At 68.2% G+C, this 230,686-nt stretch carries 203 protein-coding genes, 7 tRNA genes and 1 pseudogene (2 of these 211 only partly in view); 134 read left to right on the top strand and 77 right to left on the bottom strand.

The window, feature by feature from the left end:
• Positions 1 to 717 carry the start of a leucyl aminopeptidase gene (locus OD997_RS03825; protein WP_434330413.1) on the bottom strand. It extends 756 nt beyond the left edge of the window, so the window shows 717 of its 1,473 coding nt (coding positions 1-717); its start codon is at positions 715 to 717; its stop codon lies off the left edge, out of view.
• A gap of 104 nt (positions 718 to 821) precedes the next feature.
• Between OD997_RS03825 and OD997_RS03820 the strand changes: the two genes are divergently transcribed.
• The 3 genes from OD997_RS03820 (at position 822) to OD997_RS03810 (ending at position 3,871) form a co-directional block, all read left to right on the top strand.
• A complete protein-coding gene (locus tag OD997_RS03820) occupies positions 822 to 1,763 on the top strand; it encodes a proteasome assembly chaperone family protein (protein WP_056307490.1) in 942 nt (313 codons plus the stop codon).
• 180 nt (positions 1,764 to 1,943) lie between these two features.
• Positions 1,944 to 3,179, top strand: a complete 1,236-nt coding sequence (locus OD997_RS03815; RefSeq protein WP_056307492.1) for an RNA polymerase sigma factor — start codon at positions 1,944 to 1,946, stop codon at positions 3,177 to 3,179.
• Positions 3,179 to 3,871, top strand: coding sequence for a coenzyme F420-0:L-glutamate ligase (locus OD997_RS03810; RefSeq protein WP_434330412.1), 693 nt, complete (start codon positions 3,179 to 3,181; stop codon positions 3,869 to 3,871). Before OD997_RS03815 ends, OD997_RS03810 begins: the two co-directional genes overlap by 1 nt.
• An 80-nt stretch (positions 3,872 to 3,951) precedes the next feature.
• On the opposite strand, the gene OD997_RS03805 is transcribed toward OD997_RS03810, so the two are convergent.
• The gene (locus tag OD997_RS03805) at positions 3,952 to 4,968 is read right to left on the bottom strand and encodes a sugar-transfer associated ATP-grasp domain-containing protein (protein WP_434330411.1); all 1,017 of its coding nucleotides are present in this window, start codon (positions 4,966 to 4,968) and stop codon (positions 3,952 to 3,954) included.
• Positions 4,969 to 5,047: 79 nt separating this feature from the next.
• Here OD997_RS03805 and OD997_RS03800 point away from each other — a divergent pair, with 79 nt between their 5' ends.
• Both OD997_RS03800 and OD997_RS03795 read left to right on the top strand, forming a co-directional pair.
• Positions 5,048 to 5,755: an alanine racemase C-terminal domain-containing protein gene (locus tag OD997_RS03800; RefSeq protein WP_434330410.1), complete on the top strand. Its 708-nt coding sequence runs from the start codon at positions 5,048 to 5,050 to the stop codon at positions 5,753 to 5,755.
• On the top strand, positions 5,752 to 6,792 hold the full coding sequence (locus OD997_RS03795; RefSeq protein ID WP_434330409.1) for an alanine racemase: 1,041 nt from the start codon (positions 5,752 to 5,754) through the stop codon (positions 6,790 to 6,792). The genes OD997_RS03800 and OD997_RS03795 overlap by 4 nt, the downstream gene beginning before the upstream one ends.
• Before the next feature lie 70 nt (positions 6,793 to 6,862).
• Here the strand turns inward: OD997_RS03795 and OD997_RS03790 are convergent, their stop codons facing one another.
• Entirely contained in the window at positions 6,863 to 7,075 is a 213-nt protein-coding gene (locus tag OD997_RS03790; protein WP_042540282.1) for a DUF7455 domain-containing protein, read from the bottom strand.
• A gap of 184 nt (positions 7,076 to 7,259) precedes the next feature.
• Between OD997_RS03790 and OD997_RS03785 the strand changes: the two genes are divergently transcribed.
• Positions 7,260 to 9,362: a DNA gyrase/topoisomerase IV subunit B gene (locus tag OD997_RS03785; RefSeq protein WP_434330408.1), complete on the top strand. Its 2,103-nt coding sequence runs from the start codon at positions 7,260 to 7,262 to the stop codon at positions 9,360 to 9,362.
• A gap of 3 nt (positions 9,363 to 9,365) precedes the next feature.
• Here OD997_RS03785 and OD997_RS03780 read toward each other — a convergent pair whose 3' ends face one another.
• Positions 9,366 to 10,583 (bottom strand): glycosyltransferase, encoded by a 1,218-nt coding sequence (locus tag OD997_RS03780; RefSeq protein ID WP_434330407.1) that lies wholly within the window; start codon positions 10,581 to 10,583, stop codon positions 9,366 to 9,368.
• Between the two features lie 32 nt (positions 10,584 to 10,615).
• Between OD997_RS03780 and OD997_RS03775 the strand changes: the two genes are divergently transcribed.
• The 5 genes from OD997_RS03775 to OD997_RS03755 are packed head-to-tail and all read left to right on the top strand — an operon-like array spanning position 10,616 to position 15,557.
• Positions 10,616 to 11,605 carry an NAD-dependent epimerase/dehydratase family protein gene (locus OD997_RS03775; protein ID WP_434330406.1) on the top strand — a complete coding sequence of 330 codons (990 nt, stop codon included), beginning with the start codon at positions 10,616 to 10,618 and terminating at the stop codon, positions 11,603 to 11,605.
• The gene (locus tag OD997_RS03770) at positions 11,602 to 12,399 is read left to right on the top strand and encodes an MBL fold metallo-hydrolase (RefSeq protein WP_434330405.1); all 798 of its coding nucleotides are present in this window, start codon (positions 11,602 to 11,604) and stop codon (positions 12,397 to 12,399) included. Before OD997_RS03775 ends, OD997_RS03770 begins: the two co-directional genes overlap by 4 nt.
• Entirely contained in the window at positions 12,399 to 13,691 is a 1,293-nt protein-coding gene (locus tag OD997_RS03765; RefSeq protein WP_434330404.1) for a F390 synthetase-related protein, read from the top strand. Before OD997_RS03770 ends, OD997_RS03765 begins: the two co-directional genes overlap by 1 nt.
• Positions 13,685 to 14,620, top strand: a complete 936-nt coding sequence (locus OD997_RS03760; RefSeq protein ID WP_434330403.1) for a 3-oxoacyl-ACP synthase III family protein — start codon at positions 13,685 to 13,687, stop codon at positions 14,618 to 14,620. The genes OD997_RS03765 and OD997_RS03760 overlap by 7 nt, the downstream gene beginning before the upstream one ends.
• Positions 14,621 to 14,648: 28 nt before the next feature.
• On the top strand, positions 14,649 to 15,557 hold the full coding sequence (locus OD997_RS03755; RefSeq protein ID WP_434330402.1) for an arginase family protein: 909 nt from the start codon (positions 14,649 to 14,651) through the stop codon (positions 15,555 to 15,557).
• Between the two features lie 18 nt (positions 15,558 to 15,575).
• On the opposite strand, the gene OD997_RS03750 is transcribed toward OD997_RS03755, so the two are convergent.
• A complete protein-coding gene (locus OD997_RS03750) occupies positions 15,576 to 18,020 on the bottom strand; it encodes a DNA gyrase/topoisomerase IV subunit A (protein WP_434330401.1) in 2,445 nt (814 codons plus the stop codon).
• Positions 18,021 to 18,080: 60 nt separating this feature from the next.
• Here OD997_RS03750 and OD997_RS03745 point away from each other — a divergent pair, with 60 nt between their 5' ends.
• Positions 18,081 to 19,202: an alkaline phosphatase family protein gene (locus OD997_RS03745; protein ID WP_434330400.1), complete on the top strand. Its 1,122-nt coding sequence runs from the start codon at positions 18,081 to 18,083 to the stop codon at positions 19,200 to 19,202.
• Between the two features lie 54 nt (positions 19,203 to 19,256).
• Here OD997_RS03745 and sepH read toward each other — a convergent pair whose 3' ends face one another.
• Positions 19,257 to 20,294 carry a septation protein SepH gene (gene sepH, locus OD997_RS03740; RefSeq protein WP_434330399.1) on the bottom strand — a complete coding sequence of 346 codons (1,038 nt, stop codon included), beginning with the start codon at positions 20,292 to 20,294 and terminating at the stop codon, positions 19,257 to 19,259.
• Between the two features lie 196 nt (positions 20,295 to 20,490).
• Here sepH and OD997_RS03735 point away from each other — a divergent pair, with 196 nt between their 5' ends.
• A complete protein-coding gene (locus tag OD997_RS03735; protein WP_056307515.1) occupies positions 20,491 to 20,784 on the top strand; it encodes a DUF4193 domain-containing protein in 294 nt (97 codons plus the stop codon).
• A gap of 80 nt (positions 20,785 to 20,864) precedes the next feature.
• Here the strand turns inward: OD997_RS03735 and OD997_RS03730 are convergent, their stop codons facing one another.
• Positions 20,865 to 21,329, bottom strand: a complete 465-nt coding sequence (locus OD997_RS03730; protein ID WP_434330398.1) for a DUF3093 domain-containing protein — start codon at positions 21,327 to 21,329, stop codon at positions 20,865 to 20,867.
• 12 nt (positions 21,330 to 21,341) lie between these two features.
• Here OD997_RS03730 and dut point away from each other — a divergent pair, with 12 nt between their 5' ends.
• The 5 genes from dut (at position 21,342) to dxs (ending at position 28,227) form a co-directional block, all read left to right on the top strand.
• The gene (dut, locus tag OD997_RS03725) at positions 21,342 to 21,815 is read left to right on the top strand and encodes a dUTP diphosphatase (RefSeq protein WP_434330397.1); all 474 of its coding nucleotides are present in this window, start codon (positions 21,342 to 21,344) and stop codon (positions 21,813 to 21,815) included.
• The gene (locus OD997_RS03720; protein WP_056307521.1) at positions 21,808 to 22,395 is read left to right on the top strand and encodes a DUF3710 domain-containing protein; all 588 of its coding nucleotides are present in this window, start codon (positions 21,808 to 21,810) and stop codon (positions 22,393 to 22,395) included. Before dut ends, OD997_RS03720 begins: the two co-directional genes overlap by 8 nt.
• Positions 22,392 to 23,126, top strand: coding sequence for a DUF3159 domain-containing protein (locus OD997_RS03715; protein WP_434330396.1), 735 nt, complete (start codon positions 22,392 to 22,394; stop codon positions 23,124 to 23,126). Before OD997_RS03720 ends, OD997_RS03715 begins: the two co-directional genes overlap by 4 nt.
• Positions 23,127 to 23,279: 153 nt before the next feature.
• Complete coding sequence (locus OD997_RS03710) at positions 23,280 to 26,117, top strand: aconitate hydratase (RefSeq protein ID WP_434330395.1); 2,838 nt, start codon at positions 23,280 to 23,282, stop codon at positions 26,115 to 26,117.
• Between the two features lie 169 nt (positions 26,118 to 26,286).
• Complete coding sequence (gene dxs, locus OD997_RS03705) at positions 26,287 to 28,227, top strand: 1-deoxy-D-xylulose-5-phosphate synthase (protein ID WP_434330393.1); 1,941 nt, start codon at positions 26,287 to 26,289, stop codon at positions 28,225 to 28,227.
• A gap of 35 nt (positions 28,228 to 28,262) precedes the next feature.
• On the opposite strand, the gene OD997_RS03700 is transcribed toward dxs, so the two are convergent.
• The 3 genes from OD997_RS03700 to OD997_RS03690 form a co-directional block, all read right to left on the bottom strand.
• Positions 28,263 to 28,958 carry an SPFH domain-containing protein gene (locus tag OD997_RS03700; RefSeq protein WP_434330392.1) on the bottom strand — a complete coding sequence of 232 codons (696 nt, stop codon included), beginning with the start codon at positions 28,956 to 28,958 and terminating at the stop codon, positions 28,263 to 28,265.
• A gap of 139 nt (positions 28,959 to 29,097) precedes the next feature.
• Positions 29,098 to 30,540, bottom strand: a complete 1,443-nt coding sequence (locus OD997_RS03695; RefSeq protein WP_434332333.1) for a glycerol-3-phosphate dehydrogenase/oxidase — start codon at positions 30,538 to 30,540, stop codon at positions 29,098 to 29,100.
• A 2-nt stretch (positions 30,541 to 30,542) separates the two neighbouring features.
• A complete protein-coding gene (locus tag OD997_RS03690) occupies positions 30,543 to 31,151 on the bottom strand; it encodes a TetR/AcrR family transcriptional regulator (RefSeq protein WP_434330391.1) in 609 nt (202 codons plus the stop codon).
• 20 nt (positions 31,152 to 31,171) lie between these two features.
• On the opposite strand from OD997_RS03690, the gene OD997_RS03685 reads away from it, so the two are divergent.
• From OD997_RS03685 to OD997_RS03675, 3 genes are read left to right on the top strand one after another with little or no spacing between them, the layout of a single operon-like run.
• A complete protein-coding gene (locus tag OD997_RS03685; protein WP_434330390.1) occupies positions 31,172 to 32,794 on the top strand; it encodes an FAD-binding oxidoreductase in 1,623 nt (540 codons plus the stop codon).
• Position 32,795: 1 nt separating this feature from the next.
• The gene (locus OD997_RS03680; RefSeq protein WP_434330389.1) at positions 32,796 to 33,710 is read left to right on the top strand and encodes a YegS/Rv2252/BmrU family lipid kinase; all 915 of its coding nucleotides are present in this window, start codon (positions 32,796 to 32,798) and stop codon (positions 33,708 to 33,710) included.
• Positions 33,703 to 35,361 (top strand): GMC oxidoreductase, encoded by a 1,659-nt coding sequence (locus tag OD997_RS03675; RefSeq protein ID WP_434330388.1) that lies wholly within the window; start codon positions 33,703 to 33,705, stop codon positions 35,359 to 35,361. The genes OD997_RS03680 and OD997_RS03675 overlap by 8 nt, the downstream gene beginning before the upstream one ends.
• Positions 35,362 to 35,404: 43 nt before the next feature.
• Here the strand turns inward: OD997_RS03675 and OD997_RS03670 are convergent, their stop codons facing one another.
• From OD997_RS03670 to OD997_RS03655, 4 genes are all read right to left on the bottom strand, one after another.
• A complete protein-coding gene (locus OD997_RS03670) occupies positions 35,405 to 37,564 on the bottom strand; it encodes a 3-hydroxyacyl-CoA dehydrogenase NAD-binding domain-containing protein (protein WP_434330387.1) in 2,160 nt (719 codons plus the stop codon).
• 6 nt (positions 37,565 to 37,570) lie between these two features.
• Positions 37,571 to 38,776: a thiolase family protein gene (locus OD997_RS03665; protein ID WP_259162589.1), complete on the bottom strand. Its 1,206-nt coding sequence runs from the start codon at positions 38,774 to 38,776 to the stop codon at positions 37,571 to 37,573.
• 73 nt (positions 38,777 to 38,849) lie between these two features.
• Positions 38,850 to 40,043 carry an HRDC domain-containing protein gene (locus tag OD997_RS03660; protein ID WP_434330386.1) on the bottom strand — a complete coding sequence of 398 codons (1,194 nt, stop codon included), beginning with the start codon at positions 40,041 to 40,043 and terminating at the stop codon, positions 38,850 to 38,852.
• Entirely contained in the window at positions 40,036 to 40,617 is a 582-nt protein-coding gene (locus OD997_RS03655; protein ID WP_056307547.1) for a DUF3000 domain-containing protein, read from the bottom strand. Before OD997_RS03655 ends, OD997_RS03660 begins: the two co-directional genes overlap by 8 nt.
• Positions 40,618 to 40,642: 25 nt before the next feature.
• Here OD997_RS03655 and OD997_RS03650 point away from each other — a divergent pair, with 25 nt between their 5' ends.
• A complete protein-coding gene (locus OD997_RS03650) occupies positions 40,643 to 41,797 on the top strand; it encodes an alpha/beta hydrolase (protein WP_434330385.1) in 1,155 nt (384 codons plus the stop codon).
• Here OD997_RS03650 and OD997_RS03645 read toward each other — a convergent pair.
• Positions 41,781 to 42,212, bottom strand: a complete 432-nt coding sequence (locus OD997_RS03645) for a SufE family protein (RefSeq protein ID WP_434330384.1) — start codon at positions 42,210 to 42,212, stop codon at positions 41,781 to 41,783. The two genes, OD997_RS03650 and OD997_RS03645, sit on opposite strands and share 17 nt — an antisense overlap.
• Before the next feature lie 19 nt (positions 42,213 to 42,231).
• Positions 42,232 to 43,125 carry a sulfurtransferase gene (locus OD997_RS03640; RefSeq protein ID WP_434330383.1) on the bottom strand — a complete coding sequence of 298 codons (894 nt, stop codon included), beginning with the start codon at positions 43,123 to 43,125 and terminating at the stop codon, positions 42,232 to 42,234.
• 147 nt (positions 43,126 to 43,272) lie between these two features.
• Between OD997_RS03640 and zapE the strand changes: the two genes are divergently transcribed.
• The 3 genes from zapE (at position 43,273) to OD997_RS03625 (ending at position 46,278) form a co-directional block, all read left to right on the top strand.
• Positions 43,273 to 44,322, top strand: coding sequence for a cell division protein ZapE (gene zapE, locus OD997_RS03635; protein ID WP_434330382.1), 1,050 nt, complete (start codon positions 43,273 to 43,275; stop codon positions 44,320 to 44,322).
• Positions 44,323 to 44,437: 115 nt separating this feature from the next.
• Positions 44,438 to 45,676: an ammonium transporter gene (locus OD997_RS03630; protein WP_056517248.1), complete on the top strand. Its 1,239-nt coding sequence runs from the start codon at positions 44,438 to 44,440 to the stop codon at positions 45,674 to 45,676.
• A 20-nt stretch (positions 45,677 to 45,696) separates the two neighbouring features.
• Positions 45,697 to 46,278, top strand: coding sequence for a type II toxin-antitoxin system PemK/MazF family toxin (locus OD997_RS03625; RefSeq protein WP_434330381.1), 582 nt, complete (start codon positions 45,697 to 45,699; stop codon positions 46,276 to 46,278).
• On the opposite strand, the gene OD997_RS03620 is transcribed toward OD997_RS03625, so the two are convergent.
• Positions 46,219 to 46,905 carry a Pr6Pr family membrane protein gene (locus OD997_RS03620; protein WP_434330380.1) on the bottom strand — a complete coding sequence of 229 codons (687 nt, stop codon included), beginning with the start codon at positions 46,903 to 46,905 and terminating at the stop codon, positions 46,219 to 46,221. The two genes, OD997_RS03625 and OD997_RS03620, sit on opposite strands and share 60 nt — an antisense overlap.
• Before the next feature lie 96 nt (positions 46,906 to 47,001).
• On the opposite strand from OD997_RS03620, the gene OD997_RS03615 reads away from it, so the two are divergent.
• On the top strand, positions 47,002 to 47,382 hold the full coding sequence (locus tag OD997_RS03615; protein WP_434330379.1) for an SPW repeat domain-containing protein: 381 nt from the start codon (positions 47,002 to 47,004) through the stop codon (positions 47,380 to 47,382).
• 49 nt (positions 47,383 to 47,431) lie between these two features.
• Here the strand turns inward: OD997_RS03615 and OD997_RS03610 are convergent, their stop codons facing one another.
• Positions 47,432 to 47,851 (bottom strand): GIY-YIG nuclease family protein, encoded by a 420-nt coding sequence (locus OD997_RS03610; protein WP_434330378.1) that lies wholly within the window; start codon positions 47,849 to 47,851, stop codon positions 47,432 to 47,434.
• Positions 47,852 to 47,883: 32 nt separating this feature from the next.
• Positions 47,884 to 48,336, bottom strand: coding sequence for a hypothetical protein (locus tag OD997_RS03605; RefSeq protein WP_434330377.1), 453 nt, complete (start codon positions 48,334 to 48,336; stop codon positions 47,884 to 47,886).
• Between the two features lie 89 nt (positions 48,337 to 48,425).
• Here OD997_RS03605 and OD997_RS03600 point away from each other — a divergent pair, with 89 nt between their 5' ends.
• Positions 48,426 to 48,926 (top strand): RNA polymerase sigma factor, encoded by a 501-nt coding sequence (locus tag OD997_RS03600; RefSeq protein WP_434330376.1) that lies wholly within the window; start codon positions 48,426 to 48,428, stop codon positions 48,924 to 48,926.
• An 87-nt stretch (positions 48,927 to 49,013) separates the two neighbouring features.
• The gene (locus OD997_RS03595; RefSeq protein ID WP_434330375.1) at positions 49,014 to 49,397 is read left to right on the top strand and encodes a YybH family protein; all 384 of its coding nucleotides are present in this window, start codon (positions 49,014 to 49,016) and stop codon (positions 49,395 to 49,397) included.
• Positions 49,398 to 49,448: 51 nt separating this feature from the next.
• Here the strand turns inward: OD997_RS03595 and OD997_RS03590 are convergent.
• The 5 genes and pseudogenes from OD997_RS03590 to OD997_RS03570 form a co-directional block, all read right to left on the bottom strand.
• Positions 49,449 to 50,241: pseudogene (locus OD997_RS03590) on the bottom strand (ABC transporter ATP-binding protein).
• Complete coding sequence (locus OD997_RS03585) at positions 50,238 to 51,305, bottom strand: FecCD family ABC transporter permease (protein WP_434330374.1); 1,068 nt, start codon at positions 51,303 to 51,305, stop codon at positions 50,238 to 50,240. Before OD997_RS03585 ends, OD997_RS03590 begins: the two are co-directional and overlap by 4 nt.
• Positions 51,302 to 52,267, bottom strand: coding sequence for an iron chelate uptake ABC transporter family permease subunit (locus tag OD997_RS03580; RefSeq protein WP_434330373.1), 966 nt, complete (start codon positions 52,265 to 52,267; stop codon positions 51,302 to 51,304). Before OD997_RS03580 ends, OD997_RS03585 begins: the two co-directional genes overlap by 4 nt.
• A 151-nt stretch (positions 52,268 to 52,418) precedes the next feature.
• The gene (locus OD997_RS03575; protein ID WP_434330372.1) at positions 52,419 to 53,420 is read right to left on the bottom strand and encodes a SecDF P1 head subdomain-containing protein; all 1,002 of its coding nucleotides are present in this window, start codon (positions 53,418 to 53,420) and stop codon (positions 52,419 to 52,421) included.
• A gap of 114 nt (positions 53,421 to 53,534) precedes the next feature.
• A tRNA-Val gene (locus tag OD997_RS03570) sits at positions 53,535 to 53,607 on the bottom strand.
• Between the two features lie 152 nt (positions 53,608 to 53,759).
• Here OD997_RS03570 and OD997_RS03565 point away from each other — a divergent pair.
• The 3 genes from OD997_RS03565 to OD997_RS03555 all read left to right on the top strand — a co-directional run bounded on the left by OD997_RS03565 (position 53,760) and on the right by OD997_RS03555 (position 54,053).
• Positions 53,760 to 53,832: transfer RNA gene (locus OD997_RS03565), tRNA-Gly, on the top strand.
• A 53-nt stretch (positions 53,833 to 53,885) separates the two neighbouring features.
• Positions 53,886 to 53,956: transfer RNA gene (locus OD997_RS03560), tRNA-Cys, on the top strand.
• 25 nt (positions 53,957 to 53,981) lie between these two features.
• Positions 53,982 to 54,053, top strand: a tRNA-Val gene (locus OD997_RS03555).
• Between the two features lie 122 nt (positions 54,054 to 54,175).
• Here the strand turns inward: OD997_RS03555 and OD997_RS03550 are convergent.
• Both OD997_RS03550 and OD997_RS03545 read right to left on the bottom strand, forming a co-directional pair.
• Positions 54,176 to 55,225 (bottom strand): 2,3-butanediol dehydrogenase, encoded by a 1,050-nt coding sequence (locus tag OD997_RS03550; protein ID WP_434330371.1) that lies wholly within the window; start codon positions 55,223 to 55,225, stop codon positions 54,176 to 54,178.
• Between the two features lie 25 nt (positions 55,226 to 55,250).
• Entirely contained in the window at positions 55,251 to 55,802 is a 552-nt protein-coding gene (locus OD997_RS03545) for a hypothetical protein (RefSeq protein ID WP_434330370.1), read from the bottom strand.
• Positions 55,803 to 56,006: 204 nt separating this feature from the next.
• On the opposite strand from OD997_RS03545, the gene OD997_RS03540 reads away from it, so the two are divergent.
• Positions 56,007 to 74,129, top strand: coding sequence for a DUF7507 domain-containing protein (locus tag OD997_RS03540; RefSeq protein WP_434330369.1), 18,123 nt, complete (start codon positions 56,007 to 56,009; stop codon positions 74,127 to 74,129).
• A gap of 24 nt (positions 74,130 to 74,153) precedes the next feature.
• Entirely contained in the window at positions 74,154 to 74,636 is a 483-nt protein-coding gene (locus OD997_RS03535) for a hypothetical protein (RefSeq protein ID WP_434330368.1), read from the top strand.
• 16 nt (positions 74,637 to 74,652) lie between these two features.
• Here OD997_RS03535 and OD997_RS03530 read toward each other — a convergent pair whose 3' ends face one another.
• The 3 genes from OD997_RS03530 to OD997_RS03520 form a co-directional block, all read right to left on the bottom strand.
• On the bottom strand, positions 74,653 to 76,002 hold the full coding sequence (locus OD997_RS03530) for a cryptochrome/photolyase family protein (RefSeq protein WP_434330367.1): 1,350 nt from the start codon (positions 76,000 to 76,002) through the stop codon (positions 74,653 to 74,655).
• A 57-nt stretch (positions 76,003 to 76,059) separates the two neighbouring features.
• Positions 76,060 to 76,479, bottom strand: a complete 420-nt coding sequence (locus tag OD997_RS03525; RefSeq protein ID WP_434330366.1) for a DoxX family protein — start codon at positions 76,477 to 76,479, stop codon at positions 76,060 to 76,062.
• Between the two features lie 62 nt (positions 76,480 to 76,541).
• On the bottom strand, positions 76,542 to 77,492 hold the full coding sequence (locus tag OD997_RS03520; protein WP_434330365.1) for an alpha/beta fold hydrolase: 951 nt from the start codon (positions 77,490 to 77,492) through the stop codon (positions 76,542 to 76,544).
• Positions 77,493 to 77,672: 180 nt separating this feature from the next.
• Between OD997_RS03520 and OD997_RS03515 the strand changes: the two genes are divergently transcribed.
• The 5 genes from OD997_RS03515 (at position 77,673) to OD997_RS03495 (ending at position 82,514) form a co-directional block, all read left to right on the top strand.
• Positions 77,673 to 78,842 (top strand): sensor histidine kinase, encoded by a 1,170-nt coding sequence (locus OD997_RS03515; RefSeq protein WP_434330364.1) that lies wholly within the window; start codon positions 77,673 to 77,675, stop codon positions 78,840 to 78,842.
• The gene (locus OD997_RS03510; RefSeq protein ID WP_434330363.1) at positions 78,839 to 79,528 is read left to right on the top strand and encodes a response regulator; all 690 of its coding nucleotides are present in this window, start codon (positions 78,839 to 78,841) and stop codon (positions 79,526 to 79,528) included. The genes OD997_RS03515 and OD997_RS03510 overlap by 4 nt, the downstream gene beginning before the upstream one ends.
• A gap of 34 nt (positions 79,529 to 79,562) precedes the next feature.
• Positions 79,563 to 79,922 carry a YnfA family protein gene (locus OD997_RS03505; RefSeq protein WP_434330362.1) on the top strand — a complete coding sequence of 120 codons (360 nt, stop codon included), beginning with the start codon at positions 79,563 to 79,565 and terminating at the stop codon, positions 79,920 to 79,922.
• Between the two features lie 121 nt (positions 79,923 to 80,043).
• Positions 80,044 to 81,969, top strand: coding sequence for a threonine--tRNA ligase (gene thrS / locus OD997_RS03500; RefSeq protein ID WP_434332332.1), 1,926 nt, complete (start codon positions 80,044 to 80,046; stop codon positions 81,967 to 81,969).
• Positions 81,966 to 82,514, top strand: coding sequence for an HIT family protein (locus tag OD997_RS03495; RefSeq protein WP_434330361.1), 549 nt, complete (start codon positions 81,966 to 81,968; stop codon positions 82,512 to 82,514). The genes thrS and OD997_RS03495 overlap by 4 nt, the downstream gene beginning before the upstream one ends.
• Positions 82,515 to 82,523: 9 nt before the next feature.
• Here the strand turns inward: OD997_RS03495 and pdxY are convergent, their stop codons facing one another.
• Both pdxY and OD997_RS03485 read right to left on the bottom strand, forming a co-directional pair.
• Complete coding sequence (gene pdxY, locus OD997_RS03490) at positions 82,524 to 83,375, bottom strand: pyridoxal kinase PdxY (RefSeq protein WP_056307601.1); 852 nt, start codon at positions 83,373 to 83,375, stop codon at positions 82,524 to 82,526.
• A 76-nt stretch (positions 83,376 to 83,451) separates the two neighbouring features.
• Entirely contained in the window at positions 83,452 to 84,759 is a 1,308-nt protein-coding gene (locus OD997_RS03485; RefSeq protein ID WP_434330360.1) for an aminotransferase class I/II-fold pyridoxal phosphate-dependent enzyme, read from the bottom strand.
• A 114-nt stretch (positions 84,760 to 84,873) separates the two neighbouring features.
• On the opposite strand from OD997_RS03485, the gene pdxS reads away from it, so the two are divergent.
• The 5 genes from pdxS to OD997_RS03460 all read left to right on the top strand — a co-directional run bounded on the left by pdxS (position 84,874) and on the right by OD997_RS03460 (position 91,907).
• Positions 84,874 to 85,767: a pyridoxal 5'-phosphate synthase lyase subunit PdxS gene (gene pdxS / locus OD997_RS03480; RefSeq protein ID WP_434330359.1), complete on the top strand. Its 894-nt coding sequence runs from the start codon at positions 84,874 to 84,876 to the stop codon at positions 85,765 to 85,767.
• Complete coding sequence (gene pdxT, locus OD997_RS03475) at positions 85,757 to 86,362, top strand: pyridoxal 5'-phosphate synthase glutaminase subunit PdxT (RefSeq protein ID WP_434330358.1); 606 nt, start codon at positions 85,757 to 85,759, stop codon at positions 86,360 to 86,362. Before pdxS ends, pdxT begins: the two co-directional genes overlap by 11 nt.
• Positions 86,363 to 86,435: 73 nt before the next feature.
• Positions 86,436 to 87,899: a DUF3375 domain-containing protein gene (locus OD997_RS03470; RefSeq protein WP_434330357.1), complete on the top strand. Its 1,464-nt coding sequence runs from the start codon at positions 86,436 to 86,438 to the stop codon at positions 87,897 to 87,899.
• Positions 87,892 to 88,551: a DUF4194 domain-containing protein gene (locus OD997_RS03465; protein WP_434330356.1), complete on the top strand. Its 660-nt coding sequence runs from the start codon at positions 87,892 to 87,894 to the stop codon at positions 88,549 to 88,551. The genes OD997_RS03470 and OD997_RS03465 overlap by 8 nt, the downstream gene beginning before the upstream one ends.
• Complete coding sequence (locus OD997_RS03460; protein ID WP_434332331.1) at positions 88,548 to 91,907, top strand: ATP-binding protein; 3,360 nt, start codon at positions 88,548 to 88,550, stop codon at positions 91,905 to 91,907. The genes OD997_RS03465 and OD997_RS03460 overlap by 4 nt, the downstream gene beginning before the upstream one ends.
• A 16-nt stretch (positions 91,908 to 91,923) precedes the next feature.
• Here OD997_RS03460 and OD997_RS03455 read toward each other — a convergent pair whose 3' ends face one another.
• A complete protein-coding gene (locus OD997_RS03455) occupies positions 91,924 to 93,303 on the bottom strand; it encodes a pyridoxal phosphate-dependent decarboxylase family protein (protein WP_434330355.1) in 1,380 nt (459 codons plus the stop codon).
• A 27-nt stretch (positions 93,304 to 93,330) separates the two neighbouring features.
• Positions 93,331 to 94,104, bottom strand: a complete 774-nt coding sequence (locus tag OD997_RS03450; protein ID WP_434330354.1) for a phosphotransferase — start codon at positions 94,102 to 94,104, stop codon at positions 93,331 to 93,333.
• 338 nt (positions 94,105 to 94,442) lie between these two features.
• Between OD997_RS03450 and OD997_RS03445 the strand changes: the two genes are divergently transcribed.
• The 8 genes from OD997_RS03445 to OD997_RS03410 all read left to right on the top strand — a co-directional run bounded on the left by OD997_RS03445 (position 94,443) and on the right by OD997_RS03410 (position 103,035).
• A complete protein-coding gene (locus OD997_RS03445) occupies positions 94,443 to 95,204 on the top strand; it encodes a YebC/PmpR family DNA-binding transcriptional regulator (protein WP_056510015.1) in 762 nt (253 codons plus the stop codon).
• Positions 95,205 to 95,249: 45 nt separating this feature from the next.
• Positions 95,250 to 95,831, top strand: coding sequence for a crossover junction endodeoxyribonuclease RuvC (gene ruvC, locus OD997_RS03440; protein ID WP_056307618.1), 582 nt, complete (start codon positions 95,250 to 95,252; stop codon positions 95,829 to 95,831).
• A gap of 9 nt (positions 95,832 to 95,840) precedes the next feature.
• On the top strand, positions 95,841 to 96,446 hold the full coding sequence (gene ruvA / locus OD997_RS03435; RefSeq protein WP_434330353.1) for a Holliday junction branch migration protein RuvA: 606 nt from the start codon (positions 95,841 to 95,843) through the stop codon (positions 96,444 to 96,446).
• Entirely contained in the window at positions 96,439 to 97,464 is a 1,026-nt protein-coding gene (ruvB, locus tag OD997_RS03430; RefSeq protein ID WP_434330352.1) for a Holliday junction branch migration DNA helicase RuvB, read from the top strand. The genes ruvA and ruvB overlap by 8 nt, the downstream gene beginning before the upstream one ends.
• A gap of 75 nt (positions 97,465 to 97,539) precedes the next feature.
• The gene (locus OD997_RS03425; RefSeq protein WP_434330351.1) at positions 97,540 to 97,944 is read left to right on the top strand and encodes a preprotein translocase subunit YajC; all 405 of its coding nucleotides are present in this window, start codon (positions 97,540 to 97,542) and stop codon (positions 97,942 to 97,944) included.
• A gap of 53 nt (positions 97,945 to 97,997) precedes the next feature.
• Entirely contained in the window at positions 97,998 to 99,728 is a 1,731-nt protein-coding gene (gene secD, locus OD997_RS03420; protein ID WP_434330350.1) for a protein translocase subunit SecD, read from the top strand.
• Positions 99,728 to 100,717, top strand: coding sequence for a protein translocase subunit SecF (secF, locus tag OD997_RS03415; protein WP_434330349.1), 990 nt, complete (start codon positions 99,728 to 99,730; stop codon positions 100,715 to 100,717). The genes secD and secF overlap by 1 nt, the downstream gene beginning before the upstream one ends.
• Positions 100,718 to 100,785: 68 nt before the next feature.
• The gene (locus OD997_RS03410; RefSeq protein WP_056307627.1) at positions 100,786 to 103,035 is read left to right on the top strand and encodes a RelA/SpoT family protein; all 2,250 of its coding nucleotides are present in this window, start codon (positions 100,786 to 100,788) and stop codon (positions 103,033 to 103,035) included.
• On the opposite strand, the gene OD997_RS03405 is transcribed toward OD997_RS03410, so the two are convergent.
• Together OD997_RS03405 and OD997_RS03400 are read right to left on the bottom strand one after the other, a co-directional pair.
• Positions 103,022 to 103,573: a type IV toxin-antitoxin system AbiEi family antitoxin gene (locus OD997_RS03405; protein WP_434330348.1), complete on the bottom strand. Its 552-nt coding sequence runs from the start codon at positions 103,571 to 103,573 to the stop codon at positions 103,022 to 103,024. The two genes, OD997_RS03410 and OD997_RS03405, sit on opposite strands and share 14 nt — an antisense overlap.
• A gap of 61 nt (positions 103,574 to 103,634) precedes the next feature.
• Positions 103,635 to 105,002 carry a DUF349 domain-containing protein gene (locus tag OD997_RS03400; RefSeq protein ID WP_434330347.1) on the bottom strand — a complete coding sequence of 456 codons (1,368 nt, stop codon included), beginning with the start codon at positions 105,000 to 105,002 and terminating at the stop codon, positions 103,635 to 103,637.
• A gap of 215 nt (positions 105,003 to 105,217) precedes the next feature.
• On the opposite strand from OD997_RS03400, the gene OD997_RS03395 reads away from it, so the two are divergent.
• Both OD997_RS03395 and OD997_RS03390 read left to right on the top strand, forming a co-directional pair.
• Entirely contained in the window at positions 105,218 to 106,369 is a 1,152-nt protein-coding gene (locus OD997_RS03395; protein ID WP_434330346.1) for an NAD(P)/FAD-dependent oxidoreductase, read from the top strand.
• Positions 106,370 to 106,409: 40 nt separating this feature from the next.
• On the top strand, positions 106,410 to 107,135 hold the full coding sequence (locus OD997_RS03390; protein ID WP_434330345.1) for a winged helix-turn-helix domain-containing protein: 726 nt from the start codon (positions 106,410 to 106,412) through the stop codon (positions 107,133 to 107,135).
• 65 nt (positions 107,136 to 107,200) lie between these two features.
• Here the strand turns inward: OD997_RS03390 and OD997_RS03385 are convergent, their stop codons facing one another.
• The gene (locus OD997_RS03385) at positions 107,201 to 107,497 is read right to left on the bottom strand and encodes a hypothetical protein (RefSeq protein WP_434330344.1); all 297 of its coding nucleotides are present in this window, start codon (positions 107,495 to 107,497) and stop codon (positions 107,201 to 107,203) included.
• A gap of 112 nt (positions 107,498 to 107,609) precedes the next feature.
• On the opposite strand from OD997_RS03385, the gene OD997_RS03380 reads away from it, so the two are divergent.
• From OD997_RS03380 to OD997_RS03165, 44 genes are all read left to right on the top strand, one after another.
• Entirely contained in the window at positions 107,610 to 108,941 is a 1,332-nt protein-coding gene (locus tag OD997_RS03380; protein WP_434330343.1) for a replication-associated recombination protein A, read from the top strand.
• A 162-nt stretch (positions 108,942 to 109,103) separates the two neighbouring features.
• Complete coding sequence (rpsD, locus tag OD997_RS03375; RefSeq protein ID WP_052677824.1) at positions 109,104 to 109,733, top strand: 30S ribosomal protein S4; 630 nt, start codon at positions 109,104 to 109,106, stop codon at positions 109,731 to 109,733.
• Between the two features lie 106 nt (positions 109,734 to 109,839).
• Positions 109,840 to 110,028, top strand: a complete 189-nt coding sequence (locus tag OD997_RS03370; RefSeq protein ID WP_434330342.1) for a hypothetical protein — start codon at positions 109,840 to 109,842, stop codon at positions 110,026 to 110,028.
• A gap of 71 nt (positions 110,029 to 110,099) precedes the next feature.
• Entirely contained in the window at positions 110,100 to 112,760 is a 2,661-nt protein-coding gene (alaS, locus tag OD997_RS03365) for an alanine--tRNA ligase (RefSeq protein ID WP_434330341.1), read from the top strand.
• Positions 112,757 to 113,233, top strand: a complete 477-nt coding sequence (gene ruvX, locus OD997_RS03360) for a Holliday junction resolvase RuvX (protein ID WP_434330340.1) — start codon at positions 112,757 to 112,759, stop codon at positions 113,231 to 113,233. Before alaS ends, ruvX begins: the two co-directional genes overlap by 4 nt.
• On the top strand, positions 113,233 to 114,804 hold the full coding sequence (gene mltG / locus OD997_RS03355) for an endolytic transglycosylase MltG (protein WP_434330339.1): 1,572 nt from the start codon (positions 113,233 to 113,235) through the stop codon (positions 114,802 to 114,804). Before ruvX ends, mltG begins: the two co-directional genes overlap by 1 nt.
• Positions 114,801 to 115,613, top strand: coding sequence for a shikimate dehydrogenase (locus OD997_RS03350; RefSeq protein WP_434330338.1), 813 nt, complete (start codon positions 114,801 to 114,803; stop codon positions 115,611 to 115,613). Before mltG ends, OD997_RS03350 begins: the two co-directional genes overlap by 4 nt.
• Positions 115,614 to 115,666: 53 nt before the next feature.
• Positions 115,667 to 116,896 (top strand): chorismate synthase, encoded by a 1,230-nt coding sequence (gene aroC, locus OD997_RS03345; RefSeq protein ID WP_434330337.1) that lies wholly within the window; start codon positions 115,667 to 115,669, stop codon positions 116,894 to 116,896.
• On the top strand, positions 116,880 to 117,398 hold the full coding sequence (locus OD997_RS03340; RefSeq protein WP_434330336.1) for a shikimate kinase: 519 nt from the start codon (positions 116,880 to 116,882) through the stop codon (positions 117,396 to 117,398). Before aroC ends, OD997_RS03340 begins: the two co-directional genes overlap by 17 nt.
• Positions 117,395 to 118,483, top strand: coding sequence for a 3-dehydroquinate synthase (gene aroB / locus OD997_RS03335; protein WP_311245146.1), 1,089 nt, complete (start codon positions 117,395 to 117,397; stop codon positions 118,481 to 118,483). Before OD997_RS03340 ends, aroB begins: the two co-directional genes overlap by 4 nt.
• Positions 118,480 to 118,917: a type II 3-dehydroquinate dehydratase gene (gene aroQ / locus OD997_RS03330; RefSeq protein WP_311245145.1), complete on the top strand. Its 438-nt coding sequence runs from the start codon at positions 118,480 to 118,482 to the stop codon at positions 118,915 to 118,917. The genes aroB and aroQ overlap by 4 nt, the downstream gene beginning before the upstream one ends.
• Positions 118,918 to 118,990: 73 nt before the next feature.
• Complete coding sequence (gene efp / locus OD997_RS03325) at positions 118,991 to 119,551, top strand: elongation factor P (protein WP_311245144.1); 561 nt, start codon at positions 118,991 to 118,993, stop codon at positions 119,549 to 119,551.
• A 3-nt stretch (positions 119,552 to 119,554) separates the two neighbouring features.
• Positions 119,555 to 119,965, top strand: a complete 411-nt coding sequence (nusB, locus tag OD997_RS03320; RefSeq protein ID WP_311245143.1) for a transcription antitermination factor NusB — start codon at positions 119,555 to 119,557, stop codon at positions 119,963 to 119,965.
• Between the two features lie 56 nt (positions 119,966 to 120,021).
• On the top strand, positions 120,022 to 123,321 hold the full coding sequence (locus OD997_RS03315) for an SNF2-related protein (RefSeq protein ID WP_434330335.1): 3,300 nt from the start codon (positions 120,022 to 120,024) through the stop codon (positions 123,319 to 123,321).
• A gap of 75 nt (positions 123,322 to 123,396) precedes the next feature.
• Positions 123,397 to 124,974 (top strand): Rieske 2Fe-2S domain-containing protein, encoded by a 1,578-nt coding sequence (locus tag OD997_RS03310; RefSeq protein WP_434330334.1) that lies wholly within the window; start codon positions 123,397 to 123,399, stop codon positions 124,972 to 124,974.
• A 1-nt stretch (position 124,975) separates the two neighbouring features.
• On the top strand, positions 124,976 to 125,560 hold the full coding sequence (locus tag OD997_RS03305; RefSeq protein ID WP_434330333.1) for a hypothetical protein: 585 nt from the start codon (positions 124,976 to 124,978) through the stop codon (positions 125,558 to 125,560).
• 69 nt (positions 125,561 to 125,629) lie between these two features.
• A complete protein-coding gene (gene pyrR / locus OD997_RS03300; RefSeq protein ID WP_056307666.1) occupies positions 125,630 to 126,160 on the top strand; it encodes a bifunctional pyr operon transcriptional regulator/uracil phosphoribosyltransferase PyrR in 531 nt (176 codons plus the stop codon).
• A complete protein-coding gene (locus OD997_RS03295) occupies positions 126,157 to 127,122 on the top strand; it encodes an aspartate carbamoyltransferase catalytic subunit (RefSeq protein WP_434330332.1) in 966 nt (321 codons plus the stop codon). The genes pyrR and OD997_RS03295 overlap by 4 nt, the downstream gene beginning before the upstream one ends.
• A complete protein-coding gene (locus OD997_RS03290) occupies positions 127,119 to 128,423 on the top strand; it encodes a dihydroorotase (RefSeq protein WP_434330331.1) in 1,305 nt (434 codons plus the stop codon). Before OD997_RS03295 ends, OD997_RS03290 begins: the two co-directional genes overlap by 4 nt.
• A complete protein-coding gene (locus OD997_RS03285) occupies positions 128,420 to 128,956 on the top strand; it encodes a hypothetical protein (RefSeq protein ID WP_434330330.1) in 537 nt (178 codons plus the stop codon). Before OD997_RS03290 ends, OD997_RS03285 begins: the two co-directional genes overlap by 4 nt.
• A complete protein-coding gene (gene carA / locus OD997_RS03280) occupies positions 128,953 to 130,098 on the top strand; it encodes a glutamine-hydrolyzing carbamoyl-phosphate synthase small subunit (protein WP_120492934.1) in 1,146 nt (381 codons plus the stop codon). The genes OD997_RS03285 and carA overlap by 4 nt, the downstream gene beginning before the upstream one ends.
• Positions 130,098 to 133,385: a carbamoyl-phosphate synthase large subunit gene (gene carB / locus OD997_RS03275; protein ID WP_434330329.1), complete on the top strand. Its 3,288-nt coding sequence runs from the start codon at positions 130,098 to 130,100 to the stop codon at positions 133,383 to 133,385. Before carA ends, carB begins: the two co-directional genes overlap by 1 nt.
• Positions 133,382 to 134,227 (top strand): orotidine-5'-phosphate decarboxylase, encoded by an 846-nt coding sequence (pyrF, locus tag OD997_RS03270; protein ID WP_434330328.1) that lies wholly within the window; start codon positions 133,382 to 133,384, stop codon positions 134,225 to 134,227. The genes carB and pyrF overlap by 4 nt, the downstream gene beginning before the upstream one ends.
• Complete coding sequence (gene gmk / locus OD997_RS03265; RefSeq protein WP_434330327.1) at positions 134,220 to 135,128, top strand: guanylate kinase; 909 nt, start codon at positions 134,220 to 134,222, stop codon at positions 135,126 to 135,128. The genes pyrF and gmk overlap by 8 nt, the downstream gene beginning before the upstream one ends.
• Before the next feature lie 65 nt (positions 135,129 to 135,193).
• Positions 135,194 to 135,451, top strand: coding sequence for a DNA-directed RNA polymerase subunit omega (rpoZ, locus tag OD997_RS03260; protein WP_042536631.1), 258 nt, complete (start codon positions 135,194 to 135,196; stop codon positions 135,449 to 135,451).
• A 93-nt stretch (positions 135,452 to 135,544) separates the two neighbouring features.
• On the top strand, positions 135,545 to 136,738 hold the full coding sequence (gene metK, locus OD997_RS03255; RefSeq protein WP_311245132.1) for a methionine adenosyltransferase: 1,194 nt from the start codon (positions 135,545 to 135,547) through the stop codon (positions 136,736 to 136,738).
• Positions 136,739 to 136,749: 11 nt separating this feature from the next.
• Complete coding sequence (locus OD997_RS03250) at positions 136,750 to 138,798, top strand: primosomal protein N' (RefSeq protein WP_434330326.1); 2,049 nt, start codon at positions 136,750 to 136,752, stop codon at positions 138,796 to 138,798.
• Positions 138,799 to 138,849: 51 nt separating this feature from the next.
• Positions 138,850 to 139,770 carry a methionyl-tRNA formyltransferase gene (fmt, locus tag OD997_RS03245; protein WP_434330325.1) on the top strand — a complete coding sequence of 307 codons (921 nt, stop codon included), beginning with the start codon at positions 138,850 to 138,852 and terminating at the stop codon, positions 139,768 to 139,770.
• Entirely contained in the window at positions 139,767 to 141,314 is a 1,548-nt protein-coding gene (locus OD997_RS03240; RefSeq protein WP_434330324.1) for an RsmB/NOP family class I SAM-dependent RNA methyltransferase, read from the top strand. Before fmt ends, OD997_RS03240 begins: the two co-directional genes overlap by 4 nt.
• A gap of 4 nt (positions 141,315 to 141,318) precedes the next feature.
• Entirely contained in the window at positions 141,319 to 141,999 is a 681-nt protein-coding gene (gene rpe / locus OD997_RS03235; protein WP_434330323.1) for a ribulose-phosphate 3-epimerase, read from the top strand.
• Positions 141,996 to 142,259, top strand: a complete 264-nt coding sequence (locus OD997_RS03230) for a phosphoribosyl-ATP diphosphatase (RefSeq protein WP_341957428.1) — start codon at positions 141,996 to 141,998, stop codon at positions 142,257 to 142,259. The genes rpe and OD997_RS03230 overlap by 4 nt, the downstream gene beginning before the upstream one ends.
• 38 nt (positions 142,260 to 142,297) lie before the next feature.
• Positions 142,298 to 143,140: an ATP phosphoribosyltransferase gene (gene hisG, locus OD997_RS03225; RefSeq protein ID WP_056509944.1), complete on the top strand. Its 843-nt coding sequence runs from the start codon at positions 142,298 to 142,300 to the stop codon at positions 143,138 to 143,140.
• The gene (gene hisF, locus OD997_RS03220) at positions 143,140 to 143,901 is read left to right on the top strand and encodes an imidazole glycerol phosphate synthase subunit HisF (RefSeq protein WP_311245127.1); all 762 of its coding nucleotides are present in this window, start codon (positions 143,140 to 143,142) and stop codon (positions 143,899 to 143,901) included. The genes hisG and hisF overlap by 1 nt, the downstream gene beginning before the upstream one ends.
• Complete coding sequence (gene hisI, locus OD997_RS03215; RefSeq protein WP_311245126.1) at positions 143,898 to 144,257, top strand: phosphoribosyl-AMP cyclohydrolase; 360 nt, start codon at positions 143,898 to 143,900, stop codon at positions 144,255 to 144,257. The genes hisF and hisI overlap by 4 nt, the downstream gene beginning before the upstream one ends.
• Positions 144,254 to 144,844, top strand: coding sequence for a Trp biosynthesis-associated membrane protein (locus tag OD997_RS03210; RefSeq protein WP_434330322.1), 591 nt, complete (start codon positions 144,254 to 144,256; stop codon positions 144,842 to 144,844). The genes hisI and OD997_RS03210 overlap by 4 nt, the downstream gene beginning before the upstream one ends.
• A 48-nt stretch (positions 144,845 to 144,892) precedes the next feature.
• Positions 144,893 to 145,138 (top strand): HGxxPAAW family protein, encoded by a 246-nt coding sequence (locus OD997_RS03205; RefSeq protein ID WP_056307697.1) that lies wholly within the window; start codon positions 144,893 to 144,895, stop codon positions 145,136 to 145,138.
• Positions 145,138 to 145,911, top strand: a complete 774-nt coding sequence (trpC, locus tag OD997_RS03200; RefSeq protein ID WP_434330321.1) for an indole-3-glycerol phosphate synthase TrpC — start codon at positions 145,138 to 145,140, stop codon at positions 145,909 to 145,911. The genes OD997_RS03205 and trpC overlap by 1 nt, the downstream gene beginning before the upstream one ends.
• The gene (trpB, locus tag OD997_RS03195) at positions 145,911 to 147,179 is read left to right on the top strand and encodes a tryptophan synthase subunit beta (protein WP_434330320.1); all 1,269 of its coding nucleotides are present in this window, start codon (positions 145,911 to 145,913) and stop codon (positions 147,177 to 147,179) included. Before trpC ends, trpB begins: the two co-directional genes overlap by 1 nt.
• A complete protein-coding gene (gene trpA, locus OD997_RS03190) occupies positions 147,176 to 147,979 on the top strand; it encodes a tryptophan synthase subunit alpha (RefSeq protein WP_434330319.1) in 804 nt (267 codons plus the stop codon). The genes trpB and trpA overlap by 4 nt, the downstream gene beginning before the upstream one ends.
• Before the next feature lie 10 nt (positions 147,980 to 147,989).
• Positions 147,990 to 149,018 carry a prolipoprotein diacylglyceryl transferase gene (gene lgt / locus OD997_RS03185; RefSeq protein WP_434330318.1) on the top strand — a complete coding sequence of 343 codons (1,029 nt, stop codon included), beginning with the start codon at positions 147,990 to 147,992 and terminating at the stop codon, positions 149,016 to 149,018.
• 135 nt (positions 149,019 to 149,153) lie between these two features.
• Positions 149,154 to 153,677, top strand: coding sequence for a glutamate synthase large subunit (gene gltB, locus OD997_RS03180; protein ID WP_434332330.1), 4,524 nt, complete (start codon positions 149,154 to 149,156; stop codon positions 153,675 to 153,677).
• Positions 153,670 to 155,136 carry a glutamate synthase subunit beta gene (locus tag OD997_RS03175; protein ID WP_120492942.1) on the top strand — a complete coding sequence of 489 codons (1,467 nt, stop codon included), beginning with the start codon at positions 153,670 to 153,672 and terminating at the stop codon, positions 155,134 to 155,136. The genes gltB and OD997_RS03175 overlap by 8 nt, the downstream gene beginning before the upstream one ends.
• Before the next feature lie 55 nt (positions 155,137 to 155,191).
• A complete protein-coding gene (pyk, locus tag OD997_RS03170) occupies positions 155,192 to 156,643 on the top strand; it encodes a pyruvate kinase (RefSeq protein ID WP_311245120.1) in 1,452 nt (483 codons plus the stop codon).
• Between the two features lie 149 nt (positions 156,644 to 156,792).
• On the top strand, positions 156,793 to 157,452 hold the full coding sequence (locus OD997_RS03165) for an esterase/lipase family protein (protein ID WP_434330317.1): 660 nt from the start codon (positions 156,793 to 156,795) through the stop codon (positions 157,450 to 157,452).
• A 6-nt stretch (positions 157,453 to 157,458) separates the two neighbouring features.
• On the opposite strand, the gene OD997_RS03160 is transcribed toward OD997_RS03165, so the two are convergent.
• Complete coding sequence (locus OD997_RS03160; RefSeq protein WP_311245118.1) at positions 157,459 to 158,712, bottom strand: alpha/beta fold hydrolase; 1,254 nt, start codon at positions 158,710 to 158,712, stop codon at positions 157,459 to 157,461.
• A gap of 116 nt (positions 158,713 to 158,828) precedes the next feature.
• Between OD997_RS03160 and OD997_RS03155 the strand changes: the two genes are divergently transcribed.
• Positions 158,829 to 159,314, top strand: a complete 486-nt coding sequence (locus OD997_RS03155; RefSeq protein WP_434330316.1) for a hypothetical protein — start codon at positions 158,829 to 158,831, stop codon at positions 159,312 to 159,314.
• A gap of 62 nt (positions 159,315 to 159,376) precedes the next feature.
• On the opposite strand, the gene OD997_RS03150 is transcribed toward OD997_RS03155, so the two are convergent.
• A tRNA-Leu gene (locus tag OD997_RS03150) sits at positions 159,377 to 159,459 on the bottom strand.
• A 100-nt stretch (positions 159,460 to 159,559) separates the two neighbouring features.
• Here OD997_RS03150 and OD997_RS03145 point away from each other — a divergent pair.
• Together OD997_RS03145 and OD997_RS03140 are read left to right on the top strand one after the other, a co-directional pair.
• The gene (locus tag OD997_RS03145; RefSeq protein WP_042536652.1) at positions 159,560 to 160,180 is read left to right on the top strand and encodes an ANTAR domain-containing response regulator; all 621 of its coding nucleotides are present in this window, start codon (positions 159,560 to 159,562) and stop codon (positions 160,178 to 160,180) included.
• Positions 160,181 to 160,183: 3 nt separating this feature from the next.
• Positions 160,184 to 160,747 (top strand): GNAT family N-acetyltransferase, encoded by a 564-nt coding sequence (locus OD997_RS03140; protein WP_434330315.1) that lies wholly within the window; start codon positions 160,184 to 160,186, stop codon positions 160,745 to 160,747.
• On the opposite strand, the gene OD997_RS03135 is transcribed toward OD997_RS03140, so the two are convergent.
• Complete coding sequence (locus tag OD997_RS03135) at positions 160,722 to 161,150, bottom strand: hotdog fold thioesterase (RefSeq protein ID WP_434330314.1); 429 nt, start codon at positions 161,148 to 161,150, stop codon at positions 160,722 to 160,724. The two genes, OD997_RS03140 and OD997_RS03135, sit on opposite strands and share 26 nt — an antisense overlap.
• A 45-nt stretch (positions 161,151 to 161,195) precedes the next feature.
• On the opposite strand from OD997_RS03135, the gene polA reads away from it, so the two are divergent.
• The 7 genes from polA (at position 161,196) to OD997_RS03100 (ending at position 170,504) form a co-directional block, all read left to right on the top strand.
• Positions 161,196 to 163,829, top strand: a complete 2,634-nt coding sequence (gene polA, locus OD997_RS03130) for a DNA polymerase I (protein WP_434330313.1) — start codon at positions 161,196 to 161,198, stop codon at positions 163,827 to 163,829.
• A gap of 61 nt (positions 163,830 to 163,890) precedes the next feature.
• Entirely contained in the window at positions 163,891 to 165,567 is a 1,677-nt protein-coding gene (locus OD997_RS03125; protein WP_434330312.1) for a DUF885 domain-containing protein, read from the top strand.
• 53 nt (positions 165,568 to 165,620) lie between these two features.
• Positions 165,621 to 166,655: an LLM class flavin-dependent oxidoreductase gene (locus OD997_RS03120; protein ID WP_434330311.1), complete on the top strand. Its 1,035-nt coding sequence runs from the start codon at positions 165,621 to 165,623 to the stop codon at positions 166,653 to 166,655.
• A 43-nt stretch (positions 166,656 to 166,698) separates the two neighbouring features.
• Positions 166,699 to 168,051, top strand: a complete 1,353-nt coding sequence (locus tag OD997_RS03115; protein WP_434330310.1) for an MFS transporter — start codon at positions 166,699 to 166,701, stop codon at positions 168,049 to 168,051.
• 47 nt (positions 168,052 to 168,098) lie between these two features.
• Positions 168,099 to 168,848, top strand: a complete 750-nt coding sequence (locus tag OD997_RS03110; protein ID WP_434332329.1) for an SGNH/GDSL hydrolase family protein — start codon at positions 168,099 to 168,101, stop codon at positions 168,846 to 168,848.
• The gene (locus tag OD997_RS03105; RefSeq protein ID WP_434330309.1) at positions 168,845 to 169,600 is read left to right on the top strand and encodes a formylglycine-generating enzyme family protein; all 756 of its coding nucleotides are present in this window, start codon (positions 168,845 to 168,847) and stop codon (positions 169,598 to 169,600) included. The genes OD997_RS03110 and OD997_RS03105 overlap by 4 nt, the downstream gene beginning before the upstream one ends.
• 91 nt (positions 169,601 to 169,691) lie before the next feature.
• Positions 169,692 to 170,504 carry an arginase family protein gene (locus OD997_RS03100; RefSeq protein ID WP_434330308.1) on the top strand — a complete coding sequence of 271 codons (813 nt, stop codon included), beginning with the start codon at positions 169,692 to 169,694 and terminating at the stop codon, positions 170,502 to 170,504.
• Positions 170,505 to 170,516: 12 nt separating this feature from the next.
• On the opposite strand, the gene OD997_RS03095 is transcribed toward OD997_RS03100, so the two are convergent.
• The gene (locus OD997_RS03095) at positions 170,517 to 170,942 is read right to left on the bottom strand and encodes a GNAT family N-acetyltransferase (RefSeq protein ID WP_434330307.1); all 426 of its coding nucleotides are present in this window, start codon (positions 170,940 to 170,942) and stop codon (positions 170,517 to 170,519) included.
• Between the two features lie 20 nt (positions 170,943 to 170,962).
• Positions 170,963 to 172,288: an MFS transporter gene (locus OD997_RS03090; protein ID WP_434330306.1), complete on the bottom strand. Its 1,326-nt coding sequence runs from the start codon at positions 172,286 to 172,288 to the stop codon at positions 170,963 to 170,965.
• 95 nt (positions 172,289 to 172,383) lie between these two features.
• On the opposite strand from OD997_RS03090, the gene OD997_RS03085 reads away from it, so the two are divergent.
• The 6 genes from OD997_RS03085 (at position 172,384) to OD997_RS03060 (ending at position 175,751) form a co-directional block, all read left to right on the top strand.
• A complete protein-coding gene (locus OD997_RS03085; RefSeq protein WP_434330305.1) occupies positions 172,384 to 172,752 on the top strand; it encodes a VOC family protein in 369 nt (122 codons plus the stop codon).
• Positions 172,753 to 172,768: 16 nt separating this feature from the next.
• Complete coding sequence (locus OD997_RS03080) at positions 172,769 to 173,326, top strand: GNAT family N-acetyltransferase (protein WP_434330304.1); 558 nt, start codon at positions 172,769 to 172,771, stop codon at positions 173,324 to 173,326.
• Between the two features lie 27 nt (positions 173,327 to 173,353).
• Positions 173,354 to 173,686, top strand: a complete 333-nt coding sequence (locus tag OD997_RS03075) for an ArsR/SmtB family transcription factor (protein ID WP_434330303.1) — start codon at positions 173,354 to 173,356, stop codon at positions 173,684 to 173,686.
• Positions 173,683 to 174,177: an SRPBCC domain-containing protein gene (locus OD997_RS03070; protein ID WP_434330302.1), complete on the top strand. Its 495-nt coding sequence runs from the start codon at positions 173,683 to 173,685 to the stop codon at positions 174,175 to 174,177. Before OD997_RS03075 ends, OD997_RS03070 begins: the two co-directional genes overlap by 4 nt.
• A gap of 35 nt (positions 174,178 to 174,212) precedes the next feature.
• Entirely contained in the window at positions 174,213 to 174,785 is a 573-nt protein-coding gene (locus OD997_RS03065) for a GNAT family N-acetyltransferase (protein WP_434330301.1), read from the top strand.
• Between the two features lie 120 nt (positions 174,786 to 174,905).
• Entirely contained in the window at positions 174,906 to 175,751 is an 846-nt protein-coding gene (locus OD997_RS03060) for a class I SAM-dependent methyltransferase (protein ID WP_434330300.1), read from the top strand.
• Between the two features lie 48 nt (positions 175,752 to 175,799).
• On the opposite strand, the gene OD997_RS03055 is transcribed toward OD997_RS03060, so the two are convergent.
• From OD997_RS03055 to OD997_RS03045, 3 genes are read right to left on the bottom strand one after another with little or no spacing between them, the layout of a single operon-like run.
• Positions 175,800 to 178,148, bottom strand: a complete 2,349-nt coding sequence (locus tag OD997_RS03055; protein WP_434330299.1) for an ATP-binding cassette domain-containing protein — start codon at positions 178,146 to 178,148, stop codon at positions 175,800 to 175,802.
• A gap of 26 nt (positions 178,149 to 178,174) precedes the next feature.
• A complete protein-coding gene (locus OD997_RS03050; RefSeq protein WP_056307754.1) occupies positions 178,175 to 178,585 on the bottom strand; it encodes a VOC family protein in 411 nt (136 codons plus the stop codon).
• Between the two features lie 4 nt (positions 178,586 to 178,589).
• On the bottom strand, positions 178,590 to 178,988 hold the full coding sequence (locus OD997_RS03045) for a helix-turn-helix transcriptional regulator (protein WP_434332328.1): 399 nt from the start codon (positions 178,986 to 178,988) through the stop codon (positions 178,590 to 178,592).
• Positions 178,989 to 179,169: 181 nt separating this feature from the next.
• On the opposite strand from OD997_RS03045, the gene OD997_RS03040 reads away from it, so the two are divergent.
• Complete coding sequence (locus tag OD997_RS03040; protein ID WP_434330298.1) at positions 179,170 to 179,769, top strand: HdeD family acid-resistance protein; 600 nt, start codon at positions 179,170 to 179,172, stop codon at positions 179,767 to 179,769.
• 81 nt (positions 179,770 to 179,850) lie between these two features.
• Here OD997_RS03040 and OD997_RS03035 read toward each other — a convergent pair whose 3' ends face one another.
• Complete coding sequence (locus OD997_RS03035) at positions 179,851 to 180,615, bottom strand: SDR family oxidoreductase (RefSeq protein ID WP_434330297.1); 765 nt, start codon at positions 180,613 to 180,615, stop codon at positions 179,851 to 179,853.
• A gap of 120 nt (positions 180,616 to 180,735) precedes the next feature.
• Between OD997_RS03035 and OD997_RS03030 the strand changes: the two genes are divergently transcribed.
• The 4 genes from OD997_RS03030 to OD997_RS03015 all read left to right on the top strand — a co-directional run bounded on the left by OD997_RS03030 (position 180,736) and on the right by OD997_RS03015 (position 183,428).
• Positions 180,736 to 181,209 (top strand): NfeD family protein, encoded by a 474-nt coding sequence (locus OD997_RS03030; protein WP_434330296.1) that lies wholly within the window; start codon positions 180,736 to 180,738, stop codon positions 181,207 to 181,209.
• Between the two features lie 13 nt (positions 181,210 to 181,222).
• Positions 181,223 to 182,149, top strand: a complete 927-nt coding sequence (locus OD997_RS03025; RefSeq protein WP_056307762.1) for an SPFH domain-containing protein — start codon at positions 181,223 to 181,225, stop codon at positions 182,147 to 182,149.
• On the top strand, positions 182,146 to 182,919 hold the full coding sequence (locus OD997_RS03020; protein WP_434330295.1) for a glycerophosphodiester phosphodiesterase family protein: 774 nt from the start codon (positions 182,146 to 182,148) through the stop codon (positions 182,917 to 182,919). Before OD997_RS03025 ends, OD997_RS03020 begins: the two co-directional genes overlap by 4 nt.
• Positions 182,920 to 183,044: 125 nt before the next feature.
• On the top strand, positions 183,045 to 183,428 hold the full coding sequence (locus tag OD997_RS03015) for an RNA polymerase-binding protein RbpA (protein ID WP_056307766.1): 384 nt from the start codon (positions 183,045 to 183,047) through the stop codon (positions 183,426 to 183,428).
• Here the strand turns inward: OD997_RS03015 and lnt are convergent.
• Genes lnt through OD997_RS02970 form a run of 9 tightly spaced genes read right to left on the bottom strand, consistent with a single transcriptional unit; the run spans position 183,425 to position 193,136 of the window.
• Positions 183,425 to 184,948 (bottom strand): apolipoprotein N-acyltransferase, encoded by a 1,524-nt coding sequence (gene lnt / locus OD997_RS03010; RefSeq protein WP_434330294.1) that lies wholly within the window; start codon positions 184,946 to 184,948, stop codon positions 183,425 to 183,427. The two genes, OD997_RS03015 and lnt, sit on opposite strands and share 4 nt — an antisense overlap.
• Positions 184,949 to 184,959: 11 nt before the next feature.
• A complete protein-coding gene (locus OD997_RS03005; protein ID WP_434330293.1) occupies positions 184,960 to 187,437 on the bottom strand; it encodes a DEAD/DEAH box helicase in 2,478 nt (825 codons plus the stop codon).
• On the bottom strand, positions 187,434 to 188,192 hold the full coding sequence (gene tatC / locus OD997_RS03000) for a twin-arginine translocase subunit TatC (RefSeq protein WP_434332327.1): 759 nt from the start codon (positions 188,190 to 188,192) through the stop codon (positions 187,434 to 187,436). The genes OD997_RS03005 and tatC overlap by 4 nt, the downstream gene beginning before the upstream one ends.
• 54 nt (positions 188,193 to 188,246) lie before the next feature.
• The gene (tatA, locus tag OD997_RS02995) at positions 188,247 to 188,504 is read right to left on the bottom strand and encodes a Sec-independent protein translocase subunit TatA (RefSeq protein WP_434330292.1); all 258 of its coding nucleotides are present in this window, start codon (positions 188,502 to 188,504) and stop codon (positions 188,247 to 188,249) included.
• Positions 188,505 to 188,530: 26 nt separating this feature from the next.
• Complete coding sequence (locus tag OD997_RS02990; RefSeq protein ID WP_434330291.1) at positions 188,531 to 189,520, bottom strand: helix-turn-helix transcriptional regulator; 990 nt, start codon at positions 189,518 to 189,520, stop codon at positions 188,531 to 188,533.
• Complete coding sequence (locus OD997_RS02985; RefSeq protein ID WP_434330290.1) at positions 189,517 to 190,512, bottom strand: helix-turn-helix transcriptional regulator; 996 nt, start codon at positions 190,510 to 190,512, stop codon at positions 189,517 to 189,519. The genes OD997_RS02990 and OD997_RS02985 overlap by 4 nt, the downstream gene beginning before the upstream one ends.
• Positions 190,512 to 191,426, bottom strand: a complete 915-nt coding sequence (locus OD997_RS02980) for a hypothetical protein (protein WP_434330289.1) — start codon at positions 191,424 to 191,426, stop codon at positions 190,512 to 190,514. Before OD997_RS02980 ends, OD997_RS02985 begins: the two co-directional genes overlap by 1 nt.
• Before the next feature lie 10 nt (positions 191,427 to 191,436).
• Entirely contained in the window at positions 191,437 to 192,456 is a 1,020-nt protein-coding gene (locus OD997_RS02975) for a tRNA (adenine-N1)-methyltransferase (protein ID WP_434330288.1), read from the bottom strand.
• The gene (locus OD997_RS02970; protein WP_434330287.1) at positions 192,453 to 193,136 is read right to left on the bottom strand and encodes an HAD family hydrolase; all 684 of its coding nucleotides are present in this window, start codon (positions 193,134 to 193,136) and stop codon (positions 192,453 to 192,455) included. Before OD997_RS02970 ends, OD997_RS02975 begins: the two co-directional genes overlap by 4 nt.
• Positions 193,137 to 193,224: 88 nt before the next feature.
• Between OD997_RS02970 and OD997_RS02965 the strand changes: the two genes are divergently transcribed.
• Positions 193,225 to 194,076 (top strand): PAC2 family protein, encoded by an 852-nt coding sequence (locus OD997_RS02965; protein ID WP_434330286.1) that lies wholly within the window; start codon positions 193,225 to 193,227, stop codon positions 194,074 to 194,076.
• Between the two features lie 21 nt (positions 194,077 to 194,097).
• On the opposite strand, the gene OD997_RS02960 is transcribed toward OD997_RS02965, so the two are convergent.
• Positions 194,098 to 194,922, bottom strand: a complete 825-nt coding sequence (locus tag OD997_RS02960; RefSeq protein WP_434330285.1) for an undecaprenyl-diphosphate phosphatase — start codon at positions 194,920 to 194,922, stop codon at positions 194,098 to 194,100.
• A 45-nt stretch (positions 194,923 to 194,967) separates the two neighbouring features.
• Positions 194,968 to 196,263: a M20/M25/M40 family metallo-hydrolase gene (locus OD997_RS02955; RefSeq protein WP_434330284.1), complete on the bottom strand. Its 1,296-nt coding sequence runs from the start codon at positions 196,261 to 196,263 to the stop codon at positions 194,968 to 194,970.
• A 112-nt stretch (positions 196,264 to 196,375) separates the two neighbouring features.
• Between OD997_RS02955 and OD997_RS02950 the strand changes: the two genes are divergently transcribed.
• Positions 196,376 to 196,458, top strand: a tRNA-Leu gene (locus tag OD997_RS02950).
• Positions 196,459 to 196,577: 119 nt separating this feature from the next.
• On the opposite strand, the gene OD997_RS02945 is transcribed toward OD997_RS02950, so the two are convergent.
• Both OD997_RS02945 and OD997_RS02940 read right to left on the bottom strand, forming a co-directional pair.
• Positions 196,578 to 197,690, bottom strand: a complete 1,113-nt coding sequence (locus OD997_RS02945) for a VIT1/CCC1 transporter family protein (protein ID WP_434330283.1) — start codon at positions 197,688 to 197,690, stop codon at positions 196,578 to 196,580.
• A 160-nt stretch (positions 197,691 to 197,850) separates the two neighbouring features.
• The gene (locus tag OD997_RS02940; protein ID WP_434330282.1) at positions 197,851 to 199,593 is read right to left on the bottom strand and encodes a DEAD/DEAH box helicase; all 1,743 of its coding nucleotides are present in this window, start codon (positions 199,591 to 199,593) and stop codon (positions 197,851 to 197,853) included.
• Between the two features lie 148 nt (positions 199,594 to 199,741).
• On the opposite strand from OD997_RS02940, the gene OD997_RS02935 reads away from it, so the two are divergent.
• The gene (locus OD997_RS02935) at positions 199,742 to 200,569 is read left to right on the top strand and encodes an SGNH/GDSL hydrolase family protein (RefSeq protein ID WP_434330281.1); all 828 of its coding nucleotides are present in this window, start codon (positions 199,742 to 199,744) and stop codon (positions 200,567 to 200,569) included.
• Between the two features lie 17 nt (positions 200,570 to 200,586).
• On the opposite strand, the gene OD997_RS02930 is transcribed toward OD997_RS02935, so the two are convergent.
• The gene (locus tag OD997_RS02930) at positions 200,587 to 201,390 is read right to left on the bottom strand and encodes a TrmH family RNA methyltransferase (RefSeq protein WP_434330280.1); all 804 of its coding nucleotides are present in this window, start codon (positions 201,388 to 201,390) and stop codon (positions 200,587 to 200,589) included.
• A gap of 96 nt (positions 201,391 to 201,486) precedes the next feature.
• Here OD997_RS02930 and OD997_RS02925 point away from each other — a divergent pair, with 96 nt between their 5' ends.
• Together OD997_RS02925 and OD997_RS02920 are read left to right on the top strand one after the other, a co-directional pair.
• Positions 201,487 to 202,326, top strand: a complete 840-nt coding sequence (locus OD997_RS02925; RefSeq protein WP_434330279.1) for a Sir2 family NAD-dependent protein deacetylase — start codon at positions 201,487 to 201,489, stop codon at positions 202,324 to 202,326.
• Positions 202,323 to 202,910: a histidine phosphatase family protein gene (locus OD997_RS02920; protein ID WP_434330278.1), complete on the top strand. Its 588-nt coding sequence runs from the start codon at positions 202,323 to 202,325 to the stop codon at positions 202,908 to 202,910. Before OD997_RS02925 ends, OD997_RS02920 begins: the two co-directional genes overlap by 4 nt.
• A gap of 38 nt (positions 202,911 to 202,948) precedes the next feature.
• On the opposite strand, the gene OD997_RS02915 is transcribed toward OD997_RS02920, so the two are convergent.
• From OD997_RS02915 to OD997_RS02895, 5 genes are read right to left on the bottom strand one after another with little or no spacing between them, the layout of a single operon-like run.
• Complete coding sequence (locus tag OD997_RS02915) at positions 202,949 to 203,755, bottom strand: HpcH/HpaI aldolase/citrate lyase family protein (RefSeq protein ID WP_434330277.1); 807 nt, start codon at positions 203,753 to 203,755, stop codon at positions 202,949 to 202,951.
• On the bottom strand, positions 203,752 to 204,240 hold the full coding sequence (locus OD997_RS02910) for a MaoC family dehydratase (RefSeq protein ID WP_434330276.1): 489 nt from the start codon (positions 204,238 to 204,240) through the stop codon (positions 203,752 to 203,754). Before OD997_RS02910 ends, OD997_RS02915 begins: the two co-directional genes overlap by 4 nt.
• A gap of 9 nt (positions 204,241 to 204,249) precedes the next feature.
• Complete coding sequence (locus tag OD997_RS02905; protein ID WP_434332326.1) at positions 204,250 to 205,398, bottom strand: acyl-CoA dehydrogenase family protein; 1,149 nt, start codon at positions 205,396 to 205,398, stop codon at positions 204,250 to 204,252.
• The gene (locus tag OD997_RS02900) at positions 205,398 to 207,314 is read right to left on the bottom strand and encodes a biotin carboxylase N-terminal domain-containing protein (RefSeq protein ID WP_434330275.1); all 1,917 of its coding nucleotides are present in this window, start codon (positions 207,312 to 207,314) and stop codon (positions 205,398 to 205,400) included. Before OD997_RS02900 ends, OD997_RS02905 begins: the two co-directional genes overlap by 1 nt.
• Before the next feature lie 5 nt (positions 207,315 to 207,319).
• Positions 207,320 to 208,873 carry a carboxyl transferase domain-containing protein gene (locus OD997_RS02895; protein WP_434332325.1) on the bottom strand — a complete coding sequence of 518 codons (1,554 nt, stop codon included), beginning with the start codon at positions 208,871 to 208,873 and terminating at the stop codon, positions 207,320 to 207,322.
• A gap of 113 nt (positions 208,874 to 208,986) precedes the next feature.
• Here OD997_RS02895 and OD997_RS02890 point away from each other — a divergent pair, with 113 nt between their 5' ends.
• On the top strand, positions 208,987 to 209,580 hold the full coding sequence (locus OD997_RS02890; RefSeq protein WP_434330274.1) for a TetR/AcrR family transcriptional regulator: 594 nt from the start codon (positions 208,987 to 208,989) through the stop codon (positions 209,578 to 209,580).
• Here the strand turns inward: OD997_RS02890 and OD997_RS02885 are convergent.
• The 3 genes from OD997_RS02885 to pdhA are packed head-to-tail and all read right to left on the bottom strand — an operon-like array spanning position 209,573 to position 213,049.
• Positions 209,573 to 210,925: a dihydrolipoamide acetyltransferase family protein gene (locus OD997_RS02885; RefSeq protein ID WP_434330273.1), complete on the bottom strand. Its 1,353-nt coding sequence runs from the start codon at positions 210,923 to 210,925 to the stop codon at positions 209,573 to 209,575. The genes OD997_RS02890 and OD997_RS02885 overlap by 8 nt on opposite strands.
• Entirely contained in the window at positions 210,922 to 211,932 is a 1,011-nt protein-coding gene (locus tag OD997_RS02880) for an alpha-ketoacid dehydrogenase subunit beta (RefSeq protein WP_434330272.1), read from the bottom strand. Before OD997_RS02880 ends, OD997_RS02885 begins: the two co-directional genes overlap by 4 nt.
• Before the next feature lies 1 nt (position 211,933).
• The gene (pdhA, locus tag OD997_RS02875; protein ID WP_434332324.1) at positions 211,934 to 213,049 is read right to left on the bottom strand and encodes a pyruvate dehydrogenase (acetyl-transferring) E1 component subunit alpha; all 1,116 of its coding nucleotides are present in this window, start codon (positions 213,047 to 213,049) and stop codon (positions 211,934 to 211,936) included.
• 168 nt (positions 213,050 to 213,217) lie between these two features.
• Here pdhA and OD997_RS02870 point away from each other — a divergent pair, with 168 nt between their 5' ends.
• Entirely contained in the window at positions 213,218 to 213,691 is a 474-nt protein-coding gene (locus OD997_RS02870) for an Lrp/AsnC family transcriptional regulator (protein ID WP_056307813.1), read from the top strand.
• Here OD997_RS02870 and OD997_RS02865 read toward each other — a convergent pair.
• Complete coding sequence (locus OD997_RS02865; RefSeq protein WP_434330271.1) at positions 213,663 to 214,562, bottom strand: alpha/beta fold hydrolase; 900 nt, start codon at positions 214,560 to 214,562, stop codon at positions 213,663 to 213,665. The two genes, OD997_RS02870 and OD997_RS02865, sit on opposite strands and share 29 nt — an antisense overlap.
• Positions 214,563 to 214,642: 80 nt before the next feature.
• Here OD997_RS02865 and OD997_RS02860 point away from each other — a divergent pair, with 80 nt between their 5' ends.
• The 3 genes from OD997_RS02860 (at position 214,643) to OD997_RS02850 (ending at position 216,724) form a co-directional block, all read left to right on the top strand.
• Positions 214,643 to 215,395: an exonuclease domain-containing protein gene (locus OD997_RS02860; RefSeq protein ID WP_434330270.1), complete on the top strand. Its 753-nt coding sequence runs from the start codon at positions 214,643 to 214,645 to the stop codon at positions 215,393 to 215,395.
• A gap of 34 nt (positions 215,396 to 215,429) precedes the next feature.
• Entirely contained in the window at positions 215,430 to 216,305 is an 876-nt protein-coding gene (locus OD997_RS02855; RefSeq protein WP_434330269.1) for a helix-turn-helix transcriptional regulator, read from the top strand.
• An 86-nt stretch (positions 216,306 to 216,391) separates the two neighbouring features.
• Entirely contained in the window at positions 216,392 to 216,724 is a 333-nt protein-coding gene (locus OD997_RS02850) for a hypothetical protein (protein ID WP_434330268.1), read from the top strand.
• A 52-nt stretch (positions 216,725 to 216,776) separates the two neighbouring features.
• On the opposite strand, the gene OD997_RS02845 is transcribed toward OD997_RS02850, so the two are convergent.
• A tRNA-Ile gene (locus OD997_RS02845) sits at positions 216,777 to 216,850 on the bottom strand.
• Between the two features lie 29 nt (positions 216,851 to 216,879).
• A complete protein-coding gene (locus OD997_RS02840) occupies positions 216,880 to 217,416 on the bottom strand; it encodes a gamma carbonic anhydrase family protein (RefSeq protein ID WP_434330267.1) in 537 nt (178 codons plus the stop codon).
• Positions 217,417 to 217,557: 141 nt separating this feature from the next.
• On the opposite strand from OD997_RS02840, the gene OD997_RS02835 reads away from it, so the two are divergent.
• A complete protein-coding gene (locus tag OD997_RS02835) occupies positions 217,558 to 218,043 on the top strand; it encodes a Dps family protein (protein WP_434330266.1) in 486 nt (161 codons plus the stop codon).
• A gap of 62 nt (positions 218,044 to 218,105) precedes the next feature.
• Here the strand turns inward: OD997_RS02835 and OD997_RS02830 are convergent, their stop codons facing one another.
• From OD997_RS02830 to OD997_RS02810, 5 genes are read right to left on the bottom strand one after another with little or no spacing between them, the layout of a single operon-like run.
• Entirely contained in the window at positions 218,106 to 219,602 is a 1,497-nt protein-coding gene (locus OD997_RS02830; protein WP_434330265.1) for an amidohydrolase, read from the bottom strand.
• Complete coding sequence (locus tag OD997_RS02825) at positions 219,599 to 220,240, bottom strand: FMN-binding negative transcriptional regulator (RefSeq protein ID WP_434330264.1); 642 nt, start codon at positions 220,238 to 220,240, stop codon at positions 219,599 to 219,601. The genes OD997_RS02830 and OD997_RS02825 overlap by 4 nt, the downstream gene beginning before the upstream one ends.
• Before the next feature lie 23 nt (positions 220,241 to 220,263).
• The gene (locus tag OD997_RS02820) at positions 220,264 to 221,262 is read right to left on the bottom strand and encodes an Fpg/Nei family DNA glycosylase (RefSeq protein ID WP_434330263.1); all 999 of its coding nucleotides are present in this window, start codon (positions 221,260 to 221,262) and stop codon (positions 220,264 to 220,266) included.
• A gap of 1 nt (position 221,263) precedes the next feature.
• Entirely contained in the window at positions 221,264 to 221,749 is a 486-nt protein-coding gene (locus OD997_RS02815; RefSeq protein ID WP_434330262.1) for a ribose-5-phosphate isomerase, read from the bottom strand.
• 37 nt (positions 221,750 to 221,786) lie between these two features.
• The gene (locus OD997_RS02810) at positions 221,787 to 222,971 is read right to left on the bottom strand and encodes a ferrochelatase (protein ID WP_434330261.1); all 1,185 of its coding nucleotides are present in this window, start codon (positions 222,969 to 222,971) and stop codon (positions 221,787 to 221,789) included.
• Between the two features lie 124 nt (positions 222,972 to 223,095).
• On the opposite strand from OD997_RS02810, the gene pepN reads away from it, so the two are divergent.
• From pepN to OD997_RS02790, 4 genes are all read left to right on the top strand, one after another.
• Entirely contained in the window at positions 223,096 to 225,648 is a 2,553-nt protein-coding gene (pepN, locus tag OD997_RS02805; protein WP_434330260.1) for an aminopeptidase N, read from the top strand.
• A 73-nt stretch (positions 225,649 to 225,721) separates the two neighbouring features.
• Entirely contained in the window at positions 225,722 to 226,795 is a 1,074-nt protein-coding gene (locus tag OD997_RS02800; RefSeq protein ID WP_434330259.1) for a mechanosensitive ion channel family protein, read from the top strand.
• Positions 226,792 to 227,241 (top strand): globin, encoded by a 450-nt coding sequence (locus tag OD997_RS02795; RefSeq protein ID WP_434330258.1) that lies wholly within the window; start codon positions 226,792 to 226,794, stop codon positions 227,239 to 227,241. The genes OD997_RS02800 and OD997_RS02795 overlap by 4 nt, the downstream gene beginning before the upstream one ends.
• Complete coding sequence (locus OD997_RS02790; RefSeq protein WP_434330257.1) at positions 227,238 to 228,896, top strand: FAD-binding dehydrogenase; 1,659 nt, start codon at positions 227,238 to 227,240, stop codon at positions 228,894 to 228,896. Before OD997_RS02795 ends, OD997_RS02790 begins: the two co-directional genes overlap by 4 nt.
• Positions 228,897 to 228,927: 31 nt before the next feature.
• Here the strand turns inward: OD997_RS02790 and OD997_RS02785 are convergent, their stop codons facing one another.
• Positions 228,928 to 229,593, bottom strand: coding sequence for a hypothetical protein (locus OD997_RS02785; RefSeq protein WP_434330256.1), 666 nt, complete (start codon positions 229,591 to 229,593; stop codon positions 228,928 to 228,930).
• Between the two features lie 51 nt (positions 229,594 to 229,644).
• Between OD997_RS02785 and OD997_RS02780 the strand changes: the two genes are divergently transcribed.
• Entirely contained in the window at positions 229,645 to 230,532 is an 888-nt protein-coding gene (locus OD997_RS02780; protein WP_434330255.1) for an acyl-CoA thioesterase, read from the top strand.
• 151 nt (positions 230,533 to 230,683) lie between these two features.
• On the opposite strand, the gene OD997_RS02775 is transcribed toward OD997_RS02780, so the two are convergent.
• Positions 230,684 to 230,686, bottom strand: partial view of an acyl-CoA thioesterase gene (locus OD997_RS02775; protein ID WP_434330254.1) — the 3' portion only. It continues 486 nt past the right edge of the window; 3 of the gene's 489 nt are visible here — the last part of the coding sequence; its start codon lies beyond the right edge, outside the window; it ends in the stop codon at positions 230,684 to 230,686.

Below are 230,686 nucleotides of genomic sequence, written 5' to 3'. Positions count from 1 at the left end.
GTGGCGGGTGGCGTCCGCGGGTGCGTAGTCGAGTCGCACGAGACGCGGAGGACGGTCCGAGCCCTGGGCGACTCCGAGGATTCCGCCGAACCCCTGCTCGGCGAGGGCAGCCTCATCGAGGATCTCGACCGTGACGTCGAGGCCCTCGACGCTGTCCGCCGCGCTCTGCGCGAGCTGTGCGGGGCTCTGCCACTCGGCAGGAACGAACACGAGGTCCTTCACGAGAGCGACGGCCTCGCCGACCGCGACGGCTCGAGAGAGCTCCTGGTCATCGAGATCCGCATGCAGCACCACCGACGTGGCACGGCTCTTGCCGGGCTCGCGGCGGTAGCTGTCGAATCGGTAGCCGCCGAGGACGGCACCTTCGGCCGCCGCGGAGGCGAACTCCTCGAGTCCGGGGGCGAGTCCGAGCGAGACGTTCTCGAAACCGGTGAGCGAACGAAGAGCCGCGCCGACCGCGTTGCGCACGGCTGCGGCATCGGGTGTGCGTCCGACCCCGACGACGGCGAACGGCAGCTCCGTGACCTCCGGGGCGTACACGCGGGTGAACGCCGACGGCGAGCCCGTGAAGCCGATGCCCTTCAGGGAGGCGGCGAGTCCTGGGTGGTCCGACAACGACTCTGTGGAGTCGGCGATTTCGGGGATGACGAGCACTGCGGCGTCTGCAGCGCTTCCGGGGAACTGATCTGAGGTGCGCGAGAGCGCGGGAAGCGTCATGCCTCCATCCTAGGGAAGCCTGCAGGGGGAGACGCGGAGCGAGTGTTCGCTCTCAGCATGACGGCCACCGCCCGCCCGTCGGAACCTGCTCGTAGCATGGACTCATGCCCTTCTCCGGAGAGATCCATGAACGTGTAGCGAACGCGCCGGCGGTGCCGCGCGGGCTGCCCCTTGTCCTGCTCCTGACGGGTTTCACCGACGCGGGCAACGCTGTCTCAGGGCTCATCGAGCACCTCCGCGAGACGACCTCCCCCGAGCCGATCGCGGTCTTCGACAACGACGTGCTCCTCGACTACCGCGCGCGTCGTCCCGTGATCTCGTTCGATCAGGATCACCTCACGGAGTTCCGTCCTGCGCGGCTCGAGCTCTCACTCGCGACCGACGCCCTCGGCCAGAAGTTCCTGCTCCTCGCGGGCTACGAGCCCGACTTCGCCTGGAACGAGTTCGCGCGCACGGTGCTCGACCTCGCCGACGAGTTCGAGGTCTCCGGCCTCAACTGGGTCCACTCCATCGCGATGCCCGTGCCCCACACCCGTCCGATCGGCACCACGGTCAGCGGCAACCGTCGCGAGCTCACGGTCGCGCACTCCGTGTGGCGTCCGCGTACGCAGGTGCCGGCGACCGCAGGGCATCTGCTCGAGTTCCGGTTCGCCGAGCATGGCGCCCGCGTCGTCGGCTTCGTCCTGCTCGTGCCGCACTACCTCGCAGAGACCGAGAATCCGGAAGCCGTGATCGCGGCCGCCGAGAAGCTCATGGCCGCCACCGGCCTCGTGATCCTGCTCGACGAGGTGCAGGAGCGCCGCCAGGACTATCTGACGCGGGTCGACGAGCAGGTGCTCGGCAACGACGAGCTGCAGCAGATGGTGCAGGGTCTCGAGCGTCGCTACGACGCCTACATGGCCGGCCGCGATCCCGAGGACGGCTCGTACGACGAGGGCGGGTTCAACGAGCGCGATCTCCCGAGCGCCGACGAACTGGCTGCCGAGCTCGAGCGCTATCTCGCCTCACGTCCCAGCGGCGACGAGGACAAGCCCGGCCGAGGCTGACGCCCGGGGTTGACATCCGGGTCGTGAACTTCGGCCGAATGCACCTGCATGCCCACACGTGTGCGATACTAGGACTCTGACCCGTTGTCAATCGATCTTTCCGGAGATCTGACTTGACAAGGGTCTTACTAGTGTCCGAAATGCTCCGGGGCCTGCGAGCGGCCCCGTGAAAGGCGAAACGTGACTCCTGCCACGACGAAGAAGACCCGGACGACGAAGAAGACCGCCGACGCTCCCGAGGTCGACGCCCCGGTCGAGGAGGCCGCTGAGAAGCCGGTTCCCAAGACCGCAGCGCAGCGGGCCGCTGCCAAGCGCGCGCCCGCCAAGAAGAAGAAGGCCGATGACATCGTCGAAGACGACGAGACTCCTCCGCCCGCAGAACCCGACGAGGACGACGAGGACTCCAAGCCCAAGTTCACCGAGCCTCTGCCGACCGGCGCCATCGTCATCTCGTCGAACGACGACGAAGACGTGCCGGTCTACTCGACGCAGATCACCGGTGCGACGGCCGACCCCGTCAAGGATTACCTGAAGCAGATCGGAAAGGTCGCACTGCTGAACGCGGCCGAAGAGGTCGAGCTCGCGATGCGCATCGAAGCCGGTCTGTTCGCCGAAGAGAAGCTCTCGACGATGACCGCCGCTGAGAAGGCCGGTCAGCTCGGACTCGACCTGCAGTGGGTCGCCCGCGACGGTCAGCGTGCCAAGAGCCACCTGCTCGGCGCCAACCTGCGTCTCGTCGTCTCTCTCGCCAAGCGCTACACCGGCCGCGGCATGCAGTTCCTGGATCTGATCCAGGAGGGCAACCTCGGTCTGATCCGTGCTGTCGAGAAGTTCGACTACACCAAGGGCTTCAAGTTCTCGACGTACGCCACCTGGTGGATCCGTCAGGCGATCACGCGCGCCATGGCCGACCAGGCCCGCACCATCCGCATCCCGGTGCACATGGTCGAGGTCATCAACAAGCTGGCCCGTGTGCAGCGCCAGATGCTGCAGGACCTGGGCCGCGAGCCCACGCCGGAAGAGCTCAGCCGCGAACTGGACATGACGCCCGAGAAGGTCGTCGAGGTCCAGAAGTACGGTCGCGAGCCCATCTCGCTGCACACGCCCCTCGGTGAAGACGGCGACAGCGAGTTCGGTGACCTCATCGAGGACACCGAGGCCGTCGTCCCCGCGGACGCGGTCGGCTTCACGATGCTGCAGCGTCAGCTCGAGCAGCTGCTCGACTCGCTCTCCGAGCGTGAGGCCGGAGTCATCCGGATGCGCTTCGGACTCGGCGACGGACAGCCCAAGACTCTCGACCAGATCGGTGACACGTTCGGCGTGACGCGTGAGCGCATCCGTCAGATCGAGTCGAAGACGATGGCGAAGCTGCGACACCCGAGCCGCTCGCAGTCGCTGCGGGACTACCTCGAGTGATGCAGGCGAACGAGGGCAAGGCGCTCGAGACGAGCGTCGATGGCAAGAGCTACGCACGTATTCCGCTGCGCACCCGCGTCGTCATGCCTGACGACGACCTCGACTCCGTCATCACCGAGTACGCGAAGGATGCCGTGCAGCCGGGAGACCTGCTGTTCGTGACAGAGAAGATCGTGGCGATCACCCAGGGACGCTCGTACCGTCTCGACGAGATCACCCCGCGTCCGCTCGCGCGCTTCCTCTCTCGCTACGTAGTGCGCACGTCCTACGGCATCGGTCTCGGCATGCCGGAGACGATGGAGATGGCGCTGCGCGAGTGCGGCACCCTGCGTATCCTCTTCGCGGCCGGCGTCTCGGTGATCACGAAGGCCTTCGGCCGCCGCGGAGACTTCTATCGCATCGCGGGCGACAAGGCCCGCGCGATCGACGGACCCACGAAGAACACGATCCCGCCTTACAACCAGGCGGTCGTGCTCGGGCCGAAGAACCCGCGCGAGGTCGCTCTCCGCATCCAGAAGCTGGTCGGCGGACAGGTTGATGTCGCGGTCGTCGACATCAACGACATCGGCGGCAACATCCTCGGCTCGACCCTCGACAAGACCGGTGAGCGCCGGCTCGTGCAGATCCTGGGCGACAACCCGCTCGGACAGGCGACGCAGTCGACGCCGATGGGAATCGTCCGCGAGGTCTGAACCGCCCGCTCACGCTCGAATCACACGAAGAAGGCCCGGATGCTCAGCATCCGGGCCTTCTCTGTATCTGCGTCGAGGGGTCAGAACCCGATCGCGGCCTGGTAGCGAGGCTTGTGACCGGTGCGGATGCCCGTGACGCTCGGCTTGTTCTCGTACACGCCGGCTCCCCAGTTCCCCTCGACCAGGACAGGCCCCTCGGGGGTGACCACGACGTCCCAGCCGACGTACTGCACCTGGGGTACGACGCGGGCCACCTGGTCGACGAACTCCCGGACCTCGTCCATCATCGGCAGCTGGAAGTCGGCGATCGGAAAGCCCGAGTCGGGGTGCGTCACGTGCACGTGACCATGCGAGTCGTAGCCCGAACCGACGGCGTGTCCGTCCTCGTCGAGCATGGTGTAGAAACCGCCGAAGCTCATCTGATCGCTCACAGCTCCGCGCCCGAACTTCTGCGCCATGGCGAGGATGTGCGTCTTCTCACCGTCGAAGAACGCGGTGATGCGGGTGGTGTTCACCGTGCCGGGGCAGACGGCGGCGAGGTCGGCGTGCTGACGGATGACCTCTTCGACCAGCACCTGCTTCTTCGACAGCAGCTCCGAGTGGAAGGCATCCCAGTCGGTCACGTCGGCCGCGTGGTAGCGGTGCACGCCCGTGCCGGCCTGACCGTGCGTCTCCTTGACGACGATCGTGCCCTGGCGTTCCGTGAAGGCGCGCAGCTCCTCGGCGTTGCCCTCGGTGATGAGCATCCACTCGCGCTTGAGGAACGCGTCGAAGACGGCGTTGAACTCGGCCTTGTCGTGGAAGAGGTGCCGGTAATCGGGGTGGTCGTACTTCTGCGAGATCTCGTTGGAGACCGGGTGCGTCATGAAGGTGTCGCGCTCGGCCTTGGTGAGGATCGCGAAGTCATAGTCGATGTAGTCCTGGAACCCGACGTTGTGTCGACCCGCCGACCACAGCATGTCGACCACCACGAGAGGCACGGCCTTGCCGTGCTGGGCGGATGACTCCTTGGCCCTCTCGATCACCGAGGCGACGTCGATGCGGCGGGCGCGCGTCAGCAGATAGCGGACGCGGGGCACGAGGGAAAAGCGTGACATGGATCTCCAAGGTCGGGGTCCCATCCAGTCTACGGGGGGCACGCACGGCATCCTGAGAAGGCGGAGCTAGGCTGGAACCGTGTGTGAGAAGACATCCAGCTCCCGTCCGCGGGCGATGATCTCGCGGTCGGCTCTGGCCGCGTCCGCGTCCGCAGCTGTCGACGCGGGAGGTCGCATCGCGGATCTCCGCAGGGATGCCTGGGGCCATGGAGTGCTCGCGATCGCACACGCCGTGACGGGTGCCGGCGCTGCCGCCGTGCTCGTGGACTACGCCGAAGAGGCCGAGATGCTGCGACTCGAGGGCATCGAGGCGGTCACCGAGGGCGCGGCCGACATCGATCCGTCACTGCTCTACGGACTGCCCGACGTCGAGGGGACGCTGCGCACGACCCCCGTGATGCGCCTCGCCGGACGGATCCTCTCGACGAAGCCGCTGAAGGCCGGAGATGCGGTCTCGTACGGCTACACGCATCGAGCAGCGCGCGACACCACAGCGGCACTCATCACCGGCGGATACGCGCAGGGGATCGTTCGGGCGCTCGGCAACGCGGCCCACGTCGAGATCGACGGCGTGCAACGGCCGATCGTCGGGCGCGTGGCGATGGATGTCTGCGTGATCGATCTGCAGGATGCCGCCGATGCTCAGCCGGGTGTCGACGCCACCTATTTCGGCGGGCCGGGACCTGCCGGCCCCGGGCTCGCACGATGGAGCGCTCTGACCGGACTCACGATCGCCGAGCTCATCACCGTGGCCGGGTCGCACGCGGAGCGGGGGTGGGAGGCATGAGCCGCCCGGAACTCCGCATCCGCACCGATCGGTTCGTGGCGAACATCGCCGCCGTGCGCGAGCGCATCTCTCCGTCGGCCCTGATGGTGGTCCTCAAGGACGACGCGTACGGACACGGGCTCCGCTGGGCGGTCGAGGCAGCCCAGAGCGCCGGCGTCGAATGGTACGGCTCCTACGACGTCGGCAGCGGTGTCGAAGCACGGAGCGTGCTGGGCGAGAGCGGACGCGTGCTCGCCTGGGTGACATCGACCGATCCCGAGATCGACGAGGCGCTGCGTCAGCGGATCGACCTCGGCGTCGGCAGCGCCGAGTACCTCGACCGGATCGTCGCGCGTGCGCAGCACCTCGGCCTCCGCGCACGGATCCATCTCAAGATCGACACGGGGCTGCACCGCAACGGACTGCTTCCGGAGGAGTGGGCGCAGACGATCGCAGACGTCCGTGCCGGCGAGACCGCGGGGCAGCTCGAGCTCGTCGGGATCTGGAGCCATCTGGCCGAAGCCAGCGACGACGAGGACGACGAGGCCCAGGCGGCGTTCCTCGAGGCCGTCCGCGTGGTCGAGGAATCCGGGGACGCCCCCGAGGCGCTGCATCTGACGGCATCCGCAGCATCCTGGTGGCGCCCCGAGCTGCGCGGTTCCGTCTCTCGGATCGGTGCGTTCTGCTACGGCGTCCGCTCGGCCGACGGCCCGGACCCGGAAGGGATCCTGCCTGTGGCGGAGCTCGTCGCCACGGTGATCGAAATCCGCGACGACGGCGCGGTGATCGCGATCGGCTCTTTCGACGGCATCCCGTCCACTCTTGCGGGCGCGCAGGTCGGCACGCCGGCGGGAGCGCGCGAGCTGGTCCGCATCGACATGACGACGTCCGTGGTCGCCTCGTGGCCGGACATGCGGGTCGGCGACGCCGTCCGGCTCTTCGGCGCGGGGGAGCACGGAGAGTCCAGCGCGACCACCATCGCCGAGAGGATCGACACGGTCGGGGAGGAGATCCTCACCCGACTGACACCTCGCGTGCGCCGTGTCGTCATCGAGTGACGGCGAGCGCCACTGAACGAGAGCGGAGCCCGTCGCATGACGGGCTCCGAGGCGGATCAGACCGAGTGACTCAGTCGATCAGACGAGCGGTCTCATCGTGCCAGCTCGTGGCGATGCTGCGGAGCTTCTCTTCGTACTTGCGTCCGTGGTGGGCGCAGAAGAGCAGCTCGGAGCCGTTGACCTCGGCCGCGATGTAGGCCTGAGCGCCACACGAATCACAGCGATCCATGGCGGTCAGGCGGAACTCGACGGCGGAGGTCTCACGTTCAGTCGTTGCGTTCATCTCGGTGCCTCCTTGAGAGTGTCGGGTTCGCTGGTTGGGCGTGCTCAATGTAACCACGCTGTGGCTGTAGTAATGCCCGGTTTGCGGCGTGTTTCGCTCAGCGCGTACGCGCAGCGGTCGTAGTGGTCGCTCCAGGGGAGTGTCTGCGGGCCCGGAGGAGGCATCGCGAATAGACTCGGAGATTGTGACCGCCGAGTATTCCGCCCATCATCTCCAGGTGCTCGAAGGGCTCGAGGCCGTCCGCAAGCGTCCCGGTATGTACATCGGTTCGAACGGATCCCCGGGCCTGATGCACTGCCTCTGGGAGATCATCGACAACGCCGTCGACGAGGCCGTCGCGGGCAACGGCTCGAAGATCGACATCATCCTGCACGACGACGGCAGCGTCGAGGTCCATGACCGCGGCCGCGGCATCCCCGTCGACGTCGAGCCCCGCACGGGTCTCACGGGCGTCGAGGTCGTGTTCACGAAACTGCACGCCGGAGGCAAGTTCGGCGGTGGATCGTACGCCGCATCCGGTGGTCTGCACGGTGTCGGCGCCTCGGTGGTCAACGCGCTGTCCGAGCGCCTCGACGTCGAGGTCGACCGTGGCGGCAAGACGTACGCGATGTCGTTCCATCGTGGCGAGCCGGGACTCTTCGCCGACTCCGGCGAGAAGCGACCGGACGCGAAGTTCACTCCGTTCCAGGACAAGAGCGAGCTGCGGGTCGTCGGCAAGGCGCCGCGCGGCACCAGCGGCACGCGAATCCGCTACTGGGCTGACCACCAGATCTTCACCAAGGATGCGGCGTTTCAGCTCAACGATCTGGTGAACCGCGCTCGACAGACGGCGTTCCTCGTCCCCGGCCTCGAACTCGTGATCCGCGATGAGCGCGCAGCGAACGGATCCGAGGTCGAAGGCCAGGCGATCGAGACCTCCTACCGGTACGACGGCGGCATCTCGGAGTTCGTCGAGTACCTCGCGAACGACGCTCCTGTCACCGACACCTGGCGCATCCAGGGCGAGGGCACCTTCAAGGAGACCGTTCCCGTTCTGCAGGCCGACGGCCACATGATCGCGACTGAGGTCGAGCGGGTCTGCGCCGTCGACATCGCGATGCGCTGGGGCACGGGCTACGACACGACCACGCGGTCGTTCGTCAACATCATCGCCACGCCCAAGGGCGGCACGCACCAGCAGGGCTTCGAGCAGGAGCTGCTCAAGGTACTGAGATCGCAGGTCGATCAGAACGCACGCCGTCTGAAGGTCGGCAGCAACGACAAGCTCGAGAAGGACGATGTCCTCGCCGGCCTCACTGCGGTGCTCACGGTGAACGTCCCCGAGCCGCAGTTCGAGGGGCAGACGAAGGAGATCCTCGGCACACCGGCCGTGCGCCAGATCGTGGCCCAGGTGATCCGCAAGGATCTCGCGGCTCGCTTCAGCTCGACCAAGCGAGACGACAAGAGTCAGGCGACGCAGCTGCTCGACAAGATCGTCGCCGAGATGAAGGCCCGCGTCTCGGCTCGCGCACACAAGGAGACGCAGCGACGCAAGAACGCGCTGGAGTCGTCGACCCTTCCGACCAAGCTGGTCGATTGCCGTACGAACGAGGTCGAGCGCAGCGAGCTGTTCATCGTCGAGGGGGATTCCGCCCTCGGCACAGCCAAGAACGCGCGCAACAGTGAGTTCCAGGCCCTGCTGCCGATCCGCGGAAAGATCCTCAACGTGCAGAAGGCATCCGTCGGCGACATGCTGTCGAACACCGAGTGCGCGTCGATCATCCAGGTGATCGGTGCGGGGTCCGGTCGGAGCTTCGACATCGACGCCGCGCGATACGGCAAGGTGATCCTGATGAGCGACGCCGATGTCGACGGCGCGCACATCCGCACGCTGCTCCTCACGCTCTTCTACCGGTACATGCGTCCGCTCATCGAGCACGGACGCGTGTTCGCCGCGGTGCCGCCGCTGCACAGGGTGATCGTGATGAACCCCGGCTCCAAGCCGAACGAGACGATCTACACCTACAGCGAGCAGGAGATGCACACGCTCCTGGCCAAGCTCCGCAAGGCCGGCAAGCGCTGGCACGAGCCGATCCAGCGCTACAAGGGTCTGGGCGAGATGGATGCCGAGCAGCTCGCGAACACCACGATGGATCGTGGCGGGCGGCTTCTGCGCCGAGTGCGCATGGAGGATGCCGAGGCGGCGGGTCGCGTCTTCGAGCTGCTGATGGGCAATGAGGTCGCTCCGCGTCGCGAGTTCATCATCGATTCCTCCGATCGCCTCTCGCGGGAATCGATCGACGCCTGATCGTCACCGCGCGAGCGACAGCGCGGCACGGTAGACATCGATCAGAGCATCCCGGTGGGTGTCCTGCGAGACGTGCTCGCGGTGCGAGATCGCGGCCGTGCTCATCGACCTGACGGCGGCCGGGTCGTCGCGCAGCGCGCGGAGTGCACGGGTGAGCCCGTCGGCATCCGGGGTCGCGGTCACGATGCCGCCGCCGTCGGGGAGCATCTCGGCGAGGTCAGGGTCGGTGACGATCACCGGCAGCCCCGACGCGATCGCCTCGAGGATGACCATCGGCTGGTTGTCGAAGTCGAGCGAGGTCGACACCAGCACGTGCGCCTGGCGCATCCCGTCGAGCACCTGGGACTGGGGGACGCCACCGTGCACCGTGAGGCGGCCCGGCGGCAGGTCCACAGCGGCGGCGGCGACAGCGCGACGCGCGACACCGTCGCCGAACATCTCGGCGCGGACTCCCGGCGACTGCCGCAGAGCGTCGACGAAGACCTGAGGCCGTTTCTCGGGCGACAGTCGGCCGCACCATACGACGCGGAGCTCTTCGTCCGGCGTGACGATCCGCGGCGTCGGCGAGCCGACCCGGTCGAGCACACTCGATTCGAGCCCGTTGGACAGCACGGTCAGCGGGGTCTGCACGCCCTGGGCGACAAGCTTCGCCGCGAAATGCGCCGACGGCACGATCACCTGATCGGCATGATTCGCCTGACTCACCATGAGCCGCCACATCCGCTGGGCCATCCGCGTCTTCGCGTACGCGGCGGTCGAGTCGATGCGCGCCCGGTCGTGGCTCAGGCGACGTCGATGCATGGCCGCGAGCAGCGCCGTCGTGACGGAGGGAAGCGGAAGCACGGATCTCGTGTACACGTCGATGCGCCCGTGCATGGTCTGCACGATCGGGATGCCGAGGGCCCGCGCGGCCTCGAAGCCGGCGAGCGCCGCGAACATCTCGGTGTGCACGTGGACGATCTCGATCCCGCGCGCGCTCAGACCGTCTCGAAGCGCCGTTGCCGCAGCCGTCGGCGTCCAGGTGAACGGATAGCCGTCCGGTGCGAAGCCGCGGGCCGTGGGCAGCCGCACGATGTGCGGATCCCTGCTGGGCTCGGCCAGCGGCGCGAACACGAACACCTCGTGCCCGGCGTGCTCCAGGGCCTCCCTGTGCGCCTTGATCACGGTCTGCACACCGCCCAGAGTCGGCAGGTAGTAGTCGGTGACCATGGCGATGCGCACTCGACCACAATAGGACGGCTAGGGTGATGTGCATGTCCGGAGCCCGTGTGCTGGTGACGGGGGCGAGCGGGTTCCTCGGCGGCTACGTGGTGCCCGAGCTGCAGCGCCACGGGCACGAGGTCTTCGCGGCGGGGCGCGACACGGCGGCACTCGCCCGGGTCGCCGACACGGAGCATCGCGTTCCCGGCGATCTCGTCTCGCTCCGCAGTCGTGACCTCCCTGTGGATGCGGTGATCCACTGCGCGGCGCTGTCGACGCCCTGGGGACCGTGGAAGGACTTCCGCGAGGCGAACATCGAGGGCACGGCTCACGTCGCCGAGTTCGCCCGCCGCAACGGCGTCCGCCGCATCGTGCACGTGTCTTCGCCGAGCGTGTACGCCGCGGCCCGCGACCGCGTCGCCATCCGCGAGCCCGACGTCGATCGCAGCAACCGTCTCAACGGCTACATCCGCTCGAAGATCGCTTCTGAGGACCTGCTGCTCGAAGCGCTGGATGCCGGAACAATCCCCGAGCTCGTGATCGTGCGCCCTCGAGGCCTCATCGGCGTGGGGGACCCGAGCCTCGTGCCGAGGCTGCTCGATGTGCACGCCAGGATCGGCGTGCCGCTCTTCGACGGCGGAGACAACCTCATCGACGTGACCGCGGTCGAGAACGTCGCTGCGGCGCTGCGACTCGCGGTGACCGAGGGGAACGGCGGCGGAGGGGTCTACAACATCTCGAACGGCGACCCTCGGCCGTTCCGCGAGCTGTTGACGATGCTGCTCGAGCTCATGGGGCAGACGCCTCGATTCCGCCCGATGAGCAGACGGATCGCGTGGGCCCTCGCGTCTGCTCTGGAGAGTGTGTGCGCCGTGCTTCCGGGTCGACCAGAGCCCCCGCTCACCCGCTACACGTTGAGCACCATCGCCTACTCGCAGACCCTCGACATCACACGAGCGCGCGAGGAGCTCGGATACCGCCCCGAGGTGACCTTGCATGATGCCCTCGCCGCCGTCGCCGCCCACCTGAGGAAGAACGCGTGACCGCCCGACTCCGCCACTACCTGTGCGGGAGCACATCGCATGATGTCGGTGCGATGTTCCACGGCGCGTCCCCCGGAGTCCGCGAGTTCCCGTCCGGGGTGTTCCTGTACGACGGCGGGGACGGGCGGCGTGTGCTGTTCGACACCGGCTATGCGACGGGCGAGTGGCATACCGGCTGGCGCGGCGCCGTCTACCGGCGGCTGCTCCCGCCGACCGTCGACGACGCGGATGACGTGGCCGCCCGCCTCGGCGCTGACGGCGTCGATCCGGCGACCGTCACGCACGTCGTGCTGTCCCACCTGCATCCGGACCATGTCGGGGGAGTCCGTCGGTTTCCGCACGCCACCTTCGTCCTGAGCGCCGGACACGCGCGGACGCTCGCCGCACCACGTCTGCGCACGGGTGTGCTCCCCGGGCTGTTCCCCGAGTGGTTCCCGGGAGCAGGTCGGATCGTGCTCGACGTCGACGCATTCCCGACGGTCGACATCCGCGGTGTGGCACTGCGCGCTCACGACCTCTTCGGAGACGGCTCCTACCTGGTCGTCGATCTCCCCGGGCATGCCGATGGCCATCTGGGCGCACTGGTCGAGGGCCGCGTGCTGCTGGCGGGGGATGCGGCGTGGGGAAGCGATCTGATCGAGGCATCCGCGGGTCTGAGGACGCTGCCCCGGCTCGTCCAGCACGATGCGGATCGTTACGCCGACACAGCGCGCACTCTCGGCGACCTCGTGTCCGTCGGCATCCGGGTCGTGTGCAGTCATGATCCGCTCGGTACGAAGGAGCTGCTGGACTGATGTCGAAGTTCGCGATCCTGCGCGAGTTCGTCGCTGTGCGGTGGCTCCGTCCGCTGCGCACGAGGTCCGCGGTCGAACGACGCCAACGGCGCCTGCTGCGGTCGCACCTCAGGTTTCTGAGGCAGCGATCACCGTACTTCCGCGAGCAGCTCGCGACCCGGTCGTTCTCCGAACTTCCACTCATGGACAAGAGCGTCATGATGAGCCGCTTCGACGAGATCAACACCGTGGGTGTCGGACGCGACGCAGCGCTCGCCCTCGCGATCGAGAACGAGCGCTCCCGAGACTTCGAGGCGGATCTGGGTTCGAACTCGGTCGGGCTCTCGAGCGGGACCAGTGGGCACCGCGGCCTCTTCGTGGTCAGCAGCTCCGAGCGCGACGCATGGGTGGGGGCGGTGCTCGCCCGCACACTCCCTCGCGGGCGGCTTCTCGGACATCGGATCGCGCTGTTCCTCCGCGCGGACAACAGCCTCTACGAATCGGTCGGTTCGCGAGCCGTGTCGTTCCGCTACTTCGACGTGTACTCCGACATGGAAGACAACATCGCCCGGCTGCAGGCGTACCGCCCGACCATCCTCGTCGCCCCGCCGTCGGTCCTGAGACTGATCGCGCGTGCGGCAGACGTCGGTGCGTTCGATGTCGTGCCGCAGCGGGTGTACTCGGTGGCCGAGGTGCTGGAGATCGCCGACGAGCAGCGCATCAGGGAGTCGCTCGGACAGCCTCTTCTGCATCAGCTGTACCAGTGCACGGAGGGCCTTCTCGCGCACACCTGCGAGCGCGGAGTCATCCACCTGAACGAGGACAACATCTTCGTCGAGCGCGAGACGCTGGATGCCGAGCGGTTCACGCCGATCATCACTGACCTCCGCCGACGTGCGCAGCCGATCGTGCGGTATCGGCTGGGCGATGTCCTCCGAGAGCGGGGTCGACGCTGCCCCTGTGGCAGCGCGCTCACGGCGATCGAGCGCATCGAGGGCAGAGAGGGAGACACGCTGGTCTTCCGTGGACTCGACGGCCGCGATGTCCCGGTCTTCGCCGATGTGATCACGCGGGCGCTGCTCTATGCCGACGGGTTCGACGAGTACCGCATCACTCAGATCGGCGCGTCGCGCCTGCAGATCGCCTTGGACACGGTCGATGATCGGTCTCGGCGCCGCGTCGAGGACGAGGTGGACGCACTGGCCGACCGGCTCGGATGCGAACGCCCCGACCTCACGTTCGTGGAGTACACGAGAGACGGTTCGGTGAAGCTGCGCCGGGTGGTGCAGGAATGGGGGGACCGGAGATGGTGAGGAACTGCGAGATCGTCGGGTGGGGCACGTCGCTTCCCGGACGGACGGTGCGATTCGACGACGAGACGCGGTATCGCATCGAGGACGATGTGTCGCATCTCGACATGCTGACCGAGGCGTGCGAACGTGCGCTCGTTCACGCGGGCGTCACGGCGGATCAGATTGACCTCGTGCTCGGTGCCTCGGCAGCCGGCATCCAGCCGATCCCGTGCACGGCCGCGCTCGTGCTCGAGCGACTGACGCTCACCGGTCACGCGGCCGCCTTCGATGTGAACTCGACCTGCACGAGCTTCATCACGGCTCTCGACGTCGCGTCGCGGTACCTGGACGCCGGCGACCACGAGACGATCCTCGTGTTCGCGGGCGACGTGGGAACGCGCTTCCTGAACCCCGAGCAGCGCGAGAGCTTCGAGCTCTTCAGCGATGCCGGCGCGGCCGTCGTGCTCCGCCGCTCCGCAGACCCCGCCCGGGGCGTGATCGCGAGCGCGCAGCGCACGTGGCCCGCCTATGCGCACGACACCGAGATCAGAGGAGGGCTCTCGAGATCGCCCGCACAGGCTTATGCCACGGCGGATCCCGCCGACTACCTGTTCGACATGAACGGACGACGTGCGCTGCTGGGGATGATGCGCGTGCTCCCCGAGTTCTTCGACGGCTTCCACCGCAAGTCGGGGATCTCGTACGACGATGTCGCGCTCTGGGTGCCCCATCAGGCGTCGGCCGCGCTCGGACCGATGCTCGATCGCCTCGGCATCCCGGTCGAACGCCGGATCGACGAGGTGAAGGAGTTCGGCAATATGGTCTCGTCGTCGGTGCCGTTCATGCTCGCACGCGCGCTCGAGAGCGGTCGGGTCGGCGCCGGCGACACCGTGATCCTCTGCGGCACAGCAGCGGGTCTGACAGCCAACATCCTCGCGCTCCGACTCTGAGTCCTTTCCGGGCTGCGAGGATGAAGTGATGATCGCACTCGTCTCGGCGCCCTCGAACCTGGGCCTTCGGCCTCCTGCGCCTGGAGCGGTTCCCGGCACGTCGAAGGCGCCCGAGGCGTTGCGCGAGGCAGGGCTGTATGACGCTCTGGCCGCACGCGGGGCCGTGGATGCAGGTGCGGTGCTGCCCGGACGCTATGTCGATGATCCCGAGCGCGGAGAGCGCACGCTGCGCAACCAGGATGCGATCATCGACCACGCGCGTCGCCTGGCGGCTCGCCTCGTCGACCTGCGCCGTCGGGGGTTCGCACCGCTCGTGCTCGGGGGTGACTGCAGCCTCGTCATCGCCGCGGGTCTCGCGTCTCGCGTCACCGGCGCGGGCGGTCTGGTTCACGTCGACGGTCACACCGACTTCCGGCACCCCGGGAACAGCGGTTCGTTCGGATCCCTCGCGGGTGAAGACCTCGCGGCAGCGATCGGCGAGCACCTGCCGGAGATCGCCGACATCGATGGGCTCGGCCCCTACTTCGACTCCGCATCGACGGCGCACATCGGATGCCGACGAGACGACGAGGAGCTCGCGGAGGTCGCCGAGCGGATCGCCGTCACGATCCCCGCCGACCAGATCATCCTGCACGGAGCCACACGCGCGGCGTCGCGCATTCTCGCCGAGCCGGGGCTCGAACGCGGCTTCTGGATCCAGGTCGACGTGGACGTGCTCGACCCGGAACACATGCCGGCGGTCGACAGTCCCGATGCGGGCGGAATCGAGCCCGATGACCTGGTGCGCCTGCTCCGTGAGTTGGCGCCTCGGGCATGGGGCGCGTCCATCACCGTGTTCGACCCCGATCTCGATCCCACCGGCGTTCATGCGGCGCTGCTGGCCCGGATCCTCACAGAGGGGCTGGATCGCCTGGGGGAGGACGCCGGGCAGGCCTGACGCCCGGCCCGCCCGCGCTCACACCAGGGTGCGGCCGATGCTCCCGATCACTCCGTCGATCGGCTGCCCCGAGGCGTCACGTCGCGCCCCGGAGTCGGGGAGCTTGCGCACGGCACCCGTCGGATCGACCGCCTGTGCCGGGCTCGGTCCCACCCAGGCGACCGTGAGACGGTCTTCGCCCTTGAGGAACGCGTGAGCGCGCACACCGCCGGTCGCCCGGCCCTTCGCGGGGTACTCGGAGAACGGCGAGACCTTCGCGCGACCGGGTTCCGTCCCAGGCAGGCTGCTGTCGCCCCCGGACACCGTGGCCACGACAGCATCCGACTCGGGGTTCACCGCACCGAAGAAGAGTACAGAGGAACCCGCACCCAGCTTGATGCCGGCCATGCCACCCGCCGGTGCCCCCTGTGGACGCACGGTGGACGCGGAGAAACGGAGCAGCTGGGCGTCGGTCGTCACGAAGACGAGGTCGTCATCGTCCCGCGCAGCCACTGCGCCGACCACCGTGTCGCCGGGCTTCATGCCGATGACCTCGAGATCGGGGCGCACGGGCAATGTCGACGGAACGATCCGCTTCACGGTGCCCTGTGCCGTGCCGAGCGCGATCGGCACCTCGCTGTCGAAGCGGACGAAGCCCAGGATGCGCTCTCCGCGGGTGGTGATCCCGAGGTAGTCGCGCAGAGGGGCTCCTGCGGCCAGCTGCACCGACGAAGACGGCACCGACGGCAGGTCGACGGGGGAGAACCGCAGCACGCGACCCTCCGTGGTCAGCGCGCCGATCTCGGCACGGACCGTGGTCTCGATCGTCGTCAGGATCGCGTCGTGCTTGCTGCGGCGAGGCGGCAGCGAGAGCTCCTGGCCTTCGCCGAGATCCACCCGCACGGCTCGACCGGTCGTCGAGAGGACGAGCACGGTCGGCGCGTCCGCGATCTGGAGATCGACCGCGGCGCCCTTCGTCGCACGGGGCTTCGGGGGAGCGGCGTTCATCAGGAGAGTGCGGCGAGGAGTGCCGTACGCGTCTGCCGCGGCATCCAGCTCCTTCGCGACCGCAGCCCGGAGGAGCACATCGCTGCCGAGCAGCTCACGCAGCGCCGCGATCTCGGCGAGCAAGGCGTCGCGCTCGGTCTCGAGTTCGATGCGCGAGAACTTCGTCAGTCGGCGCAGACGCAGCTCGAGGATGTACTCGGCCTGCAGCTCGCTGAGGTCGAAGACGGAGCGAAGACGTGCACGCGCCTGCTCGGAGTCGTCGGACGAACGAATGACCTGGATGACCTCGTCGATGTCGAGGATCGCGATGAGCAGACCCTCGACGAGGTGCAGTCGCTCTTCGCGCCGTGCGAGCCGATACCGGCTGCGTCGTGTGATGACCTCGAGGCGGTGAGCCACGTAGACCCGCAGCATCTCCTTGAGGCCGAGCGTGCGGGGCTGTCCGTCGACCAGCGCCACATTGTTGATGCTGAAGGAATCCTCGAGCGGCGTCAGCCGGTAGAGCTGCTCGAGCACCGCGTTGGGGTCGAACCCGGTCTTGATGCCGATCGCGACGCGCAGACCATGGTTACGGTCCGTGAGGTCGGTCACGTCACTGATGCCCTGCAGCTTCTTCGCCTGCACCGCATCGCGGATCTTCTCGATCAGTCGCTCGGGGCCGACCATGTACGGCAGCTCCGACACGATGATGCCGGTCCGGCGCGGCCCGAGAGGTTCGACGGAGACCTTGCCTCGTACCTTGAGCGCGCCGCGCCCGTTCGTGTACGCATCCTTGACACCGTCGAGACCCATCAGGATTCCGCCGGAGGGGAAGTCGGGCCCTGGCACGAACTCCATGAGCTCTTCGGTCGTGGCGTCGGGGTTCTCGAGCAGGTGCGTGGCGGCGGCGACGACCTCGATCAGGTTGTGCGGGGCCATGTTGGTGGCCATGCCGACAGCGATGCCGCTCGCTCCGTTGACGAGGAGGTTGGGGAAGGCGGCCGGAAGCACGGAGGGCTGCTGGAACTGGCCGTCGTAGTTCGGGATGAAGTCGACGACGTCTTCGTCGAGGTTCTCGGTGAGCGCCATCGCCGGCGACGCCAGGCGCGCCTCGGTGTAGCGCGCCGCCGCGGGACCGTCGTCGAGTGAGCCGAAGTTGCCGTGGCCGTCGACGAGCGGAACGCGCAGCGCCCATTCCTGGGCGAGTCGCACGAGGGCGTCGTAGATCGCGGTGTCGCCGTGCGGATGCAGCTTCCCCATCACCTCGCCGACGACACGGGCGCTCTTCACATGGCCGCGGTCGGGGCGGAGGCCCATCTCTGCCATCTGGTAGAGGATGCGGCGCTGAACGGGCTTCAGCCCGTCTCGGGCGTCGGGGAGTGCCCGCGAGTAGATGACCGAGTAGGCGTACTCGAGGAAGGATCCCTGCATCTCGGTTTCGAGATCGATGTCCTGGATTCTCTCCGGGGCGAGCTCGGGAGGCGGGGTCTTCGGCATGGCCATCCTGAATGGGTGCGAGGCTGAGGGCGTACGGGAGCCTGTGTCAGACTGGCTCGGATGCCGATCATTCTACCGTCCGAGTCGTCCGCTGCCCGGAGCGTCGTCGGGGTGGCGGACGACGTGTTCGCCGCTCTCCGCGGCGAATCCGCGACCCTGCCGCGGGCCGAATCCGTCGTGCTCGTGCTGATCGACGGCCTCGGCGCTATCAGCCTGCGCGCCCATGCCGGGCACGCCCGCACGCTGACGGCGGGAATGGCGAAGAAGGATGTGGCCCATTCGGTCTTTCCCTCGACCACCGCGGCGGCGCTCACGAGCATCCTCACGGGCGTGTGGCCAGGGGAGCACGGGCTCGTCGGATACAGCGTCCTCGACCCCGCACAGGATGCTCTGGTCAATCAGCTCACCGGCTGGGAGTCCGAAGGGATCGACCCCGCGACCTGGCAGGCTGCGTCGACGATCTTCGAACGCGCCCGTGCCGAGGGGCGACCGACCTTCGCGGTCGGTGTCGCCGCCTACGCCGGAAGCGGGTTCACGCGAGCGACGCTTCGCGGTGCAGACTTCGTCGCCGCGCAGACGCCGGCAGAGCGGGTCCAGGTCGCCTACGACCTGGCGGAACGCCATCCAGGGTCACTGGTGTACTGCTATCTGCCGGAGGCGGACAAGGCAGGCCACCGATACGGCCTCGATTCGGTGCAGTGGGTGTCAGCGCTCGAGGAGATCGACGCCGCGATGTCTCGGCGGGTGCCGCCGGGAGTCGGAGTGCTCGTCACCTCGGACCACGGCATGGTCGATGTGCCTGCCCACCGGCAGGTCGTGCTCGAGACCGAGCATCTGGCCGGCGTGCGTCACATCGGCGGGGAACCGCGGATGCTGCACGTCTACGTCGAGCCCGATGTCGACGCCGCGGCTGTCGCGGTTCGATGGACGCGCGATCTCGACGGGCGCGCCGATGTCGGCATCCGTCAGGAGGCGATCACAGCGGGCCTGTTCGGCCCTGAGGTCACTGTCGCCGCCGCGTCGCGGATCGGCGACGTCCTCGTCATCGCGCGCGGTAACGGTGCGGTCTATGACGGGACCGCGCACGATCAGCGCAGCCGGGGGATGATCGGTCAGCACGGCGGCCTCACTCCGGAGGAGCGTCAGGTGCCCCTGCTCCGCTTCGGTGCGTTCGCCCGCTGAGCCGACCCTGAGCCGACCGGTCGAGCGGCGCAGAGCCTTCCCGACCCGCGGACTCTATTCGTCGGTGCGCGCCCCGAAGACGATCTCGTCCCACGACGGCATGGCGTTGCGTCGCTTGCGTCGACCGGAGTTGTCGTTCGTCGGCTCGGGAGTGACCTCGGGCTCGTCGTCCTCCTCGGGCGCGGAACTGTCGAAGGCGTCGAAAAGCGCGATCGGATTGCGATCGTCCTGGTCGTCTTCGGGCGTCTCCAGGATCGGCGCCGTCTCCCGCTGTCCGCGACGACGACGAAGGGCTTCGAGCAGGTCGGCGGTCTCGGGGCTCGTCGTCGCCGATTCCGGTGCACGCTTGATCGCGGCATCCTGTACCGCCGCGGGGGAGCGCTCGGGGGCGGCCACGTCCTCGACATCGGCCTCGGGGGCAGCGATCAGTCTCGGTCCGAAGGCACCGGAGTCGAAGCGGCTGTCGTCCTTGTAGGGCGAGGCCTGGCGCTCGGCCTCGACCGCGCGCAGTCGTGGGATGAGACCTTCGGGGAGCGAGCCCTGGCGCGAGAGCTGGGTCGCATCGGCGTTGAGCGGCGACAGAGCGCTGCGCCGCGGATCGAAGCTCCACCGGGCGTCGTGGTCGACCTCGTTCGCCGCGAACTCGAGCTTGATGATCCAGCCGCTGTCGTCCTTCCAGCTCGCCCAGCGTTCGGCGGAGGCCTCGATCTCGGAGAGCTTGGAGCGGATGGCGGTGCCGAACGTCGGCTGTGCGTCCGGCTCGACATCGCTTCCGATCAGCACGGGAACGGCGAGAGCCTGGCCGATGACGTGCTCGCGCTCAGCCAGCACCGGGCCTTCGAATCGGATGACGTCGTCGACGCTGATGCCGAGAAGCTCTGCCACCTCGGGGGCAGTGAGACCGGCGCGGATCTGCGCCTGGATGTCGCGGGGGCTGGCGGCGAGTCGCTGAGCCGTCGGCTCGCTCTGTCGCGTCGCCCGTCGGATCTCGCGGTGCAGGACGTCGTCGATGGGCAGCGCGAAACGCTCGCCCGACTCGGTCGCGAGTACGAGCAGACCTGCTTCTGTGCCGACGATGGTGACGTTTTCCATGCGAATGCCCCTCTGATGGGTGTGCGTTCATGGTGTCACGCGGGGCGCCTCTCAGCCGGGAATACTCTGGGCGTGCCGTGAGTTTGATCTGTCGCACGCACCGGCATTTGCTTATTGCTTCGCAGTCGTGCAAACTATGGCCGCCGATTACCCCGACGGCGCACCACCCACTCGCATGAAAGTGGAGATTCACCACATGGCAACCGACTACGACGCTCCCCGCAAGAGTGAAGACGACTCCGAGTCGATCGAAGCCCTCAAGGAGCGTGTGCCGGACAAGAGCTCCGGCTCTTCGGGAGACGAAGATGCGGACAACCCGTCCAGCTTCGATCTTCCCGGAGCCGATCTTTCCGACCTCGAGCTCGATGTCGTCGTGCTGCCCGCGCAGCAGGACGAATTCACCTGCATGAACTGCTTCCTCGTGAAGCACCGTTCACAGCTCGATCACGAGGGCTCCTCCGGCCCCATCTGCAAGGAGTGCGCCGCCTGAGCGCACCAGAGCGATAATTCACGCGCCCCCGACCTTCTGGTCAGGGGCGCGTCGTTTTTGTGTCCGTGGGGCGGCTGTCGTCAGCCCCGGGAGGCGAGGATCGCCGCCGCGAGGCGGTCGGGCGTCCTGGTCGAGACGGTCCAGGTGTCGACCGGGTCGTCCGGGTCGATGTTGGACACCACGACGACGCCGTCGACGCCGCCGCGGATGAGGTGCCACCCGCGGGCCGGCAGGCCGGGTCCGCGTGCCTGGCGCGCCTCTTCGCCGCTCAGCGCCCTCGGCGTGCCGAGGTGTCGAGTCTCGATGTGCGCCCGTCCGGCGCGGAGCACATCGCCGTCGACCGACACGACCGGCGTGAGGGCGATGAAGGCGATCACGAGCAGGGCCGAGACCGCGGCACCGACGATCAGCGCGATCGTGGAGCCGACGGGGACGAAGATGAGGGCGACCATCGGGCCCGCGAGTGCGACCGTCACCAGCAGCCACAGGCTGGGGGACAGTCTCTCGCGGTAGCGGGTCCGCGCGTCAGGAGCGATGTTCTGCATTAGCCTCGTGGGGTGACTGATTCCGTTGATGTCCCCATTATCGCCTCTGTGGTGCCCGGTTACGCCCACCCCGGCGATGCCGGAGCCGATCTGGTGGCGGCGGAGGCCGTTCATCTGGGCCCGGGGGAGCGCGCCCTCGTGGCGACGGGCGTGCGAATCGCGCTGCCTGAGGGATACGCGGCATTCGTGGTGCCGCGCAGCGGCCTCGCGGCCAAGCACGGTATCTCGATCGTCAACTCTCCTGGCACGGTGGATGCCGGATACCGCGGCGAGATCAAGGTGAGCCTGATCAACACCGACATCCGCAGCGCGTACGATGTGGCCGTCGGCGACCGCATCGCGCAGCTGATCGTCATGCCCGTGACGCGAGCCACGTTCATCCCGGTCGAGGAGCTGTCCGACAGCGTCCGCGGCGAAGGTGGCTTCGGCTCGACCGGCTACCAGGCAGGATCCCATTCCCCTTCGGCAGGACAGACCAATGACTGACAACAACGCGACTCCCTCGAAGTCGGCCCCGGACGACCGTGCTACCCAGGGTCCCTTCGACGACTCCGAGGCGAACCCCGTGCGCCCCTACATCGACCTCGGCGGGATCAAGATCCTTCCGCGCGAAGGCCTGAACCTCCGTCTGGAGGTCGAGGAGCAGTCCAAGCGCATCGTCGCCGTCGGCCTCGACTACGCCGATTCCTCGCTGCAGGTGCAGCCGTTCGCCGCACCGCGCTCGGGCGGGCTGTGGGACGAGACGCGAGTGCAGCTGCGCGATCAGGTCCGCGGCCAGGGCGGTCGCGTCGAGGAGCGGGACGGCCCTCTCGGCAAGGAGCTGCTCGCCGAGGTGCCGGCCGCCGCGAACGAGGGCTCGGAGCTTCGGCTCGCCCGGTTCATCGGCATCGACGGCCCGCGCTGGTTCCTCCGCGGCGTGATCGGCGGCGCCGCTGCATCCGATCTCGAGGCGGCTGCGAAGGTCGAGGACCTCTTCCGGTCGATCGTGGTCGTCCGCGGTGGGGCTCCGATGCCCCCGCGCGACCTGATCCCGCTGAAGATGCCCGCGACTCCCGGCTCCGCGTGAGCACCCCGGCCCCCGAGCCCGAGCGCGAGCAGAGCGCATCGGACATCGTCGGCGCCGCGCTCGGTGGCGCCGCCCGGCGTGCAGGACTCGACCCGAACGAGAGCGGCGCGACCCACAAGGTGGTCTGGTCCGCGATCGGCGGATGGCGTGGGATCCTCGAATCCGTCCTGCCGAGCCTCGCGTTCGTCGTCCTCTTCACGATCCGCCCGGAGCCGCTGATACTTCCGCTGGGGGTCTCGGTCGGACTCGCGGCTGTGTTCACCATCGTGCGGCTGGTACAGAAGTCTCCGCCGTCCGCGGCCATCAGTGGTCTGGTGGCTGCGGCAGCAGCCGCGGCACTCGCCCTGTGGACAGGACGAGGTGAGGACAACTTCGTCCCCGGTCTGATCACGAACGCGGCGTACGGCACGGCGATGCTGGTCTCCGCGCTCATCGGCTGGTCACTCATCGGCCTCGCGGTCGGTTTTCTGATGGGGGAGGGTACGGCCTGGCGCGGCGACCGCCGCAAGCGCAGGGCCTTCTTCTGGCTCGGGATCGCCTGGGCCGCCCTGTTCTTCGCTCGGCTCGCGGTGCAGCTCCCGCTGTATCTCGCCGGCGATGTCACGGCGCTCGGCACGCTCAAGCTCATCATGGGTCTTCCGCTGTTCGCACCGCTGATCGCGGTCACGTGGCTCGTCGTGCGCGCACTCTACCCGCGCGCGTCGGATGCCGAGGCGCCTGCCCAGTCGTGATAGATTTATCTTGACATCAAGATAAATTGCAGGCTTTCGCCCGGAGGCCGAGCAGAGCAGACTGGTTAGGTCTGCCTTGCTAGCCGCAGGGGCTCGCTGGCGAGCAAGATGGAGGCGCCTGTCGCTCCCATCCGAATAGAAGGAGACGGATTCGTGTCCACGGTGAACAGCTTCGGTGCCAAGAGCACCCTGACGGTCGGCAGCACCGACTACGAGATCTTCCGCATCGACACGGTGCCCGGTTTCGACAAGCTCCCCTTCAGCCTCAAGGTTCTCCTTGAGAACCTGCTTCGCACCGAGGACGGCGCGAATGTGACGAAGGCGCAGATCGAGGCCCTGGGTTCGTGGGATGCTGCGGCAGAGCCGAGCACCGAGATCCAGTTCACGCCGGCCCGCGTGGTCATGCAGGACTTCACCGGTGTTCCCTGCATCGTCGACCTCGCCACCATGCGCGAGGCCGTGACGGCGCTCGGCGGCGATGCGAACAAGATCAACCCGCTCTCGCCCGCCGAGATGGTCATCGACCATTCGGTGATCGCCGATCTCTTCGGTTCCGAGAATGCGCTCGAGCGCAACGTCGAGATCGAGTACGAGCGCAACGGCGAGCGCTACCAGTTCCTGCGCTGGGGTCAGACGGCCTTCAGCGACTTCAAGGTCGTCCCGCCCGGAACAGGCATCGTGCACCAGGTCAACATCGAGCACCTGGCCAAGGTCATCTACGACCGCGACGTCGACGGCGTGCTGCGCGCCTACCCCGACACCTGCGTCGGCACCGACTCGCACACCACGATGGTCAACGGCCTGGGAGTGCTCGGCTGGGGCGTCGGCGGCATCGAGGCCGAGGCCGCGATGCTCGGCCAGCCCGTGTCGATGCTCATCCCGCGCGTCGTCGGCTTCAAGCTGTCCGGCGAGATCCCTGCCGGTGTCACGGCGACCGACGTCGTGCTCACCATCACCGACCTGCTGCGCAAGCACGGCGTCGTCGGCAAGTTCGTCGAGTTCTACGGCGAGGGCGTTGCATCCGTACCGCTGGCCAACCGTGCCACGATCGGCAACATGTCGCCCGAGTTCGGCTCCACCGCCGCGATCTTCCCGATCGACGACGTGACGCTCGACTACCTGCGCCTGACCGGGCGCAGCGATGAGGCCGTCGCACTCGTCGAGGCCTACGCCAAGACGCAGAAGCTGTGGCACGACGAGAACGCCGAGCCCACCTTCAGCGAGTACCTCGAGCTCGACCTCGGCACCGTCGTGCCCTCCATCGCCGGCCCGAAGCGTCCGCAGGACCGCATCCTCCTCTCCGAGGCCAAGTCGCAGTTCGAGCACGACATCCTCTCGTACGCCTCGGCATCGACCTCGGACTCCGTCGTCGATCTCGAGTCGAAGCACTCGTTCCCGGCATCAGACCCGGGTTCCGTGCCCGGCGAAGAGGAGCCCACGACGACCCGACCCGTGCACATCAACAGCGGTGCACCGGCCAACGCGTCCAAGCCCGTGCCGGTCACCACCCCGTCGGGCGAGAAGTACATCCTCGACAACGGTGCCGTCACGCTGGCGGCCATCACGTCGTGCACGAACACCTCGAACCCGTCGGTCATGATCGCCGCAGGTCTCGTCGCCCGCAAGGCGCTCGAGAAGGGCCTCAAGCAGAAGCCGTGGGTCAAGACGACGCTCGGCCCCGGCTCGAAGGTCGTCACGGACTACTACGAGAAGTCCGGACTCGACAAGGACCTCGAGGGTCTCGGCTTCTACACCGTCGGCTACGGCTGCACGATCTGCATCGGCAACTCGGGACCGCTGATCGAAGAGGTCTCCGCGGCCATCAACGACCACGACCTCGCCGTGACCGCGGTGCTCTCGGGCAACCGCAACTTCGAGGGGCGCATCAGCCCCGACGTGAAGATGAACTACCTGGCCAGCCCGCCGCTGGTCATCGCCTACGCGCTCGCGGGGTCGATGCACTTCGACTTCGAGAACGACGCGCTCGGCAAGGGAACCGACGGCGAAGACGTCTTCCTCAAGGACATCTGGCCCACCCCGGCCGAGGTCCAGGAGTTGGTCGACTCGTCGATCTCCCGTGAGCAGTTCATCAAGCAGTACGCGACCGTCTTCGACGGTGACGAGCGCTGGCGCAGCCTGCCCACCCCGGACGACGACATCTTCCAGTGGGACGAGAACTCGACGTACGTGCGCAAGGCGCCCTACTTCGACGGCATGACGATGGAGCTGACCCCGGTGCGCGACATCGAGGGCGCGCGCGTCATGGCGACCCTGGGCGACTCGGTCACCACCGACCACATCTCGCCCGCCGGAAACATCAAGGCCGGCACGCCCGCCGCTCAGTACCTCACCGAGCACGGCGTCGACCGCAAGGACTTCAACTCCTTCGGTTCGCGTCGAGGCAACCATGAGGTCATGATCCGCGGAACGTTCGCGAACATCCGTCTGAAGAACATGATGGTCTCGGCTGTCAACGACGGCCAGGTCGTCGAGGGTGGATACACCCGCGACTTCACCCAGGAGGGCGGCCCGCAGTCGTACATCTACGACGCGAGCATGAACTACCAGGAGCAGGGCACCCCGCTCGTCATCTTCGGCGGCAAGGAGTACGGCTCCGGCTCGTCGCGTGACTGGGCGGCCAAGGGCACGAGCCTGCTGGGCGTCAAGGCGGTCATCACCGAGAGCTTCGAGCGCATCCACCGCTCGAACCTGATCGGCATGGGCGTCGTCCCGCTGCAGTTCCCGGCCGGCGAGAGCTGGGAGTCGCTGGGTCTCGACGGTACCGAGGTCGTCTCGATCACGGGTCTCGAGGAGCTCAACAACGGCACCACCCCGAAGACGGTCCGTGTGACTGCCACCCCGACCGACGACTCGCCCGAGGGCAAGCAGGTCGTGGAGTTCGATGCGGTCGTCCGCATCGACACCCCCGGTGAGGCGGACTACTACCGCAACGGCGGCATCCTGCAGTACGTGCTGCGTTCGCTGGTCTGATCGCACAGTCGGAAAGGGCTCGGTTCTTCGGAACCGGGCCCTTTCCGCGTGTCAGGGCCCGTGTCAAGGGGGAGTCGCTCTCCGAGCTTTCCCGGATGCCCGGGGTAGGATCGAGCAGGCCTCCGTACCGGAATCGGATGCCGCGAACGGTGCCTATGAGGAGGTGCAGATGCCGATTCTTCCGAGCATCTCAGGACCCCGTGACCTCGACTCGCTGTCCGAGGACCAGCTCATCGAACTCGCGGGGGAGATCCGTGAGTTCCTCGTCGAGAACGTGTCGCGCACCGGCGGGCATCTGGGCCCGAACCTCGGTGTCGTCGAACTGACGATCGCCCTGCACCGCGTCTTCTCGTCTCCCGACGACCCGTTCATCTTCGACACCGGTCACCAGTCGTACGTGCACAAGCTGCTCACGGGCCGTCAGGACTTCTCCTCGCTCCGCGTGCGCGGAGGCCTCGCCGGCTACCCGCAACGCTCCGAGAGCCCACACGACGTCGTCGAGTCGTCCCACGCATCAAGCTCGCTGAGCTGGGCCGACGGCGTCTCGCGCGCATTGACCGCGACCGGGCGTGCAGACCGCCATGTGGTCGCCGTCGTCGGTGACGGCGCCCTCACCGGGGGCATGACGTGGGAGGCGCTCAACAACATCTCCGACGACAACGACCGCAATCTCGTCATCGTGGTCAACGACAACGGGCGATCGTACGCGCCGACCATCGGCGGGATGTCGCGTTACCTGAACCGTGTGCGCACCGCCGCGGCGTACAAGGAGCTGCACCACAAGTCGGATCGCCTCTTCCGCGCCTTCGGACCCGTCGGCCGCGCCGTCTTCCGCGGTGTGAGGGGCGGGACCCACGGATTCCTCTCCCGGTTCACGAACAACGAAGCGCTGTATTCGAATCTGGACATCAAGTACCTCGGCCCCGTCGACGGACACGATCTTCCCGCGCTTCTCGAGACGCTCGAACTCGCGAAGTCGTTCGGCGCGCCCGTGATCGTGCACACCATCACCGAGAAGGGACGCGGCTACCAGCCCGCCCGCGACGATGAGGCCGATCAGTTCCATGCCGTCGGGCGTATCGATCCGACGACCGGCGAGACCCTCTCGTCGGGAGGGACCGGCTGGACGGACGTCTTCTCCGACGCGCTCGTGTCGGTCGGAGAGCGCCGCCCCGACGTGATCGCGATGACGGCGGCGATGCTGCGCCCGACAGGGCTCGCACCGTTCGCCGAGCGGTTCCCGGACCGCGTGTACGACGTGGGGATCGCCGAGCAGCACGCCGTGGCATCGGCTGCAGGTCTCGCGTTCGGGGGCCTGCACCCGGTCGTGGCGCTGTATGCGACCTTCATGGGCCGCGCCTTCGATCAGGTGCTCATGGATGTCGCCCTGCATCGCGCAGGCGTCACCTTCGTCCTCGACCGCGCGGGGGTGACCGGTCCCGACGGACCCAGCCACCACGGCATGTGGGACCTCGCGATGCTGCAGATCGTTCCGCACATCCGCATCGCCGCTCCACGAGACGGCGCGCGTCTGCAGGAAGCCCTGGACGAAGCTGTACTCGTCGAGGACGCCCCGACCGTGATCCGTTTCCCCAAGGGCGATGTCGCGCCTGAACTGCCCGCACTCGAGCGCCTGCACGACGGAGTCGATGTGCTCGCCCGCGGCGAGTCCGAAGACGTGCTGCTCGTGGCGATCGGGCCGTTCGCGGCGCTGGCGATGGACGTCGCCGAGCGTCTCCGTGCCCAGGGCATCGGCGCGACTGTCATCGACCCCCGCTGGGCGATCCCTGTGCAGCCCTCGATCGTCAGCATGGCGGCCCGCCATCGCCTCGTCATCACGCTCGAAGACGGAATCCGTGTGGGAGGCATCGGCACGCGCGTGCGTCAGGTGCTTCGCGAGGCGGGCATCGACACGGCGGTCGACGAGCTGGGCCTGCCGGACGAGTTCATCGATCACGCCTCGCGCGATCAGATCCTCGCGGATGCCGGACTCACGGCGTCGAAGATCGCGCAGGACGTCGTCGCCCAGGTGCTCGGCACTCGTATTCCGGTCGCCCGCCAGCCGGGGGAGACCGGCACCGTCGATCTTCCGCTGCACGAGCGGAGCTGATCCCGGCCAGCCCGACCGAGATCCCGCCTGCGCCGTCAGTTGAGGGCGTGGAGCGCCGCGACGGCCTCGGCACCGCGGTCCGTGTCGCGGAGGGCGGTCGAGAGCAGGTAGCCGTCGGTCAGGGCGTCGCCCGTGACCATGACGCGGACGAGTTCGACGCCGCAGGAGCGGCGCACCTCCTCGGCGCTGGCGGCGATGACCCGCGTGTTGATCTCGTCGTTGTGTGGCAGCTCGGCGCCGTCGAGGCCCCGGATGACGTCTCGCAGGGCCGCCCCGACGATGTTCGACGCGCGCTCGTTCACGTTCACGACGTCGAGCTCGAACACCCGTAGATCTCGGCCGGTCGGCAGCGGTCTCCACTCGAACGACGCATGCACGCGATGCTGATGCCCGCTCGCTCCGGTCATCTCGCGGGCGGGCAGGTCCGTCGCGCGGCAGCGGACGTCGATGAGCTTGTACCAGTAGAACAGCGGGAAGGCCCCGTGCGAACCGGGATCGAGCACGACGACCTCGCCGACCGCGCCCCCGCGCGAGGTGGGCCGCCGCTGCGGCCTGTTGCGGATGATCGGCTTGCCGTTGCGCGTACGGATGGCCGCCCACCCCTCATCGACCGTGACGACGAAGATCTTCAGGAGGGCCGGGACGACCAGCAGGATCGTGAGGATCGCCGTGCCGGTCTTGAACAGACCCGACATTCCCTTGCCGCCGAGCATCGTGAGGAGCATGTCCATGACACCACTGTGCCGCGTCACGCCTCAGCGCGCGGCCATTCGCCGCTCTCCGATGCCGGTGTTCACATGCTGTTCCGTCGGCGTTACCCGCGACGCCGCGAGGTGGATACGCCACAGGCGAGGACAGGCTCGGTGCGCCTCAGTCGAGGTCGGCCAGCGCCTCGGCGAGCAGGGCTTCGGTCGTGGCCCTCTCTCGCTCGCGGTCGGCGTCGACGAGGCCGACCCGGGTGCGACGGTCGAGGATGTCGTCGACTGTCATCGCACCCTCGGCGCGCACCGCGAACTCGACCTGCGCACGGAACACCGCATCGTCGTCTGCGCCGGAGTGGGATCGCTTCGGCGCGGTATCGGTGAGCCGGAGGGTCGCCGTCCGACTCGGCGCGGCATCCAGGCCATTCGCGCGTGCTGCGAGGTCGACGGCGTCCTCCGCCATTCGCCGATACGTCGTCAGCTTGCCGCCGAGGACGTTGACGAACCCGGTCTCGGAGACAGCGACCAGATGGCGGCGGGAGATGTCCGCGGTTGAGTCGGCGCCCATGTCGACCAGGGGGCGAAGGCCCGCGAAGGCTCCGCGCACCCGGTCCCGCCCCAGGGGCTCCGCGAGCACCCGATTGAGCGTCGAGAGCAGGAAGCGGATCTCGCCCTCCGTCGGCGTGGGGATCCGCGGAACGGGGCCTGGAGCATCCTCGTCGGTCAGGCCGACGATCACCCGGCCGCTCTGCTGCGGCAGGGCGAACACATAGCGGCTGATCGACCCCTCGTGCGGAATCGTCAGGGCTGCCGACGGGTGTCCGAGGTCCGCGGCGTCCAGCACGATGTGGGTTCCGCGACTGGGGCGCATCGTGATCGACTCGTCGAGGTCTCCGGCCCACACCCCGGTGGCGTTGATCACGCTGCGGGCACGGACGTGCAGGGTCTCGCCGGTCAGGACGTCTTCCGCGATCGCCCCGTCACTGTGCAGCGCGCGTGCGCGGACGCGGGTGAGGATGCGCGCGCCGAAAGCCGCGGCCGTGCGTGCGACCGTCACGACCAGTCGCGCATCATCCACCAGCTGTCCGTCGTACGAGAGCATGCCGCCGCCAAGTCCTCGCCGCGCGAGCGCAGGAACCAGATCGTGGGCGGCGCGCGCGGAGATCAGCCGTGGTGCGGGCAGCACCGATCGTGGCGTGCGCGCCCGCATCCGCAGCAGATCACCCATCGCCATGCCTGCGATGGCGGCCGTGCGCTGTCCGGTGGTCACTCCGACGGTGAAGGGCAGCAGCTGGCCGAGTGGCCGGATGAGGTGCGGCGCGATGACCGTCATCAGCAGGTGCCGCTCGAGCGCACTCTCCTTCGCAGTCGCGACATCACCGGTGGCGAGATAGCGGAGACCGCCGTGCACGAGCTTCGAGCTGAATCGGCTCGTGCCGAACGCGAGGTCATCCGCTTCGAGCAGTGTGACGGTGAACCCTCGGGATGCGGCGTCGAGAGCGACTCCCACGCCGGTGATCCCGCCGCCGATCACGAGTATGTCGGCGACCTCCTCGGCGGCCCTGGCGAGTTCGGACGCCCGACGCGCGACGTTGAGGTCGGGGGAGTGCATGCTCACGGCCGGAGCAGCCCGTCGAGTGCGGCGCGCAGCTCCCGTTCCCACGATGCCTCGGAGATGAGCTCTGAGACGGTGCCGTGCGAGAGCACCGCCGACTGCGCGATGAGCAGCAGCATCACCGCCATCTCATCGGGCTCTCCCACCCTGACGCTCCCGCCCTGCTGTGCGGTGCCGATCGCCGCGGCGAGCCACTGCAGGATCAGCCGCTGGCTCGATCCGACTCGCTGCAGCGTGTAGCGGGTGAAGACTTCGGGCTCATCCGCGAGCAGTCGCTCGTAGACCTCGTCGGAGCGGAAGGACGCCGAGAAGCGGAGCACGTCGTCGACGAGATCGTGTCGGGTGAGGGGGGCGTCCGGGAACTGGGAGACGATGCCCGCGACCCTACGGAGAAGAGCGGCACGCACGACGTCGTCGGCGTCGTTCCAGCTGCGGTAGATCGTCGGACGGCTGTGTCCGGCGCGACGTGCGAGCTCCGCGATGGTGACTCCATGCACCCCTCGGCGGCTGATCAGCTCATCGGCCGCGTCGAGGATGCGCGCCTGGGTGGCGTCCCAGAGCGGATGCTGCGCGAACCGCGCCCCTGCAATTACTTGACGTTCTTCCATGATCTGTCACACTGTAACGCATGGGTCAGGAGAACGGCAGAGTCGCCGCACGATCGGAGATGCGGTGGAACGGATGGGGCGACCCCGAGAAGGCCGATGACCTTCCCCGCGCCGTGCGGGCGCTTCTCCCGCTGCTGCTCGGGCGCATCCGCAAGCCGGCCGCATCCGTCGAACTCGAAGACGTGCTCGTCGACGCCTCCGCGCTGACGGCCGACGACATCTCGGCATTCACCGGCGTCGTCGGCGCCGACCAGGTCGAGGTCGCGGACGAGGCTCGGATCCGGCACGCAGGCGGTCGCTCGACACCCGACCTGCTGAGACGACGACGAGTGCATCAGATCGCTCCGGATGCCGTCGTCCTGCCCGCCGATCATGACGAGGTCTCCGCCGTGCTGGCGGTCGCCGCCGAGCGCGGAGTCGCGGTGATCCCGTTCGGGGGCGGGACCAGCGTGGTCGGCGCCCTCGACCCCGAGCGCGGCGTCCACCATGCGGTGATCAGTCTGGATCTGCGGCGACTCAGCGGTCTTCTCCGCCTCGACGAGGTGAGTGGAGAGGCGGTCCTCGCCGCCGGGACCACCGGTCCTGAGGCGGAGACGCTGCTCACCGAGCACGGCTACGAGCTCGGCCACTACCCGCAGAGCTTCCGCTACGCGACGATCGGCGGGTTCGCGGCAGCGCGTTCGTCGGGGCAGAACTCCGCGGGGCACGGCCGGTTCGACACGATGGTCACGGGCATCCGGGTGGCGACCCCGACGGGTGACATCGAGCTCGGGCGGTCACCGGGGTCGGCCGCCGGTCCCGACCTCATCCGCGTGTTCCTGGGTTCCGAAGGCATCTTCGGGGTGATCACGGAGGTACGCGTCCGCGTCCATCCGATTCCGCGCGAGCGTGTGCTCGAGTCCTGGACCTTCCCGAGTTTCGCGGCGGGTGCAGATGCCCTCAGGGCCGTGGCCCAGCACGGCGGTGGGCCGACGGTCATCCGCCTGTCCGACGAGGCCGAGACCGCGGTGAGCCTCGCCCAGGTCGGCCGGATCGGCAAGGCGCTCTCGAAAGGCGCCGCTGTCGTCACCGTGTACGAGGGTGAGGGCATCGTCGAGCGGCGGGCACGCGCATCGGCGCATCTGGTCGCTGCGGGTGGCATCTCCTCCGGCGAGGGAGCGGCGGGGGACTGGCTCGACGGGCGATTCGACGGTCCGTATCTACGCGACGCTCTGCTCGACGCGGGAGTGTTCTGCGAGACCCTCGAGACGGCGACGACCTGGGCGAACCTCCATACTCTGAAGGCCGCGGTCACGGCGGCCCTTCGGGACGGACTGTCGGATGCCGGAGCGAAGCCCTATGTGATGTGCCATGTCTCCCACATCTATCCGACGGGAGCATCGCTGTACTTCACGGTGCTGGCCGGCATCCGGTCCGACCCGCTGGATGTGTGGGCACTGGTCAAGGCGCGCGTGAACGATGCGATCATCGCGAGCGGCGGCACGATCAGTCACCACCATGCCGTCGGTCGGGACCACGCTCCGTGGCTGGAGGAGGAGATCGGCGAGACCGGCGTGCGGATACTCGCCGCGATCAAGCGGGAGCTCGACCCCGCGGGGATCCTCAACCCCGGTGCCGTGATCTCCTCCGACCGGACGCGCTGACGTGGGCGACCACATCGCGGTGCTGTCGAATCCGTTCGCGGGCAAGGGGCGCGCCGGGCGCGAGGCCGACGCGGCCCTCGCCCACCTGCGGGACCGCGGCGCGGACGTGCACGTGTTCACCGGTGACTCGGCGGCATCGAGCGTCGTCTTGGCGGCGCAGGCTCTCGCGGAAGCACCCCGGGTGCTGGTGGTCGTCGGGGGAGACGGGACGCTGTCGGGCATCCTCGACCTGCTCTGCGAGACCTCTGTCCCCGTCGCGCTGGTGCCGGCCGGCACGGGGAACGATCTCGCACGGGCTCTGGGGCTCCCTCGCCACGACCCGATCGCTGCGGCGGAGCTCGCACTCTCCGGAGTCGCCAGAGCGATCGACGTCGGAGAGATCGTCAGCGAGGGGCGAGTGACGCCGTTCCTCACGATCGCCGCCCTCGGCTTCGACGCCAAAGTCAGTGATCGTACGAACCGGCTGCGCTGGCCGCACGGCGTGCTGCGCTATTACCTCGCCCTCGTGATCGAGCTCCTGCGGCTGCGGCCGATGGAGTTCACGGTGTCCGTCGACGGCTCGGCCGCCGTCTCGGCACCGGGTACGCTCGTCGCCGTCGGCAACACCGAGAGCTATGGAGGCGGCATGCCACTGTGCATCGGCGCGGCGGCCGATGACGGTCTCCTCGATCTCGTACAGGTGGCGCCGCTGAGTCGCCTCCGCCTGCTGCGCCTCTTCCCGCTGCTGCTTCGAGGCACTCACCTGTCGCGTCGCGAGGTGGCGCACACGCGCGCCCGCATGGTCACGGTGAGCGCACCGGGGCTCGTCGTGTACGCCGACGGTGAGCGGATCGGCGAGGACCGCTGCACGATCGGGATCCGCCCGGCGGCTCTCACGGTGCTGGTCCCGGCAGAGAAGGGTGCTGATCATGACTGACGTCGATGGGAAGACACGAGCGAGCACCGCGTTCGATCATGATGTGATCGTGATCGGCTCGGGATTCGGCGGATCCGTCTCCGCTCTGCGGCTTGTCGAGAAGGGTTACCGCGTGATGGTCTACGAGGCGGGGCGCCGCTTCGAGGACGAGGACTTCGCGAAGACCAGCTGGGATGTGCGTCGCTACCTGTGGGCACCGGCGTTCGGCTGCTACGGCATCCAGCGCATCCATCGCCTGCCGCACGTGATGATCCTCGCAGGCGCGGGCGTCGGCGGAGGATCGTTGAACTACGCCAACACCCTCTATCAACCCGGCGGCGCCTTCTTCACCGACCCGCAATGGAGCGCACTCGCGAACTGGGATGCCGAGCTGTCACCGCACTACGCGACGGCGAAGCGGATGCTCGGCGTGGTCGAGAGATACCCCCACTCCGGACCCGTCGAGCGCATCATGGCGGGTGCCGCCGATGATCTCGGCGTCGGCAGCACGTTCCGACGCGCCCCGGTGGGAGTGTGGTTCGGCACGCCGGGGGAGCGAACATCCGATCCGTTCTTCGACGGGGAAGGCCCCGATCGCACCGGCTGCACCCTCTGCGGCAACTGCATGGTCGGATGCCGGGTGGGCGCGAAGAACACGCTGATGAAGAACTACCTCGCGCTCGCGGAGCGCCGCGGCGCGGTGATCGAGCCGCTCCGCACGGTCACCGAGGTGCGCGAGCTCGCGGGTGGGGGATTCGCCGTGACGACCGAGCGCAGCGGAGCGTGGCTTCGTCGTGATCGTCGGACTGTGTGCGCCCAGCAGGTCGTGCTGGCCGCAGGCACCTGGGGCACGCAGCAGCTGCTGCATCGGATGAAGCGCTCCGGTGCCCTTCCCCGTGTCTCCGACGCCGTCGGGCGCCTCACGAGGACCAACTCCGAAGCACTCGACGGCGCGATCGCGACCCGGGTTCCGGCCTCCCTCGACCTCGCGAGGGGCGTCGCCATCACGACCTCCTTCCACGTCGACGAGCGCACCCATGTCGAGAACGTGCGTTACGGTGCAGGCTCCAACCTGATGGGCGCGCTGGCCTCGATCATGGTGCCAGGAGACCTGCCCCTCGGCCGCCGACTGGGCGCTCTCGCCAGACGGTTCCTTCGGGCGCCGATCCGTCAGCTGCGCCTGGGCTCCCTCCGGCGCTGGAGCGAACGCGGCATCATCGCTCTCGTCATGCAGACGGTAGACAACTCGCTCACGCTGTCTCTGCGACGGCGATTCGGCCGCCTGGTGATGACGAGCAGGCAGGGGCATGGCGTGCCGAACCCGAGCCATCTGCCCCAAGCGCACCGTGCGGCCGCTGCCATCGCCGCGCGCATGCAGAAGGAGGGTGGTGTGCCCGCAGAGGCGCGGGGTTCGTGGCCGGAGGTCTTCGGCATCCCCCTCACCGCGCACTTCCTCGGCGGCGCCGTGATCTCGGCATCGTCCGCGACCGGGGTCGTCGACAGATATCACCGCGTGTGGGGTCATCCAGGATTGCACGTCGTCGACGGTGCCGCGGTACCCGCGAATCCGGGTGTGAACCCCTCGTTGACGATCACGGCGCTCGCAGAGCGGGCCATGTCGCTCTGGCCGCGCTCCGGCGACGTCGACGGACGCCCCATTCAGCGGACATGACGAAGGGGGCCGCGCCGGGCGCGACCCCCTTCGATGCATCTGATCAGCGGCTCTCGATACCGCGGATCTGCGGCGTGTGGAACTCTCCGCCGAAGGCGCGCTCCGAGGCGCCCTCGCGGTCGAGGTAGGGCGAGGCCCCACCGTCGATGAACGGCCAGCCGGCGCCGAGGATGAGGCACAGATCGATGTCCTCGACCTCGGGAACGACCCCCTCGTCGAGCATGAGCTTGATCTCACTCGCGAGACCGTCCTGCACCCGCTGCAGGATCGCCTGCGCCGACGCGGGCGTCGTGCCGACGGCGGGCTTCAGCAGCTTCTCGGCCTGCTTCGTCCAGCCGGTCACGCGGCCGCCCTTGTCCTTCTCGATCACCGCGTCGAGCTCGGCGAGAGCATGGAAGTTCTCGTTCGCGTAGAAGCGCTCAGGGAACGCGTGCGCCATCGTGTCCTGCACGTGGGCGGCGACCTTCCATCCGACGAGGTCGATGAGCTGGAAGGGTCCCATCGGCAGGCCGAGGGGCGCGAACGCCTTCTCGACATCCGTGAGGGGAGTGCCCTCGTACACCGCGCGAGCAGCCTCGCCCATGACCTTGGCCAGCAGGCGGTTGACGACGAAGCCGGGGGCGTCCGCAGTGAGCACCGCGTTCTTGCCCAGGTTCTTCGCGACGACGAAAGCGGTCGAGAGCGCCGCCTCCGAGGTCGTCGGCGTCTTCACGATCTCGATCAGCGGCATCACCGCGACCGGGTTGAAGAAGTGGAAGCCGACGAGGCGCTCGGGGTGAGCGAGCTTCGCGCCGATCTCCTCGACCGAGAGCGACGAGGTGTTGGTGGCCAGGATCGCGTCCTCGGCGATGACCTTCTCGATCTCGCCGAACACCTGCTGCTTGACGCCGACCTCTTCGAACACGGCTTCGATGACGAAGTCGCAGTCCGCGTACAGGCTCTTGTCGGTGGTTCCCGTGACGAGCGCGCGCAGCTTGTTCGCGGAGTCGGAGTCCAGGCGCCCCTTGCCCTCGAGCTTGCCGATCTCCTCGTGGATGTAGGCGACACCCTTGTCGACGCGCGCCTGGTCGAGATCGGTGATCAGCACCGGCACCTGCAGCTTGCGCACGAACAGCAGCGCGAACTGGCTCGCCATGAGCCCCGCGCCGATGATGCCGACCTTGGTGACCTTCTTGGCGAGCGCCTTGTCAGGTGCACCGACGGGACGCTTCGCCCGCTTCTGCACGAGATCGAACGCGTACATGGATGCCGCGAACTGGTCGCCCGTCACGAGCTCGGCGAGAGCCTCGTCCTCGCGAGCGAAGCCCTCGGCCTTGGTGCCGCTCTTCGCCTTGTCGAGCAGTTCGAGCGCCGCGTACGGCGACTTCGGCACGTTGCCGATCTTCGACTCGAGCATGCCGCGTGCCATCTTGATGGCGATCGGCCACTTGGTGAGTCGCTCGATCTTGCCCGGCTCGTTCTTGCGCTCGACCTTCTTGCCGCCGAGGACCGCATCCGCCCAGGCGAGCGAGTTCTCGAGGTAGTTCGCCGCGGGGAAGATCGCGTCGACGATCCCGAGGTCGAAGGCCTGCTGCGGCTTCAGCATCCGGTTCTGCTTGAGAGGGTTCGAGATCACGACCTCGAGGGCGTTCTCGATGCCGATCAGGTTCGGCAGCAGGTAGGCGCCACCCCAACCGGGGATGATGCCGAGGAAGACCTCGGGGAGCGCGATCGCCGCCGCGGATGCGTCGACCGTGCGGTAGCTGGAGTTGAGCGCGATCTCGAGGCCGCCGCCGAGCGCGAGCCCGTTCACGAAGGCGAACGACGGAACGCCGAGCTCACCGAACTTTCCCAGCACCTTGTGGCCGAGCTGCGCGATCAGGCGGGCGTTGTCGCGCGAGCCGACCTTGCTGATGTCGGAGAGGTCGGCCCCGGCGGCCAGGATGTACTGCTTGCCGGTGATGCCGACGGCCTGGATCTCGCCGGCGGCGGCGCGGGCGGCGAGACCGTCGAGCGTGTCACCGAGCGCCGTGAGCGTCGCCGGACCCAGCGTGTTCGGCCGGGTGTGGTCCCGTCCGTTGTCGAGGGTGATCAACGCGAGGACCTTGCCCGATGCGAGGCGGATGTCGCGTACGGGGGAGTGCGTGATCACCTCGCCGTCGGTGAGGGTCTGGATGGGGGAGAAGTCGACGTTCGCGTACTGTTCGGAAATCGAGTGTGCCATCGGCGCTTACTTCCTCTTCTTGCCGTCGAAGTGCGGGTTCTCCCAGATGACGGAGCCGCCCTGTCCGAGACCGACGCACATGGCCGTCAGGCCGTAGCGCACGTCGGGGCGCTCGGCGAACTGCGCCGCGAGCTGGATCATCAGACGCACACCGGATGCCGCGAGCGGGTGTCCGAGTGCGATGGCGCCGCCCCACTGGTTGACGCGGGGGTCGTCGTCGGCGATCCCGAAGTGGTCGAGCAGCGAGATGACCTGGATCGCGAAGGCCTCGTTGAGCTCGAACAGGCCGATGTCGGCGATCGTGAGCCCGGCCTTCTTCAGCGCCTTCTCGGTCGAGGGGATCGGGCCGATGCCCATGATCTCGGGCTGGACGCCCGCGAACGCGAACGACACCATGCGCATCTTCGGGGCGAGACCGAACTCCTTCACCGCACCGCCTCCGGCGAGCAGCGACATGGTCGCGCCGTCGGTGAGGGGCGACGACGTGCCGGCCGTCACGCGACCGTGCGGTCGGAACGGCGTCTTGAGCGCGGCGAGGTCCTCCATCGTCGTCTGCGGGCGTCGGCCCTCATCCTCCGTGGCGAGGCCCCAGGCTCCGTCGGCGCTCTTGGTCGCGACCGACACGAGATCGGGCTGGATCTTGCCGGCGTCGTACGCGGCCTGCACCTTGTGCTGGCTGAGCATGCCGAACCGGTCGGAGCGCTCCTTGGTGAGGTGCGGGAAGCGATCGAAGATGCGCTCCGCCGTGACACCCATGTTCAGGGCGCCGGGGTCGACCATGCGCTCCGCGACGAACCGCGGGTTGGGGTCGGCGTTGCCGCCGATCGGGTGGTGGCCCATGTGCTCGACGCCGCCGGCGAGGGCGAAGTCGTACATCCCCACACCGATGGAGGCGCCCATTGTCGTGACGCTGGTCATCGCTCCCGCGCACATGCGCTCCACGGCGAGGCCGGGAACCGTCTGCGGAAGCCCCGCGAGGATCGCCACCGAGCGGCCCAGGGTGAGGCCCTGGTCTCCCGTCTGGCTGGTCGCCGCGATCGCGACGTCGTCGATGCGATCAGCAGGGACTGCTGCGTTCCGCTCCATCAGGCCGATGGTCGCCTTCACGGCGAGGTCATCTGCGCGGGTGTTCCAGTACATGCCCTTTTCGCCGGCGCGCCCGAAGGGGGTGCGCACTCCATCGACGAAGAAGACGTCCGAGATCTCGGCCACTCTGCCTCCAAGTTTGTGCGGTGGCCTCAGTCTAGGGAGGGCCGGAAACCGGGAGGAATCGGTTGGATCGAACCTACGAAGCGGGTGTGGGGGCCTCGTCGGGGGTTTGCGCGGCTTCTACAAAGGCGTCGGCGATCTTCTGTGCAGTCTGTGCAATCTGCCATGGTCGCGCACCGAGGGCTGCGAGCGCGTCTCCGATGGCCTCAGGCGTCGTACCCGGCACATCCCACGCCACGCGGCGCAGGTAGTCGGGGGTCAGCAGGTTCTCCGTCGGCATCCCCAGTTCCTCAGCCGTCGCCTCGATCACGGGGCGCGCGGCCTTGAGGCGAGAATCGGCTTCGGGGTTGCGGTCGGACCAGGCCCGAGGCGGCGGAAGGGCATCGCTGGGAACACGCTCGCGCGGAAGCTCGTCCGTCGCACGCCCGTCGACGAACGCCTGCCACCAGCGGTCGAGCTGCGTGCGGCTGGCGCGCCCCTGGAAGTCCTTGACACCGGCGAGCGCCTGCTTGCTCTGTGGATTCGCCAGAACCGCTGCGATCAGCGAGCGGTCGGGCACGAGGCGACCGGGAGAGACGTCCTGATCCTGTGCGAATGCCTCCCTGGCCTGCCAGAGCGATCGCGCGACAGCGAGATTGCGGGCGCCGCGCACCTGGTGGAGCCCGCTCAGTCGACGCCACGGGTCCTCCCGAGGCGGCTTGGGGAGCCGTGTGAGCGTCGCGGCGAACTCCTCGGCCGCGTACTCGGTCTTGCCCTGCTCCTCGAGCTCGGCTTCGAGCGCCTCGTACACGTCGATCAGGTGCAGCACGTCGAGAGCCGCGTACTCGAGCCAGCTCGCAGGGAGCGGCCTGGTCGACCAGTCAGCGGCCGAGTGCTCCTTCTTCAGCGTGATGCCCAGCGTGTTCTCCACGACGGCGGCGAGACCGACGCGTTCGTGTCCGAGCAGACGCGACGCGAGCTCGGTGTCGAAGATCGAGGGAGGGAGCAGATCGAGCTCGCGCAGCGAGGGGAGGTCCTGACTCGCGGCGTGGAAGATCCACTGCACGTCGCCGATCGCCTCCTGGAGCGGGCTGAAGTCGCCGAGCGGCGGCGGATCGAAGAGGAAGACCCCCGCATTTCTGCGGAACACCTGCACGAGGTAGGCGCGCTGGGAGTATCGGAATCCGGATGCCCGCTCGACGTCGACGGCGACAGGACCTGTGCCTGCGGCCAATGCGGCGCATGCCGCACGGAACTCCGAGACGTCGGAGATCACGGAGTATTCAGTCACGTGCTGCCTTTCGCGCGCCGATCACGGCGATGCCCTCGGAACCCGGCGGAAGACCCGCCAGCATTCCGACCAGTTCGACCCATGCTTCGACGTGGGGTGTGAAGGGGCCTTCGGGTGTCCAGGACGCCCTCAATTCTATCTGGGCGCCGTCGCCTTCGTCCGCGAGGCCGCCGAAGCCCTTCGAGAGCGTCTTGGTCGAGGTTCCCGATGCGGAGTGGTATCCGGCGCCTCGGGAGTCCAGCGCGTCGACGAGCCACGACCACGTCACGTCCGCGAGCAGCGGATCGGTTCCGATCTCGGTCTCGAGCGGCGCCTGGGCGAAGATCACGATCCGCCATGCTCCATCCCAGGCGGACGGGGTGTCCGGATCGTGCAGCAGCACGAACCGGCCGGTTCCGTATGCGGACTCTCCCTCGTCGTCCGGGCGGACGTCGGCGGCGAGCGCGAGGGCATGCGGAGCGAGGCCTTGAGGGGTGGGGATCTCACGGATCGTGATGTCCGCGCGGAACGCGATATCACGCAGCTCGGCCACTGCGGCGTCGAAGATCGTCCCGGCATCGGGGTGTGCGGTCACGGCAACAGGCTAGAGTCAGGAAGCGATGAAGAGTCTCAGGCACGCCGTTGCGCTCCTTGTCCCTGCACTGCTCGCACTCGGGGCGGCGATGGCCCTGCTCGTGCTCAGCATCGCCAGACGGGTGGTGATCCCGGCGAAGCGCCCCGCAGATGCCGAGATCCTCGCTGTCGACACGGGCGCCCAGACGATCGAGCTCACGCGCACGCCCGACACCGAACTGCCGGGCCGCTACGGGCTGTTCACGTCGGGCACCTACGGCTACGTGAAGCTGGGCGCGGTGCTGAGCGCCGACGCGACCACCGTGCGCCGCAAGCTCTTGACGCAGATCGAACCAGGCGCACGCGTCGACCGCGACGCCGCGTTCAGCGGCTGGTACTACTCCACCCCGAGCGAGCTGCACCTGCGGTGGGAGAACGTGCTCATCGGATCGCCGGCCGGACCGTGCCCCGCCTGGTTCTTCCCGGCGGAGTCGTCGACCTGGGTCATCCAGGTGCACGGACGGGGCGTCACACGCGCCGAATGCCTGCGCGCCGTGCCGGTGCTGCATGCGGCAGGCTTCCCGAACCTCGTCGTGTCCTACCGCAACGACGGCGAGGCGCCCCGCAGCCGCAGCGGTGCATACGCCCTGGGCGCATCGGAGTGGCGAGATGTCGATGCCGCCATCTCCTACGCACTGCGCCACGGCGCCGACCGTGTGATCCTGATGGGCTGGTCGATGGGTGGCGCGGTCGCGTTGCAGACCGCCGTCTCCTCGGGCAACAGAGACCGCATCGCGGGTCTCATCCTGGAGTCGCCGGTGGTGGAATGGCGCACAGTCCTGCGTTTCCAGGCACGGGCGGCAGGCATGCGCGCGCCCCTGCCGGACCTCGCGATGAGCGCTCTCTCCGTACCGCTCACGGCGCGGCTCAGCGGTGCGGACGATGCGATCCCGTTCGATCGGCTCGACATGGTCGCGCGCGCCGAGGAGCTGGCGGTGCCGATCCTCATCCTGCACAGCGACGACGACGGATTCGTCCCCGCCGATGCCTCGCACGCATTGCAGGAGGCCAGGCCCGACCTCGTGACGATGCCACGGTTCTCGGTGGCTCGCCACACCAAGCTGTGGAACTACGACCAGGTGGGGTGGAGCGACGCGATAACCGGGTGGCTCCGGGCGCAGGGGTTCAGCGCTTCTGCGTGACCTGCTTCTTCGCCCGCATCAGCATCCCGGTCATTCCGCCGATGCGCAACGGTGAGACAGCCCTCGTGAGTCCGATCGACTGCGGATAGTCGTCGGGGATCGCCAGCACCTCGTCTGCCGTGAGCCCCGAGATGCCCTGCACGAGGATGCTCGCGAAACCGCGGGTCGTCGGCGCCTCCGGCGGAGCCGTGGCGTGCATGGTGACGATCCCGTCGTTCACCTCGACGTAGATGTAGACGGGCGACTGGCACTCGGCCACGCGCTCGCACATCTCGGGATGGTTCGCGACCTCCTCGGAGACCTCGGGCAGCTCGTCCGAGTACTCCAGCAGGAGCAGCAGACGATCTGCCTCGGGGGTCTCGAGGAATCCGTCTCGGATCTCGGCGAGGGTGTCGGGAACTTCGCTGGTGCTCATCCCTGTCATTCTCACACGGTCAGAGCGAACCGGGCTCCGCACCGGTCACGATCGGGACGCGCACGGCGCTGCCCCACTCCGTCCACGATCCGTCGTAGTTGCGCACGTTCTCGAACCCCAGCAGGTGCTTGAGAACGAACCAGGTGTGGCTGGAACGCTCGCCGATGCGGCAGTAGGCGACGACGTCGTCACCGTCGGCGAGGCCCGCGCCGTCGCGGTAGATGGCGTCGAGTTCGGCACGCGAGCGGAATCCGCCGTCCTCGGCGACCGCCTTGGCCCACGGCACGCTCTGCGCGGTCGGGATGTGACCGGCGCGCAGCGTCCCCTCCTCCGGGTAGGCCGGTGCCGTGGTGCGCTCTCCGCTGTACTCCTCGGGCGAGCGGACGTCGATCAGGGGGCTGCCGATATGGGCGAGCACATCCTCCTTGTAGGCGCGGATGACGGAGTCGTCGCGCTCCACGACCGGGTAGTCGGTCGGCGTGGGCGTCGGCGCATCGCGCGTGATCTCGCGCCCCTCGGAGATCCAGCGGTCACGGCCTCCGTCGAGCAGGCGCACGTCCTCGTGGCCGAAGAGCGAGAACACCCAGAGCGCGTAGGCCGCCCACCAGTTGTTCTTGTCGCCGTAGATCACGACGGTGTCGTCGCGGGAGATGCCCTTGCTGCTCAGCAGCTTCGCGAAGCCTTCGCCGTCGACGTAGTCGCGCACGACCGGGTCGTTGAGCTCGGTGTGCCAGTCGACCTTCACGGCGCCGGGGATGTGACCTGTCTCGTACAGCAGCACGTCCTCGTCGGATTCGACGACGACCAGACCCGGGTCTCCGAGACGTTCCGCGAGCCACTCGGTGGTCACGAGGCGGCCGGGCTCGGCGTACTCGGCGAACTTGGACGAAGTGGTGTCGAACTCGATGGCCACAGGGATCTCCTCAGACGGTGAGCGGCGATGATGCAGGGCGTTGACGGCGTAATGTGGAGCCGATACTTCGACGATAGATCCACGCCGTGCGCCCTGCACCCGATTCGTAAGACTTCGACACAGGTGCGCCCCCGATACAGGACCGTGATGACCGACACGCCCAGCCGCACGGGCATCGTGCACCTGACCGATCGCCAGCCGACCGTCACCGGTCCCGAGATGCTCGCGAGCCTCGTTCCGCCGCCGCAGTTCGACGGAGCCACATTCGACAGCTACCGGGCGGATGAGGCATACCCCTCGCAGGAGGAGGCCAAGGAGACGCTCATCCGCTTCGCCGGGCGTGGTGCCCCGGTCAAGCGGGGCGGGTTCTTCAGTCGCGCGAAGAAGGAGCCCGAGGTCAAGCCGGGCGTCTACCTCGACGGCGGTTTCGGCGTCGGCAAGACTCACCTGCTCGCGTCGATCTATCACGCGATGCCGGCGCGGAGGAAGTACTTCGGGTCATTCATCGAGTACACGGCTCTCGTGGGTGCGCTGGGGTACAAGAACACCGTCGACCTCCTGAAGGGCGCGGATCTGCTCTGCATCGACGAGTTCGAACTCGACGATCCGGGCGACACGATGGTGATGACCCGTCTCATCGGCGAGCTCGTGCCGACCGGCACCAAGCTCGCCGCGACCTCCAACACCCCGCCCAACGCCCTCGGCGAGGGGCGCTTCGCCGCGCAGGACTTCCTGCGCGAGATCCATGCCATGTCCGACAGCTTCCAGACGATCCGCATCGACGGGGTCGACTTCCGGCAGCGCGCGCTCGACGGACACGCCGTGGTCAGCGATGCCGGGGAGTACGAGAAGGCCGTCGAGACGGGCGCCGGCGCCGGAACGGCATCCGACGATTCCTTCGCCGACGTCATCCGCCACCTCGCACGCGTGCACCCGTCTCGATATCTGCGTGTGATCGCAGGCCTCGATCTCGTGGGGCTCCGGGACGTGCACGTGCTGACCGATCAGTCCGAGGCGCTGCGCTTCGTGGCATTCGTCGACCGCGTCTACGATGCGCAGATTCCCATCGTCGCCACCGGTGTGAGCCTCGACCAGGTCTTCGCCGAGGAGATGCTCGGAGGGGGATATCGCAAGAAGTACCTGCGCGCTATCTCCAGACTCAATGCACTTACACACGCTGATCGCAGTGTCGCGTAACGCGATGTTCACACACGGAGCCGCTCTGTAACGTCGGCGCAACAAACCTCACGCATCCCGGAAATCGGGCCTCGTCACACTGAAGCTCTCAGTTTCCCGAATGTGAGGTTTGACTATGGATGCTCCAGGCAACATCTCCTGGGCGATCACCGCGACCGCCCTCGTACTGCTCATGACGCCCGGCGTCGCCTTCTTCTACGGCGGCCTCGTCAAGGCCAAGAGCGTCGTCAGCATGATGATGATGAGCTTCGGCTCGATCGGCCTCGTCGCAGTGCTCTGGATCCTCTTCGGATTCTCGATGAGCGCTGTCGACAGCCCCACCGCCTTCGCAGGCAACCCCTTCGCCGACTTCGGGCTCTCGAGCCTCGCAGCCGGTGAGGGCTCGAACGTCGCACTCCTCGGTGTCGCCTACGGCGCCACCTTCGCGATCATCACGGTCGCACTGATCTCGGGTGCGATCGCAGACCGCGCCAAGTTCGGCAGCTGGCTGATCTTCGCCGGTGTGTTCGCGACCGTCGGATACTTCCCGGTCGCCGCATGGGTCTGGGGCGGCGGTTGGATCATGAACCTCGGCACCACGCTCTTCGGCGAGGACAGCGGAATCGGCGTGATCGACTACGCCGGTGGTACCGCGGTGCACATCAACGCGGGTGCCGCGGCTCTCGCTCTCGCGATCGTCCTCGGCAAGCGCATCGGCTTCCAGAAGGGCATCCTCAAGCCGCACAACGTGCCGCTGACGCTCCTCGGCGCGGCGCTCCTGTGGTTCGGCTGGTTCGGTTTCAACGCCGGTGCGGAGTGGCTCGCGGAGGACATGGGCGGCGTCGGACTCATCGGTCTGAACACCCTCGGTGCCACGGCTGCCGCGATCCTCGGCTGGATCCTGATCGAGCGCATCAAGGACGGCAAGGCCACCTCGGTGGGTGCAGCATCCGGAGCGGTCGCGGGTCTCGTCGCCATCACCCCGGCGTGCGCCAACCTCACCCCCGGCTGGTCGCTGCTGCTCGGTGCCGTCGCCGGTATCGTCTGCGCACTCGCCGTCGAGATGAAGTTCCGTCTCGGTTTCGACGACTCGCTCGACGTCGTCGGCATCCACCTCGTCGGTGGCCTCATCGGTACGCTCTACCTCGGCTTCTTCGCCACCGGCACCGGCCTGTTCGTCGGCGGTGACTTCCGTCAGCTCGCCGTCCAGGCGATCGCAGCCCTCGGCGTGCTGATCTACTCCTTCGTGGTCGCCTTCATCATCGGCTTCGCGATCGAGAAGACGATCGGCTTCCGGATCACGAGCGAAGACGAGATCGCCGGCGTCGACCAGGTCGTCCACGGCGAGGAGGGCTACGCGCTCGCTGACGCCTGACCTGCCGTTAGGGTGACCGTGTGAGCAACACGAACGGCATCCTGGCACGACTCGCGGAGATCCTCTTCACAGCACTGGGATCTGACCGGGCGTCTCGGACGAGAACTCGTCCGAGACGCCCGGTCTCGCGTCTGCGGACCTCCGAGGAGGTCCATGACTCGGCGCCGCGCGCCGAGCAGGGTCGGGGGCGGGGGGTCGAGACCGTGCGCGTGGACCCCGACCGCATCGACGACCTCCGCATCGGGTACGCACCCGACCGCGACGGCGCACCCGATGCGGGCGAGATCATCTGGACCTGGGTCCCCTACAAGGAGAACGACGGCCGGGGCAAGGACCGGCCGGTGCTGGTGATCGGACGGGAATCCGCAGACCGCGTCTTCGCGGTGCGGATGACGAGCAAGGCGCACGACGGCGACCGCGACTACCTGTCGATCGGCTCGGGCGACTGGGACTCGCAGGGACGCGAGTCGTGGGTCGACATCGAGCAGCTCTACAGCGTGCACGAGACGGGGCTCCGCCGCGAGGCCGCGGTGCTCGACCGGTCACGCTACGGTCGGGTCGCCTCCGCGCTCGCGCGGCGATACGGCTGGGCGAGCTCCTGACGACCGGGAGGGCCTCGGGAGTCGAACCCGGCTGATCGCCCACACGAGCGCGCCCGACGCGAGAAGTGCCACGAGCAGACCCGCGGCGTGGGCCGCAAGCGACGCTACGCCATGCTCGGGAAGCAGGAATCCGTACGGGACCCATCCGTCGGTTGCACCGCGCACGAGCACGACGCCCAGCCAGAGCACCGGGTAGGGGAGCACCATCCAGAGCCGTCGCCAGGGCAGCGGAGAACGGTCGGCGACGAAGATCCAGTCGAGCACGAGAAGGAGCGGGAAGATCGTGTGCAGGGTCGCGCTCACCCAGGGCGGCGCGCTCCCCGTGCCGGGGACCAGGACGTTGTAGACGACACCCACGATGATCATGCATGCCACGGCCACCGCGCGTGCTGATGTCAATGCTGACGGCACTGTCCTCGCCCGCAGGGAGATCACACCCGACGTGATGAGGATGCCCGCGGTGAGCAGACTCGTGAGGTTCGTGAAGTACCCGAAATAGTCGATCAGGCTCGCGCCCTGTCGGGGGATTCCGAGCACGTATGTGTAGAGCAGGATGCCGGCCACAGCCCCTCCGACGAGGAGCCGCAGAGCGGAGATCGCACGCGGAGGGCGTGGCGTCGTCGTCATCCGCCCAGCGTACGAGAGGTCGGCCGCCAATCCGTTTCGCCGGGCGCTGCGAACCATCTGTGAGTCACAGCACGCGACGACACCACAGGAGGAATCATGCGTTTCATCCCCACCAAGGTCCACGGAATTCTCGACTACATCGTCGGAGTGGCGCTGATCGCTGCTCCGTGGCTGTTCGGCTTCGCGAGCGTCGGCGGGCCCGCCGTGATCATCCCGATCGTGCTCGGCGTCGGACTCATCGTCTACAGCCTGTTCACGAAGTACGAATGGGGCCCCTTCGGCTTCATCCCGATGCCCGTCCACCTCGTCTTCGACATCGTCGCGAGCCTGTTCCTGGCGCTGTCGCCGTGGATCTTCGGGTTCTCGACCGAGGCGCCGAACGTCTGGGTGCCGCACGTCGTCGTCGGCGTCGCCGTGATCATCGTGGTGCTGTTCTCGCAGCCGCAGCCCGCGAAGGTGAAGGCCGCACGCGCCTGACCCGCTGAACTCTGAAGCCCCGCACGGAACGTCGGCCTCGTGCGGGGCTTCAGTTCTGCAATGCCAGGCTCACCCAGCGCGCGTAGAGCTGCCAGGGGTCGGCCAGCGTGCGAAGCCCGGTGATGTGGGCCTGGAGCTGCGGGGTCAGCGTGAACCACTCGCCACCCTCGCGGATGTCGGCGAACTCCCGATGTCTCGCCTGTTCCACCGCACGCCCTCCCCGCTCGAAGGCGAGGAGCTCTTCGTGACGGATGCTCGCGAGACGCTGACGAGGGCGTCGACTCGTGCCGATCTTCACCCGTCGGTCGTACCGGATGTAGTAGACGACCTCGACCACGGGGCGCGGGAGGTCGGGGTCGGGGGCGTCGCCATAGCGCCACCCGCACCAGTCGCAGATCAGAGCGGCAGCCACCCGCACCGCGTCGACGCGTCCGCAGAGTGCGCACGGGCTCGGGAGCGGGATCGTCATCACCGTCGGCACATTACCGGCGGCCACGGACGTCAGACTTCGCCGCGGCGTCGCTTCAGTCCGCGGGGCACCCAGTTCCACCAGGTGAAATGGTGGTCGCCCTGCTCGATGTCGAACTGTCGCCCGCAGACGGTGCACTCGCAGAGGTAGGTCATCGACCAACCGGGCTCACTCGTCGAGATGACCCTGATGTGGTCGGCTGCTTCCTCCTTGCGGGGATCGGTCGTGAGGATGCCCGGGTACGCGGCGCACCAGCATTTGCCCGCGCGGTACTGCTCGAGCTTCGCGAACGCGTGCTCGAGATGGCCGTTGTTCGAGTAGATGGCGCCACCCAGATCGAGGTGCGCGGCGGCGTGGCGAAGTCGCGGAAGCGCTGCGACCAGCGGATCGAGTGTCTCGGGATCCCGTGAACGGATCGTCTCCCACACCGCATGCATCACGCGGCCGCGTTCCCCTGAGAGGAAGTCGTCGAGCAGCGCGGTCATCCCGCCAGGCTAACAACTCTCGAGGCCCTCCGATCAGCCACGGCTCGGCTAGCATGAGGCCGACTGCCCGAACTCACGAGGGGACCCGTGTGAACGCCGAAGCCATCGCCGTCGCCTCCGCGCGTCTCGACACCATGCTGCGCACGGAGCCCGATCGGCTGCGCCGGCGCAGCATCTCGCTCGGTGTGCCCCTGGCGGATGCGGATGATGCCGCGCAGAACGCGGCCCTCCGCGCCTGGCGTTCGCTTGCAGCCCTCCGCTCGGCGGATGCCGGCCCGATGTGCGCCTGGCTCGACATGATCGTGAGAACGACAGCCATCGACATGAACCGTGCTCGCAGAGACGATCTCGGCGAGGTCCTGTGCGACCGGCTCGCGTCTGCGCAGGACGTCGAGGCCGAGGCGGAGCTGCGGGATCGCCTCGAGGCCGCTTTCCGCGCGATCGACGCACTGCCGGACGACCTTCGCCAGCCACTTCGGATGAGCGTCGTCGACGGCCTGACGGCGCGGGAGATCGCGGAGAAGCTCTCGATCACCTCGGCCGCAGCACGCCAGCGCGTATCCCGCGCACGACGTGCGCTGCGTGCCTGATCCGCGGCTCTGTCACATCCGTCGCTCCTGAACGTCCTTCTCGATGGGCCGCTCTCCGCGGCTTCGCATACGACGAAGGAGCACATCATGTCCACGACCCCGGTCACCTCGCTCGACCAGCTCAACCTCGCATTCGCTGAGCGCTTCAACGCCCGCGACGTCGAGGGCCTGCTGGCACTGAACCTGCCGAACGCGGTATTCGCGCCGGCGCCGGGGCACCCCGTCGAGGGTGAGGACTCGATCCGCGGCGCGCTCGAGCAGTTCCTCGCGCTCGGTCTGCCCATAACCATGAACGTCCGGCACGTGTTCGAGGCGGGTTCCGTCGGCCTCGCCATCGCTGATTGGACGCTCGAGGGCACGGGCCCCGACGGTTCGGAGGTGAAGCTCGGCGGCAGCACGGCCGACGTCGCCGTGCACGACGAAGAGCACGGCTGGCGCTACGCGATCGACAACCCCTTCGGCACTGCCTGAGGACCGCTCTTGGGCGGCGCTCCGGAATGCGGGCGCCGCCCACGACGGGCGTCAGCGCGGAACGACGAGCGGTGTGCCCGTATGCGGATCGGGGATGATCGAGCACTCCAGCCCGAACACCTCCTGGACGCGGTCGGATGTCACGATCGAGGACGGGTCGCCGGCGGCGACGATCCGTCCGTCGCGCATCATGATCATGTGATCGGCGAACCGCGCCGCTTGATTGAGATCGTGCAGAACGGCGACGATCGTCCGCCCCTGCTGATGGAGGCCATGGAAGAGCCGCAGCAGGTCGTACTGGTGTGCGATGTCGAGGAAGGTCGTCGGCTCGTCGAGCAGCATGGTCGGCGACTCCTGCGCGAGCAGCATCGCGACCCACACGCGCTGGCGCTGTCCTCCGGAGAGCTCGTCCACGAGCCGTCCGGCGAGCTCCGTGGTTCCGGTGGCGGCGAGTGCTGCTGCCACTGCCGTCTGGTCGTCATGGGACCACTGTCGAAGGATCGTCTGGTGCGGATGACGCCCCCGCGCCACGAGGTCGGAGACGCGGATGCCGTCGGGGGCGATCGATGTCTGCGGCAGCAGGCCGAGGCGTCGGGCGATCTCCTTGGTGGGGAGTTCGGTGATCGCCCGACCGTCCAGCAGCACCTGCCCGGCTCCTGGGCTTCAGGAGCCGGGCGAAGGCGCGCAGCAGAGTCGACTTGCCGCAGGCGTTCGGCCCGACGATGACGGTGAAGCCTCCTGCGGGGATGTCGACGCCGAGGTGCTCCGACACGACACGGCCGTCGTAGCCGATCGTGAGATCGTCGGCGCGCAATCGCGCGATGGTGGTGTCGGTGAGAGTCATCGTCTTCTCGCTTCCTGAATGAGCAGCCAGACCAGGTAGACGCCGCCGAGGCACACGGTGACGATCCCGACGGGGATCTGGGTGGGTGCGAACAGCCGCTGCGCCAGGACGTCGCTGGACACGAGCAGCAGTGCGCCGATCGCCGCCGAGGCGGTGAGGGTCACGCTCGCGGATCCGGTCAGACGTCGGGCTATCTGCGGAGCGGCCAGGGAGATGAACGCGATCGGGCCCGCCATCGCGGTCACTGCGGCGGTGAGGCAGACCCCGAGGATGATCAGGGTCAGCCGCGTGCCGCCGGTGCGGACGCCGAGCGCCGACGCCGTGTCGTCTCCGAGCTCGAGCAGATGCATCCGATCGGCGAACGTGGCCACGGCGATTCCGATCGGGACGATGACGCACGCGGCGATGGCGACCTGTTCGGCGGTGATGACATTGAGCGATCCTGCGCCCCATGCACTGGCGAGCATGGCGATCCGCAGGTCGGCGTTGAGGATGATCCAGGTGTTCACCGAAGCGAGCATGGATGCGACGCCGATGCCCACGATGATGAGGCGGAACCCCGTGAACCCTCGACGGAATGCGAGCAGGTAGACGAGCAGAGCTGTCGCTGCGCCGCCCGCCAGCGCTGCTGCGGCGGTCGACGCGACGCTGATGCCCATGGTGGTGATCACGATGAGCGCACCGGTATAGGCACCGGCGTCGAATCCGATGACGTCTGGGCTTCCCAGCGGATTGCGGGTCAGCGATTGGAAGATCGCGCCGCCGGTGCCGAGTGCGATGCCGAACACCAGTGCGGCGAGCACCCGGGGGAGTCGCCACTCGATGATCACGAGCTCGGCGCGCGGATCGCCGAAGCCGAGGAGAGTCGTGAGAACCTCCCCGGGGGAGAACGGGGCGTCGCCGAGAGTGAGGGCGAAGACCCCCACGGCCACGGCGGCGAGAAGAGCGGCCACCGTGACAATGGTGGCGCGGACCCCGATGCGACGCGAGAAGACATCTGTCCGGGGCGCGAAGATCCGACGACCCGCGTCGACCTCGGTCGATCGAGACAGCAGAGCGGTCACAGTCCGCTCACCTTCTTCCTGCGGACGAGGGCGATGAGCACGGGCGCGCCGATCAGCGCGGTGACCACCGAGACCGGCAGCTCGCCGGTCGGGAGGACCAGGCGACCGACGACATCCGCGGTCAACAGCAGCAGCGGAGCGGCGAAGACGGTGCCCAGGAGGATCCACCCCTGATGCGGTCCGACGAACCAGCGGACGGCGTGCGGCACCATCAGACCGACGAAGGCGATGGGGCCGGCCGCGGCGGTGGCGGCTCCGCAGAGGAGCGTGACCGCGAGGATCGACAGCACCCGGGTGAGCACGACGCGCGAGCCGAGAGCGGTCGCCAGGTCATCGTCCAGCGCCAGGGCGTTGAGCGAGGGCGCGAGAGAGAAGGCGAGCAGGAGTCCGATCAGGAGGAAGGGGAGCACCGCGTAGACATCCGGGGTCAGCGCCGACAGCGATCCTGCATTCCAGGAGCGGATCGAGTCGAAGGCCTTCGGATTCAGCAGTCCGATCGCCGCGACCACGCCGCCCATGACGGCGCCCAGCGCGACGCCGGAGAGCGTCATTCGCATCGGGTCCGGCGCCATGCGGCCAGCCGATCCGATCAGGTAGACGAGCACCGTCGCGATGATCGCTCCCGCGAAGGCGAACCAGATGTAACCGCTCGCGGCGGTGAGCCCGAAGAAGGCCACGCCGATCGTGACCCCGAGGCTGGCGCCCGCGTTGACGCCCAGGATCCCTGGGTCCGCGAGCGGATTGCGGGTGAACCCCTGGATCAGTGCGCCGGCGATCCCGAGAGCGGCGCCGACTGCCAGGCCGATGAGGGTGCGCGGGATGCGCATTCCGTGCACGATCGCGCCGGGATCGCCCGCCCCCGTCGTGAGACCGATCCACACCTCGTCGACGGTGATGCGCTGGGAACCGAGGAAGATGCTGGCGACGCAGGCGATCGCCAATGCGATGGCGAGGACGAGCACGACCAGGCCTCGGCGCGTGGCCGAGACCCGGGTCGCCTGCGCCAGATGACGGACTCTTCGGAGGGCTGTCCGATCAGCGACATCGTCTCTCCGCCTGTCGTCTCGCGGTCGTAGTTAGGTCACCCTAAGTTACCACGTCAGGCGGGGCTGCTCAGCGCGCTGTGAACGACGCTCCGGCGCTGAGCAGCTTCAGTCGGGCGGCGAGCAGTTCGGCATCGAGAGTCGCGCCGGAGATCTGGAACTCGGCGGCGAGCTCCTCGGCGACCGTGGGCGCGCTGATGACGCCGATGAAGTCGACGAGCGCGATCTGATTGCCAGGCGCGGTCGCTGCGGACGCCTCCCTGGTCCACGCCGCGAACTCCTCGGCGGCGGGGTCGGAGAGCGTCACGGCGACGGCGTCGCCGCTCACCTCGACCTCCGCGATGGCGTTTCCGACCAGGCGTGCGGAGGAGGGGAGGAGCAGCTGCGTCAGCATCGCTTCGTCGCAGGCGAGGACGTGCTCTTCGACGGCGATCGGACCGAACCGCAGCGCGTCGCACGGAGGAGTCATCGAACCGTCGCCGAGGTCGGCACCCCCGGTCGCGGGATGCGCGGCGTCCACCGCGTAGAACCCTTCGGCCGCGGGCGCCGAGATGGCGCGCGCGAACGCGTCGATGTCGGCGCTGGAGACATCCGCGCCGAAGGTCACGGTGAGAGCGTCGGCATCCGTCTCGGTGACGTCGACCACCTCGATGCCCGCGTTCTCCCCGTAGAAGGCGAGTGCGGTACGGGCAGCTGCGAGCGTCGTGGAGTCCACCTCGCGCTCTGCCGTGACCTCGATGACGAGTTCGTCGCCGGATTCCGAGCCTGACGCGGGTGCCGACTCGGAGGGTGCCGGGGTGCCCGGAGTCGTCGGCGTGGTCTCGCCGGAGAGCACGCCTCCGATACTGAGCAGGAGCACGATCGCGACCGTCCACACGACACTGAGGATCGCGCCGATCGCGACGGCAGTGGTCGCCACCACCGTCGGAGCGCCGGAGGCCTTCGATCTCACCCGTGCGACGAGCCCGAGGATGAAGCCCGCAAGCGGGAGGATGAAGGCGAGGGCCAGTGCCACGATCGACAGGGTGCTGGATCGTGTGTCCCTGGTCGAGGTGAGCGGGGAGTCGGTCATGGGGGCTCTCTTTCTTCGCGGGGAAGGCGGACGGCGGCCACATGCGGACCCGTGGAGCGGCTCGTGGATACGAGAAAGCCCCGCACAACTCTAGTTATGCGGGGCCTGTGTCTGTGGGCGATACCGGACTCGAACCGATGACCTCTTCCGTGTGAAGGAAGCGCGCTACCAACTGCGCCAATCGCCCATACCCGTGGGGTGCGTCAACCGATACTACCGGACGGTCGGAGGGCCTGCTGACCACCCTGGGAGACACGCGCGAGATTCGCTTCCGGTTTGGACAGTCGGGAATCATCGGCTAATGTTTCATAAGTACCCGGGACAACAACCGGGAACAACGCGGATGTAGCGCAGTTGGTAGCGCACAACCTTGCCAAGGTTGGGGTCGCGAGTTCGAGTCTCGTCATCCGCTCAAGTGCAGGGGCCTTCTTCGGAAGGCCTTCGGCACGTGGGGTCAATCCACACGGTGGCGTGGCCGAGCGGCTAGGCACCGGCCTGCAAAGCCGTTTACACGGGTTCGAATCCCGTCGCCACCTCTCACAAACTGAATAGCCCACTTGGGCGCGATTGGCGCAGCGGTAGCGCGCTTCCCTGACACGGAAGAGGTCACTGGTTCGATCCCAGTATCGCGCACAGACGAAAACCCCTGGTTCTCCAGGGGTTTTTTTGTTGTCCGGCGACTGCGTGCACGTGCTCGGGCACAGATGGAGGGCCGAGCGGAAGCATCCGCTCGGCCCTCCGTCTGCATGCGACGATCAGTCGGCCTGCACGAGAATCTTCGCGCCGGCACCGCCGCGCAGCGAGTGGATGGCGTCGACGACCTGCTCGAGCGCGACCTCCTGCACCCAGCCCGTGGTGTCGTAGACGCCGCGGGACATCGCCTCGATCACGGCGTCGAAGTCCTCGGGAAGGTAGGCGAGCGCACCCGCGATCTCGGTCTCGGCCATGACGAGCTGCGTGGGCAGGAACTCCATGGGGCGCTCGTGGATCGCGACGACGACGACGCGTCCGCCGGGTACGAGGCTGGCGAGCGACGAGGTGACGGCGGGTCCCGCGCCGGCCGCGTCGAACGCGACATCCACGCCGTTCCCGTCGCTCAGCGTCGCGACGGCGGCGGCGAGATCCTCGTTCACAGGGTCGACGACCGTCGCACCGAGTGCGGCGATGATGGCCCGACGGTCTGCGCTCGGCTCTGAGACGAGCACCTTCGCGATCCCGCGCGCCTTGAGAGCGAACCAGACACCGATGCCGATGGGGCCGGCGCCGGCGATCAATGCGGTGCCTCCGGATTCGACGCCGCTGCGGGAGACGGCGTGCCAGGCGACCGACATCGGCTCGACGAGTGCGCCCATGCCCAGGTCGACGTTCTCGGGAAGCACGTGCAGCTTCGTGGCATCCACCGTCGTGAACTCCGCCATTCCGCCGCCGTGCGAGCTCAGCCCATGGAAGCCGATCTTCTGGCAGGCGTTGAACATCCCCCGCAGGCAGGCCGGGCACTCACCGCAGTAGTAGATGGGCCACACGGCGACGCGGTCGCCCACGGAGACGTCGTCGACGCCCTCGCCGAGCTCGACGATCGTGCCGGAGAACTCGTGGCCGAGGATCTGGGGAAGCGTCGACCCGGTGACGGGGTGCGGGTGATCGAAGTCGAGGCCTGCCGCCTCGGGGCTGTAGTACACGTGCAGGTCGGATCCGCAGATGCCGGCGAAGGCGTTCCGCAGCTTCACCTGTCCGGGGCCGGGGGTGGGCTCGGGAACCTCCTCGATCCGGAGGTCCTCCTGGGCGTGGAACTGTGCGGCCTTCATCTTCTTCTCCTCTTCCGGGTGGCTGTCAGCGCAGCCACCATTCCGGTGACGCCGCGAGGATCAGCCTCACGGCACGTTCGATGTCGTCGTCCTCACTGCGCAACCACTCCTCGACGGCTCCCACGGTGCCGGCCGCCGCATAGGCGATGGCGATCCGCATGGCGGCCGCATCGGCGGCGAACTCGGGCGGGATGATCTCGGGGTGCAGCTCTGCCCACAGCACGAGACCCGCGCTGATCGATCTTTCGAGATTGCTGCGCACGGGAGCTGCGAGCAGCGGATGCATCGCGCCGCGATACACGTCCGCTCGCCGATGCACGTGCTCGAGCAGCGCGCGCTCCGCGTCGCCGATCGCATCGGCCCGGGGGAGGACCTCCATCGCCTCGTCGATCTCGGCGGACAGCGCGTCGGCGAGCAGGCCCGTCGGGCTGTCGGCGTGGCGGTAGAAAGTGTCGCGCGTCACACCCGCCTGCAGGCAGATCGCGGATGCCGTCACCTCGGAGATCGGGGTGGGCCCCGCCAGTGTGAGGACTGCCGCGCGAAGGCTCTCGCGCGAACGTCGCGACCGTGCGTCCATGCCTTCGACTCTATCTGACAGTCGTCAGGTAAGTACCGTTCACACATTTCGCACCTGTAACAACTGCACCATTGTCAACAAAGGAAGGTTTCGCATAGGGTCGAATGACATCGCTATCCCACAACGGATCTCGGTGGACTCTGAGGGGGGTCAGTGATGGACGGGGGAGGTGTTCGTCGTGGTTGGCGCAGATCCGCCATCGCCATGACCACCGCCATCGCCGTGATCGCCGCAGGCTTCACCCTCGGCGCCCCGCAGGTCGCAGAGGCCGCCGTCGTGCAGTGGGGAACCAACTCCGGTACCGCCCCGAACTACCAGGCGAACGTCAACGGCGACTTCATCATGGCCGGAAACGGTGTGCTCGCCTGCTCGGCGACGACGGCCACCACGAACGGCACCTGCGCCGATCTGCACGCCGCCTCCAGCACCAACGCGAACAACGTCAACGACAACTTCGTGATGAGCCAGAACAACTCGGTCGCGGGTTTCACCGCGAACTCGAGCAGCGCGACGATGACGATCCCCGCCGGCGCCACGGTCGTGAAGGCGTTCCTCACCTGGAGCGCGAACACCGGTGTCTACACGGGAGACACGCGCCGCCTCTGCGCTCAGTACTCTGCCGCGCGCGGCGTGGCCACCATGCCGTCCGGCAGCGCCACCGGCTACACGTCTCGCGCCATCCAGCTCAAGGTCGCAGGCAGCTCGGTCACCAACGTCGCACCGCAGAGCATGCTCGCCGATCCCGCATCGCAGGCGACGGCGCTGTACTACTCCGCGAGCGCCGATGTGACCGCGGCATTCGCCGCCGTGCCGACCGGATCCGAGATCACGATCTCGGCCGGGAACATCTGGACCCCCACCGGCGCCGGCTGCTACGCGGGCTGGTCGATAAACGTCGTCTACGACTACGGCACCTTCATCCCGGACAACCCCGCATCCGTGCCGCACAACATCATCTACTACGAGGGCCACGTGCGGCAGGGCGCGAACGACGCCGACCTCACCGTCGCGTTCAACGGCTTCACGGCGGTGGCCGCGGGAACGCGCGCCGGATTCACGCTCTTCGAGGGCGATCGGAACATCACCGGCGACACGGCGTCGTACTCGCGTGGAGGTTCGACGCCCTACACCGAGATCGCGAACGCCGCGGGTGCGACCGGCAACATCGGCATCTCGCGGGCGGTGGGATCGGTCAGATACACGGGGACCGCGGGAACGGCGTTCACCAACCAGAACGTCGACGTCGCGACCGTTCCGCTGACCAACGTGATCGCGGGCGATTCGACCGTGAACCTGCGTCTGGGCACCTCGGGTGACTCCTACCTGCTCCGCAACGCGATGCTGTCGGTGCCGACGGCCGGCCTCCAGCTCGTGAAGACGTTCGACGGCACGGTCGACACCCAGTCGCGCACCGCCGGCGAGCTCGCGACCTTCACGATCCGCATCACGAACACCGGCGCCGGAACCCTGCGCAACATCGTGGTGACCGACGACCAGGCCAACTGCGCCCGCAGCCTGGGCGCGCTGACCCTCGCACCGCTTCAGTCGACCACCTACACCTGTACGGCGACGGCACCGTCGGCGACGGGATACGTCTCGACAGCCGAGGCCACGGCGAGGACGGTCGTGGGAGACTTCCTCGCCCAGGACAACGACAGCACGACGGTGCTGCTCAGTGCGATCGCCCTCGCCAAGACGAGCGCGCTCGCTCCCGGCGGCACAGGTCGCGCCGGAGACGTCGTGATCTACTCCTTCACCGTGACGAACACGGGGCAGTCGACGCTCACGGACATCGTCATCAGCGACCCGCTCTCGGGCCTGTCGGCGATCACGTTCGGCACCTGGCCGGGAACCGTCGGAACACTGACGCCCGGCCAGTCGGTCACCGCCACAGCCAACTACACGCTGAAGCAGAGCGATGTGGATGCCGGTTCTGTGGCGAACACGGCGACGGTCAGCGCGGCCGATGATGACGGCGGCATCCGTCCCTCCGGATCGGCGAACCGGGTGACGCCGATCGCCGCCGCCGGCGCCGTCACGGTCACCAAGACCGGAGCGCTCGCGAGCGGGACGACCGGGCGTGTGGGCGATCGCATCAACTACACCTTCACCATCCGCAACACCGGCAACGTGACGCTCGAGAACGCGTCGCTCGTGGATCCGCTGCCGGGTCTGTCTCCACCGGTGGTCACCTGGCCCACAGCGACCGCGCGAGTCATCCCCGTCGGCCAAGCAGCGACCGCGACAGCCTTCTACACGATCACGCAGGCAGATGTCGACGCAGGCAGCGTCCGCAACATCGCCACCGCCACAGCCCGCACCCCGGGCGGCACCACAGTCTCTGGTTCCTCTCCGCAGGTCACCGTCCCCACCATCGCTTCGGCCCCCGGACTCACGACAACGAAGTCGGGATCACTCACCCAGGGCACCGGGGGAGTGGGCAGCACGATCACCTACACCTTCACCGCCCGCAACGCCGGCAACACGACGCTCACGAACGTCGCGATCAGCGATCCGCTCGCTGGCCTCTCGGCTCTCACCTATTCGTGGCCAGGAGTCGCCGGCACTCTCGCTCCGGCACAGTCCGTGACCGCGACGGCCACGTACACCGTGACCCAGGCCGATGTGGATGCCGGCGCGGTGCGCAACACAGCCACCGGCACGGCCCGCACTCTGGCAGGGGCTGTCCTCACGGTTCCGAGCAGCCAGTCGGTCGTCTCGACCGCGGCATCCGCTCCGGCGGTGAACCTCACGAAGACCGGCGCTCTCGCGCCTGGAAGCACGGGCAAGGCGGGTGACGTCGTCACATACTCGTTCCGTCTGGCGAACAGCGGAAACGTCACGCTCACCGAGGTCACGATCACCGACCCGCTGGCGGGACTCTCCGCCCTGGCCTATACGTGGCCGGGCACTGCGGGCACGCTGGCTCCCGGGCAGGCCGTCACCGCGACCGCGACCTACAAGCTGAAGCAGACGGATGTCGACGCAGGATCCGTGGCGAACACCGCGACAGCCTCGGCTCTCCCACCGAGCGGTGCCCGTCTCTCGCAGACGAGGGCGTTCACGTTGCCCGTCACCCCCACCGGCGCGCTGACCGTGCTGAAATCGGGATCCGTCACCACGGGGAACGGCGGGGTCGGCAGCACCGTCACGTACAACTTCTCGGCCACGAACAACGGAAACGTCACACTGACGCAGGTCGCGATCGCTGACCCCCTTCCCGGTCTCTCCGTCATCACGTACACCTGGCCCGGCACGGCGGGAAACCTCGCGCCGGGGCAGACGGTTCAGGGACGCGCGACCTACACCGTGCGTCAGGCGGACGTCGACGCCGGTGCCGTGACGAACACGGCCACAGCGTCCGCGCGCACACCCGGTGGCGCATCGGTGACCGGGACGTCGCCCACGACCAGGGTGAACACGGTGACGGCGGCTCCCGCGAGCACGACGGCGAAGAGCGCCACGGTGTCGGGCACCGCCGCGGTCGGCGACGTCATCACATACACCGTGCGCACCACCAACACCGGGAACGTCACGCTGACGGACGTGGCCGTGACCGACACGCTTGCGGGTCTGTCGGCCTTCACCTACACCTGGCCGGGATCCTCGGGGCGGCTCGCACCCGGGCAGACGGTGACAGCTGTCGCGACCTACACGATCAAACAGGCGGATGTGAATGCGGGGTCGGTGCGCAACGTGGCATCGTCCACAGCCGTCTACGGCACGACGCCCGTCACCAGCACCTCTGGCACCGTCACGACCAACACCGTGGCCGCATCGGCCGGGATCGTGACGACCAAATCGGGCGCCCTGCAGAGCGGATCATCCGGACGCGCGGGCGACACGATCGTCTGGTCGATCACGCTGCGCAACTCCGGCAACGTGACCCTGAACGGTGTCGCTGTCTCCGATTCGCTCCCCGGCATCTCGGCGCCGAGCTACGGTACGTGGCCGAGCGGCACGGCGGGTGTGCTGCAGCCCGGGCAGACCGTCACCGCCACCGCTACCTCTGTCATTTCGCAGACCGACGTCAACTCGGGCGCCGTGAGCAACTCCGCCACCGGCTCCGGCACACCGCCCACGGGTGCTGCGGTCACGAGCACTGCTCCGGCGACGGTGTCCCTCGCCGCAGCTCCGGGTCTCGTGCTCACCAAGACCGGTGCGGTGACCTCGGGCAACGGCTCCGTCGGCAGCACGATCACGTACTCGTTCTCGGCGCGCAACACCGGCAACGTCACCCTCACGGGCGTCGCGATCACCGACCCACATGCGGGCCTGTCGACGATCGCCTACACCTGGCCGGGGACCGCCGGCACGCTCCAGCCCAACCAGACGGTGACCGCGACGGCCACCTACACCGTGCGCCAGTCTGACGTCGACGCGGGCTCGGCCAAGAACACGGCGACTGCGAGCGGCACTCCGCCGACGGGAGCAGCGATCACCGCATCCTCCGGTGAAGTGACGGTCGCGACGATCGCCGCGTCGCCCGGCATCGCGATCACCAAAAGCGCCTCGGGCGGCGGTGGCGGCGTGGGCAGCGTCATCACCTACACCTTCCGCGCCAGCAACACCGGAAACGTCACACTGACGGGCGTCGGCGTCGTCGATCCGCTGGCCGGCCTCGGAACGCTGCAGTATCAGTGGCCTGGAGCATCGGGAACACTCGCACCGGGGCAGACGGTCGTGGCCACCGCGTCGTACACCGTGACGCAGGCCGATGTGAACGCCGGGTCCGTGACGAACACCGCCTCGGTGACAGGAACCGGCGGAGGCGCGACCGCGACGGCGTCTTCCGGGGCTGTGACCACGCAGACAGCCACGAGCGCCCCCGCAGTCTCGGTCACCAAGACCGGAACGCTGGCGGGAAGCGGCGCTGCGGGCGACACCATCACGTATGCCTTCACCGTGCGCAACTCGGGCAATGTCACCCTCACAGGGGTCTCGCTCGTCGACCCGCTGATCGGCGCGGCAGCCGTGCCGCTGTCCGGCTGGCCTGCGGTCGCCGGCACGCTCCAGCCGGGCCAGAGCGTCACAGGCACCGCCACCTATACGGTCAAGCAGTCCGATGTGGATGCGGGTGCGGTGGCGAACACCGCGACAGCCACGGGCGCACCGCCGCGCGGCGCCGCGGTGACCGGGACCGCTCCCTCCACGGTGCGGATCGCTGCGGTGCCGTCTATCGCCGTGCAGAAGACCGGTTCCGTCACCGCCGGCTCCGGCGAGGTCGGCAGCACGGTGACGTTCGCGTTCACCATCCGCAACTCCGGGAACGTCACGCTCAGCGGGATCACGCTCACCGACACCCTTGCGGGCCTCAGCGCCCCGACGATCACCTGGCCCGGGTCTCCGAACATCCTGACCCCGGGGCAGACGGCGACGGGAACGGCGACGTATACCGTGAGGCAGGCCGACGTCGACGCCGGATCCGTGCGCAACACGGCGAGCGTCAGCGGTCGACCGCCGACGGGTGCCGTGGTGAGCGCGACATCGACCGAGGCCGTGGTGCCGACGACGGCGCCCTCTCCGGCGCTGACCGTGGCGAAGACGGCGGACACGGCGGCAGGGAACCGGGTGGGCGACGTCGTCACCTACACGATCACAGCGACCAACAGCGGCAACCAGACCCTGACCGGCGTGACGCTGAGCGATCCGCTCCCGGGGCTCTCCGCGCTCTCGGTCACGTGGCCGGGGGCGAACGGTGTGCTCGCGCCAGGGCAGACCGCGACCGCTCGCGCCACCTACGTCATCACCCAGGCCGATGTGAACTCGGGATCGATCCGCAACCGCGCGTCCGCCGCGGGCACGGCGCCGGGTGGCGTCGCGGTCAGCTCCTCGTCCGCCGACGTCGTGACAGCGACGGCGACCGCCGCACCGCGGCTGACTCTCGACAAGACCGCGAGCCTCGCGCCGGGCGCGACGGGTCGAGCAGGGGACGTCGTCACATACAGCTTCACGGTGCGCAACGCCGGCAACGTCACGCTGACCGGTGTCGGCATCGCTGATGCGCTGCCAGGACTCTCGACCATCGCCTACACGGGCTGGCCCGGTGCCACGGGCACTCTGCAGCCGGGGCAGAGCGTCACGGCGACCGCGACGAGGGCGCTCACGCAATCGGATGTCGATGCCGGCTCCGTCGCCAACACCGCGACCGCCACAGGCACGCCGCCGAGTGGTGACGCGGTGCAGGCGACGGCCGCTGCGACCCTGCCCCTGATCGCCGGCCCGCTCCTCACACTCGGCAAGACCGGTGTGTACACCCAGGGGAACGGCGCTGTCGGCAGCGTCATCACCTACACGTTCACAGCCCGGAACGCCGGAAACGTCACACTGACCGGCGTCGCGATCAGCGACCCGCACGTGGGCCTCAGCCCGATCGCCCTCACGTGGCCCGGCGCGACGGGAACCCTCGCGCCGGGCGCCCAGGTCGTCGGCACGGCGACGTACACGGTGACGCAGGCCGACGTCGACGCGGGCACCGTGCGCAACACCGCACGGGTGAACGGAACGCCTCCCAGCGGTCCCGCCGTCGGCGCCGACTCCCCGACGGTCTCCCTCGCGACCGTCGCCGCGGGCCCCGCGCTGACGACGACGAAGTCGGCATCCGTCGGCGGAACCGGTGCGGTGGGCGACGTCGTCGACTACACGGTGCGCGTGACCAACACGGGTAACGTGACGCTCCGGGGCGTCACGGTGAACGACCCGATGACGGGCCTGACGCCGTTCGCGTACACATGGCCCGGTGAGGCGGGAGCACTCGCACCCGGTACCCAGGTCGTCGCCCGGGCGAGCCACACGATCACGCAGGCGGATGTCGACGCGGGGTCGATCGTCAACGTCGCCACCGGAAGCGGCTCGTCGCCGAACGGCACACCGGTGAGCGCGGCATCGAGCACCGTCACGACTCCGACAGCCGCAGGAGATCCGCGGCTCCAGGTGGTCAAGTCCGGCACGCTCCCCGCAGGCGCCACGGGGGTGGCAGGGGAGACCATCACGTGGACGGTGTCGATCCGGAACACCGGAAACGTGACGCTCTCGGGCATCAGCGCCACCGACTCGCTCCCGGGGATCAGCGATCTCACCTACGGAACGTGGCCGTCGGGCATCGCGGGCGTGCTCGCACCGGATGAAGCGGTGACGGCGACGGCGTCCTCCACGGTGCGTCAGACCGACGTCGATGCGGGAGCCGTGTCGAATGCGGCGACGGCGGCAGGCACTCCTTCCCGAGGTCAGGCCACCTCGGCGGTGGGCTCGGCGACGGTTCCGCTGACGTCGGCACCTGCGCTCACGATCCAGAAGGCCGGCGCCTACACCGCCGGCACCGGGTCGGTCGGCGACACGATCACCTACTCGTACACCGTGCGCAACGCCGGGAACGTGACGCTCACCGGCGTCGCGGTGAGCGACCCCCACAGCGGACTCTCCGCGATCACCTACGGCACCTGGGCATCGGGCACGCCAGGGACCCTCGCGCCGAACCAGACGATCACCGCGTCGGCGACCTACCAGGTGCGTCAGAGCGATGTGAACGCGGGCTCCATCACCGATGTGGCGACCGCATCCGGGCGTCCGCCGACGGGCGCCGCCGTGTCGGCGACCTCGCAGACCGTGGTGCTCGGCACAGCGACTCCTGCTCCGGCGATCTTGACGACGAAGACCGCATCGGTCGGGGGCTCCGGACAGCTCGGCGACCTCATCACCTACACGCTCCGCGCGACCAACTCGGGCAACGTCACCCTCACGGGAGTCGCTCTGTCCGATCCCGCTCCAGGGCTGAGCACCTTGGCCTACGGGCCGTGGCCGGGCGCCAGCGGCACCCTTCAGCCGGGCGAGTCCGTCACAGCGACCGCGACGCACCGCATCACTCAGGCCGATCTCGATGCGGGGTCGGTGTCGAACACGGCGACGTCGACGGGCACGCCCCCGACGGGCCCGGCGGTGACGGATCCGTCCGACACCGTCGTGACCGCGACGGCGACCCAGACCCCCGACATCGAGGTGACAAAGACAGGCACCCTCGCCGGCGGGTCGACGGCTCGGGCGGGAGACGCGGTCGCCTACTCGTTCTCGCTGCGCAACACCGGCAACGTCACGCTCACCGGCGTCGCGCTCACCGACCTCGAGCCCGGAGTCTCTGCGCTCGTCTACTCGTGGCCGGGGGCGGAGGGCATCCTCGCGCCCAACCAGGTCGTCACAGCGACGGCGACGTACACGCTCACGCAGGCCGACATCGACGCCGGCGGCGTCGACAATGTCGTGAGTGGCTCGGGCACCGCGCCGGGTGGCGCGACGATCACCGAGAACGACGACGTCACCGTCCCGCTGGCTCCTGTGGGTTCCATAGACGTGTCGAAGACCGGAACGGTGCTCGGCGACGGAGTGGGCGACGGCGAAGCGGGCGATCAGATCCGCTTCGACTTCGTGGTCGTCAACACCGGCAACGTCACTCTCACGGATGTCGAGCTCGCCGACAGCATCCCCGGTCTCGTCCCGACCATCACCTGGCCGGATGCCGACGCGGCCGGTGTCCTCGCTCCGGGCGCCACTGCCACGGCCACGGCCGTCTACGAGATCACCCAGGCCGACGTGAACAGCGGATCCGTGCCGAACTCCGTGACCGCGTCGGGTGCGCCGCCGACCGGGGCCGTCGTGACCGCCACCGATTCCGTCGAGGTCGCGACGGGAGCGCAGCGTTCCGAGCTCCGGCTCAGCAAGTCCGGCACGACCCTGCCGAACGAGGCGGGACTCGGCGACGACATCACTTACACGTTCGTACTCAGCAACACCGGAAACGTCACCGTCACCGGGGTCGTCATCGCGGATCCGCTGGTCGGCCTGTCCGCCATCGTTCCGGACTGGCCCGGCACCGACGGCGTGCTCGATCCCGGTCAGAGCGTGACCGCCACCGCGACACTCGAGATCACCCAGGCGCACATCGACGCCGGGCGTGTGCTGAACACCGCGACGGCGTCGGGGACCGCGCCTGCGGGCGCCGTCTCGACGACCTCGCCGCAGAGCATCGTGCCTGTGGAGGCTGCCGCGCCGTCCGCCGCGGTCACGAACAGCGGCTCGCTCCCGCCCGGGTCCGCGGCCGGGTCGACGGTGACCTGGACCTACACGCTCAAGAACACCGGCAACGTGACCCTGAGCGGTTCTGCGCTGTCTGACGCTCTCGCGGGCACGACGTCACCCGTCTACCAGTGGGACGGCCCGGTGGGCGTCCTCGCCCCGGGGGCGACGGTGACCGCGACAGCGACGACCGTGCTGACCCGGGCCGACGTCGATGCCGGCTCGATCATCAGCCTCGTCACCGCGCGAGGATCCGCGCCATCCGGAGCGGTCGTCACCGCGACCGCGCCGGCCACTGTCACCATCGCCTCTACTGCGGGGCTGACGCTGGACAAGTCCGCATCCCAGACCGAGGACCTGGCCGTCGGCGACCTCGTGACGTTCACGTTCGACATCACGAATGCGGGCACGGCGACGATCGACGCCATCGCGCTGAGCGACCCGCTGCCCGGTCTGTCGGCGATCACGTTCGGTCCCTGGCCCGCGGCATCGGGCATCCTCGCACCGGGTGCCACCGTGAGGGCATCGGCGCAGTACACCGTCACCCAGGCGGACGTGGATGCCGGGGGCATCCGCAACACCGCGACGGCGACGGGACTCACCCCGGCCGACGTCGCCGTCTCCGCATCCGACATCGCGACGCTCGCCACAGAGACGAGGGCCCCCGCGATCGAGCTGGTGAAGACCGACGACCTCGCCGGCGACGGCGTGCTCGGCGACTCGATCGCGTACTCGTTCACGGTGCGCAACGCCGGGAACACGACGCTCACCGACATCGCGATCGCCGATGATCTCGAGGGCATCTCCGGCCTCGTCTTCGGAACGTGGCCGAGCGGGGAGACCGGACGCCTCGCTCCCGGTCAGGTGGTGACGGCCACAGCGCAGTACACGATCGGCCAGGCCGACGTCGATGCCGGCGAGGTCGTCAACACCGCCGCCGCGACCGGAACAGCCCCGAACGCGGTCGATGTCTCATCGACCGAAGCCGAGGTCACGACCGAGCTCGCTGCGGCGCGTCCCGCGCTGACGGCGACCAAGCGGGGCACGCTCGCCGCCGGCTCGACCGGCCGGGCGGGAGACACCGTCGAGTTCCGCTTCTCGGTCGTCAACACGGGTGACGTCACGGTCAGCGAGGTCGCCTTCGACGACGCACTCACCGGACTGAGTCCTCTGGCGATCACCTGGCCGGATGCGGCGCGACCGGGCATCCTCGTTCCCGGCGCCGAGGCGACTGCGACCGCGACGTACGTTCTGCTGCAGTCCGACGTGGACGCGGGTGCGGTGTCGAACGCCGTCACCGTGACGGGTACGCCGGTGCGAGGGACACTCGCGCCTGCGCCTGCCGCCGCGACCGTTCCGATCACCCCCGGTGCAGCGCTGTCTGCGGTGAAGACGGGTGTGCTCGCTGCGGGGGACATCGGCGCGGTCGGCGACACGGTGGAGTATGCGGTGGTGGTCACGAACGCGGGCAACGTGACGGTCACCGGTGGTGTGCTGGTCGACCCGATGGAGGGTCTGTACGACGTGTCGATCGTGTGGCCGAACCCTGCGGTCCCTGGCCGTGTGGGTGTGGGTGAGCAGGCCGTCGGTCGGGGGAAGTACGACCTGACGCAGGCGGATGTGGATGCGGGGTTTGTGGAGAATACGGCGTCGGTGGCGGCGTTCGCTCCTGGTGGGGTGCGGGTGTCGGCGGATACGAACACGGTGCGGGTGAGCACGGTGTTGCCTGCTGCGGGGTTGTCGGTGTCGAAGTCGGGTGTGGCGTCGGGATCGGGTGCGGTGGGCGATGTGGTGTCGTATGAGTTCGGGGTGACGAACACGGGCAATGTGACGGTGTCGGGTGTGGTGCTCTCTGATGCGGTTCCTGGTGTGGTGTTGTCGGGTGTGGTGTGGCCGGATGCGGGGGCTCCTGGGGTGATCGCTCCGGGGGAGACGGCGACGGCGACCGGGTCGTATGTGATCGTGCAGGCGGATGTGGATGCGGGTCGTGTGGTGAACACGGCGTCGGCGTCGGGTGTGCCGGCGCGGAGTGAGCCGATCACGGTGGTGTCGCCGGAGAGTGTGGTGGCGACGGTCGCTGCGGCTCCGGCGGTGTCGGTGACCGACAGTGGGGCGTTGGCTCCGGGGGCGACGGGCCGGGCCGGTGATGTCGTGACCTGGTCGTATGTCCTCACGAACGACGGCAACGTGACTCTGACCGGCGCCGCCCTCGCAGACGCCCTGCCCGGTGCATCCGCGCCTGCGTACACCTGGACGACCCCGGTCGGGATCCTCGGCCCTGGTCAGTCGGTCACCGCGACTGCGACCTATGTCCTGACCCAGGCGGATGTCGACGCGGGCAGCGTCACCAGCCTCGTCACCGGAACCGGCACACCCTCCAACGGCGGAGCACCGGTCTCGGCGACCACTCCGGCGACCGTGCCGATCGTGAGCTCTGCGCAGCTCGTCGTCACGAAGGACGACGCGGCGACCGGCGGCAGCGTCGGCGACACGATCGACTACTCCTTCACGATCGAGAACCGCGGCAATGTCACGCTCTCGGGCGTGGTCCTGTCCGACACTCTCGCCGGGCTCAGCACGCCGACGATCACCTGGCCGACGACGAATCGCGTGCTGGCTCCGGGCGAGGTCGCCACGGCCACGGCGACCTACGTCATCACCCAGAGCGATGTCGACGCCGGCAGCGTCTCGAACACCGCCACGGCGAACGCCTCCGTTCCCGGCGGAGCGCCGATCTCGGCATCCTCCGACGAGGTCGTGACACCGCTCGACGCCTCAGCCCCCGCGGTCGTCACGACGAAGTCCGCGGTCATCGCGAACGGCGCAGGCGGAGCGGTCGGAGATGTCATCGAGTACACCGTCACCGTCCGCAACTCCGGAAACGTGACGCTGAACGACGTCGGCATCGTCGACGAGCTCGACGATCTCTCAGACATCTCGGTCGTGTGGCCCGGCGTCGCGGGCATTCTCACGCCGGAGCAGACGCTGGTCGGCACCGCGCGATACGTGATCACCCAGGCCGACGTCGACCGCGGCTCGGTGTCGAACATCGCAGAGGGCTCGGGCACAGATCCCGCCGGCACCATCGTCGACGACCCCTCGGACCAGGTCGTGGTGCCCACCGTCACGGCGAGCCCTGACGCGACCGTCACGAAGAGCGGAGTGCTCGAGCCGGGCGCGACCGGTCGTGCAGGCGACACGGTGCAGTACTCGTTCCGCATCGCGAACACGGGCAACGTCACACTGTCGGCGGTCACCCTCGACGACGCGCTCGTCGGCCTCTCGGACATCGCGGTCACCTGGCCCGGAGCAGACGGCGTTCTCGCGCCCGGTGCGACAGCCGACGCCACAGCCGAGTACGAACTCACCCAGGCCGATGTCGACCGAGGGCGTGTGGACAACACGGTCACTCTGACGGCATCCGCTCCCGGTGGGGCGACGCTCAACCGCACGGCCTCCGCGACCGTGCCGATCACGGAGGCTGCGGAACTCACGACGGTGAAGAGCGGACAGCTGCTCGAGCCGGGCATCGGAGCGGTCGGCGACGTCATCGAGTACCGTCTCGTGGTGACCAACACGGGCAACGTGACGGTGCAGGACGGCCGTCTCATCGATCGCCTCGCCGGTCTCTCGCTTCCCGAGATCGCCTGGCCCGGTCCTGAGGGCGAGCTCCTCGTCGGCGACACCGTGGTCGGCGTCGCGCGGTACACGCTGACCCAGGCCGACATCGACCGAGGGTTCGTGCGCAACGTGGCCGGCGTCGAGGCGGTCACCGAGCAGGGGACGATCGTCGTCGCCGACTCCAACCCGGTCGTGATCAACACCGTGCAGCCCGCCGCTGCTCTGACGGTCGTGAAGGACGGCGTCGTCGACGGCGACGGCGGTGCGGGTGGGGCCGTCGACTACACCTTCCGCATCACGAACGCCGGAAACGTGACCGTCAGCGCGATCACGCTCGCCGACCCGATGCCGGGACTCAGCGTGCCGCAGATCAGCTGGCCGGGTGCCGAGGGCGTGCTCGCACCAGGACAGACGGCGATCGCGACGGCTGACTACACGATCACTCAGACCGATGTGGATGCCGGATCGATCGCCAACGCCGCGACGGCGAGCGGAAGCTCGCGCGGTGGTCCCGTCACGAGCCCCGCAGGCATCGAGACCGTGGACACGCAGGGAATCCAGGCCTCGATCGTGGTGGACAAGACCGCGGCACTCGATCCCGATGCCACCGGTGTCGCCGGTGACGTCGTTACGTGGAGCTACTCGCTGCAGAACACGAGCAACGTCACGCTCACAGGCGTCGCACTGACCGAACGCCTCAGCGGTTCCACGGCCCCCACGTACACGTGGCCCGACCCTGCTCGCCCGGGAGTGCTGCTCCCCGGCCAGACCGTGACGGCCGTCTCGACCTATGAACTCACCCAGGCCGACATCGATCGCGGTGGCGTCTCGAGCGCCGTCGACGGCGTCGGCACCCCGCCGCGTGGCGCTGATGTCACCGGCACCTCCACTGCTTCGGTCCAGATCACCGCACGACCAGGCATCGCTGCGACGAAGTCCGGACTCGTCGACGGTGCCGGTGATGTCGGCGACCGGATCGACTACACGTTCGGCATCACGAACACGGGCAACGTCACCCTGACGCTCGTCGACCTGGTGGACGCGCTGGTCGGCGTGAGCTCGCCGACCTTCGACTGGCCCGGTGAGCCCGGAATCCTGCTCCCGGGTGAGACCGTCGACGCCACCGCCGAGTACACGATCACCCAGGCGGACGTGGATCGCGGTTCGGTCACGAACATCGCCACAGCGAGCGGCAAGCCGCCGGTGGGCGACACGATCACGGCCAGCACTCCGCCGACGAACACGAGCGTCGCCGCAGCGACCCCCGAGCTCCTCACCGGCAAGACGGCCGCCGTTCGCGGAGACGGCGCGGTCGGCGACATCATCGACTACGCCTTCACGATCGAGAACACCGGTAACGTCACGGTGTCCGCGATCACGCTGACGGACCCGCTCCCGGGGCTCGCCGTCCCGGCTGTGCGGTGGCCCGGCGAGCCCGGAGTTCTCGCTCCGGGTGAGATCGCGACGGCGGTCGCCAGTTATGCGATCGTCCAGGCTGATGTGGATGCCGGCGAGGTGGTCAACACTGCGACCGCTGCAGGATCCGCGTCGAACGGCGCCGCCGTGCAGGACGCCTCCGACCGGATCAGCACGCCGACGGTCGCTGCCGATGCCGGGATCACGATCGACAAGACCGGAGCACTGGCACCGGGCTCCACCGGACAGGTGGGCGACGTCGTGCAGTTCGGCTTCACGATCGCGAACAGCGGCAACCAGACGCTGAGCGGTGTCGAGCTCTCCGACGCACTTCCCGGACTCAGCGCCATCGATGTGGTCTGGCCGAGCGACGATCCCGCAGCGGCGGGCGTCCTCCCCGTCGGCTCCGCAGCGCGCGGCACCGCGTCATACGCGCTCACCCAGGCGGATATCGATGCAGGGTCGGTCGCGAACGCGGTCGAGGTGGTCGCGACCACACCGGCCGGCACCCCGGTCGACGCCGCGGATGCCGCGACGGTCACCGTTCCTCGGACTCCCGCGCTGTCTGCGGTGAAGACGGGTGTGCTCGCCGCGGGGGACATCGGTGAGGTGGGCGACACTGTCGAGTACGCGGTGGTGGTCACGAACACGGGCAACGTGACGGTCACCGGTGGTGTGCTGGTCGACCCGATGGTGGGTCTGTACGACGTGTCGATCGTGTGGCCGAACCCTGCCGCGCCCGGGCGTGTGGGTGTCGGCGAGCAGGCCATCGGTCGGGGCAAGTACGACCTGACGCAGGCGGATGTGGATGCGGGGTTTGTGGAGAATACGGCGTCGGTGGCGGCGTTCGCTCCTGGTGGGGTGCGGGTGTCGGCGGATACGAACACGGTGCGGGTGAGCACGGTGTTGCCTGTTGCGGGGTTGTCGGTGTCGAAGTCGGGTGTGGCGTCGGGATCGGGTGCGGTGGGCGATGTGGTGTCGTATGAGTTCGGGGTGACGAACACGGGCAATGTGACGGTGTCGGGTGTGGTGCTCTCTGATGCGGTTCCTGGTGTGGTGTTGTCGGGTGTGGTGTGGCCGGATGCGGGGGCTCCTGGGGTGATCGCTCCGGGGGAGACGGCGACGGCGACCGGGTCGTATGTGATCGTGCAGGCGGATGTGGATGCGGGTCGTGTGGTGAACACGGCGTCGGCGTCGGGTGTGCCGGCGCGGAGTGAGCCGATCACGGTGGTGTCGCCGGAGAGTGTGGTGGCGACGGTCGCTGCGGCTCCGGCGGTGTCGGTGTCTGATTCGGGTGCGTTGGCGCCGGGGGCGACGGGCCGGGCCGGTGATGTCGTGACCTGGTCGTATGTCCTCACGAACGACGGCAACGTGACTCTGACCGGCGCCGCCCTCGCAGACGCCCTGCCCGGTGCATCCGCGCCTGCGTATGTGTGGCAGGGTGCGGAGGGTGTCCTCGTGCCGGGTCAGTCGGTCACCGCGACTGCGACCTATGTCCTGACCCAGGCGGATGTCGACGCGGGCAGCGTCACCAGCCTCGTCACCGGAACCGGCACACCGCCGACCGGCGCTCGCGCCGCGGCCACCACTCCGGCGACGGTCTCGCTCGTCGCCGCTCCCGATCTCGTGTTCACGAAGACGGGTGGACTGGATGCCGCTGGCGCGAACAGCGCAGGCGACGGCGTGACCTTCGACTTCCGCATCGAGAACACCGGCACCGTGACGCTCTCGGGCGTGGCGATCACGGATGAGCTCGTCGGCATCGGACCGATCACGGTCGACTGGCCGGCTGCCGCAGGAGTGCTCGCACCCGGGCAGATCGCACGCGGCACGGCGCCGTACGACATCAGCCAGGAGGACGTCGATCGGGGGTCCGTGCAGAACACGGCGTCCGTCCGCGGCACGACTCCGGCAGGCGAGGTGCTCTCGATCCGCTCGACGATCGAGCCCATCCCGACGGCCGCGCACGCTCCGTCTATCCAGACGGTCAAGGGCGGCTCGTACGTCAGCGGCACGGGCGGTGTCGGCAGCATCATCGAGTACACGTTCGACATCACGAACACCGGAAACGTGACGCTGCGCCTCATCCGCCTGCAGGACGACCTGGAGGGTCTGGGCACCCCGCAGATCGAGTTCCCGTCGGCCACCGGCATCCTTCCGCCCGGAGGAACCGCGACCGGCGTTGCCCGATACACGGTTACCCAGGATGACGTCGATGCCGGCTCGATCACGAACGTCGCGACGTCCTTCGGAACCTCTCCGCGTGGAGTCGTCGTCTCCGACAGCTCCGCCCCGTTCACGATCGCCACGGATACCCCGACGAATCCTGACCAGGCGATCCGCGCGACACAGTCCGCCGCACTCGCCGCCGGAGATGTCGGCGTGCTCGGAGACTCGGTCGAGTACACCTTCACGATCCAGAACACCGGCAACACGACACTCAACGGGGTGACTCTCAGCAACACGGTTCCGGGCCTCACAGGCTTCGTCTACACCTGGCCGGATGCGGCGAATCCGGGGCGTCTGCTGCCCGGACAGACAGTGACGATCACGGCATCGCATCAGATCACTCAGGCCGATGTGGATGCGGGCACCGTCCGCAACACGGCGTCGGGGACCGGTACGCCCCCGACGGGTGCCGACGTCAGCAGTCGGACCCCGATGACGATCGTGCCGTTGGTGGGAGGCACCGGATCGCTCGACGTCTCGAAGGTCGGAACGCGCCTCGGAGACGGCGGCGTCGGCACCGAGATCAGGTACGACTTCGCCATCACCAACACGGGCACGTTCTCGCTCTCCTCCGTCGCGCTCAGCGACTCGCTCGAGGGGCTGTCGGACATCTCTTACGGCGCATGGCCCGGAGCGGCCGGAAACCTCGCGCCGGGAGGATCCGTCACCGCGACGGCGACGTACACGCTGCAGCAGTCGGACATCGACGCGGGTGAGGTGCGGAACACCGCGTCGGCCGGTGGGCTGACGCCCGGTGGTGACTCGGTGACGGCCGATTCCCCGGAGTCGATCGTCACGACCGCCGCTCCGGTTCCGGCGGTCGACATCGAGAAGACGCAGACGCTCGCACCGGGCGCCACCGGTCGCCCCGGCGACGTCGTCGAGTACATGTTCACGTTCAGCAACACCGGCAACACCACCCTCCGCGGTGTCACGCTCGCCGATGGCCAGGCAGGGCTCACCGGGCTCGGCATCGCATGGCCGGGCGAGATCGGTGTGCTGGCTCCCGGGCAGTCGGCGACCGCGACCGCGAGCTACGCCCTGACCCAGGCGGACGTCGACGCCGGCGGGATCACATCGGTGGCCGTCACCACCGGAGACGCGGGCGGCATGATCGTGCGCGACGAGTCCGTCGGCGAGACGCTCATCGCGGCGGCACCCGCTCTCGCTCTCGACAAGACGGCCGAGCTCACTGGTGCAGCGCAGCAGGGCGGAATCATCCGCTACGTCGTGTCGGTGACCAACACCGGCAACGTCACGCTGTCGGATGTCGCGGTCACGGACGACCTCGCCGGACTCGGCGCTCCGACCGTCACCTGGCCGGGCACACCCGGTGTCCTGGCAGCCGGTCAGAGCGCGACCGTGACCGCCGACTACGTGATCACGGCTGCGGATGTCGTGCGCCAGCACGTCGAGAACACCGCCTCCGTGGTGGGCACCGCTCCCGACGGCTCGACGGTCGACGCATCCGACTCCGTGCGCGTGGAGGTGCCAGACGCCCCGAGCATCAGTCTCGGCATGAGCATCTCGGTCAAGGATGGCCAGCAGGGCTTCGCAGGCGACACGCTCGTCTTCCGCTACACCGCGACCAACACCGGGACGACGACTCTCACCGGCGTGCGCATCACCGACCCGTACCCGGGGCTCTCGGCGATCACCTACGTGTGGCCGGGGGAGCCCGGCGTGCTGCTTCCCGGCCAGAGCGTCACAGCGACCGCGACTGTGATCATCACCCCGGCGATGGAGGGCACCGTGGTGACCTCCCGTGCCGTGGTGACGAGCGTCGAGGCGGAGTCCGGCGTGCAGGTGCTCGATGTCGCCTCCGACGCGGTGAACCTTCCGCAGCCGACGCCGGTGGGTCTCCTGCCCTTCACCGGTGGCGGCGACCCGCTGCCCCTGGTCGGCGGCTCCGCACTGCTGCTGCTCGCCGGCCTCGTGCTGATGCTCGCCGCACGCCGTCGTCGCTCGATGCGATCCCAGAACCTCTCCTCGTAGCAATCCGCACTGAAAGGCCACACGATGCTGAACCTGAGCTCAACCTCCCCGTCCACCGCAGGACGCCGCACGGCGACCAAGGGGGTGGTCGTGGCCGGCATCGCCGTGGCCCTCGGCCTCGTCCTGGCCGGGTGCACGGACTCTGCCCCCGAGCCGAAGCCCACGCCGACCGCGACGGAACAGGCCGAAGCGGGCGTCACGGACATCACGGACACGCCCGGCTCCGGTGAAGGGCTCGAGGGTGCGCTCTCGGACGCCGAGGTCAAGACGTGCGAGCTCGCGGGTGACCACTGGGAGGTCGCCGGGTCGGTGACGAACTCGAGCGAGGCCGCGGCGTCCTATCGGATCTACGTCTCGCTGCTCACCGAGGGCGGTGACACTCGGTCGCTCACCCAGGTCGACGTCGCGTCGATCGACGCTGGTGCGAGCGCCGACTGGGCGACGTCGGTGGCCGTCGAGGACGAAGCGCTCGACTGCGTGCTCCGCGTCGAGCGCTACGCCTCCTGAGGCGAGGGCGCAGCGCTCAGGACGCGGGCTGCGCGGATCGCTTGACGACGTCGTAGGCGGCGAGGGCCGCCTTGCGCGTGGCGGCGAGGTCGACGATCGGCTCGGTAGGAGCATCCGATGCCCACTCCGAGATGTAGAGGCCGTGCGGATCGAACTTCTTGGCCTGGAGCTCGGGGTTGAACACCCGGAAGTAGGGTGCCGCATCGGCTCCCGATCCAGCGACCCACTGCCAATTGAACGGGTTGCTGGCCCCGTCGGCGTCGACGAGCGTGTCCCAGAACCATTCCTCGCCGCGCCGCCAGTCGATCAGCAGGTTCTTGACCAGGAACGATGCGGTGACCATGCGCACGCGGTTGTGCATGAAGCCGGTGTGCCAGAGCTCGCGCATTCCGGCATCCACCAGAGGCACACCGGTGTCGCCGTGCTGCCACGCAGCGAGCTGGGCCGGGTCGAGGCGCGGCCAGGGGAACGCATCGAACTGACGGCGAAGGTTCACCGTCGCCAGATCAGGGGAGTGGAACACGGTGTGCCACGCGAACTCGCGCCAGCCCAACTCCGAGAGGAATCCCGCTGCGCCGTGCGCGTCGACCGCCTCATGCCAGACGGTGAAAGGACTCAGCTCGCCCCAGCGCAGTCGGGGCGAGAGCAGCGAGGTCGCCCCAGCGGACGGCTCGTCCCTTGCTCGGTCGTACGTGCCGATGTCGTCGTGGAGGAAGGATCTCAGCCGGGCTCGTGCGGCAGGCTCGCCGGGCTCCCACGTCTCGCGGAGGCCCCCGGCCCAATCCGGTCGCGTCGGCAGCAGGCCCCAGTCGTCGAGGTCGTCGGAGGCGGGGCGGGGCGACGCCCCGTCGAGGCTCCGCGGTGCGGGGAGAGGCGCGCGGGGCGCGGGGAGAGCGAGGCAGGCTCGCCAGAACGGCGTGAACACTGAGAAGTGGGTGCCGCCCCCGGTCTTCACCGTCCATGGTTCGTGCAGCAGAGAGCCGGCGAAGGAGGCGACCTCGAGTCCCTCGTCACGCAGCGACGCCTTCAACGCAGCGTCGATGTCGCGCTCCGCACCTCCGTAGCGGCGATTCCAGAACACGGCGCTCGCTCCCGTGTCCGCCACGGCCTCGCGGACGACGCGCTCGGCGGGCCCCCGACGGAGCGTCAACGTCGCCCCGAGCTCGCGCAGTCGACCGCTCAGCGAGGCGAGCGAGTGGTGCAGCCACCAGCGCGCTGCGCCGCCCAGCGGACGGATGCCGGGGGACTCCTCGTCGAGGACGTAGAGCACGACGACCGGCTCGTCACGATCGATGGCCGCCCGCAGCGCCGGGTTGTCGGCGAGGCGGAGGTCGTCACGGAGCCACACGATCGAAGGGGAGGACATGGCTCCATTCTCGCCCGCGCCGCGGAATCGGCGGACAGGGGTTGCGTGGCGCCCGCCTCAGCGGCTACGACGCCGCGCGCGACCCGCCGGAACAGGATCGGGAACAGTCGCCCACAGTGCCCACAGCACGAGCAGCGGCTGGAGGAACAGCCGGCCGAAGCGTCGTGCCTCGGTGTCGAGACCGGGGGTGGAGCGGTGCGTGCGCCACTGATGCACGTTGCCCGGCAGCACGGCGACGAAGAACGCGGCGGTCGCGATGCCGATGCGTCGCCTCTCCTTCGGAAGTGCGACGAGCCCGACCGCGAGCGCGATCTCCGCGGCACCGGAGGCGATCACGATCGCGTCCTTGTCGAGGCGGGTGGCTTTCGTCGCCCAGTCGGGAACGACGACCCGGAAGCCACGGGTGCTGACGAAGTGCACGATGCCGACAGCCCCCAGGGCGAGTGCGAGGATCCAACGCGCCAGTGCTCTGATCATCCGCTCACGCTACCCCGGCGGCATCCGAGGGTCCGGGGTTCGTCGGGGCGCGTCGCGCCGGTTCAGCTGGCACCGAGGAGACGGTCGGCTTCCCACCGCCGGAGTCCGTCTGCGATCGCGGGGGAGCGCGTGTGATGCAGATAGTGTTCGCCGTCGAGGGGCATCACGGTTCCGTCGTCGACCTCCGCAGCCTGACGCTCGTGCAGGGCGATCCAGTCCGGATTGCCGGCGTTGTCGGCGACCACGAACAGCAGGAGGGGGAGGCCCGCGGGAAACGCCGTGTCGACGGCGTCCGCGAAGTTGGTCCTGATGTGCGTCATCTCGTCGAGGTAGGTGGAGGTGAGGGAGTTCCGATTGCTGAGGAGCGACATCTGTTCGCGCGTCTCGTCGTCGTATTCGAGGCCGTCGAGGCCGTCGCCGGTCGCACCCGCGACGAGGCGGATCAGGCCGAGGTTCTTCACTGCGGCCAGCAGGCCGGTCGGGAAGACCGTGTCCATGTTCGGCTGCCCAGGCACGCTGGTGTCGATGCCGACGAATGCCTTCACCTCATCGGCGTACCTGTTCGTGTACTCGATCGCATAGAGGCCCGCGATCGAGTGCCCCATCAGCACGTAGCTGTCGACATCGAGCGCCTGCAGCGCCCCGTGGATCTCGTCCACGATGTTGTCGGTCGTCCGCGCCCGGTCGGTGCCGTCGCTCAGGCCGTAGCCGAACGGCTCGACGACGATGACGCGGTGATCCTGCGCGAGTTCTGCGACCAGCGGCCCGAAATCGAGGGCCGGGGACGCCGTGCCGAAGCCTGGGAGCAGCACGACGTCCTGGTCGCCCTCGCCGGTGATGACCACGTTCATCGACCGCCCGTCGACGGTCACCGTCTGGCCGTATGTCGCGATCCGGCTCTTCTCCGTCTCGGTCGACACGGCGTTCACCACGGTCGTGGTCGTCAGCCCGACCGCCAACACGGTGCCGATGGCCCCCACGACGATGAGGGCTCTTCTCAGGGACTTGCGCACGATAGCCTTCCCGGCGCACACGGGTGTCGGAGGGGTGGTGCGCGCCTGTCCTCCCAGCCTGGATCGTGAGATCTCCGGGCGCATCAGCCCGCCGCGGACACCTCGGTACCGCGTTCGCAGTACGAGGGAGTCATCCGGCGGGTGGATCCGCAGCGGTGGCAGACACGAAATACTGGATGCATGTCGATCACCCGTGCCACCCGAGACGGGTTCCGGATGAGCGACGTCCTCTCGGCCGCGCTGATCGTGGCGGTGGCCGTCCTGCCGTTCCCGGTCGAGACCTTCCGTGCCACGGGGATGCTTCTGATCCCGGCTCTCGCCCCCGCGGTGGTCATGCCGCTCAGGCGGCGGTGGCCGCTGCCAGCGCTCGGCGTCAGCCTGGCGTGTGTGGTGGCCGTCGCCGCGGCCGGGTCGATCTCTCCGAGTGCGCTCCTCGCCGTCGCGATCGCCTGCTACGCGGTGCTCGATCATCTCGGCCGACGGATCGGTCTGCTCGCCCTCGGCGCGTCGGTCGTGGTCGCCTTCTTCGCCGGGGGATGGGCGCTCGGAGGCGATCTCTTCGATTCGACGGCTCTCCAGTTCATCCTGATCATCGTCCTGGGCGGAGCGCTGGGCGACACCGCACGCTCACGGCGGGAGTTCGCCGCGGCGATGACCGAGCGCGCGGAGCGGGCCGAACGGAGCCGCGACGACGAGGCGCGCAGGCGGGTCGCGGAAGACAGGGTGCGGATCGCCCGCGACCTGCACGACGTGGTCGCGCATCAGATCGCCGTGATCAGCCTGAACGCGGGAGTCGCCTCGTCGTCTCTCGAGACTCGACCCGAGCGTGCACGTGAGGCCCTGACGACCGTGCGGAGCGCATCACGGACGGTTCTCGCCGACATCGGCGGACTCATGACGCTGCTGCGCGCCGACACCGACACCGACACCGACGAGCGTGAGGTCGAGCTCCGCCCGCAGAGTGGGTTGGCCGACCTGGATGTGCTCCTCGCCGGTTTCCGTGGGGCCGGACTCCGTGTCGATCTGCGGGGCCCTGACCACGGTCTGGCTCTGTCGCCGGCCGGCGATCACGTCGCCTACCTGGTGCTCCAAGAGGCCCTCACCAATGCGCACAAGCACGGCCGCGGCGGCACGGCGACCGGCGCCATCCGCACCGAAGGGGCCGCGGTGCGGATGACGATCGTGAACCCGACCGCGAACGAGTCGTCAGAACCTCCCCGTGCGGGCCACGGGCTGCGCGGACTGCAGGAGCGCATCGCCGCCGTCGGAGGCGCCGTGCACTTCGGCAGCGAGGGCGGAGTCTTCTCACTCGAGGCCTGGATCCCGACCGAGGCGGCGACGAAGCCTTGACGATCTCGGTGCTCGTGGTCGACGACCAGCCTCTGGTGCGGCATGCCGTGCGGGACATCCTCAGCGACGGCGGTCTTCTCGTGGTCGGAGAGGCATCCGACGGACGTGAAGCGGTGAATGCGGTCATCGATACCGCGCCGGACGTCGTACTGATGGACATCCGGATGCCGGAACTCGACGGGATCGCCGCCACCGCTCTGATCTGCGCGGATGCCCCCGCCTCCGCGGGCGCGGATGCGTCGCACCGCCCGCGGGTGCTCATCCTGACCACTTTCGAGGACGACGAGAACGTCGTCGCAGCGCTGCGCGCGGGCGCGAGCGGTTTCATCGGCAAGGGTGCCGAACCCGACGAGATCGTCCGCGCCGTGCGCACCGTGCACCAGGGTGAGGCACTTCTCTCATCATCCGCGACCCGGGCGCTGATCGAGCGGGCGGTGCGTCGTGGCGGAGCACCGCGTTCCGAGCGGTGGGTGGACGTGCTCGCTCCGCTGACGCCACGGGAGCGCGAGGTTCTCGAGCTCGTCGCCGAGGGACTCACGAATCACGACATCGCCATTCGGCTGACGATCTCACCGCACACCGCCAAGACCCACGTGAACCGGATCATGGCGAAGGTCTCGGCGAGCGACAGGGCGCAACTCGTGATCCTCGCGTACGAGTCGGGCTTGGTGACGGCCGGCAGCTGACACGCGGGTCGCGGGTCTTTGCCACACTGAGTGCATGACCGTCCTGCGCATCAGCATCCTCTTCGTGCTCGCCGCCGTCGCCGAGATCGGCGGGGCGTGGCTGATCTGGCAGGCGGTCAAGGAGAACCGGGGGTGGCTGTTCGCGGTGCTCGGGGTCATGGCGCTCGGCGCGTATGGATTCATCGCGGCGCTGCAGCCCGACGCGAACTTCGGACGCGTGCTCGCCTCGTACGGCGGCGTGTTCATCGCGGGATCCCTGGCGTGGGGGATCATCATCGACGGCTTCAAGCCCACGATCTGGGACTGGGTCGGCTCCGCGCTCGCGCTGGTCGGTGCGGCGATCATCATCCTGGCGCCGACGGCCGCGAACACCGCGACCGAGGCGGTGTCGTAGCGGTCAGCAGCCCCCGGGCATGCGAGTAGCCTAGATCCAGACCCAGATGGAGTGTGCAGTGCCTGAAAATGCTCAGCCGAAAGACGGCTTCGCCCTGTTCTCTAACCGTTCAGTCGTCGCGATGCGCGTCAACGGGACCCTCAAGGACCTCGCCGCGACAGTGACCGATGCCGACGAGGTCGAGCCGGTCACGATCGACAGCCCCGACGGACTCAACATCCTCCGTCACTCGGCGGCGCACGTGCTCGCGCAGGCGGTGCAGCGGATCAACCCGCAGGCCAACCTCGGCATCGGCCCGCCCATCACCGACGGCTTCTACTACGACTTCGGCGTCGACACTCCGTTCACGCCCGAAGACATCAAGGCCATCACGAAAGAGATGCAGCGCATCGTCCGTGAGGGTCAGCGCTTCGTGCGCCGCGTCGTCACCGACGACGAGGCACGGGCGGAGCTCGCGGACGAGCCGTTCAAGCTCGAGCTCATCGGTCTCAAGGGCGGCAAGGAGGCGGCAGAGGGCGCATCCGTCGAGGTCGGCGAGGGCGAGCTGACGATCTATGACAACACGACCCGCGATGGCGAGGTCGTCTGGAAGGATCTCTGCCGCGGGCCGCACCTGCCCAACACCCGCATGATCGGCAACGGCTGGGATCTCACCCGCATCGCCGCGGCCTACTGGCGCGGAAGTGAGAAGAACCCGCAGCTGCAGCGCATCTACGGCACGGCCTGGCCGTCGAAGGACGAACTGCGCGAGTACCAGCACCGTCTCGAAGAGGCCGCCAAGCGCGACCACCGGCGACTCGGCAAGGAGCTCGACCTGTTCTCGTTCCCCGAGGAGATCGGCTCGGGTCTCTCGGTCTGGCACCCTCGCGGCGGCGTCGTCCGCGGCGAGATGGAGCAGCACGCGCGCAAGCGCCACATCGAGGGCGGGTACACCTACGTGTACACGCCGCACATCTCGAAGGAAGACCTCTTCCTCACCTCGAACCACCTCGTCACGTACAAGGAGGGCATGTACCCGCCGATCGTCATGGACGAGGAGCGCGATGACGAGGGCAACATCACCAAGCAGGGCCAGGACTACTACCTGAAGCCCATGAACTGCCCGATGCACATCCTGATCTACAAGGAGCGCGCGCGCAGCTACCGCGACCTGCCTTTGCGGTTCGCCGAGAACGGCACCGTCTATCGCAACGAGCTGTCGGGCGCACTGCACGGCCTCACCCGCGTGCGCGGCTTCACCCAGGACGACTCGCACCTCTTCGTCACCCCCGACCAGCTCGAGGGCGAGGTCGCGAAGGTCCTCGAGTTCATCCTCTCGATGCTCCGCGACTTCGGTCTCACCGACTTCGAGCTCGAGCTGTCGATGAAGGACGACGAGAAGTCCAAGTGGATCGGATCCGACGAGTTCTGGGACTCGTCAACGGATGCTCTGCGTCGCGTCGCCGTGGCGTCCGGCCTCAAGCTCACCGAGGTCCCCGGCGAGGCTGCTTTCTACGGCCCGAAGATCGACCTCAAGACGCGCGATGCGATCGGCCGCACGTGGCAGCTCTCCACCGTGCAGGTCGACCCGAACCTGCCGGAGCGCTTCGAGCTCGAGTACATGGACAAGGACGGCCAGAAGAAGCGTCCGATCATGATCCACCGCGCGCTGTTCGGCTCGATCGAGCGGTTCTTCGCCATTCTGCTCGAGCACTACGCGGGCGACTTCCCCGTGTGGCTGTCTCCCGTGCAGGTCGTGGGCATCCCTGTTGCCGACGAGTTCGCCGACCACCTGGGTGAGATCGTCCAGACGCTCCGCACGCAGGGCGTGCGCGCCGAGCTCGACGCCTCCGACGACCGCATGCAGAAGAAGATCCGCACGCACACGACCGGCAAGGTCCCGCTGCTGCTGATCGCGGGCGAGAAGGACCGCGATGCCGGCACCGTCTCGTTCCGCTACCGCGACGGCACCCAGGAGAACGGCGTGCCGATCGCCGACGCCGTGGCGCGCATCCGCGAGGCGATCGACGCGCACACGCTCGTGCAGACAGCAGGGGATCTGGCGTGACCACACCCTCCGAGCCGTGGGAGGACGCCGGCGAATTCGCCGGCGTCCCCGACGAGTTCCAGCGGCTGTGGACTCCGCACCGGATGGCGTACATCCAGGCGGGCCCAGAGCCGCTGCGCGAGGAGTGCCCTTTCTGCGAGGCGCCGAAGTTCCCGGATGCCGAGCGACTGATCGTCGCACGGGGCGAGACGGCTTACGTGCTGCTCAACCTCTTCCCGTACAACTCGGGGCACCTTCTGGTCTGCCCGTACCGCCACATCGGCACCTACGACCAGGCCACGCCCGAAGAGGTCGCCGAGATCGGTGCGCTGACGCAGATCGGCATGCGCGTCCTCCGGGAGGTATCACGCTGCGACGGGTTCAACCTCGGGATGAATCAGGGCGCCGTCGCCGGTGCCGGCGTCGACGGCCACCTGCACCAGCACATCGTGCCGCGGTGGACGTCTGACGCCAACTTCTTCCCGATCATCGCCAAGACCAAGGCGCTGCCCCAGCTGCTCGGCGAAGTGCGAGAAGCTGTGGCGAACGCCTGGCCGAAGCCGTGACGCGGCGGTTCAGCGCACCTGGCGTGCGGTGAACTGCATCCGCGGGTTCGCATAGAACTCCTGCGCCTCGACGAGCTGCAGCTCGCGCGCACCGGACTCGAGGGTCGCGGCGAGCAGGTCGAACACGCTCGACGCCGTGCGCTCGAGCGCAGCCTTCGCGTCGCCGGTCTCGACGTAGTGCGCGGTGAAGAGCGCAGCGGTCACGTCGCCCGAGCCGTTCGCCTTCATGGGCAGCCGAGGCGTCTGCACGATCCAGGCGCCCGCCGAGTCGGCGACGAGCATCTCGATGGTGCCCTCTTCGCGGTCGGGGCGCTCGACGCTCGTGACGAGCACGGTACGCGGTCCCATGGCCATCGCCAGGTCGACAGAGGCGAGCGTGGACTCGAGTGTGTCCGGTTCGGTCCCGGTGAGGAACCCGAGCTCGAACTGGTTCGGAGTGATGATGTCGGCGGCAGGCACGACCTTCTCACGCAACAGGATCGGGATCGCCGGCGCGACGAAGCATCCGGACTTCGCGTTCCCCATCACCGGGTCGCACGCGTAGACCGCGTCGGGGTTCGCCGCCTTGACGCGGGCGACGGCGTCGATGATGACGTCTCCGATGCCCTCGCCGCCCTGGTAGCCGCTGAGCACGGCGTCGATCTCGCCGAACACGCCGCGCTCCTCGATGCCCGTCAGGACCTCGCGCACATCGTTCGGATCGATCATCGGGCCGCGCCAGGCGCCGTAGCCGGTGTGGTTCGAGAAGTTCACCGTGTACACCGGGAGAACCTCGACGCCGATGCGCTGCAGCGGGAAGACCGCGGCCGAGTTGCCGACGTGGCCGTATGCGACGGCGGACTGGATGGAGAGGACCTTCATTCCCCGATCCTTTCAGTGAGGGCGGGAGTGCTCCCGCGGCGTGTGGTGATCGTGCGGTGGGTCATGGTGCGGTGGGTCATCGTGCGGCCGAGACCAGGTCGGCGACCAGCGTCGCGGTGTCGTCTTCGGACAGATCGTGCACCGTGAGGCGAAGGTGGCGCGACGGGTCGGCGCGCTCATCGAGGGCGAAGTCGTCGCCGGTGCGTGCGAGCCAGCCTCGGCGCATGAGCCGCTCTGCGACGAGGCGCGCGGGCTGGGGCAACTCGATCCACAGACTCAAGCCGTCGGTGGTGGGGGAGTCGAGGCCATGCTCGCGCAGGCGCGAGGCGAAGGCCTCGTTGCGCGCGGCGTAGTGCTCACGGGCGTCTGCGATGCGTGAAAGCACCGCGTCGTCGGTCAGCTGTGTGAGCGTGAGACGCTGAAGCAGATGGCTGACCCAGGTGGTCCCGGGGCTCAAGCGCATCGCTAGGCGCTCGGCCGTGGTCGCGTCCGTCGCCGCGATCGCGAGGCACATGTCGGGCCCCAGGAACTTCGACACCGAGCGCACCAGTGCGAACCGGCGGTGATCGGGGCCGATCAGCGATTCGTAGGTGCGCTGCGACAGCATCGAGAAATGGTCGTCCTCGATGATCAGCACATACGGATGCTCGGCGAGCACGGTACGCAGTTCCGACGCCCGGGCTGCCGTGAGGCTCGCGCCGGTCGGGTTCTGAGCTCTGGGGGTGCAGATCACGGCTCGCACACCGGCGTCCAGGGCGGCGCGCAGCCCGTCGACAGTCATCCCCTGCTCGTCGACCGGCACGGGCACGGCCCGATACCCGCCGAGACGGACCGTGTGGATGCTCGCCAGGAAGCAGGGATCCTCGAGGGCGACGGCGTCGTCGCGCATCAACGCCTGAGCGAGCAGCCGTTCGACGGCGTCGACGGCTCCGCTGGTGACGGTGATGCCGAAGTCGAGGTCACCGAGATCCTGCGCGATCCATTCGCGCGCCCAGTCGTCGAGTCCGCGGTCGATCACAGGCTCGCCGTACAGCACCGGACGTCCGGCCACCGTCGCCAGCGCCGGTGACGGGTCGGGGATCAGACGGGGGTCGGGGTTGCCCGTGCCGACGTCGCGCAGGACGGTGTCCGAGGCATAGCCCTCCTGGGCGACGGATTCGAGACCGGCGATGACGGTACCGGCGCGCCCTCGCGAGATGACGAGCCCGGCCTGGGCGAGCTGTCGGTAGGCGGCGACCGCGGTGTTGCGGTTGACGCCGAGGAGGGTGGCGAGCTCGCGCACGGGAGGCAGGGGGCTGCCGGCGCGCAGCACACCGCGGTCGCGCAGGCCGCGCACGCTGTCGGCGATGTCCGCTGCGGTCGTTCCGGTGATCTGGTCGCTCATGTCTCCTCACCACCGATTCTAGGTCGTTCCGGACAGTGCTACTGTTTGGCCTAGATCAAACGAGACATCGTTCGACACACTCATGCACATCGTGCTTCCCCGACAGGAGCTCTCATGACCGAACAGACCACCACCGGATCCTCGCGCGTCAAGCGCGGTCTCGCCGAGATGCTCAAGGGCGGTGTGATCATGGACGTGGTCACCGCCGACCAGGCGAAGATCGCCGAAGACGCGGGTGCCGTCGCCGTCATGGCACTCGAGCGGGTTCCCGCCGACATCCGCGCGCAGGGCGGCGTCTCGCGCATGAGCGACCCCGACATGATCGACAGCATCATCGCGTCCGTGTCGATCCCGGTCATGGCCAAGGCCCGCATCGGCCACTTCGTCGAAGCGCAGGTGCTGCAGGAGCTCGGCGTCGACTACATCGACGAGTCCGAGGTGCTGTCGCCCGCCGACTACGTGAACCACATCGACAAATACGGCTTCACGGTCCCGTTCGTCTGCGGCGCGACCAACCTCGGCGAGGCTCTCCGCCGCATCAACGAGGGCGCGGCGATGATCCGCTCCAAGGGTGAGGCCGGCACGGGTGACGTCTCGGAGGCGATGAAGCACATCCGCAGGATCCGCGGCGAGATCGCGGCTCTCACGGCCCTTCCGAAGGACGAGCTGTTCGTCGCGGCGAAGGAGCTGCAGGCGCCCTACGAGCTCGTCGCGGAGATCGCCGAGACCGGCACGCTCCCGGTCGTGCTCTTCGTCGCGGGTGGCGTCGCCACTCCGGCGGACGCCGCGATGATGATGCAGCTCGGCGCCGACGGCGTGTTCGTGGGATCCGGGATCTTCAAGTCGGGAAACCCCGCGGAGCGGGCCAAGGCGATCGTCAAGGCGACGACGTTCTTCGACGACGCCAAGGTGATCGCCGAGGTCTCGCGCGGACTCGGAGAGGCGATGGTCGGCATCAACGTGTCCGACCTCCCGGCCCCGCACCGCCTGGCCGAGCGTGGCTGGTAGTCCACGGGTCGGCGTCCTCGCTCTGCAGGGCGACGTGCGCGAGCATGCCGCCGTGCTCGCGGGACTCGGAGCCGAGGTCGCGCTGGTGCGCCGCCCGGAGGAGCTGGTGGCCGTCGACGGCCTCGTCATCCCCGGCGGTGAGTCCAGCGTGATCGACAAGCTGTCGCGTGTCTTCGGGATGCAGGAGCCGATCCGCGTTGCGATCGCTGCGGGGCTTCCCGTGTACGGCACGTGCGCCGGGCTGATCCTCCTCGCGGACGAGGTGCTCGACGGCATCGACGGGCAGCAGTCGTTCGGCGGCATGGATGTGAGTGTCCGCCGCAACGCGTTCGGCCGTCAGACAGAGTCGTTCGAGATCGGCCTCGACGTTCCGCTCCTCGGCGGCATGCCGGTGCACGCGACGTTCATCCGAGCGCCGATCGTCGAGCGCACGGGCGACGGGGTCGAGGTGCTCGCCTCGCTGCCGGGCGGCGGAATCGTGGCGGTGCGGCAGGGGACGCTTCTCGGAACCAGCTTCCACCCCGAGGTCGATGGCGAGACCCGGTTCCACGAGCTGTTCCTCGAGAGCGTCCGTGAGCACGCCTCCGAGCGCTGACCTCCTGCCGCGCGACCCGCCACGAACGAGGGCATCACAGGCGGGGCCCCGAGGTCGGACTATTCTCGTTCGAGTGACTGGATCCAGGGCTGAGGCCGCGTATGCGCGTGCCGTCACCGCATTCGGCACCCCGACCCTCGATCTCCTGCACGGGCGGTTCGCCCCGTTCGTGGTGGCGTCGCTCACTCTCCTGTTCAACGCCGACCGGGCCTCGGTCGCGGTCGCGGATGCCCACGCCGAACTGGCCGAGGTGCTCGACGAGCTCCGCGCGGCGGGTTACGACGAGGATGACCGGAAGCTCCCCTCGGGGAGCGGACGCGACGTGTGCCGCAACTGGGTGCGTCTCGGCTGGCTGATCCAGCAGATCGACGATGACGTCGAGGTCTATCGTCTGTCGGCCCACGCGGTCGCCGCACTCGAGATCTCGGGCCGCACCGGCGGAGGGCGCACTCGGGTCTCCAACTCCCGCGTCCGCACACTGTTGGACGCCGTGGATCATCTGTCGGTCAGCGCCGAGGTGGACCCGGTTCGCCGCCTGTCGCGATTGCATGCCGAGCGCGAGCTGCTCGACGCCGAGATCGCGCGCATCGAGGAGTCCGGGCACGCGGACCCTGCGGACGACGAGGAGCTCCTCGAAGAGGCGGAGAATGTGCTGCACCTGGCACGCGAACTCCCCGCGGACTTCACGCGGGTCGCCGAGTCGCTCAGAGCGATGCAGCGCGATGTCGTCGCCCACCTCCGGCGGGACGAGAGGCCGACGAGCGAGGTGCTGCGCGAGTATCTCCAGCGTGCGCAGGACGTGATGCAGTCGACCCCGGAGGGGCGCGCTTTCGCAGGGGCGCTGCGCCTGATCGGCGACCCCGACCGCATCGACGCCCTCACCGAACAGCTCCGTGGCCTTCTCGACCAGCCCTTCGCCCGCATGCTCGACAGCACGCAGCGTGCCGAGCTCGACGCGATCGCACGACGCGTGGAGCTCGGAGTCGAAGAGGTGCTGGCCGCACAGCGCCGGGCCTCGCATGTCATCACCGGTCAGGTGAAGACCCACGATCCACTGCGTGATCGTCAGATCGACGACCTCCTCCGTGACGTCATCGCAGGGCTCCACGGGTGGTCGGGTCCGGCCACGGTCGTCGATCCGGTCCGAAGCATGCCGCTAATCGACCTGGGGCATCTGCGCCAGACCACCAGCGACATCCGACCTCCGCGCGCTCCGGCGCCCCTCACCGACGCCGACGACGTCGACTTCCTCGATCACGACACACGGGCATGGGGTGGCCCGAGGTATGCCGAGCTCGAGGCGTACGTCGCGGGCCTCGGGCCGGACTTCGACCTCGCCGAGGCATTCCGCGAGGTGCCGGATGCCAGTCGACGCCCCGTGGATCTCCTCGGTCTGCTCGAGATCGCCCACCGGAACGGTCTCACCGACGGCGACGGGATATCGACGGTCGAAGCTCTGAGACCGGACGGGACGACTCGCCGGTTCGCCTTCGGCACCGTGACCGCCCGCAGCACGAAAGAAGATGCAGATGAGTGACGACGACCTCACCACAGCCGGCGCGAACCAGGGTTTCATCGCCCCGACGGCGATGGAGGATGACCTCGAGGCGCACTTCCCGGGTGACCGCGGCACTCTCGACCCCGAGATCAGGCGGGTGCTCGTGCATCTTCTGCAGCGCCGCTTCATCTCGATGGAGCGCAACCGCCGGGAGTGGACCCTGCTCCTCGAGCACCAGCAGGTGATCGAGTCGCGACTCAACGACGTCTACCTGCGTCTCATCATCGATCACGCCCGAGGGTTCGCATACAAGCAGCAGTTGCGCTCCGACGAGGTCGAGATGCCCGTGCTGCTGAAGGATTCTCCGTATTCTCGTGCTGAGACGCTCGTCCTCGTGCACCTGCGAACGGTGTATCAGCGCGAGTCGGCGTCCGGCGAGGGCTCCGTGCGGATCGACATCGAGGACGTCGAGCAGACGGTCCTCAGTTACTTCGCCGACGTCGACGGCGGAACCGCGAAGCAGCAGCGGGCGATCCGCAGTGCGCTGGACCGCTTGGACCGGGAGGGAATCGTGCAAGAGGAGACCAGCGGACGGTATCGGATCACCGCTCTTGTCGAGGTGGTGCTCAGCGCCGAGACGCTCAGAGAGCTGCGCGAGTGGCTGCGATCCCAGGCGGTGGTGACACGATGACGATGATGGACACGCTCTTCGGGATGATCCCCGCGAAGTCCCGAGGCCAGCAGTGGGTCGCCGAGGAGCTGCAGCTCATCAACTGGGGCGGCTACGACGGCGGGCCGCATCGGGTGCGGTTCTCTCCGGATGCGACTCTGCTGTGCGGTGGGTCGGGGTCCGGCAAGTCCACTCTCATGGACGGCTACATCGCCCTGATGATGCCGCATACGACCCCGTTCAACGGCGCTTCCAACGGCGGGGTCACGGGGCGTCCGCGCGGTGAGGAGCAGCGGAACATCCTGTCCTACGGTCGGGGGAAGATCGACGAGTCCCGCACCGACGAGGGAACGAAGCTCCGCGTCCTCCGCGGTGACGGCGAGGACACCTGGAGCGCCGTGTCCATGACCTGGCTCGACCACGACGGCTCGCGCTTCACGGCGGTGCGCGGGTGGTACATCCCCGCGGACGCCCGAACGCTCGAGGACACCACGAGGCTGCGCGCCACGATCGATGGACCCTTCGACCTCACGCAGCTGGAACGTGCCGCGACTCTGCGACTCAGCGACGCGTCGGTGCGCGCCGTCGGGCTCGATCCCGTCGCGACCGATCGCGAGTTCTCGGCCCGCCTGCACGCCGTGCTCGGCATCGGCGCTGCAGGTTCCGGGGCGAAGGCGATCAGCCTTCTCGCCCGCATCCAGGCCGGTCAGCAGATCACCACCGTCGACGACCTGTACAAGAAGCTCGTGCTCGAGGAGCCCGAGACGATGGCGACCGCGGACGCGGTGGTCGCGCACTTCGACGAGCTCGAGAGCACGCGCACCAGGATGCTGGTCGCCAAGCAGCAGGTGGCGGCGCTCGAGCCGATCCGCGGCATCGCACAGCGCATCGAGGCGGCGTCGGAGCGGATGCGAGTCGTGGACGAGGTCGGGGTGTTCTCCGAGTCGACCTCGCTCGCGGCGCTGTGGAGCGCCGAGCGTCGCCTCGACCTGCTGCGCGAGGTGGAGACCGACCTGCGCGATCGGACCCAGGCTCTCCAGCTGGCGGTCAGAGAGAAGAACGCCCTCATCTCCGCTGCCGAGGTCGAGCGCGAGGGGCTTCTCGATGTGCTGCGACAGTCGGGAGGCGATCGCCTGGAGACCGCTCAGCGCGAGCTGCGCGGCGTCGAGCGTCGACTGGAGGACGTCCAGCGCGAGCGCGCCCGTTTCGACGCCGTCGCAGGCGAGCTCGGCGCTGAGGTGCACGATGCGGCCGGGTTCGAGGACCTGATCGCCCGCCTCCGTCGCGAACTCCCGCATACGGGTATCCGGGGTGCGCGTGCGGCCTTCGCGGACGCCGAGACAGCGCGCCGAACGGCTGCGACAGAGCTCGCCCGGGTTGAGGCCGAGCGGGACCGCACCCGGGAGCTGCGGGGGAGCATTCCCGCGCACCTGCACGAGTCGCGGGCCCTCCTCGCGCAGGCCGCCGGGCTCGCTCCGACGGATCTGCCGTTCGTCGGCGAGCTGATCGAGGTGCGCACCGAGTTCGAGCCGTGGCGGGACGCGTTCAACCTCGCGCTCGGCGGTTTCGCGCGGACCCTGCTCATCGACGCCTCGAACCTCGGACGCTTCCGCGCCGCCATCGATTCCGTCCGCACCGCAGAGCGGATCAGCTACGAAGGCGTGCACACCGGTCTCGCCGAGTCGGCCACCGCCGACCCGCGAACCCTTCCGGGTCGTCTCGATCATCGGTCCACACCGTTCACCGGGTGGCTGCAGCAGCGACTCCGCGAACGGTTCGAGTACGTGTGCGTCGACTCGTCGGCAGAGCTCGCCGATCATCCTCGGGCGCTGACGATCGCGGGGCAGGTGTCCCAGGGCGACCGCGGGTCCCACGGCGGTCACGGCCGCGCGAACATGCTCGGATTCTCGAACGCGCGTCGTCTGCGTGAGCTCGACGAGCAGATCAGCGAGCTACAGAGCCGTCGGGATGCTGCGGCATCGGCGGCTGTCGAGGCAGAGGCCGGCCTCGACAGGATCGAGGCCACAGCCAAGGCGCACGCGAAGATCGAGGACCTCACCTGGGATCAGATCGACGTCGAGGCCGTCGCTGCGGAGCGCGCCCGTTGGCTCGCGGTCGAAGCCGAGGTCACTGACGAGAACCCCAAGATCGCCGAGCTGCGTGCGCAGGCCGAGGAGCTCCGCAAGCGCGCGGGCCGCCTGCGGGATGAGAACTCCCGCCTGGGCGGCGATCTCACGGTCGCTCAGGATCGATGGGTCGAAGTGACCGACCAGGTCGACGCGTGTCAGCGAATCGTCGACGCGGCGGAGGCAGCCGAGGTCGCCCTCGAGGAGCGGCACCGTTCCTTCCTCGACGCGCGCTTCCTCGGGGCGGATGCGGCCGTCAGCATCACCGCGTCGGAGCGCCTCGCGCACCTCGACTCGGCACTGCGCACCGCGGCGACGAGGCTGCTCGAGGACCGCACGTCGGCAGCCGCGGCACACGCCGACCAGCGCGAGCAGATGCGGCGCCTGATGACGGGATTCCTCGAGCGCTGGGACACCCTCACGATCGTGCCCGACCCCGACGAATCGGTCGCCGAGTTCGAGAGCATCCTCGAGGCGCTCGAGACCAACGGCCTGCATGAGCTCGAGTCCGAGTGGCGCGACAGCCTGCTCAAGCTCTCCGGAAACGACCTGACGAGCCTGGACTCGACGCTCGGGCGGTCGTTGCGTGAGATCAAGAACCGCATCGACCCGATCAACCGGATCATGGAGGAGCTGCCGTTCTACGACGACGAGCACCGCCTGCAGATCACGCCGCGTGAGAACCAGTCCGAGGCGCGCAGACGATTCCGCAAGGAGCTGCGCGAGGTGCGGGGTCTCATCGAGGCAGCGACGACGGATGCGGATCGCGAGAGCGTCTACCGGAGGATGAGCCGTCTGATCGGTCGGATGCGACGGACGGCGCCCGACTTCGCTGAACTCATCGACGTGCGCAACCACGTCAGGGTGAGCGCTGAGCGGATCCATGCCACGACGCGGGAGCACGTCGCGCTCTACGACCACATCGGCGAGAAGTCGGGTGGAGAGTCGCAGGAGCTCGTCGCATTCATCGTCGGCGCCGCGCTGCGATATCAGCTCGGTGACGCGGGGGCTGAGCGTCCGCGATATGCGCCTGTGTTCATGGATGAGGCTCTCATCAAGGCGGACGCGCACTTCACGAAGCGTGCGATCGGTGCATGGCGTGGACTCGGCTTCCAGCTGGTGATCGGTGCACCGAACGACAAGTACAGCGCGATCGAGCCGCACGTCGACGTGGAGTACGACATCCTGAAGGACACGCGCGGTCGCTCGTGGGCTCGTCCGAAGGTGGGGCTGCCGGCCGGGGACGCGTGATCGGGCGCCGCACGGCTCAGCCGGCCACGAGGGTCCTGATCGCGCCGACCGTGCGGTCGATGTCATCTCGGGTCGTCGCCCACGACGACATCGAGCAGCGCAGCGCTGCATGGCCTCGCCACTCGGCGCCGGTCAGAGCGGCCGTGCCCTCGAGAAGAACCGCGGCACCAAGGGCGCGGGTCGCATCGTCCTCGTCGAGGCGGAACATGACCTGCGTGTAGTCGACGTCGTTGAGGATCCGGATGCCGTCGATCGTGGCGAGTCCCTCGGCCATCGCGACCGCGTTCCCGTGCAGGCCGTCGATCAGATCGGCGATGCCGTTCCGTCCGAGACTCCGCATCGCCGCCCAAGCGGGGACGCCGCGCGCGCGGCGTGACAGCTCGGGGGTGACATCCCACGGATCCAGGCTCGTGTAGACCAGGTAGTCGCCGCCGGTGCGGAAGGCCGCGATCGAGTCTGCAGAGTCGCGGACGATGGCCATGCCGCAGTCATAGGGCACGTTGAGGGTCTTGTGCGCATCCGTCGCCCAGGAATCGGCATCCGACATACCCGCCGTGAGAGGCCGCAGCGACTCGGATGCCGCGGCCCACAGGCCGAACGCCCCGTCGACGTGCACCCAGGCGCCGTGCTCATGTGCGATCGGCACGAGGGCTGCGAAGTCGTCGAACGCCCCGGTGTGCACTTCGCCGGCTTGAAAGCAGACGATGGTCGGTCCCGAGCCGGTCGCCAGGGCGCTGCGCAGTGCGTCGGGGGACATGCGTCCCGCGTCGTCGGATTCGACGATCGTGATCTCACGGCGCCCGATCCCGAGGAAACGAGCCGCTCGATCGATCGACCCGTGACGGTCGGCGCCCACGACGAAGCGGATCGGCGGAGATTCCCGCAGGCCCTGCTCGCTGAGGTTCCAGCCCGCTCGGGCGAGCACGGCGTTGCGTGCCGTCGCGAGGCACGTGAAGTTCGCCATCTGGCCGCCCGTGACGAAGCCGACGCTCGCCGACTCGGGCAGACCGAGGATGTCGAGCATCCATCGCCCGGCCACGCGCTCCAGCGCCACGGTGGTCGGTGTGAGCAGCGCCGAACCCGAGTTCTGGTCCCACGCCGAGACGAGCCAGTCGGCGGCGAGAGCGGCGGGATGCGTGCCTCCGATCACGAATCCGAAGAAACGCCCGCCGGGGATCGCGACGAGGCCGGGGTCCGCCCGCGACACGATCCGATCGACGACCTCCTCGGCGCTCATGCCTTCTGCAGGCAGCGGCCCGCCGAAGGCCTCGAGCATCTCCGCAAGAGTCGCACGCGGCCACACCGGTCTGTCCTCCAGCGATCCGAGGAACTCGAGTGCCGCGCGGTGGGCGGCGTCCAATCCGCGGATCCTGTCGTCGCCGACGCTGTCGTCCATGAGTCAGGACTACACCCGTGGTCATCGTCACGCCAGAGGGCTGCCGTCCGGCGGTCCTGTCAGCAGGCTCGTCAGCCACCGGAGCGCGGGAACGGCCTGCTGTCTCTGGAACGCGCGCAGCCCCGGCAGCTGGGGGATCTCGGGCTGCGCCTGGTTGAACCAGAGGAAGGATGCGAACCCCGAGATGACGGGGAGCAGAGCCTGCTGCGTCGGTGCGCCGTGCGCCTCGAAGATCCGCCACGCATCCTCGCATCGCGGACCGCCTGATGCCTCGACGCTGGGGAGCAGGCAAGGGAGATCGACCCGGGCCGCGCCGCGACGCGCGTGCGGCCAGTCGAGAAGACGCGCCTCACCGTCGCTGATCAGGATGTTGTCGGCTCGGAGATCGTCGTGGACGACGACGTCGCCGTGCAGCGCATCGCGGAACCCGCTCTCGATCTCCCTCAGCTCCGGTATCCGCGCGCACAGGGGCATCGGCAGCCCGGCCAGCAATCGCGGGTCCTCCGCGATCTCTGCCCATCGCGTGAAGCCGGGGATCATCCGATCCTCAGCCCGCTCCATCCCCACTGGCGCGGGAGTGCGCGACAGGCGCGCCATGGTCGCAGCGATGGCGTCGAGATCGCCTGCGGTCCAGGGCGCACCGGGATGCCGGCCGTCGATCGCCTCCAGCACGAGCGCCACACCGGCGTCCGTATCGAACGCCGCGCGCACTGACGGCCCGAGGTGCGGGGGGAGCATCGCGACGGCGCGGATCTCCTCGCGCAGGAAATGCAGCGAGTCGTGTGCCAGTCCGCACCGCACGCCTTGACGAAGGCGCGCCCGTGGGTGGTCACGACGACGCCGGCGTACGAGGCGCTGAAGCCGCCATGGGCGGGGGAGTCGGAGACGAATCGACCACCGATCGCTCCGACGATCGCCGAGCGAACGGCAGCGGGCAGCGTCGCCCACTCCGGGCGGAGGCGGTCGGCACCGGGGATCATGATCGTGTGCGTCCTCTGTGGTCAGCTGATCCGATCGACGCTATCAGCGCTCGAGCGGAGTCCGCCGACACGTGTGCCACCGCATGGAGCTGACATGGTTCGATAGAATGGACGATGCCCTGGGCCGAGCCCCCGGGCGGATACGACGAGCGGAGACTTATGTCCGGGCATTCCAAGTGGGCCACCACGAAGCACAAGAAGGCCATCATCGACTCCAGGCGCGCCAAGTCCTGGGCCAAGCTCATCAAGAACATCGAGGTCGCCGCCAAGCTCGGCGGGGCCGACCTGCAGGGCAACCCGACGCTGTTCGACGCCGTGCAGAAGGCGAAGAAGACGTCCGTCCCGAAGGACAACATCGACCGCGCGGTGAAGCGCGGAGCGGGCATCGGCGGCGAAGCCGTCGAGTACACCTCGATCATGTACGAGGGCTACGGACCCAACGGCGTCGCGATGATGATCGAGTGTCTGACCGACAACAAGAACCGCGCGGCGGCCGAGGTGCGCACGGCGCTCAGCCGTAACGGCGGCACTCTCGCCGATCCCGGCAGCGTGGCGTACAACTTCAGCCGCAAGGGTGTCATCGTCGTCGGCTCCGAAGGAACGACAGAGGATGACGTCATGATGGCCGCCCTCGAAGCGGGCGCCGAGGAGATCGAGCCTCACGCAGAGGGCTTCGAGATCATCACCGAGGCGACTGACCTCGTCACGGTCCGCAGCGCTCTGCAGGAGGCCGGCATCGATTACGAGTCGGCCGATGTCGAGTTCGTGCCGAACCTCAAGGTCGAGATCGACGCCGACACCGCGCGGAAGATCTTCCGCCTGATCGACGCGCTCGAAGACAGCGAGGACGTGCAGAACGTCTTCACCAACTTCGATCTCACGGCCGACGTGCAGGCCGAACTCGAGAACGACGACGCGTAGGCGCGGCGAGCGTCCGGAGGCGATGACGGCGAATAGCCTGGGGGAGTGACCTCCTCGCTTCGCGTGCTCGGCATCGACCCCGGCCTCACCCGCTGCGGTGTCGGGGTCGTCGACGTCGACGGTTCGCGCCGCGGCACGCTCGTGCACGTCGGTGTCATCCGTTCGGCGCCTGACCTGCCGATCGGCGAAAGGCTGGCGCTCGTCGCAGCCGGCATCCGCGAGGTCATCGCGGCGCACAACCCGGATGCGGTGGCCGTCGAGCGCGTCTTCGCTCAGCAGAACACCCACACCGTGATGGGCACCGCGCAGGCGAGCGGTGTGGCGCTGCTGCTCGCGGCCGAGGCGGGGCTTCCCGCTGCGACCCACACGCCGAGCGAGGTGAAGGCGGCCGTCACCGGCTACGGCTCGGCGGACAAGCGGCAGGTGCAGTCGATGATCGCGCGCATCCTGCGTCTGGATGCTCCTCCTCAGCCCGCCGACGCCGCGGATGCCCTCGCCATCGCGCTGTGCCACGCCTGGCGTCGAGGGGCCGCCGGAGCGCCGGGGCAGGGGGCTCTCACGCCAGCCCAGCGCGCCTGGGCCGACGCGGAGCGTGTCGCTCGAACATATATACGACCGGGTGCGTAGGCTGAGGGGATGATCTCCTCGCTGCACGGCGCCGTCCTCCACTCGACCGCCGATCAGGTCATCATCGATGTCGGAGGCGTCGGGTTCTCGGTCGCTGTGCCTGCGGACGTCGCTCACACCGCGACCGTCGGTGAGAAGTTGCTTCTGCACACGAGCCTGATCGTGCGGGAGGACTCGCTGTCGCTCTTCGGCTTCGCGGACCGCAGCGAGCTCGAGATCTTCGGTCTGCTGATCAGCGTGACGGGCGTCGGGCCGAAGTCCGCGCTCGGTGTGCTCTCGCACCTCACCGTGGATCAGATCGCCGACGCGGTGACCGCCGAGGACGATGCGCCGTTCCGACGAGTCTCCGGGATCGGGCCGAAGACGGCCAAGCTCATCGTCCTGCAGCTCGCAGGCAAGGTGCACCCGGTGGGATCGCCGACGAAGCAGACGGTGAGCGGACCCGTCGACGTGGTGGATCAGGTGACGGCAGCCCTGGTCGGTCTCGGCTGGTCCGAGAAGGTCGCCGCCGAGGCCGCCGCGCAGACGGCAGCAGAGGCCACGGATGCCGAACGGGCGACCGTCGCGCCGCTGCTGCGTCGCACGCTGGCGCTTCTGGGGCCTGCGCGTGTCTGACGCCCTCGACGCCACGGAGCCCGCCGACGACACCGAGCTCGCGATCGAAGGCGCACTGCGCCCGACGAGTCTCGGTGAGTTCGTCGGGCAGCAGAAGGTGCGCGGTCAGCTGCAGCTGCTGCTCGACGCGGCACGCATCCAGAACCGTCCTCCCGACCACATCCTGCTCGCGGGTCCTCCGGGGCTCGGCAAGACGACGCTCGCGATGATCGTGGCCCACGAGAGCGAGCGCCCCCTTCGCCTCTCGAGCGGTCCCGCCATCCAGCACGCCGGCGATCTCGCGGCGCTGCTGTCGAGCCTCGTGCCCGGCGAGGTTCTGTTCATCGACGAGATCCATCGCATGGCGCGCTCGGCGGAAGAGATGCTCTACCTCGCCATGGAGGACTTCCGCATCGACATCATGGTGGGCAAGGGGGCAGGAGCGACGAGCATCCCGCTCGACCTCTCGCCGTTCACGCTGGTCGGCGCGACCACCCGCTCGGGCCTGCTCCCGAACCCCCTGCGCGACCGATTCGGCTTCACTGGCCACCTCGAGTTCTACGACGAGTCCGAGCTCGAGCGGGTCATCGCCCGTTCGGCGCAGATGCTGGGCGTCGATGTGCCCCGCGACTCGCTCTCCGAGATCGCGCGTCGTTCGAGGGGAACACCCCGTATCGCGAACCGTCTTCTGCGGCGCGTACGGGATTACGCGCTCGTGCACGGGGGAGGAGCGGCCTCGCTCGAAGGCGTGCAGGCGGCCCTGGAGCTCTACGACGTCGATCCCATCGGACTCGACCGTCTCGACAGGGCCGTTCTCGAGGCCCTCGTGCGACGCTTCCGAGGAGGCCCCGTGGGGCTGAGCACTCTCGCGGTGGCGGTCGGAGAAGAGGCCGAGACTGTCGAGAGCGTCGTCGAGCCGTATCTGGTGCGGATCGGTTTCCTCGGGCGCACCCCCCGCGGCCGCGTCGCGATGCCCGAGGCGTATGCGCACCTCGGTGTGGCGCATCCGGACGGGGCGCTTCGCCTCGATGACCTATAATCGCTGAAGACTTCCCCCGATAGAACTGCGCGCCCGTCTTCTGGTGCGCGCACCTGAGAAAGGCCCCCTGACACCATGCCCATGGAAATCCTCCTCTTCGGCCTTCTCGCCGTGCTCGTCGTCTTCATGTTCGTCAACGGACGCAAGCGCCAGAAGCAGATGAAGGCGGAGCAGGAAGAGAAGGCCACCAAGACGGTCCCCGGTGTCAAGGTCCTGCTCCAGGGCGGCATCTACGGCACGATCGTGGCCTACGACCACGACGACCTCGACTCGCCCGCGCTCGTGGAGATCGCTCCCGGCACGGTCATCGAGGTGCACAGCCAGGCGATCCTCCGCATCGTGGAGCCCAAGGACGCCGTCATCGACGAGGCCGACGATTCGGTCGTCGTCGTCGACGACGCACCTCTCGACGACGCTCCGGCGATCGAGACCACCGAGGAGACCCGTCGTCGTCTCGAGCGCGACGCCGACGACAAGTAGTCTTCACCGCTGCACCACCTCGGCACTCCGGCATCTAAGAAAGCTGATCACACGTGGCCACTTCTTCCCCGGTCCGTCACGCCTGGCGAGTCCTTCTCGGTCTCGTCCTGGTGACGGGCCTCCTCTTCGGCATCAACGCACTGGGCGTCTACGTCTTCAAGCAGAGCTCGTGGGCACCTGAGCTCGCGCTCGATCTCCAGGGCGGAACGCAGATCGTGCTCAGCGCCGAGACCGAGGACGGAGCGGCGCCCTCGTCGGAGCAGCTCGACCAGGCAGCCGCCATCATCCGTCAGCGCGTCGACGCGTCGGGTGTGGCCGAGGCGGATATCACCACCGAGGGCGGCCGCAACATCGTCGTCCAGATCCCGGGCGTCGCCGACCAGCAGACCCGAGAGCGCATCCAGTCCAGCGCCCAGCTCGAGTTCCGCCCGGTACTCGCCACGACCGCCGGGGCGAACACCTTCGTGGGCGAAGACGGCAACGAGACCGCCTTCCCGACGCCGGACGATTCGCTCAGCGACACTCCGACCGCCGAGCCGACCGATGCGAGCGACCTGTCCTGGGTGACCGACAGGCTCGCCGCCGAGTTCCAGGCCTACGACTGCGCCAACCCCGAGAACGACCCGTCCCGCGCCCCGCAGGACAAACCGCTGATCGCGTGCGATCCGACCGGACAGGCGAAGTACCTGCTCGGCCCGACGGAGCTCACCGGCACGGCGATCACGGACGCCACGGCGGGCCGTGACCCGAAGTCCGGCGCGTGGCTCGTGCAGCTCACCATGAACGGCGACGGCACCGAGGCGTTCGGCAAGGTCAGCACGCGCCTCAACCAGAACCGCCTCGACAGCCTCTCGCCCCGGGACCAGTTCGCGTTCGTCCTCGACGGCTCCGTGATCAGCGCACCGCGGATGAACGGGCAGATCCTCGACGGTCGCCCCAGCATCTCGGGCGACTTCACGCAGGAGACGGCCACCACCCTCGCCGATCAGCTCAAGTTCGGTGCCCTGCCGTTGAGCTTCACGGTGCAGAGCTCCGACACGATCTCCGCGACCCTCGGCACTCAGCAGCTGCAGATCGGTCTGATCGCAGGACTCATCGGGCTCGCCCTCGTCGCGATCTACTCGCTCATCGTCTATCGGGCGCTCGGTTCGGTGATCATCGCATCGATCGCCGTGATGGCCGTGCTCACCTACGTGATCATCTGCATCCTGGCCTGGCGACTCGGCTTCCGCCTCTCGCTCGCCGGTGTCGCGGGTCTGATCGTCTCGATCGGCTTCACGGCGGACTCGTTCATCGTGTACTTCGAGCGAATCCGAGACGAGCTCCGTGACGGCAAGTCGATCACCTCGGCAGTCGAAGACGGCTGGGGCAGAGCCAAGCGCACGATCTACATCTCGAAGTCGATCAACATCCTCGCGGCCGTGGTGCTGTACATCCTCGCGGACGCCACTGTGAAGGGCTTCGCGTTCACGCTGGGTCTCACCACGCTCATCGACGTGTTCATCTTCGTGATCTTCACGCACCCGGTGATGCAGCTGCTCGCGAGGACGAAGTTCTTCGGCGGCGGCCATAAGCTCTCGGGTCTCGACCCCGAGTCGCTCGGCGCCGTGTACCGCAGCCGTTCGCAGTTCCGGCAGGTCTCGACGGCTACTGCCGGCCGCGGAGCGAAGAACGCACGTTCACGCGGCGAGGCAGATCGCCGTCAGACCATCGCAGAGCGCAAGCGCGCCGAAGCACTCGCCGGTGACAGATCCACCAGCACCGGAAGTGAGGGGGACGCGTGATGGCTTCCATGAACGAATTCGGAAACAACCTCTACTCGGGCAAGACGTCCTTCCCGTTCGTCGCGAAGCGTCGTCTGTGGTTCATCATCGCGATCATCCTCGTGGTGGGCTCCGCCCTCGTGCCGCTGATCCGCCCGATCCAGTTCTCGATCGAGTTCACCGGTGGATCGCAGTTCACGGTCCAGGCGCCCGACTCGACCGAGCAGCAGACCGCGACGGATGCCGTCCAGTCCGTCGTGCCGGGGGCTGCGACCAAGGTCGTCGTGATCAGCGGCAGCGACATCCGTGTGCAGACCGACCAGATGAGCGCGGACGAGACCCAGCAGGTCTCCGAGGCTCTGGCTGAGGCGTACGGAGTCGAGCCCGAAAGCGTCACCTCGTCGTTCATCGGCCCCGCCTGGGGTGAGAACGTCACGAAGCAGTCGCTGTGGGGTCTCGCGATCTTCCTCGCGCTGACCTTCCTGATCCTCGCGATCTACTTCCGCACCTGGAAGATGTCGGCCGCCGCGATCATCGGCCTGCTCGACGTGCTCGTCATCACGGTGGGCGTCTACGCCCTGGCAGGCTTCGAGATCTCGCCCGCAGCTGTGATCGGTTTCCTGACGATCCTCGCGTACTCGCTGTACGACACCACCGTCGTCTTCGACAAGATCCGCGAGAACACCACGGAAGACGGTGAGAACTCGTCCCGGACGTTCGGTGAATCGGTCAACCTCGCGGTGAACCAGACTCTCATCCGGTCCATCAACACCTCGGTCGTGGCCGCGCTGCCCGTTGGCGCGGTGCTGTTCATCGGTGCCTTCTGGCTCGGCGCCGAGTCGCTGACCGACATCTCGCTGTCGATCTTCGTCGGCATCCTGGTGGCCACGTATTCGACCCTGTTCGTCGCCGCACCGCTGTACTCGCTCTTCCGTGAGAACGAGCCGCAGATCAAGGCCCGTGACGAGAAGGTGCGCGAGTCCCGCGAGAAGGCCGCCGTAGAGGTCTGATCGTCCCCGCTCAGCGGGGCCGCACCCCGCAGAGCACGCGTAAGCTGTTGTGATTCGGAGGTGAGCGGATGGCGGAACCGCAGACGGCGTCGCAGGGATCCAGCCTGAGACGACTGGTTCCCCGCATCTTCTCCCGCGCGCCCAGGGTCAACGACCTCGACAACCTCATCCGCACGGTGCGGGCGAATCATCCGAAGGGTGATCTCGCGGTCATCGAGCGCGCCTACACCGTTGCGAAGGACAAGCACACGGGTCAGCAGCGCCAGAGCGGTGAGCCGTACATCACGCACCCGCTCGCGGTCGCCCAGATCCTCGCCGAGATGGGTCTCGGTCCTCGGGCGATCGCCGCGGCACTCCTGCACGACACGGTGGAGGACACCGGCTACGCGCTCACCGACCTCACCGCCGAGTTCGGCGACGAGGTTGCCATGCTCGTCGACGGCGTGACCAAGCTCGACAAGGTCAAGTACGGCGAAAGCGCTCAGGCAGAGACGGTCCGCAAGATGATCGTCGCGATGTCGAAGGACATCCGCGTCCTGCTCATCAAGCTCGCCGACCGTCTGCACAACGCGCGCACCTGGGGTTTCGTGCCGCCGGAGAAGGCCGCGAAGAAGGCGAAGGAGACGCTCGAGATCTACGCGCCGCTGGCCAACCGCCTCGGCATCCAGGCGATCAAGTCGGAGCTCGAGGATCTCTCGTTCGCCGTCCTGCACCCGAAGATCTACAACGAGATCCACAACCTGATCGCTCAGCGCACCCCGCAGCGAGAGAAGTACCTGGCCCAGGTCGTCGAGGAGATAGACGAGGACCTGCGGGATCTGCGCATCCGCGGCAAGGTCGTCGGTCGTCCGAAGCAGCTGTACTCCGTCTATCAGAAGATGGTCGTCCGAGGCCGCGAGTTCGACGACATCTACGACCTCATCGGCATCCGCGTGCTCGTCGCGTCGGTGCGCGACTGCTACGCCGTTCTCGGCGCGATCCACGCGCGCTGGACGCCGCTGCCCGGTCGGTTCAAGGATTACATCGCGACCCCGAAGTTCAACCTCTACCAGTCGTTGCACACGACCGTGATCGGTCCGTCGGGGCGTACGGTCGAGATCCAGATCCGCACGCACGAGATGCACCAGCAGGCCGAGTACGGCGTCGCGGCGCACTGGATGTACAAGGAGCGCATGAACGGCGGCAAGGCCGAGGTCCGTGCGTCGGACAGCGACATGGCCTGGCTCGCGCACATCTCTGACTGGCAGGCCGAGACCGCCGATCCCGGCGAGTTCCTCGATTCGCTCCGCTTCGAGATCGGAGCGAAGGAGGTCTACGTCTTCACGCCGAAGGGCCGTGTGGTCGGGCTTCCCGCGGGCGCGACCCCTGTCGACTTCGCCTACGCCGTGCACACCGAGATCGGCCACCGCACGATGGGCTCCAAGGTCAACGGTCGCCTCGTGCCGCTGGAGTCCGAGCTCAAGAGCGGTGATGTCGTCGAGGTCTTCACGTCGAAGAACCCCGACGCCGGCCCGAGCCAGGACTGGCTCGGCTTCGTCAAGAGCACGCGCGCCAGGAACAAGATCCGCGGGTGGTTCACGAAGGAGCGCCGCGAAGAGGCGATCGAGCAGGGCAAGGAGGCCATCGCCCGCGCGATGCGCCGTCAGAACATGCCTCTGCAGCGCCTGATGAGCCAGGACTCCTTCGCCGAGGTCGCTCACCAGCTCCGCTATGAAGACGTCTCCGCGCTCTATGCCGCGGTCGGCGAAGGCCACGTGTCGACACAGTCGGTGCTCGAGAAGGTCACGGCGCTCGTCGCCGCGACGGACCCGGCCACCGGGCCGATCGATCTCCCTGGCAGCATGCCGTCGCGAGAGCCGCGTGCCGGCGACTCGGGTGTGCTGGTGCGAGGAGCCTCCGACATCCTCGTCAAGGTCGCCAAATGCTGCACACCCGTGCCCGGCGACGAGATCGTGGGCTTCGTCACCCGCGGAAGCGGCGTCTCGGTGCACCGCACGGACTGTCCGAACGTCAAGGCACTCGCCGGCGAGGAGGATCGCTTCGTCGAGGTGTCGTGGGCGCCCACGACGAAGAGCGTCTTCCGGGTGCAGATCCAGGTCGAGGCACTGGACCGGTCGGGCCTGCTCTCGGATGTCACCCGTGTGCTCAGCGAGCACCATGTGAACATCCTCTCGGCGACGGTCAGCACGACGGACGAGCGCCTCGCGATCAGCCGTTTCGTGTTCGAGATGGGTGACGCCGTGCACCTCGATCGGGTGCTCAACGCCGTGCGGCGCATCGACGCCGTCTACGACGTGTACCGCGTCACGTCGTCCTGACCCGCAGCCTCTCGAGGGCGCCCCGCCCGGCGCGCTTTCCCGGTACCCGTGACAGCGCGTCGAGGTAGGTGATCGCTTCGCAGACGAGATGCGGGTCGACGTCGGCGAGCAGTACCATCCATCGCCGCAGCGACTCGTCTCGGTAGAGGCCGAGCGCCAGATCGGTCATGGTGCGCGCGGGCGTCATGACCGGCACTCCACCGATCCAGACGAGATCGGATGCGGGCAGTGCGGTGTCGTGCAGGGTGACGCGAGCGGGGACGGCGGGCCTGATCCGCCTCTGCACCGCCCGTCTGATGTGGTGACGCGCCGGGGGAGCGTCACCGGCACCGTGGATCCAGGCGGCCGTCGGCCCAGACGCCGCCGTGTCCGCGGGGATGAGAATCGCGACCGCCGCCGCTCGTGCGCTCCGACTCTCGACAAGATCGGCAGGGATGTACCCTTCACCGAGTTCCACCAGGTGACCGTCGAGTCTTGCGGCGCTGAGCTCGGGAGCGGTCAGCCGCCCACCGGGCAGATACAAGAACGCGGGATGCATCCCGCCAGTCTGGCGCGATGCATCCCGCGTTCCGCGTCGATCCGAGGATCTGTGGAGAGAGTCAGCCTCCGAGCGCGCTGAGCCAGGTGCGGCGCGCCTCGAGGGCATCCGCTGCGGTCTTGGCGGCTTTCTTGTCGCCCGACTTCTCTGCCGCGGCGAGCTCGGCCTCGAGCTTCTCGATGGCCTCGAGCAGCTGCGAGCTCATGTCGTTGGCGCGCGCCTTGGTCTCGGGGTTGTTCTTCTTCCAGTCGACTTCTTCGCGAGCCTTGAGCGCCTGCTCGATCGTCCGGAGGCGATCGTCGAGTGCACGCTCCTTCTCGCGGGGGAAAACGCGGCCGAGCTCGTCCCACTGGCGCTGGATGCCGGTGAGCAGCGAGCGGGCGCGCTTGATGTTCGGCTCGTCGGCGACCGCCTTGGCCTCTTCGAGGAGGGCCTGGCGAGCTTCGATCTTCGGACCGGATTCGGCCTCTTCCGCGGCGGACTGCTCGGCGCGTGCCGCGTACAGTGCGTCGCCGGCAGCCTTGAACCGAGCCCAGAGAGCGTCGTCGGCCTTGCGGCCTGCGCGGCCTGCGGCCTTCCACTCATCGAGGAGGTTGCGGTACGACGGGATCCCGTCGACGCCGCGCGGAGCGAGGGCCTCGGCGCGCTCGACCAGACGGGTCTTCGCATCGCGGGCGGTCTTGTGCGTGTCGTCCAGCTCGGAGTAGAAGGCGCGGCGGGCCTTGTCGACGGTGCCGCGGGCGTCCCTGAACCGCTTCCAAAGCTGCTGCGACACGCTCTTCGACAGGCGAGGACCGTTCTGCTGATGTGCCTGCCAGGCGTCGAAGAGCTCTCCGAGCTCGGCCGTGACCTGCTTCCACTGCACCTTCGAGAGATCGCGTGCGGCGATCGCCTCGGCGCGCTCGACCAATGCCGTGCGCTCGGCGACGGCCTGGTCGACGAGCTCCTTGGCCTGCTGCGCTTCCTGCGCGGTCGCCTCCGACAGTGACGCGGTCAGAGTGTTCAGTCGCTCGCGGAGTCCGGCCAGGTCGCCGACCGCTGCGGCATCCGTCGCCTCATCGAGCAGATGACCCGCCTGCTTGACCAGGTCGCCGGCGGATGCGCCGCCCGACTGGTGCCGCTGCTCGAGGGCATGGACCTTGAAGGCGATGTCGTCGTACTTGCGCACGAAGTACGCGAGAGCCTCGTCGGGAGTTCCGTCGGGATACTGCCCGACGACGCGCCAGTCCTCACCCTCGCGGACCTCGACCGTGCCGTCTTCGGACACGCGACCCCACTTGGCGGCATCTGCCGCCGACGAGGCGCTGACAGGGGTGACAGCGGCAGCGGCCGGAGTGGCGGCTGCGGGCTTGGGCAGCTTGCGCGGCAGCGGTGCGGCCGGGCGTGTGGGAACGGGGGGAGTCGGCTTCGACGGCTCTGTGGCAGACACGGTGATTCTCCTTGCGCGGTAGGGCCCGCGGGAGGCGGAAAGGACGATCTTCAGCCTAGTACGCCAGGGAGCATCCGATGTGGTGGCCGCTTCTCACAATGGTCGTTACCGATCTGTGAGCAGAACGTTCGACGCAGGAAACACTGCGCGTCACATCCGGGAAACACCGTGCTCCTATCGTCGCCTTCACGACGTCACCCGGCGAATGGAGCAGCATGAATGAGGCCATCCTCACCACGGAGGAGATCGTGGTCGTCGGAGCAGGCATGGTGGCGCACCGATTCGTGGAGAGTCTCATCAGCAGAGCCGAGAAGCCGATGCATGTCACGGTGATCGGTGATGAGGGGCTCCACCCATACGACCGCACGGAGCTGACCGGCTTCGTCCGCGGTGGGACGCCGCAGGGGCTGGAGCTCGACCGTTCGGTCTTCGACGACTTCCGTGTGCGGTTTCTCGCCGACGACCGCGTCCTTCGCATCGACACCACGGGACGCACGGTGACGACGCGATCCCGTCAGGTGATTCGCTACGACACCCTGGTGCTCGCGACAGGTTCCTACGCGGCCATCCCCGAGGACATCGACGGCTCGGATCTCGTCGGGTGCTTCGTGTATCGCACTCTCGACGACCTGGAGCGACTCGAGCGCTATGCCGCCGCGCGTGGGCGGGTGACCGGCCGGCCTCTTCGCGGCGCGATCATCGGAGGTGGACTGCTCGGGCTCGACGCTGCTGATGCGCTGGTCGCGATGGGCATCGAGCCTCGCGTCTTCCCGCACTCAGAACACCTCACCTCCCCGCAGCTGGGTCCGTCCGACGAGAGCGAGGTCGCCGCGCTGATGGAGGCGAGGGGCATCGAGGTGCGTTCCGGCGCACGCCCCACCCGCATCACTACGGAGTCGTCCGCCGGCGTGAGTGCGCTCGAACTCGACGACGGGTCGATCGAACCGGTCGACGTCGTCCTGTTCGCAGTGGGAGTGCGGCCGCGGGACGAGCTCGCGCGCAACGCATCGATCGAGGTCGCGCCGGCAGGCGGCATAGTGATCGATGAGCGCTGCCGCACCTCCGAGCCGCACATCCTGGCGATCGGCGAGGTCGCCTGGTTCGAGGGGCGCTGCGTCGGTCTCCTTGCTCCTGGCCTCGTGATGGCCGAGGTGGCGACGACGCGGGTCCTCGGAGGGGACGCCATGCTCCGCAGCCACGCGGACCCGTCGAGCCTCGGTCTTCGCAGCGCTCGCATCGCGGACGTCGGCGAGTCGGGGAGGGGCGATCGCGAGGCACATGAATGGAATGTGTCGTCGTCCCGCGCCGGTGGCAGCGACATCACCGCAGGTCGGACGCCGCGAGTGCGCGCGCTCCAGGCGATCTGATGTGGACGGCCGTGATGTGCGTCGAGCGCGGGTCGCTTCGGTGACACGGCCGGACTCGCCCCTGATCGGCTGCACTGTCATCGTGGTGGGCGACGAGCATCGCGCCGATGTCGCAGCGATGCTCGCGGGCGGGGGCGCCGTCGTCCGCGGTGTCCGTGTCTCGGAGGGCGCCGCACGGACGGGAGAGAAGGAGAGACTCATCGGCACGGTCTCAGGCGCCGAACGCGGTGAAGCCGATGCCGTGCTGTTCCTGTCGGCCGCGGCAGCCGCATCGTGGGCAGCGGTCGCCGAGCGGACAGGCTCACTCGGCCGCATCCGGCGCCGGATCGACACGGGGCGACTGCTCGTGGTGGTCGGCGGGGCGAGCGGCGCGGCGGCGATGGACCGGATGCAGGTACGGACCGCGATCGCGAACGCCGATCAGGTCGGAACCTTCGCGTGCCGCGTCATCGAGCATTTCGACGGCGGCGGCGCTCCGTCGCTGTCTACCGACTCGGGGCGGATGCAGGTCAGAAGCAGAGGCGTCGTAGTCGATGACGGGTTCATCCCGCTCACACGATCCGCCGCCGCGCTGATCGACGCACTGGCAGCGGCAGGCGGGAGCGTTCTCTCACGTTCGGACCTCGGCGACGTCCTCCCCGGGGCGGAGCGCACCGATCACGCGGTGGAGGTTGCGGTCGCACGCCTGCGTGAGGCGCTGGGAGACAGGGCGCTCGTGCACACGGTCGTGAAGCGCGGGTATCGGCTCGCCGTCATCGATGCCTGATCGTTCGGAAAGCGGCAGGCGTCGAGACCGGAGATCCGCACGGATGCGGGATCGGCCTGCCTCTGCTACTCGACGGGGGCGTCGGTGGGAACGGGCTCGGGGATCGTCGTGTCCGACGGCAACGGAGCCTCGGTCGGCTCGACGCTCGGAGTCGGCTCGGGTGCCGGCGGATTCGCCTGCGCGTAGGCCACCTGACTGCCGACGGCCGCCAGCACGATCAGGGATCCGACGATGCTCGCGATCGTGTTGTCACGCACGCGGCGGCGGATCTGCCCGTCATGCCAGGCCCTGCGGGCGGTGTGGAGACGCACGCGCTCCGCTTCGGTGCGCGACTGCGCGCTCTTCGACCCGCGTCCGGCCATTGCGTGCTCCCTTACTGGACGTGAATGTGCACCGCCGCCTGAGAGCCTACCGGGGCGATGGGTGCGCGCTGATCCTGCCCGCAGTGTCGGTGCGCCGCGTTAGCCTGGACGGATGACATCCGCCGCCGCACTGCTCTCCGGGCAGACGCCCCTCGCGGTGCGCATGCGCCCCGTCTCCCTCGATGAGGTGGCCGGCCAGAAGCATCTGCTGCGGGCGGGTTCGCCGATCGTGGCCCTCGCCGATCCGGAAGCGACGTCGCCCGGGGCCGTGTCGATCATCCTCTGGGGCCCACCGGGCACCGGCAAGACCACGCTGGCCCAGGCCATCGCACGGTCGTCGGGTCGGCGGTTCGTCGAGCTCTCCGCCATCACCGCCGGTGTGAAGGACGTGCGCGAGGTGATGCAGGAGGCGATCACGCAACGCGACCTGTACGGGCAGACGACGATCCTGTTCCTCGACGAGATCCATCGCTTCACCAAGGCTCAGCAGGACGCCTTGCTGCCCGGCGTCGAGAACGGATGGGTGCTGCTGATCGCCGCGACCACCGAGAACCCCTCGTTCTCGGTGATCTCTCCGTTGCTCTCCCGATCACTGCTGCTGACCCTGCAGCCGCTCACGGACGACGACATCGGGATCCTCGTCGACCGGGCCGTCACCGATGCGCGCGGGCTCAACGGCGCGGTCACCCTCGCCGACGACGCGCGCGCCGCGCTGATCAGGCTCGCCTCGGGCGATGCCCGCCGGGCGCTCACCGGCCTCGAGGCGGCGGCCGCGGTGGCACTGTCCAACGGTGACGACGGCGCAGTGCCCGCTGCGACGGCCGACGACGTGGCACAGGCCGTCGACAAGGCGCTGCTCCGCTACGACCGGCAGGGCGACGAGCACTACGACGTGATCAGCGCGTTCATCAAGTCGATCCGCGGATCGGATCCGGATGCGGCGCTCCACTATCTGGCCCGCATGATCGAAGCGGGGGAGGACCCGCGCTTCATCGCGAGGCGCCTGGTGATCTCGGCCTCCGAAGACGTGGGGCTCGCCGACCCGCAGGCTCTCACGATCGCGGTCGCGGCAGCCGACGCGGTCGCCTTCATCGGCATGCCCGAAGGGCGGATCCCGCTCGCGGAGGCGACGGTCTATCTCGCGACGACGGCGAAGTCCAACGCCGCCTACACAGGCATCGACGCGGCGATCGCGGACATCCGCTCCGGCGGGTTCGGCCGGGTGCCGCTGCATCTGCGCGATGCGCACTATCCGGGGGCCAAGCGACTCGGCCACGGGCGCGGCTACGTCTATCCCCACGACAGCGAGTTCGGCATCCTCCCGCAGCAGTACCTGCCGGACGAACTGCAGGGCAAGCGCTACTACGAACCCAAGAACCTCGGCGCGGAACGGGACATCTCGGCACGTCTCGAGCGCATCCGTCGCATCCTCGACGGGCGCTGAGTCGGGATCTGTTAGACTGGATCGGCTCGAAACCGAGTTTTCGGGCATCTCCTCGTTCACACCACACCTTGCTGGCGCCCCGGCGTGCGCTCCAAGGCAGAACGCGGACGATACGTCCGTGAGTCGTGAAAGACGCGACCACGTCATCGGAAGGAAAACTTCGTGACCACGAAGTCCCAGGACCGCCGCAAGGTTCGTCTGAGCCGTGCCCTCGGCATCCCGCTCACCCCGAAGGCCGCCCGCTACCTCGAGAAGCGTCCCTACGCTCCGGGTGAGCACGGCCGCACCAAGCGCAAGGCTGACAGCGACTACGCCGTCCGTCTGCGTGAGAAGCAGCGTCTGCGCGAGCAGTACGGCATCCGCGAGAAGCAGATGCGCAACACGTTCAACGAGGCTCGTCGTCAGGATGGCCTGACCGGTGAGAACCTGGTCGAGCTCCTCGAGATGCGTCTCGACGCTCTCGTCGTGCGTTCGGGCTTCGCCCGCACCACCGCGCAGGCCCGCCAGCTCGTCGTGCACCGTCACATCCTCGTCGACGGCCAGCTCGTCGACCGCCCGTCCTTCCGCGTGAAGCCGGGTCAGCTCATCCACGTCAAGGCCAAGAGCGAGGGCACCGAGCCCTTCCAGGTCGCAGCAGCCGGCGGTCACGCCGAGGTCCTGCCTCCCGTTCCCGGCTACCTCGAGGTCGAGCTCGACAAGCTCCAGGCTCGCCTGGTTCGTCGTCCGAAGCGCGCAGAGGTCCCCGTGACCTGTGAAGTGCAGCTCGTCGTCGAGTACTACGCAGCTCGCTGAGTTCAGCTTTTCCGCAGAAGGCGTCGGGGTTCACCCGACGCCTTCTGTCGTTTCCGCATACGATGGTGGCACCGCGCCTTCGCGGGTCAAGGGCAAGGATGGCGACATGAAGAACGTGCTGTGGTTCCTGATCGGAGTGATCGGCGGCTTCGTCGCGGCTCATTTCATGAACAAGGACCCGCGCGGTCACGACATCCTCGCCGAGGTCGACGCTCGGATCAACGAGTTCACCGCGATCATCGGCGACGCCTACCGCGACGAGAAGGCACGTCTCACCGACCCCGCTGACGACTGAGCACCGCACCTCATCTGACGCGTTCCCGTCGCCTCTTCCACACTCAGCACGCAAGGACACCTGGCACCCCTATGAAAACTGCGGAGATCGCGCAGCGCTACCTCGATTACTTCGAGAAGAACGACCACGTCATCGTCCCCTCGGCCTCCCTGGTCAGCGACGACCCGTCCCTGCTGTTCACGGTCGCCGGAATGGTGCCGATGATCCCGTATCTCACGGGTGTCGTCCCCGCACCGCATCCGCGCATCGCGGACCTGCAGAAGTGCATCCGCACCAACGACATCGAAGAGGTCGGCAAGACCGCGCGTCACGGCACGTTCTTCCAGATGATGGGCAACTGGTCATTCGGCGACTACTTCAAAGAGGGCGCGATCCGTTACGCCTGGGAGCTGCTGACGAGCTCCGAGGCCGACGGCGGCATGGGCTTCGACGAGAAGGATCTCTGGGTCACCGTCTACGAGACGGATGATGAGGCGGAGTCCATCTGGCGCGACATCATCGGCTTGAAGCCCGAGCGGATCCAGCGTCTCGGACGCGCGGACAACTACTGGAACACCGGGCAGCCCGGCCCCGGTGGCCCGGACTCCGAGATCTTCTTCGACCGAGGACCCGCGTACGGCAAGGACGGCGGTCCTGCGGCCGACGACTCGAGGTTCCTGGAGATCTGGAACCTCGTGTTCATGCAGGACTTCATCGAGAACATCCGCGGCAAGACCGAGTTCGACATCGTGGGGGAGCTGCCCCAGAAGAACATCGACACCGGCATGGGACTCGAGCGCGTCGCGTTCCTCAAGCAGGGCGTCGAGAACATGTATGAGACGGACCAGGTGCGTCCGGTGCTCGACCGGGCCGTCGAGCTCTCCGGTCGCCGGTACGGGGCCGTGCACGAAGACGACGTCCGCTTCCGCGTCGTCGCCGACCACGTCCGCTCTTCACTGATGCTGCTGTCCGACGGCGTCCGACCGTCCAACGAGGGTCGCGGGTACATCCTGCGACGCCTGATGCGCCGCACGGTGCGGTCGATGCGTCTGCTCGGCGTCGACGAGCCGGTGTTCCCCGAGCTCTTCGCCACGTCGCGTGACGCCATGAAGTCGGCGTACCCCGAGCTCGAGAGGGACTGGTCGACCCTTTCAGGGGCGGCCTTCGCCGAGGAGGAGACGTTCCGGCGCACGCTCGCTGCCGGGTCGACGATCCTCGACCTCGCGCTCGACGAGACGAAGAAGGGCGGCGCGACGACCCTGAGCGGCCCCGAGGCGTTCCTCCTGCACGACACCTACGGCTTCCCGATCGACCTCACGCTCGAGGTGGCGGAAGAGGCCGGACTCGACGTCGACCGCGCGGCCTTCGACAGCCTGATGCAGGAGCAGCGCTCCCGCGCCAAGGCCGATGCACGCAACCGCAAGCGTCAGCTCGCCGATGTCTCGGTCTACCGCGATCTGCGCGCGCTCGGCGAGACGGGGTTCGACGGATACTCCGAGCTCGAGGTCGACTCGCGCATCCTCGGCATCCTCGTCGACGGCCAGCCGGCCCGCAGCGCGGTTGAGGGCCAGATCGCCGAGGTCGTGCTCGCCGAGACGACGCTCTACGCGGAGTCGGGTGGACAGGTCGCCGACAAGGGTGTGATCGTCGGACCCGGGTTCGAACTCGAGGTGCTCGACGTGCAGCGCCCGGTTCCCGGTCTCATCAGCCACACCGTCGAGGTCACGCGTGGCGTCGTCGCAGTCGATGACGCCGCCACCACCGTCGTCGACGCCGCGAACCGCCGCGCTGCTCGCCAGGCGCACTCCGCGACGCACCTCGTGCATGCAGCGCTCCGCGACACGCTCGGCCCGACCGCCACGCAGGCGGGCTCGCTCAACCGTGCCGGGTACATGCGTTTCGACTTCTCGTGGTCCCAGCCGCTCTCGGCTGACACGCGCGTGGAGATCGAGGAGATCACCAACCGCGCTGTCAACGACGCCCTCGAGGTCTCGACTCGCATCCTGACCCTCGACGAGGCGAAGGAAGCAGGCGCCATGGCGCTTTTCGGAGAGAAGTACGGCGACGTCGTTCGCATGGTCGATATCGGTGGCCCCTGGTCGCGTGAGCTCTGCGCGGGCACCCATGTGAGCTCGAGCGCCGAGATCGGTCTCGTCAGCGTCGTCGGCGAGTCTTCGGTCGGCGCATCGAACCGTCGCATCGAGGCTCTGGTCGGCCAGGACGCGTTCCGCGAGCTCGCTGCCGAGCGTGCGCTGGTCTCGCAGCTGACCACCTCGCTCAAGACCCCGCGCGATCAGCTCGCCGAGCGCATCGCCGACCTCTCCGCCAGCCTGAAGGCGGCAGAGAAGCGCATCGCGCAGTTCGAATCCAAGGAGCGCGCAGGTCGGGTCCCGGCCATCGCGGAGTCCGCCGGCCGTATCGGAGCCTTCCGGGTCGCCGCGCAGTCGCTCGGCGAGGTCGCCTCGGCCGACGACGTGCGTGAGCTTGTGCTCGGGGTGCGCGATCGCCTCGGATCCGATGCCGCGGTCGTCGCACTCGGCGCCGTGGTGAACGGTCGCCCGGTGGTGGTCGTCGCGACGAACGATGCCGCCCGCGCGGCAGGCGCGAAGGCGGGAGCGCTCGCGAAGCGCGCTGCCTCCGTGCTCGGCGGCGGCGGCGGCGGACGTGACGATGTCGCCCAGGGCGGCGGCACGAATGCCGACGCGCTTCCGGCTGCTCTCGAAGCCGTTTCGCAGGAGCTGCAGTCAGCGTGAGCGGGTTCCGCCGCGGCGTGCGGCTCGGTATCGACGTCGGACGCGCTCGTGTCGGGGTCGCTCGCTGCGACCCCGACGGCATGCTCGCCGTGCCGGTGGAGACGGTCCAGCGCACCGACTCGGCGATCGATCGGATCGCCGAGATCGCGCAGGACTTCGACCTGCTCGAGTTCGTGGTCGGGCTTCCGGTCAACCTGCAGGGTGCGGACACGGCATCGACCACCGATGCTCGGGAGTTCGCGGCCGCGCTGCAGTCGCGAACGGGCACACCGATCCGGTTGGTCGACGAGCGACTGAGCACGGTGACCGCACACGCCGCATTGCGATCTTCGGGCAGATCCCAGAAGAAGTCTCGTAGCATTGTGGATCAGATCGCCGCGGTGGTCCTGCTGCAGCAGGCGATCGACACGGAGAAGAGCACCGGAAACCCGCCCGGTGACACGATTCCGCTCGACGAGGAGTCCCCACGCTAATGCCCGAACGTGAGAGTTCTTCACCTCAGCACGATCCGGACGCCCGCCTCGGCGACCTGTTCGAGAACCTTCCCGATCCGATGCAGCAGAGCCCGACGGTCGACAACACGCCGCCCGCTCCCGGTTCGCGCCGAGCCGCCCGCGAGGCGGCAGCGGCGCAGACGCCCGGTGGCGACGCGACTGTGCCAGAACCGCAGGAGCCGCGTGCGCACGACGAGTCGGCGACCCGCGCACTTCCCGTGACCGGTCCCGACCAGCCGTCCGAGGCGCGCCCCGACTCGGCGACACGCAGCGGTGACCAGGCCTCTGCAGCTCGCGTCGAGGTTCCCGCATCCGACGCGGATCGTGACGGAGCACCCGCGCCGGTCGTCGCGGGCACGGCTGTGTCCGCGAGCGGAGCCGCCACAGGCGCCGCGGGTTCCGGTGGACGCCTCGAGGACCTCTTCCACGCGCACACCGACGACGACTCGGGCAGCCGACCGCCGAAGAAGAAGAAGCGCCGCACCGGATGCCTCGTCGCGCTCATCATCGTGCTCGCGGTGATCGGCGGCATCGTCGGCACCGGCTTCTGGGCCTGGAACACGTACGGTGACAAGATCAGCGACGCCCTCGGCTGGGGCGAGCCGGCCGACTGGGAGCCCGGTATCGCGTCCGGCGAGGTGCTCGTCACCATCCAGGAGGGCGACACCGGTTCCCCCGTCTCGACGGCGCTGCACGAAGCGGGCGTGACCCGCACCGACGAGGTCTTCTACGACTACCTCGTCAAGGAGAACATCGCCGTCACGTTCTACCCCGGCATCTACCGAATGCAGGAGAAGATGACGGCCGAGGCCGCGCTCGAGGCTCTCCAGGATCCCGCGAACAAGCTCGAGAACTCGGCCAGCGTCGGAGAGGGCGCGACGATCGAGTCGTCGCTGCCCGGCATGGCGGAGTCGCTCGGGATGCCGATCGAAGACCTCCAGGCCGCTGTCGACGCGGACCCGGCGACCTATGGCGTGACCGCGCAGACCCTCGAGGGGTGGCTCTTCCCGGCGGTCTACACGTTCGATCCCGGCGTCACCGCGACGCAGGTCATCCAGCGCATGGTCGATCGCACCAAGGAGTCGCTGGATGCCGCCGGCGTTCCCGCTGAAGACGCTCAGCGTGTGCTGACGATCGCATCGATCATCCAGCGCGAGGGGCTCACGGCGGACTTCCCGAAGGTGTCGCGGGTGATCCAGAACCGCCTGGACATCGACATGAAGCTCCAGATGGACTCGACCGCACAGTACGGCTACGGTTCGCTGCACGAGGGCGTCGTCTCGAGCTCGGCAGAGGCGCTCGAGGATCCCAACGACTGGAACACCTACGTGCACACGGGGTTGCCGATCACACCGATCGCCAGCCCGAGCGATGCGGCGATCGATGCGGCGATGCACCCGGCCGACGGTCCGTGGCTCTACTTCGTCACCATCAACCTCGCCACGGGCGAGACCCAGTTCTCGGTGACTTACGAGGAGCACCTCCAGGGCGTCGAGAAGTGGGAGAAGTGGTGCCAGGAGAACCCCGACGGGGGATGCTCGGCCGGATGACCCCTCGGCATCTCGCGGTGTGGGGCGACCCGATCGCGCACTCGAAGTCGCCGCGGCTGCACGCGGCCGCGTACGACGTGCTCGGCCTCGACTGGGACTACACGCGGCGGCAGGTCGACGAGGGCGGCTTCGGCGATGCCCTCGCGTCGCTGGACGGCTCCTGGCTCGGCCTCTCGCTGACGATGCCGCTGAAGGAGCGGGCACACCGGGTCGCAGCCACTCTGGACGGGCACGCCGAACTCACTGGCGCAGTCAACACACTGCTCCTGACGGACGTTGCGCAGGGCTTCAACACCGATGTCGGCGGGATCATCGACGCCCTCGGCGAGCACGACCTCGTCGATCTGGAACGGGTGCGTGTCCTCGGGGCCGGTGCGACCGCGGCATCCGCAGTCGTCGCGTGCGTCGAACTCGGCGCCCGGTCGATCGAGGTGCGCGCGCGTCGCCCCGAGCGCGCTGCGGTGCTCATCGCACTCGGTCAGCGACTCGGAGTCGATGTGACCGCAGACGCGTTCGCCGCGGACGCCGACCAGGTCGATCTCACCGTGGCGACCCTTCCGAGCGGATCGGCCCTGGACGACGTGACGGCGGCACGTCTGAGCGAGCGCGGGGGAGCGCTGTTCGACGTCGCCTACTCGCCATGGCCCTCCGCACTCGCCACCGCCTGGACGGGCGAGCAGGCGATCTCCGGCGAGGGGATGCTGCTCTGGCAGGCCGTGCGGCAGATCCGGATCTTCATGCACGGCGATCCGACCGTCACGCTTCCCGACGAAGACGCGGTGGTCGCCGCGATGAGAGCTGTTCTGTAACCGACGACGACACGCGGCACGAGTCGGGTCGAAACGCGTGGGAGACTAGAGCAATGCTCCGCGTGCTCACGGCCGGCGAATCGCACGGCCCAGAACTCATTGCCGTCATGGAGGGTCTGCCCTCGGGCGTCCCCGTGTCCTCCGAGGCGATCCAGGCCGATCTCGCACGTCGCAAGCTCGGCTATGGCCGCGGCTCGCGCATGAAGTTCGAGCAGGACGAGCTCACGATCTCCGGCGGCGTCCGCCACGGCAAGACGCTCGGCAGCCCGATCGCCCTGCGCATCGGCAACACCGAGTGGCCGAAGTGGATCGAGGTCATGAGCCCCGAGCCCATCGAGCTCACCGACAAGTCCCGGGGTCGCAGCGCGCCGCTCACCCGACCTCGCCCCGGCCATGCGGACCTCGTGGGCATGCAGAAGTACGACTTCGACGAGGCGCGCCCGATCCTCGAGCGCGCCAGTGCCCGTGAGACCGCAGCCCGTGTCGCGCTCGGTGCGATCGCCCGGTCGTTCCTGGGCGAGCTCGGCATCCGTCTCGTGAGCCACACGCTGTCGATCGGTCCCGTGCAGGTGCCGGCCGGTTCTGCGCTTCCGACGCCCGATGACGTCGAGGCGCTCGACGCCGACCCGCTGCGCTGCTTCGATCCGGCGACGTCCGCACTCATGGTCGCCGAGGTCGACGATGCCAAGAAGGACGGCGACACCCTCGGCGGCATCGTCGAGGTCCTCGCCTACGGCCTCCCGCCTGGGCTGGGCTCGCACGTGCACTGGGACCGCCGTCTCGACGCGCGTCTCGCGCAGGCGCTGATGAGCATCCAAGCGATCAAGGGCGTCGAGGTCGGCGACGGCTTCGAGACGACCCGTCGGCGTGGTTCTGCAGCTCACGACGAGCTGTTCGCCACGGCAGACGGCATCTCTCGCGGCTCGGACCGTGCGGGAGGCACCGAGGGCGGCATGTCGACCGGCACGGTGCTGCGCGTTCGCGCCGGTATGAAGCCCATCGCGACCGTGCCGCACGCCCTCCGCACGATCGACATCGCCTCCGGCGAGGATGCCACGGCCCACCACCAGCGCTCGGACGTGTGCGCAGTGCCCGCGGCCGGCGTCGTTGCGGAGGCCATGGTCGCCGTCGAGCTGGCCAACGCCGTGCTCGAGAAGTTCGGCGGCGACAGCATCCGTGAGACGCGCCGCAACCTCGACGGGTACCTGGCCGGCATCCCGGCCGAGTTGCGGACGACCCCGGCGTCCGAGGCGGCGCTCATCGCGCATGACGAGCGAGGCTGAGCAGCTGACGCTGGTGCTCGTCGGTCCGATGGCGGCGGGCAAGACCAGCGTCGGTCGCCGCGTCGCCAAGAAGCTCGGTGTGCCGTTCATCGACACCGACAAGCGCGTCGTGGCCGCCCACGGCCCGATCCCCGCGATCTTCGCCGATCACGGCGAGGCGCACTTCCGCGCGCTCGAACGGGCGGAGGTCGCCAGCGCATTGGGCGCGGGCGGGGTGATCTCGCTCGGAGGCGGCGCGGTGACGGATCCCGGAACGCGGGCGCTGCTGCGCGAGCACCCCGTGGTCTTCCTGACCGTGTCGCCGGAGGTGGTCGTGCACCGCATCAACGCGGGTGGCCGACCGCTGCTCGCGGGTGACGATCCGGTCGGGCGCTGGACGCAGATCTTCGAAGAACGTCGAGGCTGGTACGACGAGGTGGCATCAGTGACATTCGACACGTCGCGCCGCCCGATGCAGCGCATCGCCGACGACATCGTGGCATGGAGGAGAGAACGAGCATGAGCACCACCACCATCAGTGTGACGGGGGAGACCCCCTACGACATCGCCATCGGACGGGGGATCCTCGATCAGGTCTCCGCAGCCCTCGATCCTGGCGTGCGCAAGATCCTCGTCGTGCACCCGCCCACGCTCGCGGCCCGCGCCGCGGAGCTGCGCGATCGGCTGCTCGCAGACGTCGAGAACGGCCCGCGCGAGGTGCTTCTGGCCGAGGTGCCGGATGCCGAGCAGGGCAAGCGCATCGAGGTCGCGGCGTTCTGCTGGCAGGTGATGGGCCAGGCCGACTTCACCCGCACGGATGCGGTCGTGGGATACGGCGGCGGCGCGGTCACCGACCTCGCCGGCTTCGTCGCGGCGACGTGGCTGCGCGGCGTTCAGGTCGTCCAGGTGCCGACGACCGTGCTCGGACTGGTCGACGCATCGGTCGGCGGCAAGACGGGGATCAACACCGCCGAGGGCAAGAACCTCGTCGGCGCGTTCTGGGCTCCGCGCGCGGTGATCGGAGACCTCGACGAGCTCTCGAGCCTCAGCCCCAACGAGGCGACGGCCGGATTCGCCGAGGTCGCCAAGGCCGGTTTCATCTGGGCGCCCGAGATCCTCGACATCATCGAAGCCGACCCCGCACGCGCCGTAGACACCACGACCCCGGAGTTCCGGCGCGCGGTCGAACTCGCGATCGACATGAAGGCGAAGGTCGTCTCCGACGACTTCCGCGAGGCGGGGCAGCGCGAGATCCTCAACTACGGTCACACCCTCGGTCATGCGATCGAGCACGCGGAGCGCTACCGCTGGCGCCATGGCGCAGCGGTCTCGATCGGGATGCTGTACGCGGCCGAGCTGTCACGACTCGCCGGGCGCCTCTCCGATGACGCTGCTGAGCGCCACCGCACGATCCTCGAGTCGCTGGGTCTTCCGACCGGCTACCGCGCCGGTGCCTGGCCGCAGCTCCTGGCCACGATGCAGCGCGACAAGAAGAGCCGCGGCGGCATGCTGCGATTCATCCTGCTCGACGACATCGCGAAGCCCACCGTTCTGCAGGCACCGGACGAATCGCTGCTGTTCGCCGCGTACCAGGAGATCGGCGAATGACGCGCCGCATCCTCCTCGTCAACGGACCGAACCTCAATCTGCTCGGCAGCCGTGAACCCGAGGTCTACGGCACGGCGACGCTCGCCGATGTGGAGCGCCTGACCGCCGAGGCCGCCGCAGCCGTGGGCTTCGAGGTGCGCGCCGTCCAGAGCAACCACGAGGGTGTGCTGATCGACGCGATCCATGCCGCCCGGGAGGACTGCGCGGCGATCATCATCAATCCGGGGGGCCTCACCCACACCTCGGTGTCGCTGCGGGACGCGCTCACCGGGGTCGCGCTGCCGTTCGCCGAAGTGCACATCTCAGACGTGTACGCCCGCGAGGAGTTCCGGCATCATTCCTACCTCCACGACGTCGCCGCCGTGCGAGTGATCGGCGAGGGCGTCGACGGGTACGCGAGCGCTGTGCGGCAGCTCGCAGCGCTCATCCCGTAGAATCGACTGTCGGCCCACCCAGTCCACCGGGACGAGAACGGCCCCCAGACTCTAGAAACGGAAAGTCCAGCGCATGGCATCTACCGCAGACATCAAGAACGGCGTCGTCCTCAACATCGAGCGCCAGCTCTGGAGCGTTGTCGAGTTCCAGCACGTCAAGCCCGGCAAGGGCGGCGCATTCGTCCGCACCAAGCTCAAGAACGTGATGAGCGGCAAGGTCGTCGACAAGACGTTCAACGCCGGGGCGAAGATCGAGATCGAGAACGTCGACCGTCGCGATTACACCTACCTGTACACCGACGGCGACGGCTACGTGTTCATGGACCAGACCGACTTCGACCAGATCACCGTGAGCGCGGCGACGGTCGGCGACGCGAAGAACTTCCTGCTCGAGAACCAGCAGGTCACGATCGCCCTCAACAACGGCAACCCGCTCTACATCGACCTGCCGGCATCCGTGATCCTCGAGATCACGTACACCGAGCCGGGTCTGCAGGGCGACCGCTCGTCGGCGGGCACGAAGCCGGCGACGCTCGAGACCGGCTACGAGATCCAGGTTCCGCTGTTCGTCGAGACCAACACCAAGGTCAAGGTCGACACGCGCACGGGCGACTACCTCGGTCGCGAGAAGTAAGGCGTGAGCGCCCGTACGAAGGCGCGCAAGCGCGCACTCGACATCCTGTTCTCCGCCGACGTCCGTGGCGACGAGGTCGCGGTGACTCTGGCCGCCGAAGCCCAGCGCGCCGCGAGCGAGCCTGCCCGTGAGGCCTCCTGGCTGTACGCCCGCGAGGTCGTCGACGGCATCATCGATCATCGTGACGAGATCGACGAGCAGATCACCACGCACAGCCGCGACTGGAAGATCGAGCGCATGCCGGCCGTCGATCGCGCTCTGCTGCGCATCGGCGTCTGGGAGATCCTCTTCAACGACGCGGTGCCCACCGCGGTCGCCATCGATGAGGCGGTCGAACTCGCCAAGGAGTTCTCGACCGACGATTCGGGTGCGTTCGTGCACGGCGTGCTCGCACGCGTCTCTCGCGCAGCCTGAGCGAGGCATCAGGCGGCGGCGACCTCGATGTCCGCGGCCGCGGGAAGGATGGGGCCATGCCCGCGCCGCACGTCGACCTCCGCGACCTCATGCAGATCACGGATGTGGGCGGATATCAGCGCGGTCTGGCCTACTTCCGCGAGGGCAATGTGCTCGATGTGGTCTGGCATGAAGATCTCCTCGAGCTCGAGGGCCACGTCAGCGGCAGCGGCGACGCCCAGTACCAGACCGAGATCGTCTTCCTGTCGTCGAACGGCACGCGGCGGGTCCGCACGACGCGCTGCTCGTGCCCGGTACGCAGCGGATGCAAGCACGTCGTCGCGACGCTGCTGGCATCGAACGTCCACGAGTACACCGAGCAGGCCGCAGCGCTGAAGAGGCCCGCCGAGCCGATCGACCTGCCCGCGGCGACGCCTGCCGCGGCGACGCCGTCGTGGCGCAGCCTGCTCGACCCGGCCGTCTCCCGGCATCCTCAACCACTGGCGCTCGGAATCGAGCTGCGTCATCGGGAGTCCAGATCGGAGAACCACTGGGGTCCGCGCCCGGTGCGCGCAGCGACCGCGCGGGACCTCGCCCGGCCGAGTGGTGAGCTGCTGCTCGCGATCCGTCCGCTGATGCGCAGCGCGCAGACGGGATCCTGGATCCAGGGCGGTGCGGGGTGGGATGCGGTGCGGCGGGATGCGGCCCAGTTCGGACGCATGCAGAATCGCTGGTTCGGCGATCTGCTGAGCATCTCCCGCGACTCGCTGCTCTCCGGCAATGCCGGGGACTGGCTGGTGCTCGACCAGGTCGAGTCGCCCCTGCTGTGGGGCCAGCTCCGCTCCGGTGCAGAGCTCGGCATCCCGCTCGTCGCGAGCCAGAAGAACGCATCCGTCCGCCTCGCCACGTCGGCTGAGGTGTCGGCGCGCATCACGCGGGTCGAGGACGGTTCGCTGTCCGTGGCCGCCGAGGTGCAGATCGACGGTGCCCCCGTCGCCGCCCCCGCCGTGCATCCGATCGGTCGAACCGGCGTGTACTCGGCCGGCCTGATCGGGGCGCGCATCGAGATCCTGCTCGCAGAAGTTCCCCTGAGCGACCAGATCCGCGCGCTGCTCGCCGCGCCTGACGAGATCGTCGTCCCGACGTCCGATGAGCAGGCGTTCATCTCCGATGCTTACCCCCTGCTCGCGCGGCGTGGTGCGGTGCACACGGTCGGTGCCGTATCTCTGCCGGAGGTGCCCGACCCGAAGCCCATGCTGACGATCACCTACGAACGCGGCGACGTCGTCAGCTACACGTTCGAGTGGTCGTACGGCCGGTTCGGGCGGGTGCCGTTCGCCTGGACCGACGCCGCGGTGCGCGATGCCGCCGCCGAGACCACCTCGCGAGCACGGATCGAGGAGGCCTGGCAGGAGTTCAGGGCGACGAACTTCCGGCCTGCGGGCTCGTTCCACGACATCGACGCCGCGGCGTTCGTCGCCGAAGGCGTGCCCGTCCTCGAGGCCGTGGGTGTGACGGTCGAGTCGATCGGCGCCCCCAAGGAGTATCGCGAGCTGACCGGTGCCCCGGAGGTGAAGGTCACGACAGTCGAGACGACGGACTCGGACTGGTTCGATCTCGGCATCCTCGTGACGATCGACGGCCGCCGCATTCCCTTCGGTCCGCTGTTCACCGCGCTCAGCAAGGGCCGCAAGAAGCTGCTGCTCGCCGACGGCGGGTACTTCTCGCTCAGCCATCCGGCTCTGGATCGCCTCCGCGACCTGATCGAAGAGGCCGGCGAGCTGCAGGAATGGGAGACAGGCCCGCGGATCAGCCGGTACCAGACCGATCTGTGGGAGGAGTTCGAGGACCTCGCAGACGAGGCCGAGCCCGCGGTCAACTGGCGTGCCACGGCCGAGGGGCTCCGTCAGGCCACGGGGGTTCCCGAGACCCCTGTGCCTGCGGGAGTCCACGCGGAGCTGCGTCCGTATCAGAAGACCGGTTTCGACTGGCTCGCTTTCCTCTGGCGGCACCGGATGGGCGGCATCCTCGCGGACGATATGGGCCTCGGCAAGACGCTGCAGCTGCTGACCTTCATCCAGCACGCGAAGGATCAGGGCGAGACGCGCCCGTTCCTGGTTCTCGCGCCCACGTCGGTGCTGAGCACATGGCGGTCGGAGGCAGCGAGGTTCACGCCGGGGCTCCGGGTGTCGATCGTCGACAGCACCAGCGGCAGGCGCGCGGACGCGCTCCGCACCGCGGCGGAGACGGCCGACCTCGTCGTGAGCTCCTACACCGTGGCCCGGCTCGACGAGGAGGAGTTCCGCACCGTCGAATGGGCGGCGCTGATCCTCGACGAGGCCCAGTTCGTCAAGAACCCGAAGACGCGTCTGCACCGGGCCATCGCGACGTTCCGATCCGACGTGACGTACGCGGTGACCGGCACTCCCATGGAGAACAGCCTGTCGGAGCTCTGGTCGCTGCTGTCTCTGGCGGCTCCCGGACTGTTCCCGTCTGCACGGAAGTTCCGGGATCGCTACATCCAGCCGATCGAGAAGGGCAAGGTCCCCGAGAACGAGGAGGGCGGTGACTACCGCGCTCGGCGCCTCGCCCAGCTCCGTCGTCGTGTCCGACCCCTCATGCTGCGGCGCACGAAGGAGCTCGTCGCCTCCGACCTTCCGGCGAAGCAGGAGCAGCTGCTCGAGGTGGAGCTGAGCCCCGAGCATCGCGCGCTCTACGACGTGGTGCTGCAACGGGAGCGTCAGAAGGTGCTGGGCCTGCTCGACGATCTCGACCGCAACAGGTTCATCGTCTTCCGCTCGCTGACTCTGCTGAGGATGCTGAGTCTCGCTCCCGGTCTGGTCGACGAGGCGGACGCGGAGATCGGCTCCAGCAAGCTCGACACGCTGCTGGAGCGGGTGATCGAGCTGCAGGCGGAGGGCCACCGGGCGCTCGTCTTCAGCCAGTTCACGTCGTTCCTCGATCTCGCAGCCGCCCGCCTCGAGGCTGCGGGCATCCCGTACGCGCATCTCGACGGATCGACGCGGCATCGGGAGCAGGTCATCGACGCGTTCAAGGCGGGGGAGCAGCCGGTCTTCCTGATCAGCCTGAAGGCCGGAGGCTTCGGTCTGACGCTCACCGAGGCTGACTACGTCTTCCTGCTCGATCCGTGGTGGAACCCGGCTGCGGAGGAGCAGGCGATCGACCGCACGCACCGGATCGGGCAGACGAGTCAGGTGTTCGTCTACCGGATGATCTCGACCGGCACGATCGAGGAGAAGGTCCTGCAGCTGCAGCAGCGCAAGGCCCGCCTCTTCACCGCTGTCATGGACGACGACGAGCTGTTCGCGCAGTCGATCACGGCCGACGACATCAAGGGCCTGTTCGAGGATCGGTGATTTGTTCCGGCCCGGTCACCGCGTCCGCTCAGGGGCGCGTCGGTAGAATCGAACGGTTCACTTCAGGAGGAATGCATGCGGATCACGGGACTCGGCCACGCCGGGATGTTCATCGAGACGGTCGGCGGGAACATCATCTGCGACCCCGTTCTCGGGCCCTCCTTCTTCGGCTCGTGGTTCCCGTTCCCCGACAACCGTGGCCTCGACTGGGAGCGATTCGGCCGTGAGGCGGACTTCCTCTACATCTCGCACCGCCACCGCGACCACTTCGACCCGAAGCTGCTCGAGCGGTACATCCGCAAGGACATCGAGGTGCTCCTGCCCGAGTACCCGATCGATGACCTCGAGCAGGACATCAGGGCGCTCGGTTACACGAACATCACCTATGCCCCCGCCGGAGAGATCATCCAGCGCGGCGAGCTGAAGATCATGATCACGCCGCTGCGCGCCCCGAGCGACGGCCCGATCGGCGATTCGTCGCTGAACGTCGACGACGGAACGGCGTCGATCCTCAATCAGAACGACTCGCACCCTCTCGACCTCGACACGCTTCTGCACTTCGGCAAGCCCGACGCCTACTTCACGCAGGTCTCCGGGGCGATCTGGTGGCCCATGGTCTACGACCTGCCGCTGGACGCGAAGCAGAACTTCGCGAAGCTCAAGCGCGACGCCCAGAACAAGCGCGCGATGTACTACATCGACAAGGTGGACGCCCCGCACGTCTTCCCGATGGCAGGGCCGCCCATGTTCTTGCGCGACGACCTCTTCGACTTCAACGGGATCGGCCGCAACGGCGAGTCGATCTTCACGGATCAGAAGCAGTTCCTCGCTCACATGAACGAGCTGTCGCCGCAGTACGACGGTCACCTGTTCGTCCCCGGCACGGTCGTCACGGTCGCCGGGGGAGAAGTGGCCACGGAGCAGTCGCTCTACACCGAGGCGGAACTCGCCCACATCTTCGACGAGAAGTGGGACTACCTCGAGGATCAGCGGTCGTCGCGGCAGCAGGAGATCCGCGACGAGGAGGCGTCGCGAGCCGAGGTGCTTCCCGCCGCCGAGATCCTCGAAGCCCTCAAGGGCTGGTGGGAGCCGCTGCTGAAGAAGTCGCGCACCATCCGCCTCGGTGTCGGTGGGTGCGTCCGGTTCAAGATCGGCGACCTCGACATGGTCGTCGACTTCCCCCGCGCCAAGGTGCGGGAGTACGCGGGCGAGGAATGCATCTACTGGTACACGATCCCCGCCGATCTCGTCTCCACGAATATCCGCGACCATGAGATCGACTGGTCGAACTCGATCTTCCTGTCGATGCAGTTCCAGGTCGGACGCAGCGGCAAGTTCAACGAGTTCCTCACGACCTTCCTCAAGTGCCTCTCGGTCGACCGCATCGAGTACGTCGAGAACTGGTACCAGGAGCAGACCGACCAGACCGAGGACGCTGAAGTCGGCGACTGGGTCGTGCAGCGTCGCTGCCCGCATCTGCGCGCAGACCTCACGAAGACCGGAAAGGTCGACGAAGACGGCATCCTGACGTGCAGCATGCACGACTGGAAGTGGGACCTCAAGACCGGTCGCTGCCTCTCGACCAGTGGTCACCCCATCCGCTCGACCAAGATCGACGAGGTCTCCGACGCCGTGCTCAGCGAGGCCGGCTGACGTGCCGCGCTTCGCGCACCCGCAGGGTTCCGGTCGTGACGCACGCACGTCGCGGCTCGAGTACAAGGGACCGTGGCGGGGTGCGCGATGGATCGTGCGCTCTGATTCGGAGCGACTCGTGCGGATCGCTGCCGACTTCCTCATGGAGGAGGGATTCGAGGCGAGAGACGACGGTTTCGCCGACGGCCTGCGCGAGTGCGGCTCGGAGTGGACGGCGGCAGCCCTCGAGATCGGTGATGAGAGGCGTTCGCGACGCAGCTGGTGGCGCGGCCTTCTGACCGACGAGCTGCCTTTCCCGATGCCGCATGCGCTCCAGCACGTTCTTCCACCGACGCTGGTCGTCGCCGCCGCACGCCCGGTGGCCGCGGGGGTGGCCGAGCTCGTCGTCTTCCCTCACACCTCCTCACGCGGCGACGCCACCCATTCGCGGGCCGCGGCGCCACGGGTCGCCGCAGCCCTCGAGCAGATCACGGCGGCGGCGGGAGCCGAGGGCGCGATGCTCTCGCACGAGTCCCTGCGCGGGATCGCGAACGACGGATCGCCCGCCTCCCAGGCGGTCGTCCGCGACGTTCTCGGCTGGCACTGACGGCGCGCTAGACTGGATGCATCAAGCAACCTTTAACACCGTCCTGTGAGGCGGAGAAGGGAGCGGCTGATGAGTGCACGCACCGTTCTGCACGAAGCCGATATCTCGCGGGCTCTGACCCGTATCGCACACGAGATCCTCGAATCCAACCGAGGGGCTGAGAACCTCGTTCTGCTGGGCATTCCGACCCGCGGCGTCACTCTCGCCCGTCGCCTCGCCGCCGTCATCGGCGAGATCGCACAGACCTCGGTGCCGGTCGGAGCACTCGACGTCACGATGTTCCGTGACGATCTCGCCAAGCACCCCACAAGGTCGCCGCGTCCGACGGACATCCCGGTCGGCGGCATCGACGGACGCACCGTGGTCCTCGTCGACGACGTCCTCTTCTCTGGACGCAGCATCCGTGCAGCTCTGGACGCGCTGCAGTCGATCGGCCGCCCTGCGGTCGTGCGCCTGGCGATCCTCGTCGACCGCGGCCACCGCGAGCTGCCGATCCGCCCCGACTTCGTCGGCAAGAACATCCCCTCGTCCCGGCAGGAGCGCGTCAACGTGCGCCTCACCGAAGACGACGGCGCCGAAGAGGTGACGATCGAAGCATGAGACATCTCCTCGACACCCGCACCCTCGACCGCGAGACCGCTCTGCGCATCCTCGACGTCGCCGAGGACATGTCCGACACGCAGTCGCGCGAGGTCAAGAAGCTCCCGACGCTCCGGGGCAAGACCGTCGTCAACCTCTTCTTCGAGGACTCGACGCGCACTCGCATCTCGTTCGAGGCGGCGGCGAAGCGCCTCTCGGCCGATGTGATCAACTTCGCGGCCAAAGGCTCCAGCGTCTCCAAGGGCGAGAGCCTGAAGGACACGGCCCAGACGCTGCAGGCGATGGGCGCCGATGCGGTCGTCATCCGCCATCCCGCCTCCGGTGCTCCGCAGACACTCGCCACGAGCGGCTGGATCTCCGCAGGCGTCGTGAACGCCGGTGACGGCACGCACGAGCATCCGACGCAGGCGCTGCTCGACGCGTTCACGATCCGCAAGCGGCGGTTCGGCGCCGACAGCCGCGGTCGAGACCTCGCCGGCGTCCGCGTCGTCATCGTCGGCGACGTGCTGCACTCGCGGGTCGCGCGCTCCAACGTCTGGCTGCTCTCGACGCTCGGTGCCGAGGTCACTCTGGTGTCCCCGCCGACCCTCGTGCCGCAGAACGTCTCGCTCTGGCCGGCCAAGGTCGTCTACGACCTCGATCAGGCGCTGGCGGAAGGCCCGGACGCGGTGATGATGCTGCGCATCCAGCTCGAGCGGATGAACGCCGCGTATTTCCCCACTGAGCGGGAGTATTCCAGAAGGTGGGGTCTTGACGCACTGCGAGTCGCAGGCCTCCCGGACGGTAGCATTGTGATGCACCCCGGACCCATGAACCGGGGGTTGGAGATCTCCTCCGAAGCCGCCGATTCCCCGCGCTCCACCGTGCTGGAACAGGTGACGAACGGGGTGTCCATCCGGATGGCAGTGCTGTACCTGCTTCTTGCAGGAGAACGAGACGACGAACGAGGGGGAGACCAGTGAACGAGACCCTCGTCATCACCGGCGCACAGCTTCTCGGTGCGAAGAGCGCCGACATCATGGTCGAGAACGGGGTGATCTCCGAGATCGGCGCCGGGCTCGGTCGCGCGGGCGCGCGCGTCATCGACGCGGCGGGTCTGGTCGCCCTCCCGGGGCTGGTCGATCTGCACACGCATCTGCGCGAACCCGGGTACGAGGCGTCCGAGACGATCCTCACCGGAACCCGCGCTGCGGCGGCCGGTGGATTCACCGCCGTCTTCGCGATGCCGAACACGTCGCCGGTCGCCGACACGGCCGGAGTCGTCGAGCAGGAGCTCGCGCTCGGGGAGGCCGCAGGCTACGCCACGGTCCAGCCGATCGGCGCCGTCACCGTCGGGCAGAAGGGCGAACGCCTCGCCGAGCTGGGCGCGATGGCGACATCGCGCGCACAGGTGCGCGTCTTCAGCGACGACGGCTTCTGCGTCTTCGATCCGCTGATCATGCGCCGTGCGCTCGAGTACGTGAAGTCCTTCGACGGCGTCATCGCCCAGCACGCGCAGGATCCCCGTCTCACCGAGGGTGCCCAGATGAACGAGGGCACCGTCTCGGCAGAACTCGGACTCGCCGGCTGGCCCGCCGTGGCGGAGGAGTCGATCATCGCCCGCGATGTGCTCCTCGCCGAGCACGTGGGCTCCCGCCTGCACGTCTGCCACCTCTCGACCGCCGGCTCGGTCGACATCATCCGCTGGGCCAAGAAGCGCGGCATCAACGTGACCGCCGAGGTCACCCCTCATCACCTGCTGCTGACCGACGAGCTCGTGCGCGGGTACGACGCCCGGTACAAGGTCAACCCGCCTCTGCGACGCGAAGAGGATGTGCTCGCGGTGCGCGAGGGCCTCGCCGACGGCACGATCGACATCGTCGCGACCGACCATGCACCGCACCCGAGCGAGCACAAGGCATGCGAGTGGCAGGCCGCCGCGAACGGCATGGTGGGCCTCGAGAGCGCGCTGCGCGTCGTGCACCAGTCGATGGTGGAGACCGGTCTCATCGGCTGGGAGGACGTGGCACGCGTGATGAGTGCGGCACCCGCGCGGATCGGTCGCCTCTCAGGCCACGGCACGCCTCTCGAGGTCGGCGCACCCGCGCAGATCGCGCTCTACGACGCCTCGGTCGCCGGGGTGTTCACGGAATCCGACCTGCATGGCCGCAGCGTGAACTCGCCCTACCTCGGGCGTGACCTGCCCGGACGGGTCGAGTACACCGTGCATCGCGGGATCCTGACGGTCGACGGCGGCGCCGTCGTCGAGGAGCTGAACGCATGAGCACCAGGGACATCGCCATCGCGATCACGATCGCCGTGGCCGCGCTCGTCCTGCTCGCGATGTTCACCGCCTGGCGACGACGACTCCGACGCGACTCCGGCCTCACCGCACCGCTCGGAGTTCCCGAGCATGCCGAGGTCCTCGACCGCCACGAGGTGCTGTACGTGTCGACCACGAAGCACGACCAGCCGCTCGAGCGACTGACGCTGTCTCCTCTCGCATACCGCGCCCGAGGAGAGGTCGCGGTCACGGATCGCGGTCTCGCGCTGTGCCTCGACGGGGCGCCGACGGTCTTCCTGGCCTCGGCCCGTCTCGCGAGCGTCGACCGTGCGACGGTCACGATCGATCGCGTGGTCGAGCCCGGCGGCCTCGTCCGCGTGGCCTGGAGCGCCGACGACGACACGATCGTCGACTCCTACCTCCGTCTCACCGACGGGGATCCCCAGAACTTCATCTCAGAACTGCAGCGACTCGTCCCCGCCTCCGGCGCTTCCGACGACACCGCCGCCCCCGACACAGGAGCAACGTCATGACAGCCCTCCCCGAACCCGCCGTCCTCGTCCTCGAAGACGGAACCCGCCACACCGGCCGCGCATACGGCGCGCTGGGAACCACGATCGGCGAGGTCGTCTTCGCCACCGGCATGTCCGGCTACCAGGAGACGCTCACCGATCCGTCGTACGCCGGACAGATCGTCCTGCAGACCGCGCCGCACATCGGCAACACCGGAATGAACGACGAGGACCCCGAGTCCCGACGCATCTGGGTGGCCGGCTACATCGTGCGCGACCCCTCGCGCGTCGTCTCGAACTGGCGCGCGAACGCCTCACTCGACGAGGTGCTCGTGCAGGACGGCATCGTCGGCATCAGCGGCATCGACACCCGGTCGATCACGCGCCACATCCGGTCGGCCGGCTCCATGCGCGGCGGCATCTTCTCGGGAGAGGCCGCACGGCTCGACGCCGAGGAGCAGCTGCGCATCGTGCGTGAAGCGCCGCAGATGGCCGGTCAGAACCTCTCGGCGCAGGTGTCCGTCGACGTCGCCACGGTGACGACCGCGATGGGGGAGAGGGTCGGCAATCTCGCGGTCCTCGACCTCGGCGTGAAGCAGGCCACGATCGACAACCTCGCAGCCCGCGGGTTCGAGGTGCACGTGCTGCCGCAGAACGTCACGATCGACGACATCCGCTCGATCGATCCGGTCGCGGTCTTCTACTCGAACGGCCCCGGCGACCCGGCGGCTTCCGGTGACCACGTCGAGCTGCTGCGCGCAGTCCTCGACGACGGCCTTCCCTTCTTCGGCATCTGCTTCGGCAACCAACTGCTCGGTCGGGCCCTGGGCCTCGGCACCTACAAGCTCCCGTTCGGTCACCGCGGCATCAACCAGCCCGTGCTCGACAAGTCCACGGGACGCGTCGAGATCACCGCGCACAACCACGGGTTCGCCGTGGACGCCCCGCTCGAGGGATCCTTCGACAGCCCGAACGGCTACGGCAAGGTCGAGGTCAGCCACGTCGGACTGAACGACAACGTGGTGGAGGGCCTCCGCGCCCTCGACATCCCCGCGTTCTCGGTGCAGTACCACCCGGAGGCGGCCGCAGGCCCCCACGACGCCAACTACCTCTTCGACCGGTTCCGCGACATGGTCATCGCCAGCAAGAAGGACGCCAAGTAATGCCCAAGCGCGACGACATCAACTCCGTTCTCGTCATCGGCTCCGGCCCGATCGTCATCGGTCAGGCCTGCGAGTTCGACTACTCCGGCACCCAGGCGTGCCGCGTCCTCCGCGAGGAGGGCGTGCGGGTCATCCTGGTCAACTCCAACCCGGCCACGATCATGACCGACCCCGACTTCGCCGATGCGACGTACATCGAGCCGATCACCTGGCAGGTCATCGAGACCATCATCGCCAAGGAGCGTCCGGATGCCATCCTGCCGACCCTCGGCGGTCAGACCGCGCTCAACGCCGCGATCGAACTGCACAACCACGGCATCCTCGAAAAGTACGACGTCGAGCTGATCGGTGCGAGCTTCGAGGCGATCAACAAGGGCGAGGACCGTCAGATCTTCAAGCAGCTGGTGCTGGATGCCGGCGCAGACGTGGCGCGCAGCATCATCGCGCACACCATGGACGATCTGCTCGAGGGCGCTGCTGAGCTCGGCTACCCGCTCGTCGTCCGTCCGTCGTTCACCATGGGCGGCCTCGGCTCCGGCTTCGCGTACGACGAGGAGGACCTGCGCCGCATCGGTGGCGCGGGGCTCCGCGACTCGCCGACCACCGAGGTGCTCCTGGAGGAGTCCATCCTCGGCTGGAAGGAGTACGAGCTCGAGCTCATGCGCGACACCGCCGACAACACGGTGGTCGTCTGCTCGATCGAGAACGTCGACCCCGTCGGCGTGCACACGGGCGACTCGATCACCGTGGCTCCCGCGCTGACGCTCACCGACCGCGAGTACCAGAAGCTCCGTGACATCGGCATCGACATCATCCGCGCCGTCGGCGTCGACACCGGCGGATGCAACATCCAGTTCGCCGTCGACCCCAGCAACGGCCGCATCATCGTGATCGAGATGAACCCGCGCGTCTCGCGTTCGAGCGCCCTGGCCTCGAAGGCGACCGGGTTCCCGATCGCCAAGCTCGCCGCCAAGCTCGCGCTCGGTTACCGCCTCGACGAGATCCCGAACGACATCACGGGTGTGACGCCTGCGAGCTTCGAGCCCACGCTCGACTACGTCGTCGTCAAGGTGCCCCGATTCGCGTTCGAGAAGTTCCCCGCCGCGGACGCCACGCTCACCACGACCATGAAGTCCGTCGGCGAGGCCATGGCGATCGGACGCAACTATGCGACCGCCCTGCAGAAGGCGCTCCGCTCGCTCGAGAAGCGCGGCTCCAGCTTCCACTGGGGCGCCGAAGAGCGCTCGGTCGAAGAGCTGCTCGAGACCTCGAAGGTGCCGACCGACGGGCGGATCGTCACGCTGCAGCAGGCGCTGCGCAAGGGCGCGACCGTCGAGCAGGCCTTCGATGCCACGGCGATCGACCCGTGGTTCATCGATCAGATCGTGCTGATCAACGAGGTCGCCGAGATCGTGGCCGCAGCGCCGGAACTCGATGCCGCGACGCTCCGCTACGCGAAGGAGCACGGCTTCTCCGACGCGCAGATCGCCGAACTGCGAGGCGAGAAGGAGGCGGAGATCCGCGGCGTGCGCCACGGCCTCGGCATCCGCCCGGTGTTCAAGACCGTCGACACCTGCGCCGGCGAGTTCCCGGCTCTCACGCCGTACCACTACTCGAGCTACGACTTCGAGACGGAGGTCACGGCGTCGGATCGCACCAAGGTCGTGATCATCGGATCGGGTCCGAACCGCATCGGCCAGGGGGTCGAGTTCGACTACTCCTGCGTCCACGCGTCGTTCGCCCTCTCGGATGCCGGCTTCGAGACCATCATGGTCAACTGCAACCCCGAGACGGTGTCCACCGACTACGACACGTCGGACCGGCTCTACTTCGAGCCGCTCACGCTCGAGGACGTGCTGGAGGTCCTCGATGCGGAAGCCGCCAGCGGCACCATCCTCGGTGTCGTCTGCCAGCTCGGCGGCCAGACCCCTCTGGGGCTCGCGAAGGGCATCGAGGCGGCCGGCTACCAGGTGCTGGGCACCAGTCCTGAGGCCATCGACATCGCCGAAGAGCGCGAGCTGTTCTCGCAGCTTCTCGACACTGCGGGCCTCATCGCCCCCCGCCACGGCACCGCTGTGGACGCGGATGGCGCGGTGGCGGTCGCGGAGGAGATCGGGTATCCGGTGCTCGTGCGCCCCAGCTTCGTGCTCGGCGGACGCGGGATGGAGATCGTCTACAGCTCGGATTCGCTGCGCGAGTACTTCGTACGCACGGCGGGCGAGGTCATCATCGAGGAGGGCAAGCCCCTGCTCGTCGACCGGTTCCTCGATGACGCGATCGAGCTCGATGTCGATGCCCTCTACGACGGCACCGAACTGTTCATCGGTGGCGTGATGGAGCACCTCGAAGAGGCTGGCATCCACTCCGGCGATTCGAGCTGCACCCTTCCTCCCGTCTCGCTCGGACGCACCGACATCGACCGCGTCCGTGAGGCGACGCTGGCGATCGCGAAGGGCGTGGGCGTCCGTGGCCTGCTGAACGTGCAGTTCGCGATCAGCGCCGGCGTGCTCTACGTGATCGAGGCGAACCCGCGCGCGAGCCGCACGGTGCCCTTCGTCTCGAAGGCGCTGGGCATCCCGATGGCCAAGGCCGCGAGCCGTGTGATGGTGGGTTCGACGATCGCGGAGCTGCGCGCCGAGGGAATGCTGCCCGAGCAGGACGGTTCGCGCGTGCCCCTCGACGCGCCCGTGTCGGTCAAGGAGGCCGTGCTGCCCTTCAAGCGGTTCCGCACCGCAGACGGCAAGACGGTCGACTCGATCCTCGGACCGGAGATGCGCTCGACCGGTGAGGTCATGGGCATCGACCGCGACTTCCCGACGGCGTTCGCGAAGAGCCAGGCTGCAGCCTACGGCGGGATGCCGACCTCCGGCACGGTGTTCATCTCGGTCGCCGACTCCGACAAGAGAGCGGTCATCCTTCCGGCGCACCGCCTGCAGCAGCTCGGGTTCACGATCGTGGCCACCGAGGGCACGGCCGAGATCCTGTCGCGCAACGGCATCGCCGTGACAGTCGTCGAGAAGTACAGCGAGACCCAGGAGTCGGGCGCGACGAACATCGTCGACCTGATCAACGAGGGTGCGATCGACATCGTCGTGAACACCCCCTCGGGTGGGGCAGCACGTGCGGATGGCTACGAGATCCGCGCGGCCGCCGTCGCAGCCGACAAGGCGCTGTTCACCACGATGGCCGTGCTGGGCGCAGCGGTGAGCGGAATGGATGCGGCGCACGAGGGCTTCCAGGTCAAGAGCCTGCAGGAGTATGCCCTCGACCGGAAGGCCGCTTTGTGAGCGCACGCTTCGGTGAGCGGGTCCGTGCCGCCCTGTCGGCGCACGGCCCGCTCTGCGTGGGCATCGACCCGCATGCGTCGCTCCTGCGGTCCTGGGGACTCACGGATGACGCTCGCGGGGTCCGCGACTTCGGGCTGCGGACGATCGAGGCCGCCGCAGGCCGGGTCGGGGTCGTGAAGCCGCAGGTGTCGTTCTTCGAACGGTTCGGTTCCGTAGGGATCGCCGCCCTCGAAGACATCCTCGCGGCGGCGCGCGCCGCGGGCCTGATCGTGATCGCCGACGCGAAGCGCGGCGACATCGGATCCACCATGGATGCGTACGCCGAAGCCTGGCTCACGCCGGGGTCGCCTTTGGAGGCCGATGCGCTCACGGTGAACCCATTCCTCGGCGTCGGCGCGCTGGACGGCGCCTTCGCCCTGGCGCAGCAGCACGACAAAGGGCTGTTCGTCCTCGCGGCGACCAGCAACCCCGAGGCTGAGGGCCTGCAGCGCGCGGTCTCCGAGACGGGGCGCGCGGTGTCGGCCGACATCATCGCGGTGGTCTCGTCGCGCAACGCGGAGCACTCGAACGCGGGGGAGTGGGGGAGCTTCGGCTTCGTCATCGGTGCCACGGTCGACTGGGCCGATGCCGGCATCGCCGCATTCACGCCGACGGCGCCCATCCTCGCGCCCGGGTTCGGGACGCAGGGAGCGACCCCCGCAGACCTCCACCGCCGCTTCGGCGCGATCAGCGATGCTGTCATCGCCAGCGAGAGTCGCAGCATCCTCTCGGCAGGGCCCGCCGGCCTCGCCGCCGCCATCGACGCCCGCGTCGCAGAGTACAGGGAGGCCGGCCGTGGCTGAGTCTCGTCCGGTTCCCGAGGTCGATCGTGCCGCCGCCGCTCGCAAAGCGGTCGAGCGACGGCGCGCACGTGCCTCGCTCAAGCGCGACCTGACCATGCGGGTCGTGACCCCGCAGGCCGTCCTCGACCGAGCGACGGCCGATCCGGACTCGGTCGAGGGGTCGATGCGGATCACCGACTTCCTGCTCGCCCTCCCGGCGATCGGTGCAGGAAAGCGCGACCGCATCCTCGACGAGCTGCACATCTCGCCGGTCAAGAGACTGGGTGGTCTGGGCGTGCGTCAACGGGTCGCCCTCTCGCAGTGGCTCGACTCGCGTTTCCCCCTGCTCGAGCCGCGCGGAGCGCGCAGTCGCCTGCTCGTCCTGGCCGGGCCCACCGCGGTGGGCAAGGGGACCGTGGCCGCCCACATCCGCGAGCACAATCCCGAGATCCACCTGTCGGTCTCGGCCACCACACGTCAGGCTCGACCGGGCGAGGTCGACGGGGTGCACTACTTCTTCGTCGACGACGCCGAGTTCGACCGACTGATCGCCGAGGACGAGCTCCTCGAGTACGCCGTCGTGCACAACCGCTCGCGCTACGGCACACCCCGCGCGCCGATCGATGCCGCGCTGGCCGAGGGCAAGACGGTTCTGCTCGAGATCGATCTGCAGGGCGCGCGTCAGGTGCGCAAGGCCGAGCCCGCCGCTACCCTGATCTTCCTGCTGCCGCCGACGTGGGACGAACTCGTCCAGCGACTGGTCGGACGAGGCACCGAGGGCGCCGAGGAACGGGCTCGTCGACTGCGCACCGCCAAGGTCGAACTGGCCGCGCAGAACGAGTTCGACCACCTGATCGTGAACGAGGACGTCGCCACCGCTGCCGCAGAGGTCGTAGAATTGTCTTCGAGCTCTGCGCGCTGAGCATCTTCGCGCGCCCGCTGCACCGTCTTCGCGACGATCCCGTCGCCTGATCAGGAGGTCCCACCATGGCCGGACACCACACCAACGGAATCATCGATCCCCCCATCGACAACCTTCTCGACCGTGTCGACTCGAAGTACGAGCTCGTGATCTACGCCGCCAAGCGCGCGCGTCAGATCAACGACTACTACTCCGACCTGCACGAGGGAAACCTCTTCGACAACGTCGGTCCTCTGGTCGACTCCTCGGTCGAGGACAAGCCGCTGACCATCGCTCTGCACGAGATCAACGAGGACAAGCTCCGTCTCCGTCACGCCGAGTGACGTCCGATGACCGCACCGCCGGCTGATGTCGGCGGTGCGGTCCATCATGGGAGCCACCCCCTTCTTTCCGTCCGACCCCGTTCTGGAGCCCTGATGAGCGCCCTGCGTCTGTTCACGTCCGAGTCCGTCACCGAAGGGCACCCGGACAAGATCTGCGACCAGATCTCGGACAGCATCCTCGACGGGCTCATCGCGAAGGACCGGGATTCTCGCGTCGCGGTCGAGACCCTCGTCACCACGGGGCTCGTGCACGTCGCGGGCGAGATCCGCACCGAGGCGTACGTCGACATCCCGACCATCGTGCGCCAGGTCGTGAACCGCATCGGGTACACCTCGAGCGAGACCGGCTTCGACGGTGATTCCTGCGGCGTCAGCATCTCGGTCGGCGAGCAGTCGACAGACATTGCGCACGGCGTCGACAGTGCCCAGGAGCACCGCGACGGCGGATCGATCGATCCCCTCGACGGGCTCGGAGCGGGCGACCAGGGCATCATGTTCGGGTTCGCCACCAACGAGACGCCGCAGCTCATGCCGATGGCCGCGTGGACCGCGCACCGCATCGCCGAGCGGCTCACCGAGGTCCGACGCTCAGGGGTCCTTCCCTTCCTGCGTCCCGACGGCAAGACGCAGGTCACGCTCGGATACGACGGCTTCACGCCGAAGACCGTCGATGCCGTCGTCCTCTCGACGCAGCACCACCCCGACATCTCCCAGGACGAGCTCAAAGCGCAGGTGCGTGAGCATGTGATCGCCCCTGTCCTCGAGTCCACGGGGCTCGATCTCGACGACATCACGTACTACATCAACCCCGCAGGCCCGTTCGTCACCGGTGGCCCCAAGGGTGACGCAGGTCTCACCGGACGCAAGATCATCATCGACACGTACGGCGGCGCAGCTCGTCACGGTGGAGGCGCGTTCAGCGGCAAGGACCCGTCCAAAGTCGACCGCTCGGGTGCCTACGCGACCCGGTGGGTCGCGAAGAACGCGGTCGCCGCTGGTCTCGCCGACCGCCTCGAGGTCCAGGTCGCCTACGCGATCGGCGTGGCACGTCCCGTCGGCCTGTACGTCGAGACCTTCGGCACCGGCAAGGTCTCGGACGAGGTCATCACGCGGGCGATCAGCGAGGTCTTCGACCTGCGCCCGCAGGCGATCATCGAGCAGCTCGACCTGCTCCGCCCGATCTACGCGCAGACCGCTGCTTACGGACACTTCGGGCGCGAACTGCCGGAGTTCACGTGGGAGCGCACCGACCGCGCTGAAGAGCTGCGGCGCGCTGCCGGCCTCTGACGGGTGGCCTGATGCCATCTGATGGGCCGGAGCCGATTCGTTCCGACGGCGCGGTGGAGATTCCCGCCGAGGGCTCCGTGCCTGATGACAGCGCTCCGCAGCTGACGACGCAGAGCCGACGCATCGCACGGGTGCTCCTGGATTCGCCGCTCCCGCAGCTCGACCGGCTCTTCGACTACGCGCTGCCGGACGAGCTCGGCGACGTCCCGCCGGGAGTCCGCGTGCGCGTGCCCCTGCGCACGGCAGGTCGGGTGATCGATGGCTACGTCATCGAGGTCGACACCGAAGACGACGCAGACCGCCCGCTGTCCGAAGTCGACGGCATCGTGTCGGAGGTGCCGGTGCTGCCCGACCGGCTGTACCGTCTCGCGCGCCGTGCCGCAGACCGCGCGGCGGGTTCGGCATCCGATGTGCTCCGACTCGTCATCCCGAAGAGACAGGTGCGCGTCGAGAAGGCCTGGAAGGCTGACTCGCCCGCGGTCGTCCCGACCGACGATGCGCTCGCGGGCGCCGTCAGGCTGATCGCGTCTTACGACGGTCTCGACGAGGTGCTGGAGTCGGGAGGACGCGCCGCCGTCGAGGCGATCCCGGTGCACCACGACGGCGCACCGGGCTGGGCTGCGCTGCTGGCGTCGGCCGCGGCGAGGATGCTCGCTGACGGCCGGTCGAGCATCCTGGTCGTTCCGGATCACCGCGATCTCGATCAGCTCCTCGCCGTGCTCGCCACCGCTGTCCCGGCCGAAGCCGTCGCCCGGTACGACTCCCGGCAGACCAACCCCGATCGCTATCGATCCTTCCTCCGCTCGCTCGAAGACGCACCGAGCGTCGTCGTGGGCAACCGCTCCGCCGTGTATGCGCCCGTGCGTGCAGGACTCGTCGCCCTGTGGGACGACGGGGATCCTCTGCTCGGGGAGCCGCTCGCACCGTACATCAACGCCAGGGATGCGGCGCTTCTGCGTCAGGAGCAGGAGGACTCAGCACTCCTCTTCGTCGGGCACACTCGCACGACCGACGTCGAGCGTCTCGTCGCGCACGGCTGGTTGCAGGACATCAGGGCGGCCCGTCGGGTGCTGCCGAGAGTGGTTCTGAGCACACCCCAGGAGATGGATGCGCCCACAGCGCAGCGGATGCCGTCGTCCGCGTTCCTCTCGGCACGCAATGCCGCCGCAGAGGGACCGGTGCTGGTGCAGGTCTCGCGCCCCGGGTTCGCGCCCTCGTTGGTCTGCGCCGAGTGCCGGGCTCCTGCCCGCTGCGCCCACTGCGGCGGTCCGCTGGGTGCGAAGCATCGCGGTGCCGTCCCCGTGTGCGCCTGGTGCGGGCGCGGCGCTCGCGCCTGGACCTGCCCGGCGTGCTCCTCGACGAAGCTGCGGCTCGCCTCGTCGGGAAGCGAACGCACGGCCGATGAGCTCGGCAAGGCGTTCCCCGGCATTCGCGTGATCGTGGCCGACAGCGCTCACCCTGTGGAGCACGTCGCGGACAAGCCGTCGCTCGTGGTCGCGACACGCGGCGCGGAACCGCTGGCTGACGGCGGCTACCGAGCGGTCGTCTTGCTCGACGGACCGCGGATGCTGCAGGCCCCCGATCTCCGCATCGGAGAGGCGTGTCTGCGCTGGTGGTCCAATGCCGCAGCCCTCGCGGCTCCCGGAGCCCCCATCCACCTCGTCGGAGTCGACGGCTCCATCGCGCGGGCACTCGCCACGTGGAACCAGTCCGGTTATGCGAGAGCCGAGCTCGCCGAGCGTGCGCCGCTGCATATGCCGCCGGCCACTCGTGTGGCGCTGGTCGAAGGAACCACGGCGGCCGTCGCCCGCGCACTGGCGTCGCTTCAGGAACTCGCGCTCCCCGCCGATGCGGTCCTCGGCCCCGTGCCGATCGAGTCCGACGACCACCCACCCCGTGTCCGCGCGCTCGTGCGCTTCGAGTACGGCTCAGGGGCCAAGGTCGCGACGACGCTTCGCGCCTCGGTCGTCGCCGAAGCCGTGAGCGCACGTCGGGGCAAGGGCAAGTCGACTCGGAGCGCGCTCTCGGTTCGGCTCGATATCCTCGACCCAGAGCTCTGATCGCGAAGAATCCGTCAGTCGCCACCCGATCCACCCCTCCGGAGCACCTTCATGCGTCTCGTCTTCGCCGGCACACCGTCGGCAGCCGTCCCCACCCTCCGTCGCCTCGCGGCAGAGCACGACATCGCCGCGGTCGTCACGCGGCCCGACGCGCCACTGGGACGCAAGCGGGTGCTGACGCCGTCGCCGGTCGCGCAAGTCGCCGCCGAACTCGGGCTGCCGGTCATCAAGGCCGCGCGCCTGGATGCCGAGGCCACGGATGCGATCGCCGCCCTCGCCGTCGACCTCGGGGTCATCGTCGCCTATGGCGGGCTCGTCCGCGAACCGCTGCTCTCGACGCCGGCGCAGGGCTGGATCAACCTGCACTTCTCGCTCCTGCCGGAGTGGCGCGGGGCAGCCCCGGTGCAGCGAGCCCTGATCGCCGGCGACGACCAGCTCGGCGCGAGCGTCTTCCAGCTCGTCCCTGCGCTCGATGCGGGTGACGTCTTCGCCACACGCGTCGTCGACGTCGCATCGGAGGCGACGGCGGATGCGGCGCTCGAGACCCTCGCGATCGACGGCGCTGATCTGACGTCCGAGGTCGTCGCCGCGATCGCCGACGGCACGGCTCGGGCGGTCCCGCAGCAAGGCGAACCGTCGCTCGCTCCGAAGCTCACCCTCGACGACGGACAGCTCGACTGGAACGAGCCTCTCGCGAAGGTCTTCGCGCGCTTCCGCGGAGTGACCCCCGAGCCCGGCGCCCACACGACCGTCGACGGTCTGCGGCTGAAAGTCCTCGAGGCCGCGCCCGCCGGAGACGGTCCGGACCTGGAGCCGGGTGAGATCGCCGCGACCAAGACAGCGTTGCTGATCGGCACGGCGTCGGCCCCGCTGTCGGTCACGCGGGTGCAGCCCGCAGGAAAGGGCGCCATGAACGCCGTCGACTGGTGGCGTGGTCAGCGCGACACCGAGAATGTGAGGGCCGGAGCATGAGCGGCGAGCAGAGCGACCGTCCGCGCCGCACCGGGCGCACCGGAGAGTCCCGCGGACACTCGCAAGGACGACGTGGTTCGTCGAAGGGCCAGCGGGATCAGTCCTCTTCGGGTGCCACGCAGCACCGCGGGGGACAGCGCCCGGGCCCGCAGCGCACGGTGCAACCGGCCCGACGGGTCGCCTACGACGTTCTCCGTGCGGTGTCCGAGTCGGATGCCTACGCGAACCTGATCCTGCCTCCGGCGATCGCCGAAGCGGGGCTGAACCCCCAGGATGCGGCGCTGGCCACCGAGCTCGCCTACGGCACGCTGCGCCGTCGCGGCACCTACGACGCGATCATCTCGGCCGCCGCCGATCGTCAGGCGGACGAGATCGATCCGGCGGTGCTGGACGCCCTGCGGCTCGCGACGCATCAGCTCCTCGCGACCCGCGTCGCCTCGCACGCCGCCGTCAACGAGTCCGTGAACCTGGTCGCCGCGGCGCACGGCCGTGGTGCCTCGAGCTTCGCGAACGCGGTCCTGCGCCGGATCTCTCGTGAGACGCCGGGGGAGTGGGAACAGCGCATCGAGAGCTCCGCCCGCTCGGACGATGAGCGGCTCGCCTTGCGATCGGCCCACCCGGTGTGGGTCATCCGGGCGCTGCGCCGTGCACTGGCCGCCGAGGGCAGGGTCGATGAGCTCGAGGACCTCCTCGAGGCCGACAACGCCTCGCCCGAGGTGACGCTGGTGGCGCTGCCCGGCCTCGCCGAGCCGGGCGAGCCGAGGCGACCATACGCCCCGACGGCATACGGCTCGCCGGGCGGAGACCCTCATCGGGTGATCTCCGAGTCCGGCGGCACCGTGCGGGTGCAGGACGAGGGGTCCCAGCTGGTCGCCCTCGCCCTGGCTGAGGCCGCGCCGATCGCCGCGGGCGAACGCTGGCTCGACCTCTGTGCCGGCCCCGGAGGCAAGACCGCGTTGCTCGCGTCGATCGCCCGTGAGCACGACGTCACTCTCGAGGCCAACGAGGTCGTCCCGACGCGCGCGCGACTCGTCCGCAACGCCCTGCGCGCCGTGCCCGGCGACGTGGTGGTGCACGAGGAGGACGGCCGGTCCTTCGGCGCCTCGCACAGCGGCGTGTTCGATCGCATCCTCGTCGATGCCCCGTGCACGGGCCTCGGTGCCCTGAGAAGGCGCCCTGAGGCGCGGTGGCGCAAGAGCCCGGCCGACGTCGCCGAGTTGGTTCCGCTGCAGGTCGAGCTCCTGAGCTCTGCGCTCGACGCGCTCGCCCCCGGTGGCATCGTCGCCTACGCGACCTGCTCGCCGCATCTCGCCGAGACCACAGGCGTGGTTCAGGAGGTGCTGCGCGGACGCAGCGACATCACAGAACTCGACGCGCGAGCCGTGGTCGCGAACGTCGCCGAATCGCCGATCGACCTCGGGAGCGACGGGTCGGGTCGCGTGCAGCTGTGGCCGCACCGTCACGGCACCGACGCGATGTTCCTCGCGCTCCTGCAGCGCACAGCGACCGAGCCGAGCGGCGCGAACGCCGAAGAAGGAGACTAGAGACGTGGACCTTCCCCGCGCACCGCGCATCAACCCCAGCATCCTCGCCGCCGACTTCGTGAACATGCAGCGTGATCTCGCGAAGATCGCGACGGCCGACTTCGCGCACGTCGACGTCATGGACAACCATTTCGTTCCGAACCTCACCTTCGGGCCGCAGATGGTCGAGAGGATCCAGGCGACCAGCCCGATCCCGCTCGACGTTCACCTGATGATCACCGACCCCGAGCGATGGGCCCCCGGCTACGCCGAGCTGGGAGCGGCGAGCGTCACGTTCCACCTCGAGGCGGCCGCCGACCCGATCTCGCTCGCCCGCACGCTTCGCAGTATGGGCGCCCGCGCGGGAGTCGCAATCAAGCCCGACACTCCCGCAGACGGCCTGTACAGCGTGCTCGAGGAGTTCGACCAGATCCTCGTCATGACCGTCGAACCGGGCTTCGGCGGCCAGGGCTTCATGCCCGAGACGATGCCCAAGCTGCGCGCCCTCGCGGACGAGGCGAAGCGGCGAGGCTCGAACGTCTGGCTGCAGGTCGACGGCGGCATCTCGGATGCGACCATCGAGGCGGCAGCGGCCGCAGGTGCCGACACTTTCGTCGCCGGGTCCGCGGTGTACGGCGCGGATGACGTCGAAGCGGCCGTCACTCGGCTCAGGGACCGCGCCAGAGCCGCTAGCCTGGAATCGTGAAGACTTTCGACGAGCTGTTCGCCGAGCTCAGCCTCAAGGCCGAGACCCGACCCGAGGGATCGGGGACGGTCGCAGAGCTCGACGGCGGCGTGCACACGATCGGCAAGAAGATCGTCGAAGAGGCCGCCGAGGTATGGATGGCCTCCGAGTACGAATCCGACGAGGACGCGGCCGAAGAGATCTCGCAGCTGCTCTACCACGTGCAGGTGATGATGATCGCGAAGGGCCTGAGCCTGCAGGACGTCTACCGACATCTGTGAAGCGCTCCGCCCCACTCGCTTCGATCTGAAGGCATCCCATGCTGCGCATTGCTGTTCCCAACAAGGGCTCTCTCTCCGAGACGGCCGCCGACATGCTCGCGGAGGCCGGCTACGCCGGTCGTCGTGACCCCAAGACCCTCCACGTCGTCGATACCGACAACGACGTCGAGTTCTTCTACCTCCGCCCCAAGGACATCGCCACCTACGTCGGCTCGGGAGCCATCGACGTCGGCATCACGGGTCGCGATCTGCTACTCGATGCCCGGATGCCGGGTGCCCGCGAGATCGAGGCGCTCGGCTTCGCCGGATCCACGTTCCGCTTCGCTGCGCCCTCCGGCCGCTACACCGACGTCTCCGAGCTCGACGGGCTCCGCATCGCCACGTCGTACCCCGGTCTGGTCGATGCGTTCCTCGACGAGCGCGGCATCGCAGTCGATCTGGTCCCGCTCGACGGAGCCGTGGAGTCGGCCGTGCGCCTCGGCGTCGCGGACGCCGTCGCGGATGTCGTCGAGACCGGCACGACCCTGCGTCAGGCGGGGCTGGACGTCTTCGGTCCCGTGATCCTGCAGTCCGAGGCGGTTCTGATCGCCGGGCCGCAGGACGCCGAGGGTTCCGAGACGCTGCTGCGTCGCCTGCGCGGAGTGATGGTCGCCCGCCGATTCGTGATGATCGACTACGACCTGCCGCTGGCGCTGCTCGACGACGCGGTGAAGATCGCCGGGGGCATCGAGTCACCCACGGTCTCGCCGCTGCGCGACCCCGAGTGGGTGGCAGTTCGCGTGATGGTGGCGCGGGCACGCGTGAACCCGGTGATGGACGCGCTGTACGCGCTCGGCGCCCGGGCGATCCTCGTGACGGCGATCCACAACGCGAGGCTCTGATGACGCTCGCGAGTCGCGTCATCCCGTGTCTCGACGTGGCCGACGGGCGCGTCGTGAAGGGCGTCAACTTCGAGAATCTCCGCGACATGGGCGACCCGGTCGAGCTGGCACGGCACTATGCGGCGCAGGGCGCAGACGAGATCACGTTCCTCGATGTCACCGCGACCGTCGATGCCCGCGCCACGACCTATGACGTGGTGCAGCGCACGGCGGAGCAGGTCTTCGTGCCGCTGACGGTCGGCGGGGGAGTGCGCAGCGTCGACGACGTGGCGCGACTTCTCTCGGTCGGCGCCGACAAGGTCGGCGTCAATTCCGCCGCGATCGCGCGACCGGAGCTCATCGGCGAGATCGCCGACCGCTTCGGCGCGCAGGTGCTCGTGCTCTCGCTCGATGTCAAGCGCGCGGACACGACCCCCTCCGGGTTCGTCGTCACCACGCACGGCGGGCGCACACAGACGACGCTCGACGCCCTCGACTGGGCACGGGAGGCTGCAGAGCGCGGTGCCGGAGAACTCCTGGTCAACTCGATCGACGCCGACGGCACCCGCGACGGCTTCGACCTCGAACTCGTGAAGCTCATGCGCGAGGCCGCATCCGTCCCGGTCATCGCCTCGGGTGGCGCCGGCAAGGCGTCCGATTTCGCTCCTGCCATCAAGGCGGGCGCGGATGCCGTGCTCGCAGCCAGTGTGTTCCACACCGGCGCTCTCACCGTCGGAGACGTGAAGGACGCGCTGCGCGCCGAAGGAGTGATCGTCCGATGACCGACATCGAGGAGCGCATCGCTCAGGTCGCCTTCAACGCCGACGGGCTCGCCCCCGTCATCGTGCAGCAGTGGGACACCGCAGAGGTCCTCATGCTCGCGTGGGTCGATGCCGAGGCGCTGCGCAGGACCCTCACATCGGGTCGCGCCGTCTACTGGTCGCGGTCGCGGCAGGAGTACTGGCGCAAGGGCGACACCTCCGGCCACATCCAGGTCGTGCACGAGGCCCGCCTCGACTGCGACGGCGACGCGATCCTGCTCCGCGTCGACCAGACCGGGCCCGCCTGCCACACCGGCACGCGCACCTGCTTCGACTCGAACGATCTCGAGGCCGTCGAAGGGGGCGCATCCGCATGACGTTCGCCCGTCGAGGCCGCTCCATCGCCGTCTCCGGCTTCCTTCTGTCGGGGGCGATCGGGATCATCTCGTCGACTCAGACCTGGCTGACCGTCGAGCGCGCGGACGCCGGCGAGGCGATCCTGGTTCCGGGAGCCTCCGCGCTGCCGCTTCTCGCACCGCTGAGCCTGGCCGTGCTCGCACTCGGCATCGCCCTGTCGATCGTGGGCCCCGTGGTCCGCCTCGTGTTCGGCGTGCTCGGCGCTGCCAGCGCTCTGTTCCTCGGGTGGACGACCTTCCAGCTGCTGCTCTCCGAGCCGTTGGGCGCCGTCGGACCGACGGTGACCGAGACCACCGGACTCGCGGGGAGCTCGGCGATCGCCGACGTCGTCGCGGGCATCGAGCTCTCGGCCTGGCCGGTCATGACGCTGATCGGGTGGGTCGTGCTGCTGGTCGCCTCCCTCGTGGTCCTGCTGACCTGGCGTCGCTGGAAGAAGGGCGGACGCCGCTATCGCACCGATGCCGCGCACGTCCAGGCCGCCGCGGGCCCTGTGGACGCGATCGATTCGTGGGACGACCTGTCCCGCGGAACCGACCCCACACGATGACCCCGATAGACTTGAACCGACCCACCACGTCGTCCCCCGGAGGAGACCATGACCAACCCGATCGCTGACCCCGGCCACGGACACTCGCCGGCAGCATGGACCGCCGTGATCATCATGCTCGCGGGCTTCACGATCGGCACGCTGGCATTCTGCCTCGCCGAGTTCAGCCCCGTGTGGGTCGCCCTGATCTGGGTCGGCGCCGCCATCGTCCCGATCGGCGCACTCGTGGGCTGGCTGCTCGCGAAGGCCGGTTACGGCGTGAAGGGCCCCAAGTACTCGCCGAAGGCGCACTAATGGTCCTCGCCGACCTCACGGCCGGCGCAGTCGCTGACGCAGAACGTCGCGCACTCACCCGGCCCCTGGCCGAGGTCGAGCGCGATGCTCTGGCGCGCCCCGCCGCCAAAGACGCACTCTCCTTCCTCGCTCCTGCCGAGCGGGTCAAGATCATCGCCGAGGTCAAGCGCGCGAGCCCGTCTCGTGGCGCCCTCGCCGAGATCCCCGACCCGGCGCTGCAGGCGTCGCTGTACGAGACCGGGGGAGCCTCCGCGATCAGCGTCCTCACCGAGGAGCGCCGATTCGGCGGCAGTCTGGCCGACCTCGAGGCGGTCACAGCGCGGGTCTCTCTTCCGGTGCTCCGCAAGGACTTCATCGCGAACCGCTACCAGGTGCTCGAGGCGCGCGCCGCAGGTGCCGACCTCGTGCTGCTGATCGTCGCCGGACTCGAGCGGCCAGTGCTCGACGACCTCTTCGGCTTCATCACCGAGCTCGGCATGACCCCCCTGGTCGAGACGCATTCGGCAGACGAGCTCGAGGTCGCGATCGACCTCGGCGCGCCGCTGATCGGGGTCAACGCTCGCGACCTGAAGACCCTCGAGCTCGATCGCGACCTGTTCGGCCGTCTGGTCGAGCGCATCCCGGACTCCGCAGTCAAGATCGCCGAGTCCGCGGTGCTCACTCCCGCAGACGTCACTCACTACCGCTCTGCGGGTGCCGACGTCGTCCTGATCGGTGAGGCGCTCGTCACGGGCGACCCGGTCGCCACTCTCAAGAGCTTCCTGGAGGCGTGATGAGCCTGCGTGATCAGCATGGTCCATTGTTCGGCGACTACGGCGGACGGTACATGCCCGAATCGCTGATCGCCGCGATCGACGAGCTCTCGGCGGCGTACGCCGACGCGATCGCCGACCCGGCCTTCCGCTCCGAGCTGGCGTCTCTGCTCAGCTCGTACGCGGGACGCCCGTCACCGCTGACCGAGGTCGTGCGGTTCGCCGAGCACGCCGGCGGCGCGCGGGTCTTCCTCAAGCGCGAAGATCTCAACCACACCGGCTCGCACAAGATCAACAACGTGCTGGGTCAGGCGCTGCTGACCAAGCGCCTCGGCAAGACGCGCGTGATCGCCGAGACGGGTGCAGGCCAGCACGGCGTCGCCACGGCCACCGCCGCCGCGCTCTTCGGGCTCGAGTGCACGATCTACATGGGCGAGGTCGACACGGAGCGCCAGGCGCTCAACGTCGCCCGGATGCGTCTGCTGGGAGCCGAGGTCATCGCCGTCACATCGGGATCCCGCACGCTGAAGGACGCCATCAACGACGCATATCGCGACTGGGTCGCGACCGTCGAGAACACCAACTACATCTTCGGCACTGCCGCGGGTCCGCATCCGTTCCCCGCGATGGTGCGCGACTTCCAGAAGATCATCGGCGAGGAGGCCCGTCAGCAGCTGCTCGACGAGGTCGGCCGTCTTCCCGACGCGGTGGTCGCATGCGTCGGTGGAGGGTCGAACGCTATCGGCATGTTCGATGCGTTCCTCGACGACGAGGGAGTGAAGCTCTACGGCGTCGAGGCCGCAGGCGACGGCGTCGACACGCCCCGTCACGCCGCATCCATCGAGCGCGGACGCCCGGGCATCCTGCACGGCGCGAAGACCTACGTGCTGCAGGACGAGGACGGACAGACGATCGAGTCGCACTCGATCTCGGCCGGGCTCGACTACCCGGGTGTGGGCCCGGAGCACTCCTGGCTCGCCGACATCGGGCGAGCCGAGTACATCCCCGCCACAGACGACGAGGCCATGCAGTCGCTGCGACTGCTGAGTCGCACCGAGGGCATCATCCCCGCGATCGAGTCGGCACACGCGCTGGCCGGTGCGCTGCGCATCGGGCGTGAGCTCGGGCCGGATGCCGTGATCGCGATCTGCCTCTCGGGCCGGGGCGACAAGGACATGGACACCGCTGCACGCTACTTCGACCTCTACGACGCCGAGGCGCTGGCGCACGACGTCTCCGAGGAGAGCGCCGAAGAGCAGTCGGCGTCGAAGGGGGAGCCGGAGCTGTGAGCCGCGTGGAACAGGCGATCGCCGCCGCACACGAAGCGGGTCGCAGCGCATTCGTCGGGTATCTCCCCGTGGGCTTCCCCGATCTCGAGACCAGCATCCAGGCCGCGATCGCCCTCGCCGAGAACGGCGTGGACATCATCGAGCTCGGCCCGCCCTACAGCGACCCTGTCATGGACGGCGCCGTGATCCAGGAGGCCACCACCGCTGCGCTCGCGAACGGGTTCAAGATGAAGGACCTCTTCACGGCGGTCAGGGCGATCACCGCCGCCACCGATGTCCCCGTGCTGGTGATGACGTACTGGAATCCGGTGTTCCAGTACGGCGTCGATCGATACGCCGACGATCTGCTGGCGGCCGGTGGAGCGGGGCTCATCACTCCCGACATCACTCCCGACGTCGCAGGCGAGTGGATCGCCGCGAGCGAGCGGACCGGTCTCGACCGCGTCTTCCTCGCCGCCCCCACATCGACCGATGAGCGTCTCGAGCTCGTCGTGAAGTCGTCGACGGGCTTCGTCTACACCGTCTCGACCATGGGCATCACGGGGGAGCGCACCGAGCTCGATCGGGCGGCGCGCACCCTGGTCGGTCGCCTCCGTGAACACGGCAGCATCCGCGCCTGCGTCGGCATCGGCATCTCGACCGCCGAGCAGATCGCCGGCGTCTCCGAGTACGCCGACGGCGCCATCGTCGGCACCGCACTCGTCCGAGCCCTTCGCGACGGGGGCATCCCCGCCCTCGCAGAGGTCACCCGAAACCTGGCCATCGGCACGTCGTCGTCGCGCCCCGCACACGAGAACTAGAATCGCAACCATGTCCCTCGCGCTCCACAGCACCTTCAGCGGCGTGCTCGCCAGCATCCCGAGCCCTCCGGTCTCGTACATCGACCTCGGCCCGCTCCGGATCCACTTCTATGCGCTCTGCATCATCGCCGGCATCATCGCCGCCGTGCTGCTGACCAACCACCGCCTCACCAAGCGCGGGGCAGAGCCGTGGGTCGTGATCGACATCTCGATCCTCGCCGTTCCGATCGCGATCATCGGCGCACGCATCTTCCACGTGCTCACGCACCCGAACTTCTACTTCGGCGAGGGCAAGAACACCTGGAACCCGTTCGAGCCGGGCTCCGTGTGGGCGATCTGGGAGGGCGGCATCGCCATCTTCGGAGCGCTCATCGGTGGCGCCGTCGGCGCGTACCTCGGCTGCCGATGGACCGGCATCCGCTTCTGGACCTTCGCCGACGCACTGGCACCCGGCCTCCTGCTCGCGCAGGCCATGGGTCGGTTCGGCAACTGGTTCAACAAGGAGCTCTACGGACTCCCGACCGATCTGCCGTGGGGTCTCGAGATCCCCTCCGACAACTCGGCGTTCCCCCCGGGCCTTCCCGAGGGCACGCTGTTCCACCCGACCTTCCTCTACGAAGTGATCTGGAACGTCCTCGGCGTCATCGTGCTCCTGTGGCTCAGCCGCAAGGCGACCGCGTTCCAGTGGGGAAAGCTCTTCGCGATCTACCTCATCTGGTACAGCGCCGGCCGTGTCGTGTGGGAATCGATCCGCATCGATCCGAGCGAGATCATCCTGGGGCTCCGCAGCAACGTCTGGGCTGCGATCATCGGCATCGTGGTGGGTCTCGCGATCCTCGTGGTGCAGTCCCGCCGTCACCCCGGACTCGAGCCTTCGCCGTACCAGCCCGGTCGCGGCCGGAAGGACCTGGACGCTGATGTAGAATCGCAGGACAATCCCTCCGATTTCGTGGACGTGAGTGAGCCTCCATCCGAAGAAGTCGCCGCAGGAGCCAGCGCCACAAGCACCGCTCCCACGGACACGGAAGGCCCTCGATAGCCGACCGGTCCGTGCGGACCCCATCGCATCCACCCGGCCAATGACGTCCCCGGGTCATCTGAAGATCTGAGGACGGTACTGGTGTATTTTCAGCCTCCCTACGGCGCCTCCGGCGCTTACCCGCCGAAGCAGGGCATGTACAACCCGGCGTTCGAGAAGGACGCCTGCGGCCTGGCCATGGTCGCGACTCTGCGTGGCGAAGCCGGCCACGACATCATCGCGCTGGCGCTCGAAGCGCTGCGCAACCTCGAGCACCGCGGTGCGATCGGCTCCGACGCCGGCACCGGAGACGGTGCGGGCATCCTGACGCAGATGCCCGACGCGTTCCTGCGAGCAGTCACCGATTTCGAACTGCCCCCGGTCGGCGAGTACGCCGCGGGTCTGGCATTCCTCCCGCGTGACTCCAGCGAACGCCGCCAGCAGAAGGCCGGCATCGAGAAGATCGCCCGCGCCGAGGGCCTGCGCGTCCTCGGATGGCGCGAGGTGCCCACGGTCAACGACAACCTCGGAAAGCTCGCCGACGAGGCGCGCCCCGCGTTCGAGCAGCTCTTCGTGAGCGCCGGGGGAGCGACGCATTCGCAGGCCCCTCTGACGGGGATCGCCCTCGACCGCATCGCCTATCGTCTGCGCAAGCGCGCCGGACACGAGCTCGGCGCCTATTTCGTATCGCTGTCGGCCCGCACCCTCGGATACAAGGGCATGGTCACGACCCTGCAGCTCGAGCCGTTCTACCCCGACCTGCAGGACGAGCGCTTCATGTCCGAGCTCGCGGTCGTGCACTCGCGCTACTCGACCAACACGTTCCCGTCGTGGCCGCTCGCGCAGCCGCTGCGGATGCTCGCGCACAACGGCGAGATCAACACGGTCGGCGGAAACCGCAACTGGATGCGCGCCCGTCAGTCCCAGCTCGAGTCCGAGCTGCTCGGCGACGTCGCGCCCCTGCTGCCGATCTGCACCGACGGGGCCAGCGACTCGGCGTCCTTCGACGAGGTGCTCGAGCTGCTGACCCTCACCGGACGCAGCCTCCCGCACGCCATCATGATGATGGTCCCGGAGGCCTACGAGAAGCAGTCCGACATCTCGCCGGAGCTGCGCTCGTTCTACGAGTACCACTCGAACCAGATGGAGCCGTGGGACGGTCCCGCAGCCCTCATCTTCACCGACGGCACGGTCGTCGGTGCGACGCTCGACCGCAACGGACTGCGCCCGGGGCGCTGGACCGAGACCACCGACGGCCTGATCGTGATCGGCTCCGAGACCGGTGTGCTCACGTTCGAGCCCGAGCGCATCAAGCGCCGCGGGCGCCTGCAGCCCGGCAAGATGTTCCTCGTCGACACGGCGCAGAAGCGCATCATCGAGGACGAAGAGGTCAAGCATGACCTCGCCACCATGCACCCCTGGCAGGAGTGGCTGGATGCCGGATCGGTGCGTCTCGCCGATCTCCCCGAGCGTGAGCACATCGTGCACCCGCCGGCATCGATCACCCGTCGTCAGCGCACCTTCGGCTACACCGAGGAAGAGGTGCGGATCCTCCTCACCCCGATGGGGCAGACCGGGATGGAGCCGCTGGGCGCCATGGGATCGGACACCCCTATCGCCGTGCTCAGCAAGCGTCCGCGCCTGCTCTTCGACTACTTCACGCAGCAGTTCGCGCAGGTCACCAACCCGCCGCTGGACTCGATCCGCGAAGAGGTCGTCACCAGCCTGAAGCTCGGCCTCGGCCCCGAGAGCAACCTGCTCACCTGGGGACCCGACCACACCCGCACGGTGTCGCTCGACTTCCCGGTGATCGACAACGACGAGCTGGCGAAGATCCGCCACATCGACAAGGCGATGCCCGATCGCTCCAGCGTGACGATCAAGGGCCTGTATCACTTCGACGCGGGGTCGAACACGCTCGAGAAGCGTCTGACAGAGATGTGCGACGAGGTCGACGAGGCCATCGAGCAGGGTGCCGAGTTCATCATCCTGTCCGACCGCGACTCGAACAAGGATCTGACCCCGATCCCGTCGCTGCTCATGGTCTCGGCCGTGCACCACCACCTGATCCGTCGTGAGAACCGTATGAAGGTCGGTCTGATCGTCGAGGCCGGTGACGTCCGCGAGGTCCACCATGTCGCGACCCTGATCGGCTACGGTGCCTCGGCGGTGAACCCGTACCTCGCGATGGAGACGGTGGAGCACCTCGTGCGCACCGGCTACATCACGGGCATCAGCCCCGAGAAGGCCGTCCGCAACCTGATCTACGCGCTCGGCAAGGGCGTGCTGAAGATCATGTCGAAGATGGGCATCTCCACGGTGTCCTCGTACGCGGGTGCCCAGGTGTTCGAGGCCGTCGGTCTGAGCGAGGAGTTCATCGACCGCTACTTCACGCGCACCGAGTCGAAGCTCGGCGGGATCGGCATCCAAGAGATCTTCATCGAGAACCAGGCGCGTCACGACTACGCCTATCCCGAAGACGAGGCCGCTCGTGCCCACGAGCGTCTGTGGACCGGCGGCGAGTACCAGTGGCGTCGTGACGGCTCGCCGCACCTCTTCAACCCCGAGACCGTGTTCAAGCTGCAGCACGCCACGCGCGAGCGCCGCTTCGACATCTTCCGCGAGTACACCAAGCTCGTCGACGACCAGGCCGCCGAGCTCAAGACGCTGCGTGGACTGTTCACGCTGCGCACAGGCACCCGCAAGGCGGTTCCGCTCGACGAGGTCGAGCCTGTGTCCGCGATCGTCAAGCGCTTCTCCACGGGGGCCATGAGCTACGGCTCGATCTCCAAGGAGGCGCACGAGACCCTCGCGATCGCCATGAACCGGATCGGCGGCAAGTCGAACACCGGTGAAGGCGGCGAGGACGCCGACCGTCTGCTCGACCCCGAGCGTCGCAGCGCCATCAAGCAGGTCGCATCGGGGCGCTTCGGCGTCACGAGCCTGTACCTCACCGAGGCCGACGACATCCAGATCAAGCTCGCTCAGGGCGCCAAGCCCGGCGAAGGCGGTCAGCTGCCCCCGCAGAAGGTCTACCCCTGGGTCGCCCGCACGCGTGGCGGAACGCCGGGTGTCGGTCTGATCTCGCCCCCTCCGCACCACGACATCTATTCGATCGAAGATCTCAAGCAGCTCATCTTCGACCTGAAGCGGGCGAACCCCGAGGCGCGCATCCACACCAAGCTCGTCAGCCAGTCCGGCATCGGAGCGGTCTCCGCGGGCGTCGCCAAGGCGCTCAGCGACGTCATCCTCGTGTCCGGTCACGACGGAGGCACGGGTGCGAGCCCGATGAACTCCCTCAAGCACGCGGGAACCCCGTGGGAGCTCGGTCTTGCCGAGACGCAGCAGACGCTCATGCTCAACGGCATGCGCGACCGCGTCGTGGTGCAGGTCGACGGTCAGCTGAAGACGGGCCGCGACGTCATCATCGGCGCGCTGCTCGGCGCGGAGGAGTTCGGTTTCGCCACCGCACCCCTCGTCGTCAGCGGTTGCATCATGATGCGCGTCTGCCATCTCGACACCTGCCCCGTGGGCGTGGCCACCCAGAACCCGGTTCTTCGTGAGCGTTTCACGGGCAAGCCGGAGTTCGTGGTGAACTTCATGGAGTTCATCGCTGAAGAGGTGCGCGAGCTGCTCGCAGAGCTCGGCTTCCGCTCGATCGACGAGATCGTCGGACGCGCAGAGCTGATCGAGGCGAACGCGGCCCTGGAGCACTGGAAGGCCGAGGGCCTCGACCTGAGCCCGGTGCTCGAAGGACCGGCGTTCCCGGCGAGCGAGCCGCGTCGCAGCCGCCGCACCCAGGACCACGAGCTCGAGAAGCACTTCGACGTGCAGCTGATCGACATCGCGAAGCCCGCTCTCCTGAACGGCGAGCCGGTGGTCGTCGAGCTGCCGATCGCCAACACCGAGCGTGCGGTCGGCACCATGTTGGGCCACCAGGTCACGTCTCGTCACGGCGCCGCAGGGCTCCCCAGCGGCACGATCGACGTCACTCTGCACGGCACCGCCGGTCAGTCGCTCGGTGCGTTCCTGCCCTCGGGCATCGTGCTTCGTCTCGAAGGCGACGCGAACGACTACGTCGGCAAGGGGCTGTCGGGTGGTGACATCACGATCCGTCCGGCACGGGGCTCGGCCATCGCGCCGCATGAGAACGTGATCGCCGGCAACGTCATCGGATACGGCGCGACGGCGGGAACCATGTTCCTCTCGGGCGTCGTGGGCGAGCGGTTCCTGGTGCGCAACTCGGGTGCGACCGCGGTCGTCGAAGGCGTGGGCGACCACGCGCTCGAGTACATGACCGGCGGTGTCGCGGTGATCCTCGGCTCGACGGGTCGCAACCTCGGAGCCGGCATGTCCGGGGGAGTGGCCTACATCCACTCGCTCGACACCGGCAAGGTGAACGCCCAATCGCTCGGCAGTGGCGAATTGCGTCTCGAGCCCCTCGACCGGGCCGACCTCGAGGTCCTGCGCAGCCTGATCGTCGCTCACGTGGAGAAGACGGCGTCGCCGCTCGGATCCGACATCCTGGCGCGGTTCGATGAGACCGCCGGCCAGTTCACGAAGGTGCTTCCGCGGGATTACGCCGCCGTACGCAGCATGCGCGAGGAAGCAGTCGCCGAGGGCATCGACCCCGACGGCGACATCGTCTGGAACCGCATCCTGGAGGTGACCGGTGGCTGACCCCAAAGGCTTTCTGAAGACCACGGAGCGTGAGCTCCCGAAGCGTCGCCCCGTGCCGGTGCGCATCATGGACTGGAAAGAGGTCTACGAGGCGGGCGATCAGGCGGTGCTCAAGCGCCAGGCCGGTCGCTGCATGGACTGCGGTGTGCCGTTCTGCCACCAGGGCTGCCCGCTCGGCAACCTGATCCCCGAGTGGAACGACCTGACCTGGCGCGGCGAGGGACGAGCGGCGATCGATCGCCTGCACGCCACGAACAACTTCCCGGAGTTCACCGGCCGTCTGTGCCCCGCCCCGTGCGAGAGCTCGTGCGTGCTCGGCATCAACCAGCCCGCGGTCACGATCAAGCAGATCGAGGTCTCGATCATCGACGAGGCCTTCGCCAAGGGCTGGGTCGAGCCGCAGCCTCCTGCTCGGCTGACCGGCAAGACGGTCGCCGTCGTCGGCTCCGGCCCCGCAGGTCTCGCCGCCGCTCAGCAGCTGACCCGCGCCGGCCACACCGTCGCGGTCTTCGAGCGCGACGACCGTATCGGCGGCCTCCTGCGCTACGGCATCCCCGACTTCAAGATGGAGAAGGGGCAGCTGGAATCGCGCCTTCGCCAGATGCAGGAAGAGGGCACCCGCTTCCGCGCCGGCGTCGAGATCGGCAAGGACATCTCGTGGGCCGATCTCCGGGCGCGCTATGACGCGATCGTGATCGCCACCGGATCGACGGTTCCCCGCGACCTGTCCATTCCCGGCCGCGATCTCGACGGCGTGCACTTCGCCATGGAGTACCTCGTCGAGTCCAACCACGCTGTGGCCGGTGACAAGGTCCCCGAGCAGATCACGGCCGAGGGCAAGCACGTCATCGTCATCGGCGGTGGAGACACCGGTGCGGACTGCATCGGCACGGCTCACCGTCAGGGCGCGCTGAGTGTCACCAACCTCGCGATCGGCAAGCAGCCTGGCACCGAGCGTCCGGGGCACCAGCCCTGGCCGATGATGCCGACGCTGTTCGAGGTCGCCTCCGCTCACGAAGAGGGTGGTGAGCGCGTCTTCCTCGCCTCCACCGTCGAGTTCCTCTCGAACGACGTGGGAGAGGTCCGTGCGCTGCGCGTCGCCGAGACCGAGTTCATCGACGGCCGTCGCGTGCCCAAGAGCGGCACTGAGCGCGAGATCCCCGCGGACCTCGTCCTCATCGCGATGGGCTTCACCGGCCCCGAGCAGGACGGCTACACCGAAGACACTCTTCCGCAGCTGACCGACCGCGGCGCGTTCCGCCGCGACGACAGCTACGAGTCCACCGTTCCCGGCGTCTTCGTCGCCGGAGACGCGGGCCGCGGGCAGTCGCTCATCGTCTGGGCGATCGCCGAAGGCCGTGCGGCCGCGGCGAACGTCGACCGGTTCCTCATGGGAACCACCGTGCTGCCCGAGCCGGTGCGTCCGCATGAAGTCGCTATCGGCCTTCAGCCCGCGTAGGCTGAGCCGCGGCACCGTCGCCTGATTTCCATCCCCCACTACCCTGGAGCAATCTTTGAGACGCGCGAAAATCGTCGCCACCCTGGGCCCCGCCACATCCACGTATGAGACCGTCCGTGCACTCATCGACGCCGGCGTGGACGTCGCCCGTCTGAACCTCAGCCACGGTGACTACTCCGTGCACGAGAACAACTACGCCAACGTGCGTCGGGCAGCCGACGACGCGGGCCGCGCCGTCGCCATCCTCGTCGACCTGCAGGGACCGAAGATCCGCCTGGGCAAGTTCGAGGCCGGCCCCTACGAGCTCGCCAAGGGCGACATCTTCAAGATCACGACCGAAGACATCATCGGCAACAAGGACATCTGCGGCACGACGTTCAAGGGCCTACCCCAGGATGTCAAGCCGGGCGACTTCCTGCTGATCGACGACGGCAAGGTCCGCGTCGAGGTCGTCGAGACCGACGGCGTCACCGTCACCACGCGCGTCATCGTCGCCGGAGCCGTGTCCAACAACAAGGGCATCAACCTCCCCGGTGTCGCGGTCAACGTCCCCGCTCTGAGCGAGAAGGACGAGGACGACCTCCGCTGGGGTCTGCGCATCGGCGCCGACCTCATCGCCCTGTCGTTCGTCCGCAACGCGGAGGACGTCAGCCGCGTGCACGAGATCATGGCCGAGGAGGGCGTCAAGGTCCCCGTCATCGCCAAGGTCGAGAAGCCGCAGGCCGTCGACGCGCTCGAGGGGATCGTCGACGCGTTCGACGCGATCATGGTCGCCCGCGGTGACCTCGGCGTCGAGCTCCCGCTCGAGGCCGTGCCGATCGTGCAGAAGCGCGCCGTCGAGCTGGCGCGCCGCATGGCGAAGCCGGTCATCGTCGCGACGCAGATGCTCGAGTCGATGATCAACAGCCCCGTGCCCACGCGCGCCGAGACCTCGGACGTCGCGAACGCGGTTCTCGACGGTGCCGATGCCGTGATGCTCTCGGGCGAGACCAGCGTGGGCGACTACCCGATCGTCGTGGTCGAGACCATGGCCCGCATCATCGAGTCGACCGAGGAGCATGGCCTGGAGCGCATCGCGCCCCTGACGACCAAGCCCCGCACGCAGGGAGGCGCGATCACCCTCGCCGCCCTCGAGGTAGCCGAGTTCGTCGAAGCGAAGTACCTCTGCGTCTTCACCCAGTCCGGCGATTCGGCGCGTCGTCTGTCGCGGCTGCGCTCGCGCATCCCGATGATCGCGTTCACTCCTGAGCCGAACATCCGTCGCCGTATGGCACTGACCTGGGGCATCCAGTCGAAGCTCGTGGACATGGTCCAGCACACCGACCTGATGTACCTGCAGGTCGACGACTACCTGCTCTCGAGCGGCCTCGCCGTCGAGGGAGACAAGGTCGTCGTCATCTCCGGTTCCCCTCCCGGAATCGTGGGGTCGACCAACGACATCCGCGTGCACAAGGTCGGGGACGCCGTGAACGGCGCGGCTCCGATCTACAAGGAAGCCACGGTCTGACCGGATTTCACAGCGAAGGGGGCGGAGCGATTGTTCCGCCCCTTCGTCGTACCCCGGGGCGGCGCCGCGCCGACCATCGCCTCGGGCGTATCGTCGAGCGGGACGCACCTGCGTCGGCGGGAGTGGCAGGGGAGTGGATCATCTTTCTCGTGAAGAGAGCCGGCTGGTGGATCGCCGATTACGCGTACGCCGTCTACTGGCAGTTCCGGGCGGCGTTCGATCGACAGGATGCGAAAGCATTCGAGACCGGTGATGCTGCACCGCTGCTCATCCTTCCGGGGGTCTACGAGACCTGGAGGTTCATGCAGCCGCTGATCACCGCGCTGCACGATCGCGGTCATCCCGTTCACGTCCTCGACGGTCTCGAACGCAATCAGCGGCCGGTGCACGACGCCGCGCGGGTCGTGGAGGAGTTCCTCGAGACGAACCGGATGACCGATGTGATCCTCGTCGCTCACAGCAAGGGCGGGCTTGCGGGAAAGCTCGCGATGGCCGGTGTCTCCGGAGGCCGCATCCGTGCCATGCTCGCGGTCGCCACGCCGTTCGGCGGTTCCCGTTACGCGCGGCTCCTCCCAGTCCGCTCGCTGTGGGCGTTCTCGCCTTCGGACCCGTCGATCGTCGAGCTCGCGAAGCATCTCGAGGTGAACGAGAGGATCGTGTCGGTGTATGCCGCCTTCGACCCGCACATCCCCGAGGGGAGCGAGCTGGTCGGTGCACGCAAGAACGTGCGCATCGAGACCGGTGGGCACTTCCGGATCCTGGCGGACCCTCGCGTCCTCGCCGAGGTAGCCGGCCTCGCCGAGGGCTGATCCGCGCTAGGGGCAGTCGCTCGTCGGAGCGGCGCCCGACGTCACGCCGGAGAGCCAGATCAGCATCTCGGGCAACGCCGCGTACGCGGCGAGACCGTGATCGACGTCCGGATACCGATGGGAGCTGACATCGACCCCCTGCGAGCAGAGGAGCGTCACGTAGTCCTCGGTGGCTGCCGGCTTCACGAGTTCGTCTGCCAGCCCCTGTCCGACGAACACGGGAACCGTGATGGGTGTCGAGCCCGCGCTGTTCTCCGTCAGCAGAGTCTTCCAGGGTTCGGTTGTAGACGGGTCGCTCGTCACGTAGCCCCCGATGAGCGGGTCGGCTATCGCGTGGATCTCCTTGTTCTCGGAGAGCAGGCAGAGCGCCGCCATGTCGGGGGTGGCCGCGATACCCGCGGGTGTGAGAATGCCCGCGAGCTCATCGGCGGAGTACCTGTCCGCGTACGCCGCCTCGTAGGCCGGGATCGCGTAGGAGGCGATCGTGACGCCGGAGACGTCCACGATGTCGTCGCTCATCAGCTCGGTGAGGTCAGCGGCGGGAGCGGCGACTGCCACCCCGAGAAGGGTCAGCTCGGGAGCGTACTCTTCGGCGCGCTCGGCGGCGAAGAGCACCGCCTGCCCACCCTGCGAGTGTCCCCAGAGCAGGAACCGCTCGCCGATCTGTGCGTCCTTGATCGCCCGTGCCGCGCGCACCGCATCGAGGACGCTGTTCGACTCGGGGATGCCGAGCAGATACGACGAAGCCCCCTGCACACCGAGCCCTGGATAGTCGGTGGCGACCACGGCGTATCCCTCGAGAAGGAGCTCGTGGACGCCTTCGATCAGTTGGAACGGATCGACGCCGAGCGATGGCGCGCACTTCTGCGCGGCACCCGTCGTGGGGTGCCCCCAGGAGACGACGGTCCGTCCTTGCGCAGGAGCCGGCGTATCGGGGATGATCACGACCGCGGAGACCGGGATGTCCGTTCCGGAGACGTCACGCGAGTGATAGATCACGCGCCAGGCGGTCGACCCGAGGGGAGCGCTGGCGATCGCCTCGACGCGGATGATCTCTCCTGGGTCGCCTGCAGGAAGCGGATCCGGAACGGTGTAGAAGGCAGGGTCGGTCTGCAGATCGGCCTCGCCCTCGACGTGTCGCCGGACGGCATCGACGGCGAAGACACCGGCGATCAGCGCGACGACCAGCAGAACGATGAGGAACCCACGGCGCCGAGCTCTGGTGCGGTACCAGATGTCGGCGGATCGGCGCGAGTGCATGGGATCTGTCTAGCGCATCGCTCCGGCGCGCGACAGATGCACGACCGACGGCAGGACGGCTACTCTGGTCGAGGTGCTGCCGTGGCCGACACGTCTTCGCCCCACCTATGGATGACGTGACCTTCGAACCCGACACGCGCGAACGCCTCGACGGCGCCCCGCTCCTCCTCAGCGCGCCCGGGGGAGCTCTCTCGGGGACATCCGCCGACTCGGCGGACGAGCCGCTGCCGCCGATGAAGCCGGGGAGCATCGGAGTCCGCTATCGGCTCAAGCGAAGGTTCCGCTCGTGCGATGCGTTCGCGTGCGTGCCGACCTACGTCGCGCAGACACGCGGGGCGGATACGGTCCTCGGAACGGGCGGCGAGCGGATCCACGGCGGTCGCGCGTACGGACCAGTGCTGGTGGACGGCGCTGCGGTCGAGGCGTCGGACGAGAACCTCGACGCTCTGATCCAGAGCCTCGTCCCCATCGGCATGCTTCAAGCTGACAGCCCTGCAGCCGCGGAGCGCGAACTGCTCCGTGCCATGCGTCCTTCGCTGGACCGGTATCTGCTGATCGACGGAGAGATCTGGGTCCGGGTCGGGTCCGCTCCGGGGGAGTGATCTCGACCGGAGTCGGCTCAGCCGGGCATCCGGCACCGCACCCGGTTCGATCACGTTGTATGTGCCGGCGGTGGGACTCGAACCCACACGCCCTTTCGGACAAAGCATTTTGAGTGCTCCGCGTCTGCCATTCCGCCACGCCGGCTCGTGTATCGCGTCTTCGACTGTAGCGCAGAGCGCGCACGATCACGGGCGCGCGCCGCGCCCATCGGGACCTCGGAGACCGACTCCACTAGGATGGATCTGTGACCGAGCAAGAACAGGCAGCTGAGCAGCCCACGTCATCCGCACCCCGACGCGTCGTCGTCGCCGAGGACGAGTCGCTGATCCGTCTCGACATCGTCGAGATCCTCCGCGACAACGGCTTCGATGTGGTCGGAGAGGCCGGTGACGGTGAGACCGCCGTCGCGCTCGCGACCGAGCTGCGCCCCGACCTCGTCATCATGGATGTCAAGATGCCGCAGCTCGATGGCATCAGCGCCGCCGAGAAGCTGCACAAGGGCAACATCGCCCCCGTCGTTCTCCTCACGGCCTTCAGCCAGAAAGAGCTCGTGGAGCGCGCGAGCGAGGCCGGAGCACTGGCTTACGTCGTCAAACCCTTCACCCCGAACGACCTGCTGCCGGCGATCGAGATCGCTCTCGCACGCCACGAGCAGATCATCACGCTCGAGGCCGAGGTCGCCGACATGGTCGAGCGCTTCGAGACCCGCAAGCTCGTCGACCGGGCGAAGGGTCTGCTCAACGAGAAGATGGGCCTTTCTGAGCCCGAGGCGTTCCGCTGGATCCAGAAGGCGTCGATGGATCGCCGTCTCACGATGCAGGACGTCGCGAAGGCGATCATCGAGCAGCTCGCGCCTAAGAAGTAGTCCGTGTTTCCGCTCGACGCGGAGCACGTTCTGCGGCCGGTCAAGACCGGCGACGGCTCTGCGCTGGCGCGGGCATACTCCGCCAATCATGAGCATCTCGCACCCTGGGAACCGCTCAGGGAGCCGGAGTTCTTCACGCCGGAATGGCAGGAGTTCCACGCCGAGCAGTGCGTGATCGAGGCCGACGCCGGTCGGAACATCCGGTTCGTGATCGAGTCTTCCGACGGCGAGATCCGTGGACGGATCAACATCAACAACATCGTCCGCGGCGCGTTCTGGAGCGCGGATCTGGGCTATTGGATCGACAGGACGCGACTTCGTCGTGGTCTCGCATCCGCAGGTGTTCGTCACGTCGCCGAGTACGCACGGGACGAAGTGCGACTGCACAGGCTGCAGGCGGCGACTCTGCTGCACAACATCGGATCACAGCATGTTCTGACTCAGGCCGGCTTCGAGCGCATCGGCATCGCGCCGCAGTATCTGCGGATCGCGGGGGAGTGGCAGGACCACCTGCTGTTCCAGCTGCTGCTCGATGAGCCGGTCAGCGTGCCTCGGGAACGTCCTTGATCATGTTGGTGATGCGGATCGTCGAGCACCGACGTCCCTGATCGTCGGAGACGACGATCTCGTGCACCGTGATGCTGCGTCCGAGGTGCACCGGCGTGCACACCCCCGTCACGACGCCCGACGTGGCCGAGCGCGTGTGAGTGGCGTTGATGTCGACGCCCACCGCGAGACGGCCGGGGCCCGCGTGCAGGTTCGCCGCCATCGAGCCGAGCGACTCTCCGAGCACCACGTAGGCACCGCCGTGCATGAGGCCGACGGGCTGCGTGTTGCCCTCGACCGGGAGCGTCGCGACGCAGCGCTCGGTGGTGAACTCGAGGAACTCCATGCCCATCTTCTGGGCGAGTGCGCCCATCCCACGGGCTGTCGCCCAGTCGAGTCCTGCGCTCGTCGCGGTCTCGGTCATGGATCCTCCTCAGCGGGTGTCTGTCGTCCTCGTTAGGCTGACAGGGTGACGGACTCCGCAAAGCCTACCCTCATGGTCGTCGACGGCCATTCGCTCGCCTACCGTGCCTTCTTCGCCCTTCCGGTCGAGAACTTCACGACCAAGGACAACCAGCACACGAACGCCATCTACGGCTTCCTGTCGATGCTGGTGAACCTCATCAAGGCCGAGCAGCCCACGCATATGGCGATCGCATTCGACACCTCGCGTCATTCGTTCCGCACCGACCAGTATCCCGAGTACAAGGCGACCCGGTCCGAGTCGCCCCAGGAATTCCGCGGCCAGATCCCGCTGCTGCAGGACTGCCTCGCCGCGATGTCGATACCGGTGCTCACGAAAGAGGGCTTCGAGGCCGACGACATCCTTGCCACCCTGTCGACCCAGGGCGCTGAGCAGGGATACGACGTCCTCGTCGTCTCCGGAGACCGAGACACGATCCAGCTCGTCACCGATGACGTGACGCTGCTCTACCCCTCGGTGCAGGGAGTCTCGCAGCTCAAGCGCTATGACCCGGCTACCGTGCAGGAGCGCTACGGAGTACGGCCCGAGCAGTACCCCGACATCGCCGCCCTGGTGGGCGAGACCAGCGACAACCTGCCCGGTGTGCCCAAGGTCGGCGAGAAGACCGCCGTCAAGTGGCTCACGCAGTTCGGGTCTCTCGACGATCTGCTCGAGCGAGCCGAGGAGATCAAGGGCGTGGTGGGAGGAAACCTCCGCGACCATATCGAGGACGTCCGGCGCAACCGTCGACTCAACCGACTGCTGACGGATGTCGAGCTCCCCGTCGCTCCCGACGACCTCGCGGTGGCGCCTATCGACGCTCAGGCAGTCCGCGACATCTTCGCCCGTCTCGAGTTCCGCACGCTCCTGCCACGCGTCTTCGAGGCCGTCGGAGCCGGCGAGGTCGCCGACGATCCGGCCGCGGCAGTCGTACTGCCGGAGCCCGTTCAGGTCACGCCTGCCGAGTTCGTCACCTGGGCGGACGCCCAGACAGGCGATGTCGCGGTGCGGATCCTGGTGCAGGGCGGGGCACCCACCCGCATCGGTGCTGCGACGGAGAAGGAGCTCCGCGAACTCGACTGGACCGATGACGCCGTCGAGGTGCTGAGCCCGTGGTTCGAGTCGACGAGCCCCAAGGTGCTCCACGACGCGAAGCCCCAGGTCAAGGCGCTGCTGCGAAAGGGCGTCCGCGTGCACGGACTCGCGTACGACACCAGCCTCGCCGGCTGGCTGCTGCGCCCGAGCTTCCCCGACAAGACTCTCGGCGACCTCGTCGAGAGGTACCTCGGCGAGAAGCTCCCCGAGGCGGATCCGTCTCAGCTGGTCCCCGAGACAGAAGGCGCCACTCCCTCGCAGGAGGCCTGGTTCGCCCTGCGCGTCGCCACTGCGCTGCGCGAGGACATCCCCGAGTCGGTGGCCGCCGTCCTGACCGACATCGAGCTTCCCACGCTGCTGACTCTCGCCGACATGGAGGTGGCCGGCGTCGCCGTGTCGCACGAGGTGCTCTCGACGTTCTCGGGCGAACTCGCCACGCGCGCCGAGGGGCTCGCGCAGGAGGCGTTCGGAATCGTCGGCCGCGAGTTCAATCTCGGCTCGCCGAAGCAGCTGCAGGAGGTGCTCTTCGACGACCTGCAGCTTCCGAAGACCCGCAAGACGAAGACGGGGTACTCGACGGATGCCGCGGTGCTGGCCGATCTGCAGGAGTCGCACCCGCATCCGTTCCTCGGACTCCTGCTCCAGCACCGCGAGGCCACGAAGCTGCGGCAGATCATCGAGTCGCTCGACACGGCGATCGGGGACGACGACCGAGTGCACACCACCTACGTGCAGACGGGTAGTCAGACCGGCCGGCTCTCGAGCACCGATCCGAACCTCCAGAACATCCCTGTGCGCACGGAGGAATCGCGCCGCATCCGCAGTGCGTTCCAGGTCGGGGAAGGCTACGAGTCACTGCTCACCGCGGACTACTCGCAGATCGAGATGCGCATCATGGCGCACCTCTCCGGAGACGAGGGCCTCATCGAGGCGTTCAACAGCGGCGAGGACCTGCACCGGTTCGTCGGGGCGCGCGTGTTCGGTGTAGAGCCGGGCGATGTGACCGCGGCCATGCGCACCAAGGTCAAGGCGATGTCGTACGGGCTCGTCTACGGCCTGTCGGCGTTCGGCCTGTCGAAGCAGCTCCGCATCGAGCAGTCCGAGGCGAAGCAGCTGATGGTCGAGTACTTCGCGCGGTTCGGTGCGGTGCGCGACTATCTCCGTGCGTCGGTGATGAGGGCCAAGGAGGTCGGGTACACCGAGACGATCTTCGGACGCCGCCGTCCGTTCCCCGACCTCGCGAGCCCGAACCGCGTGCTGCGGGAGAACGCCGAGCGAGCAGCGCTCAACGCTCCCATTCAGGGAAGCGCCGCGGACATCATGAAGATCGCCCTCCTGCACATCCACGAGGATCTGCGCACCGAGGGCCTCAGCTCGCGCGCCCTTCTGCAGATCCACGACGAGCTCGTGGTCGAAGTGGCTCCGGGGGAGTGGGATGCGACCGAGCGGATCGTCCGCGCCCGCATGGGCGATGCGGCCGATCTCACGGTGCCACTCGACGTGCAGGTCGGACGAGGACACGACTGGAACGAGGCCGCGCACTGACCCTCGGGCACGCGCACCAGACCGATATCCTGCGTCGAGGGTGCGGGGCTACGCTGGAGGGATGACCTCATCACCCCGCACCCCGTCTGCCATCGACAAAGTCGCCGATGAGTGGGTCGACACCATCGCGGTGCTCGCCCCGACGCTCGGCACCTACATCGGTCGGGACGAGGTCAACGACCGGTTCGGCGACCTGAGCCCCGCCGGTCACGAGGAGATCGCGTCGGCCACCCGTGCAACGCTCGCGAAGCTCGACGCCCTCGAGCCGGTCGACGCGATCGACGAGGTGACCAAGACCGACCTCTCGGCTGAGCTCGGCCTCGATCTCGAGCTGCACGACGCGAAGTGGCACCTGCGAGACCTCAATGTGATCGCCTCGGCGGCGCAGGACGTCCGCTCGGCGTTCGACCTGATGCCCACCGCGACCGCAGACGACTGGTCGGTCATCGCCACGCGACTCGCTGCGGTGCCCGATGCGCTCCGCGGCTACACCGAGACGCTGCGAGCCGGTATCGCCGCCGGCGTCACGCCCGCGCGTCGTCAGGTCGTCGAGGTCGCCACTCAGATCGATCGCTACACGGCCGATGACGGATTCTTCGCCGCCTTCGTCGCGGACGCCGCTCCCCAGGAGGGCAACCTCCCGGCATCCCTCGCCCGCACCCTGGCCGACAACTCGGCGGAGGCACGCGTGGCCTACGACGAGCTGCGGAGCTTCCTCGCAGAGGAGCTGGCTCCTGCCGCGACCGAGGTCGACGCCGTGGGCCGCGAGCTCTACGCCCTGAACTCGCGCCGCTTCCTCGGCGCGACGATCGATCTCGACGAGACCTACGAGTGGGGACGCGAGGAACTCGCGCGCATGGTCGCGGAACAGACCGCGATCGCGAACGAGATCCTTCCCGGGTCCACGGTCGAGGAGGCCGTCGCCCACCTCGAGGCAGATCCGGCCCGCAAGCTCGTCGGCACAGAGGCGCTGCAGCGCTGGATGCAGGAGACAAGCGACCGAGCGGTCGCCGAGCTCGGAGCCACGCACTTCGACATTCCCGAAGCGATCCGCACGCTCGAGTGCATGATCGCCCCCACCCAGGAGGGTGGCATCTACTACACGGGCCCGACAGACGACTTCTCGCGCCCCGGGCGCATGTGGTGGTCCGTCCCGGAGGGTGTCACCGAGTTCGACACGTGGCGCGAGCTCACGACCGTCTACCACGAGGGCGTTCCGGGACATCACCTGCAGATCGCCCAGGCGGTCTACAACCGGGCTGAACTCAACTCATGGCGGCGCCTGCTCGCCGGCACGTCGGGCCATGCCGAGGGCTGGGCCCTCTACGCGGAGCGTCTCATGCAGCAGCTCGGCTACCTCGACGACCCAGCCGATCGACTCGGCATGCTCGACGGTCAGCGCATGCGCGCGGCTCGCGTGGTGCTGGACATCGGGGTGCACCTCGGCAAGCCCCGTCTCGAAGGCGAAGGCATCTGGGATGCGGACTACGCACTCGACTTCATGCGCAAGAACGTGAACATGTCCGACCAGTTCGTGCAGTTCGAGGTCAACCGCTACCTGGGGTGGCCAGGGCAAGCGCCGTCGTACAAGGTCGGTCAGCGCATCTGGGAGCAGGTGCGCGACGCCTACCAGGCGGAACGCGGAGCCGACTTCGACGTCAAGGAGTTCCACAAGCGCGCCCTCGACATGGGCGGGGTCGGCCTTGACACGCTTCGGACAGCTCTTCTCGCACGGTGAGGGAATGCGTCCAGCCCGGCCTGTGTTCATTCAGTTGAATAGAAAGGGCTGACATGAGCATCGAGTTCGGGCTGGACACCTTCGGCGACATCACGAGGGGCGCCGACGGCGAGCTCCTCACAGGAGCGCAGACGATCCGCAACATCGTCGAGCAGGCGGAGCGGGCCGACAGCGTCGGTGTCGACTTCTTCGGAGTGGGGGAGCACCACCGCACCGAGTTCGCCGTCTCGGCTCCCGAGATGGTTCTGGCCACCATCGCCGGGCGCACGAAGGACATCCGTCTCGGAACCGCCGTGACCGTGCTGTCGTCGGATGACCCGGTGCGCGTGTTCGAACGGTTCTCGACCCTCGACGCACTCTCGAACGGTCGCGCCGAGGTCGTCCTCGGCCGTGGATCGTTCATCGAGTCGTTCCCCCTGTTCGGCTACGACCTCCGCGACTACGACGCGCTGTTCGAGCAGAAGCTCGAGCTGTTCGTCGAGCTGCTCAAGGAAGAGCCCGTGACCTGGTCGGGGACCATGCGCGCCGCGCTCGAGAATGCGAACGTCTTCCCCAAAAGCGAGAAGGGCCTGCGCACCTGGGTCGGCGTGGGCGGCAGCCCCGAGTCGGTCGTGCGCGTCGCCAGGCACGGGCTCGGTCTGATGCTCGCAATCATCGGAGGACCCGCGGGTCGATTCCGTCAGTTCGTCGACCTCTACCACCGGTCGGTGGCATCGTTCGACACGACCTCGCACCCGATCGCCGTGCACTCGCCTGGCCACATCGCCGACACCGACGATGAGGCGTGGGAGGCCGCGTACTCCGGTTTCGAGGCGATGAACAACACCATCGGTCGCGAGCGCGGGTGGCCTCCGTACAGCCGCGCGCGGTTCCAGAACGACATCGGACCGGCCGGCGCGCTCTACGTCGGCTCGCCCGATCGCGTCGCCGCGAAGATCGCCGACACGGTCACGACGCTGGGACTCGGCCGCTTCGACATGAAGTACGCCACCGGCACTCTGTCGCACGAGGCGATGATGCGTAGCGTGGAGCTCTACGGCTCCGAGGTCATCCCGCGCGTGCGCAGGTTGCTCGCAGACCGCGACTGACCCGCGGGCTCGGCAGCGCGGTGCGCGCCCCTACGATGTAGGCATGGCAAACACCGCGCTGCCGAGCCGGGCATCGATCGCCGGGCGTCTCGACGACCTCCCCTTCACGCGTCGCCATCTGCGACTCCTGACGGGCTCCGGAGTCGGCTGGGCGCTCGATGCGATGGATGTCGGCCTCATCTCGTTCATCCTCGCGGCCCTCACGCAGCAGTGGGGTCTCACGAAGACGGATGCAGGGTGGATCGCCTCCGTCGGATTCATCGGCATGGCGCTCGGTGCGACCCTCGGCGGCCTCCTCGCCGACCGGCTGGGGCGACGCCAGGTCTTCGCGCTCACGCTCCTCATCTACGGGGTCGCCACGGGGGCGAGCGCCCTCGTCGGCGGATTGGCCGCACTGCTGGTGCTGCGGTTCCTCGTCGGCCTCGGTCTCGGCGCCGAGCTTCCCGTGGCCTCGACGTATGTGAGCGAGTTCGCTCCCGCCCGGATCCGCGGCCGCCTCATCGTGATCCTCGAGGCATTCTGGGCACTGGGTTGGACGGCTGCCGCTCTCATCGGCTTCTTCGTGATCCCCGCATCCGACGACGGATGGCGCTGGGCCTTCGCTCTCGGCGCGATCCCCGCCGTCTACGCGCTGATCGTGCGGTGGGGTCTCCCGGAATCGCCCCGGTGGCTCGCATCCCGCGGGCGCATCGCCGAGGCCGACCGGATCGTCTCGACCTTCGAGGCAGATGCCGGCGTGGAACCGGGGCCCGCCATCAGACGTGAGCCGGTGTCACGCGCGATCGCCATCACCACCAGGGCACGGCTCACGACCCTCTGGAACGCCGAGTTCCGCGTCCGCACGCTGTGCCTGTGGATCGTCTGGCTCTGCGTGAACTTCGCCTACTACGGCGCGTTCATATGGATCCCCAGCATCCTCGTGGACGCGGGGTTCGATCTCGTCCGCTCGTTCGGCTTCACGTTGATCATCACACTCGCGCAGCTGCCCGGATACGCCGTCGCAGCCTGGCTGATCGAAGTCTGGGGGCGCCGCACGACCCTGTCGGTGTTCCTGATCGGCTCCGCAGTATCGGCGGTCTTCTTCGGCACGTCGACGACAGAAGCCGCGATCATCGCCTCCGGCATGGCGCTCTCGTTCTTCAACCTCGGGGCATGGGGCGCTCTCTACGCCGTCACGCCCGAGATCTACCCGACGTCACTCCGAGGCACAGGCGCCGGCTGGGCCGCCGGCGTGGGACGCCTCGCCTCGATCGCTGCTCCGCTCGCCGTCCCCGTGATCCTCGTCGCCGGGGGAGCGCCCGTGCTCTTCGCGGTGTTCGGTGCGTGTTTCGTGGCCGCGGCCGCCGCGTCGTGGGGCCTGGTCGACCGCGGGGGAGTTGCACTCGACGACCGCTGATGAAGCCGCATGTCGGCGGGCGGGAATAGGCTGTCGTGGTGACAGACGTGCGCTATGTGGCCATCGGCGATTCCTTCACCGAGGGAGTGGGTGATGTGCTGCCGGACGGCCGCGAGCGAGGCTGGGCAGACCTGGTCGCCCAGGGCTGGGCGGATGCCGCAGGGCAGTCGATCAGCTATGCGAACCTCGCGATCCGCGGAAAGCTCGCCTGGCCGATCGTCGAGCAGCAGCTCGAGCCGGCACTGGCGCTGCGGCCCACGCACCTCTCCTTCAACGGCGGCGGCAACGACATGCTGCGTCCGCGCACCGACCTCGAGCACATCGCCGACGCGTTCAGCCGAGTGCTCCGACGGTGTGACGAGGAAGGCGTGACGCTGATCCTGCTGTCGGGTGCGAATCCGAGCGGTCAGCTGCCGATGGGGTCGCTCGTGCAGCGCCGCGGCGACCAGCTGTCCGATGCCGTGCTGCGCAGGGTCGAGGGGCGCGATGACGTGGTGCGAGCGCTCAACTGGCCGGATCGCGAGCTCGCCGGCGCGAAATACTGGTCGGAGGACCGCCTGCACATGAACGCGGCCGGCCATCATCGGGTCGCCGCGCGCGTGCTGCACGGATTGGGCTTCGAGCCGCCGTCGACGTGGTGGTCGCCGACGTCGCTCACCGCAGCCGGTCCGGCCGGCATCGCCTACTATCGGGAGTTCGTCGGCCCCTGGGTGAAGCGCCGAGTCATGCGCACGTCTTCCGGCGACGGCCGAGCCGCGAAGTACCCGGACTGGGTGGAGCGGGCACCTCAGACATGACCGACATCGAGATGCGGCGCATCGGCGGAGGCACTGTGACGCTGCACGACGCGCGGCGCAAGGTCGAGCGCACGGTGGACGTCGAAGATTTCGAGATCGGCGTGTTCCCGATCACCGAGGAGCAGCTCGCCGAAGTGCTGCCGATCCCCTCGAGACACCCCCGCCGACCGGCCGCGGATCTGAGCTGGCTGCGCGCGGTGCACTTCTGCAACGCGGCATCGGAGTGGGAAGGGCTCGATCCGGTATATCGATTCGACGGAGAGGACGTCTCCTGGGACGTCACGGCCGACGGCTACAGACTCCCCACCGAGGCCGAATGGGAATACGCCTGCAGAGCCGGTTCGACCGGGCCGCACTACGCTCCACTGGCGGACGCGGCCTGGACGAGCGCAGACGCGATGTCGGCACCGCAGGATGTCGGAGGCAAGCTGCCCAACCTCCACGGGCTGTTCGACACTCTCGGCAACGTGTGGGAGTGGTGTTGGGACCTGCTGGATCCTGCCCGCTACGACGACTACCGAGTGTTTCGCGGAGGCGGATTCGCAGATGATTCCTGGAGCGTCCGGGCGTCGGTGCGACGCGGGGGAGCCCCGCGTATGCATCACGAGGACGTCGGACTCCGCGTGGCCCGCGGCGCCTTCGACACACCGGGTGAGGCACAGGGATGGTCTGACAACGCGGACCGTGAACGGGCCGCGTTCGACGGACCGGTGCCGTTCGGCTGGACGCCGTTGCGACGTCCAGGGCGCTGATTCGACCGCGATGAGCTGAACGCGTCGCGACCTCGACGCGCGCGTGCGACCTTGTTTTGCCGAGGCTCTGTGCGGGTGGAAAGCTGAAGGCATGACCTCCCGATTCTCGCTCATCGTCTCCCAGGGCCGGGTGGCCGACCGCACGGACGGCGCCCTCATCGGCGCCCGTCGTGTCGGCGCCGCTCTCTCGGACCTTCTCGGTGTGGAACAGAAAGTCATCGGATCGCCGTCCCCGGCGGTCACAGACGACTGGTCGGACGCTCTGCCCCAGGCCGAGAGCACGCTGCTCGGGCTGCGCGACGCCGTGCGGGACGCACTCGATGCCGGGTCGATCCCTCTCCTCGCGACCAACACGTGCGCCGCAAGCCTCGGTACACTCCCGACGGTCGCCGAACGGCATCCGGATGCCGTCGTGCTCTGGATCGACGCGCACGGCGACTTCAACACACCGGTGACGACCGACTCCGGCTACCTCGGTGGCATGGTGGTCGCCGCGGCATGTGGGCTGTGGGAGAGCGGGCACGGCGCAGGACTCGATCCCGCACAGGTCATCGTGGTCGGAGGTCGCGACATCGACGTCGCAGAGGGCGAGCTGCTCGCCGCCGCAGGCGTCACAGTGCTCGCCCCGTCGGAGAGCACGCCCGAGCGGGTGACGGAACTCGTCGCCGGCCGCCCCGTCTGGATCCACGTGGACTGGGACGTTCTCGAACCCGGCTATATCCCGGCTGCCTACCGCGTGCCTGAAGGCCTGCTGCCGCACCAGATCGCGGCGATCTTCGCGGCCCTGCCCACCGACTCCGTGAGGGGAGTGGAGCTCGCCGAGTTCGAAGCCGGCGACCCCGAGGTCCCGGAGCGGATGAGCATCGAGCTCATCCTCGAGACCTTCCAGCACCTCGCGCTCTGAGGCTGAGCGGCCTCAGTCGCGCGGCATCTGTTTGATCATGTAGCGGTTCGGTCCCGGAGACTCGGCGAAACCGTACTGCGCGTACAGGCCGTCGGCGGTGCTCGTGGCGAGAACGATACGCTTCACCGTCGACGTGTCCTGCAGGTTCTGGATGACGCCCTCTACGATCATCCGCCCGAGCCCCTTGCCCCGAGACGATTCATCCACGAACACGTCGCACAGCCACGCGAACGTCACCCCGTCGGTGACGACACGGGCGTAGGCGACCTGCTGGCCGTCGGAATCGCGCACCGAGTAGTTCCTCGACGCATCGATCGCGGCATCCTGGGTCTCTCTTGTTCGCCCCTGCGCCCAGTAGGACTCGACGCTGAGCCAGTGGTGCACCAGGTCCCGATCGATGAGAGACGGGTCGCTGGAGAATGTGAACGCTGCGGGCATGCGCTTGAGCCTAGACGCTGTCAGCGTCTCTTGTCGGGATCCAGGCCCATCCGGATGCGGGTGCGCTTGCGCTCGATCACGATGAACGTCACGCCGAGGATCCAGAGCGGGATCGGCATCAGGAACGCGACGCGGAAAGCCTCGAACGAGTAGGTCTCTGGCGTCCCGGCACCCTGGATGTCGAGCGCGAGGCCGATCAGCCAGATCGCGATGAGCGCGGCGATGAAGCCGCCGGCATTGGTCACCCCTGTCGCCGTGCTCAGACGGTGCGAGGGGTTGTGCGTGCGGGCGTGGTCGAAGGCGATCATGCTTGCGGGTCCACCCGTGGCGAGAGCCACCGCGAGCACGTACAGAAGCCAGATCGGCGCAGGCTCCGGCATGGCGATGACGGCGACCCAGGCGACCAGCTGCACCCCGACCGCGGGGAGCACGAGCGCGACCGAGCGCTGATTCGGAAGACGTCTCGAGAGGTCGCCGATGATGGGCCCCAACGCCATACCCGCGACCACATAGACCGAGATGATCCCGGCCGCGTGGGCGGTGTCGAGCCCCTGAGCCGCTGTGAGGAACGGCATGCCCCAGAGCAGGATGAAGGCGGTGCCGGCGAAAGGCGTCGTGAAGTGAGACCAGAAGGCGAGTCGCGTGCCCGGGTGGGCCCAGGCCGCGCGGATGCCGACGCCTGTGTCGATCGCGGAGGTGACGACCCGGATCACGCCCGTGTCGGTGTCGACCGAGACATCCGCCCCACGTTCGGCCGGGTGGTTGCGGATGAGGAGTGCGACGAGGATGGTGAACAGCACGCCGAGTCCTGCGATGCTCCCGAACGTGATCGTCCACGTCGTCGCGTGCAGGAGTGCGGCGAGCGGCACGAGCGCGATGAGCTGTCCACCCTGTCCGATGATTCCGGTGAACTGCACCATGATCGGGCCCCGCTGGGCGGGGAACCAGGTGGCCACGAGACGCAGCACTGCGGGGAAGATCGCTGCGTCGCCTGCGCCGAGGAGGATGCGGGCGAACACCGCGACCCCGATGCTGGGGGAGAGTGCCATCGTGAGTTGACCGGCCGCCATGAGCAGCATGCCGACCGTCATGATCGGGCGTGACCCGAAACGGTCGAGGAGGATCCCGATGGGTATCTGCATGCCCCCGTAGACCGCGAGCTGCACCACGGCGAACAGCGCGAGCGTGGAGGCATCGGCCTGGAACCGGTCGGCCGCTTCGATTCCGACGGCGCCCAGCGAGGTGCGGTTGGTGATCGCGAGAACATAGGCGGCGACACCCACACCCCAGATGAGCCAGGCCCTCCACCCCGGGTCGGTCACGGGGGAGCGGGGAACCTGTTGCACCCTTCCACGCTACTCCTGGTGCGGCGACGATCCCGTCGCGCGCCGCACCGCGGCATCGCCTTCCGGACGTCGGATGCGGTCGCTAGCGTGGCCGCATGACACCTGACCCCGTGCACCACTCCATCGACTACGTCGAGCTCGTCGTGAACGACCTCGAGACCGCGAAGCGCTTCTACGGCGACACCTTCGGATGGGTCTTCGTCGACTACGGTCCCGCGTACGCGGGCATCGCCTCGCCGACCGGCGACGGAACCGAGGTGGGTGGCCTGCTCCTCTCCGACCAGGCTCGTCCCGCGGGAGGTCCGCTCGTGCTGCTCTTCTCCGATGACCTCGACGCCACGCACACGGCGATCACAGACGCGGGTGGCGCAGTGACGCAGGGGCCGTACGACTTCCCCGGCGGTCGACGACTGCATTTCGTGGACCCGAGCGGCAACGAGCTGGGAGTGTGGGCAGCGCAGTGAGGGCAGAACAGCGGTTGTGAACTCAGCTCTTTCGCACTCGTCGTCCGGGGAGCTCGGGCTCTCGATCCATGTGCGGGAATCCCGGTGGGACGAGTCCGACACGAATGCGGTGGGTGCGCTCGTCCGCTCGTACCTCCTGCAGACCGAGGCCGAGAAGCACGAGCACGGTCGAGCCGAATCGGTTGTGCCTTCACCGGCGCCGATGCGGGCGTTGCCGCCACGGTACGAGCGGGAGGCGGCGGATCCGCGCGCGTCCTACGCCGACTGCACGACGCTGCTCGCCGTGATTCAGCAGCAGCCTGTCGGAGTCGTCATCATCAGGATCGACGGGGGAGAGGCCGCGATCACGCGCCTTTGGGCAGATCCGAACCATCGAGGGGTTGGACTCGGATCCGCTTTGCTGGATGCGGCGCTGGCACTGACCTCTGACAACGTCCGCCTGTCCGTCTGGGACTGGCGAGGTCCGGCGATCGGGCTGTACGAATCCCGTGGATTCGTACGTGTCGATTCGTGGGATGACCGGGAGGGACTCGTCTGCATGGTGAGGCCGGCGAATACTTTGCCCTTGCGCTAACCGTCCTTCTGAGTAATACTTTTCCACATGGCTAACCATGACGGGGCGAACGAGGTCTTCCTCGCGCTCGCCGACCCGACGCGGCGCGAGGTCATCCGATCGCTCGGGAGTGGTCCCGCGAGCGTGGGGGAGCTTGCCCAGCCTTTCGCGATCACGCTTCCGTCTTTCATGAAGCACATTCGCACCCTGGAGGACAGCGGACTCATCCGCACCTCGAAGAGCGGACGCGTGCGCACCTGCACACTGAATCACGACCGCCTCGCGATCGTGGGGGACTGGCTGAAAGAGCAGCGCCGGGTGTGGGATCAGCGGACCGACCGGCTCGAAGCCCTCGTGAACGACCAGGAGGAGACCCGATGACCGATACCGCCCTCGACCCGCGACTCGACCTGACCCTGGAGAGGACGATCCGGGCGTCGCCGTCGGCAGTGTGGCGCGCGTGGACAGACCCGGACCTTCTTGCCCAGTGGTGGATTCCCGCCCCCATGCAGGCACGCGTCGACCACCTCGACGTAAAGCCCGGCGGCAGCTTCGTCACCAGCATGCGAGAGGGGGCGGGGGAGTACAGCCCGCATACGGATGGGATCTTCCTGGTCGTGGACCCCGAGCGGCGACTCGTCTTCACCAATGTGATCGACAGCTCCTGGCGGCCGGCGAAGCCCGAACCCGTCTCGATGACGGCGGAGATCATCCTCGACGACCACCCCGAGGGCACGATGTACCGTGTGATCGTGCGGCACGGAGATCCAGCCGCGCGGAACCTGCACGAGGACCTCGGCTTCTTCGAAGGCTGGGGCTCCGTGACATCCGCACTGGCCGACCTCGCCGAGCGCATGCCCGCCGGGTCGTGAGCACCCGCCACATGAATGGAGAGCCCGCAGAGCGCATGAGTGAGCACGTCGTCCTCGTCGACCACTCAATGCTGTCCGAAGCGCAGTCGACGGCGCTGCGCGACCTGTTCGACACCGAGTATCGGGCAGAGCACGGGGAATGGGATCCTGACCGCCCGTACGGGTATTCACCCGCAGATGTGCACACCATCGTCTTCCGCGACGACGCCGCCGTCGCACACGTCGGATTTCAGCGACGCGTGATACGTGTAGGTGCCACCGAGATTCGTGTCGCGGGAACCGGGGGAGTCTTGGTCCATCCGGACTGGCGCTCTGACGGGGTCGGCCGTCGAGTGATGAGCCACGCGCAGCGAGCGATGCGTGACGACCCACACGTCGAGTTCGGCTATCTCGGTTGCCGAGAAGACGTCGTGCCGTTCTACGAGCGCACCGGTTGGTCACGGGTGGACGCCGTGGAACGCCACGTGTCGATGATCGATGCGAACGTCACGGTGACGTCGGCTGCGGGACCGATACTCGTCTTCGCCGCCGACGTGCCGGACGGCTCTGACCTGGGCCGGGCCCGGTGGCCGGAAGGGGACATCGACCTTCGAGGTACCCCCTGGTGATCTGCGGGAAGCCACCGCTGGGCCGCGCTCGGGGAAGTGTCTTCTCACTTGAGCTGACATAATGTGCATTATCGGCTTTACTGCGATCACAGCAATCGGGGCTGTCGGTAAGCTCGACGCGTGAACGGAAGCAACGTCGAGATCGACTGGGAAGCCGCACGCACCGCGAATCTGCAGAACTGGGACGACCGCGTGCCACTGCATGAAGCGGCGTACGGCCTGGATGCGTTCGATGACCCGAACCACATCAGCGACGTCGTCAGCGACGACCTGCCAGTGCTCCGTCGCTTCGTGACCGGCGGAAGCTTGTCGGGACTCGACCTGTGCCATCTGCAGTGCCATATCGGCACGGACACGATCTCTCTGGCACGTTCCGGTGCCCGAGTGACCGGGGTGGATTTCTCTGAGCCTGCACTGCGGGCCGCGGCGGATCTCGCCGACCGCACCGGAGCCGCCGCGACCTGGGTCCACACCGATGTCCTCGATGCCAGGAACGCGGTGTCCGGTGACTTCGACGTCGTGTACACGAGCATCGGCACGATCTGCTGGCTGCAGGATCTCGATCGCTGGGCTGCTCAGGTCGTCGCGCTGCTGCGTCCGGGCGGGACCTTCTTCATCAGAGACGGTCATCCGGCGCTGCTTGCTCTGGACGAGGATGCGGATGGCCTCACCACTCGCTATTCGTACTTCGGCGACGGCCGCGCGCAGCAGTGGGACGACGAGTCCACCTATGCCGGCGACGGGACGGTGGCGCATCCTCGGACCTATGAGTGGCCGCATCCGCTGTCCGAGATACTCGGTGCGCTGCTGCACGCCGGGCTCCGCCTCGTCCATTTCGACGAGGGTCGCACACTGCCCTGGCGATTCAGCCCAAGAATGGTCGAGGTTCCACGCGGTTACGCCTGGCCGGAGGCCGAGCGCAACCTCATCCCGTGCACCTTCACGATCGTCGCGCGCAAGGACTGATACGCCGCCGATCACCGCCGCTCCGACGTCTCCTGAGTGAACTCCGCACTAGGCCCCGACGTACGCGGCGAGGTGCTCCCCCGTCACCGTCGACTTCGCCGCCACGAGATCGGCAGGGCTTCCTTCGAAGACGACCCGCCCGCCGTCGTGCCCGGCTCCCGGCCCGATGTCGATGATCCAGTCGGCGTGGGCCATCACCGCCTGGTGGTGCTCGATGACGATCACGGTCTTGCCCGATTCCACGAGCCGGTCGAGCAGCCCGAGGATGTTCTGCACGTCGGCGAGGTGAAGCCCAGTGGTCGGCTCGTCGAGGACGTAGGTGTCGCCCTTCTCCCCCATCTGGATCGCCAGCTTGATCCGCTGACGCTCACCACCGGAGAGTGTCGACAGCGGCTGCCCGAGCGAGAGGTAGCCGAGCCCGACGTCCTCGAGGCGCCCGAGAATGGCAGCCGCCGCCGGCAGCTTCGCATCGCCCTCAGAGAAGAAGACCCGTGCCTCCGACACCGGCAGATCCAGCACCTGGGTGATGTCCTTGTCCGCGAGCTTGTACTCGAGCACAGCCGCCTGGAAGCGCTTGCCGCCGCAGTCCTCACAGGGCGTCTCGATCGTGTCCATGAATCCGAGCTCGGTGATGATGACACCCGCACCCTTGCATGTCGGGCAGGCGCCCTCGGAGTTCGCGCTGAAGAGGGCGGGCTTGACCCCGTTGGCCTTCGCGAACGCCTTGCGGATGGGTTCGAGCAGACCGGTGTATGTGGCAGGGTTGCTGCGGCGTGAACCCTTGATCGCTCCCTGGTCGATCGCGACGACGCCGTCGCGCTTCGACACCGAGCCGTGGATGAGCGAGCTCTTGCCCGAACCTGCGACGCCGGTGACGACGGTGAGCACCCCGGTGGGGATGTCGACATCGACATCCTGCAGGTTGTTCGCCGTGGCGCCGCGCACCTCGATCGCCCCGTTGCTCGCGCGCACGGCGGGCTTGAGGGCCGCTCGATCGTCCAGGTGCTTTCCCGTGCGAGTGCCGCTGGCCTTGAGCCCTTCGACGGTGCCCTCGAAGCAGATCTCGCCACCCGCGCTTCCCGCGCCAGGGCCGAGGTCGACCACGTGGTCGCCGATCGCGATGGTCTCGGGCTTGTGCTCGACCACGAGCACCGTGTTCCCCTTGTCGCGCAGCCGCAGCAGCAGGGTGTTCATGCGCTGGATGTCGTGCGGGTGCAGCCCGATCGTGGGCTCGTCGAAGACATAGGTCACATCCGTCAGCGAGGAGCCGAGGTGGCGAAGCATCTTGATGCGCTGCGCCTCTCCCCCGGACAGCGTGCCCGACGGGCGTTCGAGACTCAGGTAGCCGAGGCCGAGCGTGACGAAAGCATCGAGGTTCGCGCTCAGCGCCTCGAGGAGCGGCGCAGCACCGGGAAGCTCGAGGCCGCGCACCCACGCCGCGAGGTCGGTGACCTGCATCCGGCACGCGTCGGCGATGCTGATCCCGTCGATCTTCGACGAGCGCGCGCCCTCGGTGAGTCGGGTGCCGTCGCACTCAGGGCAGGTCGCGAAGGTCGCGACGCGTTCGACGAACGCGCGGATGTGGGGCTGCAGCGCGTCGAGATCCTTCGAGAGCATCGACTTCGTGATCTTCGGGATCAGGCCCTCATAGGTCATGTTGATGCCCGAGATCTTGACCTTCGTGACCTCTCCGTACAGGAACAGCTGCCGCTGCTTCTCGGTGAACTCGGCGACCGGCTTGTCGGCCGGGTAGAAGCCGGAGGCCGAGAAGCCCTTCACCATCCACCCGTCCGCCGTGTATCCGGGCACCATGATCGCGCCCTCGTCGAGCGACTTCGACTCGTCGACGATCTGAGCCAGGTCGAGGTCGGAGACCGCTCCCCTGCCCTCGCATCTGGGGCACATGCCGCCGAGGTAGATCGCGTCCTTGACGATCTTCTTCTCGCCGCCCGGACCCGTCATCACGCCGCTGGCCTTCTGAGTGGGAATGTTGAACGAGAACGCCGTCGGTCCGCCGATGTAGGGCTGGCCCAGCTTGCTGAAGAGGATGCGCAGCATGGCGTTCGCGTCTGTCACCGTGCCGACGGTCGAGCGAGGGTTCGCCCCGAGGCGCTCCTGGTCGACGATGATCGAGGTGGTGAGCCCCTCGAGGACGTCGACGTCCGGCCGGGGTACTGACGGCATGAATCCCTGCACGAAAGCGCTGTAGGTCTCGTCGATCATGCGCCTCGATTCGGCGGCGATCGTGTCGAAGACGAGAGAGCTCTTGCCGGATCCCGAGACGCCCGTGAACACCGTCAGCCGACGCTTCGGGATGTCGACGCTGACCTCTTTGAGGTTGTTCTCGCGGGCACCCTGAACGCGGATCAGGTCGTGGCCGTCTGCAGCGTGTGTCATGGTCGTCCTCGGGTTTCTCGGCCTGCTCAGCCGGCCTGGTTGATACGGAGAAGATTGCCCGCGGGGTCGCGGAAGGCGCAGTCGCGCACGCCGTACGGCTGGTCCATGGGTTCCTGCACGACATCGGCCCCCTGCGCGACCAGTCGCTCGAACAGGCCGTCGAGGTCGTCGCTCGCGAGCGTCAGTGCGGTGTAGCTGCCCTTCGCGATGAGTTCGAGGATCGTCTGCCGCTCGGCATCCGTGATCCCCGGATCCGTCGCCGGCGGGTGCAGCACGATCGAGGTCCCCGGCTGGCCCTCAGGGCCGACCGTCAGCCAACGGAGACCGTCGTAGCCGACGTCGTTGCGCACCTCGAATCCGAGGGCGTCACGATAGAAGCCGAGGGCTGCCTCGGCGTCCGTGTGCGGAAGGAATGCGTAGTGGATGCTGATGTTCATGGGTTCAGGTTAGGTGTGCGTCCGTGCGCGGTGCTTCTTGATTCCTGATCGGTCTGATGACGTGCTTCGCATGGATGGTCGGAATCCCTTCGACGTTGCTCGCGCGTTCACGGTACACGCGGGGTGAGACACCGACGAGCTCGGTGAACCGCGTGCTGAAGGTGCCGAGCGACGAGCTGCCGACCTCGAAGCACACCTCGGTCACGGAGAGATCGCCTCGCCGCAGCAACGCCATCGCCCGTTCGATCCGACGGGTCATCAGGTACGAGTACGGAGATTCGCCGTACGCGTCCCGGAAGCGTCGGCTCAGATGACCGGCACTCATGTGCACGCCCTTAGCGAGGGCTTCGACGTCGAGCGGCTTCGCGTACTCGCGATCGATCCTGTCGCGCACCTTGCGCATGACGACGAGCTCACGCAGCCGGGCGTCATCGTCAGGAGTCACGCCTAGATTTTGCCATGACGCACGGGGGCGAACTGTGAAGACGTGCGACATATCGATACTGCCCTCCCCCACTTCCTGCTCGGACAGCGCTACTCTGGCAGCATCCCTCACAGGGATTTCTCAGAAAGGGTCCCCAACCATGTCTGATCCACTCGGTACCGAAGCGAAGTCATTGTTCAAGTCCATCCGTGTCGTGCTCGCGATCTCCGGCGTCATCGCGCTGATCGCGGGCATCATCCTGCTCGTGTGGCCGGTCAAGTCGGCGGTCATCGTCACCGGCATCTTCGCGTCCTATCTCGTGGTCGCCGGCCTCGTCTATATCGGCCTGGGCATCTTCTCCCACGCGAAGGGCGGCTGGGCCCGAGTGGGACACATCGTCCTCGGCCTTGTCTACATCGTCGCCGGTGTCATCGCGTTCGCGAACCTGGGCGTCGCCGCGGCGACCCTCGCGCTCGTCGTCGTGATCTTCATCGGCATCAGCTGGATCGTCGACGGCGTGGTCGCCCTGTCGCTGCTCGGGCAGGACGGCTCCCGTGTCTGGACACTCCTGTACGCGCTGCTCAGCATCGTCGCCGGAATCGTGGTGCTCTTCTCGCCGCTCTACGCCGCAGCCGTGCTGTGGCTGGTGCTCGGCATCTCGCTCGTCGTTCTGGGCATCGTGCAGATCGTTCGTGCGATCACGCTCGGCAAGGACGCGAAGGGCTTCGTCGCCTCGGTCGAGGCCGACGCGGTGCGCTGACGCCTCCACAACGAGAAGGGGCCCCGTCCACTCGGACGGGGCCCCTTCTCGTTGATGCAGATCAGTCGCGGGTGACGCAGATCACTCGGCGGCGAATGCGCTCACATCGCCCACGAGACGCGTGTTGTCGGCCGGCACGGCGTCGACCGCGGCGCGAGCGACCTCGGCGGCGAACTCCGACACGTTGTAGAGCTTGCCAGCCGACTCGCGGCGTTCCGCGATGGCACCGGGGTTCGCGCGCTCGAGCAGCGTCGCGGTGATGGTGCCCTCGATCATGTCGCCGGAGACGACGGTGAAGCCGATCCCCTTCTCGGCGAGGCCGGGGATGCGCTCACGGAGGGCATCCTCGCCCGCGCGCTTTGACAGCGCCACCGGCTCGTACTCCGGCATCGTGGGCGTCGTGCGGATGAAATGCGCCTGGTGGCTGGTGACGAAGACCACGCGCGCGTCGTCGCCGAGCAGAGGCGTGGCCGCGTCGAGAACGCTGAGCTGCGCGTCGCGGTTCAGAAGGAGAGCGTAGTCCTCGGCCATCCCCGACTCCATGCCACCGGAGGCGTTGAGCACCAGCACGTCCAGACGACCGAACTCGGCCTTGACGGCGTCGAACATCTCGCCGACCGACGCCGGATCGGTCAGATCGGCACCGACGACGAGCACGCGGCGTCCGAGCTCGCGCAGCTGAGTGGCGAGCTTCTCGGCACGAGGCGCCTTGTTCCTGAAGTTGATGACGACGTCCGCGCCGGCCTCGGCGAGGTAGCGGACCGTGTCGGCGCCGATACCCCGGGACGAGCCGGTGACAAGGGCTACCTTGCCGTCGAGAGAACCTGCGGGAAGAACGTCGGTCACGGTGACTCCTTGAATGCGCGGATCGCCGTGATCGCACGGCCGTTCCAGACTACCAAGCGGGCGCTGCGGCACCCGAAGCACGGCGAGACCGCGTGATAGGTTGACCGCAAAGGAGGCCGCATGGACAACTTCCCCGTTTTCATAGAACTGGTCGAGAACTGGGCGTGGATCGGCTGGCTGGTCCTCATCGCGCTGTTCCTCGTGATCGAGATGCTCACGCTCGATTTCACGTTCCTCATGCTCAGTTTCGGCAGCACCGTGGGACTCGTGACGGATCTCATGGGCCTCCCGGTCTGGGCGCAGGTCATCATCGCGGCGGTGGCCGCGGCGGCCTTCATCCTCTTCCTCCGTCCTCCTCTGCTGCGGCGCCTGCGGCGCGGCGAAGACCCCACCAAGTCGAACGTCGACGCCCTGCTCGATCTCCGGGGCATCGCCCTGCAGGACGTCACCCAGATCTCCGGCCAGGTGAAGCTCAGCAACGGCGACACCTGGACCGCACGATCGGGTTCGGTCGTCGCCATTCCCCAGGGCTCCCCCGTCGCGATCACCGCGATCAACGGAGCCACCGCCATCGTCCGTCCCGTCAACGACTAGGTAGGAGAGTTCCGTGAACGATTCCTCGTTCATCCCGACCGCGATCCTGTGGATCCTCGTGATCGCGATCATCATCTTCGTGGTGGTCACACTGGCGCGAGCCATCCGCATCATTCCGCAGGCGACAGCCGGTGTGGTCGAGCGGCTCGGCCGCTATCACAAGACCCTCATGCCCGGTCTCAACATCCTCGTGCCGTTCATCGATCGGCTCCGGCCGCTCATCGACATGCGCGAGCAGGTCGTCTCGTTCCCGCCGCAGCCCGTCATCACCGAGGACAACCTCGTCGTCTCGATCGACACGGTGGTGTACTTCCAGGTGACGGATGCCCGCGCCGCGACGTACGAGATCGCGAACTACCTCGGTGCCGTCGAGCAGCTCACCACGACCACGCTCCGTAACGTCGTAGGTGGCCTGAACCTCGAAGAGGCGCTGACCAGCCGCGACAACATCAACGGGCAGCTCCGTGTCGTGCTCGACGAGGCGACCGGCAAGTGGGGAATCCGCGTCGGCCGTGTCGAGCTGAAAGCGATCGACCCGCCCATCTCCATCCAGGACTCGATGGAGAAGCAGATGCGCGCAGAGCGTGACCGTCGTGCGGCGATCCTCACGGCAGAGGGTACGAAGCAGTCTGCGATCCTCGAAGCCGAGGGCGCACGACAGGCCGAGATCCTTCGCGCAGAGGGTGACAAGCAGGCCGCGGTGCTTCGCGCACAGGGTGAGGCCGAGGCGATCCAGAACGTCTTCACCGCCATCCACCAGGGTGAGCCGGACGACAAGCTCCTCGCGTACCAGTACCTCCAGATGCTTCCGAAGATCAGTGAGGGACAGTCGAACAAGCTCTGGATCATCCCGAGCGAGCTGACCGAGGCGCTCAAGGGAATCGGCAGTGCCTTCACTCCGAAGCCCGGGCAGCCTCCGACGAACTATCCGGGCGCGTGACGCACCCGTATTTCGAGAAGGCGCGACACCCTCGAGTCCTCGCTCACCGTGGTCTGGTCACCGCGGCGGGCGAGGACTCCGGTGTGTGGGAGAACTCCGCCGCCGCCTTCGCCGCCGCGCACGCGGCCGGCGCCGAGTACATCGAGACGGACTGCCAGGTCACGGCCGACGGCGACGTCGTGCTCTTCCACGACGAGACCCTGCAGCGACTCACCGGCGACCCCCGGGCGGTTCGCGAGGTGCGCACGCGCGAGCTCGCGCGCATCTTCGCCGACCATGGCGGGCTGCTGACGGTCGCTGATGCACTGTCGTCGTTTCCCACCTCCCGCTTCAACATCGACGTCAAGACGGCGGAGGCCCCCGACCTCATCGGACCGCTTCTCGTCGACCACACCCACCGCGTCCTCGTGACCAGCTTCTCTGACGCCAACCGTCGCGCCGCGATCGCCTCTACGCTGCGCGCCGGTGCGGCCCTGCGCCCGGCCACATCCGGCGGCAGCCGCACGATCGCCGCGCTCCGCTCACTCTCCGCGCTGCGCTTCTCCCCCGCTCGCGTACTGCGAGAGATCGACGCTCTGCAGATCCCGGAGAGGCACTCGAGACTCAGGATCCTCACGCCGGCCCTGCTCCGGGCCGCGCACCGACACGACGTCGAAGTGCACGTCTGGACCGTGAACGACGCCGACGACATGCGGCGGCTGGCCGCCTTCGGTGTGGACGGGATCGTGTCGGACAGAGCAGACCTCGCGCTGGCCACTCTCGCGGGCTGAGCGCGCCACGCCGCCCATACGCTCTCGCGCTGGGATTCCGCTGTGAATAGCACCGAGAACCCGCCTGCGTGGATGAAGCGCACAGGCTGGAGCGTTATACCTGACAGCGACGAGAGGACCACACAATGGCAGATCGCAGCCTACGCGGCATCCGACTCGGCGCCCAGAGCCTACAGAGCGAAGAGGGCGTCGTTTTCATGGAGCGCCGTGAAACCACCTATACCTGTGACGCCTGCGGCCATGTCACGAACCTGATGTTCGCGGCGGACGCCGAACCGCCTCAGACCTGGGAATGCCGCGCTTGTGGCGCTGACGCACGTCTGAACGTCGACGGCCAAGCCGTCACGCTCGACGCGAGCGACGAGAAGGCCGCACGCACGCACTGGGACATGCTGATGGAGCGCCGCACGCGCGCCGAGCTCGAGGAGCTCCTCGAAGAGCGTCTCGCGTTCATCCGTGCACGCCGCGGAGCCGGCGAAGACCCGACCCGCGAGAAGATCGGCGCCTAGCGCTTCCTGGCGCGCAGCCACCCGAAGGCCAGCGCGCCCAGCCCGCCCCACAGCAGAATCTGCTGGATCCAGGGGCCGAGAACCACTCCCGCTGTGAGGCCGGAGCGCAGCTCGACATCCTCGAGCAGCGCTCCGGCCTTTCCCGCATCCAGGCTCGCGACGGTGGAGCCGTCCGGGCGGATGATCTGGCTGGTACCCACGGTCGAGATGTTGACCACGCTGCGGCCCGTCTCGATGGCACGCATGCGGGCGAAGGCCAGCTGCTGGAGGTTCTCGTCGGTGCCGCGGAAGTCGGCGTTGTTTGTCTGGAGCACGAGCACCTCGGCGCCGGCGCCAAGCCCCTCATTGATCACGTCGTCGTAGATCACATCGAAGCAGATGGCGAGTCCTACCTTCACGCCGTCGACATCGACCACCGGAGGGTTCGATCCCGGAGTGTACTCACGCTGGATGAGACCAATCAGATCAGGGGCGAGAGCGTTGAAGAAGGCGCGGTCAGGCACGTACTCCCCGAAGGGCACGGGGTGCCGCTTGTCATGCAGCTGCTCGGCGGTCCCCTCTTCGGTCCAGAGCAGGGACGTGTTGTAGTAAAGCCCGTCGCGCTCCGTCGCGGCGTTCGCGAGCAGAGGCGCCCCCATACGCGTGGCGACCAGGGTCATGCGCCGCGCGAGCGACTCCGACTGGAACGGGTCGTAGTCGAGTGATCCTTCCGGCCACACCACCAGATCCGCATCCTCTCCGTACAGCGGCGCTGTCGCATCCGTCTGCGCCTGCACGATGGAGTACTGCTCGCGCTCGTCGAAGTAGCCGCTCGGGCCGTTGCCCTGCACGGCGGCGATGCGCATGGACCCGCTGACGGTCGTCGGGAAGAGCGGAGTGACCAGCAGCGCGATCGTCACGACCACCGGAGCGATCAATGCGGTCGGACGTCTCCACTCCCGCGTGCGCACGATCTCGATGGCCAACGCGACGAAGAACACCATGAGGAAGCTGAGACCACTCACACCGATCCAGGAGGTGACCGGCGCCAGCGGACTCTCTGCCTGGGTCATGCCTAGGCGAGCCCAGGGGAAGCCGCCGTAGGGCCAGGAACCCACGAAGAGCTCGCGCCCGACCCAGAGGGCCGCGACCACCGCGGGAAGCAGCAGAAGGCGCGCCCAGCGCCCGGAGAACGCCTTCGGGACCCACCGGTACGCGAGGGTGATGAGAATGAGCGCCAGCGCCGAGAGCGCTCCTTCGAGGATGCTCAGCGCCGCCCATGGCACGGGGCCGAGGTAGCGGGAGGTCCACGACACGAGAAGAGCGAAGAAGAGGATGCCGTAGACCGCGCCCACCAGCAGCGCTCCCCCGGCCCGGCGGCCGATCAGAGCGATGAGCAGCAGAGCGGTCGAGGGAAAGGCGAGAGCCCAGACCGCCGCGTCCGGATACGAGAGATCCATCAGGAGCGCCGCCATCGCCGCAGCGGGAAGAGCGAGCGAGAGCGGCAGAAGAGGGCGCTGTCGCGCGCGAGGTTCAGACATCCGTCCTATTCTCACATCGACGAATAGGCGACGATGCCACGGCGCACGCCGTCGAGCGCGACTCGCGCGTTGCGAGCGAGTGCGCCGTCCTCTGCGACGATCGACAGCTGGTCGAGCAGATCGATGGTCTGCTTCGCCCAGCGGACGAAGTCGCCCGCCGCCATGTCGGCATCGATCAGGACGCGATCGAGCATCCCCCCGCGCGCCCACGAGTGCATGGCGCCCGCAAGGCCGGCCGCGAGTGGCTCACTGCCGGCCAGATGATGATCCTTCTCGAGGTCGTCGAGCTCCGCCCAGAGCGTCGTGGTCTTCTCGTACGCGGCTCGGAACGCACCGCGAGGCAGGTCCCTCTCGCCCGAGTTCGCCTCGTCCCTGCGCGGTTCGTACACGAGGCAGCAGGCCATCGCCGCGAGCGACGGCGCGTCGAGACCGTTCCAGAGTCCCTGCCGCAGCGATTCGGCGACCAGAAGGTCACGTTCGCCGTAGATCCGGCGCATCGTGCGCCCGGCATCCGTCAGCGTGGTGACGTCGTCGGCGTCGCGATGCAGGTAATCGAGTGTCTCGAGAACCTCGACCACACGGTCGAAGACCCGCGCGACCGTTCCTGTCCTCGTCTCGATCTGGCGGCGGATGCGGTCGTTCTGACGCTTGAGCTTCCAATACCGCTCCGCCCAGCGCGCATGCGCCTCGCGATCGGGGCACCGATGACATCCGTGCCGCTGCATGCGTGTGCGCAGACTCTGGATCTGCTTCATGCGCTTGTCGCGCGAGACACGGGGAGCGTTCGAATCCTGACGGTTCTTCTTCTCGAGGTCGCTGAGCTCTCGGCGAATCGCCGCATAGTCGAGGAAGTCCCCGTGATCGCAGACCATGGCGGCCTTGTAGCCCTCGAGGGACTCCTCGGCCTCTCGGACCTGGCGTGCGAGTCCCACGACGGCCCGGTCTGCCTGGAACTGCGCGAAAGACGACTCGAGCACCTCACGGGCACGCGCCTTGCCGAACAGATCGATCAGGTTCACCGCCATGTTGTACGTCGGCCGGAAGCTGGAGTTCAGCGGATAGGTGCGTCGCGAGGCGAGTGCGGCGACAGCCTGCGGATCCATCCCCTCGGTCCACTGGACGACCGCATGCCCCTCGACGTCGATGCCGCGGCGGCCCGCGCGGCCTGTCAGCTGGGTGTACTCGCCGGAGGTGATGGCGACACGGGCTTCGCCGTTGAACTTCTCCATCTTCTCGAGCACGACGGTGCGCGCCGGCATGTTGATGCCGAGCGCGAGAGTCTCGGTCGCGAACACGACCTTCACGAGCTTGCGCTTGTAGAGCTCCTCCACGACCTCCTTGAAGGCCGGCAGCAGTCCCGCATGGTGGGCGGCGACGCCCCGCTCGAGGTTCTCCAGCCAGTCCCAATAGCCGAGCACGCCGAGGTCCTCGTCCTGCAGCGACCGCGTGCGATCCTCGACGATCGCGCGGATCTCGGCCTTCTCCTCCGTCGTCGTCAGCCGCACGCCCGACCGCCGCACCTGCTGGACAGCCGCATCGCAGCCGACGCGGCTGAAGATGAAGAAGATCGCCGGAAGCAGGTTCGAACGTTCGAGCAGACGGATCACGTCCGGTCGATCCATTCGCTCGATCCGATGCACGTTCGCCGCACGGACCGGGCGCCGTCCGCCCCGCGGCGGGCGCTGAGCCTGCCTTCCGGCATGGCGATTGCTGCGGTACGACTGCGCGTCTCGATTGTTCTCGTAGTTCGAGCCCGTGAACGAGCGGATGCGCATCAGCTCCTGGTTGACCTGCGCCGTGGCGATGCCCGCGCGGTCGTCGAACAGCGGCAGCAGGTCGTCACGCACCAACACATGCTGCTCCAGCGGAACGGGTCGGATCTCCGAGACGATCACCTCGGTGTCACCCCGAACGGTGTCGAGCCAATCGCCGAACTCCTCGGCGTTCGACACCGTGGCGCTCAGCGACACGAGCCGCACGTGCTGCGGGAGGTGGATGATCACCTCTTCCCAGACTGCCCCGCGGAAGCGATCGGCGAGGTAGTGCACCTCGTCCATCACCACGAATCGCAGGTCGCGCAGCGCAGCCGAGTCCGCGTAGATCATGTTGCGCAGCACCTCGGTCGTCATGACGACGATCCGGGCGTTGCCGTTGATGTTCGTGTCGCCGGTGAGCAGCCCCACCTCGTCCGGACCGTACACGTCGACCAGCTCGCGGAACTTCTGGTTCGACAGCGCCTTCATCGGCGTCGTGTAGAACGCCTTGTCACTGGGGGTCTGCATCGCGAGGTTGATCGCGAACTCTCCGACGATCGTCTTCCCCGCACCCGTGGGAGCGGCGACGAGCACGCTGCTCCCGTCTTCGAGCGCGTGACAGCCTTCGATCTGGAAGGGATCCAGCGCGAACTTCTGAGCGGCGGCGAAGGCGACCGTCGCCGGATGCCCGGCGGCCTCACGGGCGGCGGCGTACCGCTCGGAGGGCGAGCTCATGCGCTCACGGGTTCGATGCCTGCTGCCTCATCGCGCTTGCGCTTGCGTCGATCGAAGAGCATCGAGATGAAGGTCGCGGCGAAGTACAGCACGATCATGGATCCCATCAGCAGCAGCATCGAGAAGACATCAGCGGGCGGCGTGGTGACCGCCGCGAAGATCGTGCAGACCAGGATCGCGACCCGCCACCCCTTGAGGATGTCGCGCCCGGAGACGATCCCCGCGACGTTCAACGCGACGAGGAAGACCGGGAGCACGAAGGCGATGCCGAGCACCAGCAGGAACTTGAAGACGAAGTCGTAGTACGTCGAATAGTCGAAGAACTGCGCCATCCCCTTCGGCACGAAGCCCGCCATGATCTCGATGACATGCGGGAGCACGAAGAACGCGACCGTGCAGCCGCCGAAGAACAGCGGAATGGCCGCCCCGAGGAATCCCCAGGTGTACTGGGTCTCCTTCTTGGTGAGGCCAGGCATCACGAAGGCCCACACCTGCCAGAGCCACACGGGCGCCGAGAGCAGCAGACCGATGGCGAACGCGATCCGCATGCGCAGATCGAACCCGCTCGTGACGGTCGTGAAGTTGAGACCCGTGTACTCACGCCCGGCTTCCGCGGCGATCGTGCGGATCGGCACCGAGAGGAGCTCGATGATCGGCTCCGTCACGATGAACGCGATGATCATCCCGACCACGAGTGCGCCAGCAGCGATGAAGAGCCGCTTGCGCAGCTCCACCAGGTGGGCGCCGAGAGACATCCGCCTGTCGCGACCGGGGACCTCCTGGTCGGCGGATTCGAGAGCCGACACGGACTATGCGGATCGAGGAGGCTGACCCGGATCCGTGTCGCGGGCCGTCACCGAGGTGTCCGCGACAGAAGCCGTGGGCGTCGGAGCACCCGGCTCTGCGACGTCACTCGCGTCTTCGTTCTTCATCGCCTTCATCTCGCCCTTGAACACGCGGGCGGACTGTCCGAGGCTCTTCGCCAGTGCCGGCAGCTTCGCCGCACCGAAGAGCAGCAGGATGACGGCGAGGATGATCAGCAGATGTGGCCAACCGAAAGCGCCCATGATTCTCCTTCGTGGTTTGTAGAAGTCTAACCGTCGTTGGAGCTGTCCGGGTGGCGATACAGGGCGAGTCCGGCCTCGGCCCATTCACGGGTCGCCGTTCGCGCGATGCCGGGGTCGACGACCTCGAGCGCTCCGCCGAACCGAGCGGCCAGTCTCTTGATGCCACGCGGGTCCGCCAGATGCAGACGTGCACTGACGATTCCGCCCTCGACCTCGACGTTGTCGGAGGTGAGGAAGTCCCCCAGAAGCGGTGCCACGCGCTCGGGAACGCGCACCTGTACCTCGCCCTCGTCATCGACAGCCGAGAAGGCCTCCGGCACTTGATCGCCCGCATGCGTGATCGGGATGTCGGTCAGGCGGGCATCGCTCACCCTGTCGAGGTGGAAGGTGCGCATCGCCTGCCTCGTATGGCACCAGCCCTGGAGATACCACTGCGCGTTGGTGATGATCACCTGGACGGGGTCGACGGTGCGAGTGGTCGGAGCCGCATCCGGCGCCTGGTACGTGAATGCGACGGCCACGCCGTCCTGCACCCCGCGCGACACCACCTGGCGGACCTCATCGACGGCGCTCGGCGCCACCACGACCTCTGCGGGCGCATCGGCCGCTCCACGCGAGAGCTTGGAGATGAGACCGCTGACCAGTCCGGAATCCGAGACCGCCGGGACTGCGGCGACCATCTGCAGGCCGGCCAGCAGGGCCGCAGCTTCGCGTGCCGTGAAGCGCGGCACTCGTCGGAGGGCCACGTCGTTCGTGATCTCGATGACGTCTTCATCGTCGAGCAGATCCCAGTTGATGTCGAACATCTCCTGCGGCTGCTGCCAGAATCCCGAGTCGCCGGGGAGACCGATCACCGTGAGCTTCTCCACCATCTGCCGCATCTCGTCCGGAGTGACTCCGAACTCCTCGGACGCCTCGGCGAGAGACACCTGTCCGTGCTCGAGCAGGTACGGCACCAGGGTGAGATAGACGCGCACGCGGTCAGCGGCGAGCAACGGCTTCGGCTGAGCGCTCACGATGACTCCCCCACATCCGAGTTGGTCGCCACGACCGCCGTCAGCCGGTCGACCACGGCATCTCGGAGGGCGGCCGGTTCGACCACTCGCACCTCCGGACCGTAGGAAGCGAGCTCGTCGGCGAGGATGTGCAGGTCGACGAACGGCACGAGGATCCCCTGGGTCGCAGCGGGCGTCGCGCGTCGGCCGAGGCGCAACGACGCCTCAGTGCCCGGCGTGACCTCGAGGAGGGCCGAGTTCTGCGCAGCGACGTTCTCCAGACCCGCCAGCGCACGTTCCCCCGCTCCGTCACGGAGCTCCGGAGCGAAGCTCTTGGGCGAGATCTTCACGTCACCGACGATTCGGCTCAGCAGGAACATCCGGTCGGCCTCGATGTCGACGTCCACGCCGAACACATGCCAGCGCGCCTCGTAGTCGACGAGAGCCAGGGGGCGGATGCTGCGGCGGCGCGGCGAGTCCTCTCCCGGCTTGAGGTAGTCGAACAGCACCACGCGGCTCTTCTCGATGGCTTCCTGCAGCTGCGGGAACGCCGCGTCGCGGGCCGTGATGCGGGGCGCGAAGCCGATGATCGGCTCGTCGCCGTCGATCCCGAGCGCGCGGATCTTTCGTACCCCGGCCTTGGCGTCGCCCGACGCGGACTCCGCGCTCCACACGCTGCCTGCCAGCTGCAGCACGGCGAGCTCGGCAGCAGTGAACTCGATGTCGCTGGGCAGGTCGTATTCCGCCTGCGGAATGCGATACCGCGCCTCACGGAGATCATTGGGATCGGCCTGATCGCCGATCGTCTCGACGGGAACTCCGAGCGTGCGCAGCTCGTCCTTGTCGCGCTCGAACATCTTCTCGAGGGCATCCGAGCGCACACCGGCATCCGCTCGCTGACGGTACCCGGACACATTGTCGAGGATCTGCTGCTTCGTGAGCCCGATCTCCGTCGCCATGAGCGCCACGACGAGGTTCGTCAGACGCTCTTCCGCCGGGATACGGGCTGCCATCAGTTCTCCGGCGCGGGAACGATGCCCAGGATGTCGACGACGATCACGGTCGCCGGGTTGCCGTCTGCAGCGGGTACGACGACCAGCAGCTGAGACCCGACGGTCGCACCCACGAGCTCCTTCGCGGCGGGGCCGATGTTCGGCTCCGCGCCCCACGTGCTCGAGGTGACGGTCTTGTCGTCCCAGCCGAGCGCCATGATGTTCGTCACGATGGTCGATTCCTTCTCGACCTTCGCGCCGTCGCCCTTGATGAGGGTCTGGGTCACGGCGGATTCGGGCGCTGCACTGTCGGGGATGATGACGCCCGGCGTACCGTCGGGTGCGCGCACGACGGTCGGCAGGCCCCGTGCGTCGTTGAACTGCGACGCGCCTTCGGCACGTGCGAGGTAGACGTCGAGGACGTCGACGACGGCGACGATGTTCTCGTCCTTCGCGAGGCCGAAGGCCTCGACGTTCGCCTCGCCGAAGTCCTCAGGGGTGAGCACCGCCACGACGCGGCTGCCGCCGGTGGCGCACTCGAGGACGGACTCGAGACCCGGAGAGCGCTGGGCCCAGTACGAGATGTTGTGCACGCGGCTCGTGTCGCCGTTGTACTCGGACTCGTAGAGCTTCTCGCCGCTCTCGCCGCCGTAGAAGGCGATGTCGAGCACCATCGGCTGCACCGTCGAGGTCAGCGTCTCACCCTTGCCCGTGATGATGTCCGCGAACGCGGTCTCATCGGTCTTGACCGGAGTGTACACGGTGACATCCGGCGCCTCGCCGAGGTCTCCCTCGACGGTCACCGAGTCCTCGACGGAGCCTGCGTGGGAGGTCCTGTCGCAGACCTCGCCCGCGAACGTCGGACCCGCGGCGCATCCGGTCAGAGTGAGGACGGCGAGGCTGAGAGTGGCCAGAACGGCGGACGTTTTACGCACGCGCTCCAGTCTATTCCGTAGACGGCTCGGATTCGCGCGAACCGGATGCAAGACGCGCGCCCTCGGCTGCCTTGGCAGCCTCACGGGCACGCTTTCGGAGGTTCTTGTCGTTGATCTCGCGATCCCCGACGGCACCGGGGGTCCACTGCTCGACATCGGCATCGCCGTAGCTGCTCTTCGACGCCCGACGCTTGACCTGGGGCGCGACCGCACCAGGAGCGAGTCGTCGCGCGGTGAGCAGGAAGCCCGTGTGGGCCACCATGCGGTGGTCCGGTCGCACCGCGAGCCCTTCGACGTGCCAGCCGCGCACCATCGTCTCGGAGGCTTCAGGGTCGGTGAACAGCCCCGTGCTACGGATGTACTCCGCGACACGCGACAGCTGGGTGGCTGTGGCGACGTAGCAGAGCACGACTCCACCGGGCGTCAGCGCGTCGGCGACGACGTCCATGCACTCCCAGGGAGCCAGCATGTCGAGGACGACCCGATCGACCGAGCCTGCGGGGAACGCGCCGGGCAGGGCCTCGGCCAGATCTCCGACGACGACGTCCCAGGTGTCGGGAGTCACGCCGAAGAACGTCTCGACGTTGCCACGCGCGACCTGTGCGAAGTCCTCGCGCCGCTCGAACGACACCAGACGGCCGACGGGTCCGATCGCGCGGAGCAGCGACAACGACAGCGCTCCCGAACCCACCCCCGCCTCGACGACGACGGCGCCTGGGAAGATGTCGGCCTGCATCACGATCTGAGCCGCATCCTTCGGATAGACGATCGCCGCGCCGCGGGGCATGGACATCGCGAAGTCACGCAGCAGCGGACGCAGCGCGAGGTAGTCGTGCCCCGAGCTGTTCGCGACGACGGAGCCGTCCGGAAGGCCAATCAGGTCGCGGTGCCGCAGCACGCCCTGGTGGGTGTGGAGTTCACCGTCCTCACGGAGGGTCACGGTGTGCAAGCGCCCCTTGGGCCCGGTCAACTGCACTCGGTCGCCCTCTCGGAACGGCCCGCTCGGCCGCTGTGAGGTGGTGGAGGTCATCGGGTGGCTCCCGTCATGGAGTTCTTGCGATCGAACAGGTCGATCAGGTCTTGGGCGGTGCGGCCCTCGAGCGTCGGCCAGAGCTCGTGCGCTCCGACATGGTCGAGCGGCACGATGTGCGGGACGCCGAGCGCGACTGCTCCGGAGGCGATACCAGCGCGGAGCCCGGTCGGCGAGTCCTCGATCACGACAGCATCCGCGATGTCGATCTCGAGCAGACCTGCCGCGTGAAGGTACGGCTCGGGATGCGGTTTGGGGTTGGTCACATCGTCGCCGGCGACGACGATGTCGAACGCATCGAACTCGATCAGATCGACGACGCTGAGGGCCATCCGACGCAGTGACATGGTCACGAGTCCCGTCGGGATCCCCGCTGATCGCAGGTCCTGGAGCAGCTCGCGCGCACCAGGACGGAACGGCACGCCCTGAGTGCGCAGCGACTCCTGCACCCCGTCGGTGAGAAGGGCGACGATCGCCTCGGCATCCATGTCGACACCGGCGTTCTGGAGGATGATCGCGCTGTCGATCAGACCGTTGCCGACGAGCTGGAGGGCGTCTTCGTGGCTCCAGGAACCACCGAAGGATTCGACGAGAGCCGTCTCAGCGGCCATCCAATACGGTTCCGTGTCGACGAGTGTTCCGTCCATGTCCCAGAGGATCGCGCGGGGCTGTCTGCTCACTGGACCATGTTAGCCGTGGCTCCGCGCCCTCCCCGCGCAGTCGGACTAGCCTGGAGGGATACCGATCCGGATATCGCGAAGGGAGCCCATGATGGATGTCCTCGGTTCACGCATCGTCATCGTCGCCTTCGACGGCTGGAACGACGCGGGTGAGGCGGCGAGCGGGGCGATCGCCGCATTGCGCGAGACCACCGACTACGATCTCGTGCACTCGATCGATCCCGAGCTGTACTTCGACTACCAGTACACGCGCCCGGCGACGAAGATGGACGCCGAGGGGCGCCGTCAGCTCACCTGGCCGGAAGCCGGCCTGTGGCGTCCGCGAGACCCGGGTCCGGGTCCGGAATTCTGGGTGCTGACCGGTGTCGAGCCGGCACGCACCTGGCAGTCGTTCGCCTCGGAGTTCATCGACATCGCCCTCCGCGACGACATCACAGGCTTCGTGACGCTCGGTGCGATGCTGTCAGACGTCCCCCACACCCGACCGATCTCGATCTTCGCCTCGAGCCAGAACGAGCAGGTCCGCGAAGCCCACGGACTCGAGCGCTCCCTGTATGAAGGGCCCGTCGGCATCCTGAGCGTCATCGAGCACTTCGCCGAGAGCGCGGGTATCCCGACCGCGAGCCTCTGGGCCAGCGTGCCGCACTACGTCGCCTCGGCCACGCCGTCGCCCAAGGTGACCCTCGCGCTCCTCGATCGACTCGAGGAGCTGACCGGTGTCGACGTGCCGCGCGATCACCTGCGCACCGAGGCCGCGGCATGGGAGGCCTCTATCGACGCCGCAGCCGCGGACGACGAGGACATGACGGAGTACATCCAGCAGCTCGAGCGCACCAGAGACACGTGGGACTCCCCCGATGCCTCAGGCGATGCGATCGCCCAGGCCTTCGAGCGCTACCTCAAGCGCCGCGGCGACGGCCCCGGAGACCACAAGCGCTGATCCCCGGCGGTCCGTCCGCACTCAGGCGGCGATGACGCCCGTGCCGAGCAGGACCAGCAGGACGGTTCCGAGCAGGATGCGGTAGATCACGAACGGCAGGAAGCTGCGCTTCGAGATGTAGTTCATGAAGAACGCGATGACTCCGAGCGCCACGACGAACGCGATGCCTGTCGCCGCCAGCGTGTCGCCGAACGAGAAGAACGAGGGCTCGTCCCAGCTCTTGAACACCTGGTAGAAACCGCTTCCGAAGACCGCGGGGATCGCGAGCAGGAACGCGTAGCGGGCGGCAGCGGCGCGTTCGTAGCCGAGGAACAGGCCCATCGTGATCGTTCCGCCCGAGCGGGAGACGCCGGGGATCAGCGCGAGTGCCTGTGCGAATCCGTAGGCGATGCCGTGCGGGTACGTCAGCTGGTCGAGCTTGCGGCGCTTGGCGCCGACGTGGTCGGCAACGCCGAGCAGGATGCCGAACACGATCAGCATGATCGCGACGATCCACAGCGACCGGAAGACGGTCTCGATCTGGTCCTGGAAGAGAAGTCCGAGCACCACGATCGGGATGCTGCCGATGATGATCATCCACCCCATGCGGGCATCGGGATCGCTGCGCGGAACCCGGCCGGTCAGCGAGCGGAACCACTGCGCGATGATGCGCACGATGTCGCGCCAGAAGAACACCACGACCGCTGCCTCGGTGCCGATCTGGGTGATCGCGGTGAACGCCGCACCCGGGTCCTCACCCGAGGGCAGGAACGTTCCGAGGATGCGCAGATGGGCGCTGGAGGAGATCGGCAGGAACTCGGTGAGTCCCTGGACGATGCCGAGGATGAGCGCTTCGAGCAGGTGCATGGAGGAGCTTTCTGAATCGTGGAGCGCGGACGACGAGCCGAGGGCTCAGTACGTGCGCAGCAGATCGGCCAGCACCCGCTGACCGAAGACAAGCGATTCTACGGGTACGCGCTCATCGACTCCGTGGAACATGCCCGTGAAGTCGAGGTCTGCAGGAAGCCGCAGCGGAGCGAAACCGTATCCGGTGATGTCCAGGTAAGCGAGCGCCTTGTTGTCCGTGCCCGCTCCCAGCAGATACGGGATCACCGGCACCCCCGGGTCATGACGACCCAGGCTCGCGACCATCGCCTCGACCAGTTCTCCCGCGAAAGGCGTCTCCATGCCGATGTCGCGCACGACGATCTCGATCTCGATGTCGTCACCGACGATCTGCTGCAGCTCGGCGAGCACGTCATCCTCCGTCCCGGGGATGACTCGCACGTCGATCAGCGCCTCGGCCCGTTCGGGGATCACGTTGTGCTTGTAACCGCCAGTGAGAGCCGTCGGGTTCGTGGTGGTGCGGAACGAGGAACGCAGGAATGCCTCCGCAGGACCCGCGGCGGCCGCGAGGGCATCCGGATCCTCGACCGATCGTCCGGTGAGGTCGCTCAGCCCCTGCAGCAGGGCCTCAGTGGTCGAGGTCAACCGCAACGGCCACCGGGTCCGTCCGATGGCCGCGACGGCCTCGGCGAGCTTCGTGACGGCGTTGTCGTCGTGCAGGCGGCTGCCGTGGCCGGCACGCCCCTTCGCGACGAGACGGATCCAGATCAGCGCCTTCTCGCCCACCTGCAGCAGATAAGCACGTCGGTCGTCGACGGTGATCGAGTACCCGCCGACCTCGCTGATCGCCTCGGTGGCTCCGGCGAACCACTCAGGCCTGTCCTGCACGACCAGAGCCGAACCCTCGACACCGCCGTTCTCCTCGTCGGCGAAGAACGCCAGAACGAGGTCTCGCTCAGGCTGCTCCCCCGCGCGCAGGATGTCGGCGACGGCCGTGAGGATCATCGCGTTCATGTTCTTCATGTCGACGGCGCCGCGGCCCCACAGCATCCCGTCCTTGACGATCCCGGCGAACGGGTCGACCGTCCAGTCCTCGGCCATCGCCGGCACGACGTCGAGATGTCCGTGCACGACCAGCGCCGGCTTGCTCGAATCCCGGCCGGGCACGCGCGCCATCACGTTCGTGCGCCGCGGGATCGGCTCGTAGTACTCGACTTCGAGGCCCAGCTCCTCCAGATACGCACCCACGTACTCGGCGGCTTCGCGCTCGCCCATCGCATTGCCTCCGCCGAAGTTGGAGGTGTCGAAGCGGATCAGGTCGCTCGCGATGCGAGCGACCTCGGGAAGGGACGGATCGGTCATATGCCCAGGCTATCGAAACGCCGTGGCGCGCCCGGGCGTCGCCGTCGGTTTCAGGGAGCCTCGAAGCTCGTGCTAATGTAAATCTTCGTTCGGCAACGAACATCCAACACCTGCGCGGGTGGCGGAATGGTAGACGCGCTACGTTGAGGTCGTAGTGCCCGTAAGGGCGTGGGGGTTCAAGTCCCCCTCCGCGCACAGACAGGCCCCGGATATCTTCACGATATCCGGGGCCTTCTTCGTTTCTGGAAGACGTTCCTCTTCGCGACGGTTGCGGGGGCCCTTCGCCCGCGATACGTTTCGGCGGTCGGGTCGTGTCAGGCGGTTCCCACCCCGAACACGAGTCCGAGCACGTATGTGATCGCCGCGGCTCCGAAGCCGATCGCGAGCTGCCGCAGGGCCCGACGCAGGGGCGGTCCGCCCGACAGGATTCCGACCATGGCGCCGGTGGTCAGCAGAGCGACCCCGACGAGGACCAGCGCGACGATGACGGCCGTGGTGCCGTCCAGGCCGAAGATCCACGGCAGGACCGGGATGATCGCACCGGATGCGAACAGCAGGAAGCTCGAGATCGCCGCCGTCCAGTCGCTGCCGACGATCTCGTGGTCATCGCCCGCGTGGATGTTGACGGGACCCGTCGTGGTGCGTTCAACGCCCGCTCGGGCTGCAGCGACGATGCGTCCCGCGCGGGCCAGAGCCTCTTCCTGGCCTATCCCCCGCGCGCGGTACACCAGCGCCAGCTCGTTCTCGTCGATGTCGAGGTCTGCCGCAGATGCAGCGGCATCCTCATTGGCTTCGGTGGCCGCGAGGAGCTCCCTCTGGGATCGCACGGAGACGAACTCCCCCGCTCCCATCGACAGCGCGCCGGCGAGCAGCCCGGCGATCCCACTGAAGAGCACGAATCCGGAGCTCACCCCCGTCGCCCCGATGCCGAGCACGAGGGCAAGGTTGCTCACCAGGCCGTCGTTCGCGCCGAACACCGCCGCGCGGAACGATCCGGACAACCGCCGTCTGCCTCGTGCAGCGAGTCCGCGCACGACCTCGTAGTGCACCTTCTCGTCGGCACGCATCGCGGGCGTCGCGTACTGCTCCGAGTCGTACGGAGAGCGCGCCTCAGCGCTCTGGGCGAGAGCCAGCACGAAGATCGATCCGAACCGACCGGCCATCCAGCCGAGAAGTCGGGAGCGGATGCCGGCTCGGGGCAGCCTCGAGGGCTCAGTGCCCAGCAGATCGAGCCAGTGCTGCTCGTGGCGGCGCTCGGCGTCGGCGAGGTTGAGGAGGATCTCGCGCTCCTCGCCGGTGCGTCGATTCGCGAGTCTCTGATAGACCGTGCCCTCGGCACGCTCCTCGACGAGATAACGCGCCCAACGGCGGCGGTCTGCGGCGGTGGGTTCTGCAGCGGCGGGCTCGGCGGCAGCGGGGGCTGTCATGACGTCTCCTGATCGACGGAGCCCCAAGCGGGGCAACCGTTCAACGCTAGCTTCGAGAGACCTCAGCGACGGCGGGGAGGCCGTGATTGTCAGCTTTTCGGGAATCCGAACCGGGCGTTTTCCCGGTGTCGAACCGGCCGGGTGTCGAATCGGACCAGTGTCAGGTGCGTACGCGCTTGCGCAGCACTTCGATGCGCGACTGCAGCTGCGTGACGGTGGCCTGCGCGACGGCGGGACCGCCGCAGATGCGCCGCAGCTCGGCGTGGACCGACCCGTGAGGCTCGCCTTTCTGCCGGGCGTACAGCCCCACGAGGCTGTTCAGCAGCTGTCGCTGTTCGCGCAGAGTGCGGTGCAGCGGCGCGGGCAGCGTCGTGGTCTCGGTAGGACCTGCCGCCGCCTCGCGGACCTCTCGCAGGCGCGACTGCCGCGCCTGGCGTTGCATGAGCAGCTCGTGCACGTGCTCGGGTTCGAGGAGCCCCGGGAACCCGATGAACTCCTCTTCCTCAGGCGTTCCCGGTTCGGCGAGCTGACCGAACTCCTGTCCCTCGAACACGACGCGGTCGAAGTGCGCCACCGACGACAGCGCCTGATAGCTGAACTCCTGCGTCAGCGCGTCTGAGGTCTCCTCTTCGCGGTTCGCGGCCTCGAGCAGCGAATCCTCGAGGCCGTCGTCATCTTTCGACTGTCGGTCGAGCGCGTGCTCGCGCTGCTTGTCCATCTCGTTCGCGAGCCCCATGAGCACCGGGACCTGGGGCAGGAACACACTCGCCGCCTCGCCGCGGCGCCGGGCACGCACGAAGCGGCCGATCGCCTGGGCGAAGAAGAGCGGAGTCGACGATGAGGTCGCGTAGACACCGACCGCGAGGCGAGGTACGTCGACCCCCTCGGACACCATGCGCACCGCGACCATCCAGCGATCCTCGCTGGCGCTGAACTTCTCGATGCGCTCCGATGCGGTCGCATCGTCCGACAGCACCACGGTGGGCCGCTGACCGGTGATGCTGTGCAGGATCTTGGCGTACGCGCGGGCGACGGTCTGATCCGTGGCGAGGACCAGTCCCCCGGCGTCCGGCACATGGTTGCGGATCTCGGTGAGGCGCCGGTCGGCGGCGGACAGCACCGCCGGCATCCACTCGCCCTCGGGGTCGAGCGCCGTGCGCCAGGCCTGCGACGTGACGTCCTTCGTGTTGTCCTGCCCGAGGTGGGTCTCGAGCTCGTCACCGGTGCTCGTGCGCCAGCGCATCTTGCCCGCGTACATATGGAACAGGACCGGTCGGACGACACCGTCGGCGAGGGCGCGCCCGTAGCCGTAGTTGTAGTCGGTGCGGGAGATGCGCGCGCCGGATTCATCGGGGTGGTACTCGACGAACGGGATGGGTGCGGTGTCGCTGCGGAACGGTGTGCCCGAGAGCAGCAGACGGCGTTTCGCGGGCCCGTAGGCATCGCGGATCGCGTCGCCCCAGCTGAGTGCGTCGCCGCCGTGGTGCACCTCGTCGAGGACCACGAGTGTCTTGGCGTCCTCCGTGAGATGCCGGTGGACGGAGGACTTGGCAGCGACCTGCGCGTACGTCACCACGGCGCCGTGATAATGCCGGGCCGGTGCCCAGTCGCTGTTACGGAATCGGGGGTCGAGCCGGATGTGCACGCGCGCCGCGGCGTCGGCCCACTGCGTCTTGAGGTGCTCGGTGGGAGCGACCACGATGATGCGGTTCACCTCGCCCATGCGCATGAGCTCGACAGCGAGGGTGAGGGCGAAAGTTGTCTTTCCGGCGCCGGGCGTCGCGGCCACGAGGAAGTCCCGCTGGTCGGCCTGGAAGTACTGCTCGAGCGCCTCCTGCTGCCAGGCGCGCAGCTTGTTGGCGGTGCCCCAGGGGGCGCGCTGTGGGAAGGACGGAGAGAGCATCGAGACAACGATAATCGCTGCCGCCGACACTCGGCTCACTGACGGACTCCCCCGCGCGCGTCCTCGCCGAGGATGCTCGCACCCGAGTAGGCTCGGTCACTGCGCAGCCGCCATCGATGTGCTGCGTCCGTTCGCGAAGGAGAGCTGGATGACAGACCAGGATTCGACCCGGACCCCGCATCTCGACAACGAGAGCCCGCACCCGTGGCGACGGTTCGTCGCGATCGGCGATTCGTTCACCGAGGGCATCGGGGACCCCGATCCCTCACACCCCGGCAATCATCGAGGCTGGGCAGATCGGGTCGCCGAGGTGCTGTCGCAGCAGGTCGACGACTTCGCCTACGCGAACCTCGCGGTGCGCGGCAAGCTCATCTCGCAGATCGTGCGCGACCAGATCGAACCGGCGATCGAGCTGCATCCCGATCTCATCTCGATCTGCGCCGGCGGAAACGACGTGATCCGCCCCGGCACCGATCCGGACGCCATCGCGGTCCAGCTCGAGGATGCCGTCGCGCGCCTCTCCTCCACCGGGGCGGCCGTGCTGCTCTTCACGGGCGTCGACACCGCGTTCACTCCCGTCTTCCGCGCTTTCCGCGGCAAGGTCGCGATCTACAACGAGAACATCCGCGCGATCGCCGAGCGCCACGACTGCATCGTCGCGGATCAGTGGGCGCTCAAGGTCGTGCAGGACATGCGCTTCTTCGACGATGACCGGCTGCACTACAACGCGCTCGGGCACCACGAGGTCGCGCGGATGGCGCTGCGCGCCCTCAACGTCCCCAATGATCTCGAGTCGATGCAGCCCGAGCCGCTGCCTATCCGCACCTGGCGCGAGGCACGCTCGGAAGACCTGGGCTGGGCGCGGGAGCACCTCGTTCCCTGGGTCCTTCGCCGTCTGCGCCACGAGTCGTCGGGCGATCACATCATGGCGAAGCGGCCGGAGCCCTCCCCGGTCGTGTTCCCCGGCCTCGACTGACGACGACTCTCAGCAGGTCACCCCGTCGTGAGCGCCCACAGCGTCACCGCCGCAGCGGACGCGACGTTCAACGAGTCCACTCCGCCCGACATCGGGATCGTCACGACGGTGTCAGCGATCTCCAGCGCCGTGCGAGAGAGTCCGTCGCCCTCCGCTCCCATGACGACGGCGACGTGTGCCGGGCGCGCGGCGGCATAGGCGTCGAGGGTCACCGCGTCGTCGCGCAGAGCCAGCGCCGCGACGTCGAACCCCGCCGCATGGAGGTCTGCCACCGCCGACTCCCAATCTGTGATGCGGGTCCACGGCACCTGGAACACGGTGCCCATGCTGACACGGACGCTGCGTCGGTACAGCGGGTCCGCTCCCCCGGGCGACACCAGCACGGCGTCCGCGCCCAACCCGGCCGCCGCCCGGAAGGCTGCGCCGACGTTGGTGTGATCTCCGATGTTCTCGAGGATCAGCACCAGGGTCGCGCCGTCGATCACCTCGCGCACGGTCGGCAGTTCCGGACGGTGCATCGACGCGATCGTGCCGCGATGCACGGCGAACCCGGTGACCGCTTCGGCGACCTCGTCCGGAACCACGTACACCGGCACATCGAGATCGCCGACGATCGCCCTGATGTCATCCACGCGACGCTCCTGAACGAGGACGGAGCGCGGGCGGTGACCGGCGGCGACCGCGCGAGCGATCACCTTGGTCGACTCTGCGATGTACAGCCCTCCGGCGGGGTCCTTCACGGTTCGGAGCGCGGTGTCGGTGAGCGCCCGGTAGTCGTCGAGTCGTCGATCGTCCGGATTCGTCACGCGCAGCAGTTCCACGCGCCCCAGTCTGCCATCGCTCGCTCCGCCTGCTGCCCGGCCGCCGCGGAAGCCTCGGTCACGCCGCACGCCGTTAGACTCGCAGGAGGAGGTCCTGTGAGCGCATCGAGTCCGGTCGAGCTGTCGGCCACCATCGCTCGCACCGCCGAACTCCTTCGAGGACGGAAGATCGCACTGCTCACCGGAGCGGGCATCTCGACGGATTCCGGGATTCCCGCCTACCGCGGCGAGGGCTCCCGAAACCGGACCGACCCGATGACCATCCAGCGGTATCTGGCGGATGAAGCCGCTCGGCGTCGCTACTGGGTCGGCGGCCATCTCGGATGGCGCGCGTTCGCCAGGGCGCAGCCGAACCCGGGTCATCTCGCTCTCGCGGCGATGGAGTCATCGGGGCTGGTCAGTGGCGTCATCACGCAGAACGTCGACGGACTTCACCTGCGGGCAGGTAGTTCGCACGTCATCGAGGTGCACGGCACGATGCGCAGGGTGCTCTGCCTGAAGTGCGGGCAGGTGTTCGACCGTCGAGACATCGCGATGCAGATCGAAGAGCGCAATCCGTGGATCTCGGTGCCCGAGAACGTCGCGCTGGCGCCCGACGGCGACGTGCTGCCCGAGAGCACCGACGGCTTCATCGTTCCGGTCTGCACGGTGTGCGAGGGGATGCTCAAGCCGGACGTCGTGTTCTTCGGCGAGTACGTCCCTCAGGATCGCTTCAAGGCCGCCGAATCACTGCTCCGTGCGAGCGACGCGATGATCGTCGCCGGCTCCTCCCTCGTCGTCAACTCCGGGGTGCGGCTCGTCGAACGCGCGCGCCGCCGAAGCATCCCCCTCATCATCATCAACCGCGAGCCGACGCGTGCAGATGTCTGGGCCGATGCCACCATCGCCGCGGGCACCAGCGACGTGCTCCCCGCCATCCAGGAGCTTCTCGAATGACCCTGCTCACCCTCGTACGCCACGGACAGACCGACTGGAACCTCGCTCGACGGATCCAGGGTTCGACCGACATCCCCCTGAATGAGACGGGCCGCGCCGACGCACGGACAGCCGCAGAGCGTCTCGAGGGGACCACGCATCACTCGATCTACAGCAGTCCGCTTCTGCGGGCGCGGGAGACCGCAGAGATCATCGCGGCACGTCTCGGTCTCGGCGCGCCCGTGCTGGTTCCCGACATCCGGGAGCGCGAGTTCGGCGAAGGAGAGGGCATGCTCGTCTCCGAGTACATGAAGACCTACGGCGACTGGCTGGCACCGGTACCCGGCGCGGAGACGCTCGATGAGGTGGCCGTGCGGGCGATGGATGCTCTGGACGCGATCGCCCGTGATTCTCGGCGACGCTCGACGCCCGTCGCCGAATCCGTGATCGTCGTGGCCCACGGTGGCGTGATCCGCTCGCTCATCTCGCACGTGTCCGGTGGCACGCTCCCCCGTGACGGTGACCCGATCGTCAACGGATCCGCCTACCGCTTCGAGGCGTCACCGGGGATGCTGCGCCTGCTGGACCAGTCCGTCCTCATCTGACTCGCTGGCGGCGAAGCGACGTCGCCCTCCGAGCCGCCTCAGCGGGCTCGGGAGAGCAGCGAACGCGCATGCCGGAGGACAGGCTCATCGATCATCCGTCCTTCGAAACGGAAGACCCCGCGCTCGGACTCGGCCGCCCGGAGCACGGCGTGCGCCCAGTCGAGAGCAGCTCCTGCCGGCACATACGCGTCGCGGATCACCGCGACCTGACTCGGGTGGATGCACGCGGTCGCCGCGAAGCCTGACGCCGCAGCATCCTCAGCCTCAGCCTGCTGCCCGGCGATGTCTTCGATGTCGATGTGCACCGCGTCAATCGCACGCTTGCCGTGGGCGCCGGCTTCGAGAAGCACCCGAGACCGCGCATAGCGGGCGACGTCGCGATAGCCACCGCTCGGAACACGGCTCGACGTCCCTCCGAGAGACGCCACGAGGTCTTCCGCGCCCCACATCATCGCGACGATCTGCGGATGCGCCGCGATCCGGTCGGCCGCGTGAACGCCCCGCGCCGTCTCGCACAGCGCGATCAGCGAGAACCTCTCGTCGAAGGCGCTGAGGCTCTCGGGGCTCTCGGTCTTGGCGACCATGACAGTGCGGAAGTCCGTCTGGGAGAGCGTCGACAGATCCGAGACGAACGCTTCGGACCCTGGCGCGTTGACCCGCACGATCACCCGATCGGGATCGAGGTCGGCATCGATGAGATTGCCCCGAGCAGCCGCTTTCGCGTCGGGGAGCACTGCATCCTCGAGGTCGAGGATGACGGCATCCGCCTTGTCCAGGGCCCCGCTGAAGCGCTCGGGACGATCAGCCGGACAGAAGAGCAACGCCGGTCCGAGATCGAAGGTCATCGGGATCCCCTTTCGGGAAGGCAGCGCACGAGCACCGAACGCGTGGCCGTGGCGACGACCCTCTCATCCTGGTTGCGTCCGGTGTGCGCGATGGTCACGATCCCCTGCCCGGGGCGTGACGCCGAGAGACGCTTCTCGGTGATCACGCTCTCGGTGTAGAGGGTGTCGCCTGCGAACAGCGGGTGCGGGAACACGACGTCGCCGAATCCGAGCTGCGCGACGAGCGTCCCCTGCGTGAGCTGGGCCACCGATGCGCCGACCATCGTCGACAGCGTCCACATCGAGTTGATCAGACGAGCGCCGAAGGGCTCCTGCGCGTCAGCGAACGCCGCATCGAGATGCAGCGCCTGCGTGTTCATCGTGAGCGTCGTGAAGAGCACGTTGTCGGCTTCGGTGGCGGTTCGCCCTGGACGATGGAGATACCGGGCATCCAGGTCGAGCTCCTCGAAGTAGAGCCCCCGCTGGACAACGTCGTGTGCGCTCATGCTGCCACGCTACCCGGCGAGCCCGAGCGCCCGCGCGATCACCAGCAACTGGACCTCGGTGGTGCCCTCGCCGATCTCGAGGATCTTCGAGTCACGGTAGTGACGGGCCACGGGGAACTCGTTCATGAAGCCGTTGCCGCCGAAGATCTGCGTCGCGTCTCTGGCGTTGTCCATGGCGGCTTCGCCCGCGACGAGCTTGGCGATGGCCGCCGGCTCGGCGAACGGCCGCCCCTCGTCGCGCAGCCTCGCTGCATGATGCCAGGCCAACCGTGCCGTGTGCACCCTGGCGCGCATCCGGGCCAGCGTGAACTGGGCGTTCTGGCGGGTGCTGAGCGCACTTCCGAAGATCGTGCGGCTCTTCGCGTAGTCGACGGCCGCCTCGAGGCAGCCCTCGGCTGCGCCGGTCGAGAGCGCGGCGATCGCGATGCGCCCCTCGTCCAGGATGCTGAGGAAGTTGCGGAAGCCGCTCCCCCGCTCTCCGAGAAGGTTGCCCGCCGGGACGCGCGCACCGTCGAAGGTCAGCGGATGCGTGTCGGAGGCGTTCCACCCCACCTTGTCGTACGGCGCCTCCACGGTGAAGCCCGGGGTGCCGTTCGGGACGATGATCGTGGAGATCTCCTTGCGGCCGCCCTCGTTCCCCGTGACGGCGGTGATCGTGACGAATCGGGTGATCGGCGTCCCGGAGTTGGTGATGAACTGCTTCGATCCCTCGATCACCCACTCGTCGTTCTCGAGCCGCGCCGTCGTGCGGGTCGCCCCCGCGTCGCTTCCCGCCTCGGGCTCCGTCAGACCGAATCCCGCGAGAGCCCGGCCCGCGAGCAGATCCGGAAGCAACTCGCGCTTCTGGTCTTCGGTGCCGAATCGGAACACGGGCATGGCACCGAGGCTCACCCCCGCCTCGAGAGTGATCGCGATCGACTGGTCGACGCGACCGAGAGCCTCGATGGCGATGCCGAGGGCCATGTAGTCGCCACCCTGTCCGCCGTACTGCTCGGGGAACGGCAACCCGAACAGCCCGAGGTCACCCATCTGCCTCACGACCTCCATCGAGAGGGTGTGCGTGCGGTCGGCCTCATACGACTGCGGCGCGACGACGCTGTCGGCGAAGTCGCGCACCATCGCTGCGAGCTCGCGCTCCTCGTCGGTCAGATCTTCCATCATCGGTTCTCCTCCGTCGTCACGCGAGCGACCGGCTGGTCGCGCCGCACCTGGTCGCCCACGGCGACCAGCAGGCTCACGACCCCGTCATGCGGGGCGAGCACCGGGTGCTCCATCTTCATCGCCTCGATCGAGATGATCGGCGTTCCCGCCGTCACCGCGGCACCGTCCGCGACATGCACGGCGACGATGCTTCCCGGCATCGGGGCACGGGCCTCGGGGCTCGTGGCCTCGGCACGCTCATCGCGTGCCTGCAGACGACGCTGCATCCGCTGACGGCGGTCGATCGGACGAAGCCGTGCTGTTCGTCCGTCCTCGCTGACCCAGACCGCGCCGTCGGTGGCGACGGCCACCTCCGGGTGTCGAGCGGCAGGCGATTCCGTCACGACGAGGACCTCGTCCAGATCGGTGAGGAACGCGACCTCGCGCGGCGCGACATCGCTGAGAGACTCCCACACCGCGCCGGCACTGCGGGCGATGCGCGCGGCTGTGCGTGGAGCGCTGTCCTGCAGCACCATGGCGCGTGCCGCCGCCAGCATCGCCGTCGTCGGCTGCTCGACCTGCAGTGGCAGCAGAGTCTCGATCAGGCCGGTGTCGAGATCGCCGGCGACGACCCTCGCGTCACGACACAGCGTGCGCAGGAACGCGATGTTCGTGTCCACCCCGAGCACCACGGTGCGCGCGAGAGCCTCATCCAGTCGGCGGAGGGCTGTGACTCGGTCGTCGGCGACCGCGATGACCTTCGCGATCATCGGGTCGTAGAAACCGGTGACCTCTGAGCCGGTCTCGACAGCGGCATCCACCCGCACCCCCTGCGGCGGCTCGAACAGCAGCACGCGGCCGGTGGACGGCAGGAATCCTCGCTCCGGCGACTCGGCGTACACGCGGGCCTCGACCGCGTGTCCGCGCACCGGAGGAGCCTGGTCGAGTCGTCCGCCTGCGGCGACCCGGATCTGCAGGGCCACGAGGTCGAGACCGGTCACCTCTTCGGTGACGGGGTGCTCGACCTGCAGACGCGTGTTCATCTCGATGAAGAAGACCTGCTCCGGCGCATCCGCATCGATGAGGAACTCCACCGTGCCGGCGCCCACGTACGACACGCTCTCCGCCGCCTGGACCGCCGCGGTGAGAAGCCGACTCCTGGTCGCCTCCGGGATGCCCGCCGACGGCGCCTCTTCGATGACCTTCTGATGACGACGCTGCAGGGTGCACTCGCGCTCGCCGAGTGCGATCACCGTCCCGTGGGCGTCTCCGAAGACCTGGACCTCGATGTGTCGTGGACGTCGGATGAGTCGTTCGAGGATCAACGCGTCATCGCCGAACGCCGACGCGGCGACCCGGCGCGCCGACGCCAGCGCGGACGCGAGCGCCGCCTCATCGGCGACGACCTCCATGCCCTTGCCGCCGCCTCCGGCGCTCGGTTTCACCAGCAGGGGGAATCCGACGGCCGTGGCCTCTTCGGCGATCTCCGCGTCGGACAGCCCGCGGGCGTCGAATCCGGGAACGACCGGCACGCCTGATCGCACCACGTGATCCCGCGCTTTCGCCTTGTCGCCCATGATCTGGAGCGCGTCGACCGACGGGCCGATGAAGACGATGCCGCTCTCCGCGCAGGCCTCGGCGAGCCCGACGCTCTCGGAGAGGAAGCCGTACCCGGGATGGATCGCCTGAGCACCGGCAGCGCGCGCGGCGCCGACCACCGCATCGATGTCGAGATAGGACTCCGCTGCGGGAGCGGCGCCGATCCGCACGGCCTCGTCTGCCTCCCGTACGTGGGGGGCATCCGTGTCGGCGTCGCTGTACACCGCGATGCTGCGGATGCCGAGGTCTCGGAGGGTCCGGATGATCCGGCGGGCGATCTCACCTCGGTTCGCGACGAGGACGGTGTCGAAGGTGTGCGAGGTCTGGGAAGTCATGGTGGTCACATCCGGAAGAGGCCGAAGCGAGGTTCGGGCAGCGGACTGCGGGCGACCACGTCGAGAGCGAGGCCGAGGAGATCTCGGGTCTCTGCTGGGTCGATGATCCCGTCGTCCCACAGTCGGGCTGTCGCGTAATAGGGCTCGCCCTGCGTCTCGTACTGCTCGCGGATGGGAGTCTCGAAGGAGTCCCGTTCGTCGGCGCTCCAGCTGTCTCCACGAGCGGCGAGCTGATCCCCTTTGACGGTGGAGAGGACGGAGGCGGCCTGCGCCCCGCCCATCACCGAGATCCGGCTGGCGGGCCATGTCCAGAGGAATCTCGGAGAGTAGGCCCTGCCGCACATCGAGTAGTTGCCTGCGCCGAAAGAGCCGCCGATGATCACGGTGAGCTTGGGTACTCGAGTGCTCGCCACGGCCGTCACCATCTTGGCGCCGTCCTTCGCGATCCCGCCGGCCTCCGCATCCGATCCGACCATGAAGCCGGTGATGTTCTGCAGGAACAGGAGCGGGATGCCGCGCTGGTCGCAGAGCTCGATGAAGTGCGCACCCTTGAGGGCCGATTCGCTGAAGAGCACGCCGTTGTTCGCGACGATCCCGACCGGGTGACCGTGAAGCCTGGCGAATCCCGTCACCAGGGTCGTCCCGTACTCCGCCTTGAACTCGCGGAAGCTGTCGGCGTCGATGAGCCGATCGATGACCTCGTGCACGTCGTATGCCGCGTTGACATCGACCGGGACGACGTCGTAGAGCGATCCGAGTTCTGCCGGGCCACGGCTGTCGTGCACCTCCCACGCGGGCTGATGCGGAGCCGGGAGGGTGGCGACGATGTCCCGCAGGATCTCGAGAGCGTGCTCGTCATCTTCTGCGAGGTGGTCGACGACACCGCTGCGGCGGGCATGCAGTTCGCCGCCACCGAGTTCTTCGGCCGACACGACCTCTCCGATCGCCGCCTTCACGAGGGGTGGCCCGCCGAGGAAGATCGTGCCCTGGTCACGGACGATCACCGTCTCGTCGCTCATCGCGGGGACGTACGCCCCGCCGGCCGTGCACGAGCCGAGCACCGCTGCGAGCTGCGGGATGCCCTCGGCGGACATCCGCGCCTGATTGAAGAAGATCCGACCGAAGTGCTCACGGTCGGGGAACACCTCGTCCTGCTTGGGGAGGAACGCCCCACCCGAGTCGACCAGGTACAGACAGGGCAGGCGGTTCTCCAGGGCGATCTCCTGCGCACGCAGGTGCTTCTTCACGGTCAGCGGGTAGTAGGTGCCGCCCTTGACCGTGGCATCGTTGCAGACGACCATCACATGCCGCCCGTGCACGAGACCGATGCCGGCGATCACGCCCGCTGCGGGCGCTTCTCCCCCGTACAGGCCGTCGGCAGCCAGCGGAGCGACCTCGATGAAGGGGCTCCCCTCATCGAGAAGACGGGTCACGCGCTCGCGCGGCAGGAGCTTTCCGCGCGCGACATGCCGCTCGCGGGATGCCTCCGGCCCACCCTGCGCGACCACATTGAGCCGGTGGTGCAGGTCGGCCGCGAGAGACTGCTGGGTTGCGGGCATCGTGTTGTCCTCCTCGACCCACGTGGCGCCGGCCACTTCGCTCTGGCGCACTCGATGCATTCTCGGTTAGTGTTCACTAACCGATTGCATCAGGTTAGCGAGGATTAACTGAGATGACAAGCCCCGTCACCGCGCGAGACCGCGCCAAAGCAGAGCGCTCCGACGCGATCCTCCGCGAGGCCGCGCGACTCTTCGCCGACAGCGGGTACAACGGTGTGAGCCTCGAGGACATCGGAGCCGCGGTCGGGGTGTCCGGTCCCGCCGTCTACCGTCATTTCGCGGGAAAACAGGCTCTGCTGGGTGCCGTTCTCGTCAAGGTCAGCGACGACCTCGTCGCGGGCGGCACCAGAGTGGCAGCCGAAGGCGCGACGCCGGAGGAGCGGATGCGCGCCCTGGTCGCCTTCCACGTGGACTTCGCACTCGGTCATGCCGACGTGATCCGCGTGCACGACAGGGACGTCGCGCAACTCGACGCCCGCGATCACGCCGAGGTGCGCCGACTGCAGCGCGCCTACATCGAGCTGTGGATCAGCACTCTGGCGCCCCTCGTCGACGCAGACGCCGACGAGCTGCGTCTGCGCGTGCAGGCGTGCTTCGGCCTCATCAACTCGACCCCGCACAGCACGCGCGCCGCTGCCCGTCAGCGCTCCGCCACCGCGACAGTGCTCGCCGCGATGGCGGAGTCGGCGTTGCGCGCGACTATCTGAGCAGCATCGCCCGCCCTGGCTCTTCGAGCACGTCGGCGACGTCCTTGAGGAACCGCGCCCCTTCCGCACCGTCGACGAGACGGTGGTCGAACGACAGGCTGAGCGTCATCATCCGACGCAGCGCGATCTCGCCGCGGTACTCCCAGGGCTGACGCCGGACAGCGCCGACCGCGAGGATTCCGGACTGCCCTGGCGGAAGGATCGGGGTGCCCGCGTCGATTCCGAACACCCCGATGTTCGAGATCGAGAATGTGCCTCCCGACAGCTCCGCGGGCGAGGTCTTCCCCGACCGCGCGGTCTCGGCGAGTGCCGTCAGCGCATCTGCGAGCTCGACGAGGGTGAGCGCCTCGGCGTCGCGGATGTTCGGCACGATGAGCCCGCGCTCGGTGGCTGCGGCGATCCCGAGATCGACGTAGTGGTGGTGCACGATCTCCCCGGCGGACTCGTCCCACCGAGCGTTCAAGCCCGGCGTTCGGGTGAGCGCGATGCAGACGGCCTTCGCGACCACGGCGAGGGGACCGATCCGATGCGCCGACAGACCACGATCCTCCTTGAGCGATGCGAGGAGGTCCATCGTCGCCGTGACGTCGACCGTATGGAACACGGTCACATGGGGCGCCGTGAACGCGCTCTCGACCATCGCGGCCGCAGTGTGCTTGCGCACGCCGCGGATCGGGATCCGGGTCTCGCGGACGCCCTCGTGCAGCGCTCCCGCCGTGTCCGGGAGCGGGATGCTGCTCGGCGCCACGGTCTCATCGGAGCGGATGCCGACACGCGCCGCATACTCGTCGATGTCGTCGCGCGTGATCACGCGGTCTCCCACCGATGCCGCGACCAGGACGAGATCGATACCCCTGCGCTTGGCGTAGGCACGGACGGGCGGAGTCGAGCGGGGGCGTTCGACGACCGTCTCGACGCTCACGGTCGGCGAGGCATCATGCGGCGCCGCTTCGAGCACCGCCGTGTCCGTGACGGGAGCCACCCCTCCGGCCCGCCGAGCACGCCGAGCCGGGCGTCCGGATGCCGACGGCGCGGCGCCGTATCCGACGAGGTTGGGCTGCGCCTTCTCCTCCGCGGGAGAATCCGCCACCGGCGGCTCCTCCGCTCCCGCGACGTCGAACGCGATCAGGGGCGAGCCGACGGCGACGGTCTCCCCCGCCTCGGCGTGCAGTGTCGAGACGACGCCCTCGTAGGGCGAAGGCAGCTCGACGATGGCCTTGGCGGTCTCCACCTCGGCGAGGGTCTGATTCAGTGCGACGGCGTCGCCGGGAGCGACCAGCCACTGGACCACCTCCGCCTCGGTCAGACCTTCGCCCAGGTCGGGCAGACGGAACTCGGCGATCATGCGTCGGCTCCCGTCAGGCTGTTCGGACGGTCGAGCACCCGATCGACCGCGTCCATCAGACGATCGAGATCCGGCAGGTGGTACTTCTCCAGTTTCGCGGGCGGGTAGGGCACGTCATGACCCGTGACTCGGAGCGGTGCGGATTCGAGGTACTCGAAGCAGAGCTCGGTGATGCTCGCGACGACCTCCGCCGCCATGCCGGCCTCGCGCGACGCCTCATGAGCGACAACCACGCGTCCGGTCTTGCGGACCGATGCTGAGACCGTGTCGTAGTCGACGGGCGAGAGCGAGCGCAGGTCGATGACCTCCAGCGAGATCCCCTCGTCCTCGGCGGCTTCCGCTGCCTGGAGCGCCGTGGCGACCATGGCACCGTAGGTGATCAGAGTGGCATCCGTGCCGGAGCGGATCACCCGGGCGAGACCCATGGGCGCAGCATCCGCCAGCGGTGCATCGAGGTCGACGTCGCCCTTGTGATGGTAGAGCCGCTTCGGCTCGAAGAAGATCACCGGGTCATCGGAGGCGATCGCCTGGCGCAGGCTCCGATAGGCATCCTCGGGGTTCGACACCGCGATCACGCGAAGTCCCGCCGTGTGCACGAAGTACGCCTCGGGCGACTCCGAGTGGTGCTCAGCCGCGCCGATGCCGCCGGCCCACGGGATGCGGATGGTGATCGGCATCTTCACTCGACCCTGCGTGCGGTAGTGGAGCTTCGCGACCTGGGCCACTATCTGGTCGAAGGCGGGATAGACGAAGCCGTCGAACTGGATCTCGACGACAGGACGGTAGCCGCGGAAGGCGAGACCGACGGCAGTGCCGACGATGCCCGACTCCGCGAGCGGCGTGTCGATGACGCGCGAGGCTCCGAACTCGTCGAGAAGCCCGTCGGTGATGCGGAAGACGCCGCCGAGCTTGCCGATATCCTCTCCGAGCAGGACGACCTTCTCATCGTCGCGCATCGCCTGGCGGAGACCGGCGCCCAGGGCCTTTCCGAGGGTGAGTTCCGTCATGTCACACCTCGCCTTCGAAGGATGCCAGGTATGCGGCATACTCGCCGCGCTGCCGCTCGAGGCCTGTGTGCGGTTCGGCGTACACGCCGTCGAACACGGCGAGCGGAGGACGCGTGACCATACCCAGGCACTCCGCACGCATCTCGCGGGCGACCACGTCTGCGGCGGCCTGGGTCTCTGCGACCTGCTCGTCGCTCAGCTCTCCGATCGCGCGCAGGTGGGCTTCGAGTCGCGTGATCGGATCGCGGCGGCGCCACGCGTCGAGTTCATCCTGGTTCCGGTACCGGGTCGGGTCGTCGGCCGTCGTATGCGGCCCCATCCGGTATGTCACGGCCTCGATGTAGGCGGGACCCTTGCCCGAGCGGGCGTGCGCGAGCGCCCAGCGCATCGCGGCCATGCAGGCGAGGACGTCATTGCCGTCGACCCTGAGGCTCGGGATCCCGAACCCGGGAGCTCGACCGGCGATCGGGTACTGCGACTGCACCGACACGGGCTCCGAGATGGCCCAGTGGTTGTTCTGACACACGAAGACCACGGGCGCCTGGTACGACGACGCGAAGATCATCGCCTCGTTCACGTCTCCCTGGCTGGTGGCACCGTCGCCGAAGTAGGTGACGGCGACCTCGTCGGCTCCGTCGTGACGGATGCCGAGGGCGTAGCCCACAGCATGCAGCGTCTGCGCGCCGATGATGATCTGCAGTGGTGCGACCCGCAGTGCGGCAGGATCGTGGCCCGCGCCCTCCTCGCCTCGCCACATGCGCACGTAATCGCCGGGCTTCGCGCCTCGCGCGTAGATCACACCGGTCTCCCGGTAGCTCGGGAAGACGTAGTCCTGAGGCGCGAGCGCCCTGGCGGTGCCGATCTGCGTCGCCTCCTGTCCCTGGCAGGGCGCCCACAGTCCCAGCTGCCCCTGCCGCTGCAGCGCGACACCCTCCGCGTCGATCCGGCGGAGGATGACCATGTCCCTGTGCAGCGCCCGCAGCGATGCCGCGTCGACGTCGGCGACGAACGCGTCGAGCTGGGGGTTCGCGATACGCGTGCCGTCGGGGGCGAGGATGCGCTCTGCGAGTTCGAGATCCTGTGCGGTGTCGGCGATAGGGGTGATCTGCGGTGACATCATCGTCCTCCTCATCAGTGGCCGTCGTCACGGGTTCTACGCGCGGCCCCGGCTTCTTCGCCGGTTCACTCGAGAGTACGTCCGCTCAACACCTCGCTCAAGCAACCGCGATCGGCTTGAGCATGTTGCCCAATTCGAGCTCGGTGCGCCCTGCTATCGTTTGGCACTATGGCTGGACTTGACCGCATCGATCTGGAACTTCTCGCCGCTCTCGCCGATGACCCGCGGGTCACGATCGTCGCGCTGGCGGAGAACCTCGGCCTGTCACGCAACACCATCCAGGCCCGCATGGCACGGCTGGAGCAGACGGGCGTGTTCATGTCCTATGAGCGCTCGTTCTCCACCGATGTCCTCGGTTTCCCGCTGCAGGCGTTCGTCAGCATCGGGGTCCGTCAGACCGAGCTGCCGCGCATCATCAACGAACTCGCGCGCATCCCGGAGGTCGTCCAGGCCCACGGGCTCAGCGGCTCGATCGATCTGCTCGCGCGGGTCGCCTGTCGCGACGCTCGGCATCTGTTCGACACAGATGCCCGGATCCTGTCGATCGACGGCGTCGAACGCACCGAGACGTCGCTCGCGATGGGCGAGGTCATCCCGTTCCGGGTCGCCGGGCTCATCGGCCTCGCGCGGCGGGAATCCTGAGGAAGCGGCGGATGGCCCCTGCCGCCTCGGCGGGCGTCTCGTAGTGGATCAGGTGGCCGACGTGCGCGATCTCCACCAGCGTCCCCTCCTCGAAGCGCCTCACCAGTTCGCGTTCCACCTCGATCGGCGTGATGTCGTCGCGCTGCGCAGCGATCAGCAGCGTCGGCACGTCGATCGCGGAGGCGAACTCACTCACATCGTGTGAGACGCTCGCGACGAACGCGTCACGGAGCACATCACGGTCTGCGAAGCGCGAGAAGTAGGTGTCGTGCTGGTCATGGATGAACCGGCGGAGCTCCCGGTCCGAGGTCTTGGCCATCGTCACGCTCATGACCCTGACGATGAGTCGGTTGCGCAGCAGCGCGGTCCCCACCTTCTCGGGCAGCCGAGCACCCAGGGCGTAGTACATGACCGCGAGACGGGTCATGATGCCCTTCGGCCCCTCGAGCGCCGGAGCGCCGATCGGGTTGATCAGGATGAGGCGAGGAGTGTCGAGTCCGCTCGCGACCGCGGCGGACGCCACGATCGATCCGAAGGAGTGCCCGAGGATGACCGCACCCGGCGCGACGGCTGCGGCGAACTCCGTGAGCCAGGCGACGTATTCCGCCAGGTCGTATGTGCGCCCAGGCACAGGAGCGGTCTCGCCGAATCCGGGGAGATCGGGCGCGATCACACGCGCCTCCGGAAGGAAGGCGAGGACCGACTCGAGACCGTGGTGCTCGCCCCGGAAGCCATGCACGGCGATCACGGTGACCTCGGCGTCTGCGGGGCCGTACTCCCAGTAAGCCGTGGTGCCTCCGCGCACATCCGCCTCGCGCCGTTCGACCGGGAGTCGTTCGAGGCGGTCGGCGTAGGGCGATGGCACGGTCATGATCCGATTCTAGGGTCGCCGAATGGATGCTCCCCGTGTGCCTCCGCTCGGATGTCCGTGCCCGGATCTACGGTGAAATCATGCCGCCGGCTCCTCCACTCCCGCATTGGATCACTCGCGTGGGCGTGTTCGATCTCGAGACGACGGGAGTCGATGTCGAGAACGACCGCGTCGTGACAGCGCATGTGGGACTGCTCGATGCGAACGGCCGCGAGATCGCCGCGCGCGACTGGCTCGCAGATCCAGGCGTCGTGATTCCCGATGGGGCGACGGCAGTGCACGGCGTGACGACCGAGCACGCTCGCCGACACGGGCGCCCCGTCGGCGAGGTCGTCGCGGAGGTGACGGCCGCTCTTCGTTCCCTGCTGTCGCAGGGCGTGCCGGTGGTGGCGTACAACGCTGCGTACGATTTCTCCCTCCTGGCGCATGAAGCGCACCGTCATGGGATCAGCCCCCTCGAGAATCCCTCCCCGATCATCGATCCGCTCGTCATCGACAAGGCGTATGACCGCTACCGTCCGGGCAAGCGCACGCTTCAAGTGGTCGCGTCGCTCTACGCGGTGCAGCTCGAGGATGCGCATGAGGCCGCGGCCGATGCCGTCGCAGCCGGCCGCGTGGCGCAGGCCCTTGCCCGCCAGTTCACCCTGCCCGAGACCCTCGAGGAGCTACACACGCGGCAGGTGGGGTGGGCGCGGTCCCAGGCCGCGAGCCTTACCGAGTACTTCATCCGCATCGGTCGCCTCGATCCCGAGGATCGCCTCGACGGCACCTGGCCGGTTCGCGCCCGCCGCACCTCCGAGGGGGTGGATGCGGATGCGGTTCCGAACGACTGATGTCGCGCGCGTCGAGAGCACCTGGAAGCAGTTCGTGCCCTCGGCAGTCCTGCATGACGTGGATCCCCATCGCCTCTACTTCGATTGGAAGTCCGCCGATCTCGGCGAGGTGACTCTGGTCCGATACGACCTCGCGGCCAAGGTGCGCACGACAGCAGAACCCGAGGATCAGTTCATCGCGTGCCGGGTCGAGGGTCCTGACGCCCAGGTGCGCTCCGACAGGTCCGAGCTGGTCCCGAGTCGCCCCTGGTTGTCCGACGGGCCGCGTGTGCAAGCACAGTGGGAACGTGGCGCCAGGGTCTCCGCGCTGATCTTCGAACGCGCCTCCCTGCAGAACCTCGCCCGTCAGATCAGCGGCGATGACACGATGTCGCTGCATGTGACGGACCTCGCCCCGCGGTCGGAGCACGCCGCCGTAGCGTGGTCACGGATGTTCGCCTATCTCGAGCAGAGCGTCGACTCCCTCGGCGACGGCGACGAGCTGCTCAGGAGCGAGCTCGCTCGACATGCCGCGGCGACGACGCTGACCATGTTCTCGACGACGGGCCGACTGCACAGACATCGGCCAGCTCAGACGGCCGCCGCGCCCATGACTGTGCGTCGAGCCCTGGATTTCATCGCAGAGAACGCGCATCGCGCTGTCACCGTCGACGACATCGCGTCCGCGGTCCACATCTCGACCAGGGGGCTGCAGTACGCCTTCCGGCGCGCGCTCGACACCACTCCGGCCGAGTGCCTGAGGCGGGCGCGTCTCGACGGCGCGCACCGTGATCTGTGCTCCGGAACTCCGACGACCGTCGCGGCCATCGCCCGAAAGTGGGGTTTCTCGCATCCGTCGAGGTTCGCGGTCGCCTACCGGGAGAGCTTCGGTGTGCTTCCCTCCGTGACGGCGGCGGCGCACCGTCGATGACACCACGCGAACAGAGTGTTCGCATGGTTCGCGCGCCGGGGCGGTCCTGTCTGATCCGTTCGCCGGAGCGACATAGATTCCGGAATATGGGTTCCCTCTACTACGGCGGCTCGGAGCCGATCCAGATCGACGATCGAGCGCTCGCCCACCTCAAGGTCGTCGTCGCGACCAAGTTGCGTCGCAACGAGAGTTTCACTTTGACGTGGAAGCACCAGGACGGTCAGTCCGACGGGCGTTCGACCGTCTGGCTGCATCCGTCCATCCCGCTCCGATTCGTCTTCGACGAGACCGAGGCTCCCGAACTGAGCCGTCGGTGGATCGAAGACCTCGCGCACTCCGCGAATTCGAGCGGAGGGATCACGCTCGTCGATGAGCTCCTGGACCCGTCGGAGCAGCTCGAGGGCTCCAAGACCCACTGAGGCGTATGAGCGTGCACCGGCATCGACGACACGTCGGAGCACGCACGGAGAGTAGGGCGGGCGGGACTTGAACCCGCGATCGTTGGGTTATGAGCCCACTGCCTTAACCAGCTTGGCCACCGCCCCGTGAGCACCAGCCTACCGGTCGGCCTCGGTCAGATCGGCGTCGCCTGGGCGTGCGTCTGCAGGTGCCCCAGGTAGATGTCAGCGTTCGCGATCAGTCCTGCGCGTTCCTCGTCGCTGAGCGTGCGCCGCACCTTCGCCGGCACCCCCGCCACCAGCGAGCCGTCGGGCACCTCGGTTCCGCCGAGCACCACAGCACCGCCGGCGATGAGGCACCCCGCACCGATGACCGCGCCGCTGAGGACGACCGCGCCCATGCCGACGAGCGATCCGTCTCCGATCGTGCACCCGTGGACCACGGCGTTGTGACCGATCGAGACCTTCGCTCCGACGACGACGGGATGACCGGAGTCGACATGAACCGACACGTTGTCCTGCACGTTGCTTCCGGGGCCGATGACGATGCCGGCCGAATCACCGCGGAGCACCGCGTTGTACCAGACGCTCGCTCCGGCGGCCAGCGAGACGTCGCCGACGAGACGAGCGCCGTCGGCGACGAATGCCCCCGCGTCGACGGACGGAGTCTTTCCGGGGAGTGCGAGAACGGAGGCTCCGACTGAGATGCTCATGAGGCGAGACTAGCCTCACCTCCCCCGATTTCCGCGTGATTCCGCGCCACTAAGCCGAGCCTTCGCTTGCTTGCGGAATGTTCTCAACTGAGTAGCGTTGTCTTCATCAGGTACGAGAAGAGCACTTCAGAGGAGCCGAAGATGAGCAAGGTACAGACCGTTTCCACCACCGCCAGCGACCCGACCGTGGCAGCTGCAGCGGCACAGTTCCTTTCGCCCGTCGTCCTCGGACTTCAGGCCCTCACGGTCAACGGCAAGCAGGCGCACTGGCACGTCCGCGGTGCGAACTTCGTCGGCGTCCACGAGCTGCTCGACACGATCGTCGCCCACGCCGGTGACTTCGCAGACACCGCAGCTGAGCGCATCGTCGCCCTGGGCCTGCCGATCGACGCACGCGTCAGCGCCGTCGCCACCAAGGGCAGCGCGACCTCCGTCCCCGCAGGCTTCACGCAGTCCGACGAGCTCGTCAGAGCCGTCATCTCCGACATCGACGCGATCCTCGTCGACACCAAGGCCGCGATCGACGGCCTCGACGAGGTCGACCTGACCAGCCAGGACGTCGCCATCGAGATCATGCGCGGCCTCGAGAAGGACCGCTGGTTCCTTGTGTCGCACATCGCCGCGTAAGAAGCACCTCGTGAGATCGGGCACCGGGTCATCCCGGTGCCCGATCTCATTCGCGCTCGACGTCAGGCTCCGTGTGTGACGCGACCGGCGACCATCGTCGCGACGACCGGCATGCCCCGCAAGTCGCTTCCGGACGCGGTCAGAGGGTCGAGGCCGCACAACACGATGTCAGCGACCTCCCCCGGCCGCAGCGCGGTGCGCACACTCGCCTGTAGCGCCTGCTCCCGTGTCAGTCTCTCCTCGGGATGCCACGGGTCGCGGTCGTCATCCGTGCGAGTCACGGCCGCGGCGATCGCCTGCCATGGGTCGAGGGGGGCGACAGGGGCGTCAGACCCGAACCTCAGTTCGACGCCCGCGTCGCGCAGGGCACCGAGGGGATATCCGATGGATGTCTGACCGGCCCAGTGCTTCCCGACCAGGTCGCGGTCGTCCAGCGCGTGCTGCGGCTGGACACTGGCGATCACACCGAGGCGACCGAAGCGGGCGAGATCCGCGTGCCGCACGAGTTGCGCATGCTCGATCGTCCCCACGGCACCCGACACGGTGAAGGCGTCGAGAGCGCCGGTGACCGCACGATCTCCGATCGCGTGCACGGCCACCGAGAGGCCGGCACCGGTGGCGACGGTGAGCAGCTCGGTGAGTTCTGCGGGCGGGACCGTGAGCACTCCGAAGTTCTCGGGATCTCCCGGGTAGGAGTGCGAGCACGCCGCCGTACGTGTTCCCAGCGATCCGTCGCTGATGATCTTGAGCGGCCCGACGTGCACGAGACCGCGCCCGTCTTCCGGCGCGTCCGGCGTCTCGTGAAGCTCCCCTGTCCGCAGACCCGCGGCGATGGCGCGGGTCAGGTCGAACGGATAGACGGCGAACTCGACGCGGTGTGCCGCGAAGCCTGCCGCCACCCGTCGCGGCCAGGCATCCGCGTTCCAGGCCATGTCGAAGTCGACCAGGCCGGTGACGCCGCGGGACGCCGCCCGCTCCCCTGCCGCCCCCACCGCGACATCGCCCCGAGCGGGATCCACGGCGTTGAGCCTGCGGGAGATCTCGAACGCATCCTGTTCGCGCAGCATCCCGTCGGAACTCGTGAAACCTTCGAGCGACAGCGCGGCCGAGTTGAGCCACGTGCTGTGCACGTCGGCATTGATCAGGTACGTGGGTATCGATCCGGTGGCACCGTCGAGGAGCGCGAGCGTCGGCGCGTCCGGCCACATCGCGTCCCGGAATCCGCTGCCGACCTTGCGACCGTCGGGCAGCGGCGCGGATGCGGCCATGATCGCGGCGGCCTCCGCCGCGGATGCCGCTCCCCCCAGGGTGACCCGCTCGGTCGCGAGGGCCCACTGCACCGTGTGGACGTGGTTGTCCCAGAGGCCCGGCACGGCCCAGGCACCGCCTCCGTCGAGCACGTGACCCTGCGGGGCGATCGCGCCGGTCGGAGCGATGTCACTGATGCGGCCGCCCTCGATGAAGATGTCGACCGGCTCGTCGTCGACCAGGAACTCCCGCCCCGGGCCGGCGATCCGCACGCCGGTGATGGTCCCGACGCGGGAATCCACGCCGCTCACCTGGATCCTCCTGCGCGGGCCGCCTGGGCTCGCCTCATCTCGGCGGCGAGTTCCGGCTGGGCGTACGGTCCGTCGCCCTCGAGCTCGGCGATGACGGTCTCGACCGTCTCGGCCGGCTTGTTCTGGCTGAGCTTGCGCTTAGCGACCACGCGGGTCGGGGTGAGCCGGAAGCCGACCGTCCCCGCCGCGAGACGGGAGACGAAAGAAGGATCGTTCGGGCGCTCCCACATACCCCGAGGCGCGGGCATCCGACCCTCGAAGCGGTCGACGAGTCGATCGAGCACCGCGAGGTTCTCCTCGTCAGTGAGGATCTCGGGGACTCCGGCCAGGTGCACCGCGGTGTAGTTCCAGGTCGGCACGGCCTGGACATCGCCGTACCAACCCGGCGAGATGTAGCCGTGGGGTCCCTGGAAGACGACGAGGAGCTCCCGCTCCCCCATCCCGTGGATCAGGTCGTCTGGGCGACCGACATGTCCGACGATGGTCAGGTCGTCGCGATCATCGTCGAGCAGAGCCACGTAGTGCGACGACACGAGACCGTCCGGACCGTTGCTCACGATCGTGGTCCATGGATTCGCATCGATGACTCGCCGGATCTCGGCGACATCCGCGAGCGTGAAGCTGGGGTTCTGACGCATAGTCCCAGCCTATGGCCGACCGCTCACGCCTGGCAGCGCGGACACCAGTACAGCTTGCGCGCACCGATCTCCTCGAGTGCGATCTCCGTGCCGCAGACACGGCACGGGAGGCCGGCGCGGTGATAGACCCAATGACGGTCCTCGCGGCTGGCCATCGCTGCACGATACTGATCGGGCGAGAGATCGTCCATCGTCATCATCTGACCGGTCTCGACTCCGATCGCGAGCAGGTTCACCCAGTCGTGCCACAGTGCACGGACGACGTCCTCCGGCACATCGCGTCCGGGGGTGTGGGGGTTCAACCGCTGACGGAAGAGCATCTCCGCGCGGTACACGTTGCCGATGCCGCTCACCACAGCCTGGTCCATGAGCAGAAGCGCGATCACCGTCTGCTTCTTGCGCACTGCCTGGACGAAGCGTTCCTCGTTCTGCGCCGGATCGCCCACGAGCGGATCAGGGCCCAGCTTGGCGACGCTGGCGAGCATCTCCTCCGGGGTCTGCAGCACGCACGCGGTCGGCCCGCGCAGATCGGCGGCTGTGATGTCGGTCATCAGGCGCAGTCGCACCTGCCCCACGATCGGAGGCGGCCACTCCAATCCCTCATCGGCGAGGCCCTTCGTCTGCTCGGACATGCGCACGTGCACCCGGGTGCGTCGTGGTGCGCCGATCGATGCGAGGGAGTTCTCCCCCGCATCGTCGAGGATCTCGTCGTCGACCACGGTGCCCCGCTGGTTCGTCTGCCCCATGCGCCCGTTCGCGGACGCGATCGTGGGGTCGACCAGGATCTCCCCGGCGAAGTCCCATGCCCCGTAGAGGCCGAGATGCACTCGCAGCCACAGGTCGCCCTCCGCCTCGAGGAACATCTGCTTGCCGACGGCCTGGACGCCGAGCGCCTCGCGGCCGTCGAGCACCGCCGCGCCTTCAGCGAACCGCCCCTGGGGGCTCGATGCGCTCATCGTCTTGCCGACGAAGTTCCGCTCGAACTGGCGCGCGATGCGGTGGACGGAATGGCCCTCGGGCATGTCAGACTCGCGGGTCCGGGAGAAGGGAGCCGTCGCGTTCGAAGTCAGCGATCTGACCGATGCGGCGGACGTGGCGCTCGTCGTGCGAGAACGGCGTCGAGATGAAGGTGTCGATGAAGGAGGTGACCTCGTCGAACGTGTGCTGACGCGCTCCGATCGAGATCACGTTGGCATCGTTGTGCTCGCGGGCGAGCTCCGCCGTCGAGGTGTTCCATACCAGAGCAGCGCGGATGCCCTCGACCTTGTTCGCCGCGATCTGCTCTCCGTTTCCCGATCCTCCGAAGACGACGCCGAGCGTCTCGATCCCGGATGCCTGATCGGCGACCACGGCCTGCGCCGCGCGGATGCAGAAGGCGGGGTAGTCGTCGACGGCGTCGTACTCCACCGGCCCGTGATCCACGACCTCGTGACCTGCGCCGCGCAGGTGATCCTGCAGCTGCGTGGAGAAGCCGAGACCGGCGTGATCGGTGGCGATATGGATGCGCATGGCATCCATCCTAGAAGCGCTGAGAGTCAGCGGGTGATCACGGGGCGACACCGGCGGCAGCCGGCTTGAACCCCGCACGCACGTTCTCACAGCATCCGGGCCGGCACACGTCGAAGGCCCCCGGAAGCGCGGTCACATGCGGTCGCTCGTCATTAGGTCGTCCTTCGAGACGCTCGACGATCAGATCCACGATGCCCGACACGAACGACGGGGCAACTCCGGGGGTCGGCGTCCGCGTGAACGCGAGCCCCGCCTCTTCTGCAGCCTCCGCGGCCTCCGTGTCGAGGTCCCAGAGGACCTCCATGTGGTCGCTCATGAATCCGACCGGAACCACGGCGACGGCCTTCCGGCCACGCTCGGGCAGCTCACCGATCACATCGCACACGTCGGGCTCGAGCCACGGCTGCGACGCGGGACCGGAGCGGGACTGGTATACGAGCTCCCACGAGACGTCCGCGGCCGCGGGAATGCTCGTGCGCACCCGATCCATGACCCACGCGGCGACGGCGAGGTGCTGGGCCGCGTACGCGCCGCCCTCTCCCCAGTCGATGTCGCGGGCGCCCGAGCGCTCGGCGTCGGCGGTCGGGATGCTGTGAGTGGAGAAGAGGATCTGGATATCCGCGGCGGCGATGCCCTCACCGAGGAACGTCTCGACAGCTTCCCGGACGCCGGTCTCGAAGGACTCGACGAACCCCGGGTGGTCGTAGAACGGACGGATCTTGTCGATCGTCACGGTCTCGCCGAGCTTCGTGTCCTCGAGGACGCGCGCGAAGTCCTCCCGGTACTGGCGGCAGCTCGAGAAGGAGCTGTACGCGCTGGTTGCGAACGCGAGGAGTGTCGTCCTGCCGTCAGCCGCAGCTTCCGTCACGACCTCCTCGAGGTAAGGGCTCCAGTTGCGGTTGCCCCAGTAGACGGGAAGATCGATCCCGCGGCGCGCGAGCTCACCCTCGAGTGCCTCTTTGAGGATGCGGTTCTGTCCGTTGATCGGGCTCACTCCGCCGAAGTGGCGGTAATGGTGGGCGACCTCCTCGAGACGCTCGTCGGGGATTCCCCGGCCCCGTGTCACATTGCGGAGGAAGGGAATGACGTCGTCCTGGCCCTCGGGTCCTCCGAACCCGGCGAGGAGGATGCCGTCATAGGCGACGGGCGTCGTCACATAGGGCGCACCGGAGGCGGCGGCAGCAGAGGCAAAGGGTACGGTGTTCGGCTCGATCGCGGTCACGTCTCCATCCTTTCACCTTCAGAGAGTGAGACAGGCCGCCGTGCTGGCGTAGGCTGTCATGGTTGCCGTGGGCGCCAACTGCGCTGGGTTGCGGCAGCATCCCCTCACCCCTGGGAGTACCGCTGTGCCTGGAGAGAACCTCACCCGCATCGAAGCGCAGGAGCGCCGCGACGTCGTCGACACCCAGTCGTACGAGGTCTCGCTCGACCTGACGAAGGGTGCCGAGGTCTTCGGCTCCCGCAGCGTCGTGCGCTTCACCGCGACGCCGGAGAGCTTCACCTTCATCGACCTGATCGCCCGCGAGGTCCGCGAGATCTCGCTGAACGGCGAGCAGCTCGATCCCGACGAGGTCTTCGCCGACTCGCGCATCGCGCTCTCCGGTCTGCAGGCCGAGAACGTCCTCGTGGTCGACGCCGACTGCGAGTACACGAACACCGGCGAGGGTCTGCACAGATTCGTCGACCCGGTCGACGGCGAGGTCTACCTCTACTCGCAGTTCGAGGTGCCCGACTCCCGTCGGGTCTTCGCGGTGTTCGAGCAGCCCGACCTCAAGGCCACATTCCAGTTCACGGTGACGGCACCCGCATCGTGGAAGGTCGTCTCCAACTCCCCCACCCCCGAGCCGATCGTGCACGACGACGACACCGTCGCCACGTGGGGCTTCGAGCCCACTCCTCGGATCTCCTCGTACATCACGGCCCTCGTCGCAGGTCCCTACGAGTCGACGTTCTCGGAGCTCACCAGCGCGTCCGGCCGCGTGATCCCCCTCGGCGTCTACGGTCGCAAGAGCCTGTGGCAGCACCTCGATGCCGACTACATCTTCGACAAGACCCGTGAGGGCTTCGCCTACTACGAGTCGAAGTTCGACGTTCCCTATCCGTTCGCCAAGTACGACCAGCTCTTCGTCCCCGAGTTCAACGCGGGCGCCATGGAGAACGCGGGCGCCGTGACCTTCACCGAGACGTACGTCTTCCGCAGCAAGGTGACCGACGCCGTCAAGGAGCGTCGCGTCGTCACGATCCTGCACGAGCTCGCGCACATGTGGTTCGGCGACCTGGTCACGATGAAGTGGTGGAACGATCTCTGGCTGAACGAGTCGTTCGCCGAGTGGGCGTCGACGATCGCCACCGCCGAGGCCACCGAGTGGACCGAGGCCTGGACGACGTTCAACGCGATGGAGAAGACCTGGGCGTACCGCCAGGATCAGCTGCCGTCGACCCACCCGATCACCGCGGTCATCAACGACCTCGAAGACGTGCAGGTCAACTTCGACGGCATCACCTACGCGAAGGGCGGCTCGGTCCTCAAGCAGCTCGCCGCATGGGTGGGCATCGAGGAGTTCTTCGCGGGCGTCTCGCAGTACTTCAAGAAGCACTCCTGGGGCAACACCGAGCTGAGCGACCTGCTCGTGGAGCTCGAAGCGACCAGCGGTCGCGACCTCAGCACCTGGTCGAAGAAGTGGCTCGAGACCGCGGGCGTCAACACGCTGGAGCCGGTCATCGCCGAAGACTCCGACGGGACGATCTCGCGCTTCGCCGTCACCCAGACGGCACCGGCCGACTACCCGACGATCCGTCCGCACCGCCTCGGCATCGGCTTCTACACCCTCACCGACGGTGCGCTCGTGCGCACCCACTACGCCGAGGTCGACGTCGACGGCGACCGCACCGAGGTCCCCGAGCTGCACGGCCACAAGCGCCCCGACCTCGTCCTGCTCAACGACAACGACCTCGCCTACGCGAAGATCCGCCTTGACGAGCGCTCGCTCGCGACGGCGATCGCCCACCTCGCTGACATCAGCGACCCTCTCGCTCGATCCCTCGTGTGGGGCGCCGCCTGGGATCAGACCCGCGACGCCGAGACCGCCGCAACCGCCTACATCGATCTCGTGCTCGGCAACATCGGTCGCGAGTCCGAGTCGACCACGGTGCGCACGACGCTCGCACAGCTCCGCACGGCCGCGACCCTCTACGTGACGCCCGAGACGCGTCTCGCGGCGCGTCAGAAGGTCGCAGACGGTCTCTGGGCACTCGCCGAGGCGGCGGAGTCCGGCAGCGACAGCCAGCTGCAGTTCGTCACGGCCTTCGCGAACGCGCTGGTCACCCCCGAGCACGCCGGCATCATCGGTCGACTGCGGTCGGGTGAGGAGACCCTCCCCGGGCTCGAGATCGACGCCGACCTCAGCTGGCAGCTTCTCGTCGGCCTCGCCACCATCGGCGCCACCGATGCGGCCTCCATCGACGCGGCACTCTCGGCTGACAACACCGCGAAGGGCGGCGAGTTCGCCGCTCAGGCCCGTGCCGCACTGCCGGATGCGGCATCGAAGAAGGCCGCCTGGGCGTCGCTGATCGAGCGCGACGACGCTCCGAACACGATCGTCCGCTCCGCGGCCCTCGGATTCGTGCACCCCGCTGGCGCCGAGTCGCTGCGCGCGTTCGTCCCCGCGTACTTCGACATGCTGATCCCGATCTGGGAGTCCCGCACGTACCAGATCGCCCAGTACCTGATCGTCGGCCTGTTCCCGACCGCGATCGCCGACATCGAGCTCCGCGACTCCACACGCGCGTGGCTCTCGGCTCACCAGGACGCCGCCCCCGCGCTGCGTCGCCTCGTGCTCGAGAACCTCGCAGACGTCGAGCGTGCTCTCGCGGCGCAGTCTCGCGACGCCGAGGACTGAGACACATCTCCCGATCAGGCCTCTGCGCGGTGCGTCCAGCCCGCGCAGAGGCCTGATCGCTACTCTGGAGGGGATGATGCAGCCATTCGAAGTCGACCCAGATCCCGCGGAAGTCACCCTCCCCGACTGGTGGTTGGACGCTGTCACGGTGCTTCGCGACATCGGCCTGCAGGCGCTCGGCGTCGTCGCGATCATCGCCGGATGCGTCCTGATCGCGTTGGTGCTCCGCGTCGTCATCCGACGCATCGTGCACCGCATCGTCGACAGCGCCAAGAACAAGGCCGCCGTCGATGACACACAGGCTCTCGAACGGTCGCCTCTGGCCGACATGCGCCTCGTTCAGCGCACCCGTACTCTCGGGACGATCCTGCAGAACATCGTCAACGTGATGCTCGTGGTGATCGCGATCGTCCTCGTGGTCAATCACCTGGCACCGACGCTCCTCGGTTCCCTGACGCTTCTCACGGCAGCCGTCGGCGCAGGTCTCGGTTTCGGCGCGCAGAACATCGTCAAGGACGTCCTGAACGGCATGTTCATCGTCGCGGAGGATCAGATCGGCATCGGCGACGTCGTCGATCTCGGCCTCGCGTCCGGTGTGGTCGAGTACGTCAGCGTGCGCATCACCCAGGTGCGCGATGTCAACGGCACGCTCTGGTATGTGCGCAACGGCGAGGTCACCCGCATCGGCAACATGTCGCAGGGCTGGGCCCGAGCGATCATCGATCTCGGCGTTCCGGTGGATTCCGATCTCGAGAACGTCGAGAAGATCATGCTCGACACCGCATTGAGCCTTTCGAAGGACCCGAAGTGGCGCACGCGCATCATCGAGAAGCCGGAGCTGTGGGGCTTGGAATCGATCGACGGTGACGCCCTGGTCGTGCGACTCGTCATCAAGGCGCGAGCCAACGCGAAGGATGACGTCGCCCAGGAGCTGCGCAAGCGCCTGCGCGCCGCCCTCCTCGAGAACGAGATCTCCTTCCCGAGCATGACCACGGTGATTCCCACAGGGCTCGACGGCGCTCGTCGTGTGCGCGGCGCCAATCCGCCCAAGACGCGTCCGAACGCCGTGACCGGGGTGCCGGTGATCCCTGACCGCGGAATCTGGCGGCGCAAGAAGACCAACGACGACGGGAGCCCCCAGAAGTGACGTTCTACGACGAGGTCGGCGGTCGCGAGACGTTCGCGAAGATCGTGTCGGTGTTCTACCGCGAGGTGGCCCTCGACCCGGTCCTGAAGCCGATGTACCCCGAGGAGGACCTCGGACCTGCCGAAGAGCGCCTGCTGATGTTCCTCGAGCAGTACTGGGGCGGCCCGACCACCTACGGCGAGACGCGGGGCCATCCTCGTCTGCGGATGCGACACATGCCGTTCCATGTCGATCCCGACGCCCGCGATCGGTGGCTTCGTCACATGCGGACCGCGGTGGACGAGGCGCAGTTGTCGCCGCTCCACGAATCCACGCTGTGGGACTATCTCGAGCGCGCCGCATATGCCATGGTGAACACATTCGAGCCGTCCGGCATCGGCACGCCCTCGGCCGGGCGCCCCACGCTCGAGACGCGATCACGTCAGGAATCAACGGAGAGCACATGACGAACACGCCCCTGTCTGCAGACGTCCTGGTCATCGGATGGGGGCTCGCCGGGCTCGTCGCCGCCGGGGAGGCGCTGGATGCCGGCCGACGCGTGATCCTGATCGATCAGGAGCCGCGCACGAACCTCGGCGGTCAGGCGTGGTGGTCGTTCGGCGGACTGTTCTTCATCGACTCGCCCGAGCAGCGGCGGATGGGCATCCGCGACTCGCTGGCTCTCGCCACCCAGGACTGGTTCGGCACGGCGGCGTTTGACCGGCCCGAGGACGACTGGCCTCGACGCTGGGCCGAGGCCTATCTGCAGTTCGCAGCGGGTGAGAAGCGGGCCTGGCTGCGCGAAAGGGGCGTCAGCTTCTTCCCGGTGGTCGGCTGGGCGGAACGCGGCGGATACGGCGCTCTGGGGCCTGGCAACTCGGTGCCACGCTTCCACATCACCTGGGGCACGGGCCCAGGTGTCGTCGCCCCGTTCGCCGCCGCCGTCGAGCAGGGCGAGCGCGAAGGTCACCTCACGGTCCTCCCCCGCCACCGGGTGACGGAACTCGTCGTGACGGATGGCGCCGTGACCGGAGCACGCGGCTCGATCCTCGAATCCACCCCGGCCGCTCGGGGGGTCGAGACGTCTCGCGCGGTCGTCGGAGACTTCGAGATCAGCGCCGGGGCGACGATCGTCTCGTCCGGAGGCATCGGAGGCAACCACGACCTCGTCCGGGCGGCCTGGCCCTCGAGTCTGGGCGTTCCGCCCGAGCAGATGCTGACGGGCGTGCCCGCTTACGTCGACGGATCGATGCATGCCGTCTCAGAAGCCGCCGGAGCGCGTCTCATCAACGGCGACCGCATGTGGCACTACGTCGAGGGGATCAAGAACTGGGATCCGGTGTGGCCGTCGCACGGCATCCGGATCCTCCCTGGACCGTCGTCTCTGTGGCTCGATGCGACGGGAAAGAGACTGCCTGTCCCGCTGTTTCCCGGTTTCGACACTCTGGGCACGCTGGCCCACCTGCGAACGACGGGGCACGACCACTCGTGGTTCGTGACGTCCCGCCAGATCATCGAGAAGGAGTTCGCACTCTCGGGCAGCGAGCAGAATCCGGATCTGACGGGCAAGGACGTGGGGCTGCTGCTGAAGTCTCGGCTGGCCAAGGGGCCGACTGGGCCGGTGCAGGCGTTCCTCGACGAGGGCGAGGACTTCATCGTCGAGAACGATCTGGAGTCGTTGCTGGAGCAGATGCGCCGCCACCCGGGCGGAGAGGCTCTCGACATCGATCACGTCCGCCGTGAGGTCGTGGCGCGCGACAGGGAGATGGACAACGAGTTCACCAAGGACGCGCAGATCGGGATGCTGCGCTCGATGCGCGGCTACCGGGGCGACAGGTTGATCCGTACGGCTGCGCCGCACCGGTTGCAGGACCCGGCGGCGGGTCCCCTCGTCGCCGTGAAGCTTCATGTTCTGACGAGGAAGTCGCTCGGCGGCATCACTACCGATCTCGACGGCCGTGCGCTCGGCGCGAACGGTGAACCGATCCCTGGGCTTTTCGCCGCCGGTGAGGCCAGCGGCTTCGGCGGAGGCGGTGTGCACGGGTATCGCGCTCTCGAGGGCACGTTCCTCGGCGGATGCCTGTTCTCGGGTCGCCAGGCGGGCCGCGCCGCAGCGCGCTGACCGGACCGACGGCGCGCGGCGTCGAGGCGTGCTAGTCCGCTGCGCCGGTGCCGCGAACGGCCGTGAGACCGGTGGCGACGGGGCCGCGAGCGAGGACATGACCGCGGCGGAAGGCCAGACGGGTCCATCGCCCCGACGTCATGACAGGCACATCCTCTTCACCGGAGATGAATCCGAACGCATCCGCAGCGAATGCCACGCCCCGCGGCAGTCCGCCGAGATCCTCGTCGGGCTCGCCCCAGATCGCCGCGCGCAGCGCACGGACGGCTTCCTCTCCTGATCCGGGCGTAGCCCCTCGAGCTACTGCGCTGATGCCCCATTGCGCCCTCTGCGCGATCACGGATGCCGCCAGGCTCGAGGTCGCCTGCCACTGCCCTCGGGGCGGGGCGACTCCGGCCCACGCCGGCGAGAGGCCGGTCTCGGGAAAGGTGAGCACGCGCTCATCGTCGGTCGGGCTGAGCGATGCCACCACGACGTCGCATTCGAGCTCGGGGTCGACCTGCACGATGCGCATCGCGAGCACGGTCGGGGTCTGGTCGAACAGCCCGTGGGGTGCGAGAGCGGCTCCGGTCAGGGCGAGAACCCCGTTCGCCGCCTGGAGTCGCACGCCTTCATCCGAGATGCGGGTCGCTCGTCCGAGAAAGGTCAGGACGTCTTTCGACGTGGCGGAATCGGCGAGAAGGAGCTGGTGCGGCACACCCTCTAAACTAGCAACGCCAGCGGCATCCGCAGTCGCGGGAAGGAAGTCATGACCGCCGACGCACACGCGATCCGCACTGTCGAACAGCTCCTGGAGGTGCTGGATCTCGACTCGACGCAGGCCCGTACGACAGAGGACATCTTCACAGGGTCGTCGCACGCGATGCCGTCCGGCCGCATCTACGGGGGCCAGGTGCTCGCGCAGAGCCTGCTCGCCGCAGAGAGGACTCTCCCCGAGGATCGAGCGGTGCATTCGATGCACGGATACTTCCTGCGCCCCGGAGACGCGAGCCAGGGCATCACGATCGCCGTCGACCGCATCCATGACGGTCGTTCGTTCTCGACCCGTCGTTCGCAGGCGTATCAGAACGGTGTTCCGATCTTCTCGATGATCGCGTCGTTCCAGGACGACGACCCCGGCGTCGAGCACGCCGTATCGATGCCCGACGATGTGCCGTCTCCGGATTCCTTGCTTCCCGATGAGCAGCGTGTCGAGGGGTTGCCCCGGGGCACCGCCCGCATGCTGAGTGACCGAGCCGCCGACGTCCGTCACATCGACTCGCCGCTGTTCCTGCCGAGCGATGACGCGCGCGTTCCTCAGCAAGCGGTGTGGATGCGGCTGCGCGCTCCGCTGCCCGACGATCAGCGCATCCATCGTGCGGCTCTCGCATACCTGAGCGACATGACCATTCAGGAGTCCATCCTGCGCGCGCATGGCGTGTACTGGGCGCTCCCTGGTCTGAAGGTCGCGAGCCTCGATCATGCGATGTGGTGGCACCGGCCGGCTCGCGTGGACGAATGGCTCCTGTACGTGCAGGAGTCACCCAACGCCCGGGGCGGGCGCGGCCTCGCACAGGGACGGATCTACGCGCAGACCGGCGAGCTGGTCGCATCCGTCGCGCAGGAGATCATGGTCAGGATCCCGTCGCAGGACTGACGTCGCGCGTTCCACTCGGGGTGAGCGTCTGAGCAGTGTGTGTCCGCCGCTTCAGGTCGCGCGCTCGATCAGCTCCGGCCGGCGATTCACGGGGTGCCCTCGGTCGGCTCTGACCGGCGATTCACATCGACCGGTGCACGCCACGTCCCGCTCA

Origin of the sequence: Microbacterium sp. CGR1, from assembly GCF_051062835.1 — a bacterium.
Lineage (GTDB): Bacteria > Actinomycetota > Actinomycetes > Actinomycetales > Microbacteriaceae > Microbacterium.
Note: the sequence above shows the minus strand (reverse complement) of the source record. Positions and strands in the feature narration are given on the sequence as shown.

Bases quoted from the DNA above. Each gene is read 5' to 3' on its own strand.
- OD997_RS02955 (WP_434330284.1), bottom strand. From the start codon at position 196,263: ATGACCGATCCGTCCCTTCCCGAGGTCGCTCGCATCGCGAGCGACCTG.
- OD997_RS02890 (WP_434330274.1), top strand. From the start codon at position 208,987: ATGACAAGCCCCGTCACCGCGCGAGACCGCGCCAAAGCAGAGCGCTCC.
- OD997_RS02900 (WP_434330275.1), bottom strand. From the start codon at position 207,314: ATGACTTCCCAGACCTCGCACACCTTCGACACCGTCCTCGTCGCGAAC.
- OD997_RS02800 (WP_434330259.1), top strand. From the start codon at position 225,722: ATGATGCAGCCATTCGAAGTCGACCCAGATCCCGCGGAAGTCACCCTC.
- OD997_RS03380 (WP_434330343.1), top strand. From the start codon at position 107,610: ATGACATCCGCCGCCGCACTGCTCTCCGGGCAGACGCCCCTCGCGGTG.
- OD997_RS02870 (WP_056307813.1), top strand. From the start codon at position 213,218: ATGGCTGGACTTGACCGCATCGATCTGGAACTTCTCGCCGCTCTCGCC.
- OD997_RS03540 (WP_434330369.1), top strand. From the start codon at position 56,007: ATGACCACCGCCATCGCCGTGATCGCCGCAGGCTTCACCCTCGGCGCC.
- OD997_RS03425 (WP_434330351.1), top strand. From the start codon at position 97,540: ATGCCCATGGAAATCCTCCTCTTCGGCCTTCTCGCCGTGCTCGTCGTC.
- OD997_RS03350 (WP_434330338.1), top strand. From the start codon at position 114,801: ATGACCCCTCGGCATCTCGCGGTGTGGGGCGACCCGATCGCGCACTCG.
- OD997_RS03295 (WP_434330332.1), top strand. From the start codon at position 126,157: ATGAGACATCTCCTCGACACCCGCACCCTCGACCGCGAGACCGCTCTG.
- OD997_RS03285 (WP_434330330.1), top strand. From the start codon at position 128,420: ATGAGCACCAGGGACATCGCCATCGCGATCACGATCGCCGTGGCCGCG.
- OD997_RS02835 (WP_434330266.1), top strand. From the start codon at position 217,558: ATGAGCAAGGTACAGACCGTTTCCACCACCGCCAGCGACCCGACCGTG.
- OD997_RS03605 (WP_434330377.1), bottom strand. From the start codon at position 48,336: ATGACCGCGCTGCTCGACGACTTCCTCTCAGGGGAACGCGGCCGCGTG.
- fmt (WP_434330325.1), top strand. From the start codon at position 138,850: ATGCGTCTCGTCTTCGCCGGCACACCGTCGGCAGCCGTCCCCACCCTC.
- OD997_RS03645 (WP_434330384.1), bottom strand. From the start codon at position 42,212: ATGAGCACCAGCGAAGTTCCCGACACCCTCGCCGAGATCCGAGACGGA.
- OD997_RS03135 (WP_434330314.1), bottom strand. From the start codon at position 161,150: ATGACCGAGACCGCGACGAGCGCAGGACTCGACTGGGCGACAGCCCGT.
- OD997_RS02985 (WP_434330290.1), bottom strand. From the start codon at position 190,512: ATGGCAGCCCGTATCCCGGCGGAAGAGCGTCTGACGAACCTCGTCGTG.
- OD997_RS03675 (WP_434330388.1), top strand. From the start codon at position 33,703: ATGACTGACGTCGATGGGAAGACACGAGCGAGCACCGCGTTCGATCAT.
- aroC (WP_434330337.1), top strand. From the start codon at position 115,667: ATGCTCCGCGTGCTCACGGCCGGCGAATCGCACGGCCCAGAACTCATT.
- OD997_RS02850 (WP_434330268.1), top strand. From the start codon at position 216,392: ATGGGTTCCCTCTACTACGGCGGCTCGGAGCCGATCCAGATCGACGAT.
- OD997_RS03615 (WP_434330379.1), top strand. From the start codon at position 47,002: ATGCGTTTCATCCCCACCAAGGTCCACGGAATTCTCGACTACATCGTC.
- OD997_RS02910 (WP_434330276.1), bottom strand. From the start codon at position 204,240: ATGAGCGCACACGACGTTGTCCAGCGGGGGCTCTACTTCGAGGAGCTC.
- OD997_RS03075 (WP_434330303.1), top strand. From the start codon at position 173,354: ATGGCTAACCATGACGGGGCGAACGAGGTCTTCCTCGCGCTCGCCGAC.
- OD997_RS03670 (WP_434330387.1), bottom strand. From the start codon at position 37,564: ATGGCACACTCGATTTCCGAACAGTACGCGAACGTCGACTTCTCCCCC.
- OD997_RS03810 (WP_434330412.1), top strand. From the start codon at position 3,179: ATGCAGGCGAACGAGGGCAAGGCGCTCGAGACGAGCGTCGATGGCAAG.
- OD997_RS02965 (WP_434330286.1), top strand. From the start codon at position 193,225: ATGATGGATGTCCTCGGTTCACGCATCGTCATCGTCGCCTTCGACGGC.
- OD997_RS03545 (WP_434330370.1), bottom strand. From the start codon at position 55,802: ATGGACGCACGGTCGCGACGTTCGCGCGAGAGCCTTCGCGCGGCAGTC.
- OD997_RS03115 (WP_434330310.1), top strand. From the start codon at position 166,699: ATGGCAAACACCGCGCTGCCGAGCCGGGCATCGATCGCCGGGCGTCTC.
- OD997_RS03745 (WP_434330400.1), top strand. From the start codon at position 18,081: ATGCCGATCATTCTACCGTCCGAGTCGTCCGCTGCCCGGAGCGTCGTC.
- OD997_RS03630 (WP_056517248.1), top strand. From the start codon at position 44,438: ATGGATGCTCCAGGCAACATCTCCTGGGCGATCACCGCGACCGCCCTC.
- OD997_RS03735 (WP_056307515.1), top strand. From the start codon at position 20,491: ATGGCAACCGACTACGACGCTCCCCGCAAGAGTGAAGACGACTCCGAG.
- tatA (WP_434330292.1), bottom strand. From the start codon at position 188,504: ATGGGCGCTTTCGGTTGGCCACATCTGCTGATCATCCTCGCCGTCATC.
- OD997_RS02915 (WP_434330277.1), bottom strand. From the start codon at position 203,755: ATGACCTTCGATCTCGGACCGGCGTTGCTCTTCTGTCCGGCTGATCGT.
- OD997_RS03775 (WP_434330406.1), top strand. From the start codon at position 10,616: ATGTCCGGAGCCCGTGTGCTGGTGACGGGGGCGAGCGGGTTCCTCGGC.
- OD997_RS02905 (WP_434332326.1), bottom strand. From the start codon at position 205,398: ATGGAAGATCTGACCGACGAGGAGCGCGAGCTCGCAGCGATGGTGCGC.
- OD997_RS03040 (WP_434330298.1), top strand. From the start codon at position 179,170: ATGTCTGATCCACTCGGTACCGAAGCGAAGTCATTGTTCAAGTCCATC.
- OD997_RS03620 (WP_434330380.1), bottom strand. From the start codon at position 46,905: ATGACGACGACGCCACGCCCTCCGCGTGCGATCTCCGCTCTGCGGCTC.
- mltG (WP_434330339.1), top strand. From the start codon at position 113,233: ATGCCCGAACGTGAGAGTTCTTCACCTCAGCACGATCCGGACGCCCGC.
- OD997_RS03795 (WP_434330409.1), top strand. From the start codon at position 5,752: ATGAGCCGCCCGGAACTCCGCATCCGCACCGATCGGTTCGTGGCGAAC.
- OD997_RS03055 (WP_434330299.1), bottom strand. From the start codon at position 178,148: ATGACACACGCTGCAGACGGCCACGACCTGATCCGCGTTCAGGGTGCC.
- OD997_RS03610 (WP_434330378.1), bottom strand. From the start codon at position 47,851: ATGACGATCCCGCTCCCGAGCCCGTGCGCACTCTGCGGACGCGTCGAC.
- OD997_RS02885 (WP_434330273.1), bottom strand. From the start codon at position 210,925: ATGATCGCCGAGTTCCGTCTGCCCGACCTGGGCGAAGGTCTGACCGAG.
- OD997_RS03465 (WP_434330356.1), top strand. From the start codon at position 87,892: ATGAGTGACGACGACCTCACCACAGCCGGCGCGAACCAGGGTTTCATC.
- OD997_RS03045 (WP_434332328.1), bottom strand. From the start codon at position 178,988: ATGCGCAAGGTGCGCGACAGGATCGATCGCGAGTACGCGAAGCCGCTC.
- OD997_RS03395 (WP_434330346.1), top strand. From the start codon at position 105,218: ATGAATGAGGCCATCCTCACCACGGAGGAGATCGTGGTCGTCGGAGCA.
- OD997_RS03205 (WP_056307697.1), top strand. From the start codon at position 144,893: ATGACCAACCCGATCGCTGACCCCGGCCACGGACACTCGCCGGCAGCA.
- OD997_RS02825 (WP_434330264.1), bottom strand. From the start codon at position 220,240: ATGCGTCAGAACCCCAGCTTCACGCTCGCGGATGTCGCCGAGATCCGG.
- OD997_RS03445 (WP_056510015.1), top strand. From the start codon at position 94,443: ATGTCCGGGCATTCCAAGTGGGCCACCACGAAGCACAAGAAGGCCATC.
- rpoZ (WP_042536631.1), top strand. From the start codon at position 135,194: ATGGCCGGACACCACACCAACGGAATCATCGATCCCCCCATCGACAAC.
- OD997_RS03310 (WP_434330334.1), top strand. From the start codon at position 123,397: ATGCGGATCACGGGACTCGGCCACGCCGGGATGTTCATCGAGACGGTC.
- OD997_RS03750 (WP_434330401.1), bottom strand. From the start codon at position 18,020: ATGCCGAAGACCCCGCCTCCCGAGCTCGCCCCGGAGAGAATCCAGGAC.
- pyrR (WP_056307666.1), top strand. From the start codon at position 125,630: ATGAGTGCACGCACCGTTCTGCACGAAGCCGATATCTCGCGGGCTCTG.
- OD997_RS03820 (WP_056307490.1), top strand. From the start codon at position 822: ATGCCCTTCTCCGGAGAGATCCATGAACGTGTAGCGAACGCGCCGGCG.
- OD997_RS02960 (WP_434330285.1), bottom strand. From the start codon at position 194,922: ATGCACCTGCTCGAAGCGCTCATCCTCGGCATCGTCCAGGGACTCACC.
- OD997_RS03595 (WP_434330375.1), top strand. From the start codon at position 49,014: ATGTCCACGACCCCGGTCACCTCGCTCGACCAGCTCAACCTCGCATTC.
- OD997_RS03105 (WP_434330309.1), top strand. From the start codon at position 168,845: ATGACCGACATCGAGATGCGGCGCATCGGCGGAGGCACTGTGACGCTG.
- OD997_RS03410 (WP_056307627.1), top strand. From the start codon at position 100,786: ATGGCGGAACCGCAGACGGCGTCGCAGGGATCCAGCCTGAGACGACTG.
- OD997_RS03070 (WP_434330302.1), top strand. From the start codon at position 173,683: ATGACCGATACCGCCCTCGACCCGCGACTCGACCTGACCCTGGAGAGG.
- efp (WP_311245144.1), top strand. From the start codon at position 118,991: ATGGCATCTACCGCAGACATCAAGAACGGCGTCGTCCTCAACATCGAG.
- OD997_RS02975 (WP_434330288.1), bottom strand. From the start codon at position 192,456: ATGACCTCCACCACCTCACAGCGGCCGAGCGGGCCGTTCCGAGAGGGC.
- OD997_RS03085 (WP_434330305.1), top strand. From the start codon at position 172,384: ATGACACCTGACCCCGTGCACCACTCCATCGACTACGTCGAGCTCGTC.
- trpC (WP_434330321.1), top strand. From the start codon at position 145,138: ATGGTCCTCGCCGACCTCACGGCCGGCGCAGTCGCTGACGCAGAACGT.
- metK (WP_311245132.1), top strand. From the start codon at position 135,545: ATGAGCGCCCTGCGTCTGTTCACGTCCGAGTCCGTCACCGAAGGGCAC.
- ruvA (WP_434330353.1), top strand. From the start codon at position 95,841: ATGATCTCCTCGCTGCACGGCGCCGTCCTCCACTCGACCGCCGATCAG.
- OD997_RS03385 (WP_434330344.1), bottom strand. From the start codon at position 107,497: ATGGCCGGACGCGGGTCGAAGAGCGCGCAGTCGCGCACCGAAGCGGAG.
- OD997_RS03485 (WP_434330360.1), bottom strand. From the start codon at position 84,759: ATGAGCGACCAGATCACCGGAACGACCGCAGCGGACATCGCCGACAGC.
- OD997_RS03805 (WP_434330411.1), bottom strand. From the start codon at position 4,968: ATGTCACGCTTTTCCCTCGTGCCCCGCGTCCGCTATCTGCTGACGCGC.
- OD997_RS02945 (WP_434330283.1), bottom strand. From the start codon at position 197,690: ATGACAGCCCCCGCTGCCGCCGAGCCCGCCGCTGCAGAACCCACCGCC.
- OD997_RS03690 (WP_434330391.1), bottom strand. From the start codon at position 31,151: ATGGAAGAACGTCAAGTAATTGCAGGGGCGCGGTTCGCGCAGCATCCG.
- OD997_RS03790 (WP_042540282.1), bottom strand. From the start codon at position 7,075: ATGAACGCAACGACTGAACGTGAGACCTCCGCCGTCGAGTTCCGCCTG.
- OD997_RS03720 (WP_056307521.1), top strand. From the start codon at position 21,808: ATGACTGACAACAACGCGACTCCCTCGAAGTCGGCCCCGGACGACCGT.
- OD997_RS03250 (WP_434330326.1), top strand. From the start codon at position 136,750: ATGCCATCTGATGGGCCGGAGCCGATTCGTTCCGACGGCGCGGTGGAG.
- OD997_RS03160 (WP_311245118.1), bottom strand. From the start codon at position 158,712: ATGCACTCGCGCCGATCCGCCGACATCTGGTACCGCACCAGAGCTCGG.
- OD997_RS03370 (WP_434330342.1), top strand. From the start codon at position 109,840: ATGAAGAACGTGCTGTGGTTCCTGATCGGAGTGATCGGCGGCTTCGTC.
- OD997_RS03755 (WP_434330402.1), top strand. From the start codon at position 14,649: ATGATCGCACTCGTCTCGGCGCCCTCGAACCTGGGCCTTCGGCCTCCT.
- sepH (WP_434330399.1), bottom strand. From the start codon at position 20,294: ATGGAAAACGTCACCATCGTCGGCACAGAAGCAGGTCTGCTCGTACTC.
- OD997_RS03575 (WP_434330372.1), bottom strand. From the start codon at position 53,420: ATGACCGACTCCCCGCTCACCTCGACCAGGGACACACGATCCAGCACC.
- pdxS (WP_434330359.1), top strand. From the start codon at position 84,874: ATGACCGAACAGACCACCACCGGATCCTCGCGCGTCAAGCGCGGTCTC.
- carA (WP_120492934.1), top strand. From the start codon at position 128,953: ATGACAGCCCTCCCCGAACCCGCCGTCCTCGTCCTCGAAGACGGAACC.
- OD997_RS02940 (WP_434330282.1), bottom strand. From the start codon at position 199,593: ATGCTCTCTCCGTCCTTCCCACAGCGCGCCCCCTGGGGCACCGCCAAC.
- OD997_RS02820 (WP_434330263.1), bottom strand. From the start codon at position 221,262: ATGCCCGAGGGCCATTCCGTCCACCGCATCGCGCGCCAGTTCGAGCGG.
- trpB (WP_434330320.1), top strand. From the start codon at position 145,911: ATGAGCCTGCGTGATCAGCATGGTCCATTGTTCGGCGACTACGGCGGA.
- OD997_RS02865 (WP_434330271.1), bottom strand. From the start codon at position 214,562: ATGACCGTGCCATCGCCCTACGCCGACCGCCTCGAACGACTCCCGGTC.
- pdhA (WP_434332324.1), bottom strand. From the start codon at position 213,049: ATGTCACCGCAGATCACCCCTATCGCCGACACCGCACAGGATCTCGAA.
- OD997_RS03240 (WP_434330324.1), top strand. From the start codon at position 139,767: ATGAGCGGCGAGCAGAGCGACCGTCCGCGCCGCACCGGGCGCACCGGA.
- OD997_RS03065 (WP_434330301.1), top strand. From the start codon at position 174,213: ATGAGTGAGCACGTCGTCCTCGTCGACCACTCAATGCTGTCCGAAGCG.
- OD997_RS03210 (WP_434330322.1), top strand. From the start codon at position 144,254: ATGACGTTCGCCCGTCGAGGCCGCTCCATCGCCGTCTCCGGCTTCCTT.
- OD997_RS03455 (WP_434330355.1), bottom strand. From the start codon at position 93,303: ATGGACGACAGCGTCGGCGACGACAGGATCCGCGGATTGGACGCCGCC.
- tatC (WP_434332327.1), bottom strand. From the start codon at position 188,192: ATGTCTCTCGGCGCCCACCTGGTGGAGCTGCGCAAGCGGCTCTTCATC.
- OD997_RS03460 (WP_434332331.1), top strand. From the start codon at position 88,548: ATGACGATGATGGACACGCTCTTCGGGATGATCCCCGCGAAGTCCCGA.
- OD997_RS03695 (WP_434332333.1), bottom strand. From the start codon at position 30,540: ATGCACTCCCCCGACCTCAACGTCGCGCGTCGGGCGTCCGAACTCGCC.
- OD997_RS02880 (WP_434330272.1), bottom strand. From the start codon at position 211,932: ATGACGGAACTCACCCTCGGAAAGGCCCTGGGCGCCGGTCTCCGCCAG.
- OD997_RS03340 (WP_434330336.1), top strand. From the start codon at position 116,880: ATGACGAGCGAGGCTGAGCAGCTGACGCTGGTGCTCGTCGGTCCGATG.
- OD997_RS02895 (WP_434332325.1), bottom strand. From the start codon at position 208,873: ATGCCCGCAACCCAGCAGTCTCTCGCGGCCGACCTGCACCACCGGCTC.
- OD997_RS03535 (WP_434330368.1), top strand. From the start codon at position 74,154: ATGCTGAACCTGAGCTCAACCTCCCCGTCCACCGCAGGACGCCGCACG.
- gltB (WP_434332330.1), top strand. From the start codon at position 149,154: ATGTACAACCCGGCGTTCGAGAAGGACGCCTGCGGCCTGGCCATGGTC.
- OD997_RS02860 (WP_434330270.1), top strand. From the start codon at position 214,643: ATGCCGCCGGCTCCTCCACTCCCGCATTGGATCACTCGCGTGGGCGTG.
- OD997_RS02815 (WP_434330262.1), bottom strand. From the start codon at position 221,749: ATGCGCATCCATATCGCCACCGATCACGCCGGTCTCGGCTTCTCCACG.
- OD997_RS03685 (WP_434330390.1), top strand. From the start codon at position 31,172: ATGGGTCAGGAGAACGGCAGAGTCGCCGCACGATCGGAGATGCGGTGG.
- aroQ (WP_311245145.1), top strand. From the start codon at position 118,480: ATGACGCGCCGCATCCTCCTCGTCAACGGACCGAACCTCAATCTGCTC.
- hisG (WP_056509944.1), top strand. From the start codon at position 142,298: ATGCTGCGCATTGCTGTTCCCAACAAGGGCTCTCTCTCCGAGACGGCC.
- aroB (WP_311245146.1), top strand. From the start codon at position 117,395: ATGAGCACCACCACCATCAGTGTGACGGGGGAGACCCCCTACGACATC.
- OD997_RS03005 (WP_434330293.1), bottom strand. From the start codon at position 187,437: ATGAGCTCGCCCTCCGAGCGGTACGCCGCCGCCCGTGAGGCCGCCGGG.
- OD997_RS03760 (WP_434330403.1), top strand. From the start codon at position 13,685: ATGGTGAGGAACTGCGAGATCGTCGGGTGGGGCACGTCGCTTCCCGGA.
- OD997_RS03650 (WP_434330385.1), top strand. From the start codon at position 40,643: ATGAAGAGTCTCAGGCACGCCGTTGCGCTCCTTGTCCCTGCACTGCTC.
- OD997_RS02920 (WP_434330278.1), top strand. From the start codon at position 202,323: ATGACCCTGCTCACCCTCGTACGCCACGGACAGACCGACTGGAACCTC.
- OD997_RS03515 (WP_434330364.1), top strand. From the start codon at position 77,673: ATGTCGATCACCCGTGCCACCCGAGACGGGTTCCGGATGAGCGACGTC.
- OD997_RS03050 (WP_056307754.1), bottom strand. From the start codon at position 178,585: ATGAACATCAGCATCCACTACGCATTCCTTCCGCACACGGACGCCGAG.
- OD997_RS03765 (WP_434330404.1), top strand. From the start codon at position 12,399: ATGTCGAAGTTCGCGATCCTGCGCGAGTTCGTCGCTGTGCGGTGGCTC.
- dxs (WP_434330393.1), top strand. From the start codon at position 26,287: ATGCCGATTCTTCCGAGCATCTCAGGACCCCGTGACCTCGACTCGCTG.
- OD997_RS03030 (WP_434330296.1), top strand. From the start codon at position 180,736: ATGGACAACTTCCCCGTTTTCATAGAACTGGTCGAGAACTGGGCGTGG.
- OD997_RS03700 (WP_434330392.1), bottom strand. From the start codon at position 28,958: ATGGACATGCTCCTCACGATGCTCGGCGGCAAGGGAATGTCGGGTCTG.
- OD997_RS03405 (WP_434330348.1), bottom strand. From the start codon at position 103,573: ATGCATCCCGCGTTCTTGTATCTGCCCGGTGGGCGGCTGACCGCTCCC.
- pdxY (WP_056307601.1), bottom strand. From the start codon at position 83,375: ATGAAGGTCCTCTCCATCCAGTCCGCCGTCGCATACGGCCACGTCGGC.
- OD997_RS03550 (WP_434330371.1), bottom strand. From the start codon at position 55,225: ATGAAGGCCGCACAGTTCCACGCCCAGGAGGACCTCCGGATCGAGGAG.
- alaS (WP_434330341.1), top strand. From the start codon at position 110,100: ATGAAAACTGCGGAGATCGCGCAGCGCTACCTCGATTACTTCGAGAAG.
- OD997_RS02780 (WP_434330255.1), top strand. From the start codon at position 229,645: ATGACCGCCGACGCACACGCGATCCGCACTGTCGAACAGCTCCTGGAG.
- OD997_RS03730 (WP_434330398.1), bottom strand. From the start codon at position 21,329: ATGCAGAACATCGCTCCTGACGCGCGGACCCGCTACCGCGAGAGACTG.
- lgt (WP_434330318.1), top strand. From the start codon at position 147,990: ATGTCCCTCGCGCTCCACAGCACCTTCAGCGGCGTGCTCGCCAGCATC.
- OD997_RS03125 (WP_434330312.1), top strand. From the start codon at position 163,891: ATGACCTCATCACCCCGCACCCCGTCTGCCATCGACAAAGTCGCCGAT.
- OD997_RS03095 (WP_434330307.1), bottom strand. From the start codon at position 170,942: ATGCCCGCAGCGTTCACATTCTCCAGCGACCCGTCTCTCATCGATCGG.
- thrS (WP_434332332.1), top strand. From the start codon at position 80,044: ATGCGCGTCAACGGGACCCTCAAGGACCTCGCCGCGACAGTGACCGAT.
- hisI (WP_311245126.1), top strand. From the start codon at position 143,898: ATGACCGACATCGAGGAGCGCATCGCTCAGGTCGCCTTCAACGCCGAC.
- OD997_RS03100 (WP_434330308.1), top strand. From the start codon at position 169,692: ATGACCTCCCGATTCTCGCTCATCGTCTCCCAGGGCCGGGTGGCCGAC.
- OD997_RS03505 (WP_434330362.1), top strand. From the start codon at position 79,563: ATGACCGTCCTGCGCATCAGCATCCTCTTCGTGCTCGCCGCCGTCGCC.
- OD997_RS02840 (WP_434330267.1), bottom strand. From the start codon at position 217,416: ATGAGCATCTCAGTCGGAGCCTCCGTTCTCGCACTCCCCGGAAAGACT.
- OD997_RS03120 (WP_434330311.1), top strand. From the start codon at position 165,621: ATGAGCATCGAGTTCGGGCTGGACACCTTCGGCGACATCACGAGGGGC.
- carB (WP_434330329.1), top strand. From the start codon at position 130,098: ATGCCCAAGCGCGACGACATCAACTCCGTTCTCGTCATCGGCTCCGGC.
- OD997_RS02790 (WP_434330257.1), top strand. From the start codon at position 227,238: ATGACGAACACGCCCCTGTCTGCAGACGTCCTGGTCATCGGATGGGGG.
- OD997_RS03315 (WP_434330335.1), top strand. From the start codon at position 120,022: ATGCCCGCGCCGCACGTCGACCTCCGCGACCTCATGCAGATCACGGAT.
- OD997_RS03525 (WP_434330366.1), bottom strand. From the start codon at position 76,479: ATGATCAGAGCACTGGCGCGTTGGATCCTCGCACTCGCCCTGGGGGCT.
- zapE (WP_434330382.1), top strand. From the start codon at position 43,273: ATGACCGACACGCCCAGCCGCACGGGCATCGTGCACCTGACCGATCGC.
- secF (WP_434330349.1), top strand. From the start codon at position 99,728: ATGGCTTCCATGAACGAATTCGGAAACAACCTCTACTCGGGCAAGACG.
- hisF (WP_311245127.1), top strand. From the start codon at position 143,140: ATGACGCTCGCGAGTCGCGTCATCCCGTGTCTCGACGTGGCCGACGGG.
- lnt (WP_434330294.1), bottom strand. From the start codon at position 184,948: ATGTCTGAACCTCGCGCGCGACAGCGCCCTCTTCTGCCGCTCTCGCTC.
- OD997_RS02935 (WP_434330281.1), top strand. From the start codon at position 199,742: ATGACAGACCAGGATTCGACCCGGACCCCGCATCTCGACAACGAGAGC.
- OD997_RS03530 (WP_434330367.1), bottom strand. From the start codon at position 76,002: ATGTCCTCCCCTTCGATCGTGTGGCTCCGTGACGACCTCCGCCTCGCC.
- OD997_RS03015 (WP_056307766.1), top strand. From the start codon at position 183,045: ATGGCAGATCGCAGCCTACGCGGCATCCGACTCGGCGCCCAGAGCCTA.